The following is a 198,937-nucleotide window of genomic DNA, read 5'->3' as shown; positions in this document are numbered from 1 at the left end:
TTCGAGAACCGCGGCTTCAAGCAACGCGTCGCCGCCCGCTTCGGCGCCGAGCGTCGCGTCTCCAGCTTCTTTGCCGGCGCCTACGCCGCCGTGAAACTTTGCGCCGAGGCGGTGTCGGAGGCCGACCGCGACGACCCTGCCAGCGTGCGCGGTTTCCTGCATGCCCGGCCGCGGCAGACTGTGCTCGGCACGCTGGCCATCGATCCGCGCACCAACCACGCCGCCTTGCCCTTCCATCTGGGCCGCATCAACGAGCGCTCCGGCTTCGACATCATCGCCTCGCATGGCGCCATCGCCGCCGACCCCTATCTCGTCGGCACGCTGCCCATCCAGCACGCCCCGCATCTGAGGGTGGTGCAATGACGCGCACGCCCAATTTCGTTTCCTGGCGCGCCGCGATCCTGCATCGCGCCGACGACAACATCGAGCGCCTGAAGCGGCAGCTTGAACGTCTCGGCGTCACCGTTCTGGTGCAGTGGAAGCCGCTCGATCTTGCCGAGACGCCGACCGATATCGTCCTGGTCGATGCCGATCAGGGGTGGGACGATCTTTTGCCATGGAATGGCGACGATGCACCGGTTCCGGTGGTGGCACTCCTCGGCTCCGAAGCGCCGGGCCGCATCGCCTGGGCGCTGTCCAAGGGCGCCGGCGCGATCATGGCAAAGCCGGTCGTCGCCTCCTCGGTCTATCCGGCGCTGGTGCTTGCCACACATGCCCACCACGAGCGTACCGCTGTGCGGGCGCGCATTGCCGGCCTGGAGGAGCGCTTGCGGCTCAGGCCGATCGTCCATGACGCTATGCGCTCGATCATGGCCGCGCAGGGTACGGATGAGGACGGCGCCTATCGCATCCTGTGTCGCCTCGCCATGCAGCGCCGGCTCACCGTCGAGCATGTCGCCGCGGCCATCGTCGCCGGGCATGAGCCCGTGCCGCGGGCGATGTAGGCGCCGCATGCGGGTTTTGCGCGAACTTGTCAGACGGCCTTCCGCCCTGTTCGGGCTGATCGTGGTCGTCATCGTTTTGCTGGCGGCGATCTTCGCGCCCTGGATCGTGCACTTCTCGCCGGACAACCAGCTCACCGACGGCCTGTCGCTCGAAGGCGCACCGCTGCCACCCAGCGGCGAGCATTTGTTCGGTACCGACACGCTTGGACGCGACCTCTTCTCGCGCGTTCTGTTCGGCGCCCGCACGTCGCTGATCATCGGTCTCGTCGCCAATGGCGTCGCCGTCGCGATCGGCCTTCTCGTCGGGCTGCTCGCCGGCTATCTGCGCGGCACCGTCGGCAATTTGCTGATGCGCTTCACCGACCTGATGATGGCATTCCCGGCGTTGCTGCTCGCCATCGCGCTCGCGGCGTTGCTCAAGCCCAGCCTGTGGATCGTCGCCATGGTCATCGCGCTGGTCAACTGGGTGCAGGTCGCCCGCATCGTCTACACAGAAACGCGCGGCCTGGTGGAGCGCGACTTCATCGTAGCCGAACGTTCGCTCGGCGCCGGCAATGGCCGCATCATCTTTCTGCACATCCTGCCGCATCTGATGCCGACAGCGATCGTCTGGGGCACGCTCGGCATCGCCACCACGGTGCTGCTCGAGGCGACCTTGTCCTTCCTCGGCATCGGCGTGCAGCCGCCACAACCCTCCTGGGGCAACATCATCTTCGAGAGCCAGAGCTATTTCCAGGATGCGCCCTGGCTGGTGTTCATCCCCGGCGCGATCATCCTCGCCACCGCCTTGTCGTTCAATTTGATCGGCGACGCCTTGCGCGACATCCTCGACCCGACGCAGCGCGGGAGGCTGTAACGATGGCCGTCTTCCTCGCCCGCCGTCTTGTCCAGGCCGCGCTGATCCTGCTCGGCGTCGCCGCCATCACCTTCCTTCTGCTCTACTACCTGCCGGCCGACCCCGCCGTGCTGATCGCCGGCCGCTCAGCTACGCCGCAGATGGTGGCCGCGATCCGCCATGAGCTCGGTCTCGACCAGCCGTTGATCATGCAGTTCCTGCACTATGTCGGCTCTTTGCTGCATGGCGACCTCGGCCGCTCCTACACGCAGAAGACCGAAGTGCTGCCGCTGATCCTGGCGCGCTTGCCGGCGACGCTGGTGCTCATGGCCGCCGGCATCGTCGTCGAGGTGGCGCTTGGTTTGACCTTCGGCATCATCGCGGCGGTCTGGCGCGGTGGCTTCGTCGACCGTTCGATCATGATGCTGTCCTTCGTGGGCGTCTCGTCGCCGCAATTCGTCGTGGCGCTGCTGCTTTTATACGTCTTTGCCGCCACGCTCGGCTGGTTCCCGATGTCCGGCTTCGGCACCGCGCGGCATGTGGTGCTGCCGGCCCTCACGCTCGGCGTGCTCGGCGCCGGATGGTACGCGCGCATGGTGCGCTCGGCCATGATCGAGGTGCTGCGCCAGGATTATGTGCGCACCGCCCATGCCAAGGGTCTCAGCGGCCGCCGTGTCGTGCTCAGCCATGCGCTGCCCAACGCGCTGTTGCCGATCATCGCCATGGTCGGCATCGACATCGGCCAGTTCATGAGCGGCGTGGTGGTGGTCGAGGCCGTCTATGGCTGGCCCGGTATCGGCCAGCTCGCCTGGCAAGCCATCCAGCAGGTCGACGTGCCCATCATCATGGGCGTCACCCTGGTTTCGGCGCTGGCCATCGTGCTCGGCAATCTGCTCGCCGACTTCATCGCGCCCTTCGTCGACCCGCGCATCCGCAGCCAATAACCAACAAAACCAACAGAGGAGTGAACTCAATGAACAAATTCGCCAAAAGGATGGGCCTGGCGGCCTTGCTCGCCACCTCCGCCCTGGTGCCGGCCAAGCTTGCCTTCGCCGACACGCCGACCAATGGCGGCGACATCATCGTCACCTATAAGGACGACATCGCCACGCTTGACCCGGCCGTCGGTTACGACTGGCAGAACTGGTCGATGATCAACGCGCTGTTCTCGCGCCTCGTCGACTACAAGCCCGGCACGACGGAGCTCGGGCCGGCGCTTGCCGACAGCTACGACGTCTCCGACGACGGCAAGATCTACACTTTCAAACTGCATCCGGGCGTCAAGTTCACCAACGGCCGCGAGGTGACGGCGGCGGACGTGAAGTGGTCGATCGAGCGCGCCGTCAACCCGAAGACGCAAGGCCCCGGCGCCGGCTTCTTCCACTCGATCGTCGGCGCCGACAAGATGACCGCCGGCACCGCCGACACGATGGAAGGCATCACCGCGGTCGACGACCACACGGTCAAGTTCACCCTGTCGCAGCCCGACGCCACCTTCCTCAACGTCCTGGCGCTGAACTTCGCTTCCGTCGTGCCGAAGGAGGCCGTGGAAGCCGCCAATGGCGATTTCGGCAAACACCCGGTCGGCTCCGGCGCCTTCACGCTGAAGGAATGGACGATCGGCCAGCGCCTCGTCTTCCAGAAGAACCCCGACTATTTCGTCAAGGACCGGCCGCATGTCGACAGCTTCACCGTCGAAGTCGGCCAGGAGCCGCTGGTGGCGCTGCTGCGCCTGCAGAAGGGCGAGGTCGATATCGCCGGCGACGGCATCCCGCCGGCGAAATATCTGGAGATGAAGAAGTCGGCCGAGTTCGAGGGCATGATCGTCGACCGCCAGCAGCTCGAGACCAGCTATGTCACCTTGAACACGCAGGTGAAGCCGTTCGACAACGCCAAGGTGCGGCAGGCCGTCAACATGGCCATCAACAAGGACCGCATCGTGCGCATCATCAATGGCCGTGCCACGCCGGCCGGCCAGGTGCTGCCGCCGCTGATGCCGGGCTATGACCAGAACTACAAGGGCTATGCCTACGACCCCGAAAAGGCGAAGGCGCTGCTTGCCGAAGCCGGGTTGAAGGACGGCTTCTCGACGCAGATCTACACCTCCAACACCGATCCGCAGCCACGCATCACCCAGGCGATCCAGCAGGATTTGGCGGCGATCGGCGTCAAGGCCGAGATCAAGGCGGTGGCGAACCCGAACGTGATCGCCGCCGGCGGCACGCAGGGGCAGGCGCCGATGGTCTGGTCCGGCGGCCTCGGCTGGATCGCCGACTTCCCGGATCCGTCCGACTTCTACGGGCCGATCCTGGGCTGCGGCAGCGCCGTTGCCGGCGGCTGGAACTGGTCGTGGTACTGCAACAAGGACATCGACGCCCGCGGCCAGGCCGCTGACGCCATGCCGGTACCGGCCAAGACCGAGGAGCGCAACAAGGCCTGGGCGCAGATATTCACCGACATCCAGACCAATGACGCACCCTGGATCCCGGTATTCAACGAACGCCGCGTGGTGGCCAAGTCCAAGCGCATGGGCGGCCCGGACGAGATCTACATCGATCCCACCCGCGTCATCGATTACGAAGCGATCTACGTGAACAAATAGGCTCTTCTCATCTCCCGGCGGCAGGCATCCAGCTCACCGCCGGGACCGTCCCATGATGCCGCCTGCACGGGAGGGCGGCTTGCCCAAGACAACGAGAAAAAACCATGTGCGTGAAGTGCGACTACACCATCCATCGCGCCAGCCATCATTTCGGCTGGAACCGCGACTTCGAGCCGGCGCTGACGGCAAGGCCCGGCTCGACAATCCATTTCGAATGTCTCGATTCCTCAGGCGGGCAGTTCAACGCCAGCTCCACGGTCGCGGACGTCAAGACGATGGATTTCGGCAAGGTCAATCCGGTGACCGGACCGGTCTATGTCGAGGGCGCCAAGCCCGGCGATGCGTTGAAGATCACGCTGCGCCATTTCGAACCGTCGGGCCTCGGCTGGACCGCCAACATTCCCGGCTTCGGCCTGCTCGCCGACCAGTTCGAGGAGCCGGCGCTGCACATCTGGAAATATGACGCCGCCTCGATGACGCCGGCACTCTTTGGCCCTGGTGGCCGCGTACCGCTAAAACCCTTCGCCGGCACGATCGGCGTGGCGCCTGCCGAACCCGGCCTGCACTCGGTCGTGCCGCCGCGCCGTGTCGGCGGCAATCTCGACATCCGCGACCTTTCGGCTGGCACCACGCTCTATCTGCCGGTCGAGGTCGAGGGCGCGCTGTTTTCGATCGGCGACACCCATGCCGCTCAAGGCGACGGCGAGGTCTGCGGCACCGCCATCGAGAGCCGTATGGATGTCGAGGCGACGATCGAGCTGGTCAAAGACGCGCGGCTGCAAAGCCCGCGCTTCACCACGCCGGGACCGGTGACCCGCCATCTCGACGCGGCCGGCTACGAGGCCACCACCGGCATCGGGCCGGACCTGATGACCGCAGCGCGCGAAAGCGTCATGCGCATGGTCGACCTGCTTGCCGCGGAGCATGGGCTGAAGTCGGTCGACGCCTACATGCTCTGCTCGGTTTGCGGCGACCTGCGCATCAGCGAGATCGTTGACATGCCGAACTGGGTCGTCTCGTTCTACTTCCCAAGAATCGTCTTCAATTGATGGCGGATGCTTCCGGGCCAGAGCAGGATGCCGTCCTGACCGTCGACAAATTGTCGGTGGACGCGCTGACGCCTGAAGGGGCGAGGCGCGTCATCGACGGCATCAGCTTTGCCTTGGCGCCGGGCGAGACATTGTGCATCGCCGGTGAGTCCGGTTCGGGCAAGTCGGTGACGGCGCTTTCGATCATGCGGCTGTTGCCGCGCACCTCGCTGCGCATCGCCGGCGGCGACATCAGGCTCGATCGCCAGAGCCTGCCGCTCCTGTCCGAGCGCGCCATGCGCGATGTGCGTGGCGGCGAGATCGCCATGATCTTCCAGGAGCCGATGACCTCGCTCAATCCGGTACACTCGATCGGCGCGCAGCTGACCGAGGCGATCCGCACCCATCAGGGCGCGGAAGGCGCCAGCATCAAAAGCCGCGCCCGTGCCATGCTCGACGTCGTCCAGATCAACGACCCGGCGCGGCGCATGAAGCAATATCCGCACGAGCTCTCCGGCGGCATGCGCCAGCGCGTCATGATCGCCATGGCGCTGTCCTGCCGGCCGAAAGTGCTGCTGGCCGACGAGCCGACGACGGCGCTCGACGTGACCGTGCAGGCGCAGATCCTGAAACTGATGCGCGAGTTGAAGCGGGAATTCGGCACCGCCATCATCCTGATTACCCACGACATGGGCGTCGTCGCCGAAATGGCCGACCGGGTGGCCGTGATGCGTGACGGCCGCATCGTCGAGGCAGGCCCGGTGCTCGACATCTTCGAGCGTCCGCACGCCGAGTACACGCGCGAGCTGCTCGCCGCCGTGCCGCGCCTCGGCGCGTACGCCGCGACCGACGCGCCGCCGAGGGTCACCGCCACCGTCCGACCAGCCGCGCCGGAGGGCGCCGCGCCGGTGCTGTCGGTCAAGAACCTTGTCGTCGATTACGGCGCTTCCGCCAGCCTTTTCCGTCGCCGCGCCGCCGAGGCGCCGGCGGTGCAGGACGTCTCTTTCGACATCATGCCGGGACAGACGCTCGGCCTCGTCGGTGAAAGCGGTTCCGGCAAATCCACCACCGGCAAGGCCGTGCTCGGCCTGGTGCCTTTCACGGGTGCAGTGACCATCGGCGGCACGGCCATCCAGGGCCTTTCCGCCGCCGCGATGCGGCCGGTGCGCCGCGCCGCGCAGATGATCTTTCAGGACCCCTACGCCTCGCTCGATCCGCGCATGACAGTGGGCGCTGCCATCGCAGAACCGCTCGTCATCCATGGCATTGGTGCCAAGGGCGACCGCAACGAGCGTGTGGCCTCGCTTCTGAAGCACGTCGGCCTCGCCGCCGATCATGCCACGCGCTATCCGCATGAATTTTCCGGCGGCCAGCGCCAGCGCATCTGCATCGCCCGCGCGCTGGCACTCGAGCCGAAGCTGATTGTCGCCGACGAAAGCGTTGCGGCCCTCGACGTGTCGGTCCGGGCGCGCGTGCTCGACCTGATGCTGGAGCTGCAGGAGACGCTCGGGCTCTCCTATCTGTTCATCTCACACGACATGGCCGTGGTCGAGCGCATGAGCCACAACGTCGCCGTCATGCGCGCCGGCCGCATCGTCGAGGCCGGCGCACGCCGCGCGGTGCTGTCATCACCGCGCGAAGCCTACACGCGTGAACTGATCGCCGCCGTGCCTATACCGGCCCCACGCATCGCAAACCCACAGAAGTAGCGTTGCAGAGACCGGCGCACCAAATCATCTCGGCCGGGCTTCTCGGTGGCCGGCGGGTGGCTAGTATGCCACACCGACCCTGGCTAGTTTTTCAGGGACGGAACCTGCCAGCCATCGGAAGGAGGAGTAGCCGCGGGAGCGTATAGTTCTGCAAGTGACGTCCGCTTTGCGCCTCATGTCGGCCGTTCAGGCAATCCGCACCATTCTCAAGAAGCGGACGTCGATTGTTTCAACGTGAGGACAAGTTGCGAAAGCTGCCGGACGTGCCCCCGAGACCCCTGCGGCACCAACATGTTCAGTGCTGCGGGCGGCTCAGCGTAACAATGCCTTCGACGTCCTGGCGGGTACGCGCGAAGCGCTTGAGCACCAGAGGGTCGTGCCCGGGGACGATGTGAGCGGGGGAACTGGCGAGTTGTTTCATACGCTCGACCCCGAAGATCACATCGCTCAGCCGGTCAAAGACGGGAAAAGGTTTTTCGCGTTCCATGTTGGCGTAGAAATGGGCTGCGTCCGACGCGATCACGACCGCGCCGTTGTCGGTTTCCACCCGCACCACCTGCAATCCGCGCGAGTGGCCGCCAACCTTGTGGAGCGTTATGCCGGGCGCGATCTGCGACTCGGGGTCGTGGAAGCAGACCTTTCCGGCAAAGACGCGCCGCACCATGGTGGTGACGTCTTCGGCCTCGAAGGGATGGCGCATGGCATGGTGGCACATGCAGCGGCCGGTCGCGAACTCCATCTCCGCATCCTGCAGGTGAAAGGTCGCGTTCGGGAACAGATGATGGTTCCCGCAATGGTCGTAATGCATGTGGGAGATGATGACGTCGCTGACGTCGGCGTGGTTGATGCCGATTGCCGCCAGGCCTTCATCGACGGGCCTGACGACACTGCGTCCGCGTTTGTCGCCGGTCGGCTTGTCGAAGCCGGTGTCGACGATGAAGGTGCGTTTCTCCCCAACGATCGCCCAGACGAAGTAGTCCAGCGGCATGGGAACATCATGCGTGTCGCCGCCCAGGAAATTCTCGCCCGAGCGGCGCTTGAAATGGCCGTAGCGAACGGCATGGATTTCATAGCGTCCGGGGTCACCCATGATCAGCTCGCTTTGGCGACATCTGTGGTCTGGGCCGAGCCGACCTCCACATGCGCCCATGTCTCGACCGTCTTGACCATACAGGTAAAATCGGAATCAGGCCCGTAGAGCTGGTTCGTCACGCTGAGTAACTGGCGCACGGCACTGCCCACCACCATCGGTACGCCCATCGCCTCCGCCTCATCCACGCACAAGCGTACATCCTTGAAGGACAGGCCTGTGGCGAAACCGAAATCGAAGGTGCGCGGCAGGACGGATTTCGGGAACTTGTCTTCGGTGGCGCTGTTGCGGCCACTCGAGGCGTTGATGACGTCGATCATCACCTTGGGGTCGAGGCCTGCCTTGACGCCCATCACGACCGCTTCGGAGGAGATCGCAAGTGCCGCCGCCGCAAGCAGATTGTTGGCAAGCTTCATGGTCTGGGCGGAGCCCTGAACCTCGCCCATGAAGAATATCCGCCCGAAATTCTCGATCACCGGCCTTGCCGTTTCGAAGGCAGCCTTCGGCCCCGACACCATAACGGCGAGGGTGCCGTTGCGCGCTCCCTTCAATCCTCCGCTGACGGGCGCGTCGATCATGGCGATGTTCTTGGCAGAAAGGCCTTCGGCAACCTTGGCGGCCGTGCGCGGACCCGTCGTCGAGATGTCGATGAAGATGCGAACCGCCTTGCCCTCGGCGATACCGCCTTCGCCGAGCACCACCTTTTCCAGGATCTGCGGGCTGGGCAGACTGGCAAAGACGATCTCCGCATTGTCGGCAACATCGCGCGCACCGGCGGCGGCTTTCGCGCCCGCATTGGTCAACTCCGCAACGGCTTTGCCGTCGACGTCGTAGACAGTCACTTCGTATCCGGCCTTGATGAGACGGGTCGCCATCGGCGTGCCCATTTTTCCGATGCCAACAAAGCCGATTTTCAGGGTCGACATGATCGCTCTCTCCTCTTTCGGGGCCTATTGCCCATGGTGCTTGGTCTCGATCTCTGGGATCGCATTCCGTCAGGTCGTTTCCACCGTGGGCATTTCGAGCGCCTGGCCTGTTCGCGGCACGAGAAGTTCCGCTATGTCCACGACCTTTAATCTGTCGGCCACGCCGAGCGCATCGATTGCGGCGGTGTACATCACCTTGTCCTTCGGGCAGGCGACGACGAAATAGGCGATGTCGCCCAGGCTCAGCGCTTCACGGATGCGGTTCTCGCTCGGCCGCTCGGTCACGCCGTCGTCGCCTTGCCAGATGCGGCCGCCGCCGGCGCCGCAGCAGAAGGAATTCTCGCGGCAGCGCGGCATGTCATGAAGCGTATAGCCGGCGGCGCGGATCAGCTCGCGCGGCGCATCGAAGCCGCCATTGTAGCGCCCAAGATAGCAGGGATCGTGATAGGTGACCCTGGCGCCGTCGACGACATGCAGGTCGAGTTTTCCTGCCGCGATGAGTTCCGCCAGCAGCGCCGTATAGTGCAACACCTCGAACGCCGCGCCGAAATGCTGATAGTCGTTCTTCAGCGCATTCAGGCTATGCGGATCGGTGGTCATGATCCGGTTGAAGCGACACGCCTTGATCTCATCGATGTTGGACTGAGCGAGCGTCTCGAACAGACCTTCTTCGCCGGCACGCCGCACATCATTGCCGCTGTTGCGCTCGGCATCGAAGAGAATGCCGAAGTCGACACCGGCCGCGGTCAGCAGTTCTGCAACCTTGCGGGTGATTTCCTGAACGCGCGGATCGTAGGACGCGTAGTCTCCTACGAACCACAGAACGTCGACGGGTTCCTCGCGCGCGTCCTTGACCGGAAAGCCGAGCTCCCGGGTCCAGCGCGCCCGCATCTTGGAAGGCTTGCCCATGGAATTGCCGAGACGGGTCAGGTTCGATAGCGCCTCCTGCAGACCGGGGCTGACATGGCCTTCGTCGACCAGATGACGGCGCATGTCGATGATCTTGGGCAGATGTTCGATCTCGACCGGGCATGCCTCCATGCAGGCACGGCAGGTGGTGCAGGCCCACAGCGTCTCCTCGGAAATCACCCCGCCGACCAGCAGGGCCGCCGATGATCCTGCGGCAAGCGCGTCGCGCATGTCGGTGATCAGCAATTTCGGGCTGAGCGGCAGACCGGCCGCATAGGCTGGGCAGACCGCCTGGCAACGGCCGCATTCGGTGCAGGACAGAAGGTCGAGCTGCTGCTTCCAGTCGAACTGCCCCAGGCTGTCGATGCCTGGAGTCTCACGCGCTTCCGGGACCGCGGGCGCCAGGCCGCGCGGTTCGAGGCTGCGGAAGTAGATGTTGGGCGCGGCAAGGAACATGTGCCGGTGCTTCGAACCGGGGATATAGACAAGGAATGCCAGAATGGCGCCGATGTGAACCCAGTAGAACAGCTCTTCGCCCGCATGCGCCGACATGCCGGCACGATCGAGCAGTCCTGCCAGCGCTGACGCGACCGGCCGCCACGAGCCGTCGGCGCCACCGACTATGCGCGCGGCCGCCTCAAGCAGCAGAGACGCCACGATCAGGACGATCAACACATAGATGATTGCCGCATCACTGCCGCTCGAGCCGTCGAAACGGGCAGGCCGCAGCACGTAACGCTGATAGAGTGCAAGTCCGACGCCGACCAGCATCAGCACCGAAAAGATATCCTGCAGAGCGGCAATCCAGGTTTCGCCACCGATGGGCGCAAGTGAGAACCCGGGAAACAGCCGCGAGCCGAAGGCATCGATCGTGGCGGTGAACAGCACGAAGAACGAAATGAAGATGATTGCGTGAAGCACGCCGGAAAGCGGCTTGCGGACCATTTTCCGGTGCATGCCGATGGCGACCATCACGCCCTGGAGACGCAGCATCGGGCGGTCGAAGCGGGCCGCTGCCGGTGCATTGGCAAGAGCAACCGCGTAACGGCGCGAGCGCCAGACCGTCAACGCGAGTGCTGTGATGACCAGGATCCAGAGTGGCAGGGTCGATGCCATCTCAACGGCCAGAGCCGGCCCGCAGCCTGTCGCTCAGATTGGCGACGAGATCGAACAGGTCACAGGTCGCGCCGTAATGCGCGACATTGAAAATGGGTGCCTTCGGATCAGTGTTGACTGCAATGATAAGGTCGGCCTGCGACATGCCTTCGAGATGTTCGGGCGCACCGGACACGCCGAGCGCCAGATAAAGCTTCGGCTTGACCTTCTGGCCGGATTTGCCGACTTGGCGCAGCTTTGGCAGCCAGCCATTGTCGACGACCGGACGGCTGCCGGCGATCTCCGCCCCCAGCATCGTCGCCAGATCGCGCGCAAGGTCAATGCTTGCTTCGTCGCCGATGCCACGGCCCACGCACACGATCCTCTCGGCCGTCGTCAGATCGACGTCGGCATAGTCGGGCACGTCGATGGCCACCATCTTCACCTTGCCGCCGGCGAGCACGGGTTCGGCATCGATCGTGCGCACCCTCGCCGTATCGATCGGACCAGGTGCTGCCTCCGCAAAGGCGCCCGGATTGATCATCAGGATTGCCGGCAGCCGCACCGCGCATTCAGCGAGGATCTTGCCGCCATACATCTGCGCGACGATCGTCAGGCTTTCGCCGTCCCGCTTGATTTCATTGACATAGGAGATGAGCGGCCAGCCGGTTCGCGCCGCGATGTCGGCTGCCACGTCCAGTCCGTTTGCCGAATAGGGAACCAGGACCAGGCCAGGGCTCTCGGCGGTGATGACATCGCGCAGAAGCAGCGCGTAGGTCTCGGCGGGAATAACATCCGATTTTGTGGCCCGGGCCACTATCAGGCGATCGGCGGCACCGAAGGAAGCGGATGCGCCTTGTACGTCACCGCCGGCGAAAAAGGCGACGACCTCGTCGCCGGCCTGGGCGAGCGAACGCGCCGCCGCGATCATTTCGAGGGAGAAGGCTTCGATCTTGCTGGAGTGGCCTTCCGTACAGGCAATCAATTTCATGACTTAGTTCCTTGCCAGGCCTTTGGCTGCCAGGATGGTGACCAGACGATCCGCTACTGTCTCGGCATTGCCGCCCAGGTTCTCGCCAGAGCCGCCCTGGACCGGCAGGCGCAATGTGATGATCTCGGCGGAACGCTCGAAGCCTGACGATTCTGGAGTGGCGCGGCCGATCGGCGTCTTGGACGCCTCGCGAAGCTTGCTGCCGGAAACGTAGCGCGGCGCCTTCGACGCCGTCTGCACGCCCAGCACCGCCGGCGTGGCCAACTCATAGGTGACGGCGACACCCGCGCCGCGCTCTTGCGTGACCCGAAGCACGGCGCCGTTCGCAACGATACGGTTGGTTCCCGACACATGCGGCCAGTCGAGCAGCGCGCCGACATAGGGCGCGAGCTGGCCAAAGACATCCTCGCTCGATTGAACGCCGCACAGAACCAGGTCGGCCGACTTCGCTCGCGCCATCGCAGCGATGGACGCCGCGATCTCGCGTGAGGAGATCATGGCGTCCTCCTCGGACTGCAGCGCCACGGCTTCGTCGGCACCGCGCGCGGCAGCCATCTGCAGGACACGGTTGGCGCCTTCGCCAACGGCCACCGCTGTCACCTTCGCACCGCTGGCTTCCTTGAGCAGGATTGCTTCCTCGAGGGCATGATCGTCGAAATCGTTGAGCTGGAAATCGAGCCACTCCCGATCGATGCTGCGCCCGTCCTCGGCGAGTTGCAGCTCGCCCGCGGAATCCGGGATCATGCGTAAGACAACAAGAATATTCACGGCCTCTCCTCCGACGGAACGCACCTCAAGCGCCCGGCACCGGCAGCTAGATAAGTCGTATTCTTCACCGCTCCCAATGGCGAAAAAGGTAATAGCAGCTATTACAAGACGGCAGATTGACGATCGTGGGTAATCGACTGCTAATTTGCGTCAAATCGCTTTCAATCGAATTTTCCTGAATTGGAGGGTATCAGGAAGATGGCCGTGCGATTTGCCCGGGATATAAACATCTATTCTTTGTTTATACTGTCCCGCGCGTGAGAGTTTCTGAGGAGAATTTCAGGCGCTCTGTCGAGCGTTCAGGAGGAGGAACCAATGTCAATAAAGAGCATCCTAGACCACAAGATATCACGCAAAAGCTTCATCAGGGGTATGCCGGCCGCCGCCGCGGCGATCGCCGCCGTGCCGGGGCTCCAGCTTGCACAGGCCACCCCGGTCGCCGCGGCTGAAGCCGAAACCAAGCCCGGCTACTATGGTGCGCCACGCACCTGGATGTGGAACCCCAATGCCAACAGCATGGTCGACACGTCGAAGTGGAAGAAGGCGGGTCCCTATACGATCGGCTTTTCCAATGCGTCGATTTCCAATGCCTGGCGCGTCGCCTTCCAGCATGGCGTCCTCTGGTCGGCCGGCCAGCATCGCGACGAGATTGCCCATCTTCTCGTCACCGACGCCAACGACGATCCCTCCAAGCAGATTGCCGACATCCAGGATCTGATCAGCCAGGGCGTCGATATTCTCCTCATTGCGGCCTCTACCGAGGACGCGCTCGATTCCGTCGTCGGCCGCGCCACGGAACAGGGCATTCCCGTCGTCATGGTCGATCGCAAGGTGAAGACGCCGGCAAACTACATCACCTACGTCACGGCATCCGATTGGGCGCTGGGCCGTCTCGAGGCACAGTGGCTGTGCGAGACGCTGGGCGGCAAGGGCAACATCGTCATGCTGCCAGGCATCGCCGGATCCAGCGTCGCGGAAATCCGCATCAAGGCGAACGAGGAAGTGTTCTCCAAGTTCCCCGGCATCAAGGTGCTGGAAAAGCAGTATTGCGACTGGAATCCGGCCACCGGCAAATCGGTAATGGCCGCGCTGATCCAGAAGCACGGCAAGGCCATCGACGGCGTGCTGTCCGACAGTGCGCTGCAGGGCTATGGCGCGATCGAGGCGTTCCTCGACGCCGGCTACAAGGACGGCGAATTTCCGCCGATCACCGGCGGCGACGTTGCGCGGATGTATCAGCTGGCTAACCAGCACAACATCAAGATGGTCGGTATCGACTATCCGACGTCGATGGGCATCACCGGCATCGAAACGGCGCTCGATGTGCTCAAGGGCATTTCGGTTCCCGACAAGGTCGAGGTCAGCTTCCAGGTGGTGACGTCGCCTGGCGCCGATACGGTGTCCGTCAAGGGCGACCGGCATCTGCTCGACCATGTCAGCATGAGTGACCCGGGTGACCTGTCGCCAAGCAACGGACTGCCGGCGGGATACAACCCCAGCACGTTCAATCCCGACTATCCGAAGTGAGCCTCCCAGCTCAACCGGGTGTGCGTCCACGGACGCGCACCCGGGTGTGATTTGATTGTTTTGAGCGTCGGATAATGTCCATTTCTGTTATCGAACTCAGCCAGATCGAGAAGGAGTATCCCGGCGTAAAACCCCTGGACAAGGTCGATTTCGCCGTACAGCCAGGCGAGATTCACGCCCTTCTCGGTGAGAATGGCGCTGGCAAGTCGACCCTTATCCGCGTCATGGGCGGGGCCGTGAAGCCGAATTCCGGCGCCATCACCTATCTCGGCAAGCGGGTCTCCTGGCAATCGCCAAAGGCCGCGCGCGCCGCCGGCATCCATGTCATTCATCAGGAACTTGCGCTTTTTCCCGAACTGTCGGTGGCCGAAAACATTCTGATCGACGCACAACCTCGCGGCCGGTTTGGGCTCATCTCCAATCGCGCCCGCCACGCCCGCGCCGCGGAAATCCTCGCCCAGCTCGGGGTTAGCATTCCCACGCACGCAAGGATCGACGAACTGCCGCTTGCCGACCAGCAGATGGTCGAGATTGCAAAAGCGCTGGTCGGCAAGGCCAGGCTGCTCATCCTGGACGAACCGACCGCTGTCATTGTCGGCCATGAGGTCGACCTTTTGTTCGAAAACATGCGCAGGCTGCGCAACGAGGGCGTCGGCATCGTCTATGTCTCGCATCGGCTCGAGGAAATTTTCGAGATCGCCGACCGGGTAACAATCCTGAAGGACGGCCAGGTCGTCGGCATGAGCCCGGTGGGCGAGATCAGCCGCGAAGAGATGATCACCAAGATGGTTGGCCGCAGCCTCGGCCAGATCTATCCGGCGCGGCGCGCGGCGCCGGCGGATGGGCCGGACATCCTCAGCGTTCGCAACCTGCGGGCCGGTCCGCGCGTACGCGACGTCAGCCTGAGCGTGAAGGCCGGAGAGATCGTCGGCGTGGCCGGCATGGTCGGCTCGGGGCGCACGGAAGTCGCGGAGGCCATTTTCGGCGCGCGCGCCGTCGAAGGCGGGGTGATCGAGTTCGACGGCAAGCCGTTCCCAAAGAGAGTGCCGAAGGATGCCATCGCCGGCGGCCTCGGTTTTCTGACCGAGAACCGCAAGGACGAGGGCCTCTTTCTTGGCCTTCCGATTTCCGCCAACATCATGGCGCCGGACCTCCAGGGCATCACGAAATATGGCCTGATCGACCGCTCGCGGGAGCGTGCGCTGGCCGAGCGCCAGATCCACGATTTCTCGGTCGCAACACCTTCGCCTGATGTGAAGGTCGGCAATCTGTCTGGCGGCAACCAGCAGAAGGTGCTGTTCAGTCGCTGGTCCAGGATCGCCAATCGGCTGCTCATCCTCGACGAGCCGACACGCGGCGTCGATATCGGCGCCAAGGTCGAGATCTACCGCATCGTCCGGCGTCTGGCGGATTCGGGCGTCGGCGTCCTGATGATCAGTTCCGAACTGCCAGAAATCGTTGGTCTGTCCGACAGGGTCTTCGTGATGGCCCAGGGCCGCGTCGTGGGCGAAGTCGAAGGCGACGCTCTCGGCGAGGAGGTAATCATGGATCTCGCGGTAAGATCGATCGAGCGTCACAAGGCGCCAGCGGAGGAGATCGCATGAGCGCCATCGCCATGGATATTCGCCGCAACCGGCTGATGATGTCGTACCTGATCGTTGCGGTGCTGCTGGTCGTGCTGGCTGTTGCCGGCGGTTTCCTGTCCGACCGCTTCCTCACTTGGCGCAATGTCGGCAATCTGTTCCAGCAGCTTATCGTGCTGGGCATGGTCAGCCTCGGCCAGACCTTCGTCGTGCTGATGGGCGGCATCGACCTGGCGATCGGCTCGCTGGTGAGCGCGCTGACGGTCTTCCTGGCGAACTTCCTCGAATGGCGGCCGGACCTGGTTTGGCTGGCGCTGCCGCTCGCCCTGGTGGCCGCGACCGCTGTGGGGGCGCTCAACGGGCTGCTGACGGTTGTGCTGCGCGTCCATTCGCTGATCGTGACGCTCGGCATGTCTTCTGTCATTTTCGGCGGCACGCTGATGTATCGCAAGGAGCCCGGCGGTTCGGTGCCGCGCGCCTTCGCCGACGTCGCCTATGCCAAGGTCGCCGGCATTCCGGTCAGCGCCATCATCCTCGTAGCCATTTTCGCCCTGGCCGGCCTCTGGCTACAGCGGACCCGTTCGGGCCGCAGCATCTATTTCGTCGGCGGTGATCGGGAAGCGGCAAGGCTGAACGGCCTGCCCGTCGACCGCATCGTCGTGCTTGCTTACGCGCTGTCCGGCCTGTGCGCCGGCATCGCGGCGATTTTCCTCACCGCCCGCACCGGTGTTGGCGATCCGCGCATCGGTGCTGCGCTGACACTTCAATCGGTGACGCCTGTCGTGGTCGGCGGCACCATACTGGCCGGCGGCAGGGGCGGCGTGCTTGGCACGTTCCTCGGCGTACTGCTGGTCACCATGCTCAACAATTTGCTGAATTTCGTGAACGTCTCGTCCTACTATCAGTGGGTCATCCAGGGTCTCATCATCATCATCGCGGTCGGCATCCACACTTCGAGGCGGAGATAACGATGGCGCCTCTCGACACTCCGATGCCGCGCTCACGAGGCCTGTCGCTCGCGACCATCTTCGAACGCTATGGGCTGGTGATCTTCCTGGCGGTGCTGATGGCGGTCGCTGCGGCGGCGTCGCCGACCTTCCTGCGGCCGGCCAACCTGGTCAATGTGCTGACCATCGCGGCACCGCTCGGCATGGTCGTGATCGGCCAGACATTCGTGATCCTGGTGCGCGGGCTGGACCTGTCGGTGGCGTCCCTGATGGCCACGGTCGCGGTGCTGGCGACCGCCTTCAAGGCCACCACCAACGACGCCATTCCGCTGATCTTCCTGGCGGCGATCGTCTTCTCGGCCATTGTCGGCTTCCTGAACGGATGGCTGGTGGCCAGGCGCAACGTCAGTCCGTTCCTGGCGACGCTGGCGATGATGATCATCCTGCAGGGTATCCGCTTCGCCTACACCGGCGGTGCGCCGATCAGCACCTTGCCGCCTGGCATGGGCTTTCTGGCCTCCGGCCGCATTCTTGGCGTTCCCGTCAACCTGATGACGCTGGCGGCGCTGGCGATTGCTTTCGGCATCGTGCTGCATCGCTCGCGTCTCGGCCGCGAGATATTCATGGTCGGAACCAATCCCAAGGCCGCGTTCCTCAACGGCGTCGCGCCTGATTGCGTGATCATCCTGTGCTACGTGATCTGTTCGGTCTGCGCGGGAATAGGCGGGCTGTTCCTGCTCGGCTATGTCGGCACCGTTTCGAACTGGGTCGGCCAGGGCTACGAACTGGACTCCATCGTCGCCGCCGTCATGGGCGGTGTCGCGCTGACCGGGGGGCGCGGCAACATCTTTGCGGCGCTGCTTGGCGTGGCCGTGCTGATGGTGATCAACAATCTCGTGCTGCTGCTAGGATTTCCGATCGAGATGCAGCTCATCATCAAGGGCATCATCATCATCGGCGCGGCGGCGTTTTACCGGACGCGCCTCGTCTGACACGATGTTGCCATTGGACCGCAAGGGAGGAAGAAAATGACCGTTGAAGTTCTGGCGGATCGCAGTGCACGGGCAAGGCGCGACGAGGAAGTCGATGTCGTGATTGTCGGCGCCGGTCCATCCGGCTCGGTCGCAGCCCTCCATCTGGCGCGCGCCGGCATTTCCGTCGTCGTGCTCGAGCAGGGCGAATGGCCGGATTATGCCGACTATACGGGTGCCCGTCCGGAGCACGAGCTTGTCAGCACCAAGCTCTGGCATCCCAATCCCAACGTCCGCGACAATCCCAACGACTATCCCGTCGACACCTCGACGACGGACATCAACCCGCTGATGTATGCCGGCGTCGGTGGCAGCGCGACGCTCTACGGCGCGCAATGGATGCATTTCCTGCCGTCCGACTTCCGCGTGCGCTCGATGGATGGCGTGGCCGAGGACTGGCCGTTCACCTATGAAGACCTGTTGCCCTACCAGCTCGAGATCGAGCGCGAAGTGGGCGTGTCTGGCCTTGCCGGCGATCCGGCCTATCCGCCGCGCGGCGCCTATCCCTTTCCGGCGCTCCCCATGGGCTCCGTCGGCCAGCGCGGTGCGCTGGGTATGGAGAAGATGGGCTGGCACTGGTGGCCCGGCAGCAACGCCATCCCGTCGGAGAAGTTCGGCGAACTCAATCCCTGCGTGCGCCGCGGAACCTGTCTGACGGGCTGTCCGGAGGGCGCGAAATCGACGACCGACCGGTCGCATTGGCCACTGGCCCTGAAGGCCGGCGCGCGGCTCGTCACCCGTGCCCGTGTCAAGGAGATCGAGACCAACGACCAGGGACTGGCGACCGGCGTCGTCTATGTCGACGCGAACGGGCGCGACCGGCGCCAGCGCGCCAAGGTGGTGATCCTGTGCGCCAATGGCGTTGGCACGCCGCGGCTGCTGCTGATGTCGGGAGGAGCCAGGAATCCGGACGGCCTTGCCAATTCGTCCGGCATGGTCGGCAAGCGTCTGATGATGCATCCGTTCGCAAGCGTACTCGCATCATATGAGGACCCCCTCGATTCCTGGCGCGGCCCCTTTGGCCAGCAGGTCTATTCGCTGGAATTCTACGAGACCGACGAAAGCCGCGGCTTTGTGCGCGGCTCGAAATGGAACTGCATGCCGTCGGGCGGACCGGTCGGCGTATCCGGGGCGACCGGTTCCAAGGTCTATGTCGCCGAAAGCGGCCGGTTCCAGGATTTCTGGGGCGCCAACCTCCATGAAAATGTAGCCCGCCGCTTCGGCCACTCGCTGATCTGGGGCATCGTCGGCGAAGATCTTCCGGAGGAAAGCAACCAGGTGGTGCTGTCGAAGGATCTGGTGGATTCCGATGGCCTGCCGGCGCCGCAGATCGTCTACAAGGTCAACGAGAACTCCAACCGGCTGCTCAAGTTCAACATCGACCGCTGCCTGGAATCGGTGCGCGCCGCCGGCGCCATCGAGACGCTGGTTTCGACGCCGGTGCGTGAATCCGGTTGGCATCTCATCGGCACCACCGTCATGGGCGGCGATCCCAAGCGCTCGGTCGTCGACCAGTGGGGCGCCTGCCACGACGTGCCGAACCTCTACGTCATGGACGCCTCGACCTTCCCGACCTCGGGCGCCACCAATCCGACAGCGACCATCATGGCCGTGGCGCTGCGCAACACGCGCCGCATGATCGCCGAGCGCCGCAACCAGAAGGTGGCCTGACATGTCGAATGAGAACGCCTTCCTTGCACTCGCGGACTTCCTGATCCCCGCGCATGGCAAGATGCCGAAGTTCAGCGACGTCTGCGGTTACGCCGATGTCGAGAAGTCCCTGGATTTTCGGATTGATCTAAAGCCGGGCTTTGCGCGCGGCGTCGCGGTCGATCCGGCCTCCGGCGCCGAAGCTCGTCTGGAAAGCCTCAACAAGGAGGATGGCGAAGCCTTCTCGGCGATCACAACCATTGCCATCGCCACCTACTATATGAGCCCGCGCGTGCGCGAGCTGATCGGCTACCCGGGCCAGGAGAACGTCCCTTACGATTCCAAGGCGACGCAGATCTATCTGACCGACGGCTCGCTCGGCCAGGTGGTCGCACGTGGCCGCAAATATCGGCCGACACCCGGCCTTTGATCTCCCAATCAACTGGAAAGGACCATCCAATGAGCAAAGACGTGTTCGACAAGGGTTTTGAAATCCGCAAATCGGTTCTGGGCGCCGAATTCGTCGAGAAATCCTTCGCCAGCGCCGACGATTTCAATCGTCCGCTGCAGGAACTTGTGACGGAATATTGCTGGGGCGCTGTCTGGGGCCGCGACACGCTCGACAAGAAGACCCGCAGCATGCTGAACCTCGCCATGCTTTCCGCGCTCAATCGTCCCCACGAGCTGAAGATGCATGTGAAAGGCGCGCTGACCAACGGTGTGACCAAAGACGAAATCCGCGAAGTCCTTCTACAGGTCGTGATCTATGCGGGCGTGCCCGCGGGCGTCGATTCCTTCCGGGTGGCGCGCGAAGCAATGCAGGAAGTCGGCGCATGACAACGCGTCCGCCGCTGGCTACGGAAAAGCTCTCGATGCTGATCGGCGGCCGCTCGGCCGCCGCGCAGTCGGGTGACTATTTCGAATCCTTCGATCCCTTCACCGGCAAGGCCTGGGCTCTCGTTCCGCGCGCCGGCGTAGCCGATGTCGATGCGGCCGTTCAGGCAGCCGCCGCCGCGTTCCGCGGCGAGTGGCGGACGATGACCCCAAGCGCGCGTGGGCAGATCATGACGCGCTTTGCCGACCTCGTGGCGGAGGAGGCCGAAAACCTGGCCGTTCTCGAAACCCGCGACAACGGCAAGCTGATCAATGAAATGCGGATGCAGTGCAAATACATCCCGCAATGGTTCCGCTTCTTTGGCGGCCTTGCCGACAAGATCGAAGGGCGTGTGATCCCGATCGACAAGCCGGGGGTGTTCAACTACACGCGCCGCGAGCCGCTTGGGGTTGTGGCCGCGATCACGCCATGGAACTCGCCCTTGATGCTGGCGACGTGGAAGCTCGCGCCCGCGCTTGCGGCCGGCAACACGATCGTGTGGAAACCCTCTGAATTCTCGTCCGTCTCGGCGCTGTTTTTCGGACGTCTGTTTGAGAGAGCAGGGTTTCCGACAGGCGTCGTCAACATCGTCACCGGCTTCGGCCACGAGATCGGCGATCGGCTCGTTACCCATCCCGGCGTTGCGAAAGTCGCCTTTACAGGCGGCGACGCAACCGGCCGCCGCGTCTACCAAGCGGCTGCGGGCGGGCTGAAGAAAGTCACACTCGAACTCGGCGGCAAATCCGCAAACATCGTGTTTGCAGACGCCAAGATGGAAGCCGCCATCCCCGGACTTGTGTCGGGCATCTTCGCCGCGACCGGCCAGACTTGCATTGCGGGCTCGCGCGCGCTCGTCCAACGCTCGGTCTACGACCAGGTGACGGAGAAGCTGGTCTCCTTCGCAAGGACCGCGAAGATCGGCGATCCGCTCGATCCGGACACCCAGGTTGGCCCGATCACCACGCTGCCGCAGCGCATGAAAGTGCTGGACTATATCGGCGTTGCCAATGCCGAGGGGGCACAGCAACTGCTTGGCGGCAAGATCCCTGATGATGCTTCGATCGCTGATGGCTGGTTCGTCGAGCCGACCATCTTCGGTAACGTGAAGCAGTCCATGCGCATCGCCCAGGAAGAGGTGTTCGGACCTGTTCTGTCGATCATTCCGTTCGACGACGAGGACGAGGCGGTGGCCATCGCCAACGACACCGTCTACGGGCTTGCGGCCGGGATGTGGACGCAGGATCTCGGCCGCGCAATCCGCCTGCCGGAACGGCTCGAGGCCGGCATGGTCTGGGTCAACATGTATCGCGCCACCAGCCCCCTCTCGCCTTTCGGCGGCTACAAGCAGTCGGGCATCGGCCGGGAGAACGGCCAGACCGCCATCTACGAATATCTTCAGGAAAAGAGCATCTGGATCGATGCCGGGAATTCCATTCCCGCGCCGTTCGTCCAGCGCTGATCGGACAGACCCTCCAGGAGGAAACCATGACCATACGGTTCGATGCCGTGCCACCACTCATCCCCAAGGTGTCGGCGTTCGTCGGCGGCAAGCATGCGATGCTGATCGGCAACGCATGGCTACCGGCCGCCTCGGGAAGGACCCTGGACGTGGTCGATCCTTCGAACGGTCGGATCATTGCGGCGGTGCCGGCCGGGGACAGCGCCGATGTCGATCTGGCGGTCAAGGCCGCGCGCAAGGCGATCGACGGCTCTTGGGCGAAAATGGTGCCGGCCGAGCGCGCCAGACTGATCTGGAAACTCGCCGATCTGATTGATGCCGATGTCGATATGCTGGCAACGCTCAATTCTTATGAGAGCGGCAAGCCAATCGGCGATTCCCGCAATGGCGAGGTGCCGTTCACGGCCGAGACGTTCCGCTACTACGCGGGATGGGCCACCAAGATCAACGGCGAGACGATGACCATCAACGCGCCGGGTGACTGGCATGCCTACACCCGCCGCGAGCCGGTCGGCGTCGTCGGCCAGATCATCCCGTGGAACTTCCCGCTCAGCATGCTCGCCTGGAAGGTGGCGCCGGCACTGGCGGCCGGGTGCACCATCGTGCTCAAGCCGGCCGAGCAGACGCCGCTCGGTGCGCTCTACTTCGGTAAGCTGGTCCAGGACGCCGGTTTTCCGGAAGGCGTGGTCAACATACTGACCGGCTTTGGCGAAACGGTGGGTGCGGCTATGTCGGCCCATCCCGACATCGACAAGGTTGCTTTCACTGGTTCGACCGAAGTCGGCCGGCTGATCGCACGCGCCGCGACCGGCAACCTCAAGAAGGTCAGCTTGGAGCTTGGCGGCAAGGCGCCAACCATCGTGCTCGGGGACGCCGACATCGACATGGCGGTGGCGGGCGCCTCGAGCGCGGCATTCTTCAATGCTGGCCAGAGCTGCGGCGCGGGAACGCGGTTCTTCGTCCACAAGAAGATCTACGACAAGGTCATGTCCGGCATTGCCGAGCGTGCCGAAAAGCTGAAGCTCGGTGCCGGGCTTGATCCGGCGACCGAACTAGGGCCCGTCGTCTCGCAGCAGCAGATGGAACGCATCACCAGGCTGATCTCGGAAGGCAGGAGCGACGGAGCCGAGATAGTCACTGGTGGCGCGCGCGCCGGCGACACCGGCTATTTCGTCAAGCCGACGGTCATTTCCCGCACGCGGCCGGACATGTCGGTGATCCGCGAGGAGATATTCGGGCCAGTGGCCTGCGCGATGCCGTTCGACGACGAGGACCTGGACCAACTTGCCAAGGATGCCAACGACACCGAATATGGCCTTGCCGCTTCGATCTGGACCAACAATCTGGGCGCTGCGCATCGGCTGGCCGCGAAGATCAAATCCGGCACGGTCTGGGTCAACTGCCACAACTTCAACGACGTCACCATGCCGTTCGGCGGTTTCAAGCAATCGGGCTGGGGGCGCGAACTTGGCGAACAGGCGCTCCAGCTCTACACCGAGACCAAGACCGTCGCGATCCGGCTGCCATAGGCGAGGGGGCGGCGGATGTCCTGCTACGAGACGATCGATGCGCGGTTCGGCGATCTGATTGACCCGGTCGCATTCCTAGAAACCATCCATACGGGAAATCGCTGGGCGGAGGGGCCGGTCTATTTTGCCGACCTTCGCTCACTGATCTGGAGCGATATTCCCAACGACCGCATGTTGCGCTGGGACGAGGACACGGGGGCGGTTTCGCTGTTCCGAAGCCATGTCTCCAACCCGAACGGCAACACGCGCGATCGCAACGGAAGGCTGGTCACCTGCATGCAGGGAGAGCGTCGCGTCGTGCGCACGGAATGGGACGGCTCGATCACGGTGCTGGCCTCCGCATACGATGGCAAGCCGTTGAACTCGCCGAACGATGTGATCGTGAAGTCCGACGGCAGCATCTGGTTCACCGACCCCAACTACGGGATCATTTCGGACTATGTCGGGCGCAAGGGCCTGCAGGAGCAACCGGGTTGCCGCGTCTACAGGATCGATCCCAGCTCGGGAGTAGTCACCGTTGTTGCCGATGATTTCTCCATGCCGAACGGGCTCGCCTTCTCGCCCGACGAGAAGCGCCTTTATATTTCGGACTCCGGCTTCCTCACCGACCGCAGCGCCCCGCATCACGTCAGACAGTTTGACGTTGACGGCGACAAGTTGGTAAATTCCCGCGTCTTCGCCGACATATCGCCTGGCATTCCGGATGGTTTTCGCGTTGATGTTACGGGCAATCTCTGGATCAGCGCATGGGATGGCGTACAGTGCCATACGCCCCAAGGTGAACTCATCGGGAAAATTCAGGTGCCGGAAATGGTTGCGAACCTGACCTTTGGTGGACCGCGCAACAATCGACTGTTTATCACGGCGACAACGTCGGTCTATGCCGTGTTCCTGAACGTTCGAGGCCAGAAGTACCCGTTCGGCACGTGACGCGGGCGCCACTGAGTCAGCCTGGAAGCTCTGCAGCAGTGGATGGTTAGGGCGAAAGTTGGACACGAAGCAGCTACAGGTATTCATCGCCGTCGGTGCGGCCGGCAGCTTCTCGAAGGCCGCGCTCGACCTCAATGTCACCCAGCCGATGGTCACGCGCCATATTCGCGGGCTTGAAGAGGAGCTTGGCGTCGAGCTGTTCTATCGCAACGGTCGCGGTGTCGTGCTGACCGAAGCGGGCGTGCTCCTGAAGGCCCATGCCGACGAGATCGTCGAGCGGATGCGGCTGGCGCAGAATGCGGTCTCGAACCTCAAATCCTCCCCAAAGGGGAGGTTGGTGCTGGCCGTGCCGCCTTCGGTCGGCACCGTGCTGACGGTGCCGTTGGTAAAGAAGATCAAGAACGAGTTTCCTAATGTCGCACTGCAGGTGATCGAAGGCTTCAGCGGCCATATCCTGGAGTGGCTGATCGCTGGTCGCATCGATGCTGCCGTGCTCTACAATTCGCCGAACCATCCTTCTGTGCTGACCGAACCGCTTGCCGATGACGAGCTGTTTCTGATCGGACCGGTCTTGTCCGAGCGCGTGCTGCCGCGCGGGCCAGTCGGCCTCAACATCTTCGCCGAGCTGCCGATGATCCTGCCCAGCCGCCCGCACGGGCTGCGGCGGCTCATCGACAACACCCTGGCGGAACACGGCATCTATCCGCGCGTCGAAATGGAGCTGGAGGCAATGCCTTCAACCCTGCTTCTCGTGGAGGAGGGCGCGGGCTACACGGTGCTGCCCTATGCCTCGGTGCATCAGCTGGTCGAGTGGGGTCGGATCGAGGTGTGGCCATTCGATCCGCCGATCACCCGCAAGCTGATCCTCGCCACATCGACGCAACGCCCGATGTCATCAACCTTTCGCCCGCTCTTCCGCACGGTTCGCACCGAGCTGCGCGACATCATATCGACACACATCTGGAAACCGACAAGCCATATCGAATAGCTGCACGAGCAGGATAGTGTGCAATTCGGCTGCCTGCTGCCAACCAATAGCTCCCGATGGAAAGAATTTGATGCGGAACATGATGCTGGGCTTCGCGGCACTTGCCCTGGCCGCGTGCCAATCGGCTCCTGTGGAGCCGCGACCCGCCGCTGTCGAACCTCCTTCAGGTCCCGTTGCCTGACTACGAGGGGATTCAGGCACAGCGCAACCGCGACTGGAAACCGACTTTCGGACGATAGACGAAGCGGGCCTTTAGAGCCGGCAGACCAAGGACTTCAGTCTTACAATGGTAGTTGTGACGACTATTCTGGCCGCGCTGCGTTCCCCTTTAGCCCTTGCGGCATCGCCATTTCCTGATTAAGCGCCAACATCCAAAAAGAGGTACAGTTAACAGCCAAAAGCATCAGCAGGGGAGCCGGCGCTCGCGCGGGAAAGTGGCAGCACGATCGCAAAGGACAAGTCTGATCACAACGCGGTGCGAGCCCGTCTGTGCTCTTTAGGCTGCTTTTCTTCAGGCTGCGCGGGCGAAGCGATCGACCCTGAAGTCGTCGAGCGGCGTTTCGCAATGGTCGGTGGTGATGAGTTCGGCCATGGCGTCGCCCACGCCTGGGCCGAGCTGGAAGCCGTGTCCGCTGAAGCCGAAAGCGTGGAACAGGCCTGGCGTCGTCGCCGAGCGTCCCATGACCGGCAGCATGTCCCGCACATAGCCCTCGCAGCCGGACCATGTACGGATGATCGCGACTTGCGCGATTGCCGGCAGCAGCCGCGCGACGGCGCGCAACTGCATCGGCAGGCGCATTGGGTCGGCGTTCGCATGGCCCGGATCCAGGTTAACCGCCACCCTTTCGGCGGCGCCGCCGAAGACGATGTTGCCCCGCTCGACCTGACGCAGATAGGCGCCATGGTGCTTATCGCGCGTCCAGATGCCCACCACCGGTAGAATCTGATGTGGCACGGGCTCGGTAACGCCCATCTGCGGGCCGCGGGCGTCGAGCGGGACCTCTTCGCCGAACTGCGCGGCGATGCGCGCGCCCCAAGCTCCGGCGGTGTTGAGCAGGCAGCCGGCGGCGAATGTACCTTTTGAACTGGCTACAAGGAAACCGGAGCCCGTGCTGGTGATCTTCCCGACTTCGGCTCCCTCGACGATTTCCGCGCCCAGCTTGCGGGCAGCCTCGGCAAAGGCAGGTGCGATCAGCCGCGGATTGCCGCTGCCATCTTGCGGAGAGAACGACGCCGCGATCGCTTCGGGACCGAGGCCGGGAAAGCGGGCATGGATCTCGCGCGGGCCGAGTTCCTCTAGCTCAAGGCCCCAGGGGCGCGCCGCCTCGGCATAGGTCCGCATGTCTGCGAGCCCGCCTTCATCGAAGATCAGCCGGATATGACCGGTGGCGCGGAATTCCACGTCGCGGCCAAGCATTCTTTCGGCCTCGCCCCACAGCCTGAGCGAACGGAGGGCCAATGGAAGCTGGGAGAGATGGCGCCCGGTGCGCCGGATGTTGCCGAAGGAGGCGACGGTTGCACCGGTGCCGATCCGATTGCGCTCGACCAGCGTCACGCGTGCCCCGCGCCTGGCGAGGAAATAGGCCGAAGCCGTCCCCATCAGTCCGCCGCCCAGCACGATCACATCCATAGTTATTCCTTGAGCAGATGATCCTTTGAAGACGCCGATCTTGTCCGCGCCACGGCGTTGCGTCAAAGATGCGTTTGGACAAGAGCCATAAGCTTTACCTATGGAGTGGCAATGCGGGCCCGGCAGCTCGAAGTGTTCATCGCCGTCATGCGCGCGGGCACCGTGACCGCCGCCGCGCGGATGCTGAACATCTCCCAGCCTGCGCTCAGCCAGATACTGCTCCACACCGAGGACGAACTCGGCTTCACTCTGTTCGAGAGGGTGAAGGGCCGGCTACGGCCGACCCCTGAGGCGCTGGAGATCTTCGCCGATGCCGAAAGGCTGTCGGCGGGGCTCGAGGGCTTGCGCCGCAAGACCACCGACCTGCGTCTGGGCCGAACTGGGTTAGTCCGGGTCGCGGCTTCGCCACCGCCGGCCATGGCGATATTGCCGCGCGCGTTCACCGGATTCCGGGCGCAGCATCCCGATATTTTGCTACGTTCCCATATGGCGCCGATCGCCGCGATCATCGACATGCTGCGCGCCGGCGATGCCAGCCTCGGCGTGGCCATGGACGACCGTCTGCCTCCCGATATCGAGGCGGAAGTGATCGGCAGCGTCGGATTCGCATGCCTTTTGCCCATAGGGCATGCGTTGGCCAGGAAAACCGAGCTGCGGCTCGCCGATCTCGCCGGCGAGGAATTGATATCCTATCGCGGAAACACCCGTCCCGCCGACGAACTGGCCCATGCGGCCCGCGCGCAGGGTGTGGCGCTTTCGCTGTCCCTCGAGATCGACGTGTCCATCTCCGCGGTCGGCTTCGTCCAGGCCGGTCTGGGTATCGCGCTCGTCGACGCGCTGCTGCCCTGGCACCAGTTTGCCGGGCTTGCCGTCAGGCCGCTCGCGGCGGGGCCGGAATTTCCGATCGCGCTGCTGACCTCGCGCACTCGGCCACTTTCGCGGGCCGATGAGATGATGCGCGAGCAAATCCGTGCTGCCTGTTCGGTGGTCCTCGGCGAACATCGCGCCAAAGCATAAGCAAGACTTATATCCTTGCCTCTCATCCATCTTGGACCCTGACCGTCCGCTCGTGCCAGTTTTGGTCGGCAGACAGGAAGGGACGCATCATGGACGGTGCCATCGCGGCAAATGGGGCGCGGAAAGAGGCCGACTGGAAGGTCGGCGTCGATATCGGCGGGACATTCATCGATTTCTGCGCGCTCGAAGCCCGTTCCGGTCGGGTCGCCTCGCTGAAAGTGCTGACGACGCCGGAAGATCCGGGCGCCGAGCTGATGACGGGCCTCACCCTTCTGGCCGAACGCGAAGGCTTTGATCCTGGGCGCATGACGCGCTTCGTGCACGGCACGACGGTCGGCATCAACACGATCATCCAGCGCAAGGGCGCGCCGCTGGCGCTGTTCACCAATGCCGGCTTCGAAGACGTCATCGAACTCGCGCGGCTGCGAATGCCGGACATGTATTCGCTGTTCTGCGCCAGGCCGGACCCGCTGATCTCGCGCGACATGGTGTTTGGCATTCCGGTTCGCATGCGTGCCGATGGAAGCGAATCCCAGGCACCGGACATGGCGGCGGTGGCTAACGCGGTGGCACTGGCGAAAGCGAACGGGGCGCAAGGGATCATCGTCTCCTTCCTCCATTCGTGGCGCAACGCCGCGCAGGAAACCTCGGTGAAGGCGGCGATCGCGCTTCTTGCGCCCGACCTCTTCGTCTTCTCCTCGGCCGAGGTGTGGCCGGTCATCCGCGAATACGAGCGCAGCTCGACCGCCATCCTCAATGGCTATGTCCATCCGCGCGTCTCGTCCTATCTGACGGCGCTGGAGGAGCGGCTGAAGGACCGCGGCGTGCCTGCCCGCCCGATGCTGACGAAGTCGAACGGAGGGTTGATGAACGCTGCCGAAGGCAAGCGCGCTTGCGTGAACATGCTGCTCTCGGGAACGGCCTCCGGCGTCATCGGCGCCTCCTGGCTGGCGCGTCAGGCCGGAGAGGACAAGGTTCTTACCCTCGACATTGGCGGGACCTCGGCCGACTTCGCGCTCATCATCGGCGGCGAGGCGCAGTTCGGGACAGGCGAATTGATCGGCGAGTTTCCGCTCCATATCCCCTCCGTGTCGGTGAGCTCGATCGGCGTCGGCGGCGGCTCGATCGCCAGTGTCGACGCACAGGGGGTGCTGCGGGTCGGGCCGGAGTCGGCCGGTTCCACGCCAGGACCGGCATGCTATGGCCGTGGCGGCGAGCGGCCGACGGTGACGGACGCCATGGTGGTGTGTGGATGGCTTGGTCACAGCGAGATGGCCTACGGCCAGCTCAGGATCGATACCGGGCTGGCGCATCGCGCAATCGGCGAACTTGCCGCTCGCCTCGGCCGTCCAGTCGAGCAGACCGCGCAGGCGATCCTCGACATCGCGGTGTCGGAGATGTTCGTCGAGGTCGAGAAGCTCGCCTCGCGCGCCGGCGTCGACTTGCGCGATTTCACGCTGATGCCCTTCGGCGGCGGCGGCCCGATGCTCGGCGCCTTCCTCGCCCGCGAACTCGGGATGAAGCGTGTCATGGCGCCCCGCCGTCCCGGCGTGGTGTCGGCGCTGGGCGGGCTCGTGGCGGACCTGCGCGGAGACTTCATTCGCACCATCTTCAGCCTGCTGTCGGGCATGTCGCTTGCGGGAATTCGCGATGCCTTCGAGGCCCTCGCGCAAGAGGGTCGCGACTGGCTCGCGGCGCAGGGGCATGAGGGGGCGGCCGAACTCAGCCTATCCTGCGACATGCGCTATGTCGGGCAGAGTTATGAGATCGAGGTCGTCCTTCAGCCGGAATGGCTGACGGACGGCAATGCGACCGCCATCGCACAAGCCTTCCACCTCACCCATGAGCAGCTCTACGATTTCCACGACCCGGACGGCGAGATCGAACTTGTGAATGTCCGGCTGTCCGCAGTGGGCGCGGGGCCGAAACTCCACTTCCCGGTGGTCGACGCGATCGACGCCCCGGCCATTCCGGCGCGCCGTCTCCCGGTCTACACGGGCGCGAGCGTAGAGACCGTCGACCTCCACGACCGGCAGGCCCTCGTGCCGGGCAGCACGTTCCATGGGCCTGCCGTGGTCGTTCAGGAAGACACCACTTTTGCCATTCCCGCGGGAGCGCTGGCACGGGTCGACCGTCACCTCAACCTTCTGCTGACCTTCCCGGAGTGATGCCATGTTTGACCGGACAAATCTGCAGGTTCTGGCGAACCATGCCCGCGCGGCCGCCGAGAACATGGCCCACACGTTGCACCGCACCGCGCACTCCGCCTTCGTCAAGGAGACGCAGGACTTTACGGTGATGCTGATGGACCGTTCAGGCGCGACCTTCGCCGTGCCGATGGACCTCGGCGCCACCTGGTATCCGGGGCTTTCGTATCACCGCGCTATCGCGATGGTCGACAACTACCGGCCGGGAGACGTCGCGTTCACCAACGATCCCTATTCCGGCCACGTCGCCACCCACGCGCCCGACACGCATCTGTGGAAGCCGGTCTTCGTCGACGGCGAGATCGTCGCCTGGACCGGAGGGCATATCCACAACACCGACATGGGCGGGGCTGTGCCGGCTTCGCTCAGCCGGGCGCTGACCGAAATCCATCAGGAAGGTATCCGCTTTCCCCCGATGAAGCTTGTGAACGAGGGCGTCTTCGACGAGACGATCCTGCGGATCATGAGCACCAATGTGCGCAAGCCCGACCTCAACATCGGCGACATCAAGGCGCTGGTCGGGGCGCTCAACACCGGCGAGCGCAAGATCCAGGCAATGGTGAGGAAGTTCGGCAAGGCCGGCTTCATCGAAGGCGTTTCCGCTCTTCTCGGCCATGCCGAGGCGCAGGCGCGCGACGTGCTGCGCTCCATGCCCGACGGGACGTGGGAATTCGCCGACTATGCCGACGAGGATTCGGTCGAGGCCAATCCCTGCCGGCTGAAGCTGACGCTGACGATCAGGGGCGACGAGGCGGTGCTCGACTTCACCGGCTCCGATCCGCAGCTCGGCTCCTCGCTCAACGTGCCTTCAGGCGGCGACCCGCGCCACACTATGCTGCTGGTGGGCGTCTACTATGTGCTCTACACGATCAACCCGAAGATCCTGCTCAATACGGGCCTCACCCGACCGTTCACCTGCATCGCACCCACGGGTTCGGTGCTGAACCCGGTATACCCCGCCGCCGTGGGCATGCGCTCGCTCACCTGCGCCCGGCTGCGGTCGGTCATCTTCGGCGCCTTCTCGCAAGCGGTGCCGGAGCGCCTACCAGCGGCACCCGCCGGCAACAACTGCATCGTCAATGTCATGACCACGGACGAGCGGACCAGCCGGACCGTCATCGCCGCGGTCAATCCCGTCGTGGGCGGCGGCGGCGCCATGCCCCATCGCGACGGAACCAACGGATCGGGCGCCGATGCGGCCTATCTCAAGAACACGCCGATCGAGATCACCGAGACCGAGACTCCGGTCGAATTCGTGAAATACGGGCTCGCCAGGGACAGCGGCGGCGCGGGCCGCTGGCGCGGCGGGCTGGCGACCGAGATGGCCTTCCGTATCTTCGCCCCCGACTCAAGGATCACGGCGCGCAACCGGGACCGCAGCTTCTTTCGTCCCTGGGGCGTGCTGGGCGGCAAGGCGGCCGGCCTGTCGGACATGCTCGTCAATCCGGGGACCGAGCACGAGCGGCGGCTGGGCAACATCGACACGGCGGTGCTCCAGCCCGGCGACGTGCTCGATATCCGTTCCGCCGGAGGCGGTGGGCGCGGCGATCCGCATGAGCGCGAGCCCTGGCGGGTCGCGCAGGATGTGCGGCGCGGCTATGTTTCGGCGACGGCGGCCGAGCGGGACTATGGCGTCGTCATCCGTGGCGGCGAGGTCGACGAGGAGGCAACGGAAAGGCTGCGCGCACGCCAGGGGCCAGCCGCCGGCCATTTCCATTTCGGTCCGGAGCGCGACGGTTATGAAGCGCAGTGGACGCCGTTGGCTTACGCCCGGCTCACCGCCATACTGAGGGACTTGCCGATCCATTGGCGGTTCTTCGCCAAGACGGAGATCTTCCGCCGCATGAAGGAACGTTCGGGGCCGGAGGGCGTCCAGGCGGCGTTCGATGCGGCCTGCGAGCGGTTCCCCGAACTGCCACGTCCTCGCCCCGTGCGAGAAGCAGCAGAATGATCACCGCCGGCCGCATCGTCCGGCTGGCCGAGCGCGACCGGGCGCAGTTGCATTTCTTTCTCGACGGGCAGATGCGCAGTGCACTGGCGGGCGACACCGTGCTGACCGCCATGCTGGCGTCAGGGCACGCGTTGCGAAAGTCCGAGTTCGGACCAGAGCCGCGCGCCGGCTTCTGCCTGATGGGAGCCTGCCAGGATTGCTGGGTATGGCAGGACGAGGGACCGCGCCTGCGGGCTTGCTCGACACTTCTCAGCGAAGGCATGCGGTTGCGCACGATGCCACCGGAGCGCTGGCCGTGAGCGAGACCTCATCGCAGCGGGTCGTGATCGTGGGCGCCGGTCCAGCCGGCATAAGGGCCGCTGCGGCGCTGGTCGAGGCCGGACTTCACCCGGTGGTGATCGACGAAGGGCATTGCGCGGGCGGGCAGATCTATCGCCGCCCCCCTGCCGGCTTTACCCGCACGGCAGAGCAGCTCTACGGGTCGGAAGCGCCGAAGGCGCGCGCGCTGCATATGCTCTTCGATCGGCTGGCCAAGGAAGGGCGGCTCACCCATTGCGCGGCGAGTTCGGTCATCGCAGCGCAGGAGGGTCGGCTGCACGTGCTGGGGGAGGGTGGTGTGCAGGTGGTCTTCTATGACCGCCTGATCCTTGCCACCGGCGCATCCGACCGTGTCGCTCCGGTGCCGGGCTGGCAGAATGCCGGCGTCTATAGCCTTGGCGCGGCGCAGATCGCGCTCAAGGCGCAGGGCGTGGCGCTTGGGCGGCGGATCGTGCTGTCGGGATCAGGGCCACTGCTGACGCTGGTCGGCGCCCAGCTTGTCAAGGTCGGAGCGGATGTGGCGGCGGTGTTGGACACCTCGCCCTGGCGCCAGCAGATGCGAGGGGCGGTCTGGGGACTTGCTGCCCGGCCATTGGTGGCGCTGCGCGGCATGGCCCTGCGAGCAAGGCTCGGCGGCCGCTACCATGCGGGTGTGACGCTCGAACGGATCGAGGCCGACAAGCAAGGTGTCGCGGCGATGCGCTGGCGCGACGCCGGCGGCCGGGAGCACCGCACCCCTTGCGACATGATCGGCATGGGCTGGCACCTGCGGGCAGAGACGCATCTGGCCGACCTTGTGGGATGCACCTTCACCTATGACGAGCAATGGCGGCAATGGCTGCCAAGGACCGACCAGATGGGTCGTGCCGGCAACGGAGTCTACCTGGCGGGCGATGGGGTTCGTCTTCTGGGAGCGGATGGCGCGGAGATCGCAGGGCGTCTCGCGGCTGCGGCATGCCTTGCCGATCTCGGAATTCCTGCGGCCGCCACCGGCGTCGATTTGCGCAAGCTGGCACGGCTCGAGCGCTTTGCTCGCGGCCTGGCTTGCGCCTTTCCCTGGCCGGCAGCGATGGCGCGGGCACTTCCCGATGAGGCGGTCGTCTGTCGCTGCGAGAACGTGACAGCCGGAGCCGTACGCCAGAGCGTGGATTTCGGCGGCGGCGAGGCCAACAGGGTGAAATCGCTGTCGCGCGTCGGCATGGGGCGATGCCAGGGGCGCTACTGCCAGTTGGCTGCCGTCGAACTCGTGGCGGCGCAGGCCGGCTGTGCGGCCGACGCTGTCGGCCGGTTTCGCGGACAGGCGCCTGTCCGGCCGGCGCCTGTCGGTGCCTTCCTCCGGGACGGCTGATGCAATTCCGGAGTCCACACCAGGAAGACATGGATCACGTCTCAGAAATCGGCGACCTTCCCCCAGGCTGAAGCGTCGAAGCGCCGGGGATCATAGGAATTCGGATCGACGATCGGTTCCGACCCGGTCACCAGATCGGCGACGAGGTGACCGGCGCCCGGGCCGATGCCGAAGCCGTGTCCCGAAAATCCGGCAGCCAGGAAGAAGCCCGGCACCGTTTGGATCTTGCCGATGGCGGGCACGCCGTCCGGCGTGCTGTCGATGTAACCGGCCCAGGCAGCGCTGATCCTTGTCTTTCTGAGGTCGGGCAGGAGTTCGAGCGCCCGGGCATGGGTCAGGCGGATGGTCGCCTGGTCCGGGGTCGGATCGAGGATGCGCATCCGCTCCATCGGTGTCGGTTGGTCGAGCCGCCAGCAACCGAGCGTTTCGTGGCCCGAGCGCATGCCCTGCAGACCGCCGGGTGCGAGGCTGCGCCAGCGCTTCAGGAACATGGGCAGGAACTGCGACGAGAAGCGCAACTGCTGCGGCGTCACGTCCACCCGGCCGCGTCCGCTTATGGCGAGCGTGTAGCCGCCGTCGCCGCGACGCGTGGCCGAGATCCTTGCCGTGTGCAGCGCATCCGGCAGACCTTCGGCACCCGGCGAGACGGACAGGATGGAGGAACGGATCGACGCCTGCGGAAAGCGGAAGCCGAACTGCCGGCAAAAAGAGGAGGCCCAGGCGCCGCCGGCCAGGACGGCCACCTTCGTCCGGATCGTTCCGCTTTCGGTGACCACGCCGCTCAGGCGGCCGCCCTCGATCTCGATACCGCGCGCGGCGCAGCTCTGGTGCACGGAGCCCCCAAGCTTGAGAATGGCACGGGCGACCGAGGGCGCGGCGCGCGACGGGTCGGCGGTGCCGTCGGTCGGCGAGAAGACGCCGCCCTTCCAGGTCCGGCCCGTGGCGCGGCCCCGCTCGCTGGCCGCGGCGCTGTCGAGCATATGCGTGGTAACGCCGGCCGTTTTGGCGAAATCACGCCAGCGCGCCCAGCCGGCCAGTTCCGCCTCGTCGTCGCTGAGATAGAGCAGGCCGCAGCGGCGAAAGCCGGTGTCTTCGCCGGTTTCCGTCGCGAAGCTGTCCCACAGATCAAGGCTTCGGGTTGCCATCGGCAACTCGCGGGCGTCACGATTCTGCTGGCGGCACCAGCCCCAGTTCCTGGAGGACTGCTCGGCGCCGATGCGTCCCTTTTCGACAAGCACGACCTGCATGCCGCGCCTGGCCAGATAGTAGGCCGCGAAGGCACCGACAATGCCGCCGCCGATCACCACCGCGTCCGCGGACTGGGGCAGTTCGCCGGATGTCTCGATTTGCTGCAGCGGCGCGCGCATGGTCCCTCTACGTTTGAAGCGCCAATCCTAGCGCGTTGCGCAGGCAGCCGCTGCCGCAGTTGAGGCCCAAGCAGAATTTTATTCCGGCAGCCCGGTTGAAATCGGGAGTCGCTGCGTTTCAAAGCGGCATCGCTTGGATGGACAGGCCAGCGGGCTGTGGTAGTGTCAATGGCTACTAGCAAGGCAGCATTTTGTGCTGTGGCGCGCGCGTTCTGCGGAGACGGCCGTGAAACTGGATCGGATCGATATCAAGATCCTCTACGAGTTGCAGAAGAACGGCCGCATCACCAATGTGGAATTGGCCGATCTGGTGCATCTGTCGCCAAGCCCGTGCCTGATGCGGGTGAAGAAACTCCAGTCGGAAGGCTACATCGAGGGCTATTCCGCACAGGTCAATATCGGCAAGCTCGGCCAGACGCTGACCGTGTTCACCGAAATCACCTTGAAGAACCATCGCCAGGTGGACTTCGCCCGCTTTCTCGCCGTGGTGGAGAAGATCGACCAGGTCATCGAATGCCACCTCGTGTCGGGCGGCTACGACTATTTGATGAAATTCGTGACCGCCGGTATCGGCGAGTACCAGACGATCATGGAACGGCTGACCGACATGGATATCGGCATCGACAAGTATTTCAGCTTCGTGGTGCTGAAGTCTCCCATCGTCAAGGCGCACATGCCGCTACCCAGCCTGTTTCCCAGGTGAGGCGGCTGCTTCCTGAAACGCTGGCCCCTTTGTCGATGTAGTCAGCGGTGGCCGTACTGGCTGACGAGCTCGGGGTCGCGGACGAGGCCGTCCAGCCAGGTCGGGTCAAGCTTCGGCACCGAGGAGAACAGAAGCTTGGAATAGGGGTGGGTGGGAGCCGTCAGCTTGTCTGGCGTGATCTGCTCCACCCGTTCCCCGTTGTACATGACCATGATCTCGTCGCAGATGGCCTCGACGACGGAGAGGTCGTGGCTGATGAAGATGTAGGAGAGTCCCAGCTCGCGCTGCAGCTCCTTGAGCAGCTCGATCACGGCAGACGCCACCACCGTGTCGAGGGCCGAGGTGATTTCGTCGCAGATGATCAGCTTGGGGTTGGCCGCCAGCGCGCGTGCGAAATTCACGCGCTGCTTCTGGCCGCCAGAGAGCTCCGATGGGTGACGGTAGCGCAGGCCCCTTGGCAAGCGCACCATGTCGAGCAGCTCGTCCACGCGCTTCGAGCGCGCCTGCCTGTCGAGCCGGTGATAGAAGGCGAGCGGACGGGAGATGATGTCCTCCACCGGCTTGGCCGGATTGAGCGCAGTATCGGCATATTGGAACACGATCTGCATCTCGCGCAGCTGGTCCTGGCTGCGCTTCCTGGCGGCTCGCTGCAGTTGCTTGCCGTCGAAGACGATGTCGCCGGCCGCCGCTGGGTGGATACCGGCGATGACGCGCGCCAGGGTCGATTTTCCGCAGCCGGATTCGCCGATGACGCCGAGATTGCGCCCCTTCTCGACGACCAGGCTGACGGAATCGACCGCGCGGATGAGTGGCAGTCCGTCATCGCGAACCGGGCCGTAGCCGGCCGTCACATTGTCGATACGCAGCAGCTGCTTGGTCCCGGCATCTGCGTCCGCATGTGCTTGCCGCGGCTTCGGTTCGAAGGCGGCCAGCAGTTCGCGCGTATAGGGATGCTGGGCAGCCGAAAGGATTGCCGCGGTAGTGCCGGTCTCCTGCACTTCGCCGCCCTTCAGCACCACGATGCGGTCGGCGATCTGGGCCACGACCGCGAGGTCATGGGAAACATAGACACCCGCCACGCCGCCCGCCCGCATGACCGACTTGAATGCCTTCAGCACGTCGATCTGCGTCGTCACGTCGAGTGCCGTCGTCGGCTCGTCGAAGATGACCATCTTGGGATCGCTAATGAGCGCCATGGCCGCCGACAGCCGCTGCAACTGCCCGCCCGAAACCTGGTGCGGATAACGGGTACCGATCCCTTCCGGGTCGGGCAGCGACAAGGCCCTGAACAGCTCGACCGCGCGCTGCCGCGCCTGTTCGGGCGGCATCAGCTTGTGGATCCGCGTGACCTCGATGACCTGCTCCATGATCGTGGAGGAGGGGTTGAACGAGGCAGCTGCGCTTTGCGGGACATAGGCAATGTCGGTGCCGCGCAGCCTGGCGCGTTCCTTTTCGGAAAGGGTAGCCATGTTCTTGCCGCCAACATTGATCTCGCCGCTGGTGATCCGGCAGCCGGGCCGCGCATAGCCCATCAGCGAGAGCGCCACCGTGGTCTTGCCGGAGCCGCTTTCTCCGATCAGGGCGACGATCTCGCCGTAGGCGATGTCGAGGCTGACGCCCTTGATGATTTCGACAAGTCGTCCGGAGTCGGTTTTCGCCTCGATCCGCAGGTTCCTGACCTCGACGAGATTGCTCATGCGTCCCGATCCCTGATCTTCTGCGGCAGGTTGTCGATCAGCAGGTTGACGCTGATGGTGAGGCTGGCGATTGCCAACGACGGCACGATGACGGCGGGGGCCGCGAAAGGCAGGCCGCCGATGTTCTCGCGCACCAGCGCGCCCCAGTCGGCGAGCGGCGGCTGGAGACCGAGTCCCAGGAAGGACAGGCCGGAGAGCAAAAGCACGATGAAGACGAAGCGCAGGCCGAAGTCGGCCAGCACCGGGCGGATGATGTTGGGCAGGATTTCAGACCCGATGAGGTAGAGGGTGCTCTCGCCGCGGACACGGGCGACGGTGATGAAGTCCATGGTGTTAATGTTGACGGCGAGCGCGCGCGCAAAGCGGTAGGCGCCGGGGATATAGATGACGGCGAGCGTCACGATCAGCACCGGGATCGACGAGCCGACCGCGGCGACGACCACAAGGCCGAACAGCTTGCTGGGGATGGAGTTCATGGCGTCCAGGAAGCGGCTGAGGCAGGTGTCGAGCCAGCCACCGGTGACGGCCGCAATCATCCCCAGCACGACGCCCGAAAAACAGGCGATGGAGACGGCGGCGAGCGATATGCCGACGGTGTAGCGGGCGCCCATCAGAACTCGCGAGAGCATATCGCGCCCAAGATAGTCCGAGCCGAGCCACAGTCCCTGGCGCATCGGGCCGAAATAGTCGTCGTCGACTATGTCGCCGATCGAATGGGGAATCACGTAGGGCGCAAGGATCGCGACGAGCGTCCAAGCCAGGATGACCAGCGCGGCCACGACGCCCACGAGGCTGTAGCTGTGGCCCAGGAAGGACCGCCGAGAGGTTGTCACGCGCGCTGTCGTCATCTGAGCCTCGGGTTGGACATGATGGCGACGACGTCGGCGGCGGTGATGAGAAAGAGATAGCCGAGGCAGAAGATCATCGCGCAGCTCTGGATCAGCGGCAGGTCGCGGGTGGCGACCGCATCGACCATCAGCTTGGCGATGCCGGGATAGTTGAAGATCGTCTCGACGATGATGACGCCGCCGACCAGATAGGAAAGCGAAAGCGCTACCGCGTTGACGATCGGCCCGAGCGCATTAGGGAGCGCGTGCCTCAGGACCATGCGGCTACGCGAGGCGCCTTTCAGAAGCGCCATCTCGACATAAGGCGTGGAGAGCGTCTCGATCACCGCGGCGCGGGTCATGCGGATCATCTGGGCGGAGATGACGAAGGTGAGCGTGATCACCGGCATTGCATAGATGCGCACGAGATCGGTCAGCGAATGCGCCTCGTTGACCGAGGACAACGCCGGCAGCCATTTGAGATAAACGGCGAAGAGCAGGACCGCGAGGGTCGCGACCATGAATTCCGGCACGGAGATGACGCCGATCGACAGGATGGTGACCGTGCGGTCGTAGACGGAGCCGCGCAACATGGCGGCGGTGATGCCGAGCGTCAGCGCCAGTGGCACCGAGAGCAGCGTGGTGATGCCGGCGAGCTTCATGGTGTTGACCAGGCGCCCGCCGATTAGCGCCGCGACCGGCATCTCGTTGGCATAGGAGGTGCCGAGGTCACCATGGAGCAGGCCGAGAAGCCAGAGCAGGAAGCGCAGGATCGCCGGATCATTAAGATGCATAGCCTCACGCAGGCCGGCGACCGCTTCAGGAGTCGCCGCCTGGCCGAGCAGGATAGACGCGGTGTCGCCGGGTAGCATGCTGGTGGCGAAGAACACGGCGAACAGCACGATCAAAAGTGTGACAGCCGCGATCCCCAGCCGCTTCAGCACGAGGTTGAGAACCCCAGATGTCATGGAAGCGCTCCCTGCGGTTGTTCGGCCAAGCAATCTTGCGCAATGAACTACCGGGGGCTGGCTGACCGGCCCCCGGCTGGCGTCTCTCAGGCTTCGAGCCAGAGATATTCCGCCATTGCGTAGCCCATCATGCCACCAAGCGGGTTCGCCTCCAAACCCTTCACCTTGCTAGAGAGGGCATCCACGTTGGAAATGTAGGCCGGGATGATGGTGCCGGCCTCCTCGGAGACCATAGCCTGCATCTGGCCGTAGATCTCCTTGCGCTTGGCCTGGTCGAGCGAGCCGCGCGCCTCGATGAGCATCTTGTCGAATTTCTCGGACTTGTACTGGCTTTCGTTCCACGGCGCGTTGGAAGCGTAGAGGAGCGAGAACAGGATGTCCGGCGTCGGGCGCGGATTGATGTTGCCGAAATGGATCGGCGCCTTGAGCCAGTAATTGTCCCAATAGCCGTCGGCCGGGACGCGCTGGACGTCGAGTTTCATGCCGATATCCGCGCCGGCGGCCTGGATGATCACCGCCATGTCGATCGACGACGTCGCGGCGTCGGAAGCGATCACCGGGATGGACTGGCCGAGCAGGCCTGCCTTCTGGAAGTGGAACTTTGCCTTGTCCGGGTCGAAAGCCTTCGGCTTGATGTCGGGATTGTGGAAGATGTTTGCCGGCGAGACAGGCTGGTCGTTGCCGATTTCGCCAAGGCCGCGCAATGCCGATTTGACGATCTGCTCGCGGTTGACGAGATACTTCATGCCGGCCACGAAATCGGCCTTGCTGCCCGGATCCATGTCGAGCCGGATGTTGAGGTCGGTATAGTTACCCGAGGTCGTCTTCGACAGCTCGAAGCCCTGCTGGCCGCCGATGAGCTTCATCGCGCGCGGATTGATCGAAGCCGCAAAATTGATGTCGCCGGAAAGCAGGGCGTTGACGCGGGCACTGTCGTCGCTGATGGCGATGAATTCGAAAGAGTCGAGATAGGGCTTGCCCGACTTCCAGTAGTTCTTGTTCTTGGTGACCACCGACCGCACGCCCGGTTCGAAAGCCTCGAGCACGAAGGCGCCGGTGCCATTGCCCTTGGAGAAGTCGGTGGTGCCGTCCTGGACGATCATGAAGTGATGCAGCGCCAGGATGTTCGGGAGGTCGGCATTCGGGTCGGCGAGCGTGATTTCAACGGTCGACTTGTCTACCGCCTTGAAGCCGGTCATCTGCGCGGCGATCTTGGCGACCTTGGAGCCGACCGCTTTGTCGAGATGGCGCTTCAGCGAGTAGACGACGTCGTCGGCGGTAAGGTCCTTGCCGTCGTGGAAGGTGACGCCCTTGCGCAGCTTCACCGTCCAGGTCTTGGCGTCCTTGCTGTCGAAGCTCTCGGCCAGCTCCATCTGCGTGACGCCATCCTTGTCGAGGAAAGTCAGGCGGTTGTAGAGCGAGCAGCAGCGGACATAGTCGGTGGAGAGCGACGCCTTTGCAGGATCAAGCGTGTCGGCGGTCGATGACGACCAGCCGGCGGCTTTGAAGTTTCCGCCGGAAACCGGCTCAGCGGCGACGGCATTGGTGGCGCGGCCGAGCACCAGGCTGCCCGCGGCAACCGCGGCGCCGCCGGCCAACAGCATCTTGAGAAGTTCGCGGCGGTTCGCGCCCCGCCGAATGGCGTTTTCGACCATGGCATCGTCTGCGCTGGTCCAGTTCGTGATCTTGTCGGTCATGTTATTCCCCTTTCTGTTTGTTTGGTCGGGATGCTCGTCTTGTTGCGGCTTTCCGGGCTTGGGCTCAGGTTCGTTCCTTCAGGCTTTCCCGCACGGCCGACGCCAATGCGGCCATTGAGGTGAAGTGGTAGTCCGGGGCGGTGAAGCGCTCCGGCTCGATCGTGCCGCCATAGCCCTTCTGGGCGTGCCGGCGTTCGATCCAGCAGTTGGTCAGGCCAAGTGTCCGGGATATGCCGATGTCGTGATACTGGCTCTGCGCGACGTGCAGGATGTCGTCCTTGCGGTCACCCCGGGAGGCGACGAAATCAAAGACCTTCTGGAAGAACGCCGGATCCGGTTTCTCCGTTCTGGTATCGTCGGCGGTAAAGGTGGCGAAGAAGGGCGATCCCAACTGCTTCTCGAAATGATTGAGCGCCCAGCGCCGGGCATTGGTCATGGCAATCAGCTTGTGTGACTTCGCAAGCTCGGCCAATGCCGCCGCGCTGTCAGGAAAGCCTTGCCAGGTGCTGGCGGAGTCCCGCAGGCGGACGCCGTATTTCTCCTCGGCCGGCAGGCCGAGCCGCGGCGCGATGACCGTGTAGACACGCACGAGATCGTCAGGGAACAGCCCTGCATCGGGCATGTAGCGGGCCTGCCGGTACAGGGCCAGCGCGGCTTCGCCATCGATGGAAACGCCAGCGTCACCGGCAATCCCGGCCAGGCAGGTGGTAATGCCGCCTTCGAAGTCGATCAGCGTGCCGACGACGTCGAAGGTCATGTATTTGAATTCGCTAAAGCCCCTGGCCAAGACTGGCTCTCCTCTGCGCGCGGCCGAATTGCATGGTGTTGAACAGAACAAAATTCCGTGCTGTCCGGGGCGTCGGCCTTTTCAAAAGCTCGGAAATTCGGGCCTTCTGGCCTTGTCTTAAGGACAGTCTGGCACTTCCCCCGCGCTGGATTCGCCGAAAAGGCGTGAGGGGGCGGCACAAAATTGCGAAATCGTCTGCCCCGGCGCTATTTCGAAACACGCGGTATTCGTCGGCCGTCATGCCAGGGCCTGGCGGACATCAGCATCGTCCAATGTTTGGTCGAGCGTCCGGCGCGTGCGCTCGATGATAGCATCGATGTCGTCGTCGGTGCAGCAGAGCGGGGGAGCGTAGCCGATAACCCCATTCGCAAAGGCACGGATGATGAGACCGTTGTCCCACGCCCTGTCGAAGACGCGCCGCGCCGGCATGGCCGATGCGGGAAGCGGTGTCTTCCTCCTTTTGTCGACCACCAGTTCGATCGCGGCAAGCATGCCGCGACCACGCACGTCGCCCACCAGCGGGTGGTCTCTCAGGCCCTCCAGCCCCGCCATCAGGCGAGCGCCGGCCTTGATGCCGTTCTCCAGCAGGCCGTCTTCGTAGAGCTTCAACACCTCGAGCGCGACGGCGGCGCTGACGGGATGGGCGGAATAGGTATAGCCGTGGCCGACCGCAGAAGCGCCCGCGCCATCGGCGATGACGTTGTAGACATGATCGGCCATGAATACGGCGCCCATCGGGACATAGCCCGAGGTCAGCCCCTTCGCGGTCGTCATCAAGTCGGGAACGATGTCCTCGTCCGTGCAGGCGAAGAGAGGGCCCGTGCGGCCGAAGCCGGTGATCACCTCGTCGGCGATGAACAGGATGCCGTACTCCCGGCAGAGTTCGCGCATCGCCTTAATCCAGCCCTTCGGCGGGACGATCACACCACCCGACCCCTGGATCGGCTCGGCATAGAAGGCAGCGACCCGCTCCGGTCCGAGCTCGTCGATCTTGGCCTTCAGCGCGGCGAGCGATGCGGCGATGATCGCGTTCGCGTCCTCGCCTACCGGGTTGCGATAGGGGTAGGGCGAGGGGATCTTGTGTTGCCATTCGAAGGGAATGCCGAAACCGGCGTGAAAGGCGGGCAGAGCGGTCAGGCCCGCGCCGACCACCGACGATCCGTGATAGCCTTGCTCGATGGAAATAAACTGGTCGCGTTTCGGCTCGCCCCTGGCATTCCAATAGTAGCGAACGAAACGGATCGTGCTGTCGACCGCGTCAGACCCGCCGAGCGTGAAATAGACGTGATTGAGGTCGCCTGGCGCGCGCTCGGCCAGCTCCGAGGCGAGGCGGATGGCCGGCTCCGAGCCGAGGTCGAAATAGGCGGTGGCGTAGGGAAGCTCGCGCATCTGCCTTGCCGCCGCCTCGACGATGCTGTCGTGGCCGTAGCCGGCATTGACGCACCACAGTCCGGCGAAACCGTCGACAAGTTGCCGGCCGGATGCATCGGTCACGGTCGCCCCCTTCGCCGATTTCAGCACGCGCACGCCGAGGGCCTCATGGCCACGGTATGAGGAGACCGGATGGATGAGATGGGCGCGGTCGAGTTCGATCAGGGAATTGGCGAGCATTGTTTTCCTCCGCGCTAGCCGAGCGCCTGATTGGCGAGGGCGTAAACTTTTGGCCTGGCCTGTTCCGCGCCCGTCTTGGGCGGACGGTCCATGGCGACGCCGCCGCCGGCATGGGCGAGGCCGATGTCTTCGAGCCAGCCGGCAATGCCGGTCCGGCTGTCGGTATCCACACGCAGAAAGGCGCCGGGGCGCGGCGCGGCGAAGAAGCTGATCAGGGCCCTGGCGTCCGCGGCACTTCCCGCGATGACCGGACCAATCACCTCGCCGCGTCCAAACGGGCGGATCGCGGCATAGGCGTCGATGGCGCCGTTGCGGCGGATAACCGCGAGTTGGCCGTGCTCGGCCAGCGCATCGATCAGGGCTTCGCGGTCGGCGCCATAGGCGTCGCGGTCCAGCGCCTTGATGTCCGACAGATCGTCCATGCGTGCGGCTTCCACGTCCTCGGGCGCGCCGAGCTGTGCAACCGTACCCTGATGCTGCAGGATCGTGCCGGAGGGCACAAAGCCCAGTTTCTGATAGAGAGGCATGCCGTCAGTCGTCGCGACGAGCCGCAGCGGACGGTCGCCGGCGAGGGCGAGAGCCTGATCCATAAGCCGGCGCCCGAGCCCCTTGCCACGCACGTTCCTGCCGACGATCACCATGTTGATCATGGCGCAATCCGCGCCGTAGGGCGTTACCAGGATGGTTCCGGTGACACGGCCCTCGTCGTCGACCGCGACCGCGCCGCTGGAGAGCTGCAGCGCCATCTGCCAGTCCTGCGGGCGATGCGGCCACTTCTCCTGGCGAGAAAGCGCCACCGCTCCCTCGATATGGTCCGGCCCAAAGTCCTGGATTTCGATCTCGCCCTGCGGCATGAGGTGCCCCTATCGTCTGAGGCCAAGTCTCGGCCATCAGCGCGCCGCAGATCATCTGAAGGCTTCGGCTTCGACAGTATCTTTCGCCGTAGCGCGAGGCGTGCGCCGCATCTTGTGCTGGCACCCTCCAGGGCGGACGCGCTTCACACCTCGTACGGCGCCGCTTCGGCACGGCAGATGCTACAGCGTGCCAAACCGGATGGTGGATACGGAACTTTCTGCTTTCGGGAGGGCGATTTCAGTCAGGTGGGTCGCCACCAGCCGTCCTATGATGAAATACATCCCAGCGCGGATGTGCTTCCACCGGAGATCGACGGACATGGCTTCCTTCAGGCCCAAATACATCACCTTCGACTGCTACGGCACGTTGACCCATTTCCAGATGGCGGAAGCAGCGCGCGACCTCTACGGCAGCCGGCTCGACGAACCGCGCATGCAGGAGTTCATCAAGAACTTCGCGGCGTATCGGCTCGACGAGATCATGGGCGACTGGAAGCCCTATGCCGACGTCGTTCACAACGCGCTCGAGCGCTCCTGCAAGCGCAATGGCGTCGCCTTCAGCGCCGACAACGCCAGGATGGTCTATGAGCGTGTCCCGACCTGGGGACCGCACGCGGACGTCCCGGCCGGCCTGGCGAAGGTGGCCAAGGATATTCCGCTGGTCATCCTGTCCAACGCCATGAACGCGCAGATCATGTCCAATGTCGAAAAGCTAGGCGCGCCGTTCCATGCCGTCTACACGGCCGAGCAGGCGCAGGCCTACAAGCCTCGCTTCCAAGCCTTCGAATACATGCTCGACATGCTGGGCTGCGGCACGGAGGACATCCTTCACTGCTCGTCTTCGTTCCGCTACGACCTGATGTCGGCGCACGATCTTGGCATCAAGAACAAGGTCTGGGTCAACCGGGGCCACGAGCCAGCCAACCCGTACTATGGCTATGTCGAGATATCAGACATTTCCGGTCTTCCAGGCGTGGTCGGTCTCTGAAACAGGCGGGTTGCCGATGAAGTTCGTCTCCTACTGGCACGACACAGCCCCTGTCTTTTCCGGCGGGGCGCAGGGCCCGGTCGAGGGGCACTACGATGCCGCCATCATCGGCGGCGGCTTCACCGGTCTCGCCGCGGCGCGCCAACTGGCGAAGGCCGGCGCCAAGGTGGCCGTGCTGGAGGCGGAGCGGGTGGGCTGGGGCGCATCTGGTCGCAATGGCGGGCACTTGAACAACGGCCTCGCCCACAGCTATCTCTCGGCCAAAGCGGAGCTCGGCAAGGAACGCGCAATCGCGCTCTACCGGGCGCTCGACGACTCTGTCGATACCATTGAGGCGCTGGTCGCCGAAGAGGGCATCGACTGCAATTTCCGCCGCGCCGGCAAGCTGAAGCTCGCCTCCAAGCCGCAGCATTTCGAAGCGATTGCCCGCAACTTCGAAGCCCTCCATGCCGAAGTCGATCCGGATACGGAGCTGCTGTCGACGGCCGATCTCAAGTCCGAGATTGGCTCGCCCTTCCACGGCGCGATGCTGTCGAAGAAGAGCGCCATGATGCATATGGGCCGCTATGTGGCAGGCTTGGCCACGGCCGCCGCCCGCCACGGTGCGGTGATCCACGAGAACGCGGCGGTGACCGACCGCAAGCAGGCCGGCAACAGGCATGAGCTGACAACCTCCCGCGGGCGGATCAGCGCCGACAATGTGCTGGTGGCGACCGGCGCTTACACGACGCCGAATTTCGGCTATTTCCGCCGCAGGATCATCTCCGTCGGCAGCTTCATCATCGCTACAAGGCCGTTGAGCGACGCCGAGATCGCTGCGACCATGCCCGGCAACCGGACATGCGTGACATCGATGAACATAGGCAACTACTTCCGGCTTTCGCCGGACAGGCGCCTGATCTTCGGCGGTCGCGCACGCTTCTCGGCGACATCGGACCAGCGCTCCGATGCCAGGAGCGGACAGATATTGCAGGCAGGCCTTGCGGCGATCTTCCCGCAACTGGCCAAGGTCGAGATCGACTATTGCTGGGGCGGGCTGGTCGACATGACCAAGGACCGTTTTCCGCGGGCCGGCTACCATGACGGTGTCTGGTACGCGATGGGCTATTCGGGCCACGGCGCGCAGCTTTCCACCCATCTCGGCATGATCCTGGCTGATGCCATGCTCGGCCGCGAAGACCGCAATCCGATGAAGGGGCTCGAGTGGCCTTCCATTCCCGGCTATTCCGGCAAGCCCTGGTTCCTGCCGATGGTCGGCCTCTACTACAAGGCGCTCGACCGAATTCAGTGATCGTCGATCCGGCCCGGTCGGGCTTCAGCCAATTGCCTCAGCTGAGCCCGCCCATGTGGAAGCTCTTCATCTCGAGATATTCCTCGATACCGGCCTGCGCCCCCTCGCGGCCGAGGCCTGACTGCTTGACGCCGCCGAAGGGGGCCACTTCCATCGAGACCGAGCCGGTGTTGAGTCCCACCATGCCGAACTCTAGCGCCTCGCCAACGCGCCAGGCGCGTTTCAGGTTCTCTGTGTAAAAGTACGAGGCAAGCCCGTAGGGCGTGCCGTTGGCGAGCGCGATCGCTTCCTCTTCCGTCTCGAACCGGAAAAGCGGCGCGACCGGGCCGAACGTTTCCTCGCCGGCGAGCTGCATGTCTTTCGTGGCGCCGGTCAGCACCAGCGGCGCGACATATTGAGGACCCTCCGGCAGCGCCGGCTTCTCGCTGATGATCACAGCACCTTTGGCGATCGCGTCGTCGACATGGCGGTTGATCTTCTCGACCGCCGCCATGTTGATCATCGGTCCGATGGTGACGCCAGGCTGCGTGCCGGGCCCCACCGTCATGGCGTTGACGCGGGCGGAAAGCTTCGCGGCGAAGGTTTCGTAGACAGTGGCCTGGACGAGAATGCGGTTGGCGCAGACGCAGGTCTGGCCGCCGTTGCGGAACTTCGAGACAAGCGCGCCCTCGACGGCGAGATCGAGATCGGCGTCGTCAAAGACGATGAGAGGCGCGTTGCCGCCGAGTTCGAGACTGAGCCGCTTAACGCTGTCCGCTGCCCCGCGCATCAGCAGCGAACCGACCCGCGTCGAGCCGGTGAAGGAGATCTTGCGAACGGTCTCGTTCGCCATGATCTCGTTGCCGATCTCGGCCGGCATGCCGGTGACGATGTTGATGACGCCCGCGGGAATGCCCGCCCGTTCGGCCAGCACGCCAAGCGCCAGCGCGGAATAGGGCGTGAACTCTGACGGCTTGATGACCACCGTGCAGCCGGCGGCCAGCGCCGGCGCGACCTTGCGGGTGATCATCGCATTGGGAAAATTCCACGGCGTGATGATGCCGCATACCCCGACCGGCTCCTTCAGCACGATGATGCGCCGGTCGGATGTCGGTGAGGGGACGGTGTGGCCGTTGATGCGGCGTGCCTCCTCCGCGAACCATTTGACGAACGACGCGCCGTAACGGATCTCGCCCTTGGCCTCGTCCAGCGGCTTGCCCTGTTCCGTCGTCAGGATCAGCGCGAGATCGTCCAGATGCGCGAGCATCAGGCCATGCCAGGCTTCCAGCAGGGAAGCGCGCTCGGCGTTGGTCTTCTTCTTCCAGTTCCCATAAGCGGTAGCCGCGGCCTCCACGGCCGCGCGGGTCTCCGGACCGGCCATGTCGGGCACAGTGCCGATCGCTGCCTGGGTCGAAGGATCGACGACATCGACCGTCCTGCCGGAGCCGGAAGCGACCCATTGGCCGCCAATCAGACCGGCTTCGCGGAAGAGACTTTTGTCTTTCAGGTTTTTCATCGAAAACGACCTTGCAATCAGGGGAATGCCGCGACGATGGCGGCCGTGATGGTTTCCGTGGTGTCCTTGCCGGCAGTTGTTCCAACACCTCGCGCGGTCGTCGCCTCGATCGCCTTCATCACGCGGCTGGCCGCGGCCTTTTCGCCCAGATGGTCGAGCATCATTGCGCCGGACCAGATGGTGGCGATCGGATTGGCGATGCCGAGATGGGCGATGTCGGGCGCGGAGCCGTGCACCGGCTCGAACATGGATGGCGCCGAGCGATCGGGGTTGATGTTAGCGGAGGCCGCGTAGCCGAGCCCGCCCTGGATCGCTGCGCCGATATCGGTCAGGATGTCGCCGAAGAGGTTGGAGGCGACGACCACGTCGAGGCTCTCCGGCGCCATGATCATGCGCGCGGCGAGCGCGTCTACATGATAGCTGGTCACTTCGACGTCGGAGTACTCGGCGGCCAGCTTGCGGGTAATCTCGTCCCAGAACACCATCGAATATTTCTGCGCGTTGGATTTGGTGACGGAGGCGAGCTTGCCGCGCCGCGCCCGCGCCTGCTCGAAGCCGAAGCGCAGGATGCGCTCGACGCCGGCACGGGTGAAGATCGAGGTCTCCACGGCGACCTCGTCCGCAGTGCCTTGATGCACGCGCCCGCCGGCGCCCGAATATTCGCCTTCGGTGTTCTCGCGGATGCACAGGATGTCGAAGTTTTCCGCCTGCAGTGGTCCGGTGACGCCCGGCAGCAGGCGGTGCGGCCGGATGTTGGCGTACTGCACGAATGCCTTGCGGATCGGCAGCAGCAGGCCGTGCAGCGAAACGGAATCCGGCACCTCCGCCGGCCAGCCGACCGCGCCGAGAAGGATGGCGTCGAAGCCGCGCAAGGTCTCGATGCCGTCCTCGGGCATCATGCAGCCCGTCTGCTTGAAGAAGCGGCAGGACCAGGGCAACTCGGTTCCCGCTACGGCAAAGCCAAAGTTTCTGGCCACCGTTTCCAGCACCGTCCAGGCGGCGGCGGTCACATCGCGGCCAATGCCGTCACCGGGGATCAGAGCGATCGAATAGGACTTCATCGGCATCTCTTCACAGGCTGATCAGGACGCTCTTGGTCCTGCGGTTGGCGAGATAGGCCTCACGGCCAAGATCCTTGCCGATGCCGGACCGCTTGTAGCCCCCGGTTGGCAGGATATGGTCGCGCGAGCGGCTGTAGCGGTTGACCCAGACGGTGCCCGCTTCGAGCTTGCGCGCGAAGCGGATGGTGCGGGACAGGTCGGAGGTGAAGAGGCCGGAGGCCAGCCCGTAGGTCGGATGGCTGGACAGTGCCAGCGCCTCTTCCTCGGTCTCAAAGGTCTGGACGGTCAGGACCGGACCGAAGATCTCCTCGACGATGGCCGGATTGGCCTGGTCGACATCTGCGATCAGCGTCGGCTCGTAGAAATAGCCTGGGCTGTCCATGACGCCGCCGCCGGTGAGGCATTCGCCGCCGGCCTCGATCGCGGTGCGCACGATGCCGTCGACACGCGCCCGCTGCCGTTCCGAGATTATGGGCGAATACTGCGTCGCCTCGTCCCAGGTCGGGCCGGGCCGCACAGCCTTCATCTTCTCCAGGATCGCGGCCGTCAGCCTGTCGGCCACGCTCTTCTCGACGATCAGGCGCGTGCCGGCCACACAGGCCTGGCCGGCATTGAAGGTGACGCTGCCGGCGATCGCCGTCGCTGCCTTCTCCAGATCGGCATCGGCAAAGACGATCTGCGGGCTCTTGCCGCCGAGTTCCAGCGTCATCGGCTTGACGCCGGTGCGAGCGACGTTTTCCATGATGGCCGAACCGGCGCGGGTCGAGCCGGTGAACGAGACCTTGGCGATCTCGGAATGGCCGGTCAGCGCCGTTCCGGTCGTCGGGCCGTCTCCCAGGACCACGTTAATGAGCCCTGCCGGTAAGCCTGCCCTCACGGCGAGTTGTGCCATGTAGACTGCGGAAAAGGGCGTCATTTCCGACGGCTTCAGCACGACCGCATTGCCCGCGGCCAATGCCGGACCAAGCTTCCAGCCAGCCATCGAGATGGGGAAGTTCCAGGGTGTGATCGCGCCGACCACGCCATAGGGCTCGCTCATGATCATGCCGAGACTGGCGTCGTCGGTCGGCACCAGCTCGCTGCCTTCCTTGTCGGCGAATTCGGCAAAGAAGCGGATCTGCTCGGCGGTTATGGCAATGTCGCCGGCGACGAGCTGGCCGACGGGCCGCGTCGAGCACAGCGCCTCGATTTTTGCCAGCGTTTCGGCTTCCGCCTCGATCAGGTCGGCCCAGGCCTGGAGCGCCCTGGTGCGCTCGCGCGGCCGAACGCCGCCCCAGTTGCTGGTCTTCAGTGCCGCCTTGGCGCTTTCCACAGCACGGTCGACCATATCGACGCCTGCCACGGGGCTGACGGCGTATGCCTTGCCATCCGACGGGCGGCGCATCTCGATCGCACCCTCGGCCGCGATCAGCTCCCCGTCGATAAAATGGCCGACGGGAAGGGAGACGGTATTCGGGTCGAAGCTCAGGCCCATGGGCGCCCACTCTCAGCTGTTCTGGAGGAGCCTAGCGCGAGCAGCGGCGCAGCATGCACCGTTCGAAGATCGGTCGCGGATGATTGTTGCGTGCTGGCGATGAGGGACGGCAAAATCTGTTGCGGAGGCGCCGGCTCGCGCAGACCCACTACCCTACCGTGACATAGATCTTGCGCACCGTTTCGATGGTCTTCCAGACACCGGTGAAGCCGGGCTTCATTACGAAGCTGTCGCCGGCGCGGTAGGTCACCGTCTCGCCGGCGTCGGGCGTGATCTCGATCACGCCGGAAAGGATGTGGCAGAATTCGAAAGTCTCGCCCTTGATCGAGCGCGTCTCTCCCGGCGTCGCTTCCCAGACGCCGGTATGGACGAGATCGTCCTTGGCGGCGTCCTGCGCCCAGGTCTTGAAGGCGGGGTCGCCGGTTAACAGCCGTTCGGGCAACGCCTTGGACTGGCGTGGTGGGAAAGATGGGGCGGTGTCGACGGTCTTGAGCAGGGACAAGTGATGGCCTTTCAGGTTGGATTTCAATAGCCGCGCGACCGGTCGACGAGCCCGATGGGATCGATCCCGGCGCGGTGGCGTCGGATGTTTTCGATGACGGCGCGTGCGGCGCTCGCGGGTTGGGTGACGCTGGCGACATGCGGGGTCAGTATGATCTTCTGATTCGACCAGAAGGGATGGCCTGCGGACAGCGGTTCGGGATCGGTGACGTCGATCATCGCCGCCGCAAGGTGGCCCCTGTTCAGCGCGACGTGAAGCGCTTCATGATCAAGCTGTGGCCCTCGGCCCGCGTGGACGAGCGCAGCGCCCTTGGGCAGTTTCGCGAACAGGTCGGCATCGAGGAAACCGCGCGTGTCTTCCGTCAGCGGCAGCAGGCAGATCAGAATGTCGCTGGCCGCCAGCGTCCGCTCCAACCCGGGCTCGCCGTGGTGACAGGTCACGCCGTCAATCTGCCGTGGCGAGCGGCTCCAGCCGGCGAGCGGGAAACCGAAGGGCTTCAGCCGGTCGAGGACGGCCTGACCGAGTTGCCCGAGGCCGAGCACGCCGATCCGGCGCGACCCGGCCTGCAGCTGTGGGATGTCACGCCATTCGCCGGCGCGTTGCTGTGCCAGATAGGCGGGCAGGTTGCGATGCAGGGCGAGCACGGCCAGCGTCACATACTCCTGCATCATGCGCACGATGCCTTCCTCGACCGTGCGCACGATCTTCACCTGTTCCGGTAAGGTATCGAGGCGGAACTGGTCTACGCCGGCGCCAATGGAGAACAGGATCTCCAGGTTCCTGTAGCGCGCGAGGTCTTCTGGCGCGGTCCAGGTAATGAGATAGCGTACGGAGTCAGGATCGACTGTTGCGGCATCCATAGTGAAGGGGACGTCCGGCAGTTCCTCGGCGAAGGCATCGGCGAAGATCGCTCCGCGCCGCGCATCGGAATTGAACAGGAATGTCATTCCGGTTCCCCTTCAAGCCGCGCAGCGGGCGCCCAGCGCCTCGATCAATCGCTGGCAGGCGGCGAGTTCGCTGGTGAGAATGTACTCATCCGGCTTGTGGGCGCGATCGATGTCGCCGGGGCCGCAGATGATCGCATCGACCCCGGCAGCTTGGTAAAGTCCGGCCTCCGTGCCGTAGCTGACGGCGGCAAGCGGCGCTTCGCCGGTCAGCTCGGCTAACAGTGCCGCCAGTGCCGCGTCCTGCGGCAGCGACAGCGCCGGATAGGCGCTCATCGGCGTCCACTCGACCCGAAAGCCTTCGGCCGCAAGGGCCTCGGCTCGCGCCTTGACCGGCGTGAGCAGGCTGGCCGGGTCGACGCCTGGAATGGCGCGCGCCTCCAAGTCCAGCGTGCAGGTGCTGGGAATGATGTTGACCGACTGTCCGCCCGCCACCACGCCCGCTTGCAGCGAGGAGTAGGGCGGCTCGAAGGCAGGGTCGAACGGACCGTTCGCTAGCCGCTCGGCTTCGCTCACGGCCGTGCTCAGCGCACCGGCCATGGCGTGGATGGCGTTGAGGCCGAGATCGGGCCGCGAGGAATGGCCTGAGCGCCCGTTGATCGTCACGCGGGCGGCCGCCTTGCCCTTGTGGCCGCGCACGGCGCGCATGCCGCTCGGCTCGCCGACGATGACACCGAGCGGCTTCGCGCAAAGTTCGGGGAGGCGGGCGATCAAATGCGGCACGCCGCGGCATCCGACCTCCTCGTCATAGGAGAAGGCAAGATGAATTGGCCTGGCAAGGCCCAGTCCCGTCAGCGCAGGCACGGCCGCGAGCGCCGCCGCCAGAAACCCCTTCATGTCAGTTGTGCCGCGTCCGTAGAGTCGCGTGCCCTCTCGGCGCAGCGCGAAAGGAGCCGAACTCCATTGCGGCTCGCCGGCAGGGACGACGTCCATGTGGCCGGACAGGATGTAGCCAGGGACATCGGCGGGGCCGATCGTCGCGAACAGATTGGAACGGTCGCCTTCTGGCCCCGGGAGCACCGTGACCTGCGCCCCGTGCTCTACGAGATGGGCCTCTATCCAGCCGGCGATATCACCGTTCGGCTTGCCTGCGACCGATGGAAAGGCGACGAGACGGTCGAGGATGTCGAAGACGTCCATTCCAGCCCTCAAAGCATTTCGGGTCCACCGGGATCGATACCGTCGACCATACGCTGCTAGATTTTCGGAGAGGATGTGCGCGTTCTTTCGCGATTGCGTGCCGAAAGCGGAAATGTTTCAGTTGAATCTAGCGTTGGTGCGCGGCTTTCGAGCAAATCGTACCGGTCTGCTTGTTTAGCGTTGGTAGGGGCAGAGGGTGGCCATCGGTGCGTCGCCCTCTGGTACGATAATCTTGCAGGGGCATGGAATTGAAGCCGTCCGGAAGCTTGAAAATCGATACCTTCTCGATGCGCGTCGGCGCCATCGAAAGCGTCGAACTGGATCGCTTGCACGCACTCTCGCTCTCCGTGGGATGGCCGCATCGCGCCGAGGACTGGCAATTCCTGCGCGGATCGGGACAGGGGTTCGTGGCGCTTGACGAGATCGGCCGGGTCCTCGGCTCGGCCATGTGGTTCGCGCATGGCGCCGGTTTCGCGACCGTGGGCATGGTCATCACCTCGCCGCGGCTCCAGACCCTGGGGGCGGGGCAATGGCTGATGAAGCGGGTCTTCGACAAGGTCGTCGGCCGTGATCTGCGCCTCAATGCAACGCGCGCGGCAAGGCGGCTCTATCTCTCGCTCGACTTCCAGCCGGAGAAGACCGTTTATCAATGCCAGGGCATCGCCCGCGTGCCGACGACGGGTTGGCCGGCAAATATTCGAGGTGATGTCCGGACTTTGGACGCAAGGGATATTCCCGCCGCGATCGCGCTCGACGCGGCAGCATTTGGCGTAAGGCGGACGGCGCTCGTCGAACAGCTTTTCGCCCACTCGGCCGGCTATGGTCTTTTCAAGGGTGACAAGCTGAACGCATTCGCGCTCTGTCGGCCGTTCGGGCGGGGCCATGTCGTGGGGCCGGTTGTGGCGGAAAGCGACGCGGATGCCGTGGCGATCGTGCGGCCGCACGTGGCCGACCATTCGGGGGCCTTCCTGCGCATAGACACCCACATGGACAAAGGCGAGTTCGCCGCCTTTCTGTCGCACAGCGGAATGCCGGTTTTCGACACGGTTCTGACCATGTCGATGGGCAAACGCCTCGCCGATTTTGCCGTCGGCGGCGCATCTGCGCCGGTGACCTATGGCCTCGCCAGTCAAACTCTCGGGTAGTTTAATCCAGGGCGCGGGCCGGCGCGGCGGTTCACGCCGGCACAATCGCGGCGCTAGCTGGGAGAACCGACATCGAGGCGAGACGGCTTTTTTTGCAACCATGCTGGACCAAACGCAGCAGGCCAAACTGGAAGTGTTACAGCCTTCCAAATTGCTTAAGGGGGGATCAATAGGGGTCATAGAATTAGCCGAGTTTCGATGGTGAAGCGTCGCGGAACCATACGAAACGATGCGGGAAGATTTCTGATTTTGGCCCACGAAAAAATAAACAAAATCAACGTTCTTGATACGTCCTCCGGGCCCGCCAATACCTTTTCGAGATAAAGAGGTATCAGCCTGGGTGGCAAAGGAGCACAACATCAAGGTGAGCCGACGTGCGTGAGGATGTTGCTCTGTGCGGCTCCTTCGCCCAACGCCCCGTGAATGTGCTACCTATTGTGATACAAATCGAGCTCAGAGGCAGAAAAAAGACAATAAAAATAATATCTTGTAGAAGATGTTGATCCCAGCCAACGGTACCGCTACTTTCCTCAATAAATTCAGTAGTTTGTCGCATGGGGTAGGGGCGTCCATACCCCGTTTCATGTCGCGCCATGTTGCAAACCGCTACCGTTGATTTCCAAGGGTTTCCTGCGACTATCGGCAAGTCCGTGCGACATCCCCAAAAACGGCGGCGGCGCCGGGGTGAGGTTGAGCAAGCCATGTGAGACGTGCGCCGGAATGGCTGCTGCTTCAGTGGGAAAAGGCGCGGCGACGCCAAATCCTCAAGCGCTACCCCCCTTTTGGGGAGCCGGCGTGGGGTCAGCAGCCGACTTTTTTGAGATACTGATCGGATTGGTCCATGCCACTTGATATCGAAACTCGGTTTCTCTGCCTGGCGGATTTTGAACCCGCGGCGCGGGAGCTATTGCCGCACGCGGTTTACGAGTTCATTGCCGCCGGTGCTGGCGAAGAAATCACCAAGCGTGACAATGAAGCCGCATTCGACCGCATCAGGTTAAGGCCGCGCGTGCTTCGCGATGTGACAAGACTTGATACCGGGATCACGCTCTTCGGGCAAAGTCTGCCGCATCCGATCATCCTAGCCCCAATAGCATATCAGCGGCTGGCGCATCCGGAAGGCGAGGTGGCCGCGGCGCGCGGCGCCGGAGTGGCGGAAGCGGTGTTCACTCTGGGCACGACGGCGACGGCGGCGATCGAGGATTGCATGGCGGTGACCCAGTCTCCAGTCTGGTTCCTTCTCTATTGGCAAAGCGATAGCAGTTTCAATGGCGAACTCGTATCGCGCATGGCCGCACTGGGCGCAAAGGCGATCAGTGTGACGGTCGACATGCCAACACCAGGCGATCGCCGCAGGCAGTTCCGGGCAGGATTCAAAATTCCCGACAGCCTCGCAACGCCATACTTCAAGGACCGGAACACCGGCGTCCTCAAAGTTGGCACTGCGCAGCGGCGCGCCATGCCGACCTGGGCGGATATTGCCTGGCTGCGTTCTCTGACAACCCTGCCGCTTATCCTGAAGGGCATCCTCGATCCTGACGATGCCGAGCAGGCGATCGGAACCGGTGCCGATGCCATCGTCGTCTCGAACCACGGTTCGCGTAACCTCGACACCCTGCCGGCGACCATCGACGCCCTGCCCGCCATCGCGGATCGGGTGGCCGGGCGGATTCCCATCATCCTCGACGGCGGCGTGAGGCGTGGCACCGACGTTTTGAAGGCAATTGCCCTGGGGGCAAGCGCGGTCATGATTGGCCGCCCCTATGTCTACGCACTGGCAACGGATGGTGCCGAGGGCGTAGCCCATTGTGTCAACCTGCTTCGCCGGGACTTTGAGGTCGCAATGGCGCTTACCGGCCGGGCGCGGATCGGCGAGATCGACCGGTCGGTAATCTGGTGAAGCCGGACCTATTCCTTAGCGCTCTGATGGCGGCTGTGGTCCTGTCTCAAAGACGATTGACGAAGCACTCTGCCAGTTCCAGCAACCCCGCCGCACGCTCTGGAAACGGCCGGCGTCGAGTTCATCGCAGAGAGCGCCCTAGCATAGCGCCTCGTGCCCCTCAGATGTTCCTCTCGAAGGTATGAGCCACGATCGGATCTGGCGTCGATAGCTCAAATCCTTTAGCTGCCATAAAGGTCAGAACGATAGCCACAGCTATCGATGCAATCACGGTGGCGGTGCGAGCTATGATTCTCATGATCTTGTACGCGGCGCAAAGCTCCAGCAGATTCCCTCGGACGGGTAGGTCCGCCCTCTAAGGTCGGGATGCTCGCGGCGGATTGCAACTAACCCTTAGTCTAGGTCCAGCTTCGGCGCGCTTGGCAATGCGGGTCGGAAGCGGCCCCGCGTTTCGCTATCCCTTCGGCAGCAGCACCGGCATTTCAGAAAAGCACCAGCTAATTTGTGCGACACTGGGCGCGGAGCAGCGCCGTTAGAGCCAGTGCTCCAAAAGAAAGGAGTGGACAACGCACCCAGGGCGGATTGCGTTTGCGCTCGACTGGCGCAATCCTCACCTAGGGGAAGTGAGGAAGCATGAGCAGCTTGGGCTTATGGGTCATACTCGCAACGGCGACCATGGCGATCCTTTACCTGTTGTCGTATGTCTCGATCACGATGTAGGGATATCGCCGGGGCGTGCGGCATTGTTGACGGTCAGCGCCCCTTCTTCAGCTTCGGCGTGATCTCCTCGATCCGCACCTTGTTCTGGATAGCCAGCGTCGAGGCAGCCGGTCGGAAGCGCACCACGGTAGACAGCTATAGCTCGCACCTTGATCTGCACATCGTGCCGTTCATCGGGGATCTCAAGCTTACAGCGCTGAACATCGCCGCTGCACGCTCGTTGGAGGATCAACTGCGCGCAGCGGTCGTTCTCAAGCGATGATCCGAAAGGTTCGCTCGCATGGGTGAACTCACTCGGGGTAGCCCCCAACGTCCTCCGGCCCCGGCTTGTTGAAAAGGATAAATACCAAGGGATTGCCGGGCTCGGACATTGCATCGCTGCGCAGGCCCGATATCTCTCCGGCCACGCCGCTTGCGTACTCCGCAACCACTTCGCCGAAGCTATTGCGCTGGATGGCCACCTTCTGTCCGGCCTCGACCTGGTCGTTGAGCTTGACCAGATACTCGACCAACCCGCCCTCGGTTGCCAGGATCGGGAACGCACTGTTGCCGACAAAGACGTGCACGTCCTTGCCCGTGCGTCCCATCGGCCCGGCGACGATGCCGTGATGCTTGAGCACGTTCATCGTGCCTTCCACGAATAGCCCGATCATCTCGAGGTCCAGGTGGCGGGCAGCCCCGATCTCCGGGCAAAAGGACGGGATGCCCGCGGCGTTAAACGCGTTATGGAGGACATTGGGATATGTTGGATTGTCGAAGATCTGGCCGATCGGATAGAGCTCCGCCATCGCCTTGATCTCGGGCACGTCCATCTCGGCAATATTGAATGCGGTGACCTCGAATCCGGTCGTTCCGGTATGGAAGTCGATCGCGAAGTCGGCGTTGGGCCGCAGCAGCCGGTTGAACACCAGCCCGGCGTGTCGGCTGGCCGCGGTGATGTCGTTCTCGTTCCCGGGCCACACCCGGTTCATGTCGATCAGGTCGAGGCCTCTGCCCGCGTTGGGCCATCTGCGCTGCATGCTTTCCAGGGCCGGGCGGGAGATGTCGGTGACCGCCATCACCGTGCCCGACATCTCAGCGGGGTCGAGCTGGTTCATCACGGTCTGGACCGTATGTATGGAACTCATCTCGTCGCCATGCACACCGCTGGTCAGGATGCCGCGCTTGCCCGACTTCGCCCCCTTGGCGACGGCCACGGACACATACCAGTGCTGTCCAGTGGGACTCTCCACGCCCTGGAAATACAGAAGGTGCTTCTTGCCGGGCTCCAGGTCGTTGACGTCGAGCGTGCTGACGACTTTCTTCCCCTGGATCACATCGCCGACATAAATCGTCGCCGATGGCGCACCCGCTGCCGGAGCGGACGAGGAAGTCGCCGAGTCCTCGGCGTTCGCGGCGCCGGCGTTGGCCGCCAAGGCGGCCGCGGCGCCGACCGTTGCGATGGATGCCATTATTAGATCGCGGCGATCAATGCCCTTTACAGATTTGTCCGACATGATGGGGCCTTTTTGCAGAAAATCCCCCGCGACTGCAAAATACTGGTATGCCGCCCAACACGCAAGCTTGCATGATTTCTGTGCCGTAAGCACAGGAGTTGTCGGGGTTAGGCAATCACACGATTTATCCGGTTTGTCGGAACTACGCGGAGCGCCACGTCGGCAACCGCCTGCCGACCCTGCGTGCCACCACGGACGCCGGTGCCAACGCTTCGGTGCTGCCAATCTTCAGCGTGGCCAGCCTTGTCGGCTCCGGCGCGGTGGTTGCGGCGGTCCCGGCTTTCGAGATCGTGTGCAATTGGGTGCTTGGGATCAAGGGCCGGCCCTTGGTCTCGCTGGCCATCGCGGCCAACATCCTCGCCTGCGCTCACAGGCTCGGCCTCGGGCGGCCTGACCGTCGCGCTCGAAGTTAGTCCCTTGACAATACGCTTTTCGGGGGAGTTGATTCTAGGGAAACCAAAGCAACGTCACGGAGAGTTCCATGCCTCGTCCCTTGTTTGCTTGCCTGGGTCTCGTTCTCAGTCTTGTCGTGCCCCTGGCTCTGCCGGCGCCCGCCCATGCCGTCACGATCAACATCAATATCGGCACCAGCCTCAACAATGGCCGGGCGATCACATGCCGAGAGGGCGAGAGACTGCTGCGCAGCCGTGGTTTTTGGAACGTCCGGCGAGTGGATTGCCGCGGGCGCCTTTTCACCTATCGGGCGCGCCGCGCCAACGGTCTGTTTGAAATCGGGTTGAACGCGCGCAATGGCCGTGTCGTAGATATGCACCGCATCAGGCGGTGACCTCGTCGCGGGTCCGGCCGCCGCGGCCGGCCGTTCGAACCGGCGAAACGATCGCATGAGGCGCCCATCGCAAGCAGGGATCACATCCTGGCGCGCGCGGCAAGATGTTGCTTCAGTTGCGCTATCTGGTCGGCCGACCACCCCTGTGGGTCAGTCACGGCGAGCCACGCATTGACGTAGTGTTCGGGCGCAAAGACATGTCCGTAGCCCATCGGCGAGTTGGTCGACACGGCCATGTCGAGGGCGAGCTGCAGCATCGATACGATCGGGTACCACCGCAGCTCCGGCGAGACGTCCGGGCCGCGCGGCGCATTCATCCAGTCCGGACGGCGATAGAAATCGCTATAGGCGAAGAACGTCAGTGGATCGCTCGCATACTGGAGGTAGACGATGCGCAGCGGACCCCAGGGCGCGTCGCTCGGACCGGGGTCGCCGTTCTGGTTCATGAAACGGACGAAGGACCCGTCTCGGAATTGCGGCAGCCAGGCCGGTGACCCGGCATTGCGATGCTCCGTCACGCTGCGCCAGATTCTGCTCTTGAACGGCGGACCGCTCCACAGAGCCCCCTGGACAGGGTCACCAAGCATCCCGAAAAGCTCCATCGAACTCTCGGAATTCATCGCTCCCAAGCTCAGGCCATGCAGATAGAGTTTCGGCCGACTCTCGTGCGGGAGCGTCGTCCAGTATCCATAGACTGCGGCAAACAAAGCCTTTGCAGCCTCCGAGCCGTATTCCGGCTCGAGCAGCAGCGATAGCGGGCTCGACAGGTAGGAGTACTGCTGGGCCACGCTCGCCACGTCGCCGTGGTGGAGATACTCGACCGTATCCATCGCAGAGGGATCGACCCAGCCGGTGCCGGTGGGGGTGATGACGACGAGTACGGAGCGTTCGAAGGCGCCGACGCGTTTCAATTCATCGAGGGCGATTTGCGCCCTTTCCTCCGCCGTGTCGGCGGCACCGAGCCCGACATAGACCCGGATAGGTTCGAGCGCATCGGCGTGCGTGAACGCGCGTATCTCGGCGGCGGTGGGTCCTGTCGCGATGAATTCGCGTCCTGCCCTTCCAAGTTCTTTCCAGCGGACGAGGGAAGCCGAGCTGCCGGTCTTGAGCGGAGATTCAGGTTGCGGCCGGTCCGGCTCGATGAGGGCGTCAACCGCCGCGAAGGACGAATCGGCCAAGTGCAGCACGTAGCGGAAGAGCACGCCGTTTGCCATCGTCCAGAACAACAGTATCGCGACTGCGAAACCGATCACCTTCGAAACCCTGCGTGGGACGAAGCGGCCCGACCTTTCTGAAATCCAACGGGAGATGCCTTTGAAGAGCCTGGCAAGCGCGATGACCACCAGGAACGTAGCGATCGCGATGAAACAGACCTCAACCGGATGCGCGCTCGTCACGGGTTCGAGCTGCATCAGTCGACGGATCGAGTTCTGCCATTCCGCCGCCCACCACAGAAACAGTATGGCGATGACGGCGCAAGCGGCCGCGACAGCAATCTTGAGAGAGAGCAGAAGCCGCTCGCGCGGTTCCGGCAGTTCCATATAGGTCCATAGCCAGCGCCAGGCGACTCCGATGCCGTATCCGACGGCGAAACATGCCCCGGACAGCACGCCTTGGGTCAGGTAGGTGCGGGGAATGAGCGTCGGAGTAAGCGAGGCGACGAAGAACAGCGTGCCCAAAACGAGGCCGCCGGCGGAAAGCGAGCGCCAGAACCTTGTCACCCAGCTGCGCATACGCCCGTTTCGCTTCCCTTTGGGATGAATTGTCTCGGGATGAATACGATAGGCATCATGGCTCGCTCTCGCGTTTAATAGAAGGACGCAGCTGCTGAAATTTCCGTTTGCCTCGTCCGGCAAGGCGCAACATGTACTCGGTTGAGCGTCGACCTTTCGCGCCGACGCCACCACGACCGCCAGCGTGGTCGCCTGCGACGTCAGCTTTCAGGAAGCGGCAAAGCTGGCCTCTACGGTCGAGATGCGGCGTTAAGTTGCCCGTTCCAGCAGCCGGCTCAGGCGGCAAAATCTGACTCCATTGTCGACCTCAGCCCGGACAAGTACCAATTGCAGGGTCTTCAGGAAGGAAGAAGCTTCGCCGCTCGCAAGGGGTGAGTTCGCGAGGCACGGTGCGCCGTGCAAAGTCAATGAGGTCCTTGGGTGTCTGGAAGGCGCGAACGATGCGGACCCTTTCTTCGCCGGAAACAATTGCGACATGGGTGCCGTCGGAACTGAAAGTTGCGCGTGTAAAGCCCAGTAGAACGGTTGCTTCGTCGTGGCTGGCAAGGACGGCAATCTCGCGCCCCGATTGCGTCTCCCATAGCCGGACCGTGCGATCTTTCGAGGACGCGGTTACGACATACAAACCGCTGGGACTGAACTGGGCGCTGTCCACCGCGCCGCTGTGGCCCCTAAGAACGGCCCTTTCCTGTCCGCCAGAGACGCTCCAGATTCGGACGGTTCCATCACGCGAGCCGGTCAGCAGCGACTGACCGTCGGGACTGAAGGAGACCACCGTCACCTCGCCGGTATGTCCCACTAGCGTTCTGACGTTTGCTCCGTCCGAGGTCGACCAAATGCGAGCCGTGTGGTCGAGCGAGCCTGTGGCGACCAGTTGACCGTCCGGGCTGAAGACCGCTGCCGTGATGCGATCCTGATGCCCCACAAGGGCCCTGAGCTCGGTCCCACTAGTCGTCAGGAGGTGGCCCGCATTGTCTTCCCTGGCCGAGAGGACCAGACGTCCGTCGGGGCTAAGAATGGCCTGCGGCAGATTACTGCTTGTATTGATGACGGCCTGCTCGGTACCGGTCGCCGCGTCCCACAGTTGTGCCGTACCGTCGATCGATGCGGAAACAAGCGATTTGCCATCGCGACCAAACTGGATCTGGATCAGTCCGCCATGGGATCGGAACTGGGCGGTCTCGAATCCCCCGGCCACATCCCAAATTCGGACCTGGCCCCCAAGAGATGCCATCGCGACGCGCCTTCCATCGGGACTGAACGTCGCGCGTTGAACGATCTCATGGGTATCGAGCCGGATTATCTCGCGCCCGCTTATAACATCCCAAAGATGCGCCGCGCTGTCGCCGCCACCGGTCAGCAGATGGACATTGTCGGGACTGAAGACCGCGAAAGTCGGCCTGTATTCATGTGAGAGCGCGGTCGTCAGGGCGCCGTCGACATCCCACAGCCGAGCGGTGCCATCGTGTGAAGCAGTGAGAAGAATGTTGCTGTCAACCGGGCTGAATTCCAGATGCTCGACCAAAGATTCATGACCGGCGATGGTCGTCACCAACGAGGCGCGTTCAGCGTCCCAGATGCGGATCGGCCCATTGATCGAGGCGGTCGCCAGGAAGCGGTCGTCCGGGGTGAAAGCACCGTTCATCTCCACATCGCGTTCATCTGTGTCGATGTCTGGCTTCAACCCCGAAACCTCCTGGCCGAGCAGGTCATCCAGCGTTCCCAACGCTCCATCCCAAATCCGGGCAGTGCCATCGAGGGATACCGTGGCGATTCGCTGACCCCCGTGACTGAAAATTACGCCGTTCAATTGCGTGTCGCTCTTGCTGCCGGCCAACTTTGCGATCTCCGTTCCTTTCGACAAATCGAAAAGGCTGGACGTGTCGCGGTGTGAATGCCAACCCCACGGGCCGGCCAGTATGCGGCTTCCGTCCGGGCTGAACGCCAGGCTGTAGGGCCAGGAGGTCACTCGGATTGACTGCGTCAGCGCGCCGTCTGCGGCATTCCAGATCGAAACAAAATGCTTGCCTGCCGTCGCGAAGCTGCGGCCGTCTGAACTGAAAGCAGCACGCGTATATGCGTCGCTTCTTACACCTAGCACTTTCTTTCCGGTCCGAGCATCCCAGAGCGTTGCATCGCTGTTCTCCCCCGCCGTCAGCACCCGGGTGCCATCCGGGCTGAAGATTGCCGTCGGATAATTGCCTACCGGCCGCAGGATGAAGAGCTGTTCTCCCGAGACGGCGTTCCAGAGGCGTGCAGTGCCGTCCCTCGCGGCCGTCAGGATACGGCTTCCGTCCGGGCTGAATTCAGCCCTCTCCAAGGCCTCTTCATGACCTTTCAGAACTTCAGTTTCGGCACCGCTGGAGATGTCCCAGACGCCTGCGGTTTTGTCGTAGGACGCGGTGACGATGCGATCGCCGGTCGGATTGAATGCCGCATACGTCACGCCGGCGCCATGCCGGAAGATTTTGATCTGTTGGTGCGCCAGCAGAGCCTTGTAGAGGGCTGCCTCCGCCTCGAAGAGATATGGCCGCTCGGACTGGTCTTTCGAGGGCAGTGCTTCAAGCGCCAACAGGATCGCAGCCTCGGTGTTGCCTCTTGCCGTGGACTGCTCCGAAAGGAACGAGAGCGAAAGAGACTGGTTGCGCAGCGCCTGGTCTCGTTGCCACCTTGCCTCCTCCTGCGCCCTGAAGGCGACCAGTGCGCCTGCGCCTGCCATGAGAGCGAGCATTATCGCCACAATCGCGGCATTGCGCGTACGTCCGGCTAGCCGGTTTGCCGCGGCAGCCGCGAGGCTCCGGCGCTCGGCCTCGCGCTCCAGGCGTTCGCGTTTTGYCTCTTGGGCGGCCTCGATCAGTGCCAGCTCTGCCTGCCGGTCCTTCTCCTCTCTCTGCTGATGGGCGCGCAAAGACGCCTCGATGTATTCAAGGACGTCATCGTCGACCTCCTCCCGCCTTGACAGCATCAGCTCTTCACCCTCTGCGAGACGTTTGCCAGACGGAAGGAGAAGCTCTCGATTCCTATTCTCCAGGTGCCAACGGTGAGCGTCGGCCCTGAGGCGGTCGCGCGTCTCGAGGAAGTTCCGGTTTGCATTCACAATGTCACTGGCGCGCGGCCAACGGCTCAACAGTGCTTCATGTGCAACGCGGACGAAGACATGCCCTCCGGCGTCCTCGTCGCTGACGAGGAGCCGTGCGTCGATCAGGGCCGTGACGAGGGCCGATCGCGCGGGAGTGCCTGCAATTTCGGTGAACAGGGCCGGACGTGCCGTGACCGTTTCATCGCCAGGACTTGCCGTGGTGAGAGCGCGCAGCACCGTGGGTAAGGCCTCCTGGATGTTGGGCGCCAGCAAGTCCACGACTTCATCGGCGCGGCGCGCGATTGCGCCTTCGAGCCCGCCGAGCGCGCGATAATGCGCAAAGGTGAGAACTCTGCGCTCGCGGCCCGCCTGGTACAATGCGTCGAGCACAAACTCGAGAAGCGGCAATGATCCGGGATCGGCAGCTGCTGCCTCCTGCAGGACATCATCGAGCCGCCCCAACTCGGCACTCTCCTCAAAGCGGAGTCCGGCGACGCCCGCCGGTTCGCGGATGATCTGCCCGATCTCTGGGCCAGTCGGCGGCAGGAGTTCGTAGCTGGAGAGGCCATCCTTGAGCGCCGAGAAACCCCGGACCTCACCGCAGCGGTGAAAAAAGTCCGAACGGATCGCCGCTATCACCCAGACAAGTCCGCTCGCGGCCAGCACCGCCATGAACCGCACAAGGGCCTCGCGCGTCGCCGGCTGCCTCTCTGTCGTGAACAGCTCCTCCAGCTGATCGATGGCGACAAGCAATCTGATCTGCGAGCGGGCCGGCCCGGCGGCCTTGCCAAGCGCCTGTCGGACCATCGCCAGTGCCCGATCCGGCGTGCTCCTGCAGAGCCGAGCAAACTCCGCGGCCGTTACTTCGGAGGCCAGCTCCGGCACAGCAGCTTCGCGAAGCAGTGCCGCAGCCAGCACAGCGAATGGATCCGGTCCTTCGGAAAGGCGGATCAGGCAGCGGCGCCAGAAGGATATGCCGGCCACGGCTCCAGGCTGTGTCAATGACGGCAGCAGGCCAGCGCGCAGGAGGGAAGACTTGCCGCAACCGCTCATTCCGTAAATGAGAAGGAATGCCATGCCGCTAGCTGCCTGCCGCTCCAGTCTTGCAATGCAGGCAGCAATCGCCCGCGCTCGGCCGAAGAAGAGGTCGGCATCTTCGAATTCGAAGGCATCGAGACCGCGAAATGGCGACCTGACCGGTTCCTCCGAAGCAAGGGGTACGCGGTAGACGCGCAAGGCGCGTGCGACGTTCTTCAGCTTGTGCTCGCCGAGATCGACGAACTCCAGCGAGAGCCGGTCTTGAGCCTGGGCGTGGACCGCTTCCGTGACGCAAATCCCGCCCGGTCGTGACAATGTTTGCAGATGAGCGGCGACCTCGACGGCCTCGCCCGCGAGATGGTCGCCCTCGGCGACGACATAACCCAGGTGGACGCCGATGCGGAAACGCAGGCGCTTTGTCTCGGGAACTTCGCAGTTCCGCCTATCGACATCATGCTGGATCTCGCCCGCACACCGCATCGCCTCGACAGGGCCGGCAAACTCGGCGACCAAGCTCTCTTCGGCGCTCCAGAACACACCATCCGCATGTTCAACCAGCAGCCGATCGATGATCTGCCTGTATGCCCGGAAAGTTGCAGCAGATATCGGCTTATCCTTGCCGGTCGACCGGCCCCCAGCGGCCACTTCGGCGGCCAGGATGGTGGCCATTCTCGGTCCGGCTTTTGAGGGAAGGACCAGCCTGTAACCGCGCCTCGGAACCGTCTGCACGACGGCCTGCCGATTGTCGTTGAGCGCCGCACGGATCTCGTGAATGCATTGCACCAGGCTGTCGTCGGTCACGGCTATGCCGTTCCAGACTGCCTTCATCAGGTCGTCCTTGGTGATGACCCGATCAGCGTTCTCCAGAAGGTGACGAAGCACCGCGAAGGTCTGGTGGCGAAGTGCGATTGTCCTGTTGGACTTGTCGCGCAAGGTCTCGCTGCTCAGATCGGCGGTAATGCCGTTGAGTACGAACGTCGTGGGCGGCGAGCTATTCAAGCCGGTTCCCTCACGCACGAAGCCGCAGTCCAATTCTTCGATCTTAGCACGGTTCGCGCTGCGAAGAGTCATCGCCATCCAGACCGGCGGGGAGCGCAGATTTCGGCGAATGATCGGACGCCGTTCGTGACCAAAGAGACGCTCGGACCGACAATTGCATTCTCAGCGGGAGGCTCGCCATGGACTACTTGGTGCGGATTGCTCGATCTGCCGGAGCAAGACCGGTGCCACGGCTCACGGGCTTCTGCCTGCTCAGTCTGTTCTTCGCGATGGCGTCTCTGGCTTCCTCGACCGACCGTCGCGCAGACGACCTGACCGAAGTCGATCTGCAATTGATCCTTGCCGTGGACGTCTCGCCCTCGATGAGCAAGGTTGAGCAAAGAGTGCAACGCGACGGCTACGTCGATGCTTTCCGCCACACGGACATCGCCGGGGCAATCAAGTCGGGAGAGCGGGGCAGGATCGCAGTGCTTTATCTGGAGTGGGCCGGCCCACGTCAGCAAACAGTCATTGTGCCGTGGACAATTGTCGAAAGCCTCGACGATGTTCTGACTTTGGCAGACAGGCTTGCGGCGCTGCCGTTGACTGAAGGCCGCGGAACGTCGATTTCCGGCGCACTGTCGGCCGCGAATGATCAGTTCGCGAAGAGTGGCTTGCGCAGCCCGCGCAGGGTTATTGACGTATCCGGCGACGGACCCAACAATGCCGGAGCGCTCCTTGACCCCATCCGGCAGGTTCTTCTCGCGGAAGGCGTGACGATCAACGGGCTGCCTATCGCAATGCCCCGCATTGGCGGGGCCGACGGGTTTGCGATGTACGACCGCTCCAACCTCCAATCCTATTTCGAGCGCTGCGTCATTGGCGGGCCAGACGCATTTACAATCGGCGTCACCGAGGCCGCTATGTTCGCCACGGCAGTCCGTCGAAAGCTGGTGCGTGAAATCTCCATGAACATGGGTCAGGTGATCCACGCCGCCTACACCGCACGTTCAGACCGCACGGTCGATTGCAACGGGATCGCTCAGGTGCCGGGCCGGTAGCGATGGGCGACGGGGTGACCGCGTTGTAGAGGGTGGGCAGCAACGCGCACCGCTGCCTACAGTCAAATTGAATCTGCTTGCGGACCCAGGGCCACTGGCTTGCCATGCGGTGTAGTCATGTAGGCGTTTCGCCAATCCTGTTGGCGTTTGTCCACCTCGGCCCGTGGTGCGAACTGGCTCTTGTCCAGTATCTGCTCCAGAGCGCTGAGAAAGGCCCCGTAATAGATCGCGTCGGGGTCCATGGCTGTATCGGTCGCCCGTCGATCAAGCTCGGCGCCCAGGGTCTGAGACCAATCCTCGGCTTCGATCTTTCCGTCGGCGATGAGCAGCTCGACCAACGCAATGACCTGAGCGTGCCATTGCTCGGAGAAGACAGGTTCGCCATCGCGATGGCGCCGTGCGCGACGGGCAATCTCAGGCCTGCTCAAGATAGCTGTCCCACATGTCGATCCGCAGGCTGTCTGCGCTGTCGCCGGCTTCAGGCCAAAGATCCGACATGCGAAACCGCACGACGTATGTCTGCTCGCGCCGTATCGTGCCGACAGCTTTCTCGTCGGGCAAAGGCTGTGGTCCGTTCACGCTGTCGACAACCCCGGGTCGGCCGCGGACATACCCAGCCAGCCGCGTGTGCATTGTGGCGACGTCGCGCCGTGCCACAATCTTATCGCCAGCCTTGAACCTTGCCCCTATGGGCGAGACCTCGACCGCAGGCCTGGGCGCCTCGTATTCGAAGGTTCGACTTGAGGCCCTGCCGTCGAAGAACTCCTGAACGCCCGCGACACCTTCATCCACAGACGTGACCATCATGCCCAGAATCCACTTCTCGAAATAGTCGAGGCCGAGGTAGGCGTCTGGGGGAAGCCTTTCCAAGACGTGGCGATACCAATCGAGCGTCCAGCCCGTGCGATCCGTCGTCAGCTTTTTCATCGACATCATGGCGATCGCCCATGTTCGCGCCTTCCATTCATCGGAAAACAGCGCCGAGTCATCTTCTGCGACGTTTGGGATCGGTCTGAACCCTTGCCTGCCGCCGAGGTCGTGTACCGTATCCATCACCCCACCACCTGCTTTGGCGACAGATCCCTCATCGTCCCGATCATTGCATTGCGCGTCACGAGGCCGGCAAGGTCCTCTTCGGTCCAGCCGTCCGTCCCCTTTGGACGCTCCGGGACCACCATGTACCGACGGTCTGAAGTCGAGTCCCACACCGTGACCTCAACCTTGTCCGGCAGGTCGGTTCCGAATTCGGCGAGAACGCCACGCGGATCGCGGACCACTCGCGCCCGGTACTCCGTCGACTTGTACCAAGATGGAGACATTCCCAAGATTCCAACTGGATAGCAGGAACACAAGGTGCAGACGACAACGTTGTGGATCTCAGGCGTGTTGAACACTGCGACAAGAGGGTAATCCTTCCTGACGCTTGGGACGATTTCCGAAAACGCCTCGGCGGCATGTTTCGCCAGGCGTTTGGCGAACTTAGGATCAGTCCACGCCCGCGCGATGACCTTGGCTCCATTCATCGGACCTACGTTTTCCGAGTAGTCGTCGAGCCACTTGTCCACGGCGTCGGCCGCCAGAAAGCCTTTCTCGACCAGAACCGTCTCCAGTGCTCTCAGGCGAAGCGCCGGTTCAGGCGGAAGATGGCTGTGCAATTCCCGATGAAGTTTGGCAACCTTGTCGGAATCGTATGAACTCATTGATGCCCTCCCTGAGTATCATTCTTCGCACCGCGCTGGGTTGGATTTTTAGGGTTGCGTGGCTAACTCCCCGCCGACCATCAAGGACCAGTTTATTGGAGCGGTGCCCTCGAGTCATTGACTTTCTGACCTCACGTCAGCTTAAAGGTCGAAGCCGATGTCTTGCTGCTTTGGGGCCCCTGCATGCGGCGACCGAACCGGGCGCCCACTAGGGCACGCGCCAGGCGCGACACCATTGCAGTTCGACACTCCGATATGATCGGCCCTTGATATCGTGTAAAACGATAGGGGTCCTCAGTGCTTCCGGAATGAGACGATGCGCCCGGCCAAGATCCGTCATTCGAGAAGTGATGGCGAGGATCGCGTACACAGAGCGATGGGCATAGCCTCGCGCGATCTGGTGTGCCTGGCTTTCTCTCGCGATCGCATCGCAGGCGGCCCATGCTAGGCGCGGCGAGAGCCTCGCGCCCCAACATACGACTTAACCGCATCACTTAGGATCGAACCATGATCCGAGTTGTGAAGGAGGAACGTCCATGACCGGCGACGCATTCTACCACGAGGGCAATCGCTCTCTGCAGGACCGCTTCGAGAGCCGGCGTATCGCCGACCGCCTGGCAGAGATGGCGCGGACGGCCTTCACCGACGAGGATAAGGCGTTCATCGAGAATGCGATTTACTTCTTTTTTGCCACGGTCGACGCCGAGGGGCGGCCAGATTGCTCGTTCAAGGGCGGCCCGGCCGGCTTCGTGCGTGTCATTGGGCCGTCGGAGCTGGCGTTCCCGGATTATGACGGCAACGGCATGTTCAGGAGCCTCGGCAACCTCGACGTCAATCCGAACGTCGCGCTGTTGTTCATCGCCATGCACGGCACGCCGCGTCGCCTGCGCGTTAACGGCGCCGCCCGAATCGACCGAGACGATCCGCTAACAGGCAAGACGGTCGGCGCACAGATGATGGTGCGCGTGGAGGCGCGCGTGATCTTCCCGAACTGTCCGCGCTACATCCCGACGATGCAGCTCAGCGAGCCGTCGCCCTTCACGCCCATGCCGGGCTGCGATCTGATCGAACCTGCTTGGAAAGGCTTCGACGCCTTCAAGGACGACGTCCATCCGCGCCAGCCGACATGGAAAGGCTGATCGACGGCAATCACCCTGTCACCCCAAAACCCGCGAAGCGCGGGGATAGGCGGTGACGCGGCCCTGCAAGTCAACTCCATCTCGCGGCGCTAGCTGGGCTCAGCTTGGCCGACCCTGCTGCTCAGTATTTGATGGATCGCATTTGCGCTGGGTCAAAGCTCGCCTCATCCATTGTGACTACAAGATGGTGATGGCAGTTGGCCGTTCGACCATGGAGACGATTCCAATGAAGCTGATGGCATCCCTGTCCTTGGCTACTTATCCAGATGCGAACTCCTCGAAAATCGCGGCGAACTCGGTTGCTCTCGTCAAGCAGATCGACGCATCGCTTGACGCTGTTGCCATCAATGTCGACATTCCCGACGTTTCGAACGCGCTGTCGAGCTACTTGCTTGATCTTCCCAACAAGATACGAGAGGTCGAGGCGACCAGCCGCAAGTGCGGCAGTGTTCTGCTAGAGGCCATTACGCAAGAAGCGGCACATAGCGGTGTGGCCCTCACGACTCAGGAGCTGACCGCACCACCGGCGCTGATGGGCGAGGTTGCCGCAAACCACTCCCGCTATTTCGATATCTGTCTGGTCGGCTGGGCGCCGGCCAACCAGACGGCGCGGATGATAGCCGAGGCAATACTGTTTGGTTCGGGTCGACCGACCCTGCTTCTGCCCGACTCCACTGACGTCGGGGTTCTTGGACATGTCGTTATCGCTTGGGACGGCAGCCGAGTCGCCGCCCGGGCCGCTGCCGATGCAAAGGCGTTTCTCGAACGTGCCTCGATGGTCACTGTTGTGACCGTGGCTGACGAAAAACCGCTTCCGGGACAGGACATCGGCGAACGCCTTGCGCAGGGCCTGAGGACGCGTGGCCGGGTGGCCGAGGCCGCCTCTATTCAAGCGGGGAAACGTTCAATCGGAACTGCCCTACAGGAACACGCTCTCAAGGTCGGCGGCAACCTGCTTGTCATGGGCGGATACGGTCATTCCCGCGTCAGGGACTTCGTGCTTGGTGGAGCCACCGAAGGCATTCTCGCCGATATGCGCCTGCCTGTTCTCCTGTCGCATTAGGTCGGCGCGAGATGAGAGGCGAGACGGATCCAGTCCTGCGCTTCCACGGCGCGGCCCATGGTGTCACCGGCTCGTGTTATGAAATCGAGACGCCGCATTCGCGCATCCTCATCGACTGCGGCCTGTTCCAAGGTTCCAAGTCCGAGAGGGAACTGAACTATGGTGCGTTCCCGTTTCCACCGGACGCGATTGACGCCGTCATCCTGACCCATGCGCATATCGACCACAGTGGCCTTTTGCCGAAACTGGTCAAACAGGGCTTTTCCGGTCCGATCCATACGACCCGTGCCACGATTGATCTTTGCTCGGTCATGCTGCCGGACGCGGCGCATATCCAGGAGATGGAGGTCGAGCACCTGAACCGTCGCAATGCGCAGCGCGGGCGCCCGCCCGTCGAGCCGATCTACGGTCAGCAGGATGCCGCCGCGTGCATGACATTGTTTCGGGCTTCGGAATATGGCGAATGGACCACCATCGCCGAAGGCGTTCGCACCCGCTTCTGGAACGCGGGCCACCTGCTTGGTTCGGCGTCGGTAGAGCTCGAGATCGACCGACATGATGTGCCGCTGAGCATCGTGTTTTCGGGCGACATCGGCCCAGGCCACAAGCTGCTTCAGACCGATCCCGAGGGGCCGGCCGACGTCGACTATCTGATCTGCGAATCGACTTATGGCGACCGGGACCGCCCGGACGTTTCGCCCGAACGGCGGCGATCTCAGCTCGGTGACGTCGTGCTCGGCGCCGCCGAGGCCGGCGGCCCCCTCATTATTCCGTCCTTCGCCGTCGAGAGGACCCAAGAACTGCTGATCGACCTGTATCTGCTCATGAAAGCCGGGGAGGCGCCATCAGCCCCGGTTTTTGTTGATTCGCCGCTGGCGACACGCGCCAGCGCGATTTTCGAGCGGCATGCCGACGAGATCGAGCAGGGTAACGTGCTGCGCCAGGCTCTCGGTTCAAAGGAACTGCGCTTCACGGAGACGGTGGAGCAGAGCAAGGCGATCAATCGCCTGAGTGGCTTCTTCGTGGTGATTGCAGCCAGTGGCATGTGCGACGCGGGGCGTATCCGCCATCATCTCAAGGCCAATCTCTGGCGCAGGAACGCCACTGTGATGATGGCCGGATATCAGGCCCAGGGGTCGCTCGGGAGGATCCTGCTAGACGGCGCGCAGCGCGTGCGCATCCAGGGTGAGGAAGTAGAGGTCAAGGCCCGTATCAGCCTGTTCGACCTTTATTCCGGACATGCCGATGCCAGTGAACTGGTCGCCTGGATCAGGGCCCGAACTCCTGTGAAGCAGCAGGTGTTCTTGACGCATGGAGAGGAGGCTGGACTCGGCGGCCTGCGTAGAAGGCTTGCAGGACTGATACCCGACGACAAGATCATCATCCCGAGGCTGGACGATGCTTTCCAATTGACTCCCGGTCGCAGTTTGCCGGTCGAGGTCAACGAGCCCCGCCGTTTGAAGCCGGAAAAGATTGCCCGCCTCGACTGGCACAATGACCTTTCAAAGCTTCTCCTGGACGTAAACGAGGCTGTTAGCGCCGCGACCGACGAACGGGGTCGAGCCGCAGTGATCAGGCGCATGCGCAGGGCGCTCGAGGACAAGGACGTGTAGGGGCCGGCCTTCTTGGTAACTGCTCCCCTGCACCGGCGCCTTTGTTCTCGTAGAGGCCGGGCTGCTCGAACGGGCGCCGCGAGAAGACGCACCGGATCTCGCCCGCGACTGAATCTGTGATTTCCCGACCTTGAGGCGGAAGAAGATCGCATCGTCTACGGCGAGCGATACCTTGAAGATCGTCACCATTTGACGATGCCGACGCCGGCGATATTGTGAACCGCATGACCGACCAGCCCAACCGACCGGACGACTATCCCGATCGCCAGATCGATCGCCAGCAGGAAGCAGGTTTTGACCGCAGAGTTCCCTTGCCCGCTGGCTACCGGCAAGGTGTCATCTCCGCGATCACCGTGCTGCTCGGATTTTCGCTTCTTTTCCTGCGGTACTGGAATTTCGAAGTCGAGGGCGGATGGACGTTTGCCTCGATCCTGGCGACGCTGCTGCTGGCACTGGCCATCGTCCTTCAGTTCGTTGCGCTGTGGCGGTCGTTGCTCCCACGAGACGACGACGAGCCGGTTTATCAGGTCACGCTGCGCTGGTTCCTCGCCTCGATCGTCGCTCTCCTTGCGGGCGTGCTGCTCGCCGGTCTGACGGCTTCGCACGTCTTCAATCTTTGATCGATTCCCGGCCGCTCGACTGTCCGCGTTGCGCAGATCAGCACGCTCGCATCTGGGAAGTCCTTGGGTCTTCTGAGATCTGGCGATAGCCCCGCCGCCCTCCAGCCTGACGCCTATTTCGCCTCGGGCGGTTCCCCCCGAGCCCGAACTTCCCGTAGATCGGGCGGCCCTCGCTGCGGGTCGGCGCTTCGTGGCGGCGAGAGATGTTAAGCCTTGCGCAATCTTCGCGGTCTATCTTAACTTGCAGATTGTGAGGGAACATGAAACGCAAGCCGCTTCTGCTTTTTGCCTTCCCGTTTCTCATTCTTGCGATCCTGGCAGGGGAACGCATGGCAGCCTTCTTGCTGGGAATCTATCCAGCCAGCCCTACCGCATGGTGGGTATGGCTTGAACTGCGCCCCTTGTCGACGATGCTTTGGCAGCAGGTCAACGCCTATCTGGGTGGCTCGATGGCTGCCGACGCCGCCATCCTTGGCGCCGCATCGATCGTCTGCTGGATGGCGTGCCAGACCCGGAGGTCGGCCTTCTTCTTCCTTACGAACCACGTCGCCCTGCTCTTCGCCGGGCTGATGATCGCGGTCGGCAGCCACTCGGAAACGGCGAGCACGATCGCCGCCTTCACGACGCCCCGGGGTCTTCCGTTCGCGCTGGCGATGGATTTCACCTTGAAGAACAGCCTGGTGCTGCTTCTGGGCGCTGCGGCCTGTGTGTACTGCCACGTCGTCTTCCTCAACGAAGCGCGGGCGCGGTTTGAAGCCCGGACCTCCCGCATCATGGCCCTGCAGCGCGATCTCTGAGCAATCCCGCGATCTCTACAGCAATTCCGGGAAAAATGTGAAACGGGTTTCCGGGAAAAGCGCGTAGCGCTTTCCCTTGGGGAGTCGCGTCAGAACTAAAGAGTTGGAGCGGGCGGCATTCGCCACCAGTGCCCTGCCAAAATCCATACCCTACGAGGTCTAATTGATCCTCTTGTAATAGACCTTGCCGTCAGGCTGCTGGATGCGCTGGTAGTTGGAGCTTGGGGGAGGGGGCGACGCCGGTGCGGCCCTCTTCCTGGGCGTGATACTGGGTTCGCTCGCGCTCGCGCCTTCGAGAGCTTCGGGCGCTTCCGCCAGCGTGCTGGTGGTCATCTCCGGCGGCTCCACCGCACCCGGCGTGGCCTCGTCGCCGGCGATCGGCCTAGTCAGTGCCAGCTGGGCAACGTTGCTATTGATCTCGTTGAAGCTGCCTTGCAGTTGGCTGTCCAGTTTCTCGAACCGGCTCTGGAAGCCGTTGTTGACCGTGTCGAGCCGTGCCGCGATCCGCTGCTCGAACGCCCCGAGCTGCTCCAGCCGCGCTTCGACGAAACGCAAGTCGTTCATGCCGCGATAGAGATAGATCGCGGCCGCCATGTTGACCACGGTGAGGAGCAAGCCGCCGCTGGCGATGAGAATGCCGATCGTCTTTATCTTGCTCGGTTTCTCGATGGCGTCCTGTTCGCGCGGTTCCTGGTTTCCGATATCGATCGCCGGCATGTCCGGTTCGCTGAGCATCGTCATTGGACCACCACCTTCGCGCCGACCGCGACGCGCTTGAAAAGATCGATCACATCGGTGTTTGTAAGCCGAAAACATCCCGATGTCCCGTCGAACCCGACACCGGACGGATCATTGGTGCCGTGTATCCGGTAGAGTGTGTCGCGACCGTCACGAAGCAGGTAGAGCGCCCTTGCGCCAAGAGGATTGTAGGGCCCGGCTGGCACCATTTTCGGCAACTCCGGCTGGCGGGCCCGCATTTCCTGCGGCGGGCGCCACTCCGGCCATTCGGTCTTCGCCCCCACCTTGACGACGCCTGTCCAGCCGAACCCATCGCGTCCGACGCTGATCTGGTAGCGTAGCGCCTGGCCTTGGCGGGTCACCAGGTAAAGCGCTTTCTCGTTCTTGCGGATGATGATCGTTCCTGGCTGCTCGGTGGTTGCGAAGGCAACCGTCTTGCGCAGGCTGGGGCCCATTGCCGGCAGCGGCGGCCGATCAGAAAGGCTCGATCTCGCCTGGGCGAAGTCCTGGACTGATAGCGCCAACGCCGCGCCCAGCAGGCTGGCGTAGGCCAACCCCTGGACGATCCGGTAGCTAGCGTGCAGCGTCATCGAGCCGCTCTTTGAACATCCGCTTCAGGTCCTTGTTGAAGCGCGCCCGCCCATCGACTTCGGAAGGCAGGATCGCACGATTCAAGGCGTCGGTCAGCAGCGCATTGTCCAGCGGGACCGACTTGATGTGCGGCGCCTTGAAGATCTTCTCGAGCTCACTGCGTGAGAAGTGGTTGCCGAACCATTTGCGCTTGTGCTTGTTGGCGACCAGCGTGATGTTGACCGCGTTGCCGCGCAGTTCGCGGATTTTCTTGTAGAGCCGTTTGCCTTGCCGCAGCGAAGCGACATTGAGTTCGAAGACGATGAAGATCTCATCGCTCGTCGACAGCACGGAGTTGTGCCAGGGCGTCTCGATGTTCGGCAGGTCGATGACGATGTCGTCGAAACGGTAGGCGACGAGGTCCAGCAGTCGGAACACGAAATCGCTGCCGTGCGGCTCGAAAGGCAGTTGCGGCCTTTCGAAGGCATAGAGGGTGAGGCCGGACGGGCGCGACAGCTTGATGACATCCATCAGTTCGACATCGAGCCGTTCTGGCTGACCGATGATGCCGGCCAGGTCGAACTGGTTGAACAGATTGAGATAGGCGCCGCAATTGGCGCTCTGGAAGTCGAGGTCGACCAGGCAAGTGGAAGCCGCGCGTTCGGCCGATTTCGAGGCCAGGAATTCGGCCGCCGACAAAGCCAGTGTCGTGCCACCGGCACCGCCGCTGGCGCTGATGAAGGTGATGATCCGGCTTTTCGTTCCCTGGTTGCCGGTGTCGTGGAAGGTCACCGCGTTGAGCAGTTCCTTGGCATCGAGCGGCTTGTGCAGCCAGTCGGAAGCGTTCATGCGCACCAGCACCCGCGTCTGCTCCGACGTCAATTCGCCGGAAACTGCGATCAGCGGTACGCTTGCCCATTTGGACCGCGCCTCGACGATACCTGCCTGGCCGAGCACGTCGCCATTGGCAAGGTCGAGGATGACGATGCCGGGTCGCGTGTCGGCGGGCGGCCCCTTGAGGAAGTCGGCCGTCTCGGAAACCCTGACATCGTAGATCGCCAGCGCCTCGAGCCGCGTCGCCACCTCGCGCTTGAAGTTCGGATCCGACGAGAACAGCGCCACCTGCTTGCGCTTGGTCGGTGTAACCTTGGTGTTGATGGCATTCATGGCGTCCACGTGCTCTTCATGTCTTCGCCCGTGACCGTGCTCAGCATGGAGGGCATGGTGATGGTTCCGAATCCGAGCAATCCGGCCAGGAAAAAGAACTGAAAGGGATGGTCGGTGATGCTGACCGTAATCGTCGGCACCGGCCCCTCAGGGCGCGTCCAATATCCGAGTCCTGACGCCTGATATTGTATCCTGACCTCGGACTTCACTAAGGTTGGCAGGAACCTCTGCATTCCGGCCCGGTTGCCGTTGCCGCTGAAAATGAAATCAAAGGCGGCCTGGCTCGCATTCAGGTTCTGGCACGTAGCGCCTGCGCCACAAGTGCAAGAGACGGTTCCAGCGGCATTGGCCGTGCAGATATAGTTGTAGGTGTTTGCGGGCACCGCGGTACCGACTTTAGTGACATCGCTCTGCGTCAACGTCTCAAGCAAAAGCCCGCTGGCGACAGGTGCAGAGATCTCTGCCAGTCTTGCGCCGGCCTGCACCGCTTTGTTCCCGGCGTTCCACTGGAAAAAGGCGTAGCCGAAGTCGACAAAACCCAGCAGCAGCGTCAGCAGCAATGGCAGAGCGATGGCCATTTCGACCATCGTGGCGCCCGACTGCTCGGCGCGGAACCTTCGGTTCTCCATCACCATCCGAAGACGCGCTCCTGATGCGATACGTTGATGTTGAGGGTTCCAAGGCCCAGATAATCCCAGAACACGATGCCGTTGTATGGCAACTCGGTGCTGACCTGCACGACGTTCACCGTGCCGGTGCTACTGAGATAAAGCACGTTGCCGCTGCCATCGACCGCTGGGGTGGAAACAGGCTTGGTGATCAAGACTTGATCCGGGGTCCATCCCGGAACTCTTGCGCTGCCGCCAGCGATCGCCCCATTTGCCGCAAGGTTTTGTGCCAGGCCCTGGCAAGTAGCCCAATCGCTGCTGCAGCGCGCCATATAGCGCGCAGCATCTTCGACGCCTGCTTCAAGCAGGAGACGCGTGTTCAGAACGTTGGAGAACTCGAACACGCCGGCCGACAATAGCAATACGAGTGGTATAGTGATCGCGACTTCCACCAAGGCGGCGCCGCTTTCGTCGCCTTGGAACCGCCGGATGATTTTGCCCAACCTGGTCATGTCGCCCTACCGATACAGCTGGGCTTCGTTGCGGAATGCTTTGTCTACAAGGGTGTTGTTGGCAAACCCTCCATCGACGTCGACGATCTCCAGGCTGATCGGCTTCTCGCCGGCCGAAGGATCGTCAGGGTCCTTGGTGTTGTCCTGCTTTTGAACCGGAGTGTTGATGAACACGCTTGCATAGCCATCCGGCTTTAGCTGGGTGTGGCCATTGATCTTGGCCTGGTTGGCGATGCAGTCGACGATCGCCATGTTGAGCAGGCGGCGGTCAGGATCCGGCGTTGGGTTGTCACCCTTGAAGCAAGACGGCGTCCCAGATTCTTTTGTCGGCGCCTTGGACTTGTCCCCGACGAGCCCGTGCGCAATCTCGTATTTATAGACGTCATATCTGGAAGCCGGGACAGTGGTGGTGCCAGTTGGGTTGGTGGCGGCAGGGACGTTGGGGTATGTCGTGCCGTGATTGATCGACCAATAACTGGACCAAAAGCCTTGCGCAGCAATCTGATCTGACATTCCTTTTGAGTCGACATAGTTTGCGCCGGGAGGCAGAGGCAGCGCCGTTCCATCCGTAACGGGGTCATATTTGCTGCAACCGGTCTTCTGGCCCTTGCGAACATTGCTCGCAGGCCGGTACGCCCAATCCTTGTTATTCTTGTTAAGCGAGCCGCTATAGAGATCGAACCGGGTATTCAGTCCAGTATTGACTTGTCCCAAGGTGACGCCGGTTTTCGTGGTGAGCGCATCGCGGTTGTAGCAGGTACCAGAGGTGCCCATCGCTATGGCATCTCGCAGTGAACTCAGATTGTTGTCGATCAACCCGAAGTTGCCGGGTCCAGGGTTCGAGTCCACTTTCAGAATGCGGAATTCCCGACTATAGGTGTCTCCCGACGCGAAGGCTTGCTGAATCGTCTTGCTGGTCAACGGGTCGGCCGTCTCGAACGGGTTGCACATGAAGATCGGCACGGTTTCGCAGATCGACTGAACGAACCCGGCCACGGCTTGTGGCTGGATGTCCATGGTGTTGGCGCTGCCAATCATGCTTGCCGGAAAGATCGTCGCAAATGCGCCGGCACCATCAGCCAAACCGGACGCGTTCACCGTCACTAAGGAGAACTGCACCGCTTTCGGGTCGGTGCTTGACCAATCATGGCCAGTGGAGTCGACGCCATCAGCAGTCAAAGTGGTGTCATCGCTGGCGGGTATCCCGGTCAGGTATTTGATCGTGACATCGGCAAGAGCCAGTGTGTGATTGTCTGCCGTTGAAAATTTGGTTGTGTTGCTGAGGAGAGTAGTCGCCGCCCGGTTGGCTCGGTCAATCGAATCCGCCCTGCCATCAAGCTCTGAAGCTGTCGCAAGCGCAAGCGCATCGATACCTTTCTGCAGATCGTTGTGAAGCCCGTTGAGCCTGGCCATATCGATGGCCAGCACGGAAAAACCGATCAGAACCGGAAACATTATCGCCACGAAGATCATCGCTACGCCGCGTTGATCGTTCCAGAACGCACGAATGGCCCCCAACATGACCTTACTCTCTCTCTCACCTTGCGCCAGGGCCCTTCGCATGCCCGGCGCCTCCGCATCCTTCCGTTCAGTTCACTGCGTTGTCACACCCGAGTTGCCGACATTGACCGTGATAGGCGGTGGCGCCGGCGGCGGTGGTGGATGTTTGTAGTTCTCGCCAACATTGGCGGCGCGGGTGCCGTCACCTTCGATCTTCGTGTTCTTTGAAGCCGGGTTGAGCGTGTCGACCGTCTGCAGCAGCGAATTGAACTTCTGCGTGTCGCCGGCGGCCAAGGTCACCGAATCGTAGTTGTTCAGATAGTCCGCGGCGCAGCCCGACAGCGCGCCGGCGCACAGAACGAGGATCAGGGCGCTATTTCTTGACATAGAGCATCTTGTCCTTCGATTTGAAGTCGAGCATGTGGCCATAGGGGCCGGTGACGCCGTCGCCGGTTTCATATTTGCGGATCATGTCTTTGTTCACCTCGAGCTGCCCGAGGATAAAGAACTCCGGGTCGTTGGCGGGCCGCGTCTTGTCGAACGGTGTCGCCAGCTGCTCGCCGGGCTTAACCGGCCGCACGACATGCGGCGTGACGATGACCACGAGTTCGGTTTCTTCCTGCTGGTTGCTCGAATTGCGGAACAGCGTCCCGATAACCGGCACCTGGCCGAGCCACGGCACCTGGTTCTGAAGCTTGGTGGTTTTGCTCGACAGAAGTCCGCCCACGGCGAAGCTCTGGCCGTCGCGCAACTCGACCACGGTCGCAAGCTTACGGTTGGTGAAGATCGGGTCGCCGGCGGTTGTGAAGCCGGTCAGGTCGCTGACCTCCGGCGCCAGCTTCATATGGATCTTACCGTCGTCGAGCACGATCGGCGTGAACGTAAGGTTGACGCCGAATTGCTTGAAATCGATCTGGACCAGGCCATCCGTGCCGATGCTGCGGATTGGGACTTCGCCGCCGGCGTTGAAGCTGGCCGGCTCGCCTGAAAGCGTGGTGAGGTTGGGGTTAGCGAGCGTGCGCACCACGCCCTTGGCCTCCAACGCCTCGATGATCAGATCGATCTTGAGGTTGTTGTCGATGACGCGCGTGATCAGGGCTCCGAAGGGATTGGAGTTCGATAGGAGGCCGCTGAGCATATCGCCTGGCCCGAGCACGATATTGTCCTGGTCGACGGCGGCAACACCAGTACCGGTACGGGTCGTGCCTCTGCTGTTGGTGCTCTTGATCGACACGCCGAGATCGCGGCCGGCGTTGCGCTTGGCTTCCAGCACGCGCACTTCCAGATTGACCTGTTGGCTGTCGTCGACGATGACGGAGTTGATGATGGCATCGGGGCCATATTGCTGCGCAACTTCCATGATTGCCGCCAGCGTGGCGCCGTCCTTGACATGGCCGGCAAGCCTGACCCTGCCGTTGACCGAACCGACTTCGATGCGCGACTTTGGAGCCACCTGGCGGATCGCCTGCGCCATGTCGCTGACGTCGACGCCGACCTCGATCTGGATGACGCCGAGCGAACGCTTGTCCGTGGAGAAGAGATTGACCGTAGTGGTGCCGGCGCCCTTTCCGATGACGTAGAGCGTGCGGTCGGTCATCGGCTGGGCATCGGCGATCTTCTCGTCGCCGACGACGATGTCACCCAGATTGGCATTCACCTGGATCGTTACCGATTGCGACATCGGCAGGAAGATCTTGTGGACGCTGGGGTTCGACACATCGATGAAGCGGTCTGCAGCGTGAGCCGCGAGGCTCAACGACAGCAACGGACAGAGACAGGCTAGAACGAAGGCCGCCAGTGGTCCCCAGAACACGCGCATTTACGCTACCCCCTCGCCGGCTGATTCGGACTCCAGATATCCTAGTATGCCGGTGTTATTTTTGTCGTGGCACATCATATGTTTCGAGCTTTATACCTCGAAACACACCGACTGTCGCCCGCGCCGGTGGTTCCGGCTGCACATATTTGACCACTTCCTTGACAACTTCTTTCACCTGCGGCGCAGAAGCCACAGCCGGAGCCGGCTTCACCTTGCTCAGATCGTCGAGCTTGCTTCCCACCCGGTCCACGGCTTGGGTCAAACCGGCTATCTTGTCGTCGGCGCGTCTGCGCTCCTCCGCGGCCGCCGCTTCCGCCGCAGCCTTCTCGTCGAGTTCGGCCTGCCTTTTGGCGACGTCGGCTGGCGTTTCGCCGGTCAGGTCGGAAAGCGTTATGCGTTCGGTCATCTCGCCCTGGCTGGCCGCGGCCTGGCGAAGCGCCAGCGACAACTGCCCGGCGCCCGCTGCAAGAGTCAGCTTCTGCGCATCCTTGGTGCTGGCCTCGAGCGTCACCGACTTCACCACCGTCGGATTGTCCTTGCTCTCATCGGCCACCTGGTCGACGGCGAGCACCTTCATGCTCTGCAGCAGCACGTCGACAAAACTCCTGTCCGCGCCATCGTCGCCGCGCGCCGTGCGTGTCAGCAAAACATCGACCCGGTCACCCGGGAAGACGAAGCCGGCAACGCCGAGCACGTCGTTGACGCGGATGGAAACCGCTTTCATCCCTTCGCCGAGCACCGCCGAAAGCGTGGCACGCTGGCCGGGACCGGTGATCTTGCTGGCAAGAACGGGTTCGTTTGCGCTGATTGCCTGTAGCGCCTGCCTTGCGCCTTCGCCGGCCAGGGCATCCTTGGTCGTCTTGAACGCGCCTGCCGGTATTGCGCCCGCCGGCCAGGGAATTTCGCGCAGCTTGTCGGCGCTGAGCGTGTCGCCGAATTTCAGCGGCACTGCCGCCACCACGACCGTATCGCGCTCGCTACCATTCGACTGTGCCATCGCATTGCGCTGGCCGGCCAGCCAGATGTTGGCAAGTACCACCGCCAGTACGCCGAACACGCCGGCGAGAACAATCATGATCAGAGTATTGGCACGCATCTTCCCACCCCAAATCGCCCCCCCAAAGGGCGATGCTAGTTTTCCGTGATGCAGAAAGCCTGGGCCGGGACCGACCGGTCCCGACCCAAGAGTTTATGGTTACGGTGTGCAATCGCCGCCGGCGCCGCCAGCCTTCGTGACACCCTTGGTGTTCAGGTTGGCGCAAAGACCGGTGAACTGATCACCAACCCAACCGCCGATAGCGAGGATCGCGAGCAGCGATGCCGCAGCGATAATGCCGACAAGGATGGAATATTCGACCATGGCAGCGCCGTTTTCGTCGTCGCGGAACTGCCGGGTCATCGTCATGAGCTTCTTCATGCCAATTTCTCCTTCTGGAGGTTTGAACCCGACGAGACAGAGCCAAGGATGAAATCCATACCCAAGCATCCCCCGTCATCTCGATCCTTGTCCCACGAAAAAGCAGAGTCAAACAGATTAACAGTTCCTTAACCTTCCAATACCTGATCAGGGGGTGGGTTAGTTTTTACAAGAGCTTGATTCGATTAATTTTTCAACCTTCTTAACCATTCATTCACAATTTGGCCATACGTCCGAATTCGGTATCACTAAATTAGTCCATATGCATAATCCTTTATATATAAGGGCTTACGAGGGGGGTATCGACCCGACGTGGCTCATTGCAATCGTTCATGTTCCGTGAGGTAACAGGCCGGCGCGTGGCCTTGACGTGTCGCCAAATAAAACGATTTTTTTTTGCGCTTCTTGTTAACTATGCCGTAAGTATTGGCTGGTCGCGACCTCGCGCGCCGCTTGTGCCATGCGTGGTTAACAGTTAGTTTCCGCGTCACGAATTTAGCGGGGGCTAACGCATCGTGGTGGGCGGTTCGGCAATGGGTGGGGAGCAGGTGGTCATGCAGGTGTCGCATCATGGATGTGACGTGACTGCTGATTTGCCCCACGCCAGACCTACGGGATGTTCAGAGTATAAATCGGCTCAAGGCAGTGCGGCAATTTATCGGGGCCGTCAGCTCAATGCGTTTGTTTTGGCCTTGCTCGCAGGTCTCGCGGCTGCAGTTTCGATCTGGTACCCGTTTTCGACTGTAAGCGTAGAGCCGGTTCTTTGGCTTCGAACTGCGATCTCAGCAATGCCTATGGTCTTGCTGTGGGTTGCGCTTGGCGCGATGCGCTACCAACTTCGCAAAACTCCCTTTCGCTATCGCGACATGTTGAGCGATGTCGCAAGCAGGCTCCAGAGTCTGATCGTGACATTGAGCGTTATCACTCTCTTCTCGGTTGAAATTTTGTTGTTGTCCTATTTGGCAACCGCAACCAGCCGTCCTTTGATGGACGTATATCTGGCCGCGGGTGACGCTGCCCTGGGCTTCGATTGGGTGGCATATGTCGGGCGGCTGAATGAACATCCTTGGATCGTGTCGGTACTTTCGTACGCCTATTTCAGCCTGAAGGTTCAGTTTCTGCTGTTGCCAGCCATCCTTGCCTTGACCGCCCGTTCGGGCCGGCTAAAGGAATTCGCCGCGCATTTTGGGCTGGCCGGTGGTTTGACCTGCCTGATCATGATGGCGGTGCCGGCGGCGGGGACTATGGATTTCTACCATCCTTCGCCGGATCTTTTGAGTTCTTTTGGTCCTGATGCCTCAGCGCGCCACCTTGAACAGCTCCATGCACTTCGGATGTTGAAGCCGTTCCTGATCCAGTATCCGGAGGGTCTTGTGACCTTCCCGTCGTTCCACTCTGCACTGGCTGCGATATTTGTCTATTCCGTGCGAGGCATTCGCTACGTGGCGCCCCCCGTCTATCTGTTGAACGCCATGCTGATACTCGCCGCGCTGCCAGAAGGCGGTCACTACCTTGTCGATATTCTTGCGGGCTTCGCGGTCGCCGCCGTCTCGATTCTAACAGTCCATCAGATTGCCAAACTCGAGATCCTGCAACAAACTGGTTACGAAGAAGCGCAATCGTCGGAGCAGCAGGCATGATCATGACCTTACTTAACTATGGAATGAACCGCCTCGCGAACTCCTTGTGGCCAGTCAATAGGATCCGTTCAGCGGCATTGGAGACTTACGGAAGATGCTAGGTCGTTTCATCAAGGGACCGAGTGAGACCCGGGCGCAGCAGGAGCCGGCGCCTGTAGCAGTGCTGCCCAGCGTTCCGTCTCCGGCGACGCCGGTCGCCGAGGGCGCCGACGCTTTCCTGACGCTCAAGGTCGAGCTTCATCGCCACCTGATCGATCGGTTCAATCTGACCGCTCTTGAAAATGCGTCCAAGGATGAGATCCTGAATGAGATCCGTCCAATCGTTCGCGAATTCGTTCGGAATCGAAACGTGCCGCTGAATGCCCGCGAACTCGATCAGCTGACCAGCGACACGGCCGACGAGATGCTGGGGCTCGGGCCGATCGAGCCGCTGCTCAAGGACGATTCCATTACCGATATCCTGATCAACACCCACAAACGCGTCTTTATCGAGCGGCGTGGCTTGGTCGAAGAGACGGCAATCCGGTTTCGTGATGAGGCGCATTTGCTGCGCGTCATCAACAAGATCGTCTCCGCCATCGGCCGCCGCGTCGATGAATCGTCACCGATGGTCGATGCGAGGCTTGAGGATGGCTCGCGCGTCAACATCGCCGTGCGGCCGATCTCGGTTGACGGCCCGCTGGTGTCGATCCGCAAATTCTCGAAGAATCCTTATTCGCTCGAACGTCTGATGGCGCTCAACTCGATCAGGCAGCCGATGATCGATCTGTTGCGCATCGCCGTGCAGGCGCGCAAATCGATCCTGGTGTCAGGCGGCACAGGCAGCGGCAAGACGACCTTGCTCAACGCGCTGTCGAGCTACATCCCGTCCAGGGAGCGCCTGATCACCATCGAGGATGCGGCGGAACTGCAACTGCAGCAGCCGCATGTCGGCCGGCTGGAGACACGCCCGCCCAGTGTCGAAGGGAAAGGCGAGGTTCGGCAGCGCGAGCTGGTCAAGAACGCGCTGCGCATGCGTCCCGATCGCATCATCGTCGGCGAGGTGCGCGGCGAGGAAGCCTTCGACATGCTGCAGGCGATGAACACCGGCCACGAAGGCTCAATGACCACCATCCACGCCAACACCCCGCGCGATGGGATCTCGCGGCTGGAGCAGATGGTTGGCATGGCCGGGATGCCGATGACGCACGAGTCCATCCGGGCGCAGATTGCTTCGGCCATCGACATCATCGTGCAGACGCAAAGATTGTCGGACGGCGGCAGGCGCGTGACATCCATCTCGGAAATCACCGGAATGGAGGGCAATGTCGTCCAACTCCAGGAAATCTATCATTTCGTCCGGCGCGATGTCGCCGCCGACGGTACGATCATCGGCGAATTTCGCGCCACCGGCGTCAGGCCTAGATTTGCGGCGGAAGCGGCAACACTGGGGCACCATTTCGGCAAGGATGCCTTCAATCCGCAGGTTGCGCTCTGATGCCGTCCGGCCAGGCATTGCTCTATTTTATCTACGCACTCGCGGCGGCGTCGGTCATCCTCGCCGGCGAGGCCCTGTACCTTTCCTATTCCGGTCGCCGTGCGGCGGTCGGCGCCATCAATCGTCGGTTGAGGCGATTGACCGACGAAGTTCCGGCAGAACGGACTTTGCAAAACCTGCTGCGCGAGCGGGGGCTGTCGGAATCGGGGGACTTTCTTTTTGGGCTGGTCGCACTGAACAGGCTCTATACGCAATCCGGCATCACGGGAAACCCACTGACATTCGCCGGTATATTCATCTGTGCCGGGTTTGCATTGGCGCTGCTGCTGTCGTTCGTCTTCCACATGTCGGCAATAGTGGCATTCATTGTATTCATGATTGTCGGGTTTGCGTTGCCCCTATTCATGCTTCGCCGCGCGCGCAGAAAACGAATCTTGAAGTTCGCGACGCAACTGCCGAATGCTCTCGACATGATCGTGCGCTCGCTGCGCGCCGGACATCCGGCCTCGGTGGCCATTGGCCTTGTGGCGCGCGAGATGCCTGATCCCCTGGGAACGGAATTCGGCATCGTTTCCGACGAGATCACCTTTGGTCTGAGCATTGAGCAGGCCGTGCGAAAACTGTCTCAGCGGGTCGGGTTCGAGGGCCTTCACCTGCTTTCGATATCGCTATCCATTCAGTCCAAGACCGGCGGCAATCTTACCGAAATCCTGGCCAATCTGTCCTCGGTTCTGCGTGAGCGCCAGAAGTTGCGAATGAAGATCAGAGCGCTTTCGTCCGAGGGGCGGGTCTCGGCCTGGATCATCTCGCTGTTTCCAATCGTGATGTTCTTGATCCTTCAGGTCCTTGCCCCGTCCTATTATGGCAAGATATGGCACGACCCGATGATTTTGCCCGTGTTTGTGGGCTTCGGCGCATGGGCTCTGTTGGGCGACTACATCATGTATAGAATGGTCAACTTCGATTTTTGAGGAGCGTGCGATCAACCTGTTTTCCAACACCAACGACCTGAGCTTTCTGGTCTCCGTCGCTGTTTTCGTGGCCGCGGTGGCGCTTTTCCTGTTTGGCGCGCTTGTCTTCTTGCCGGCCCTGCAGACGCGAAAGCTCATTGCGAAAAGTCTCATGGGCGAAGGTGCGGTTGATCCTCGCTCGCTCGCGGGTCAGGAACAGTTGGTCAAGATCGCGGCGCAACGGCCGGTCGACGCATACTTTCGAACGATGGAGAAGGAGCGCCAGGAGCCGAGTGCGCTTGAAGCAAAGCTCTTCCGCGCCGGCTTCTACCAAGCGAGCGCCCCATTGATCTATACGCTGTCGCGACTCGGCGTGGTCTGTTTCGGATTCTTGGTTGCCTACGCACTTCTGCCACGCGTGTTGCCACCGCATCTGCCCGGGTTCGTAGGCCTTGCCGGCTCAGCCCTGCTAGGATTGGCGTGCATAGTGATTCCGGCCATTCTGCTCGATCGCTTCGAGAATGCCCAGAAGGAAACCTACCGCCGTGGGTTCCCGGATTTCATGGACATGATGATCACCTGCGCCGACGCCGGCATGAGCCTGGAGGCAGCAGTCGAGCGAGTTGGCTCGGAGTTGGCTGGCACCCATAAATGGTTGGGCATCCAGCTTGCGATCATGAATCTCCAACTGCGGGCGGGAAAGCCCTTGCGCGAGGCGCTGCGTGAACTCGCGGACCGCATTGGGCTTGAAGAAGCAAGGTCTCTAGCCGTACTGTTCCGGCAATCGGAAGAACTGGGCACTAGCCTGACGGACGCGCTGCGCGTCTACAGCGAAGAGATGCGAGGCCAGAGGATTCTGACCGCGGAGGAAAAAGCCAACTCACTGCCCGTGAAAATGATGATTCCGTTGGGGCTGTGCATCTTTCCGGTCGTGCTGATGGTCATCATGCTGCCGGTCATCATCCGGATGAAGGGCCTTTTCTTCTAGTTACGTGTATGCTTTGGTCCTAATGTGAGTCGGGGGACGCTCGAGGGGAACTGTATGAAACGGGTTATCGCTGTCGCAGCCTGCCTGTTGACGGTCGTCCTTGCCGGTTGCCAGACGGACCCCACCGACGGTGTGGTCCGCACCAACGAGCCGTCGAAGGGTGATGTGACGTCTTTCGGCGATGCTTTCGACGGGCTGAAGACGGTCGCCGATGTCGAATATCACGCCTCGGACCAGGCCGTGGCCGAAGCCAAGAACCAGTTCCGCGCGGAAAACTATGGCAATGCTGGCGCCTTGTTCTTCAAGGCGACGCAACTGTCCCCCAATGACGGCAACGCGTGGATGGGGTTGGCTGCCTGCAGCGACCGGATCCACCGCTTCGATCTCGCCGACCGGGCCTATGCCCGAGCCCTCAAGCTGGTTGGCCCGACGGCGGAATATTACAACAATGTCGGCTATTCCTACCTGCTGCGCGGCAAGCTGCAGAATGCACGCAGCAATTTCCTCAAGGCCTACGAACTGGCGCCCAAAGATCCGACTGTCGCCAACAATCTGAAGCTGCTGTCATCCAGCGTGCAGAATATCGAGCGCTAGCATGCTGCTGGTCGAATCGCTGCTGCTGAAAGCACTCGCGATCCCGCTGCTGGCAAGGATTGCCTGGATCGACTTCACCACCCAGAAGATCGCCAACCGCGACGTGCTGCTGCTGCTCTGCCTGGGGGCGGGGAGCCTGCTGCTGCTGTCGCTCCAATCCGGATCGTGGTTTGAGATGGGGCTGAGCGCCATGGCCGGGCTTGTGTTGTTCGTCGCGCTGCTCCCGTTCTGGGTGCTACGCAAGATCGGCGCCGGTGACGTCAAGTTAATGGCTGTCGTGCCTTTCCTGATCGGTGGACGCGATTTCATTGTGTTTTCAGTGCTGCTCCTGGTTCTCTCCCTCGCCACCGCGGCGATTGTGAAAAGACCCTTCATGCTGCCTGAGGGCGCTTTTCGGCTCATTATCCAGCATTTGGACCGCAAGGGCGTGGTGCCATTCGGAGTGCCGATCTCGATAGCCGCGATCTGTACGATAGCGTTCCTGATCTACAAAAGTTTGGTGCTGGCGACCAGCACTGGAATTCTGAATCAGCTTAACTGAACCTTGAGCTTAGATAGCCAGCAAAATGGCCGTATACCTCTATATTAGCTTGTGCTAACGTATAGCGGTCGCAGCCCAAAACACCCCAAACGACCCCCCGGTGCTGCGATTACCGAGCGCCGGCAAATATGCGCTCACCAGACTCTCCAGTTTGCCGGCGCTCGGCCCCCTCGGGGTGACGACGCGGGCGTTGCAGCAACGCTTTGCGCCGCGTGGGTTTCGTTTGCAATTTGGACAGACAAAAATCCAACATAGCGAGCCGCCAAGGCATATTAGTTCATGCTTGCATTGATGTCCAAAAACTGGAACTGTTCGTGCGGGGTAGAAATCATGCGATGGGGCGAAAGACAACCGGGTTGATTCTTCCCGGAATCTTTCGAGGGCGAATGTATTTTCCACAGTTTCTGGTGGGAGCAACGGCGGCGTTGGCCGTCATCTTTGGCTGGATCTACAGCGTCACGGGCTCGTTTTGGGTCTCGTTGGCGTGGACAGTCATCAGCGCCGTCGTGCTGCAGGTGGGGTATTTCGCCTGCCTGCTCGTCATGATTTTCCGCCGCGTCGATGAAGCGACCGATGCCGATCGAGCGGTTCAGAAGAAGCCCGACGGAGCGTCTCCCGCCAAACACGACGGTATCTCGTTCTAGAGCAATTCCCTCAGGGAAAGCGCCGCGCGCTTTTCCCGGGAAAACCGTTTCACACCTTCCTGGAATAACTCCAACCCAGTCATGGTTTGTCGTGGCAAAGCCGGGCGGCAGAATCGCGATTACTTCGTGCTGTCTTCACCAAAGCTGTCTTTCATCGCGCGCAGGATAATGACGGCCGAGGCCGCTCCCGGATCCATGTGCCCCAGGGATCGTTCACCCAGCCGTGCCGCCCTTCCGCGGGCAGCGACCATGGATCGTGTCGAATTTGCGCCGGCTTCCGCGGCCTCCAGGATGCTGCTCCACATTTCCCGGCTTCCGGCAGCGCGGGCACGTGCACCGACGGCTGCTTCCGTTGCTGGGATCCAGGCATCCAGCATCGTCTTGTCGCCGCGCTGCCCTTTGCCGCGCTCCTTGATGCCGGTCGTCATGGCCTCGACGATCGCCGCCTGGTCGGCAGTCGAGAGGCGTTCATCTTGCTTGAGGGCCTGTGCTGCTCTTCGGAACGCCGTCGCATAGAGCGGCCCCGTGGAGGCGCCGACCGCATCGAGAAAGGCCGATGCGGCAGAGGTGAAAACGTCCGACGCGAGCATGTGGTCGAGGTCGAGCTTGGCCAACTCGGCGTTCACCGCCATGAAGCCGAGCGACATGGTGATGCCATGGTCGGCATCGCCGATGGCGCCATCCAGATCCGAGAGGTGATCCTTCCCCGCCTCGATCGCAATGGAGATGCGATAAAACATCCTGCTCAGGCGTCGCGCCGCATTGTCCGACATCGTGTTCCTCCCAGTTCAAGCAGGATGCGACCCATCGTCGATCGGCGCATACTCGTATCTCAGCCGACCCGCAGGACGGCCGTATCGCAAGGATGATGCAACAGGTCCGTCAACTCGTTGTCGAGGTGCAAGACCGTTATCGACGCACCGACCATGTCGAGCGATGTGCAATAATGCCCCACCCAGTTCGCCTCTATGGTGATGTCCTTGGCGCTCAATCGCTGCGCGACGCGCCTGAACAGGATGTAAAGCTCCATCAGCGGCGTGGCGCCGAAAGAATTGATCAGCACCGCGACACGGTCGCCCGCGGCCGGCTTCATCTCCGAAAAGATGCGGTCCATGATCCGGTCCGTGATCGCGTCGGCGCTCATCATCCTTTCGCGGATGACGCCGGGCTCGCCATGGATGCCCATACCGATCTCGATGTCGTCGGGGCCGATTTCGAAATTGTGGCGACGGGTCTGCGGCATAGAGCAGGGCTCCAGCGCAACGCCCATAGTGAAAGTCCGTGCGTTGGCCTTGCGCGTCACGGCCTCGCAGGCGTCGAGCGACAAGCCGCGGTCGCAGGCAGCGCCAGCGATCTTGAACATGAAGAAGTTGCCGGCAACGCCGCGGCGGCCCTCCCTGTCCTCGATCGGCGACGAGGCGATGTCGTCGGTCGTCACCACCGTGCGGACCTCGATGTTTTTTTCCGCCGCGATCTCAGCCGCCATTTCGAAGTTCATCACGTCGCCGGCATAGTTGCCGTAGACGAACAGCACGCCTTGCCCGCCCGATGCGGCATTGGCGCACTGGAAGATCGTGCCGGGAGGCGGTGACGAAAAGATGTTGCCGACGGCCACGGCATCGGCGAGCCCCTTGCCGACATAACCGAGAAAGCAGGGCTCGTGCCCTGTGCCGCCGCCGATCACCAGCCCGACTTTCCCGGGCCTCGGCCCGGTGCGGGCAACGAGAGCACGATGCGAACCCTTGATCGGCTCGATATAGGCGGCGTGGGCCCTCACCACGCCGTCAAGCATTTCCTCCACGACATCGTCGGGGTCGTTGAGGAACTTCTTGATATGGGTGCGGAAGTTGCTGGGCAAAGCCACGGCGTTGTCGAGCCTTGGGCGCTGCGAGAGCTTCTGGTCGAGCTCCGTCACGCCGTCGGCATTGAGGATGCCGCGGCCGGTGGCGGCGTCGGTGATGAGCACGTTGACGTAGCCACCGCGCAGCGCGGCAAGGATTGCCGGCACCTTGTCGAAACCGCCGGCGACCGCAATGCGCAGGCCGATGGCCTTCAGCCTGTCGAGCGATATCCCGATCGTACGGTCGTCGAGCGGGCCGGCCACAGGTTTGCCCTGTCCGTCTATGAAGCGGCCGGCGACGACACCCACGGCATCCTTGGCGAGGTATTGTTGAAGGGGGACCGATTCGAAGAAGCCGCTGGTGTGGATCGTTGAGTTCGGGCGCAGGGAAGAGATGCCGAAAAGCGCCTTGTTGGCTTTGGCAAGCGCCTCGAACTGGCTTTCGATCAGCGTCTCGCGCAACAGCAGGTCGCGAACCTCGGCCGTCGAAACGATCGCTGGTGCGGTGATGTTGATCAGCTTCCCATCCACGGCGCCGGCGATGGCGGCAGCGCACAGTTCCGGCGTATAGGCAAAACTCGCACGAGTGCCTCCGGTCGCCTGAACGACGGTGACGTCCTGGAGGCTGGGCACGGAAGCCTGCTCCCCGATCGCCAACACAGTTCGTCCCCAGGCAACGGCAAGCGTGTCACCGGATTTCAAAAGCTTGGCAAGCGCCTGCGCCGCAGCCCCGCCAAGACGATCGATCAGCGGGCGCGCATTGTCGTCGCTTGGCACGACCAGGCAGTCATGCAACCCGAAGTGACGCTTGAGTTCCTGCGCGATCGAGAGCGAACTCAGCCGTGACGGCTCGAGCGAAATGTTGACGATCCCGCGGGCGCGGGCATCGGCCAAATAGCTGTTCACCGTCGCCCGCGAAATGCCCATGATGTCGGCGATATCGCCTTGCGTCATGCGATCTTCGTAGTAGAGCCAGCAGGCCCAGACGTAGGGGTCGTCACCGTAGCGCAGCGGGATGGGTTCGGTGCCGGCCTCGCCGTTCTTCCGCGCCGATGATGCCTTGACGGTCATGCTGCCTGGTTTCCCCGAATCCAAAATCGGTCGCCAAGATGAGCGCAAACGGGCGAACTCTCAATCTTGCTCCGGATCATGCTCCAGCTTGCTCCCGGCTGGAAGATCAGCCGGGAGCCATTGCTCGGGAGGAGCATTCTTCAAAATTCAACGCACCGCGGTCGCGGACAGCTGCAGTTTCTGCTTGGCGCCGAGCGCCAGGGCTTTCAGGATCAGCGCGCAGGATGTGGCGCCGGCGTCGAGGACGCCGAGCGAGCGCTCACCCAGGCGGCTGGCGCGGCCGATCTTGGCCACAAGGTCCTTCGTGCCGTCGCGGCCTTTTTCGGCTGCGGCAACCAGGGCATCCAGCGCGTCCGGAAATGGCTTCCCGTCGGCGTTGGCGCTGTCGAAGGCGTCGATGGCCGGGACGAGCGTGTCGAGAAGCGTCTTGTCGCCAACCTTGGCCGACCCGATGGCCTGGATGCCGTCGAGACCATTGGTGAGCATCGTGCTGAAAGTCTTCGCATCGATTGACGATGAGTGTTCGATCGTCTCGGCGAATTGCGTGAACATGACACCATAGAGCGGACCCATGGAACCACCGATCTCGGTCATCAGCACGGTGCCCAGCGTATCGAAGGCGGTGGCCAGCGACATGTCGTTGCCCCTGATCCTCTCCGCGGCCATGCCGAAGCCTTTGGCCATGTTGACGCCGTGGTCGCCGTCACCGATCTTGCCGTCGATCTCGCTCAGATAGGCCCGGTTTTCGATGATCCTGTCGGCCACCGAAAGAACGATGTCGCCAGCGGAAGCGTTGTCAAAATGCTGCATTCGCCTGTCTCCTAGAACCTTGCGGGACAATCGACATCGACATCCAGTAACCTTTTCAGTTCGGCGTCGAGCGCCATGACCGTGAGTGTGGCGCCGACCATTTCCAACGAGGTGAAATAGTTGCCGATATAGGTCTTGTGGATGCTCAGCCCGCGTCCGGTGATCTCCTGTTCGATCGTGTCGTTGAGGATGTAGAGTTCGTTGACCGGCGTTGCGCCGAGGCCGGACACCAGCACCGCAACTTCCGTTCCGGCTGCAAGGTCATGATCATCGAGGACGATTTTGACCATCTCCCGCGCTATCTCGGCGGCGGGCTTCAGCGGTTCGACCCGGACACCCGGTTCACCGTGATGACCGATGCCGACTTCCATCGTGCCGGGCTCGATCGAGAAGTTGGGGTGCCCCACGGCGGGCAGCGTGCAAGGGCCAAGGCCAACGCCAATCGAGCGGCAGTTGTCGATCGCCGTTTGCGCTGTCGCCCGCACGTCCGCGAGACCAGCACCTTCCGCGGCCTTGGCGCCGGCGCATTTCCACATGAAGATCTCGCCGGCAACGCCTCGGCGCTTGTCGCGTTCATCCGGCCCTGCCGAGCACACATCGTCGTTGGCAACGACGGTTGCGATGTCGATGCCTTCCTTGGCCGCGAGTTTGATGGCCATCTTCACATTCATGTTGTCGCCGGCGTAGTTGCCATAGAGGCAGACGACACCCTTGCCGCCATCTGCCTCCCGCGCGGCGTCGAGGAAGCTCTTTGCCGTCGGTGACGAAAACAGCTCGCCGACCGCAACCGCATCCAGCATGTTGCGTCCCGTATAGCCGATGAAGGCAGGCTCGTGGCCGGAGCCACCCCCGGTGATCACGCCGACCTTGCCGCTGACCGGCGCATGACGGGCGACGATGACACGGGGATTGCCGCCAAGCCTGACGATATCGGCATGCGCCTTGACGAAGCCCTTGACCGTATCCTCGACGACCTCGTCGGGATTGTTGATAAACCGCTGCATTGTTGCTCCAATCCTGCGCCGCTCAGATTATGGTGTAGCCGCCGTCGACCAGAAGGTCGGCGCCGTTGATCATGTCGGCGCCGTTCGATGCCAGGAACACCGCTGCGGCGGCTATTTCTTCCGGGAAGGCAAAGCGGCCGGTCGGGATGCGCTGCTTCAGCGCCTCGCCGCGCGGCCCGTCCCATGCCTTTCGGCCAAGGTCGGTCAGCACCACTGTCGGCGAAATCGTATTGACCGTGATGCCATGCTTGCCCCATTCGGCGGCAAGCGTCTTGGACAGGCCGATGACACCGAATTTCGAGGCGCAGTAGGCGACGTGCTGGTCGATCGCGACGGTGCCGGCCTGTGAAGCCATGTTGATGATCTTGCCGCCCTTGCCGGCTTTGATCAGGGCGCGTCCGGCCGCCTGGGAGACGAGGAACGTTCCCTTGAGATTGATGGCGATGGTCTTGTCCCAGGCATCGAGGCTGAGCTCCTCGGCCGGAGCAAGGATGGCGACGCCGGCGCTGTTGACGACGATGTCGATATGGCCGAAAGCCGCTTGCGCCGCAGCAAACACGGCCTCTACGGATTTCGGATCGGACACATCGCAGACGAAGAACTTGGCACCGTTGCCGAGTTCGTCGGCCTTCGATTTCGCAACCGATTCATTGATGTCGATCACTCCGACGGTGGCACCCTTCAAGGCAAATGCCGATGCAATGGCACTGCCGATGCCGGAGGCACCGCCGGTGATCAGGGCGACTTTGCCGCCAAGTGAAAAATTGAGATCGACCTGTATTGAATCAGTCATGGTTCTCTTCCCGGCCTGTTGGAAAGTGGGGTGTACAAGAGGGCACACCCCACGGCTGAATTACTTGCGTGTCGCAAGAAGCTTGTCGACGTTTTCCGCCGTCACCGGCGTCCACGGCACATTGTAGATCTTCTCCTTGCCGCCCTTCCACGGCATGTCCTTGTAGGTTGCCCAAATGTCGGACTGGGGTTTGTAGTCACCCTTCTTGGCATTGAAGATGGCGAGATCGAGCGCCCCTTGTGCCTGGGCACGTGCGTCCTGAAGGATCGACGTCATCTCGCCGTTCTTGACGGCGTGGAGCGCGTCGGTGATGCCGTCGATGCCGGCAATGGCAAAGCTCTTCGTATCAAGGCCGGCGGCCTTGATCGCCTCGATGGCGCCGAGGGCCATTTCGTCGTTTTGGCCAATCACGCCATTGATCTGCTTGGGGTGGGCGGTGAGCCAGTTTTCCATCAGCGTCTGGGCTTCAGCGCGCGACCAGTTCGCCGTCTGATCTTCAAGGATCTTGACATCCGGGCACTCGGCAAGCGCCTTCTTGTTGCCTTCGAGGCGAGAAATCTGCGCCGACTGACCGACCGGCCCCTCAAGAATGACGACGTTGCCCTTGCAGCCAATCTTGTCGAGCACGGTCTTGGCTTCCATGTAGCCCGAGATCGTGTCGTCGGACCCGACATAGGAGGCCAGGAGATCGGAATTGACGCGGGTGTTGGAGCCGACAACCGGGATGCCGGCATCGGCGGCCGACTGCACGGCGGCCGCGCCTGCATCGACGTCAATCGGTGCGAAGATGATCGCATTGTACTTCTGCGTGACCATTGTCTTGAACTGGTCCTGCTGCACTAGGGCATCATAGCGGCCGTCGAAAACCGTCAGTTCGACTTCACCGCTCTTGACGGCAGGGTGCTCCTGAAGCGCTGCTGCCCAAATTTGCATGAACTCCGCATTCAACCCGTAAGGTGCTGCCCCGATCTTGATCTTCTCCTGCGCCATGGCCGACGAGGCCAGCAGCGCGGTCGCGGACGCGAGCGCTATCATCAATGTTTTCATTTCGTACCTCCACTTTAAGTGAGCGACCGACATGGTTCGCCTATCAACGGACACGCGGTGTGCAGGTCCGATCCCGGAGGGGCTTTGGGTCCGATGCTCTAAGCCCCGTAGTTTCTCTTCTGATCAAGCATCACGGCGCCAACGATCAGGGCGCCCTTGAGAACTTGCTGGTAGTAGGATTGGATACCCATCAGATCGAGGCCGTTGTTCATGACGCCGATGATCAGCGCGCCAATCAGCGTGCCTGTCACCCGGCCCACCCCTCCCGAAAGACTGGTTCCCCCGATCACCACCGCGGCGATCGCGTCCAGCTCATAGGCAATACCGGCCTGGGGCAGTGCGGAGCCGGTGCGGGCGCTGAGCAGCATTCCGGCGAGGCCGGCAAGACCGCCGGAGACGACATAGACGACGAACTGTATGCGGGTAATGTTGATGCCCGAGGTTCTGGCGGCGTGGGGGTTGCCGCCGACGGCATAGATGTAGCGGCCGAAGCGGGTCCGGTTGAGGATCCACCAGGAGACGGTAAACACGACCGCCAGAATGACGACCGGGGCCGGTATGCCAAGGATGTCGCCTGTGCCGATCCAGCGAAACGCCGGCGTCAGCGCGGGAACAGGCCGGCCTCCGCCATAGATGAGGGTCAGTCCGCGTGCGGCCGACAGCATGCCCAGCGTCGCCACAAAGGCCGGCACCGAAAAGCGCGACACGATCACACCCGAAACGGCGCCGCAGGCAACGCCGACCAAAAGACCGATGCCGAGGCCGAAGACGACTGGATAGGGTGAACCGGAAATCCCGGCGGTCGCGGACGTGGTCACGAAACTGGCGCTGATGAGACCGGCAAGCGCGACCACGGAGCCGACCGAGAGGTCGATGCCGCGGGTCAGGATGACGAAGGTCATGCCGATGGCGAGGACACCATTGATCGACGTCTGCAACAGCACGTTCGAGATGTTGCCGGCTGTCAAAAAGAACTCGTTGGAGACCGACAGAACCGCAACCAGGATCAGGAAGGCAAAGAAGATGCCGTATTCCTGAATCAGCAGCCGGCGTTGCTCCGAACCGAGCCAGCTTTTTGCGTTCTCGTTGTTTCCAACCGACATCATTGACTCCTCTGCCGCCGGACGAACACCCTGTCCCTGCTCAGGTTGATAGGTGGACGAGTGATTGGGCATCCGTTTCCTCCCGGCTGTAGATCCCGGCGCTCTTGCCGGCGCGCATCACCATGATGCGGTCCGACATGCCGAGAACTTCGTCGATTTCCGACGAGATCATCACGACCGTGCCGCCGGCGGCGGCGAAGTCACTGATGATCCGATAGATTTCACGCTTGGCCCCGACATCGACGCCGCGGGTCGGTTCGTCCAAAAGCAGGACCTTCGGGTTGCGAAGGAACCATTTTGCCAGCACCACCTTCTGCTGGTTGCCGCCTGAAAGGCCGGAGACCGGCATCGTGTCGCGCGCCGCCTTGATCTGGAATTTTTCCCGCATGTCGCGGCTTGCTTGCGCCTCCCGCGGCCGATCCATGCTGAAGGCGGGGCTCATTTCCGGCAGGCTCGCCATGCAGATGTTGGCGCGCACGGAATCGGAGAGATTGAGGCCGGTCAGCTTGCGGTCTTCGGTGACCAGCGCCAGCCCGTGCGCCATGGCATCGGACGACTTGGAAATAGTGACCTCGGCACCGTCGAGCTTGATGCTTCCTGCCGAAGGCTTGTCGAGCCCGAAGAGGCAGTTGAAGATCTCGGTCCGTCCGGCCCCCATCAGGCCGTAAATGCCGAAGATCTCACCCTTTCGTGCGGTGAACGAGATATCCTCGATCTTGTTCGGGCACGTGAGCGCGGTAACCTCGAGAACGGTTTCCAAGGTGGGCGTGTTGGTCTTGATGTATTCCTCGGACAGTTCGCGGCCGACGATCATGCGGATCAGGTTGTGCCGATCGATGTCTGCAAGCGCCCCGCTGCCGACATAGGCGCCGTCACGGAAGACCGTGTAGTAATCGGCGATCTGGAAGATCTCCGACAGCCGGTGAGAAACGTAGACGATACCGCGGCCCTGGGCCTGCAGGCGGCGGATCGCGGCAAAGAGGTGCTGCGCCTCCCGCTCGCCGATCGCCGATGTCGGCTCATCCATGAAGATGACCTCGGCGTCGTGGCTGAGCGCCTTGGCGATCTCGACGAGCTGCATCTGCGCGACCGAGAGGTTCATCATGTATTGTGTGGCTCGAATATCGAATTCGAGATCGTCCAGCAGCTTTTGCGCGGACCTGTTCATCGCGCGGAAATCGATGCCTCCGAACCGCGCGGAAGGCTCGCGACCGAGGTAGATGTTCTCGGCAACCGTCATGTGAGGGACAGGGCTGAGTTCCTGTTCGATAATAGCGATGCCCGAGGCCAATGCGTCGGCCGGGCTTGCGAACTCCACATCCTTGCCGCGACGGCGGATTGAGCCGGCATCGCGCTTGAAGATACCCATCAGTATCTTGAGGAAGGTCGACTTGCCGGCGCCATTGCCGCCGCAGAGCGCGTGAACCGTGCCGCCGCGAAGTTGAAAGCGGCCCTCGCGCAAGGCTGCGACGCCACCAAAGGACTTCTTCAGCCCTTCCACCTCGAGCAAAAATTCCACGTCGGCTCTCCTCCCAAGGGCACTCGACACCCCTCCTTGGTGCGAGCTGATCGACACGAATGATCTCTGTTCTTGGCGTCGATTTTTACAATAGTCGATTAGCACTCGACAAATGTCAAGCTGCGGGCGAAACTATGAATGCCAACCGTTGGCCGCGGATGGAATGCACCCGCTGACGCCCAGGACCCAGGCGTCAGACGGCGCATCCGCGGCACAACTCAGAATCTGAAAGGAAGTGAGCCCATGAAGATCGCTATCGGCGCCGACAGTGCGGGAAAGCCGCTTCTGGATGTGATTGCGGCGCATCTGGCCGGAAAGACCGGCATAACGCTAACGGATTTCAGTCAGCCGGGCTTTTACGCAGACATAGCGCAGACGGTTGCTCGAAAGGTGCTTGAAGGTGAATTCGACCGCGGTTTGCTGTTTTGTGGAACCGGCCTCGGTGTTTCGATTTCCGCCAACAAGGTGCCGGGCATACGCGCCGCACTGACCCACGATACCTACTCGGCCGAACGGGCCGCCAAGTCCAACAATGCTCAGATCATCGCGATGGGCGCGCGTGTGATTGGCCCGGAACTGGCGAAGGCGATTGTCGACAAGTATCTGGCGTCCGACTTCGATCCCACCGGGCCTTCGGCCGAAAACGTCAAGGCTGTCGATCGTCTTGATGAGATCAAGCGCTAGAGAAACGAAGGGCCGCGCGCGAATTCTCGTGGTTTGGGATCAGTAGGTGGCGCGGCCGCCGGAGAGATCGAATACCGACGCGGTGGTGAAGCTGTTCTCCTTCGAGACCAGCCAGGCGACCATGCTTGCCGCCTCTTCGACTTCGAGGAACCGCGCGCGCGGGATCTTGGCCAGCATGTAGTCGATATGTTCCTGTTTCAACTGGTCGAAGATCGGCGTGCGCGCCGCAGCCGGCGTGATGCAGTTGACCGCTATGTCGTAGCCGGCAAGCTCCTTGCCCAGTGACTTGGTCAGCCCGATGACGCCTGCCTTGGACGCCGAGTAGGCCGAAGCGTTGGGGTTGCCTTCCTTGCCTGCGATCGAGGCGATGTTGACAATGCGGCCGTAGTTGCGCGCCTTCATGGCAGGCACGACAGCGCGGTTGACGTGAAAGGTTCCGTTGAGGTTGATATCGATGACGCGCCGCCAGGCATCGAGCGGATACTCTTCGAGCGTGTGATTGGGCCCGGCTATCCCCGCCGAATTGACCAGGATCGAGACGGCCCCGCTCTCGCTTTCGGTGCGGGCGTGCGCCGCAAGCACCGCCTCGGCATCGGTGATGTCGACCAGGACGCCCTTGGCTGCGTCCCCGAGGCCGGCAACGGCCACCTCCAGCCCTGCCTTGTTCATGTCCCACAGGCTCACCCTTGCGCCCGATGCGACCATCCGCCTGGCAAAGGCCAGGCCCAGCCCTTGCGCTCCGCCGGTAACGACGGCGACCTGTCCTTCAAGATCGATTTTGTTCATGGCGTTCAATCCCTGGCGATCGATATGCAGCCACACGACCGCACGCCCGATTTCGGCATGGAAATCGCCGACAGGGGCACTGCTGAAATCCCTCGTCTAACGTGGCGGCCTGACGCTTGCTTTGTGCGGGCGGGCAGCATCGACATCTTCAGGCAGCCGAGCCCGACGTCAATGGTGTAGGGAGGGCAGTTCCGTAAATGTGCTACGTGTTGTGATACAAATCTGCCGCGCGCTCTTCGGGTTGAGGCCGACGCCGCTGCCAGAAGGCAGTGTCCCACCGCGCGGCGGCGGCATAATGCACGCCGAGCGCGGAGACGTAGTCGGCAAAGCCCTGCGAGGCGATCATCGCGTAGCGCGTGCGTGCGAGGTCGTCGCGTCCGTCGACCATGTCCGACGCGGCATAGGCGGCGAGAATCCCTGAGCGCAGCGCATGCACGATCCCGCGCGACGACAGCGGATCGGCGGCGAACAGGCAGTCGCCCGCCGCCACCCAGCGCTCACCCGCGGCCGGATCGACGGTGGCCGTTCCCGCCGATTTCACCAGCATTGCGGTTTCACGCGCGCCAGGAGGCAGAAGCGGTGCGATCAGCCGTGTTGCCGCCAGTGCGCGGTACCAGGATTCCGGATCGCGCAGGCCGCTGCCCAGGTCAGGATCGGTCAGGCACGCCACCACCCGGCGTCCGCCGGGCAAGTCGGCGCTATACCACCAGCCCTCCGGGCGCGCCTCGATGACCATGCGGCAATCGCCGGGCGCGCGGTCGAAGAAGCGGGTGTATGCGGCGAGGTGGCCGTGCACCCGAAGCTTCGCGCCGAAGGATCGCGCCAGCCGCCAACTGCGGCCGGTCGCCCAGATCACGGCGCCGGCGATAATGTCCCCATCGGCGAGCTTGAGCCGCCAGCCCTGGCCCTCACGCGCCGTCGAACGCACGTCGCACCCAAGTCGCACTTGCGCGCCTGCCGCCGCTGCCGCCTGCACCAGAAGCCGATCGAACCGTGCCCGGTCGAGTTGCCAGCCGGCGCCGTGGGCGGAGAATATGCTGTGCCGCTCGTCGAGCGCCTCGCCGGCCCATGCCGAAACGACCGCGCGGTTCTCCACGAAAGCCGCAGCAAGGAACGGCGTCCAAACGCCGAGCTGGCGTAACAGCCCCTGTGCTACCGCCGCCAACATCTCACCCGGTTTTATCAGCTCGTGCAGCCCCGCTTCGAACAGCACCACGCGCCGTCGGGGCGCGTGACGGCGCAGCATCAGCGCTGCCGCGGCACCCGCCGGCCCGCCGCCGATGACGACGAAGTCAGCCTGCTCGCACGGCATAGAAGGATGCCACCACCCCTGCCGGGTTCGTGCTGCCGCCATCGCCCGAATGCGGGATGGTGCGCACCACCGAGCCGACGATCGCGGGCACTTCCAGCCGGTCGGTGCTGTCGGGCCAAACCGGCACAAGCCAGCCGATATAGTCGTAGATCCACTGCTCGCCGCCGACCACGCCCTTGCCCTGGAAGCGGACCTGCATCGGCGAACCGTAAGCGAAGCTACCGCGCAGATCGAGCGACCATCCCGGCCCGCCGATCGTTCCCGCAAGTTCGGTGACGGACTGCTCCGCAATGGCCAGCGTGCCTTCGCCGAACAAAAGGTCGTTGGCCGCCTTGCTGAGATCGGGGTCGTTGTTGAAGCTGCGATAGGCCCAGTTGCCGACAAACGGATTGGTCACGGTCATTCTCCCGAATCTTCGACGCAGATGTATTTGATTCCGGGCGAGGGCTGATCGAGCCCGCCCGCCGGATTGCGGACGATGAAGCCGAGCTTCGACCATTCGGTCACCATCTTGAGGTCGCCGGCAAGCGTCTGCGGAATGCCGCGCGCCCAGTTGCGGAACTGGAAGTCCTTGCCGACGGGATAATAGGCCTGCATCGGCCGATGCGCCGGCCACCATAAGGTCTCCCACACGCGCCGCTCGCGCTCCATCAGCGTGTTGCCGACGCTGTCGGGATAAAGGACGTTCCATTCCTCGTAGGTGACGTCGATCGTCTGGGTGGAGCATTCGTTGAAATCGGCCTGCCATGGCAGCCCGCTGAGCTTGGTCAGGTCGCCGGGCTGCAATCCCAAATCGAGGTCGCTGCCTTGCGACAGCGGGTCGGAGGCATAGGCGATATAGCCTTCCTCGCTGACGCCCGCTCCCCATCGGTTGGCGTTCTCCTGCGCCGCGGTCAGCGCAAAGCCGTACCATTCAGGGTCGGCTTTGATCCGGTAGGGCTCGCGCCAGATCGCCGGATTGCGGATGATCCACGTCACCTCACCGCCTGGGCAGAAGGCGCCGCCGAGTCCGTTCGACAGCACACCCTGGTCGAGACCGCGTCCGCCCGGCACGTTCCAGTCCTTGTAGGGCTGCCAGGGATCGATCGCGGGGGCGAAGCCTGCATCCACCTCGTCAATGAAGATGCCCGCCGCCCATTGCCGCAGCAGGAACAGTTGCGTGTCGGTCAGCCGCAGGAACTTGCTCACCATCTTGTTGGTGATCGGATTGTCGCCGGCAAGCAGCGGCATCAGTGGCAGGTGATAGGTCCGCGTCGCCGGATTGGCGTCGAGCCGGAACAGGTTCTCCTCGCCTGGCTTGCGCAGCAGGTCGAACAGATACTGCCGCGCGGAACGGCCGGGATCGGTCGTGGCATCCTTGGCCGCGGCAGCGAGCGCGCGCTCGAGCAACTGGCCGGAACGGTATTCGAACGCCAACCGGCGGAGCGCAGCCTCGATCGGCTCGTCCGGATCGGTGGTCCGGTCTGGTTCGCCGGGCTCCTGCCGCGACGAGGCCCGGGCGAGCGTCAGCATCCGTTTGCGCGGCGGCGCGGCGGCCGCGGCGATGCGCTCGATCACGCCGGTGATCTCAGCATCGAAGGCGCTGCGCGCCTCGGCATAGGCCGGCTCGGCCACTGTGTCGTTGTCGGCGAAGGTTTTTTGCCAGCGCGCGGCATAGCTGCGCGGCGTCTCACCATCGTCGGGCGGGCAGACCGCGGCGGTGAAAGTCGCCGCTGCAGCCCTCAGCGTGGCGGCGGCATCGCCAACCACGGCATCGGCAGCCGCGCCCGGCGCCTGCGTTGCATCGAGCAGCATCAGGCTCGGTTCCACCGCTGCCTCGAGCAGCCTTCCGCCGACATGGTCGTCCTTCGCGCGACCTTCCTTTTGCGCCAGCGCACGCGGTGCGATGCGTGGCGGAATGCACAGGCGATAGGGATCGAACGTGCCCCGGCTCGACTGGTTGTGCGGGAAGTTGGATTGCTGGAGGATGTTGGTGAAATAGGAGAATTCGTCGGCGCGGAAAATGATCGGCCAGATGTCGCGCCAGAACCAGGGGCGATAGGCCGGGTTCCACTCCACCGGTCCTGCCTGCCAGTGCAGCAAGGCCGCCGTGTCGGTCGGATCGATCTTCTGCGGCGCGTCAAACGTTCCCGCGGTGCCGTACATGTCGGTGCGATAGGCAAATTCCCGGATAGACATGTCCTCGACCACGTCCTCCAGCGTGATCATGTCGAGCACTTCCGGCGCGTAGCGCGGATACCCGACCAGCACCCAGGCGGGATATTCGACATCGATGTAGCGCAGCGCCTGGACGCGCTCCTCCATCATCACCAGACGCGCCATCACCGGCCCGTCGGAGATATCGTCGAACCACCCGTCGCTGTTGGCGTAGGTCTCGATGCGCGGATGGCCAAATCCGCTGAGGAACGAGCCGCTGTTGCCGTGTCCGCCAAGCAGCAGCAGCCGTCCGCTGTCGTCGGTCATCATTTCGCCCAGCGTGTCGATGTCGTTTGGCACCATCCCTGTCGGCGGGAAGGTGACGGCATAGGCGGGGTTGGTGTCCCGCCCGAAGCTCGCCTTTCGCCGCGCGGTGCAGTCGACGGCTTGCGGGCCGGCGTCGATGATCAGATTCTGCCGTTCGACCGGATCGGTGATGCCGGCATTGCGCAGCGGCGCGTCGGCGGCATAGCCCGCCTCGCCGCGCAGTCCGTCGAAGGTGAACCATGCCGCCTTCTTGTTGGCGAGCTGAACGCGCCACTGGATATCGACCAGCTTGCCGCGGTTGCCGCCACCTTCGACATGGTCGCCGATCTTCAGCGGACTGCCCTGCGGGTTGGCCTCGTCATAAACGAAGATCTGGAAACGCGCAGCCTGGCGCTTTATGCGGCCCTTGCTGTCCTTGAAGTGCTTGATCGGCGTATCGCCTTTCGCGGCATTGCCGTTGGCGTCGCATTCGATCGGCAACTGCGCGGGCTTTTCCGGCGAGATGCAGAAACCCTCGGGGCTGTCGCCGAGCCGGGCGATGCCGACGGCCGGGTGGATACGATAGACTGTTGGGTCGGCCATTTGATTTCCCCTCGGTGCCTGCGCCGGCCGTGTCTTGTGTTTTCAATCGAGAAAGTTGAGCGAGACCCCGTCCAGCCGCAGCAACTCGCGGTCCTCCTCATAGGAGGCGCCGATCACGACCAGGCTTACTGTCAGGCTGGTGGCACCGGCCGCGATCAGCCGGCGTGCCGCGCGCGTCACATCGATGCGGTGGTTGCGCGGCGTGTTCATGCTGCGCTCGCGTAGATCGAACTTGCGGTTCTCCGCTGGTGGAATTTCGCAATGCCCGGGCCCGCCAAAACATTCGCCGTGGCCAAAGATTGCCGCATAGCCGGCATAACCCGGCAGGTTGAGCGGCGTGCTGGCATCGGCATCCGGCGTGTTGAGAAACACACGGATGAAGCAGGAGCGCGGCAGCTGCGGCACGCGGTGCAGCCGCACTTCCGCCGAGCGGAAGCTCTTGGTCGCTTCGGGCACCGCGATCGGCGCCGAAACGAAGCGTCCGACCGGACTGGTCAGCCCGACCGGCATGAGGCATCCGCCACGAACATATTCATAGCCGAAGCGGTTCATGTCGAGCGTATCGCGCACCGCGTAGCTCCACGGCGTCAGCGCGGAATCGAGATCGGCGGGCAGGCCGTCGGGATGGTCCTGCTGCCAGCGCCACCAGAGCCGGTCGATATTGGCGTGCACCGGCCAGAAGATCGGGTCGTAGGACGCGGTCAGGTTCGAGAACATGTCGCCGAACTGCGGCTCGGAGTAGAGGTCATCGCGCTGGTGGAACTTGCGTCCGGCAACGCGTACCGCGCTGTTGCGATCGGCGGGCGCGCTGGTCTTGAACGCAGGGTTCATACCGCCGGTCCAGATGTGCATCGTGTTGTGCGGATTCTGGTCCAGGAAGCCGAAGCTGTCGACATAGAGGCTGCCACCGCCGAAGTCGCGGAAGGTGCGCAGGCTGAGGATCTCGTCGATGTCCTCCTGTGCCGGATAATGATAGTGGATGACGGTGTTGATCGTGCCTTTGCCGAACTGGCTGGAATAGCGCAGCGGATACCATAGCGAATTGGCCTCGAGCAGCGCGTCGATCAACCGCTTGCGATTCTCTCCCTCCACATAGTCCTTGCCGCAGGCGCCGCTGACCGCGTCATAGGCCTGCGTCGGATTGGCCCACAGCTGACCCGCCAGCGTGCCGATCTTGGCCGGGAAACCGTGATCGCGCAGGAAGCGCACCGAGGCCTCGGTGAGGAAACCCTTGAACGCATCGGGAAGGATGGCGCCGTTGGCCGGATCCTCCGGCTTGTAGCGCGTAGCCGGGAAATCCCACCACGGCATGGTCACATCCGGGCAGAAATCCTGCAAAGCCTGTTCGAATTCATAGAGATACACGCGATGCCACGGCAGGAAACGTTCCCAGCCATGCTGACAATGGTTCTGGTGGATCAAGGCCAGATTGTTGTAGCTGCGTTTGTCGCCGACCCATTTGTTGAGCTTGTAGAGCTCACGAAAGGCATAGCGCAGCCGCTCCTTTTGCGCGTCGTCCAGCACATCGACATCCGTGCGCTGCCGCAGCTCGCCCTTGGCGAAGCGCCATGCCGCCGGATCGGACGCCGCGCTGAAGACCGGGCCGGCAATCCCCTTGACCTCGACGCGCGCCTCGGTCGCCACGCTGACCTCGCTGGCGAGCGCAATCGAACCGATCAACGCGCCGGGGCAGCCCTCCTCGATCCACGTCTCGATCCGGTCTATGTCTTCGTCGGCGACCGCCGTCCCGCCCCAGGGCAGGCGAGGGAACTGCTTACCGTCGAACGGCGGCAGTCCGCGCAAGCCCCGGATCAGCGCCGAGCGCGCGCCGCGCCCCTTGGCATCGCTGGTGCCGCAACAGGTGGTCGAGAGCGGCGCGATCAGTGGCATCCCGTGCAGCTGCAGTGCCAGGAACTCTGGCAGCGTCAGTCCCGTCAGGCTGCCGGGTCCCCCGGTGCCGCCGGCCGTGGCGAGGATCGCCTCCACATCGCTCCAGGTGAACGGCGCGGCGGGCATTGGCTGCGCCTTATTTGTGGCCATCGTGGCCATCCATCTGCATCTGCATCGCGCCGCTCTGGGTGATGTCGCCCACCTGATCAGGCAGAACCACGGCAACGTTCTGCATCATACCCTGGTCCTCATGATCGAGGATGTGGCAGTGCAGCACGTACTCGCCGATGTAGCGCTCGTAACGGGTACGGACCTTGATCGTGTAGATGCCCGAGAAGCCGGCCGGCAGGGATTGCGGGATCAGGCTCTTGATCCACAGCGTATCCTTCCACACGCCCTTGAGCCCGGCATATTGCGGATCGTAGGGCTCACCGCCGGCATCGTCTATTGCGCCCGGTGCGCTGACGTCCTTGCCGTTGGGATCGATGATCGAGACGATCTGGAACGGATTGACGTGGATGTGGAACGGATGACTGACGAAGTGTGACTGCAGCGTCCATTCCTGCGCCTTGCCCAGCGGCAGCGAGCGGTCGATGCGGGTCGGGTCGTAGGGCTTGACGTCGGCCGTGTTGAGCGTGTTCCCGACCTCGAACTTGGTGCTCGGCCCCGTCGTGTCGATGAAGAAGGTCAGCTCCTGCGTGCCGTTGCCCTTCACCTCGTCGTCGGTGACGTCGAGATGCGGCGTGAAGCTGGTGAATTTCATTCCGGCCTTGAGATCGGCCACCACCGTCGCTTTGACGTTCGCCGGCATGTTGGCCTCGGCCAGGGCGACCAGCTTGCGATTGACGTAGGTTTCCACATTGTCGACCGCCGTTCCCGGCGCGACGTCGACCAGTGCGAGCAGTTGCGGTCCGACATCGAGCCCGTTGACCACACCCGATTTTGGTGCCGAGGAGTCGATCACGCAGTAGCGTCCGGCGTCTGGAAAGACGACCAGCGCGTCAAAGCGATAGCCGGGCTGGAAGGTTGCAAGCTTGGTCGGCTGCGCCGCCGCCATCGTCAGCCCGTCGGCCGCGACCAGCGTATAGGGCACGGGTGTGGTGCTGCACGTATCCTTGATGAACGCCGCGTTGGTGTCGGCATTGAGCAGCGTTTTCACTCCGGGCTTGAGCTTGCCGTCAAGCACCTTGAAAAATTGCAGGCTGATCGTGTCGCGGACGCCGGCATGGACCATCCGCCAGCGCTCGATCTGGCCCTGCGTCGCCTTCAAGGGGTCGTTCGGATTGAACACCCTGCCATTGAGCGAGGTATAGCGCCCCGATGCCGGCCATGTGCCCGGCCCGAACTGGTCATAGCCCTCGATGCCGCCGACATCGCCCGGATCGCAGAAATAATGGCCGTTGATGTCCTGCTTGATCGGGCCGAGCTCTCCGGGCTTGGCCGCCGGCGCGCGGCAGGCATACTGGATCTGTTGCATCACCAGCACCCGCTCGGGGATCGCCGAGGTCGGGATCAGCGTATCGATGTCGCCATGCGTTGTCGGGGTCGGGAAGCGGTTGCCGCGGATGATCAGCGCACCGGCCATGCCGCTCGACACCTGCAGCGCCGTCGAGCCGTGGCGATGGGTGTGATACCAGAACGTACCGGAAGGATGGTCCGACGGGATGTTGTATTCGTAGGTGAACTGCGTTTGCGGGTTGATCGACAGCAGCACGTTGTCGCTGTTGCCCGACGGGCTTACCCACAGCCCGTGAGTATGCAGATTGGTGCCGTTGAAGCAGTGGGGGATGTCGGGCATCTGGCCGCCGGGCATACAGCCGGGGTCGCCGGGCTGCGGCCCTGCCGGCAACTGATTGTCGAGGGTGACGCGCACCGTGTCGCCCGGCACTGCCTCGATCGTCGGCGAGACATAAGGAGCCTTGGGATCGACGCCCTTGCCGGTGTAGCCGCGCAAATGGACCTTGTCGTAGCCGCCAGTGGACGGGTTGTAGATCTGGTTGTCGATATACTCGATCTTGAGATTGAGCAGGCGGTCGCCACGCACCGGCAGCGTGTTTCCGGGCAGTGGCACAGCGGGTGCGAGCTCCGTCAGGGCCGGCTTGGCGATCGGCGCGCGGTCATCCTGCAGCACAGGTGGATTGAGGATCTCGGCCGCCGCGGGCAGCACCGCGATCGGTACCAGGCTGCTGGCGAGAAAACCCAAGAGAAATCGCGCACGCGCCATCGATCCACCAAGCGACATGGGGCCTCCCTCATACTGGCTGTAGACTTCGATCCGTAAGCATAGTGCGCCCGATCCGGAAATCTGTCTAGCTTGCAAAGCCATAAAATCTAAATTTACTTCCAACAAAACTGTGATGGCGCACTTAAGAACTTGCTTATACGACTCACGGTCAGCTCATTTCAATATTGCTCTATTTTTAATCAGTTTAGGTGCCGATCGGTGGCGGAGCATCACCGCGAGGATCACAGCGTCTGCAATGTCACCGTCGGGGCGGCAGTCACCACCTTGGGGACGCCGCTCAGGACGGAGCCGCTGCCAAAATAGGCCACGAACAGCACCGAGGTTCCCCAGTTGAACTCGAAACTGTAGCTGTTGCCGCCGGCCGTCGCGTAGTAACCGGCCGGGGCCGGTGTCGGGTGGCCGGGCCCGGTATCGCCGTACTGCGAATTCAGCGCGATCGCATAGGCATTGTTGCCTTTGGTGTCCTGCGGGCCGCCGATGAAAGCGAACAGGCAAAGACCGGCCGAATTCGCCTGGAAGCCCAGCTGCATGTACTGCGGCAGCGTGACCGCTTTCAGCGTGGTGTCGATGACCGGGACGGCGTCGCCGGTGGTCGGCAAAGGCGTTGGCGCCGCGCCGCCCATGCCCGGCCCATAGGCCGCGATCCAGATTGGCGTGTTGGTGTTCACGCTGACATTGGTGATGTTCAGATTGTTGGCCTGCCAATTGTTGATCAGGATGGTGGGCTGCAAGGCCAGCCCCGGCGCCAGCAGGAATTGCGGCTGGCTGCTGCCGCTGGTCAGCGCCAGCTTGCCGGCATTGTTCATCTCGGAAGCATTCTGGAAAGCCAGGATCATCGACCCGTTGGGGGTCTGCGGCATCGCCACGCTGTCGCGCACGGCAAGCTCCACCGGGGAGCCATCCCAATTGTCCGTCGCCAGGGATTGACCCAGAATGTTGAAGTCCGAAGGTGGCATGGCTTCCGTCTCAGAGAGCGGCCAAGATGGCGGAAAGGCGGACCGGTGCAGAGGTCTACAAGGATTGCAGCAGGGTCGTCACCGGCGTTGCGGTCTGCGGCGAGAGATTGACCACGTAGACTATCGCCGCCCCCCAACTGAAGGACATCGTGTATCTGTTGCCGGCCGCCGTGGCGTAAAATCCGTCCGGCGGAGTGTTCCCGGTCGGCGGTCCGGTGTCGCCGCTCGGGGCGTTGAGCGCAATCACATAGGCATTGTTGCCCGACTGGTCAGGCGGTCCACCGACCACCGCGACCACCTGCTGATTGCTGGTGCTCGAGCTGAATTCAAGCTGCATCCAGTTCGGTGTCGTTATCCCTTGCACCGCCTGGCGCATCGCCAGCTGGACAGGTGTGCCGCCCACGAGCTGGCCTGGCTGCATGCCGGGAATGCCGGGGCCGAAGGCCTGCACGAAGATGGGGGTCGCGGCATTGAGGCTGGTGTTGGTGAGGGTCAGGTTGTTGGCCTGCCAGTTCGCCGTCAGCACGCTGATCATCCGCGCCAGGGCCGGAACCCGAACGTTCGTTGGCGCGCTGCTGCCAGAGGTGAAGGTAAGCCTGCCCTCGTTGTTCTGCTGTGACTGGTTGAAGTAGCCGACGATGAGGGAGCCGTTGGGCGTCTGCGGCATGGTCACGCTGCCACGGACCGCCAGTGTCTGCGGCATGCCGTTCCAGGTCGCGTTGACGGTGCCCGCTGCGATGAAGTCGTGCATGTCAGGATGTCCTCTTTGCACCCGCGTTGTCGCGGGAGCCGGCGGCTTGCGCTTCCGGCTCCCGCGCTTCGATCACAGAGACAGCAGTTCCGCCGTCAGCGAGGAAGCCGTCGAAGGCGACATGTTCGCCACGTAGACGACCGAGGAACCCCAGTTGAATTCGAAGGAGTAGTTGTTGCCGCCCGTCGTCGCGTAGTAGCCTTGTGGCGCCGCCGTGCCGGTGCCCGGGCCGGTGTTGCCGGACGGCGAGTTCAGCGCGACAGCGTAGGCGTTGTTGCCTGACGCATCCTGCGGACCGCCGACAACGGCGACGATGATCAACTGGCCTGTATTCGTCCCGAGGGTCAGCTGCATCCAGTTCGGGGTCGACGTTCCCTGGGCGATGCCGCCTGGCTTGAGCGTCAGCGCGGTGTTGATGGCCAGCGCGACCGGCTTCTGGCCGGGCAGTCCAGGACCGAAGGCCTCGATCCAGATCGGCGTCGCGGTCGCGACGCTGACATTGGTGACGGAGAGATTGTTGGCCTGCCAGTTGTTGACGAGGATGTTCGGCTGGGAAAGCAACGCCGGAGCTGTCAGGAACGACGGTGTCGAACTGCCCGAGGTCAGCGCCAGCTTGCCGGCATTGTTCAGGGAGGCGGTGTTCTGATAGGCGAAGATCATCGATCCGTTGGTCGTCTGCGGCATCGCCGCGCTGTCGCGGTAGGCCAGCGTCAGCGGCGAGCCATCCCAGTTTGGGTTAGATGCGTTTGCACCGAGAATGTCGAATTTTGCGGTCGTTGCCATAATTTCCCTCGCGGTTTGCGGGTTTCGGACTGTCGTTCTTGCAGGCGAATTCCAGAGCGGCGGACTTGAAGTCGAAGCGTGCCGTCGCTCGATCGTTTTGTTTCAACATCGGATGTTTCCAAAGCCTGTTGCCGGCTTGGGGCCCGATGGTCTGGTTTCGAAACGGCTCCTCCTTCCACTCGTGTCTGCGTGACGCCGCCGCGAATGCCCGCCTTGAGGCGGTCAGCTCGCGTCGATGTCCGTCAGTTTCAGTTGCAGGTTGCTGAAGCGCAGCACCGGCGTATTGACGCCGCTGAGTGCTGCGTAAAGCGTGATGTCGAAGACCAGCCTCGCGCCTGCCGGCATTGCGTTGGCGCCAAAGACGATGCTGTTTTTGGAGGCCCAGCCGGCGATCGCCGCTGCGAAAAGCGCCGCGAAATCGCCGAGCTCCGCCGGCTGTTGCCCGTCGATCTCGAAGGACCGCGCCAGCACGATCGGGACAAGCGGGCTGATCGAGGCGCTGTCGAACGCGCCGCCGGCAACGGCGGTGAACGGGAACTGGTAGGAGCAGGCGACCTTGACCCGCCTTGTGGTTCCGCTGGTCACGTTGGCGGCCGCATGCGCCGCAAGCAGCGATTGTTCGTGCACCGGGTCGGCCAAAAGGTCGGCCATGATCGTGTAGATGCGCTGGCAAAGGCTTGACGGCGATGTCGGACAGGCAGCACCTGAACCCTGGCCTGGCAGCGTCGCCACATCGATCGGCGTCGCATTGTCGATGAACGGCGTGACCGGCTGGCTCGGCCTGACCTGCGGCGTCATGTAGACGAATTCCGGCACCACCTGCCACGCCGTGTTGTTCGGGGCTTCAAGCGTGATCAGGTTGCGCTCGATCTGCACCGAGGCGAGCGCATTCTCGGCCGCCAGCACGTTGAGTGCATCGACCTCGATCGTGTGCGCCACGCCGAAATTGCCGGGCGCGGCGTTGTCGACCTCGAACAGCAGGCCGTCCGGCGGCGACGGCTGGACCGGATGCTGGTTGGGGTACGGCGTCAGGGTCGACGGGTCGAGTGCGGTGACGGTCAGCGCGACATTGGAGAAGCTGGATTCGCCTTGCGCGGCCGGCCACTGCAAATCGATCTGCCGCGTCGTCCCGTCCGGCTGCAGCGTGTCGGTGACGACGTAGCTGTCGGTGACGCTGACCAGACCCTGACCGAGGGCCATGTTCAGGCTCGGATTCCAGTCCTTGTTCGCCGTCACCTCGCCAATGGCGGTTGCGAAGGCGGCCACCGCATCGGCCCAGGCTGGATCGGCGGGGTTGCGCAGCACCGGGCTGATGGCACCGTAGACTGCCGAGGTGCGCGCCAATGCCGTGAACAGGTCGTAGGGCGGGCCTGCGCTGGGGGCAGGGTTGGCGGAGTTCGGCGGGTTGTCCGGCGCCGCGCTAAGGTTGGTGTTGTAGGTGACGGCGGTGTTGATCTGGTCCTGCGCGACGAGGAACGCCTGATAGGTATAGAGGTAGCTCCAGTCGGCGCCGTCGGCGATTGGATTGCCCGAACCCGACGTTGGCGTGTAGCCCGACCAGGTCTGGCTGACCAGAGTCGGCGGCGTCGGATACTGGCGATACACGACCGGGATTTTGGTCAGCGCGCCGGCCGGTCCGACATGCGGCACGCCCTTTGGATAGGGATCGACGAGCTGCAGCCAGATCGATGGACGCGCTTCGCCGGGTGCGCCCGCCGGCGCCAGGAAGAACTGCAGGTTGGTGATGGCGAAACGCAGATCGAATGGCACCACCGCGGCAGCGGCCGCGTCGGGATCGCCGTAGAGGAAGGTGAGGGGGCTCGCCCCCATGCTGCTGACGCCGACATGGGCGGTCGAGAGCCCGGCATTCTGGCGCGTGGCGGAGAAGGTGCCGGCGCCCGAACCGCTGGCGGCAGTGGCGATCGTGAAAGTGGTGTCACCGGTGACGGTGACGCCGTAGACGCCATTTGCCGGCAACTGCCCCGAACTGCCCTGGAATATCATCAGCACCCGGCTGCCGTCGGTCAGGCCGTGCGGATTGTTTGTCGTCGCCGAAAGGCTGAGACCGCTCCATGTGTAGTTTCCGGCGAGTACGGCTTCGATCTGGCCGAAGAGCTCGATATTGCCATCGGCGGCAGCCGAGACCGACTGGTTCCAGGTCACGTCGTATTGGACGATGGTGTCGACGGAATAGGCCGTCATCAGCGCAGCGCGCATCTGCTGCTCGAACACATCCTTCGCGATGGCAAGTGCCGCGGTCGTGCCGGTGAACGGCGATTGCGGGCCAAACAGCCAGTCCACTTCGTATTGTGCGTATTTCTGCGCCAGCGCCTCGCGGCCGAGCGCCATCGCGTCGTAGGCGTCGGGGGCGACCTCGAAGGCCTTGGCCGCCGAGGCCGGTGACAGCACCTCGTCGACCGCCTGGAAGAAGATGCGGTTGAGCTGGTCGAGGTCGGTGTCGATGAACAGCTGTTGCGCCGGCAGCGCCGGCAGCTTTGACGACAGCTGTGGCATCGAAACACTGGCGCTGTTCAGCACATTGTCGAGCGGCTTGGGCGACAGGAAGCGCGGTCCGGCACCGGCGGCACCGATCGAGATGTCGAGCAGCGATGCCGCGGCCGCCCACAGCGATTGCGAGCCGGCGCGTGCCCCGCCGGAGCCGTCATGGGCAAGCTTCAATGACTTGAGCCGCTTGCGCGCCAGTGCCGTGCTGGACTGGGCCGTGCTCGACAGTTTCTGCTGTGGCGATGCGTCGGCCCCATTCATGCCGATGGCGAGCTTCTGCGTCGGGAAGGCGCCGACGAAAGCGGCGGCGAATTGCGACATGTTGCTGGCGCCGCCGGTCGCCGGAACAAATCCGGTCGCGACGTTCTGCGCCGACGGCACCATGATCGTGCCGAACTGGTCCTTCAGATAGGGCGAGATCAAATTGGCATCGCGGGTGATGCCGAACAGCACGACGATCTCGAACAGCGGCGGCAAGGCGCCGGGGCCGCTGACCGGCATCAAAATGGTCACTGCGCCGGGGAAGTTGGTGCTGAGCCCCGCCAGCCAGTTGACGAGGTCGGCAACCATGCCTGTCACCTTGCTGGTGTCTGCAGCACCCACCGGGAAATTGACAAGGCTGCTGCCATCCGCCTGCAGGGCAAGACTGGTCTCGACATAGAACGAGATGCCTGGACCGCTGATCTGGTCCTCGATGGTGCGGAAATTGGCCAGGGCTGCCGCCTTCTGGTCCGACGACATGCCGCTGAAGGCCGCCTGGCTCGGCGTCAGGACGATCTCGATCGTGTTCGGCGTCGAGCCGTTGAAACCATAGCTCGGCAGGATCCCCGGCCATTGGTCGACCGGCACGATCGGATCGAAATAGAGGTTGGTGTCGCTGTAGCTGGCCGGCGTTGGCAGCTGGTTGCCGAAGGCGTCGTTGACGAAGAAGTCCAGCGTGAACTTGTCGTTGATCGAAGCGTAGCGGTCGGGCGTGATGGAACCGGCATTGGCGGTGGCGACGTTGTACAGCGGCGCGAACACCCGGTACGTGCCGGTGGTGCCGGACTGGTCGGGCTTTTGCGGCTGGATCGGCGCCGACAGATTGCTGAGCGTGAAGCCTGTCGTCGCCTGTATCTGGTAGGTGACGAGACTGTAGAGCGAGTTGAGCGACGCTTTTGCGTCACCCGCCGCGACCAGTGCTGCGTGCAGTTCGGTATCGTCGGCGATACCGGATGCGCGCAGCGCCTCGATGACATTGCCGCGCGAATGTGAGTTCGCCGCGCCGAGCTGCCCGGTCTTGACCAGGGCGGCAGGCGTCATCAGTTGCATGACGCTTTCGGAGCGCGTCAGCTCGACACCGAAGGTACCGGCCGCGACCTTGACGTAGCGTGCCTCGAGCGCCGGGTCGGCGGTCTCGGCATAGTAGACGAGGCCGCTTTGCGTGCCGGCAAGCACGACCGCGTTGTAATAGGGCTGGATGGCGAGCGGCGAGCCGCTCTGGTTGGTTCCGCTGCCGGCCTTGTAGGTCACCAGCATCGTCACCTGCGCGACGCCCTTGACGAACAGCGCGGTTGGCAGCGCGTTGCCGGTCTTGTCGACAAAGCGCAGATAGTAACCCTGCGCATTGGTGACCGTCGCCTGCTGGATGATCTGCAGGAAACCGTAGCCGCCATCCGCTGTGATGTCGGTGCTGGCGCCGACGGACACACCCGCCGGCAGACCGAGCGCGAAGGCCATCAGCCCTTGCGGCGGCTGCGACACCGTCGTGGTGTTGGTGCGCAGCGCGAAGACGGCATTTGGATCGACCACTGCCGAGACGAGGCCGGGCGCACCGGCGGCGGTCTGGAACAGGATCTGGATCGCGTCGACCGGCCGGTCACCGCCCCTGAGATCGTCGAGGATCCGGCCGAGCAGCGCCTCGTCCGACTGGCTGGCGCCGGACAGTGCGTAGACATCGGCAAGCACGCTGCCTTGCGTGGCGCCCGGAATCTGCTTGACCGTCAGCGTGATGCTGGTGGCGAAAGTGATGTCGCCGGCGGGCAGCGGTGTGCCGTCCGGCAGATAGGCCCCTTGCGCCTGGCGGGATTTCACCAGGACGGGGATCGCCGCCGTTCCTTCATTTGCCTGCAATTTCTCCAGGCTTGGCGCGAATGGCCGCAGGCTGAGCGCCGTCGCGCTTGGCGGCGTCCAGGCGATGGCGTTCTCCAGCGCAAAGGATTGCGGCCCGGTCGAACTGAGCGCGATTGGTGTCGGGCTGCTTGGCGCCGTTATCGACGCTTCGGTGAAGGCGAGATAGGGGCTGAGGACGTCTTGGGTGAGCGAGAACGAGGCGTTGACGGCAAGCCAGTCCTGCGTCTTGTCGGGATTGCTCAGCGTGATGCTGTAGCTGTTGTTCTTGGCGAAGCCGCCGGCCGGAAATTCCTGCCACAGAAGCGCGAACAGCGGGTTCGTGCTGGTCGACACCGCCCCGCCTGGCACGGTGAGACCGGCGGTGTAAGGCAGGCGCACGCCGCCACGCAACGCGCTCGACATCTGCCCTGCGAGGCCCTGGAAGCGCGTTTGCGCACCGGGTGTCGGTGCGGCCACCGCCGCCATGAACAGCTTGTCGAGCGGTGACGAGGTCAGCCCTGCATCCTGCATCGTCACCAGCAGCTCGTGCACCGCGCCACGGATCAGTCCCTTGAAATAATCGAGGAATATCTCCTGTGACAACGGCGTGGTGCCGCCGGTATCGTTGACCGAGGTCGGGTTCGAGGTCTGGTTGACGAAGAGCTGGTTGAAATAGGTGTCGACCGCTTGCAGGTAGGTCTGCGAGACGAGGTTCTGCGCCAGGAACTGGTAGGAAAGATCCTGCGCGTTGCCATTGCCGTCGGTGCGCCCAGTAGTCGCCATGTTGAGGAACGGCGGCATCGGGAACACGCAGGCCTTGGCTTTGCCGGTCGGTGCGGCAAGCGTGGCGGAGAAATTGGCGAGCTGGCCAAGCAAGGTCGGATAGTCGATCCACCCAGTGAGCGCATCCGGCTCGCTGTCGATGTCCTTCAAGCCGGGCGTGCCGCTGCTGGAATCGAATTCAAGCAACACCACGGAGTTGTAGGCCGGCAGGTTCAGCGCGTGCATGAGCGCGAAGGTGGCGAGCTGCGTCGTCACCGCCTCGAACGGCTTGAAATCGGCATAGGTCGGGTTCTGCGCCGGGTTGTCGTCATACTGTATGCCGAGCGATGTCACGACCCACGGCGTGCCCTTGCTGGTCGCATCGGGGAACACCACGGTCAGTTCCGGCAGAAACAGGATAGGCAGGTCCTTCGGCAGGTTGGGGCAAAGCCCGACATTCGCCGCTGCACCCGCAAGAAGCCGCTGCTTCAGCCGCGCGAACGTTTCGATCTGGGCCTGTTGCGACGAGCCGGCAAGCTGCCATTCGAAGCGGAACGAGGCATTGAAGCTGAAGCTGATGGAAATGGAGAACAGGAAGAGGTTGATCTCCACTGTGACGCTGACGCTGACGCTCGCCTCGATGTAGAGCAGGATCGAGCCGCCACCGCCGCCCGGCACACTGGGTGGCTCCAGCGCCAGGATGATGCCGATGCTGGCCTCGAGGCGCACGTTTACGCTGGCCTTGATGATGACGAAGTCGAGCGAGCCGTAGAGCTCGCCGATGATGCCGAACTGGCCTTGCAGCGACAGCGCGTCCGGCTTTTTGGCGAGGTCTCCGCCACCGCTGGTGAGATAGCCGGCCGCACCCTGGATGATGCCGAAGAAGGTGACGCTTACCCCCGCCTTCAGCGGCCCGGCGGTGAAATCCTTGCCGACGCCTAGCCGCGCGGCAAAGCCGAAGGCCAGGATGCTCTGGTAGGTGCCTTTGAACACGTCGGGGTCGGTAGCCGAACTCAGGCTGGCTATGTAGAAGCCGCCCGATCCGGTCACCGGAATAGGCCCGGCCTGCGCCTGCACCTGGAAGCAGACGCTCCAGTTGTCGCCGTCGGGGAAGCCGAGGTCGACCTTCCAGTCGCCATTCGTGTAGACGTCGACGCTCAGTGTCGGCAGCGTCAGCGAGGCCGCGCCAACCTGGAAGGTGCGCAGGCTGTCGGGCAGGCTGAAGACCGCGGCGAATTTGCCGATCGTGTCGGAGATCTTGGTATAGACGACCTCGAATTCCGCACCCTTGCCGGCACCGCCGGTCAGCTTGAGCAGCAGTGCGTAGAACGGCGTCACGTCGTAGAAGACGAAGCCGACCTCGAGAACTTTCAGCAGCGTGAAGTCGGTGACGATGATCCACTTGCCTTCGGGATGGTAGATATCGGCAAATTTCTTGTTCTTGAGGGCGTCCCAGAAGTCGCCCTGCATGAACTTCAGGAAAGCATCGAAATTGGCGGGCGGCTTGGTCGGGTCGGGCCCGACCCGCTGGCCGACACCGAGATAGACAAGCTCGAAGACATCGCTGACAGCGCCCACCTTGGCCGGCACTGGCGCCGCCAGCAGTTTCTGCGCATCGTCGCCACCACCGCCGCCGCCATCCTTGCCCAAATTGTAAGCACCGATCCAGCCAATCTGGTCGGCGCCTTCGGTCGGCGCGAACAGGCCGATGCTGATCGTCCCGTCCGGTGGCAGGCGCTGGCCCAGTATCTCGATGAAGCAATTGTGCATGCCGAGCACCAGCATCTTGGGATCGGCATCGGTGGCGTATTCGAGATTGAACTGTTCGATCGAGATGGTCAGCACGCCCTCGATCTTGATTTCCAGCTTGCCGTCGACTTGCGGAAGCTGGATGCCGAAGGCCAGCCCACCGCCGTCCTCGGGGCTCAGCCAGCCGATGAGGACGCTGAATTTGAAGGCCGAAAGCGAACCGACCAGCCCGCCCATCGAGCCGAGATCGAGATCGAAGATCAGCGCATAGTTGAAACTGTCCTGCAGCGTGACGCCGTTTTCCGCCAGGCCCGGCAGCGAACCGAGCGAATAGTAGTTCAGGCTCTCGATCGTCTGATCGGCCGTGCCCGAATAGAGGAACGACTTGAGCTTGAACGGGATCAGGTCGAGCAGGCTGTCGGCGCCGCTGCGCTTCTCGGTGGCGCCGAGGTCGAGCCGCAGGTCACCCGGCGAAAAGCTGAGCGACGGCGTGCTTGTCGACGGCTGTCCCTGGGCCGGGATCGTCAGGTCGAAGCCGACGTCGATGCCGAGATTGGAAAAGGCCAGCTTCTCGAACGCAAACAGGTCGAGCACCTGGAATTCGTTGAACTCGATGTCGCCCCAGATGGCGAAATGGGCGCTGATGTGGGTGGTGTCGGCTTTTGGCGGCGTCGCCGCGGTTTCGTCGTCGAACGAGAATTGCAGTTTCGTCAGCGTGATCTGCTTGAGATATTTGTTGTTGGACTTGCCGTTCTCGTCGGTGAAGTTGAAGACGAAATCGCCCTGGGCGACGAACGAATAGACGCCCTGTCCGGAACTCTTGTCGTCGCCGCTGGTGCCGTGCGCCTGGTAGGAACCCATGATGGCGATGACATTGGCGTCATCGCCGGCATTGGCGGCCGGGCTCAGCGCGGCATCGAGATTGACGCCGGTCTTGAACAGATTGTTGATGGTGAGATTGACCTCGCAGGCGAAGCTGCGCAGCTCGGAATTGGTGAACAAAGCGCGCAGATATTCGACCTCGAAGCCATAGTCGATGTCGATATCAATATTGCTATCGGGGGCCGCTGCCGACTTGCTCGCCGCCTTTTCATAGTCGACCAGCGCAAAGGTCGCGCTCTGCGCCAGCGTCGGCACGGCCTGCGACGGGTCGGTGTTGTTGATGGCAATGCCGACATGATGGACACGAAAGCCGGCTATGCCTGGATCCGTCATGCCGCCGAGCACTGCGCGCACCGCCGTGGGCAATTCATCGAGCTGCATGTTGCAGTTTACGGCGAGGATGCCGTTGAAGGTTGGGTCGGTGACGGTCTGGTAGAAATTCCAGTATAGCGAGGTGGTGTCGGGCTGCGTGCCGCCATTCGGGAACACCGCGGCCTTCGCCTCGGTGATCAGCTTTTGCAGATAGGCCTGGGTGGCGGCGGCGGTGAAGGTCTTGTTGAAGATGTCGGCCTGCGACCACAGCCTTGTGTCGGCGACCAGAGCTTCGATCGTCTCGCCCGGATAGAATTTCATCATGAAGATCGGCGGCGTGCCGTCGGGCGCGGCGAGCTTGCCCGGCGACAGGTCGAACGTCCAGTCGCCGATCTCCAGTTTGTCGCCTGAAAAGTCGAACAGGGCCTGCCCGGAGCCAAGCGGGTCGGGGTTGGCGGGGTTTTCGCTGACCGCCGTGAAGATCTGGTTCTGCTGCACGGCCTTGCAGATCGACGGACCCATGGCTTCGAATTCCAGGATGCCGGCCGCACTCGTCGCCATCTGCAACCCGGTCCATGCCAGCGGCGTGCCGGCAAGCTCGGCCAGCATGCCTTGCGGCGTCATCGCCAGCGTCGTCGGTCCGGCGGCGGCAGCGTTTACCGCCGCGCCTTGCTTCGGCGCCGGAATGAAGCCGCTGGCGCGCCTCGGGTTGAGCGCCCGCGATTCCATGTCGAGATAGGCGGCGGCATTGAGGTTCGGGTCGGTCGAGAAATCGAGCCCCGCATAGGGCACCAACGGTATGGCTGGCGTGCTTGCGGCTTTCGCGCTCCATGAGGCGACCTTGAAAGCGTCGAGGACATAGACGGTGAGGCCGGAGGCGGGTTCAGCGCCGGCAAGCATTGTGGCCGTGTTGGTGCGCTGATTGTAGAGCGGAGCGCGCTCGGGCTGCGAGACATAGCTGCCGTCCTGGACGATGAGCTGCGCCCACGAAGTCGTCGCGGTGGCATCGAGAAAAGCCGGGCTGGTCGGCGAATCCTGCGCTGGCGCAATGCGATAGGCCGGCTGCGCCGGTACGAATTCGAGCTTGTCTGGTGCCGAGCCGATGGTGACGGTCACGAATTCGGTGCCGGTGACGCCGCACAGCATCTGCACCGTTTCGGAGCTTGCGCCTGCGGCCAGGTTGGCGCCGGCATCGAGCGCCAGGCCGAACTGTCCCGCCGGCGTCAGGTAGTAATAGCGCTGCTCGCTCGGCGATTGTTGAGGACGGCCGGCGAAGACGAGACGGCTCGCCGTGCTGATATCGCCGGTGTTGATGGTGCTGAGGGCGAAGGGCTTGCCGTTGGTGGTGACGAAAGTCGAGCCGAGCAGCGGGTCGGTGAACTGGAAGAAGCTGCGCGTCGCGTCGAGTGGGCCGAGCACGTCCAGCGTGACGTTGAAGCCGAACGGCGTGGCCGAGCCACCGACGCCGCGGAAAACCGGATAGTTCAAGGCGCCGACCAGCCCGCCGCCGGTTGGCGGGTCGAAATACATCATACCGGCCTCGAACTGGACGAGGTCGGTGGTCGCCAGTTCAAACGCGGCGCTTGCCGTACCAACGAGCGGTCCGCTGAGCGCCAAGCTCGCGAATGGCGCGGCCGACTGGAATGTCACCGTGGCGCCGGCTGGCGGCGTCGCCGTCAACAGCAGCGCCGCCGGCGGCTGGCTGTTGGCGATCTGCAGGCTGTTGGAGGCGTCGTCGAACAGCACCGTCGTGGACAGCGTGAAGAGGTCGGGCTGAACCTGGAACGTCACGCTCTGCCGGAATGCCAGCGAGAAGGACTCCCCCACCGTCGGCGACGAGGTGCCTTGCCCGGTGACCGAGACCAGGATCGGCGCGATGCTGAGCGGCTCGGGAAACCAGCCGATCTGGGTTCCGGGACTGTCGGCGAAGGCTTTGCGGATGCCTATCTCGAAAGCTTTCCAGTCGCGTGTCGCCGAAGGGACGAAGAAGGCGATGTAACCAAGCTGACCGGGGTCGACCCAGCTCTGGGCGGTCAGATCGAATGTCGGGTCGGCGCGTGACTTGTCCTGGAACAGAAAGGCGACACGTGCGCCGGCTAATGAGTCCGCCAGATAAAGACCGCTCGCATCGCGTTTGAAAGCGATCATGCCCACCTCCCATGCACTCTACGGCGCAATCCGGCCATCTCCTGCCGCCGGTTTGAGCTGGGCGGAAGGACTTGGTGAAGCGCTTATATTACCAAGACGTAAAGTATAATTGTAAGACGAAGAAAGTGATTTGTAAAAGACTATATTTGGGTGGATTTCAAAATGAAATAAATTTTATCTATATTGTGACCCGGCTAACTCATCGGCCTGAATGGGTTCTGTTTTGGTATCGAGCGTCGAAGTAATACGCACCTCAACAGAATCAATCACTTAGTATGACGGGTGGAATCATCTTATGTCGATGGCGGTCGCGTGCGTAGCCGCCAAAGCTATGCCGGGACCGGCGCGACGCGCTTCACGGGGCGGCTAGTAATTTGTCCTAGTCCGAAAAACTCGCTGGGGAACATCGCCGCAATCAGGGCGGCAAAATCTTTCCGCCCCTCTATGTCAAAGTTTATAGACGGCAAATTTTAGCCTGCTCTAATAGAGCTCCATGCTGTCCTGGGGGGGGCGGGCAGGCAAGCATGGGGCCGTCGTTCGTGGAAAAACGACGGCCTTTTCCTTTCGACGGCTACCTGGCTTCGGGGTTTTGTCGGCGCGCAAAATGTTCATAGGTGATTTGCCAGGGGTCGCTCTCGGAATCTCTTTCCTCGCCGATCCAATGGAAGCTGTCGGCGGTGATCTCAGTGAAACGCCATCGGGTTTTCAAACCGAGCGAGTCATTGCCGAGCTGGACGATGTCCTTCCCCTCGGCCCGACCGACCTGGCGCGAGTGATCCTGGTTGAGCGGGTCGTTCCATAGGATGTGCCAGCCATCGATCCCAGGATCGAAGATGCGCAATGTCGTGCCATACATCGTTGACGGCGCAGGCCGCTTGGGCCTGATCCAAACGTCCTGGATCGCGCGGCCTCCAAGCACCCAGCCAAAATGGCATTCTCCATTCCATTTCTGCATTGTGCCGTCGTCGAGGTGGTGGACCGTATCCACTTCCCAACTTCCAACCAGCCATCCATACAGGGCCATGTCCTTCGCCCAGTCGGCTGGGGGACCTTCGGATCCGAGAGCGGTGAGAAACGGAGAAATCGTCATCGTCCTACTGCCTTTCGTTTCCAACTAGACGAACCAAACCGCCAGCGTAGCCCCGCACGTCCATTGTCGTGCTGCAAGAGCGCCGCCTAGTGGAATTTTGCGATGGAGGCCCGTGTCGGCGTCGGAACATTGCCGCCACAACCTGAAGCGTTGCGGTGTCCAGGGCTTGGGGAAAATTGCTAAAGTTCCGCTATGAATGAGATCGTTTGCGAACGCGATGGCGAGCGGACCCGCATGCGCATCCTTCGCGATATCCGCGCAGGATAGGCCATTTGGCTTAATTGCGAGATTGCTAATATGCCTATAGCCTGATCGTCGCTGGTCCCTCGAAGCCCCAGCACGGCCGGCACGGCCCAGCGCCACCCCGAAGGCTGCAACCGTGCCGGCCTACCACGTCGCTGCAGTTCTCCACTTCGATCAATTCTAGTGTGTTGGCGCGTGCCAGCGACGACAGGTGCTAAGCAATCTTGCGTTTCGGCGAGCCGCTCTTTGTAGGCGGCCCCAACCCTTCCTGTTTGAGGCTCTTTTTCAGCACCTCGGCCAGGTTGATGACGTTCTCTTTCGGCTTCGGCGCGGGCTTCGGCGGCTGCTTGCCCCTGCGTTTCGCGTCGATCATGGCAATCAGCGCATCTTCGTAGGTGTCCTCGAATTTCGAAGGATCGAAAGTCGTCACCTTCTTGTCGATGAGCATGCCGGCGATTTCGAGCAGCTCGGGATCATATTTCTGCTTCTTCAAGCCATCGAGCACGCTGTCCTGCGAGACCATTTCATTGTGGTTGCGCAGCTCGGTCATCACCATGCCCTTGCCATAGGGCTGGATCAGAACCTCGCGGCCGCGCTGATACAGCACGACGCAGGATCGTGCGGCGACGCCCTTGTTCCTCATGGCATCGCGGATCACGCAGTAGGCCTCCAGTGCAGCTCCATCGGCCGGGATCAAATAGTAGGGTTTCTCGAGATAGCGCGTATCGACCTCGTCAATCGACACGAACTCGCCGACCTCGAGCGTATGCTTCGACGTCAGCTTGAGCGCCTTGATGTCGTCGGGCTCGATCTGGAGGAACTCATCCTTTTCGACCTCGAAGCCCTTCACCTGGTCTTCCGCGTCGACCGGCTTTCCAGTGTCCTCGTCGGCGTAGACGCTTTTGACCGGGAGTCCGTCCTTGCGGTTCAATATCCTGAAATGAACCTTCGACGCCTCGCTGGTGGCGCCGACGATCTTCACGCCGCAGGACACCGAACCAAACTTCAAAAAACCCTTCCAGGCAGCACGCGGGGCGACCATTTTGCTCATCCTGTTTCCAGTCAGGGCAAACGGGTTTCCGTGCAAATCGTTCCTACGGTTTGCCCCCATCCGTTTCCGCTACGCTCGGGATCGGCAAATCCGACGAACCCGCGGGGTGCGATCCGTCGGCAAGGGCGACGGCAGGCTTCCCTGACAGGTGCGCAACACCTATCTCTAATCAACGGGCAACGCGGGCGGCAGAAATTGGCGCAACGATCTGGAAGTGCTGATCTCCCACTGCATGGCGGTCGCGTGCCCAAATGGCTCGGTGATCGCATGACGCGCCTTGGCGCGGTGATGTGCGAGGCGATCATCCATCACTATGGTCGCACCGAATTGCTGCGCCGCCTGGCACACCCGTTCTGGTTCCAGTCTTTCGGCGCGGTGATGGGGATGGACTGGCATTCTTCCGGCATCACGACAAGCGTTGTCGGCGCCCTGAAACGCGGCCTGTCTCCACTCTCCGGCGAACTCGGTATCCATGTCTGTGGCGGGCGTGGCGCCCATTCGCGCAAGACCCCGCACGAACTGACATTGATCGGCGAGCGCGTCGGTTTCGACGGGTCGGGCCTGGCCAAGGCCAGTCGGCTGGTCGCCAAGGTCGATAGCGCCGCCGTCCAGGACGGCTTCGACCTCTACCTTCATGGCTTCATCGTTACCGACGATGGCGACTGGGTCGTGGTGCAACAAGGCATGAACGGCGACAGCAAGGTGGCGCGTCGCTACCACTGGCTGTCCGAGGGGCTGACGAGCTTCGTCGAGCAGCCGCATGCCGCGATCGAAGGCGCCAATCAGGGCGAGATCGTCAATCTGACCGACCGGCGCGCCGATGCTTCGCGTCACGGCCAACTGGAGCTGCTGCGGGATCTGGGTCCCGATCGCATCGTGAAAGAGTTTGCCTTGCTGGAGCACGGCTCGCCACCCGCTCCCGCGCAGCCCCTGCTGCCGCATCTGATTATGCCGGCCCATCATGACGTCCGCGAAAGCGACGTCGTCATGCGCCGCCTGCACGGCAGTATCGCTGCCGCCGTCGAGCGAGGGCCTGCCGATTTCCCGGAGCTGCTCTTGGTGCCAGGCGTCGGTGCCCGCACCGTGCGTGCGCTGGCGATGGTGGCCGAGGTCGTGCATGGAGCGCCATGCCGGTTCTCGGACCCCGGCCGGTTCTCGCTGGCGCATGGCGGCAAGGACAGGCACCCGTTCCCAGTGCCGCTGAAAGTCTATGACGAGACGATCGGCGTGCTGAAATCGGCCGTTCACAAGGCCAAACTCGGCCGCACCGAGGAAATCGATGCATTGAGACGGCTGGACGACCAGTCACGCCAGGTCGAGCGCTATGTCACCGGTCCCAGCCTGAAGGAAATCGTGGCAGGCGAGTTCGACCAGTCGCACATGCTGGGCGGACGCAGTGTTTTCGGATGGGAACCACCACCGCAAGCACAGGCAGTTCGATCCGGCACTGAGGAATGAAGTCAGCCGAAGGCCCTGTCCCTCGACTTTAAAATTCTTTGCGAAGGCTCCAGCAAAATGCCGGAGCCTTCGCGGTTTACGGGATTTCAATCGAAGCGGATCCAGTAGGATCGACGGAAACATCTCCGGCGCCAGTGGCCTCGACGCCAATAGCGACGCCAGACCACGCGCCATACACGCCGCCGCCTCCATACACGTTGCCGCCTCCATCGATAGTACTGCACGGGTTCGACGTCATTCTGGCTATCAGGACCCGGCTCCACATCTACCGGCTTGTCCAGCTCATCGAGATTGCCGTTCCCCGGTGCTCGGGCTGCCAGCCACCGCCCTAACCGGGCGAGCTACCGCGACCACGGCCGCAGCGCTCGCGAGGCGCCCAGATGCCGAGCTAAATCTGTTTAAAAACCCGAAGTCGGTGTTGGTCGAGGTTCGCGGTGGCAAGAAGCATGCGAGCTTGGCGATGAAGACTTCAACGCCGCGCCCGCCAAAAGCGGTCGCGCGGGAGGTCGTCAGATGTCGGCGACTCCCGGTAAAGGCCAAAACCGATCTACATGGCTCTATTTCACGCCGATGCCGGCAGTCAGGCCGCCATCGATTTTGTAGTCCGCTCCGGTGCAGAATCCGGCCTTGGCCGAACACAGAAAGGCGATGAGTTCCGCCACTTCCTCCGGTTCGCCGATGCGCCCGATGGGATGCGCTTCGCCGAAGCGCTTGTGGGCGGCCTCGACAGCGTATGGATCGCCCCCTTGGTCGTCGCATAGGCGGCGACATTCTGCTGGCAAGCGTGACCCTGCACCGAGGCCACGTTGACGATGGCTCCGCCGCTCCGCCGGATCATTTCCGGAATGCCGAAATGCGCGGTCAGGTAGATCGAGCCGACATTGACCGACATTGCCTTGTTCAGCTCTCGAAATCTGTGCTGGTAGCTGTTCCGTATGGATGGACCGCCGCCGAATTGACGATGATATCGAGGCCGCCGAACCGCTCGACGCCGGCCGCGACCGCATCGCGAACCTGATCCGGCACAGAGACGTCGGTGTCTATGACCAGCACGCCTGGCCCGGAGCTTTCCAGTTGCGCTTGCATCGCCGCGTTGGCCGCGCGGTCGATGCCACAGGCGATGATCGCGGCACCACCTGCCGCCAGGCGTATAGCGCTTGCGAGGCCAATCCCGGTCGTACCCGTCACCAGAGCGACCTTGCCGTCGAAATCCTTCATTGCGGGTACTCCGTTATTTGCTGTGGCTCTTAATGCATGTTGCCCAAAAGTGGCCCCGGTTTTGGGGCAACGACATGCATAAAAACAAGGACCTGAAGCGCATCGCCTGAATCCGCTCAAACGCGACGCGCTTTGGTTTGACACTCGTTGCGGTCCAACAATAGGTTGCCGTCCTCGCAGAAGGAAAGCCGTAATGGAACAATGCTGGCGCTGGTATGGCCCGAACGACCCGGTGACGCTCGATCATGTCAGGCAGGCGGGCGCGACGGGTATCGTATCCGCCCTGCACGACATCTATGACGGCCGCGCCTGGCCGCTTGAGAGCATTCTGGAGCGCAAGCGGATCATCGAGGCGGCAGGGCTGACCTGGTCGGTCGTCGAGAGCATTCCCGTCCACAATTCCTTCAAGATCGGTGCGCCGGAGCGCGAGCGCTACGCAGGCTACTATCGCGACACGATCCGCGCCCTTGCCAAGGCCGGCATCACAACGGTCTGTTACAATTTCATGCCCGTGGTCGATTGGACCCGCACCGATCTGGCCTATCGGCTTCCGACGACGGGCTACGCCCTGCGTTTCGATGCGATCGATTTCGCGGCCTACGACCTGTTCGTGCTGAAACGCAGGAATGCCGAGGCCGGCTACAGCGCCGCCCGCATTGCCGAGGCGGAAACGCGACTAAGGGAATTGAGCGACGAGCAGATCGACAGGATCGAGCGCAACCTCATCGCCGGCCTGCCGGCAACAGAGCGCAGCTACGACCGTGACAGTTTTCGCGAGGCCCTGGCGGACTACGATGCTATCGGTCCGAAGGAATTGCGCGACAACCTTGCCTGGTTCCTGCGCGAGATCATTCCGGTGGCCGAGCAGGAGGGGGTGCGCATGTGCATCCATCCTGACGATCCGCCCTTCTCGCTCTATGGCCTGCCGCGCATCGTTTCGACCGCCGCGGATGCGCGCTTCATCCTCAACGCCGTCGACAGCCCCGCCAATGGCCTGACATTCTGCACCGGCTCCTATGGGACGCGCGCCGACAACGACATCGTCGCCATGGTCAAGGAATTCGCCGACCGCATCCATTTCGCCCATCTGCGCAACATCACCATCGAGGAGGATGGCTCGTTCTATGAGGCCGAGCATCTCGAGGGTGGCACCGACATGGCGCATGTCATCCTCGCACTGATGCAGGAAGAGGCGCGTCGCAGCAGGGAAGGCCGCGCCGACTGGCGCATCCCGATGCGCCCCGATCACGGCCACCTGCTTGCCGACGATATCGGCAAGACCAGGATCAATCCCGGCTACTCGCTGATCGGCCGGCTGAAAGGCCTCGCCGAACTGCGCGGCATCATGCGCGCCGTGGAGACGTTCGGGCTGGCTTGAAGTCATCAGGCAGGCGGCGTGAGGAGGGATCCAGGCGCAACGGCCAACCTGCCGGGCCTTCAGTTCATGCGGAAGTCCGCATAAACGTCTCCGATCTATGTCTCGTCGCAACATGCATGAAACATCCGTTGGGATATTATTTTGCCCTCGGGAAACAATATGCAGCGCTGACTTTCTTCTGTTGGCGCCGAGATTGGGGTGCCCATTGCTTTGATCGGCTGCCCCTGCGTGGCACCTTGGATGCACGTCCACGCCTCGAGTGCTTGCCGGTGGTCGCTTCTACTTCTCCTCGGCAAGGGCGGCGAAAAGAAGGAACCTGCCCATGCCCAGAATCGTGCCGGTACTCGATCTGAGCCGTCTTGAACAAGGAGCGTCCGAGCATCGCACCTTTCTCCTGGACCTGCGCACGGCGGCCCGCGACGTCGGCTTCTTCTATCTCAGCGGCCACGGAATTTCGGCGTCAGAGACTGATGAAGTGCTCGATGCCTCGCGCCGGTTCTTCGCCTTGCCGGAGACCGACAAGCTGGCGATCGAAATGGTCAAGTCCTCGCAGTTTCGCGGCTACACGCGCGCCGGCGGTGAACTGACCAGGGGCGCCGCCGACTGGCGTGAACAACTCGATATCGGCGTCGAGCGCCAGCCCATCCCGCAAGGGCCGGGAATTGCGCCTTGGACACGGCTGCAAGGACCGAACCAATGGCCCTCGGCATTGCCCGATCTCAAGCCGGCGCTGCTGGCATGGCAGACCAGGGCTACGGCTGTGGCGATCCGGCTGCTGAAAGCCTTCGCATTGTCGCTCGATCAGCCCGAGGACGCCTTCGACGCGATCTACAGGGACTCGCCCAACCATCGCATGAAGATCGTGCGCTACCCCGGGCGAAACGCGACGGATGGCGACCAGGGTGTCGGCGCGCACAAGGATGGCGGCTTCCTGACGCTGCTGCTGCAGGACGACAACAAGGGGCTGCAGGTTGAATATGACGGCAGCTGGGTGAATGTGGACCCGCTCCCCGGAACGCTTGTCGTCAACATTGGTGAACTGCTGGAATTGGCGTCGAATGGGTATCTGCGCGCCACCGTTCACCGCGTTGTGACGCCGCCTGCCGGCTTCGAGCGGATTTCCGTTCCCTTCTTCTTCAGCGCGCGGCTGGATGCGACCATACCGCTGCTGAATTTGCCCGAGGAACTGGCGGCCGAGGCACGCGGACCGGCAAGCGACCCGGACAACCCGTTGTTCCGCGATGTCGGCACCAATGTCCTGAAAAGCCGTCTGCGTTCGCATCCTGACGTGGCGCGCCGCCACTATGCCGATCTTCTCCAGACCGGAGCGGAGCGCCCGTGAAGCCCAAAGCATGTCGCCCAAAAGTGGCCCCGGTTTTAGGCGGACGACATGCATAACAAAGCCTCGATGCCGAACAGATTTTCGCCGTTTTGCGTGTTCTTTGGAACGTCATTCGTCGCCAAGTCGCGGAAATAGGCTCAAAAAGGCAAAATCGTTCGGCGGTCTCCTCCCATTCCGCTGAGCGGTGTTCCCCTCTGAAGGTTTGAACCTTCTTTTGGCCGGGCCGCATTCGAGCCCGGCCATTTTTTGTGCTGCAATCCTGGATCGCAAAACGAAATGCTGCAAAAACCGGGCGCGGCGCAACGGAATACCTTCCCGGGTTGGGCGGACCGGCCGATCCTAAAGATCAGGATTCGAGCGATGGCGCTCGACCGTATTGATCGGTCGGAACGATTTCCATGACACAGAAACAATTGCGGCTTGGTGCTTTCATGCGCCCCGTCAGCCTTCACACCGGCGCCTGGCGCTATCCGGGCGCCTATCCCGACGCCAATTTCAATTTCGCGCATCTGAAGCGCTTCGCCCAGACCTTGGAGGCGGCGAAGTTCGACGCCTTCTTCATGGCCGACCATCTGGCCGTTCTCAACATGCCGATCGAGGCGCTGCGGCGCAGCCACACGGTCACGTCGTTCGAGCCGTTCACGCTGCTGTCGGCGCTGGCGGCCGTCACCGATCATATCGGGCTGGTCGCAACCGCATCGACGACGTTCGACGCGCCCTACCACATCGCCCGCCGCTTCGCTTCGCTGGACCATATCAGCGGCGGCCGCGCCGGCTGGAACATCGTCACCACATCCAACCCCGATGCGGCGCTCAACTTCGGCCTCGACGAACATGTCGAGCATGACGAGCGCTACCGGCGGGCGCGGGAATTCTATGATGTCGTGACCGGCCTGTGGGACAGCTTCGCTGACGATGCCTTCATCCGCGACGCTGAAAGCGGTCTCTATTTCGATCCTTCCAGATTGCATGTGCTCGATCACACGGGCGAGCATCTCTCGGTGCGCGGGCCGCTCAACATCGCCCGGCCAATCCAGGGCTGGCCGGTTATTGTCCAGGCCGGCGCGTCGGAGGCTGGGCGGCAACTGGCGGCAGAGACGGCGGAAGTCATTTTCGCCGCGCATGCCGATCTCGCCGCCGGGCAACGTTTCTTCGCCGACGTCAAAAGCCGTGCGGAGAAACTCGGCCGCTCGCGCGACGACATCAAGATCCTGCCCGGCGCCTTTGTCGTCGTCGGCGACAGCGTCGAGGACGCGCAGTCCAAGCGGGCGAAGCTCGACAGCCTCGTCTATTACGAGAGCGGCATTGCCTCGCTGTCGATCGCGATCGGGCATGACGCGTCCGGTTTTGATCCGGACGCGGCCTTGCCCGAAATCCCCGAAACCAATGCCAGCAAGAGCGGCCGCGAGCGTGTCATCGAACTGGCGCGCAAGGAGAACCTGACCGTCAGGCAGCTTGCCCAGAGGCTGGGTGGCTATTCCGGCCTTGCTTTCGTCGGTACACCTCAAACGATCGCCGACGAAATGGAGGAATGGCTGGTCACCGAGGGCTCCGACGGGTTCAACATCATGTTTCCCCATCTGCCCGCCGGGCTCGACGACTTTGTCGAGAAGGTCGTGCCCGAACTGCAGCGACGGGGGATCTTCAGGCGGCAGTACGAGGGAACGACATTGCGCGAGAATCTTGGCCTGAAGCGGCCGCCCAACCGGTTTTTCGAGTAGAGTGTTCTTGACAGCGAGGTCGTGCCCAAATGTCAGCGCAGACAAACACCCGCATCGTGCTTGCAGCGCGACCGCAAGGCCGGCCGAAGCCAGGCGATTTTCGTATCGAGACGGTTGAAATTGTCGAGCCGGCGGAGGACGAACTCCTCTTGCAGATCCTCTACCTGTCGCTTGATCCCTATATGCGCGGGCGGATGAACGACGCCAAATCCTATGCCAAGCCGGTCGAGATCGACGGCGTGATGGAAGGCGGTACCGTTGCGCGTGTCGTCAGATCCCGCCACGCCGGCTTCGCTGAAGGCGATGTCGTCCTGTCGCACTCGGGATGGCAGAGCTTTGCACTGTCCGACGGCGTCGGGCTGCGCAAGCTCGAACCCGCGGCGGCGCCCGTCACCACGGCACTCGGCGTTCTCGGCATGCCCGGCTTCACCGCCTATGCCGGCCTGCTCACGATCGGACAGCCAAAGCCTGGCGAGACGGTCGTCGTGGCGGCGGCCAGCGGCGCGGTCGGGTCAGCCGTTGGACAGATCGCCCGCATCAAGGGCGCGCGTGCCGTTGGCATTGCCGGCGGCGCTGACAAATGCGCTTTCGTGCGGCAGGAGCTCGGCTTCGATGCGGTCGTCGATCACCGTGCCGATGATTTTGCCGCGCAGCTGAAGGCGGCCTGTCCTGATGGCATCGACATCTATTTCGAGAATGTCGGCGGCCCTGTCTGGGATGCGGTGTTCCCCCTGTTGAACGATTTTGCCCGCGTGCCGGTCTGCGGGTTGATCGCGCAATACAATGTCATCGCGGAGTCCGGCATCGATCGGCTGCCGACGCTGATGCAGCAGGTACTCCATCGAAGCCTGACGATCAGGGGGTTCATTCAGCGTGAATTCGTCGACCAGCGCCCGGCTTTCTACCGCGACATGGCCGACTGGATAGCATCCGGCCGCGTTCGCTACCGGGAAGATGTCGTGGATGGCATAGAGAACGCTCCGCGAGCCTTCCTTGGCCTTCTCGAGGGTAAGAATTTCGGCAAGCTCATCGTGCGGGTCGCCGAAAGTCACTGAGGGCTTTGCCCAAGAGGATTTCCGGGATTTCGAATCCAGAAATGGTCGCTCAATCCTTGGCCCGCATGGATACTCTAACTGTTGAGGCTCCCATCGGGCTCGACGTTCTTGAAAGAACCGTCCAATAGTCGAGTGCTTTCAACTGCTCGACACCATCCAGCACCATGCTGCCTGCGACATAGACGATGACCGCAAGGCCGAGCCAGCCGATCCAGCGATGCCTGGCCAGCAGCGCCGCCACCAGCGTCGAGGCGACCGCCATCAGAACCACCGACAGGATGAGGCCGAAGACCAGCGCATCCATGTCGTCGCTGGCAGCACCGGCCACGGCGAGCACATTGTCCAACGACATCGAAACGTCGGCAACGACGATCTGCACGATCGCTGTGCGCAGCGCCTTGGCCGGTCGTGTCGCCGCAAGGAAAGCCACGGTCGGATCGGCGTCTGCACCGTCCCCGTTATCGGCATCGCCGGCGGATCGCAATTCCCCGAACATGTTCCAGCAGACCCAGAACAACAGCAGACCGCCGACCAGCATGATACCCGGGATCGCCAGCAACTGCACGGCCACCACGGCAAAGACGATGCGGATGACAGCCGCTGCGGCGATGCCGGCGATAATCGCCTTCTGCCGCAGCGCCTTTGCCAGGCCCGCGGCCGCCATGCCGATCACCACGACATTGTCGCCCGACAGAACGAGATTGATGGTGATGACTTCCAGATAGGCTGTGATCGTCGCCTGATCGATCCCAAGGGACATCCGGTAAGCTTCCCTGTCGTTCGCAGTTTTCCGTGCCCTAGGCAAGACTCAGCAAGACGAGTGGATCCTACCATGCATATGGGGCTTCGCTTCCGGCAAGATAGGGGTGGCCCGTTGCCACCGCACCTCGTCCTGCGGCAGCGTCAATGGCGGCATGAACTCCAGCACATTATCGGCTTGGAGGCAGCGGCGGCATTCGCTGCGCCGTTCTCGATGCGCATGATCCGGTCGTGTCTCGGTTTGAAGGCTCGCTGGTCGCGATCCGGGCCGAACTCCTATATACTTGCCGCAAAGCATGGGGAGATCTCATTCCATATGCCATCCAGACTGCCCGGATGCGCCGAGGCCGGGACCACGCGGATGGTATAGAGAGCGCTTGCCAAGAAATAACGGAGGTGTGGGCAATGGCTGAAGATATGCCCGTTCAACCAATTCGCCGCGAACTCCTGCTTGGAAGCTGGCGAATGACGTCTTGGATGACGAGAGACGTTTCGACCGGGGAGCGGCAGCCAGCTCTGGGTCAGGAACCTGATGGCATCGTCATCTATACACCTGAGCGCGTCATTTTCTTTATCCTTAGGAACAATCGCAATCGGCCGCAGCGTTTGCCGCCATCCGACGAAGAGAAGATTGCGTTGTTCGACTCGATGTTCGCCTATTCGGGCAGCTATACGGTTGAGTCAGATCGCGTTGTCCATCATGTCGACATGAGCTGGAATGAAGCATGGAGTGGCACGGAACAGGTGCGGTTCTGCAAAGTCGACGAACATACGCTGACTTACACCTCGCCCCCGGCCCAAAATCCGTTCGACGGGCGCGAGATTATTCACGAAGTGACTTATGTACGAGAGAAATGACCCTGGGTCGATCTGCCTCTCAGGTCTCGCTATTGTCCGTATCGCAAAATTTCAAACTGAGACACTAGCTGATGGCGAGCGGAGTCGACATTGCGTGAGGATGTCACTATATACCGGCGGCTTCGACCCGCGCGCCTCAGGGCAGCGCCGCCGAAGCGACTGTAAATGTGTTACGGATTGCGCCATCTATTGTGACGAAATCGGCTAGGAAACCGGAAAAAAGCAAATAGAAACAGTGGCGCAAAGCTGGGCGTGATCCCAGCCAACGGTACCGACCCCTCAGAAACAGAATGCTCTTGACCCCTCGATTTCCTTTGACGCTGTGGACCTTGGACAAGATCGGCTTGCCGGCTGGTGGCGACTCGGTTCGTATGGGACCATGCATCCTTTGCGGGGTGTCGGCGTTTATGATTACCAACCGGCTTTGCCGCCAGGGAACAGCAGTATGAGTGAACACGCGATCGAGTTCTTGCGGGGATGGATAGGCGAAAAGGTCCACTGCCAGTCATCCCACGCCAGGATCGACAAGCAGGCCGAGACTCTGGCCAAGGAATGCGCTGCCAAGGCGGCAGAGGTTGGCATCCCTCTGGAGGATATCCAGGAAGAGGTCGGCGACATTCAGGAACTGATTGCCTCCCGGCTCGAGGAAGCGGCCGAGGCCGACGAGAACCAGCAGGCCCCCAGCAAAGCCGCGGAATAGCCGCTTAGAGCAATTCAAGGGTAACCGTCTGAACGCGGGCTATTCGGCCCGCGTCTTCGTATCAGTCATCCCCTCCGCCAAATTTCTCTTTCAGCCACACTTTCGGTAACGCCGGCACGAAATTGCCGTCGCGCCCGCTCATGTCGTCATTGGCGACCAAGGCGTTGAGGATCGATTCTTCCACGCTCTGGATCACCGCGTCGAAAAACGGATCGATGTCGGTGTCGGGAACAAAATCGGCGCTGGCGATGCGGCCGGATGGTGCCAGCGCCGCGCTCGCATTGGCGGTCGAGAAGGCGATAAAGATGTCGCCTGAACTGTGATAGCCGAAGCCGCCGGTCATGGCGACGCCAAGTGGCACGCGGCGCGCCAGCCGCTTCATTTGATGCGGCAGGAATGGCGCGTCGGTGGCGATGACGGCGATGATCGAGCCCTTTTCGGCACGCGGTGTGCCTTGCCGGATCGCCGGCTCGGCAAGTTCTGGCCCGGCGCGCAGGCCGCGAACCGTAAAATTGTGCCGCTTGCCGAAATTCGACTGCACGAAGGCGCCGACCGTGTAGGCACGGCCGTGCCAGTCGACGATGCGCGACGCGGTCCCGGATCCGGCCTTGAAGCCGAAGGTGATCATGCCGGTGCCGCCGCCGACGCTGCCTTCCTCGATCGGTCCGCAGGCCGCACCGTCAAGTGCCTGCGCAACATCCTCTGATGTCAAATGGTGGCCGTTGATGTCGTTGAGGAAGCCATCATAGGTCTCCGCCGCCACCGGCAGGCCCCAGGCGCTGTCGAGTGCCGCCGGCAGTACGCTTTGCATCCAGCGCAGCGTGCCATCGCGTGAAACACCGCAGGAATGCGTGTTGGTAATGGTGATCGGAAAGTTGAATGCGCCGGTTTCCTCGACGATGTGCGAGCCGGTCAGTTCGCCATTGCCGTTCTGGCTGAAGATGCCGGCAAAGACCGGCGTGGCAAGATCGGCGCGCGGCCGGGGCAGGATCGCGGTGACGCCGGTACGCACGGGTCCCTGGCCGACGACGAGCGCGCCATCGCCTGAAATCAGCGTAGTATAACCGACGGCGACGCCCGGCACATCGGTGATCGCGTTGAACGGACCGGGTGTGCCGTCGAAACCGATGCCGAAACGCCGCGCGCGCGGCTTGCCGGAAGGCGTTGCCAGATGGTTCGGATTGTCGGTCATGATCTCAGAACAGCGATCCCTGATTGCCGGGCTCTTTGGCCTTTGCCGCCGGCTTGGCCACGGCTTTCGGTCTTGCCGTGCCGCTGGTGGCAATCGCATCGGCGGTGCCGTCGGCGAACTCAAGCGAAAGCGCCATTCCCGACGCCACTTCGGCCGCATGTTTGATCACTGCCCCATCGGCGTCCTTCACCAGGGCGAAGCCGCGCGCCAGGACGGCCTTGTGCGAAAGCGTGGCCAACAGGCGATCGGCCTGGCTCAATTGTCCGCGCAGGCGCTCGAGCCGGACGGAGATCACCCGATCCTGTCGCCGCGCCAGTGCTGCCAGCGTGTCCCCTTGCAGCTTCTGGCGCCGCGCGATCGGGGCCGGCGAAAGCCGCGTCGCGGTGCGCGAAAATCGTGCGCGACGCTCTCGCACGATGGCAAAAAATGCCGCTTGCGCGCGGGCGAGATCGCGGCCGGTCAGCGTGCGGGCTTCATTCATGCGCCGCGACAGCGTGGCCGGCGTCAGCCTTTGGCCTTGAAGCCGCGCCCGCTTGCGGTCGACGCTGACGGACAGCGCCCGGCCAAGGCGGCTTGTCGCCTCGTCTAAGCGTCGGCGCGGCAGCGCCAGCAATTGATCGGGCGAGGGCAGAGCGCGGGCGGCCGCACGGGCGGCTTGCCGCTTGCGCTCGAAATTGCGCAAGACCGCCGCCTTGAGCCGCGCGCCAAGGCTGGCAAGCGTCGCTTCGAGGTCGGCCTTCACCGGCACCGCAATTTCGGCCGCACCTGTCGGTGTCGGGGCCCGGCGATCCGCGACGAGGTCGATCAGCGTCCAGTCGGTCTCGTGGCCGACAGCCGAGATCACCGGAATGGCGGAGGCGGCAACGGCACGCGCCAGCGCCTCGTCGTTGAAGCCCCAAAGGTCTTCGAGGCTGCCGCCGCCGCGCGCCACGATCAGCAGATCGGGGCGCTGGATGGCACCGTCCCAGGCCAGCGCGTTGAAGCCATTGACAGCGGCGGTCACTTCCGCGCCCGCCGTCTCGCCCTGCACGCGCACCGGCCAGACCAGCACATGCAATGGAAACCGGTCCTTGATGCGATGAATGATGTCGCGGATGACGGAACCTGTCGGCGAGGTGACGACGCCGATGACGCGCGGCATGAACGGCAGCAACCGCTTGCGGCCGGGGTCGAACAGGCCCTCGGCCTGCAGCCGGCGCTTTCGCTCTTCCAGCAGCGCCATCAGGGCGCCGGCGCCGGCTGGCTCCAGATTGTCGATGACGATCTGGTAGTTCGATTTGCCGGGATAGGTGGTGAGCTTGCCGGTGGCGATCACCTCCATCCCCTCCTCGGGGCGGAATTTCAGCCGGCTCATCGTCCCCTTCCACACCACGGCATCGAGCCGCGCGCGGTCGTCCTTCAGCGCAAAATAGGCATGACCGGACGAATGCGGCCCGCGATAGCCGGATATTTCGCCACGCACCCGCACATTGCCGAACACGTCCTCGACCGTGCGCTTCAGCGCGCCGGAAATCTCGCTCACCGTGTATTCGGTGGCGTTCGTGCGTGATTCGGATGCTGCCTCGCTCATTGGCCGATTGGGGAACGGTTGAACGCTCGCGTCAAGGCGCCTGTGACGGACCACACGTCATAACGTGATCTTAAGCCTGCTTTGATTGAATTGCATCCAACGAAGCTGGCCAAGGACGCATGAGCGCAAGCGGACATCGCAGCCCATTGACGTATCAGGTCACGCTGACCGTGCTGGCGCTTGCCGCTTTTGCGCTGGTCATGGTCGTCGGATTTGGCTTCTACGCGGCCGTGCAGACCGATCGTGCCTCGCTTGAGCGACAAAAGATATTCTTCGCCAACGGTTTGCAGGATCAGATCGCCACCGTGGAGCGTGAGCAGGAAAGTATCTCGGTCTGGGACGATTCCATCCTCAACGCCAAGGCCGGCAACCAGCAATGGATGGTCGAGAACATCAGCGTCTGGATGTACACCTACTACGGTCACAACCGTGTCTATGTGCTGGACGAGGCAAACCGGCCGATCCACGCCATGCAGGAAGGCAAGGTGATGCCGCAGGCCGTCTACAGCGCGGATGAGCCTGCTTTGCGGCCCACCATCGAAAAGCTGCGACAGCTGATCGCTCAACCGCCGCAACAGAACGCATCCGGCGGCCCGACCAAAATGGTCGCCGAGGACCTCGTGTCGCTTGCGGGCAAGCCCGCGATCCTCAGCATCGCACCGCTGGTACCGAGTTCGGACCGCGTCACCCAGGCGCCGGGCAGCGAATATCTGCATGTCTCGATCGAGTTCATCAACGACGCTGTCATCGGCAAGATCGCCGAAAAATATCTGCTCGATGGCGCGCACCTGCTGCTGTTGTCGCAACCGGTCAGCTCCGCCGCCATTCCGCTGATGAATTCACGCGGTGTCATTCTCGGCTACATCGGCTGGGATCAGGAGCGCCCCGGTCTGACGCTGGTGCGCAAGGCGGGCCCGGCATTGGTCGCCGGCGTGCTGTTTGCCGCGGGTGCATTGATCTTTCTCCTGCGGCGCCTGCGGCGGACATCGCTGGCGCTGCAGACCAGTCAGGCTCAGGCGCAGTATCTCGCCTTTCACGATACGCTGACGGGCCTCCCCAACCGGGCTCTCTTCGAGGACCGGTTGCGACGGGCCTTGCTCGCGACCGGGCGCGATACGGCTAGGATAGCGCTGTTTTATCTCGATATCGATCGTTTCAAGCATGTCAACGACACGCTCGGCCATCCCGCCGGCGACGAGCTTGTACGCCAGACGGCAACCAGGCTGCAGCAGACAGTCCGGGAAATCGACACGGTGGCGCGGCTCGGCGGCGACGAGTTCGCGCTCATTCTGGTCGATGTTCGCGACATCAGGGCGGCCGAGGATGTTTCGGAACGGCTGCTGCGGAAAATGCAGGAGCCGTTCAGGCTGATGGACGATCAGGTCTTCGTCAGCGCCAGCATCGGCATTGCCCTGGCGTCGGGTCCGCAAGTCGATGCTGACGATCTGCTGCGCAAGGCCGATATTGCGCTTTACGAGGCCAAGAAGAACGGCCGCGGTCGCCATCAGATCTTCGCCGGCGACATGGACGACCTCCTGCTGCACAAGCGCAAGGTTGAGAACGAGCTCCGCAGCGCCCTTGGCGGCGGGACCGGGATAAAACTGGCCTATCAGCCGATTTTCGCCGCGGATGGCAGGACGATCGCCGGCGCCGAAGCGCTGATCCGCTGGGCGCATGAGATCCATGGCGCGTTGCCGCCCCAACAGTTCATCGCCATTGCCGAGGAACGCGGCATGATCGGCGAACTCGGCAAATGGGTACTGGCCGAAGCCTGCCGGTTCGCCGTCGGCACGCAATTGCCCTGGATGGCCGTCAACGTCTCGCCGCTACAGCTGCGCGATGCCGGGTTCGCCGACGAGGTCGCGTTGATCCTTGCCGAGACCGGGCTGGCGCCGGCGCGGTTGCAACTTGAGATCACCGAGAGTGTGCTACTGGAAAACAACGACACCACCAGGACGGTACTGGCGGCCTTGCGCCAAACGGGCATCAGGGTTGCGCTGGATGATTTCGGCACCGGCTATTCTTCGCTGAACTACCTGCGCCGCCATGCCATCGACAAGCTCAAGATCGACCGTTCCTTCGTGCGCCTTCTCGACAATGATCGAAATTCCACCGCGATCGTCAAGGCGTTGGTCGACCTTGCCATCGCTCTCGACGTCGAGGTCACCGCGGAGGGGGTCGAGACCGAGGAGCAAAAGGCTCTGCTCGTCGGCATGGGCTGCCATCAGTTGCAGGGCTATCTGCTGTCGCCGCCGCTGGAACCGGCCCAGATGCTTGCCCTGGCAGGCCCGTCGCCCGGCGAGGGCAGGTCGGCTTCGGCTCTTGGTTGACTTTCCTGTCGGGGAGGATCTGGCCTACCAGCCCGGCAGGATCTGGTTCGGCTTCGTCCTCTTCATCTTGGCATAGGCGAGGGCGGCGAAGTCGAATGTCCCGGTCTCTTCGCCGATCGGCACGGAAATATTGTCCAGGCTTTCCGAAATGTGGCGGGCAAGCGCATCGACGATCTCCGGCCGCGACGTCTGCCCGCGCATGATGCCGATACGGCAATCGGGCAGGGCGCCAAAGCCGTCGGCTTCACCCAACACCCGCATGCCGGGCCTGAGCGCGCATTCCGGCAACACCGAGATCGCCAGGCCGGAAAGCACCGCGGCGGTGATGACAGTTGCCGAGAAGCTGGTGAACAAGATGCGATAGTCGCGGTGCTGCTGGTCTAGCACGTCGACGGCGGCGCGCCGCCAGATGCAATTCGGCCGGCCGAAGGCCATCGGCAGCGTCGGCTGCTCGTGCGTCGCATGGTTGGCCGAGGTGACCCACAGCAGCGGCTCGCGCCGCACCACCTCCGACTGGCCGCGTACATCATTGTGGGTCACCAGTGCCAGGTCGAGATTGCCGCGCTTGATATGCTCGACCAGCCCGGGCGTCGGCTCGCAGATGACCGTCAGTTCGACGCGCGGATTTGAGCGCGTGAACCGCGCCATGATCTCGGGCAGGAAACGGTCGGCATAGTCGTCGGGCGTGCCGATACGGATCGTGCCTTCAAGCCGCCGGTCGTCGAAGGCGGCCAGCGTCTCGCGGTTGAGATAGAGCAGCCGCCGCGCATAGGAGAGCAGCTTGTCGCCTTCCTCGGTCAGCCTGTTGGTGCGCCCGTCCTTTTCGAACAGCGGCTTGCCGATCCGCTCTTCCAGCCGGCGCATCTGCATCGACACCGCCGACTGGGTCCGGTGCACCTCTTCGGCCGCCCGCGTAAAGCTGCCGGTGTCGGCAATCGAGATGAAGGTCTGCAACTGATCGAGATCGAGTGGCGCTTTCATCGGTCCAATCCATCACTAGTGTTGATGCCTAGGATTAGAAACATTCGTTGGATTAATCAATCGGTCGATGGCAAATTGTCATTGTCCACATGAAGGCATGTGAATCGAAGCCGAAACGGTCGCTGTCGCCAGCGCCGATGGCAGGGCTTTGTCCGTTCGAGTCTGAAGGAGACCGACATGACCACGTTTGATTTCGCCACCGAGACCTCGCGCATTACCTCGCGTCCGGCCGTTGCGACGCGCGTGGCAAACACCGTCTCCAACGTTTACCGCGCCTGGAAAAACCGCCGCGCCTTCTATCGCCTTGGCGAGATGTCGGATTCCGAACTCGCCGATATCGGCCTGACGCGCGCCGATCTCCATGTCGCCATCGACATACCGTTTGGCCGCGATCCGACGAAGATCTTGCGCGAAATCGCCAGCGATCGCGTCGAAACGATCGAGCATTTCGCCCGCAAGGTGGCCTGATCGCCTGGCTTGGTTGCTATCGCACCGGTTGCCGTGAACCTTCTTAAGGTTCGACGCGACTGACTAGTATGCAGGCCCCCACTCCCTGCCGGATCCCCGCCGGCCCGCCTGCACGCTGGCCCGGTCCTCCCAGGACCGGGCTTTTCTTTTGAAGTGCCGATCGGTGCTATCGCCGATCCATGTCCCGCTTGAACTGGTCGAAGATCGTTTCCACGCCCTTCTGGTACTCGTCACGCTGCTGGGCGCCCGTCTCGAACATCTTGCCGAACAGGTCGTCGAACGGGTTCCTCGGCCGGCCGCTCGGATTGGTCTGCGGCTGCGGCGCCTGCCGCTGCGGTGGTGCCTGTGGCTGTTGCGGCGCGGGCTGTCCGCCCCCGCCGAAGCCGCCACCACCTTGCCGCAGCATCTCCTCGAAGATCTTGCCGAGTGGGTTGTCGCCATAAGGGCTCTGGGTTTGCTGCGGTTGCGATGGCTGCGGCTGCGGTGCCCCACCGCCGAACATGTCCTGCAGCACCTTGCCGAGCGGATTGTCGCCATAGGGGTTGGGTGCCGGCTGCGGCTGGCTTTGCGGCTGCGGGGCACCGCCGCCGAACATGTCCTGCAAAACCTTGCCGAGCGGGTTGTCCATCGGATTCTGCGGCTGCGGTGCCTGGCGCGGCTGTGGAGCGGGGGCTTGCATGCCGCTTTGCCGCATCATCTGCTCGATGATCTCGCCGAGCGGATTGTTGCCGCCGCCAAAGCCACCGGCGGCTTGCATCTGATTTGTCGTCTGCTTGAACAGCCCGCCCATGACCATTGAGGCGATGGTCGGCAGCATCTGCTGCAGGATCTGCTGGCTGACGCCGCTGGCTTGCGCGGCCTGGCTGGCCACGGCCCGCGACAGGTCCTTCGAACCGAAGAGGTGGCCCAAAATGCCGTTGCCCTCATCGACGCCTTGCGGCGAGAAGGCTCGGGTCGCGTCCTCGAAATACTTGGCGTGCTGGCCGCTCGCCATCGCCGTCATGAAGGCGCCGAGCCCATAGGGATCGGCAGTGTTGCGCTGCAGCCCCTGCGAAAAGGCCGGCAGCAGAGCGGCAACGGCCGCCTGTGTCTGCTGCATCGAAAGCCCGTATTGCTGGGCAAGGGCCTGAATGCCGTTGCCGTTCTGGGCCTGCGCCAGCATATCGAACAAGGTAGGCATCGGCTTTCTCCTCCGGGAAATCCTAGGGTGGAGAGCCTAATTCGTTTCGATGGCCGATTGAAGCGGCTTTTGCCAATCAATCGGCCGCGCCTGCACTCGCAGGGTTAGTAGGCGTATTCCATGAAGACCGGCTCGATCGAGCCGCCCCAGCGCGTGTGGTAGGCGGAGAGCATCTCCTCGGCGCTGGTGGTGCCGCGTGCGACCACTTCATCGAGCGTGTTGATGAACGAGGTCTCGTCATAGCCGTCGCGGTTCTTGCGGCCACGGTTCTTCAGGCCCATGCGTGAGATGACCATCACGTCGCGGGCGATCTCGCGCAGCGTGGTGTTGCGGAAGGACGCGGAAATGCCCTGTTCCGGCACCGCGTTGCGCATCGTCAGCACTTCGTCATATGTCCAGCTTGAAGTCAGCGCCTCGGCGGCATCGAGCGCTGCCTCGTCATAGAGCAATCCGACCCAGAAAGCCGGCAATGCGCAGATGCGCCGCCATGGCCCGCCATCGGCGCCGCGCATCTCGAGGAAACGCTTCAGCCGCACGTCCGGGAACAGCGTCGACAGATGGTTCGCCCAGTCGCCCATCGTCGGCAGCCCATCCGGCACTTCATTGCGCGCGGCGCCGGCCATGAACTGGCGGAAGGTGATGTGCGTCATGTCGTGATAGTGGCCGTCGCGGATGACGAAATACATCGGCACGTCGAGCGCCCATTCGACATAGTCGGCGAAACCGAAATCGGGCGAGAAGCAGAATTCGAGCAGACCCGAGCGCTGGTTGTCGGTGTCGCGCCAGATGTCGCCGCGCCAGCTCTGCAATCCGTTCGGCCGGCTCTCGGTGAACGGCGAATTGGCGAACAATGCCGTCGACAGCGGCTGCAGCTTCAGCGACACCTGCATCTTGCGGCGCATGTCGGCTTCGCTCTCGAAGTCGAGGTTCACCTGGATCGTGCAGGTGCGGTACATCATGTCGAGACCCTTGGTGCCGACCTTGGGCATGTAGCGCGTCATGATCTCATAGCGCGACTTCGGCATTTTCGGCGTCTCGGCCAGCGACCATTTCGGGCTGCCGCCAAGGCCGAGAAAGCGGATGCCCATCGGCTCGGCGATCTCGCGCACCTGCGCCAGATGCGCATTCCCCTCGCGGCAGGTCTGGTGGATCGTCTCCAGCGGCGCGCCTGACAGCTCGAACTGGCCACCCGGCTCTAGCGAAATCGCACCCTGGCCGGTCGGTTCGACCAGGCCGATGATGCGGCCGTCATCGATGATCGGATCCCAGCCGAGTTTCTGCTGCATGCCTTCGAGGATGGCGCGGATGCCGCGCTCGCCGCCATAGGGCACAGGCGCGTTGCCGTCGACATAGAACGGGAATTTCTCGTGCTCGGTGCCGATGCGCCATTTGTCGCGCGGCTTGTTGCCTTCGGCCAGATGCTCGACGAGTTCACCGACGCCTTCGATAGGGCGGAAATCGGTTGTGTCGCGCGCCATGATAGAGCCCTCCGCACATAATCCCGAAGATCGGCTTTCGATTTTCGGAAAGGATCACGTGCCCCTTCAAGTGTTACAGCGTCCTTTGCGCGTCCGAAAGGACACGCGGAGTTGTAGGACGGTCGGACGACCGCCGGCGCTAGATGGACGAAATGTCAGTAGTCGATCAAGCAAAAAATCCTGAGCCACAGGTCAACAGGAATTGAACGATACTGCGCTCTCCGTCCCTTGCAAGGAATGAAGTCTCACCAGTCTCCGACGGTTGCCTGGATCACCGAAAGTGCTGCCACCGCCGCCGTATCGGCGCGCAGGATACGCGGTCCGAGCGGAATGGCCGTGACGAAGGGCAGGGCGCGCAGCATCTTGCGCTCGTCATCGGAGAAGCCGCCCTCCGGCCCGACCAGCAGCCCGAGCTTCTTTTCCTTGACCGCCTGCAGAGCCGGCAGCGGATTGTTGGTCGAGGCGTCCTCGTCGCAGAAGATCAGCCGCCGCTCTCTGTCCCAGCCGATCAGCAGGCGGTCGAACTTTTCGGCTTCACGCACCTCCGGCACCGCCAGGATGCCGCACTGTTCGGCGGCCTCGACGACATTGGCGCGCAGGCGATCGATGGAAGGTTTTGCCACTTGCGTGTGCTGGGTGATCACCGGCTGCAGGACACCGGCGCCCATTTCGACCGCCTTCTGCACGAGATAGTCAAGCCGGCCCTGCTTCAGCGGCGCAAAGCAGTAGATGAGATCGGGCAACGGCGGCTGCGGCCGTTGCAGCGCCAGCACCTTCAGCCGCACCGCCCTTTTTGTCTTCGCCGCGATGGCCGCCGACCATTCACCGTCACGACCGTTGAACACCAGGATTTCAGCGCCTTCGCCAAGCCGCAGCACATGCAGCAGATAGTGGCTCTGCTGCTGACCGGCATCGAACTCGATCTCGGGCCCGAGGTCGTCGGGCACGAAAAGGCGTTGCATCTTGTAATTGGCGCGCATCGCGGAGGAATGAGCGAGCCGCCCGCCGGCGTCAAGCCTCGGCGGTCGGATGCCACACCGGTCGAAAGCCATGCTGCAGGACGGCGAGCGTCGTGGCCGGCGTCAGCAGCGCAAGCGCCTTGCCTTCGAGCAGGCTGAAATCGCCGGGTGGGCCATATCCGGCAAAAGACCAGCGGAGTGCCTTGCCGCCGCGCAAGGCATAGGCGGTGCCGCCGTCAGCAAGCATCGCACCGTCGGGAAGACCGGCAAGGTCCTCGAGGGCCAGTGTCGGTGGCTTGCCACCGGACGCCAGCCGCTCCTTGTGCAGCCGCTTGTCGGCCTGCGGCGCGCGTGGCTCGGCAATGCCGAAGGCATGGCCGAAGCGGCCGACGAAATCCTTGGCCCGTTCGCGCTGGCAAAAGAAGCAGGGCCGATGCCCGGCCGCCAGCGCCGTTACCTCGTCGAGGAAGAACAGCTCGGTCCAGCCCGCTTTGCCACCCAAATGGTCGTCGCTCTTCAGGTTGCGGCCCATCGGCTCGCGCCGCACGTCGCGGAATTGGCAGACGCAGATGATCCAGGCCGGAAGCGCCCAGCGCTTTTTCAGCAGCGTCTTTGTCTCGGGATCGTGGATGATGCCGCGATTGCCGGTGAACAGCCCGCGCTCGGGCACGGCGCGGATGGCGCCGAACGGATCGACCCGGTTCTGCAGTGGCATAGTTTTCTCCCGCAACACGCATCTTGGCTGCAATGCTGGTGGCATGATATCGCTCCTCGCATCATTTTCATGTCAGCAGGGTTTTGCGATGCGGGTGCTGGTGGTCAAGAACTACGACAATACCGGCCTTGGCCAGGTAGGTGCGGCCCTGGCGGAAGCGGGTGCCGACCTCGATCTGCGTTTGCCCTACAAGGGCGATCCCCTGCCGGATGATGCGGCCGGGCACGATGCCATGGTGGTGCTCGGCGGTGGCCAGAATGCGCTGGACGACGACGATTATCCTTATTTCCCGGCTCTGCTCGAACTGACCCGCGATTTCGCCGACAAGGACCGTGCCGTGCTCGGCATCTGCCTCGGCAGCCAGCTCGTTGCCCGCGCCTTCGGTGGCGAGAACCGCATCGGTGGCGCCAACGAGTTCGGCTGGCACGGCGTGTCGCTGACCCCGGACGCCAAGGCCGATCCGGTGCTGGGCGCGTTGCCGGACAAATTCCCGATCTTCCAGTGGCACGACGACACGTTCGTGCTGCCTGAGAACGCAGTGCGGCTCGCCGGCAATGATGTCGCCGAGAACCAGGCGTTTCGCGTCGGCCGCGCCGTCTACGGCTTCCAGTTCCATTTCGAGGCCGACCGGCCGATGGTGCAGGACTGGAGCACGTCCTTTGCCCCGACCATCGCCGCGCGTCATCCCGACTGGGCTGGCAAGCTCGATGGCGAAATGGCCCGCAACGGGCCTGATGCCGACGCTGCCGGCCTGGCCATTGCCCGCGCCTGGGTGGCGACGATCTGAGCGTCCTCCCTCGGCGCCCTGCCACGTGACATAATTGGCACGCGGCGGTGAAACCGCCTGGGGAAAACCCCTTTCATCCTTGGCTTGTGTCCGCCCGTCATCCTAGAAGGCGCGCGCTCTGCATCGGCTATGCAACCGCGATGAACCTTTGGTGTGACCCGCGCGACACACCGTCGATACAGAACGCGCCTAGAAGCGCGAAATCGTCGAAACTTTGAAGCGAATTCTCCGTTTCAACGCATTGGTAACCGCCTGGTGCACAGATGCAGCAAGCTCAACAAGAGATGACGTCCGTGAAAGCAGCGCTTCTGTCCTTTGCCATGTTGTCCGCCATCGTGCTGTGCGGCCTCGGCATCTATTCCGCCGACGCAGCCAACAACCACAACGCCGTCGACGGTTACGGCGTCACCGCCTCGCTTCGCTAAAAGCCAGAGCGTTTTTCGCGTCCCTGGACGCGCCGCGCTCAAGCTCCCTTCGTCGTCCCAGCCTCCTTGATCGTTATCGTCAGGATGCGTTTGTCCGGGCCGTCGACGACGAGCGCGCTGAGCATGCCTGATTGCCAGGCAAGCGTGTCGACATTGACGCGGTTGGCCATCACTTCCGCTTCCGGCACCGGCGTGTGTCCGTGCACCACGATCTTCGGGAACAGGCCCGGATAATTGTGGAAGATGTCGCGGATCCACATCAGATCCTGCGGATTTTGCCTTGCCAGCGCGATGCCCGGCCTGATGCCCGCATGGCAGAAGAAGAAATCCCCGAGCGTCAGCGAAAGCCGCAGCGACCGCAAGAAATCGATATGGGTTTGCGGCACCGCCTCGACCAGGGATTCATGTCCTTTGCGCACGGCGGCCTCGGCTTTGCCGAACCACATGCTGGTGCCTTCACTGATCGCCACGCCGTAGGACAGCGCCGTCTGGATGCCGCCGAAACGGATGAAAAGCCCTTCCGGGTCGGGCTTCTTGAGAAAGTCGAGAAAGCCGACGTCGTGGTTGCCGGCCAGCATCACATGGCGCGGGTCGCGCTCTCGCGCCTCGATCAGGAAGTCGATGACGCCTTTGGAGTCCGGTCCACGGTCGACATAGTCGCCAAGATGGATGACGCGCCAGTCGGCAGGCGCATCCCGCTCGATCTCATCCTCGATCCGCTGATGCATGGCGGCCAGCAGGTCAAGCCGGCCATGCACGTCGCCGATAGCGTAAAGACGCACACCTTCCGGCCCATGCGCGTCGAGAAAATGGATGCCGGGTTCTGCCAACTCTGCGCCGTCTCCGTGGTCAGGCTGTCACGGACTTAGCGCCGGAGCTGGTCCTTGCCCATGTCGGTGACCAGACGCTTTCCGCACAGAGCCAGCGTGATGTCCATCTCCTTGCGGATGATTTCCAATGCCTTGGTAACTCCTTCCTTGCCGAGCGCACCCAGGCCGTAGAGAAATGGCCGGCCGATATAGGTACCCTTGGCGCCGAGGCAGAGCGCCTTCAGCACATCCTGGCCGGAGCGGATGCCGCCATCCATGTGCACTTCGATCGTGTCGCCGACCGCGTCGGCAATCTCCTCCAGCGCCATGATCGAAGACGACGCGCCGTCGAGCTGTCGCCCGCCATGGTTGGAGACGATGATGGCGTCGGCGCCGGTCTTGGCCGCCATCAGCGCATCTTCCTTGTCGAGAATGCCCTTGAGGATCAGCTTGCCGCCCCAGCGTTCCTTGATCCAGGCGACATCCTTCCATGACAGATGCGGATCGAACTGCTCGGTCGTCCAGGAGGACAACGAGGCGACGTCGCCGACGCCCTTGGCATGGCCGACAATATTGCGGAAGGTGCGGCGCTTCGTGCCGGCCATGCCCATCCACCAGCGCGGGCGAATGGCGATGTCGGCGATGTTGGCCAGCGTCATCCTGGGCGGCGCCGAAAGTCCGTTGCGGACATCCTTGTGGCGTTGTCCGAGGATCTGCAGGTCGAGCGTCAGCACCAGCGCCGAGCACTTCGCCGCCTTTGCCCGGTCGATCAGGTCGAGCACGAAATCCTTGTCGCGCAGCACATAGAGCTGGAACCAGAATGGCTTGCTGGTCACCGAGGCGACATCCTCGATCGAGCAGATGCTCATCGTCGACAGGGTAAATGGCACGCCGAACTCCTCGGCCGCCTGCGCCGCCAGCATCTCGCCATCGGCATGCTGCATGCCGGTCAGGCCGGTCGGCGCCAGCGCCACCGGCATTGCCACCTTTTCGCCGATCATGGTCGATTCCAGCGAGCGGTTGCTCATGTCGACCAGCACGCGCTGGCGGAATTTGATCTTGGCGAAATCCTCCTCGTTGGCCCGGTAGGTGCTTTCCGTCCAGGCGCCGGAATCGGCGTATTCGAAGAACATTTTTGGTACGCGCCGGCGCGCGAGGTCCTTGAGATCGGCGATGGTGAGGATTTGGCTCATGAGGGTCCCCGCTTATCAGTCGTGGAAGCGTCTGCGTGTGGGTTCATCTGGCCCCTTCAGACCGTTGCCTGAGCCTCAGCCGCGAGACGCGTTGCCAGTCGCCGCTGCGCTCGGCCTCGGCCATCGACCGCTCGACATAGATCATGTGGTCCATCGCCGCTTGCCGCGCGGCCGCAGGGTCACCGGCCTTCACCGCGGCATGGATCGCCCGGTGCTGGGCAAGCAGCGCGTCGCGCGCGCCGGGCACGGTGAACACCAGCAGCCGGTTCTGGAACACGCCTTCCGACAGAAGCCGGTAGCAGGAGCGCAGCGTGTGCAAGAGCAGGATGTTGTGCGCGCACTCGCAGATCGCGTGGTGGAACTCGACATCGATTTCGGCTTCGTCGTCGAAATCGCCGGTCCGGTGCGCTTCGTCCATGCGCGCCATGATGCGGTCGAGCAGCGCCAGATCCTCCGGCGTGGCGCGTCGCGCCGCATACTCGGCCGCGACGCCCTCGATCTCGCGGCGGTATTCCAGGTAGTCGGCCACCGCCTTGCGATGCATCGAGATCAGGTCCGCCACCGGCTTGGTGAACAGCTGGCCAATGATGTCGGCGACATGCGTGCCGCCGCCGGCCTTGGTCGTCAAAAGGCCGCGCCCTTCGAGCGCCTTGAGAGCATCGCGCAGGATCGGCCGCGACACGTCGAACTGGCGTGCGAGCTCGCGCTCGCCAGGCAACCGGTCGCCGGTGCGCAGTACGCCTTCCAGGATGAGGCTCTCGATCTGCTGCACCACCTCGTCGGCGGTGCGCGAATGCTCGATCCTGGAAAAAATGTCGCTCAACAGAATGCCTGGAAGGTGAACCGCTGTCGTGCAGGATAAAGCCTGCGTCGCCAACTGGTCAAATTATTTATCCAATTGGTCGAAGCGGGTCGATTTTGACGCCTGACGCCATATCGTCTTCGGCTAAACTTTGCTGTTTGCGTCATCTGGCCATTGGCCCTAGAGGGACGCAATGTAAGAGGGTCTAGAGAACCCCGGGGGACAAGCCGTGTCAGACGACCCGTCCAATCTCGAGTTCCAGCCGCGCGCCAAGGGCAGCGTCATGGGTTTTCCCGCGCATGAGGGCCGGCCCGGTGCGCTTGGCGAGGTCCATGCCCGGCCGCATCCGCTGATCGACAAGCCGCGTGTCCTGGTGCAACTCGCCTTCATGACCGAGGGCGGATCCGGTGTCGACCATGCGGTGCTGTCCGAACTGTCGCGGCGTCTGGGCATTGCCGCGCCCGACCGCCAGGCCCGCCACCACGCCATGAAGTGGGGCAAGGGCTCGCTGCGCTGGGAGCGGCACACGGAATTCTCGACCTACCTGTGGGAAGGCCCGCTCTCCGAAAGCGGCAGGGCGCTGGAGGACTCGCCGTTCGGCAACGGGTTTTCCCCGCCGGGAACCGTCATCTCGGGGATCAGGCTCGAAATCCGCAAGTGGACGCAAGCGAGTGAGCGGCTGATCGCCGGCTTCGACCCGACCAGCCTGTGCTATTCGCTGGTCGAACGCGGCAACGCCGCCATCGTCACCGATTTCCGCCAGGATGGCGACGGCATGACCCGCATGTTGGTGCTCGACCGCGGCCTGACGCCGGCGCGAACCGGGGCGCTGTCGCAACGGCTGATCGACATCGAAACCTACCGAACGCTGGCCATGCTCGGCCTGCCATTGGCGCTCACCCTGTCCGGCCGCGCCCGCCGCATCGAGGACAGGCTGGCGCAGACCACGCTGGAAATGAAGGTCGCCGAAACCCGCGATAGCCAGACGCTGCTGGCCGACCTGACCGAGCTTGCCGCCGAGTTGGAAGCGGACGCCGCGTCGAGCCTCTACCGTTTCGGCGCCAGCCGCGCCTATGACGGCATCGTCGTCGAGCGCCTGGAGGCGCTCGACGAAGAAGCCGTGCCCGGCTACGACACCTGGGGTGGGTTCCTGCAGCGCCGCGTCGCACCGGCCATGCGCACCTGCCGTTCGGTCGAGGAGCGCCAGGCCAATCTGTCGCGCAAGCTGACCCGCGCCACGACGCTGCTGCGCACCTGGGTCGATGTCGAGGTCGAGAAGCAGAACCGCGACCTGCTGGCGTCGATGAACAATCGCGCCCGCCTGCAACTGCGCCTGCAGCAGACCGTCGAAGGCCTCTCGGTCGCCGCGGTCTCCTATTATGTGGTCGGCCTCGTCGGCTATGTCGCCAAGGGCGCCTCGATCTTCGGCCACGCCTTTGCGCCGGAGGTCGTCACCGCCGCTTCGGTTCCCGTCGCCATTCTGCTGGTCTGGTGGGGCGTGCGCCGCGTGCGCCGGATGCATTCCGAACCTGGCAAGCCGGCGGGCGAATAGGGCTGTACCCGCAGCGGCAGATTGCCGCTGCGGAAGCCTGTCCGGCGGTGACTTTGGACTTTCCGCCAAAGCGGGATTTGCAACCACCGCGCTTCACTGGTAAAAGATTTTGACCAGTCAAGCAAAACGAGGCTGCAGATGTCCGGCCTGGCCATGCCGAAACCAGACGACGCCACGATGCGCCGGCGCGACGAGATCGTCGCCGACATGCGCATCATCGTCCCGGGCGAGGGCGTCGTCGACGCTGCCAATTCCATGCGGGCCTTCGAGAGCGATGGCCTGACAGCCTATCGGCAGCTGCCGCTGGTCGTCGTGCTGCCACAGACGGTGGCGCAGGTTTCCCGCGTGCTGAAATACTGCAACGACCGCAACATCCGCGTCGTGCCGCGCGGCTCCGGCACCTCGCTGTCTGGCGGCGCATTGCCGCTCGAGGACGCGGTGCTGCTGGTCATGAGCCGCTTCAACCGCATCCTGGAGATCGATTTCCCCAACCGCGTCGTCGTCGCCCAGCCGGGCGTCACCAATCTCGGCATAACCACCGCCGTCGAGCAGGAGGGCTTCTACTACGCCCCCGACCCATCCTCCCAGATCGCCTGCTCGATCGGCGGCAATGTCGCAGAAAATTCCGGCGGCGTGCACTGCCTGAAATACGGCCTCACCGTCAACAATGTGCTCGGCATCGAGATGGTGCTGATGAATGGCGAGGTGGTGCGGCTCGGCGGCAGTCACCTCGATGCGGAAGGTTACGACTTGCTCGGTGTCATGACCGGCTCCGAAGGGCTGCTCGGCGTCGTCACCGAAGTCACCGTGCGCATCCTGAAAAAGCCGGAGACCGCACGCGCCCTGCTGATCGGCTTTCCGACCAGCGAGCAGGGCGGCCAGTGCGTCGCCGACATCATCGGCGCCGGCATCATTCCGGGCGGCATGGAAATGATGGACCGGCCGGCGATCCATGCCGCGGAAGATTTCGTCCATGCCGGCTATCCCCTGGATGTCGAGGCGCTGCTGATCGTCGAACTCGACGGGCCGAGTGTCGAGGTCGATCACCTGATCGGCCTTGTCGAAGCTATCGCCTACAAGAACGGTTCGACCACCTGCCGCATCTCGCAGTCGGAGCAGGAGCGGTTGAGCTTCTGGGCCGGCCGCAAGGCGGCCTTTCCGGCGGTTGGCCGCATCTCGCCCGACTATTACTGCATGGACGGCACCATCCCGCGCAAGGAACTGCCGCGCGTGCTTGCCGGCATGCGCGAGCTGTCGGAGACATACGGTCTCGGCGTCGCCAATGTCTTTCACGCCGGCGACGGCAATCTGCATCCGCTGATCCTTTACGACGCCAATGTGCCCGGCGAACTCGACAAGGCCGAAAGCTTCGGCGCCGACATATTGCGGCTCTGCGTCAAGGTCGGCGGCGTGCTCACCGGCGAACACGGCGTTGGCGTCGAGAAGCGCGACCTGATGCCGGAGATGTTCAACCAGATCGACCTCGACCAGCAGATGCGGGTCAAATGCGCTTTCGACCCCAATCATCTTTTGAATCCCGGCAAGGTCTTCCCGCAGCTTCGCCGCTGCGCCGAACTCGGCCGCATGCACATTTCCGGCGGCAGGCTGCCGTTTCCGGACATTCCGAGGTTTTGAGGGGAAATGTCGGCGCTTGAACACCCCCCTCTGTCCTGCCGGACATCTCCCCCGCAAGGGGGGAGATTGGCTGGCCGCAATGCTGGTGCTTATCCTTCAACCAAAGGAGTTTGCGAAAGCCGTGGTGACGATCTGATCTCTCCCCTTGCGGGGGAGATGTCCGGCAGGACAGAGGGGGGTGGGAAGGATCGCGGCATCTCCACATCTCTGTTTGGCGCAGGCATCGCCCAATACCCGAGTGAGGTTTGAATTGCTGTTCAAACAATCCTCGCTGGACAAGATCGCGCGCAAGGAAGTGACGCTCGCCTTTCGCCGCTGGAAGCGGCCGACGGTCAAGGCCGGCGGGCGGGTGAGGACGGCGTCGGGCGTCGTGCTGATCGGCGATATTGCGATTGTGGACATGTCCGCACTGACGGAAAAGGACGCAACTGCGGCCGGCTTTCCGGCACTCGGAGCTCTTCAGGAGATGCTGGGCTCCGATGACGGCACCCCGGTCTACCGCATCGAACTCAACGGTATCGAACCCGACGAACGCGTTGCCTTGCGTGGCGAGGCCTCGCTTTCCGATGCGGATTGGCACGCCCTGACCGCACGATTTGCGCGCTGGGACAAGACCGCACCGGGCCACTTCCCGTCGATCCTGCGGACGATCGGCGCCCACCCGGAAGTGCGGGCGGCTGAGCTGGCTGCGATGGCCGGCGTCGAAACGCTGAAATTCAAGCAGGATGTCCGCAAGCTCAAGGAACTCGGCCTCACCGAGAGCCTCGAGGTCGGTTACCGTCTGTCGCCAAGGGGCGAAGCCGTGCTCGAAAAGCTCCGGGAGCACAGGCTTTGACGTCTTTTACCCCGACCACATTGGACGAAGTCCTGTCCACCGTTGCCTGGGCTGCGGCGGAGGAATCTCCGCTGGAAATCCTTGGACATGGTTCCAAGCGCGGCATCGGTCGTCCGCAACAGAGCGAACACACGCTCGACTTGTCCAAGCTTACCGGCGTTACGCTCTATGAGCCCGCCGAACTGGTGCTGTCGGCCAAGGCCGGCACGCCGCTGGCCGACATCGAAAGGCTGCTGGCGGAAAACGCCCAGCAGCTTGCCTTCGAGCCGATGGACTACGGCCCGCTGCTTGGTGGCGAGCCTGGCAAAGGCACCATCGGCGGTGTGCTTGCGGCGAACCTTTCTGGCCCGCGCCGGCTGAAGGCGGGCGCGGCGCGGGATCATATCCTGGGCATCAATGCCGTTTCCGGCCGTGGCGAGGCGTTCAAATCCGGCGGTCGCGTGGTCAAGAACGTCACTGGCTATGACCTGTCGAAGCTGATGGCCAACAGCTGGGGCACGCTGGCCGTGTTCACCGACGTCACCTTCAAAGTGCTGCCCGCCGCCGAGACCGAGGTCACGCTCGCTGTCCGCGGCCTGCTCGACGATGCCGCCGCCGCCGCCATGGCGTTGGCGCTCGGCTCAAGCGCGGAAGTGTCGAGCGCTGCCCATCTGCCGGAGCGCATCGCCGCGCGCGTCGCCGGCGGCACGCTTGGCACCGAGGCCGCGACGTTGCTGCGCGTCGAAGGTTTTGGCCCTTCCGTCGCCTATCGCATCGCCGCTCTGAAAACGCTGCTCGGCAAGGCTGGACCGCTGGAGGAGATTTCCGGCGAGGCTTCACGGCTGATCTGGCGAGATGTGCGCGATTGCAGGCCCTTCGCCGACGGCACCGAGAAGCCGGTCTGGCGTGTGTCGATGACGCCGGGAGAGGGCCACCAGATGGTTCTGACGCTGCGCATGCAGGCCGCTGTCAGCGCGTTCTATGATTGGCAGGGCGGGCTGGTGTGGTTGCGCATGGAAGAGGGCGACCCGGAAGCCGCTTTGCTGCGTGGGCTGTTGAGAAAACATGGCGGCGGCCATGCGACGCTGGTGCGCGCCGCCCGTTCCCATCGCGCCGCCCTGCCGGTTTTCGAGCCGCAGGCGCCGGCGCTGGCCGCACTTAGCGCGCGGCTGAAGCAGGAATTCGACCCAAGAAACATCCTCAATCCCGGCCGCATGGCCTAGGACTAGATCGCGATGCAGACCAATTTTTCGCTTGCCCAGCTTGCCGATCCGCATGTCGCGGAATCGGAGAAGATCCTGCGCAAATGCGTGCATTGTGGCTTCTGCACCGCCACCTGCCCGACCTATGTCACGCTCGGCAACGAGCTCGATTCGCCGCGCGGGCGCATCTACCTGATCAAGGACATGCTGGAGAACGGCCGTCCCGCCGACAAGGAGATCGTCACCCATATCGACCGCTGCCTGTCCTGCCTTGCCTGCATGACCACCTGCCCTTCGGGCGTCAACTACATGCATCTGGTCGACCACGCCCGCGCCCATATCCAGGAGACCTACAAGCGGCCGCTGCTTGACCGCCTGACCCGCACCATGCTCGCTTTCGTGCTGCCCTATCCCGCGCGCTTTCGCGCAGCACTCAGGCTGGCGAGGCTGGGCAAGCCGTTTATTGGCCTGTTCGAACGGGTCCCGGCGCTGAAGCCGCTCAGCGCGATGCTCAAGCTCGCCCCGGCATCGATCCCCGCAGTCTCACCGATGGCCTCGCCGGGTATCCACGCCGGGCAAGGGGCCAAAAAAGGCCGCGTCGCCATCCTCACCGGCTGCGCACAATCCGTGCTTGATCCCGCCATCAACGAAACGACGATTTCGCTTCTGACGCGGCTCGGCATCGAGGTCGTGGTGCCGCCAGGCGAGGGCTGCTGTGGCGCGCTGGTCCATCACATGGGCCGTGAGCAGGCTGCGCTTGCCTCTGCGAGGCAAAATGTCGACGCCTGGACGCGCGCCATCGAACAAAGCGGGCTCGATGCCATCGTCATCACCGCATCCGGCTGCGGCACGACGATCAAGGATTATGGCTTCATGCTCCGTCTTGATCCGGTCTATGCCGACAAGGCGGCGCGGGTGTCGGCGCTGGCCAAGGACATCACCGAGTATCTCTCAGGCATCGAGCTGCCCGAGCCGGTGCGCAAGCCGGGCACGGTCGTTGCCTATCATTCTGCCTGTTCGATGCAGCACGGCCAGAAGATCACCCGCCAGCCGAAGGAATTGCTGACCAAGGCCGGATTCATCGTGCGCGAGCCGCGCGAGGGCCATCTGTGCTGCGGTTCGGCCGGCACCTACAACATCCTGCAATCCGAGATTTCGGCCAAGCTGCGCGACCGCAAGGTGAAAAACATCGAGGCCACGGGGGCCTCGATCGTCGCCACCGGCAACATCGGTTGCATCACACAGATCGCGTCCGCGGCGAAGATGCCGGTGGTGCACACGATCAAGCTGCTCGACTGGGCCTATGGCGGGCCGAAGCCGGAAGGCGTTGCGGAAGACAGCCTGATCGCCGCCGAGTAGGCCTCGTGGCCCGTCTCGGTGCTTACTCGGCCGCCAGCCTGTCGGCCGTGCCGTATGTCGCTTCATAGAGCGCGCGCTGCCGGCTGAGCGCCACCATCGTGTTGCGCAGCAGGATCGCCACCGTGATCGGGCCGACGCCGCCCGGCACCGGCGTGATCCAGGAGGCGACCTCGCGCACGCTTTCGGTGTCGACGTCGCCGACGATACGGCTGGAGCCGTCAGGCCCGATCTCCGAATTGATGCCGATGTCGATGACCGCCGCACCCGGCTTGACCATGTCGGCCTTGATCAGCCGCGGCTTGCCGACGGCGACGAACAGCGCATCGGCGCGACGCGCATGCGCGGCAACCGATCGCGTCATGTGATGGCAGACCGTCACCGTCGCACCTTCGCTCATCAGCAGGAAGGCGATCGGCTTGCCGACAATTTCGGAATGGCCGACGATGACGACTTCCAGTCCCTTGAGGTCGAGGCCGGTCTCCTTCAGCAGCTCGACCGAGGCGGCCGCGGTGCAGGGCGCGAGGTCGAGCTGGTTGTAGACGATGTTGCCGATCGAAGCCGGATGCATGCCCTCGACATCCTTGAGCGGATGCACCGCCGCCTGCAGCGTCCTGACCGGGATATGTGCCGGCACCGGCCGCTGGATGATGATGCCGGTGACCCGCGGATCGGCGTTCAGGCCGTGGATGGCCGCTTCCAGTTCGCCTGATGTGATGGTGGCGGGAAAGCGCCGTTCCTCGAAATCGATGCCGGCCAGTTGCGCCTTGGCGCGCTGGTTGCGCACATAGACATCCACCGCCGCGGTGTCGCCGACGGTGATCGAAATCAGCTTGGGCGGAAACCCCTCGGCTTTGGCGATCGCTGCATCCTCGCGCACGGCGGCAATGATGCGCTGGGCAACCGGGCCGCCCTTGAGATAGCGGCTGTCGTCGGACAGGGACATGGGTGAACTCTTTTGCTTGGTTGCCGCCGACATAGCAAAAGAACATCGCCAAGGGCAGCGCGAAAGCGAACCGTCATGCTTTTTGCGCGACGTGCCGACCAGGGAGTGTCTCGCTGCCCCTCAGGCTCCGGTCGAAACGGAAAGGGCAGCGCGGTTTCCCGTGCTGCCCTTCCTGACTGGCCGCATCCCCATACGGCCCGTCCCCCGTATCTTCAGACTGCCCGCCAAAAGCGAGGTGCTTTGCCGGCCAAGTGATTCGCCGCCGGAACTATATCACCTCGACCGTGGTTCCGACATTGACCCGTTCATAGAGGTCGACGACGTCCTCGTTGCGCATGCGGATGCAACCTGACGACACCGCGCCGCCGATTGTCCATGGCTGGTTGGTGCCATGGATGCGATATTCGGTCGTACCGATATAGAGCGCGCGTGCGCCGAGCGGGTTCTCCAGGCCGCCGGCCAGGTAGGTCGGCAGGTAGCGGCCCTTGGCGGCCTCGCGCTTGATCATCTGCGCCGGTGGGCGCCAGTCCGGCCACTCGCGCTTGTTGGTGATCTTGTGCGTGCCCGACCATTCGAAGCCGGGTTTGCCGGTGCCGACGCCGTAGCGCCGTGCCTTACCGTTCTTCTCGACCAGAAAGAGGAAATTCTGGGTCGTATCGATGACGATCGTGCCCGGCTTCTGTGGGCCGTCATAGGCGACTTCCTGCGGCAGGTAGATCGGGTTGATCTGCGGACGCATGACCATCCGCTTGGAAGGCGGCTGCACGGCCGCCGTCTGCACCCGGTCAGGCTGCCCCGGTTGAGCGTAGCGCAGGCGCGGCTGCTGCACGACCTGGCGGTTCTGGCGAACGATGCCGGGCGCATGGCCAAGCTGCAGCACCCAGGGGGCGGAAAGGTCGGGGCTCACCATAACCGGCGGCCTGTCGGCGTAGCGATCGCCGGCGGTTGAAGGCGTGACGCCCGAGGCAAACACAGCCACGGCGCCGAGCACGGGAAACAGAACTGTCTTCATCGGAACGCACCTTGATCGTCTGATACAACCGGGCGGAACGCCCCCCGGTTTGGCGATCATTGGAGCGCAAGCAGCAACCGAAACATGAATCGGAATGCGTAAAATGCGCTGTTGTCAGTAAACCTTTTGGTGTGGTTACCGCTGGGTTCAGGAATCTGGTAAAGCCGCAGTAAATGCACCGCAAAGGCGCGTTAACGAACGGATTTTTGGCTATGGAAAAGGAAAACACCGGCTTGCTCGCCGGTCCCGACGGTGTCGCGCGTTGCTTCTGGCACGGCAATCTGCCCGACTATCTGCACTACCACGATCATGAATGGGGCCGGCCGGTGGCGGACGACCGCAGGCTGTTCGAAAAGATCTGCCTCGAGGGTTTCCAGTCGGGCCTGTCGTGGCTCACCATCCTGCGCAAGCGCGAGAACTTTCGCGAGGCTTTCGCCAATTTCGAATTCGACAAGGTCGCCGCCCTCACCGACAAGGATGTCGAACGCCTGCTCGGCAATGCCGGCATCATCCGTCATCGCGGCAAGATCGTCTCGACCATCAACAATGCCAAGCGTGCCCGCGAGATGGCCGACGAATACGGCTCGCTGGCCGCCTGGTTCTGGAAGTTCGAACCCGGCAAGGACGAGCGTCCTGAAATCGTCGACCTCGCCCATCTGCGCGCCAACCCGACCACCGCTGTCTCGGTTCGGATATCGAAGGAGCTGAAGAAGCGCGGCTGGAGCTTTGTCGGCCCGACCACGGTCTACGCCTTCATGCAGGCCATGGGCCTGGTCAACGATCATCTCGAGGGCTGCGTCTGCCGCAAGCAAGTCGAGAAAGAGCGAAAGGCTTTCAAGCGGCCGAAGTAGCGGCGCTTGCATCCCCTTGTGATGAGTTCGCCCGAAGGCGTGGGCGGGCTACCTTCAGGTGCCGTTCGCGCTGGCCAGGAAAAGCCCGGCGACAATCGCCACCACCGTGGCCACGGTCGGGTAGATCACCAGCAGGCCGGTCATCAATGCGTCGCGCATGGATGGTCCCTTGCCGGTGTCGGCCGGTATCTCGAACGGACCGGCGGCCTGGCTGACCATTTTCTGGGCGAGGATGTCGGCTGGACGCAGGCGCACGGGCAAGTCGCCTGCGCTGCCGCCGGTGGCATGGATTCTTGCTGTGCTGGTCATGGCCCGAACCCCTTCGTGTCGGCGCGACTTATCGGCTGCGATTGTGTCGGCACGATGCCGCACCCATGGCGGGAATGTTTCATTTTCGGTGCGTTTTTGTTTCGGGGGCGGTTCGCCTCTGCCTTCTCCCGGCAGGGAGAGGCAAGGCGGCAAACCCTTGCCGCACAAAGCTGCATCGGTTAGGACACGCGCGCTGCGGAAATAGGAAATTTCCTATCGCACAGCGCCACGAAACACCGAGTACCCATTCCATGGCCGACAAATCGGAAAAGACGAAAGCGCGGCTGCCGCGCGGTTTTGCCGACCGCAGCGCCGAAGACATCCGCGCCGTCGAGAAGATGATGGCGACGATCCGCTCGGTCTATGAGCTCTATGGTTTCGAACCGGCCGACCAGCCGCTGATCGAATACACCGATGCGCTGGGAAAGTTCCTGCCCGATCAGGACCGGCCGAACGAAGGCGTGTTCTCCTTCCAGGACGATGACGATCAGTGGCTGTCGCTGCGCTATGACCTGACCGCGCCGACGGCGCGCTTCGTCGCCGAGAATTACGAGCGGCTGCCCAAGCCCTATCGCAGCTATCGCTCCGGCTGGGTGTTCCGCAACGAGAAGCCAGGCCCCGGCCGCTTCCGCCAGTTCATGCAGTTTGATGCCGACACGATTGGCACGCCGGGCGTGGCCGCCGACGCCGAGATGGCCATGATGATGGCCGACGTGATGGAAGCGCTCGGCATCAAGCGCGGCGACTATGTCATCCGCGTCAACAACCGCAAGGTGCTGGACGGCGTGCTGGAGGCGATCGGCCTTGGCGGCGACGACAATGTCGGCTGCCGGCTGACGGTGCTGCGGGCGATCGACAAGCTGGACAAGCTAGGGCCTGAAGGCGTGAGACTTCTGCTTGGGCCGGGGCGTTGGGATGGCGGCAAGGAAGGCGAGGGCGACTTCGCCAAAGGCGCCGGGTTGAATGACGGACAAGCCGAGGCGGTTCTTCGCGCGACAGCGAGGAATGCACAGGCCGGTCAGGATTCCAGCGTCAGCACGAATGCGGTCTACCAAGAAGGCGTTGGCGAGCTCTCGACGATCGAAGCCCTGGTCCGGGCAGCGGGATACGCCGAAGACCGCATCGCCATGGACCGTTCCGTCGTGCGCGGCCTCGAATACTATACCGGCCCAGTCTTCGAGGCCGAACTGCTGGCCGAGATCCCCAATGAGGACGGCCAGATCGTCCGCTTCGGCTCGGTCGGTGGCGGCGGCCGCTACGATGGCCTGGTCTCGCGCTTTCGCGGCGAGCCGGTACCGGCGACCGGTTTCTCGATTGGCGTCTCCCGGCTGATGACCGCGCTGAAGAACCTCGGCAAGCTCGACAGCGCCGATGTGATCGCGCCGGTCGTCGTGCTGGTGATGGACAAGGACACCGACAGCCTCGGTCGCTACCAGAAGATGGTGGCGGCGCTGCGTGCCGCCGGCATCCGTTCCGAAATGTATCTCGGCGGGGCCGGCATGAAGGCGCAGCTCAAATATGCCGACCGTCGCGGCTGTCCGGTCGCAATCATCCAGGGCGGCGACGAGCGCGCCAACGGCGAGCTGCAGATCAAGGACCTGATCGAAGGCGCCCGCATGTCGGCTGAAATATCAGACAACGCCGAATGGCGCGCCGCGCGCCCGGCGCAGGTGACGGTGGCGGAAAGCGAACTGGTCGCAGAGGTGAAGAAGATATTGGGGGCACAGGCCGCCGATCGCGTCAAAGGTGGCGCTTGAACACCCCCCTCTGGCCTGCGGGCCATCTCCCCCGCAAGGGGGGAGATTGGATGTCGCGAGCGCTTTCGCCAATCTTCAACGTTGGAAAAAAGGCGCGGGGCTTGCAACTGCCGATCTCCCCCCTTGCGGGGGAGATGGCCGGCAGGCCAGAGGGGGGTGCCTCGCGCCCATCCGATCAATGACCTCCCGCTACCCCGCCATATCAGCCGATATCATCAACCTCTTCGCCACGCGCAACACGCATGCCGTCGAGGTTGCCGTGTTGCAGCCGGCCGATCCGTTCCTCGACATGGCCGGCGAGGATCTGCGCCGGCGTATTTTCCTCACCGAAAGCGAAACCGGCCAGGCGCTGTGCCTGCGGCCGGAATTCACAATTCCGGTCTGTCTCGACCACATAAGATCGCAGGCTGGCACGCCGCGCCGCTATTCCTATTTGGGCGAGGTGTTCCGTCAGCGCCGCGAAGGCGGCAACGAGTTCTTCCAGGCCGGCATCGAGGATTTGGGCGATCGCGACACCGCCGAAGCCGATGCCCGTTCGCTGGCCGACGCACATGCGCTGCTTGCCCTGGTGCTGCCCCGCCAGGCGCTGGCTATCACGCTCGGCGACCAGACCATTTTCGAGGCGGTGCTGGCCGCCCTTGGGCTGCCGCGCGGCTGGCGCATGCGTCTTGCCCGCGCCTTCGGCTCGGCGCCGATGCTGCAGGCAGCACTCGCCGATCTCGCCAACCCGCCGCGCAACGGCCAGCTCTCCGGTCCGGTCGCCGCGCTCGTCCTCGACGGCGATCTGGAAGGTCTGTCCGCCCACATCGCCGGCGGCATGGAAGAGGCCGGCCTGTCGGCTTCCGCCGGCCGATCGCCGGCCGAGATTGCACGGCGGCTGATCGAGAAAGCTGAATTGCGCAGCGTGCGGCTGTCCAACGAGGCCTTCGCGGCGCTGAAGAGTTTTCTGGCCATCGACGTGCCGCTCGATGGCGCGGCCCAGGCGTTGGCGACCTTCGCCGGTGGTGCCGGGCTCTCGCTGGGTGCGGCGCTGGAGAATTTCGCCGCCCGCGCCAAGGCGATCGAAGCGCATGGCTTGCCGACGGGAAGAATCCGCTACGACGCCGCCTTCGGCCGTCCGCTCGACTATTACACCGGCCTGGTCTTCGAAATCGCGGCGCAAGATGGCGAACGGCCGCTGGTCGGTGGCGGTCGCTACGACCGGCTGCTGACGCTGCTTGGCGCCAAGACGCCGATCCCCGGCGTCGGCTTTTCCGTCTGGCTCGATCGCATCGACGCATTGCGGGAGACGGCGCCATGATCACCCTGGCAATTCCGTCGAAAGGCCGGCTCAAGGAGCAGGCGCTGGAGGTACTGGCCAAGGCTGGGCTCGCCGTCAGCCTGCCCGGCGACGAGCGCTCCTATCGCGCCCGCATCGAAGGCTCGGAAGGCATCGAAGTCGCCTTCCTGTCGGCTTCCGAGATTGCTGGCGAGATCGGCCAGGGCGCGGTCGATCTCGGCATCACCGGCGAGGACCTGGTGCGCGAGAACCTTGCCGACTGGGAAACCCGCGCCGAAATCGTCGCCCGTCTCGGCTTCGGCAATGCCGATGTCGTGGTCGCCGTGCCCGACATCTGGCTCGACGTCGACACCATGGCCGATCTTGACGACGTTGCCGCCGATTTCCGCCAGCGCCATGGCCGGCGGCTCAGGATCGCCACCAAATACTGGCGGCTGACGCAGCAGTTCTTCTCGCTGAAACACGGCATCCAGGTCTATCGCATCGTCGAGAGCCTCGGTGCGACCGAAGGGGCGCCGGCGGCGGGCCTGGCCGATGTCATCGTCGACATCACCACCACCGGCTCCACGCTGCGCGCCAATCATCTCAAGGTGCTCGGCGACGGCCTGGTTTTGCGCTCGCAGGCCTGTCTTGTGGCGTCAAAAAAGACACGCGCGGCGGCTGACGAAGCGGTCCTGCGCGATATCGCCACCAGGATGACCGCCATCGTCAGCTGAGGATGCCCTCCAGTACCATCGACGGGATTTCCACCATCCCGGCGGGCTGATAGGCTCGACCCGTCCTGGGAGGAGACAGCGATGCCGATCAATCTCGACGAGCTGAAGAATGCCACCAATTTGCGCGCGCGTGGATCGCGCGATGGCGGTGTCGTCGTGGCACCCGTCGACGGCACGGCGCATGTTTCCGGCGAGCGCACGACGCCGCTGCTCAACAAGACCATACCCGCGCTGTTTTCCGACACCGCCAGCAGATACGCCACGCTCGATGCCGCGGTCTTCGTCGACCAGGACAAGCGCTTGACCTGGAGCGAACTGTCGGACACAGTCGATGCGCTGGCCGCCGGCTTCCTGGCGTTGGGCCTCGAAAAGGGCGATCGCGTCGGCATCTGGTCGCCCAACCGATGGGAATGGCTGGTGACGCAATTCGCCACCGCGCGCATCGGCTTGATTCTGGTCAACATCAATCCGGCCTACCGGCTGACCGAGCTCGACTATGCCTTGAACAAGGTCGGCTGCAAGGCGCTTGTGACAGCGGTCAAGTTCAAGACCTCCGACTATCTCGGCATGATCGAGACGCTGGCGCCGGAGCTCGCGACAGCCACCCCCGGCAAGCTTAAGGCAAAGCAGCTGCCGGCGCTGAAGATCGTCATCCGCATGGGTGAGGACAACTCACCCGGCATGTTCAATTTCGGTGATGTGCTGGCCATGGCCGGGCGCGACGAGCATGACAGCCTCGACCGCATCTCGGAGGGGCTGAAGCCCGGCGACGCCATCAACATCCAGTTCACGTCAGGTACGACAGGGGCACCCAAGGGCGCGACGCTGACCCACAACAACATCGTCAACAACGGCAATTTCGTCACCTCGGCGATCAAGCTGACCGTCGACGACCGGCTGTGCATCCCGGTGCCGCTCTATCACTGCTTCGGCATGTCGATGGGCACCATGGGCTGCGTGTCGAAGGGCGCGACCATGGTTTTCCCGGGCGAGGGGTTCGATGCCGGCGCCACGCTGAAAGCGGTGGCAAATGAGCGCTGCACCGGACTCTATGGCGTGCCGACCATGTTCGTAGCACTCCTCGATCATCCGGACTTCCAGTCCTTCGATCTCTCCAGCCTGCGCACCGGCATCATGGCCGGCTCGCCATGCCCGATCGAGGTGATGAAGAAAGTGGTGTCGCTTATGCATATGTCAGAAGTGACGATCGCCTACGGCATGACCGAGACCAGTCCGGTGTCGTTCCAGAGCGGCGTCGACGACCCGCTGGAAAAACGCGTCTCGACGGTCGGCCGCATCCACCCCCATGTCGAGGTCAAGGCGGTCGATGCCGACGGCGCCACCGTCGCCGTCGGCGCGCCGGGCGAGCTATGCACGCGCGGCTATTCGGTGATGAAGGGCTATTGGGACGACGACGACAAGACCCGCGAAGCGATCGACACCGATGGCTGGATGCACACCGGCGATCTCGCCACCATCGATGCCGAGGGCTATTGCAACATTGTCGGCCGGGTCAAGGACATGGTCATCCGCGGCGGCGAGAACGTCTATCCGCGCGAGGTCGAGGAATTCCTCTACCGCCATCCCAAGGTCAGGGAAGTGCAGGTGTTCGGCATTCCAGACCCAAAATATGGCGAGGAGCTGTGCGCCTGGATCGTGCTCAAGCCAGGCCAGATCGCCACCGAACAGGAGATCAAGGCCTTCTGCTCCGGCCAGATCGCCCATTACAAGATCCCGCGCCACATTCGCTTCCGCACCGAATTGCCGATGACGGTGACCGGCAAACCGCAGAAGTTTTTGATGCGCGAGGCGATGGTCAAGGAACTGGGATTGGTGACGCAGAAGACGGCTTAAGGGGAGCAGCGCTTCGATTTTGAATGCAGCCAAGGTCGCGATCCCGCGGCATCGTTTGGAGCCGCGGGCTGACGTTGTTTGTGAGGGTCGAATGGGGGTCTGCCGGACATTGGCGAAGGTGCTCCCCATGGGTTTTCAGCAAGTTTCGCAGGCGCATGGGGGCTTGAATGAGTGTTTTCCAACGATCGGTCACCTCTTATGCGATGCCCTTGGCCGCCTTGATGATGGCTGTCGCAGTCAGGGCAAGCGGGCTGTCGGTGGATGAAGGTTCGCTGGGCGTCAGGATCCTTGTCGGAGGGCTTTCGAGTGCGATTATGTTCACCACCATTTTCGTGGTGCTCGACCACGCAGAGGCGGTGGCTCGGCGTGTAGGAGAACCCTACGGCACGTTGGTGCTGACTTTTGCCGTGACGGCAATCGAAGTGTCGATCATCGTTTCCATGATGCTGCATGGAGAGAACAACCCCACGCTTGCACGTGAGTCCGTCTTTTCAACGATGATGATTACATCTACCGGCGTTGTCGGCATGTGTCTCGCGCTTGGCGGCTGGCGTCATCGCAAGCAGGCAATTGTTCGACAAGGAACCAGCGCATATTTGGCGGTTCTGGCCGCGCTGACCGTCATGACGCTTATTCTGCCAACCTACACACAAACTACGGGCCCTGGCACATTTTCAGCTGCTCAACTGGGCTTCGTAGCCGTGCTTTCAGTGCTGCTGTATGCAAGTTTTGTGTTCGCGCAGACTGTCCGGCACCGAGACGACTTCGTCCAAGGACAGGAACACGACGTTTCGATGCGGACCGCCCCTCACGAAAGCGTCGCTGTCGGTACTTTGCTCCTGTTGATCGGGCTGATTGGAATTGTCATGCTCGCCGAGCAAGTCGCCGCAGGTGTTGAAGATACGCTCGTTGCCTACCAGGTGACCCAGTCCGACAGTATTGTGGGAGCATTGATCGCCGGGTTGGTTTTGATGCCGGAGGCCATTTCGGCGGTTCGCGCTTCACTTCACAATGAGCTGCAACGCGGCTTGAATGTTGCGATGGGTTCCGCATGCGCTACAATTGGTTTGACAATACCTGCGGTCGCAGCCGCCAGCCTGCTGACGGGGAGAGGCTTAACCCTTGGGCTTCCATCGACTGACGCAGTACTTCTGGTTCTAGCACTCTTCATATGCAACGTAAGTTTTAGTACCGAAAGAACAACATTCCTGACTGGCATGGTCCATATTGTGGTATTTTTTACGTATATATTTCTTATATTTATACCATGACCGGTGCGCCCGGATCCGCGGTTGGCTGTGATTTAGGAGTTCGGAATCGGAGGCCGCGCGCTGATGTTGGACAATTACGAGGTGGACGAGTTTGGCGTGATCCACCAGATCGACTTCACCCCGATCAAATACGACAAGCAATACATTTCCTATTACGAGGACCTGAGTGACCGGACCATCAAGCTCGGATATCAGCGACTTGGCTGGGTGCTTGGAATCACCGGCGAGATTCCCGGGTCCGTGCTGGAGTTTGGATATGGCACGGGCACATTCGTCGAGGCCGCGAAAATAACCGGAGTCTCCGACTGCGCCGGCTGCGACATCGCCAGGTTTCCGCTGCCCAAGGGCGTCCGTTTTGTCGATTGGGATGAGGCGCTCGCCAGCTCGTGGGATCTCGTCGCCATGTTCGACGTGCTGGAGCACATCCCGGATCTGGGTTTCCTCGCCCGCCTTCAGGCCCGCTATCTGGCCGTCGCCGTCCCTTATTGCCGCTGGCGCGAGCTCGGGGCCGACGGCGACGCGTGGTTCCAGACGTGGCGCATGCGTCTCCCCAACGAGCACCTGCACCACTTCGATCGTGACTCGCTGGTGGCACTCCTCGCACACAGCGGCTTCGAGTGCGTGACACTGAACTGCTTCGAGGACGGAATCAGACTGCGGCCCGGCGAAGCGGGTCCGAATATTCTGTCCGGCTTCTTTAGAAAGCTATAGGCCGGTTTCCCAGCGCGCTAGTGCGAAAACAGGCGAGTGAGGTATGGCCTTGTCGTTGGGACGCGGCAGGGTCGGCAAAAAAAGGCGTGGGCCACGGCCCGCGCCTTTTTCGTATTCAAGCTTCCAACCTCAGTCCTTCTCGAAGACGCGCGCCTTGGCGACGACGCCGGCAATGGCGCCGCCGATCAACGGTGCAACGATGAACAGCCAGAGCTGGCCGATCGCCGCACTGCCGGAAAACAGCGCCGGGCCGATCGAGCGGGCCGGATTGAGCGATGTGCCGGTGACCGGGATAATGGCGAAGTGCAACCCTGCCAGCGTCAGGCCGATGACCAGCCCGGCGAACGCAGTCGAGTGCTTTTCAGCGGTGACACCGAGGATCACGGTGACGAAGGTGAAAGTGCCGATCAGTTCCCACAGGAACGCCGAGCTGACGCCCCATTTCGCCACGTCCCAACCATTGGCGCCGAAGCCGCCGGTGTGTCCGCCGGTCTGGCCGGAGACGATGATCCACAATGCCAGCGAGGCCAGGATGGCGCCGATGATCTGCGCAATCCAGTAGGGGATGACGTCCTTGGCTGGCAGCCGGCCGGCAAGGAAGACACCGAGCGTCACCGCCGGATTGAGATGTGCGCCTGAAATCGGGCCGATCGCATAGGCCGCCGCAATGAGACCGATGCCGAATGCCAGTCCGATGCCTTCCTGGCCGAGCGGCAGCGCACCGCCGAAGCCGCCGGTCACCACCGAAGCCGTACCGATGAACACCAACAGAAATGTGCCTAGAACTTCCGCCAGATAAGTCTTCATTGCCCTCTCCTCGTAGCGATCCGCAGGTCCACGTTTTCCGTGCCGCGAATCATGGCGGCAAGAGTATTCCCAACCGAAAAACTTGGAAAGCAGAGCGGTTGCGCCAGATCGCGTACTTGCGGGCGCCAGTTACGAACATTAGAAACCTGTCATCTATTGATTGATCTGTTGTTGCTGGCCAAGGACATTTACTGGTTGGGCGATCAGCCTGCCTCGGTCAAGTCAACCTCGTCGGCATGTGACGGAAGCGGGGTTCAATCCAGTCGCGAAAGGCTCTAAGAGCAGGCCGGGAGATCATGTGCTCGATTTGATGGAATGACGAATGCGACTGGGCGGACGGCTGGCTGCGGCCATCGAAGTGCTGGAAGACATCGGCCGGCGTCACCGGCCGGTTGCGGACGCGCTGAAGGATTGGGGCCTGTCGCACCGCTTCGCCGGCGGCGGCGACCGCGCGGCGATCGGCAACATCGTCTATGACGGCTTGCGCCGAAAGCGTTCCGCCGGATGGCTGTTGGGGGAAGACACGCCGCGCGCCATCGGCTTCGGCGCGCTGCTGCTCGAATGGGGCCTGACGGCGCAGTCGCTGAACGATGCGCTCGACGGTGACAAATTCGCGCCGCCTTTGCTGACTGCCACCGAGCTTCAGGCCATTTCCGAACGCCGGCTCGCCGATGCACCGGCCGCGGTGCGGGCCGACATACCCGATTGGTGCGTGCCGCTTTTCGAGAAAACCTTCGGCGACACCTGGGCTGATGAGGGGGCGGCGCTGGCGACGCGACCGCCGCTCGACATCAGGGTCAACACGTTGCAGGCCAACCGTGACAAGGTACTGGCCGAGCTGACCGGAACCGGCGCGAGACCAGCCGCCATCGCGCCGCAAGGCATCCGCATCCCGCCGATCGATGGCGACGGCAGGCACCCTAACGTGCAAGCCGAGCCGGCTTTCCAGAAAGGCTGGTTCGAGGTCCAGGACGAAGGCTCGCAGGTCGTGGCTGCCCTTTCCGGCGCCGAGGCCGGCATGCAGGTGCTCGACTTCTGCGCCGGCGCCGGCGGCAAGACACTGGCGCTGTCGGCTGCGATGGACAATCGGGGCCAGATATTTGCCCACGACGCCGAAAAGGCGCGGCTGGCGCCGATCTTCGACCGCATCCGTCGCTCGGAAAACCGCAATGTGCAGGTCGTCACCAAGCCGGCCGAACTCGCTCCGCTCGGCAACCATATGGACATCGTGCTGGTCGACGCGCCTTGTACCGGCAGCGGCACCTGGCGGCGCCGTCCCGATGCCAAATGGCGGCTGACGCAAAGACAACTCGACGCCCGCAAGGGCGAGCAGTCGGCGATCCTCGAAGCCGCCAAAGCCTACGTCAAGTCAGACGGCTTGCTGGTCTACATTACCTGCTCGGTGTTCGACGAGGAGAATGGCGAGCAGGTTGCGGCATTCCGGCACCGCAACAGCGGCTTTGTCCCGGTCGATCATCGCGCGCTCTGGGACAGCCGTTTTCCCGGCCATAAGACGGCCGTGCGAATCGGTCCGGCCGGCGACGTCTCGCTGTCGCCGGCGTTGAGCGGCACGGATGGGTTTTACTTCTGTGCGTTGCGCAAGGCGAACTGACGCTGCCGTTGACAGGCGGCGATAGCGCCCCAGTTGCAGAAGCGGCGCGTCTGGCCGCGATCGCGGGATAGGATTCTTGCAAAGATATCTGTCGCTTCTGCTTTTCGTCATTGTGGTGCTCGGCGGGGGCCTGCTGATCGGTTATACGACACTGCCGGGTGCCTGGTATGCATCGCTCACCAAGCCGCCCTTCAATCCACCCAACTGGGTTTTTGCACCTGCCTGGACACTCCTCTATCTGCTGATCGCCGTGGCCGGCTGGCGGACATGGCTGCAAGCGTCGTCGGGAGCCGCGATGAAGATCTGGGTCGTCCAACTGGTGCTGAACTTCCTATGGTCGCCGACCTTCTTCGGAGCCAAGATGATGGGGCTCGCGCTTGTTGTGATCGTGCTTCTTCTCGCCAGCATTGGGCTGTTCATCGCCACGGCCTGGAACCGCGACCGGGCATCCGCATGGCTGTTCGCGCCATATGCGGCATGGGTTGCGTTTGCCACCTTGCTCAACGCATCGCTTCTCTGGTTGAATTAAGATCGGTTTGCTGCAGTGCAGCAAAAGCATTTGCCTGCCGCCCATGCCTCTGCAATAAGCTTATCCGCATAAAGAAAGGCAGCGGCCATGGCAGCAAAGATCGTACCCGCCCCGGACTATGAGGATCGCGTCAGAACCTCCTTCGCGCGCCAGCAGGCCATGGCCACGATCGGCGCCGAACTGACGCTGGTGACGCCGGGCATCATCGAGATCGAGATGCCTTATTCGGCGGCACTGACCCAGCAGCATGGTTTCCTGCATGCTGGCGTCATTTCGACAGCGCTGGACTCGGCCTGTGGCTATGCCGCRTTCTCGCTGATGCCGGAAAACTCCGGCGTGCTGACCATCGAATTCAAGGTCAATTTGCTGGCGCCGGGCAGGGGCGAACGCTTCCTGTTCCGCGGTTCGGTGACAAAACCCGGCCGCACCATCATCGTCGCCGACGGCCAGGCCTATGCCTTTGCCGCCGACGGCGAGGCCAAGCTGATCGCCACCATGACCGGTACGATGATGACGGTGGTCGGGCGTGATGGCATCGAAGGCTAATCCGATGGGCAAGATTGTGCGGCTTGGCGGCAAGGGCGTCCTCTTCGTGATGGCTGCCGAGGCCGAGTATGGCCCGCACCTCAAGCGGCTGTTCACGCCGCTGATGACCGGCGTTGGACCGGTCGAGGCCGGCGTCAGGCTGGGCGCCGAACTCTCCTTGCTGAAGTCTCGGAAGACCCTGCCGGACCTCGTCGTATCGCTCGGCTCGGCCGGCAGCCGGACGCTGGAGCAGACGGAAATCTACCAGGCCGTGTCGGTTAGCTACCGCGACATCGACGCCTCGCCGCTCGGCTTCGAAAAGGGCGTGACGCCTTTCCTTGACCTGCCGGTGACCGTGCCGCTGCCGTTCAGGATTCCCGACCTGAGGGAGGCAACGCTGTCCACCGGTGGCGCGATCGTCACCGGCGCCGCCTATGACGCAATTGCCGCCGACATGGTCGACATGGAGACTTTCGCTTGCCTGCGCGCCTGCCAGCTGTTCGACATCCCGCTGATCGGGCTGCGCGGCATTTCCGACGGCGCGGCGGATCTGCGGCACGTCGGCGACTGGACCGAATATCTACACGTCATCGACGAGAAACTGGCCGCAGCGGTCGGGCGGCTGGAACAGGCGATCGGCGATGGCTTGCTGAGCGCCTGACCGGAAATAGCATCAAGCCGCCAGGCTCTCCGGATCGCTGAAATCGATGCGCGAGATGCGCCCGCGCACGGCGCCGCTCGCATCGACATAGTCGATCGCTCCTGGCGTATGATCGAGTTTCCAGGAGCCGGTGGGGCCATCTTTCCATTCGACCTTGTAGCCGCGGTCGAGCAGCATCCAGATCCCATGGAAAAGGGTACCATCCGGTAGCAGCATATGCGCCCGGTTCTCGTTTTCGTAGTGGATGAAGGCGTCCTTGCCGCCCATGTCGATGACATGCGTGGTGCCAACCATGATAACGGCCAGCATGTTCCTGTCGAGAATTGTCATGGTCCCTGTCCGTGCTTGAGTTCGAAAGAGCCTCGACGGGATGTTTATCGTCAAGTATCTTGACTATATGGAGTTTGGAGAAAATGGTCAAGGAGCTTGACGAAAAAATCGACACCCTGCCCGATCACGTCGGCTGGCGCCTTTGGCAGGCAAGCCGCGCCTGGCAGACCGAATTCGCCGCCGCGATGCGCGCCGCCGGTCACGGCTGGTTCACCGAAGCACGCGCCGGACTGCTTGGACACATCACCAGGAACGGCATGCGCCAGTCGGCGTTGATCGAACGCTCGGCAATCTCCAAGCAGGCGATCCAGCAACTGCTCGACGGCCTCGAGGCGGAGGGGATCGTCGAGCGTCTGCCCGATCCGCAAGATGGCCGCGGCAAGCTGGTGCGTTACACCAGCAAGGGGCTGGATGCCTTGCGCGACGGCGATCGGGTCAAGATGGAGATCGAGCGGCGCTATGTCAGTCGCATTGGCGAGGAGCGGTTCACGGCGCTGATGGGCGCTTTGCGGGCACTTGCGGCCGGACAGGCTGCGGCGAAGGATGAAGACACTGGCGCTGAAGGTGAAGTCGTGGAATCGAAGTGACAGCAAGGCCCCGCAACCCATTGCGTCGACTCATTTCTTTCTCTAAACGCTCGCCATGAAAACAGCCAATCATCCCGACACCGTCCTGATTGTCGATTTCGGCAGCCAGTTTACGCAGCTCATCGCCCGCCGCATCCGCGAGGCCGGCGTGTTTTCCGAGATCGTGCCGTTCCAGTCGGCCGAGGCGGCGTTCGAGCGCATCAATCCGAAGGCCGTGATCCTGTCCGGCGGCCCCGCCTCGACGTCGGACATCGGCAGCCCGCGCGCGCCGCAGATCGTCTTCGATGCCGGCGTGCCGGTGCTTGGCATCTGCTATGGCCAGATGGCGATGTGCGTGCAGATGGGCGGCGTCGCCGAAAGCTCCGATCATCGCGAATTCGGCCGCGCCTTTGTCGAGATCGAGAAGGACAGCCCGCTGTTCGAGGGCCTGTGGGCGCCCGGCCAGCGCCACCAGGTGTGGATGAGCCACGGTGACCGCGTCATCTCCTTGCCCAAGGGCTTCGAAGTGTTCGGCAAGTCCGAAGGCTCGCCCTTCGCCATCTTCGGCAATGTCGAGCGCAAGATGTACGGCATCATGTTCCACCCCGAGGTCGTGCACACCCCGGACGGCGCAAGGCTGCTGCGCAATTTCGTTCACAACATCGCCGGCATCGAGGGCGACTGGACGATGCGCGCCTACCGCGAACACGCGGTCGAGGCGATCCGCAAGCAGGTCGGCAAGGGCAAGGTCATCTGCGCCCTGTCGGGCGGGGTTGACTCGTCGGTCGCCGCACTTCTGATCCACGAAGCAGTCGGCGACCAGCTGACCTGTATCCTTGTCGACCACGGGCTGATGCGCAAGGACGAGGCTGCGGGCGTGGTGGCGATGTTCCGCCAGCACTACAATCTGCCGCTGATCCTGGTCGATGCCGCCGACAAGTTCATCTCGGCGCTGGAAGGCGAGGCCGACCCGGAGAAGAAGCGCAAGACCATCGGCCGGCTGTTCATAGAGGTGTTCGAGGAGGAGGCGAAGAAACTCGGCGGCGCCGACTTCCTGGCGCAAGGCACGCTCTATCCCGATGTCATCGAGAGCGTCTCCTTCACCGGCGGCCCGTCGGTGACCATCAAGTCGCACCACAATGTCGGCGGCCTGCCCGCGCGCATGAACATGCAGCTGGTCGAGCCGCTGCGCGAACTGTTCAAGGACGAGGTGAGGGCCCTTGGCAAGGAGCTCGGCCTGCCCGAAAGCTTCATCGGCCGGCATCCGTTCCCAGGCCCTGGCCTAGCCATCCGCTGTCCCGGCGGCATTACCCGCGAGAAGCTGGAGATCCTGCGCGAGGCCGACGCCATCTATCTCGACGAGATCCGCAAGGCCGGCCTCTACGACGCCATCTGGCAGGCCTTCGCGGTGCTGCTGCCGGTGCAGACTGTCGGCGTGATGGGCGATGGCCGCACCTACGAGTTCGTCTGCGCGCTGCGCGCCGTCACCTCTGTCGATGGCATGACGGCGGATTTCTACCACTACGACATGGCGTTCCTGGGTTCCGCCGCCACCCGCATCATCAACGAAGTCCGCGGCATCAACCGCGTCGTCTACGACGTCACCTCAAAGCCGCCCGGCACAATAGAGTGGGAATGATTCAGGCCCACTCAAATACCGCCGATTATTCGCCATTGTTCTCCTTAAGCATCTGAAAATAAAAAGATAATTCTCCAGTAGCGTTCGACAGCTATCGGTAGGCAGAAATTGGCATCGGCGGGCTGCCTGACGGATCTGCCACATATTGCCCCTTGGGATTTTTCAAAGTACCGTCATGGCCAGTAAGGCTTGTGACGGTACTTTTTTGCCCGTAAGGAATTGAAAGTAAATAGAATTTTCTGTCGACAGGCCTCGAAAATACCCTGACGGTACTTTTTTGGAGGCAGCAGCTATGCTGACTGACGTCGCCATTAAGTCATTGAGACCAAAAGAAAAAGTCTACAAGGTTGCGGACCGCGACGGTATGTATGTCAAGGTCATGCCGAGTGGCGCGATCTCGTTTATGCTGGACTACAGGCTCAATGGGCGCCGTGAGACGGTGCAACTAGGCAGATATGGACGAGACGGAATCTCGCTCGCACTCGCTCGAGAGAAATGCCTGGACGCCAAGCGCGCCATCAGAGATGGGCGGTCACCAGCGATAGAGAAGCAGCGCGAGAAGCGTCGCCTGAAAGAGGCGAAGAGTTTTGGCGAGTTCGGGGAGAAGTGGCTCACCGCCGCGCCGATGGCCGACAGCACGCGCGCCATGCGGCGTTCCATCTTTGAGCGCGAGCTTCTTCCTGCCTGGCGCAATCGCCTGCTGTCGGAAATCACACCGGACGATCTACGAGCCCACTGCGGAGGCATCGTTGAACGCGGTGCCCCGGCGACGGCCATCCACGTGCGAGACATCCTGAAGCAGATTTACGGCTTCGCCATCTTACATGGAGAGAAGGTCGCCAATCCGGCCGACGAAGTAGGCCCAGCATCAATCGCCACCTTTGTGCCGAAAGACCGCTCGCTTTCGCCCTCTGAAATCAGAGTGATGCTGAAACAGCTCGAGCACATCGCCACGCTTCCCACGATCCGGTTGGGAATGCGGCTCTACCTCCTCACGATGGTGCGCAAAAGCGAGTTGCAGGACGCAGTGTGGGATGAAGTCGACTTCGAGAATGCGCTCTGGACTATCCCAAAGGAGCGCATGAAGCGATCGAAGGCGCATAACGTCTACCTGTCGCGCCAGGCGCTCGATATCATGATTGCCCTGAAGACCTGTGCCGGAAATTCCAGATACCTTCTGCCGTCTCGGTACGACGCAGATGCTCCGATGTCGCGCGCCACCTTTAACCGGGTAACCTATGCAGTTGTCGAGCGGGCCAAGGAGGAAGGTTTGCCTCTAGAGCCGTTTACGGTGCACGACCTACGGCGGACTGGTTCGACTCTGCTGAACGAACTCGGCTTCAACAGCGACTGGATCGAAAAGTGCCTGGCGCATGAGGACGGCCGCTCGTCGCGCGGCGTCTATAACAAAGCCGAGTATGAGGTGCAGCGTCGGCACATGATGCAGGAATGGTCGGACATCTTGGACGCCTGGGTCGATGGCAAGAAGTACGTGCCAACGCTCATCCCGCAGTCGATGCCGATCTTGGCGCCCGATCCCGCCCTTTGACCGGGCGGGCTCGACGCTGTTTCACGTCGGGACCGGGCGCCCGGAGGATGGGTTTTGAGCGACGGGCAGCAAGCCACGCCTGAACCTCGCTCAGATCCCAAACCACGCATCGTGGGGTCAAAGCGAAGCGCCGCGGAAATTCCCCTCGCTGTTCCATTTCGTAGATCGTACTGTCCGCAAGCGGCACCATTTCGCGCAGCTGATGCCTGCGGATTGTGCGTTTCAGTCTTTCTTCATTCGATCGGGTCATCTCGTACTCCTGAGCAGTGACCCGGAATTGAAGACGATTGTGTTTGATGGGAAAAGAGCTTCAGCCTTGGAGTAGTGTCATCGGTGGTTTCGACCTGCGAAAGGGACAAGTCTAACTCGTTTCAGAATGCCGCTTTTCATCCCGGCCGGGGATGCTGAGGTCGTGACGTTGCAAGTCTGTCCGGGTGAGAGCAGGCTGCTCGGCGAGCCTGACGATGACGTCTGGTATTTCGCCAGCTTGCTCGCCGTTATGCCGAACCCAATCGACCAGAAAGCGCGTCTTCCCGCGAAGATCCGACTCCATGACACATGGCGCACTGGCAATTGCCGCCTGCAGATTCCCGGATACTGAGATCAACCCAATCATGTCGTCGTCAGGCTAGTTTTTGCCTGCGACCAGCATCTCGACTGCTGCGAACGGAGTCGCGATTGCGCGCGCAAGCGCACGCGCACGAGGGCAAATGTGATTTTGTCGTCGGCGCCGGGCACGCTACGCTGCTTCATCGATGAATGAGGAGATGAGAATGAAAACAATCCTCGCAATAGCAACAGCGCTAGGACTGTCCGTATCCGCCGCCTATGCCGATTGCCCATTTCACGAGAAGGTACAGGCATCGGTCGACACGCAGAAAACAGCGAGCGTCGAGAAGGCCGATATGTCGAAGGCTGCGGACACCCAAACTATAAAGAAAGAAGTGCCGCCAAAGACCGAATAACAGCGCGCGCTTACCGGATACCGCGCAACCTGTGTGCCGCCTCGGCCTTGCGGGCCGCGACGCGACGCGTAGCTGCATTGTCTGAGGCGCGTAAGCTAGCCGACGTCGACTCACCCTCCTTTTTACTCTTACGCCCCGCACAAAAACAGTTGTCCGGCTCCTTAGACCGGCCGAGGAAAGCCCCCGATCTTCGCCTCCTCGCAGGCCGAACTTGGCCTCAGATCACGCATCCGATCGGAAGTGCCTTGAGCTTCTCTAGCTGCGGGACATATGAAGCGCCACACGATTTCGTCCTTCCGATTTGGCACGAAACAGTGCCAAATCGGCGGCATTGACGAAATCGTTTGGCGTCTCGTTCTCGTTGGGCACCGTTGTTGCGACGCCAACGCTGATGGTCACGTGATCCGGGCCGTGGGGTATGTTCAACTCCCGCACGCTCTGGACGAGCCGCTCTGCGATCGCACTGGATTGTTCCAGTAAAGTGTCGACCAGCACGATGACGAACTCTTCGCCTCCGTACCGCGCAGCGAGGTCTGTGGATCGGCCGGAACCGCTCTGGATTACGCGGGCGATTTGCTTGAGCACCTCGTCGCCGGCCATATGGCCATAGGTATCGTTGTATCGTTTGAAGTTGTCGGCATCGATCATCAACAGCGACAATGGGGACTGTGCGCGAAAAGCGCGTTTCCATTCAGCCGCCAGATATTCGTCAAAATAGCGCCTGTTGCCGAGACCCGTTAAGCCATCGATCCGTGTCAAACGCTCAAGCTCGAGGTTTGCACCGATCAGCTGTCGCTGGCTTTCCCTTAGCGCGCGGTACGCTGCGTCTCGCTGGACGTGATCCAGATAGGCCCGCGTATGATATCGGATGCGCGCAATCAGCTCGATACGATCCGGCAGTTTGACAAGATAGTCGTTCGCTCCCGCAGCGAAGGCTTCGCCCTTGGTGGCTGGATCTTCCTTGCTCGATAGCACAATGACTGGGACCGCGCGTGTCGAAGCATGCTTCTTGTATTCTCGCACCAGATGCAGCCCATCGACCCCGGGCATGACGAGATCCTGCAGGATAACGGTTGGCTTTACCTCATCCGCGACTGTCATCGCTCTCAACGGGTCGGTGCAGAAGTGTAAGGCAATATCAGGCTCGTTGGCTAAAGCGCGCCTGACCGCCTCGCAAACCATGACCTGATCATCGATGAGCAGAACCATGGATGAATAATTATCTGCAAGTGGCGGGACCAGCTCTGGTTCTTGCGTCATCGGACGAGCCCTTTCACGTGGAGTGCTCGCAGGCTTCGATTATACGTGAGCCGATCGCACTCAAAGGAAGAATATCAACAGCCGCGCCGATGTCGGCGGCGGCCTTCGGCATGCCATAGACGGCACTGGTTGCTCTATCCTGCGCGATTGTGAGATGCCCCTTGTCGCGGAGCTGTCTCAGCCCGCGCGCACCATCCCTGCCCATGCCTGTGAGCAGGACACCAATCACCGAGCCAGGCCACCATTGCGCCGCACTTTCGAAGAACACATCTACGGACGGCCGATAAACATTGTCCTTGGGGCTGGGCGTATAGCCAAGTTGCTGAGCTGACTTGAAAACCAGATGATCCGCAGAACTGGCAACGAGAACGGTGCCCGCTTGAGGACTATCCTTTTCCCGCGCCGGACGAATCGGGAGAGGCGTATGCTGCCCCAGCCAATCAGCAAGGCCTGGAACGAACTGAGCATCAAGATGCTGGACGAGTACGATCGCGCCGCCAAAATCAATGGGAAACGCGCTCAGGACTGCGGCAACGGCAGCCGGCCCGCCGGCGGAGGCACCGATTGCAATTAGGCGTCGAGGTGTCGGCTCTGCCGCACGTGACATCCGCCTTTTTGCCTTGGTCGGCGCATCACCGATCAGCTTGCCGATCGTTGCTATCTTGTTCGTCAAAAGCCGTGCGGATTGCGAGGACGCGTTACCTTCGATGCCCACTGACGGAATATCGACTGCGTCAAGCGCGCCATGACCCATTGCTTCGTAGACGCCGGCGAGGTTGGCTTCGATGCTGGCGGTCACCAACAAGATTGAGCATGGGGTGTCCGCCATGATTCTGCGGGTCGCTTCCACGCCGTCCATCTCTGGCATTGCTAGATCCATGAGTATGAGATCCGGCAGATCACGTCTGCAGACCTCGACCGCCTCCCGCCCATTGGTCGCGATCCATGCGACCTGATGTTCGCCGGTCGACAGGACCAGTCGACGCAGAAGTTCAACCGCCATCGGCATGTCGTTGACTACGCCGATTCTCATTCGTTGGCTTCCGATTTCGATCTCATTCAGCAGCCTCCCCAATCATGTCCACGACGGCATGGATCAGCGCCTCGTCCTGAAAGCTGCTCTTGGTCAGATAATAGTCCGCACCTGCGTCGAGCCCGCGCGCGCGATCTTCTTCCCGATCCTTGTATGAAACGATCATGATGGGTGTGTTCTTGAGATGAGCGTCCTTTCTGATCAAACTCACCAGCTCGATGCCATCCATGCGAGGCATGTCGATGTCGGTGACGACGAGATCGAAAGGACCAGACCGGACGGCATTCCACCCGTCCATACCGTCGACCGCCACTTCGACCTCATAACCGTAATTGCCCAGCATCTTGCGCTGGAGTTCGCGAACCGTCAGTGAATCGTCAATCACGAGCACGCGCTTGCGCCTGCTCGCTTCGGGACCGCCCACGGCGCGCCGAAGAGCTCGAAATCGGCTGGACGACGCAAGCTTTTCCACCGATCGGATCAGATCGTCGACGTCGAAGATCAGAACAGGCGAACCGTCTTCCATCAGGGCTGCTGCGCTGATGTCCTTGATCTTGGCAAACCGTGGATCGAGAGGTCTGATCACCAACTCGCGTTCCCCGAGAAAACGGTCAACGATCAGGCCGTACGCATCGCCCCGCCCCGCATCCACGACGACGACCGAGAGTTCGTCCGGTTCCGATCCGGGCTCACCTCGATCCAGCACCTCGCGCGCGGTGACCAGCCCGATCTGTCGATCGTTCAAGCGAAAATGCGGCCGGCCCTGCAGGAGATCGATCTGCGTCCGCTGCAGTTTCAAAGTCTTGGAAATGGCAGCGAGTGGAAAAGCATAGGGCTCTCCATCAACATCGACGAGCAGCGTGCGCAGGACCGACAACGTCAGCGGCAATTGCAGTTGAAATCGGGTTCCGTGCCCAAATTCTGAGGAGACGCTTGCGACTCCCCGGACCTCCTTCGTCATGGCTTGCACTGCATCGAGCCCCACACCGCGACCGGAGACGTCGGTAAGGCCCGCTTTCATCGAAAAGCCTGGCAGAAACAGGAATGCGAGCAATTCGGTTTCGCTGAGTGTGTCAGCACTTTCCCTGGTTGCAAGCTGCCGGGCGACGACAGTCTCGCGCAGCTTCGAGAGCTCGATCCCCCTGCCGTCGTCCACCACGGCTATCTGCAGCAGCCCGGCACTATGCCTCGCTTCGAGCCTGATCAGCCCCTCTTCGGGCTTCCCCATCGCGAGGCGCTCCTCTGACGGTTCAAGCCCATGATCTACAGCGTTACGCAAAAGATGCCCCAAAGGGGCATCGAGCTGATCGAGGATATCGCGGTCGATGCCGGTCGAGCCGCCTACGATCTCCAGTCGCACCCGCTTGCCAAGGGTACGACCGAGGTCGCGGACCGTTCTCGCATAATGTCGCACGCCGTCCTCAAAAGGCCGCATCCGGCTCGCCAACGTTTCGTCGTACAATCTGTTGGCAAGATCGGTCGCTTTCCGATCCACTGAATCCAGTTCATCGAGACGCTCCGCCAGGAACGCTTGGCTCAACCGAAGCTTTCGCTGTGCTTCAGCCAGCGCCTCCACTACCGCCGCATCGTTTGAACCCGGCGGCAGCACTGCATGAAGATTGTCGAACGCACTTGCGAGGTCCGATTGAAGTCGCTTCAGCCGCAGCAGCCCGTCAGCGAATGGCCTGAGCCGCCGAGCTTCCATCAGCGACTCGCCAGCCAACCCGAGCAATCTGTTCAGGCTGTCTGCGGTCACCCGAACCATTCTATCAGTGCCGATGCTGCCATGGGCCTGCGGTACCGTCCCAACGAGGAGGTTCGCTGAAGAAGTCGTCGCCAGCTGCTCCTGGGCATGATCTGGAGTTGCGAAATCAGCTGCTGAATCTTGAGGTCTGGGCTTTGCCTCGGGGAGGGACAATTCCTCGAACTTCGCGAGAAAGGTTTCGACTTCTGCGCTCTCGCTCGATGATCCCGATGCGATCAATTTCAAAAGGTCAGAGCCTTGCAGAAGCCCATCTATATGCTCCCGTCGCACCCTGAGATGCCCACGTTGTGCGGCGACCAGGCAGTCTTCCATCGCATTTGCAACTTTGACCGCGGGCATTAGGTCGATGATGCGGGCAGCTCCCTTCAGGGAATGCGCGGCACGCATGCATGCTTCCAGGGCATCGGCGGCGACAGGATCGCGTTCGAGTGCCAGAAGCCCAGAGGTCAGAGCCTGTGACTGCGTCTCCAGTTCGGCCTGGAAGAGGCTGAGCATCGAAACCTGGCTTAAGTCTTCGTCTGTCATGCGATGCTCCGATCCAGCATCGTGAGCAGTTGTCGTGGATCGAGACAGCCAACGGCTCGTCCCTGCCAAGGCAGCACGGCAACCGTAGCGGCCGACAGTGCCTTGCCAATCATGGCCGGAACAGCGAGAGTGTCGCGTTCCTGGTACCGATGTAAGCCGTGGATCTCATCAACCGTAAAAGCAACCCGCTTGTCGCGCTCGCCCACCACGACTAGGCGGCGAAATACCTTGGTTCGTGTGCCTTGTTCCCCCTCCTTGCGCTCGTCTATCCCGAGCAGTTCGGCCAGGGACAGGCAAATAAGCAATTCACCACGGACATTCGCAATACCGAGCAGTGCACTGTTCCTGCGATGTGGAAGTGAATGAATGCGACGAGATTCAGCCACTTCATGAAAAATACCGACCGGAAGTGCCAGCCATTCCTCCCCCAAACGGAAGAGAACGGCCGTCTGCAGCGCCTCGCCGTCTGCCGGATCGATCCCTGCACGACCAGCGTTATCAGGCCATTCGTCGCGATATGCCGAGGGCGCAGCACGGTCAAGGAGGCGTCGTGCAATTTTCTTGTAGGTCGGGCAATTCCGGCAGTGGAGATGCTGCTCCAGTAGCGGACATGACTTGTCACCCCGTACGCCTATTTGCCGCCAGCAGTCATCGATTTCAATCTCCTCCACCGGCCGAGCGATCCTTGTCGAAGCCGCCATCAGCTGCCGCTCCTTTTCTGGACCCGACCCAGCCGGCCGGCCAGCGCCTCGGCGCCGTTATGGTCGCCTTGCTTGCGAAGCAGCAAAGCCAGATGGACGAGAGCTTCTCGATGATTTGGCGCGAGATAGAGCGCCTTACGATAGCTTTGCGCGGCTTGGGGTGCAGCGCCATCCGCATCCTGGACGAGGCCCAGCAAGTAGAAGATTTGCGCGGAAGGACCGAATTCCTTGAGATGGGCGAGGGCGACCTCCTGTGCCTCCTTTACCCGTCCTGCATTGGCGATCCGTTCAACCGCGATGAGGCTTTCCGAGGCCTGTGCAAGCGGCTTGGCCGGCGCCTGCTCACGGCCTTCATTGCCAATTGTCGGTCGGGGCGGAAGAAGAGGCTTGCTCTTGTTGACCTTCGGGGTTGGCACCGGGATGGCGGCCGAAACTTTCGGCGCCGGGGTCTTGACTGGCTCCGATTTCAGGAAGGCAAACGCCAATGGCCATTCAGCGGAAATAAAGCCATGCAACCTTGGAAGAGCTGCTTCCGCCGGACCGACCAGAAGAAGTCCGTCTTTGGTCAGCAGGTCCTTCAGGCAGATCAATGCGCGATCCTGCAGCTCTCGATTGAAATAGATCAGCAAATTGCGGCAAAGCACGATGTCATAGACCTCTTGCCCGAAAGACGCGCGAGAACCGAACAGGTTTCCTACCCTAAAACGAACCTGTTTCAGCACCGCAGCAATAGGCCGCAACCCGCCCTCGGCCGCTTCGAAATAGCGATCCTTGAATTCGAGATGGCTGCCGCGAAACGAGTTGCGCCCATAGATGGTGCGTTCAGCCGTCGCGATATTGCGGCTGCTGACATCCACGCCATCGATCTTGAACTCGTGCGCCTCCAAGCCGGCATCGAACATGGCCATGGCGACCGAATAGGCCTCTTCGCCGGTTGAACATGGCAGGCTCAGGACTTTTATCGGCTGAGCACGCTTGTGCACGCGCGCATGCCGCGCCAGCATTGTGAACGCTTCTCGGTCGCGAAAGAACCAGGTCTCCGGGATCACCACCGCATTGATCAGCTCCTGCAGCTCCTGCGAGGAACCGGTCAAGTGTTCCCTATAGGCCTGAGGGTTGGTTATCCGGCACGCTGCCATCCGATCTCTGACCGCTTGACCGACCACTGTCGGACCAACGCTGGCACTGTCCAGTCCGATGGTTTCCGTCAGGAGCCTTTCTATTGCGCCGGTCATTGATCACCCATCGCGGCCTGGCGGATCAATGCGGTACGAATCTCTTCCGAAAGCAGCGCTTCCACTTTGACCCACTGAATGATCTCCGAACCATCGGAAGCCACCGGCCCAAGATAGGGCGGGGTTCCTGGCTCAAGTCCGAACGGCGCGAAATCGGCAGGGTCTCGCTCGAGCGTATCGGTCACCCGTTCCGCGATCAGCCCAAGCAGGCGTTGCTCGCCATCATGCGCCGGATAGCGAGTGACAACGACCCGGGTGCTCAATAGGCGCTCCGATGGCCGGCCAAGCGCAAGAAGAGTAACATCGATGAGAGGGATGGGTATGCCGTTATAGCTGACCAGACCCACCACACCGGTTGGCGCACCCGGCAGAACTTTCACATCAATATAAGGCAGCACCTCTTCAATTTGCTGGACATCGATCAAGTAGCGATCCGGACCCATGCTGAAGGCGAGGAATAGCATTGTCACCTCCTACTGCCGGCTCGCTATGCTCGCAGCTTGAACCTTGAAATGCTACTTCGCATGCCGCCTGAGACTTGATTGAGCTCGTCGATCGCGAACGTCGATTGCTGAAGGGATTCGACTGTTTGCTGAGCTGCCTCGCTTAGCTGGGTTAGCGAGTCGCTGATCTGCCCCGCGCCGGTCGCCTGTGCTTGCATGCCTTCATTGGCGACTTCGAAACGTGGCACCAGCCCCTGAACCTGCTGAATGATCTCAAAGAGTTGCCCGCCGACCTGCTGGATTTCCTGCATACCCCGGCGGACCTGCTCGGAAAACTTGTCCATGCCCATCACCCCGGCCGCGACTGCCGACTGGATGTCCTTGACCATCTGCTCGATATCGTAGGTGGAGACAGCCGTCTGGTCCGCGAGCCTTCGGATTTCCGTCGCCACCACTGCAAAGCCCCGGCCATATTGGCCTGCCTTCTCCGCCTCGATGGAAGCGTTGAGCGACAACAGATTCGTCTGATCGGCGACTTTGGTGATGGTTGTCACCACCTGATTGATGCTGCCGGCTTTCTCACTCAAGATCGCGAGTTTGGAATTGATCGCGCCGGCCGCTTCCATGACCTGCTGCATGGTTTCTTCCATACGGGTCAGCCCCGCTTGCCCTCCGCCGGCGACGGCAGCCGTTTGCTCGGCAACTGTCGAGACCTCGTTCATCGTGCGGACCAGCTCGTTTGATGTGGCGGAGATTTCCTTGGCTGTCGCGCGGATTTCTGTTGTGGTCGCCGCGATTTCAGTCGCAGTTGCCTGCTGTTGCTTGGAGGTGGCGGCGATCTCAGTTATCGACGTGCCGACCTGTATACTGGACCTTTGAACCTGACCAATGAGGCTTGTGAGATCGTCCGCCATTGCGTTGAAGCCGTCGGCAAGCGCGCTGAATTCGTCTCGGCGCCTCAGATCGAGGCGTTCGCTGAAGTCGCCTTGCCGCATCAATTGAACCGCGTCGACCAAACGGGTGAGCGGACCTGTAACGGCGCGAAACAGCTGGTAACCCAGGAGAAGGGCTAGCCCGAGGGCTATCAACAAGCCAACGCTCAAACCGACTTCCGCCGCTCTAACGATCGAGCTGATCCGCTGCGTCGCGCTGTTTGCCTCGCCTCTGTGATCCTCGACCATGGCCTGCAGAGCGGACTGCAATTTTACGAAGATCGGCTCTACGGTGTTCTTGATGGCCGGACTTTCATTGGGAGTTTCACCTTTCGACAAGGCAGCTCGGCTTGCGTTCAGCACATCAGTTTCAGCCAGACGAAATTGGTTGGCGAGTTCTTTGACGACTGCATAATTCTGCTTGTCGATGTCGGAGACGATTGTTGCTTCATAGTCGTCCATCGACCGCTGCACTTGGTCGCGATTGGTCGCGATCGCGCTTTCAAGCGTGCTTCTATCCGACGGGTTGTCCTGAAGGGCATATTCCTGAAGCAGGCTATGGGCCGTCATCTGGCCCATCATGATCTCGGTGCTGTGATAGAGGTCTGGAAGGATGCCCTTCTCGACCTCAGTCGCCTCCTGCCCCGCCTGAAGAAACCAAGCGTACGCGATGACGGCGATCACGGACATGACCACCAGAACGGCAGCGAAACTGACGAGGATGCGGTGGCGTATTGTCAGACTCTTCATGGAACCGGTTCACCAATGGGGGCATCGTGGTCTGCGCGACAAGCGCTCGCTCCGACGTTTCGAAAAGGTGCGTCGAAAAGCAGTAGTCTGATGCTGAATGGTTTCTTTTCCGTTCAATCGCTAATGGCGAAGCGGCTTGCCAATCGGCGCCGCCAGAAGTGGTGGTCGAAGCACGTCCTGAATGTCTTCCCCTCCTGACCCAGCTACGACTTAAATCTGCCGCGACGTGGACAACTGCTTTGCGCCTCAGGACGGACAATCTGGTTAGCTTCTCTATCAACTGATTTCGGACGTTGAGGATGTTCACCTAAATCCTTGTTGAGGCTAAGCGCCACGGTGCAAATGGGTTCTTTGTATCGGCGCAGCGCTACGACAGCACCATTCCCCAGAGCGGGCGCACGCTAAGGGCGTCGTGGTTGTGAAGGGCGCGTCGCATGTCGTCATGATCTCTCATCCCGATGCGGTGGCAAAAATCATCGAGGACGCGGCGACCGCGGCTCCTTGATCCTTGCGGTAATGTGGCCCCGTCATCGGCAATGCCCGTGTCGGCTCAAATTTCACATCGGCGAGCCGCATCCTGGATGTTGCCCATGTCATGCTCCGTTTGGTTGCAATGGCTGGTCGTTCATGCCGCCGGCCGACGAAAAACGACCAGCTTGGCGGTCAGGATCTGGAGAACGTCGCCGCGCTGGTTGAGCGTTTTGCTGACGATGGTGACGATGCCGCGCTCTGGGCGCGAACGCGATGGAGCGACATCCATCACCTCGCTTTCGACGTGGAGAATGTCACCCGGGCGCGTCGGGTTCGGCCAGTTGATCTCGCCTCCTGCGCCGATAATGCCGTTAGCGAGCGGCAGGCCTGACTCCACGTTCAACCGCATGGTGATCGCGGCGGTATGCCAGCCGCTGGCCGCAAGGCCGCCGAACAGCGTCCCTTCCGCCGCCCGCCCATCGAGATGGAAAATTTGGGGATCGAACTCTTTCGCGAAAGCTTTGATCTGCTCCTCGTCGAGCGCCTGCGAACCGCTGACGAAGGTTTGACCGCGCTCGAGATCGTCCAGATACAACTGCGTCATATCACGCCCTTTCCTCAGTTCGATGCTGTTATTCCAAAGCCACCATGTTCGGAGCCTTCGAACTGCCCGAGACAGGCACCCGTTGAGGGAGTCTGTCACCCAGTTGCAGGTGGCCTGCGCCAATATACTCGGCAATCTTCCCGGAGTACCGTTCCTCGCGAAACGCCACTCCTAGGAGGAGCGGATTTTGTTCGCGCTCAGGCAAGAAATCCTGAAACCCCGCGCCACAACAGTTTCAGCGCCGTCACGACCAACAAGCCAATAACAGGCGCCATAGATCTGGCGCTTGTCCAGAGAGCGAGGCGCGCAGCGTTTCTTGCCCAGGCATCGGGGATGGGTGCCGGCCTTTCAACGATGAGATTCCGCTTGCGGGATGCGCTGAGCGCCTCAGGAATGCGCCGGTGCACGCTGCTTGAACTCAGCGGTGTGGAGCTTCACGAAGTCGCGCATGTTCGTCGGTGCTTCGGCGACGAGCTTGTACATGTCGTCCGTCATACGGTCGTAGTGGCCCTGCTTGGTCAACTGGGCCATGGCCGAGAGGTGGCTGACGAGGTGTTCAGGAAGCCTCGCCTGCCGAAGGCCCTCGCTCCACGCCGCGAGTGGGACGTCACGATATCGAATGGGCCTGCCGAGCGCCTCGGAGAAGGCGCGCGCATAGTGGTCCAGATCGGCCGATTCCGGCCCCGTCAGATTGTAGATTTGTCCGATGTGCGGTGCGGGGTCGTCGAGGATCGCCGCTACCGCACGCGCCACGTCGACCGCCGAGATCGGCGAGGTCTTGCCGCGGCCCATCGGCAGCGCCAACTCATCGGAGGCCTGCACGCCGGCGGCTGCCATGAGGAGAAAAAAGCCTTCGAGGAAGACTGTCGGCCGTACCGTGACGACCGGCAGTCCCGACCATGACAGTGCCTGTTCCGCCAGCCAGTGCAGCTTGTGTTGCGGACTGTCGGTGGTCTCGCTGATGCTCATCTGCGAGACCGTCATCTGCGACATGTTCACAAAGGCCTCGACGCCGTGGTGGCGCGCCACAGCGGCAGTGTTGATCGTGGCTTCCAGGTAGGCCGGGGAGACAGACATTCCGAAATAGATGCGCCGGCAACCTTCAATGGCGCGGTGCATCGAGGTGAGGTCTGTAAGGTCGCCCTGCATGACCTCGGCGCCAAGCCGCCGAAGCGCTTCGGCGCGCTCGTCCTCACGCCGAACCAAGGCGCGCACCTTGTGCCCTCTTGCGAGCAGGAACTCGGTGAGGTTGCGGCCGATGCCGCCAACAGCGCCGGCTGCTCCGGTCACGAGGATCGGCTTGCCGTGTTCATGTTTCGTCTTCATGTTACTGACCTTCGGGTTACATTCAAAAAGAGGAACTGGTGGCCCCGGTTTGCGCTGGGGGTCATTTGCTCGCTTCCTGGGAACAGGTTATTACTTACACGACATATAACTTATACGACGTAAAAGAAAGAGAGCCGATGCCGCGAACCGCCGATCCGGAGCTTCCTCACAGAATCTTGAAGGCCGCCGACACCCTGTGGCAGTCGGGCGGCGAGGAGGCCGTGACGATCCGCGGCGTGGCGGCGGAAGCCGCCACAACGACGCCAACGGTCTATAGCTACTACACCGACCGGGAGGCGCTACTGACGGCGTTGCGCCCGCTCGCCTTTCAGCGCTTCTCGGCCTACCTCGCAAAATCGCGAGACTTCCAGGACACCTGCGCACGACATCTCGCGTTCGGTACCAGCCACCCCCGCGACTATGAATTGCTCTATGGGCGCGGCTGGATGGAGCGTGTCACAGCGGACGCGCAGGGGGTCGAGATCGAACGATACACCACCCATCTCGTGCGCGCCGGCGTTGAAGAAAGCAGGGCCGCGCACATCGCATATCCGATCATGATGATGCTGCACGGCGTGGTGATGCATCGGCTGTTGAACAGGAAGCAAAGTCCCCTCGGCCGGGCGATCGCCGCAGCGTGTCTCGAAGCCTGTATGACGCTGCTCGAAAGCGCGCGGCAGGGGGAATAGCATTTTTGCGCGACCTCCGGGCAAAAGGGGCACGGGGGCTACGCTCCGGTCTTCACATCATTATGTTGCTGTGGTTCTCGGGGCGGCGGCCTCGGCAGCGTTGGCCGTCGCCGTCTGGTACATGGCCGCGACCAAGGCGAAGGGGACAAAACTGCGCCAGGAGATTTCCGAGGATGTAAATCCAACGGGAGATGATGGAGTTCAGTCCTAGCTGGCCGTTACCGGCTCACAGCTTGATCGAGCTGTTTTTGCTCGTATGATCCTTTTACATATCATTTATGCGCAGATTGATCCGTTAACATCTCACGTTGGTTGACAAAACCGGTCGGAGAGGATACGTTGTCGTATCAATATTCGTTGCAAAGAGCCGTAAAGGTATCTAAATGAGTTCTGAATCGGAAAGTTTGCGGCAGATAGGGGGCCTCCTCAGGAATGCAAGGCTCGCTGCTGCAATGACGCAGGAGCAGGTCTCTGACCTGGCGGGTATATCCCGTCCACGCTATCGCGACATCGAAACGGGAACCGCCGCGGCCAGGGCGACGACGCTGATCAATGTCGCCCGCGCGCTCGGTTTGGAAATGATGTTGGTTCCGCAAGCTTTCGTGCCTGCCGTTCTGGCCTTGTCGCGCCCGCACGACGACGATCTGCCCGCGTTTGTTTCCCAACCTGACGATGACGATCATGGCCCCCACATACCAGCCGCCTAGGACGATCCAGTTGCTCGATGTCCTCCTGGACAAGCGCAAGGTAGGTGCGATCGTGCGGACACCAGGCGATTTCAATGCGTTCAGCTTTGAAGAAGCCTATCGCGCGACGGGCGGCTTCCCAATCTTGAGCCTTTCGTTTCGGTCGGCGATGGGCGGGCTGCGAAAAGATCCAAAGCCTCTCGCCGGCCTCCTGCCGGCATTTTTCGCGAACCTCCTGCCCGAGGAGAAGCTGCGCGAGGCGATGGAAAGGCACCACCAAGGCAATGTACGGCCGGGCAATGATTTCGATCTCCTGGCAGCCCTCGGCGCCGATCTCCCTGGCGCGGTGCAGGTATTGCCCAGCGATGGAGCAGCTGCCGTCCCGCAGCAAGCCTTGAACGAGAACCCAAAGGCCGGCTTCTCACTCGCCGGCGTGCAGATGAAGCTGTCGGTCATGAAGAACACGGGCAAAGGTGGCGGCCTTACCTTGCCGATGGGTGACGAACAGGGCCAGTACATCGCCAAATTTCCGTCGATGGCGTTCCCGGGCGTTTCCGAGAACGAATTCGCCAACCTCGCCCTCGCAGCCGCGATCGGCATGGATGTTCCTGAACGCGAGCTGGTCGAGAGGTCCGATTTCGAAGGCATCCCAGAGGAATTCGACACGCTTTCGGAGGGCAAGGTTCTTCTGGTCAAGCGCTTCGACCGGGGCGCTGCCAGCCAGAGGATTCATATAGAAGATTTCGCCCAGGTTTTCGGCGTCTACCCTTCCCGCAAATATGAAGGGGCTGCCTATCACGATGTCGCGGCCGCTTTGAACACTGCGGTCTCACCTGCCGCGGCTCTCGAATTCGTCCGCCGGCTAACCCTGGCAGCCGTCACCGGCAATGGTGATATGCATCTCAAGAACTGGTCGCTGATCTATCCCGGAGAAGGCAACGAACCAGCACTCGCTCCAATCTATGACGTGTTGTCGACGGTGCCCTATATCCCCACGGACGCCATGGCGCTTTCACTCGCAGGAGAGCGGTCGTTCAGGGCGCTGACGGCGCCGCGGTGGAAAGCGTTCGCAAACCGCGCCAGATTACCCGAGCCGGCGGTTTTGAAGGCAGTGGTCGAGGTGGTCACACGCGTCAACGAGCAATGGTGGCATCTGCCCGAGCGCGACGTGATCCCTTCAAAGGTCCTCGATCGGATCGACGAGCACGTCAAGGTCATGACACCGATACTGGGCGCCTGCGCCGAGAAGTGAGGCACCCTGTAGTTCGCGACGTTGGGTATGCAGACCTGGTGCAAAGCACTTCGCCATCATTGCGAGATTGCCTATCACGGCCGAGCGCAGGCAGCAGGCAGGCGACCTGACTGATTCCGCTTCGCCGACGCGCTGTCGCTATCCCATCAAGCATCTGTCGGGCCGGCCGCCCGACGCGCCGGGATTTGATGCCGTCGCCCCGGCCGCCTCGGCCGCCGCCGACGTCTGGCCATGCCGCCGTTGATCGCCAAGGACGGTGCCGCCGCAGAAGCCGCCGCCGCGATCCGGCGCCCTGTTAGCGAGCGCGCAGAGGGTCTGCGTCGCTGCCAGGTTCTCGGCGAGGCCGCGGTACGCGACAGTGATTGTTTGCGCTTGTGGGCTGAACAGCGCGAGCGGTTCCTCGGGTCCGCAAATTCGGCGTCAGAGCCTGCCCTCTTGCAGCCGCCAGATACGACCATGCGGGAGGCGAGATAGGCATGGGCAATACGGGCGTCATCGACCAGTTCCTCGGCACCTTCAAGGGGTAATGCTTGCGGGCGAAAGCTTCGCCAAGGCAGCCGCCTTCGGTTCTGCCATATGGAAGCCGCTTGAAGGTATGGGCTCTTTCAGTTCGATCAGAGTCGTGTGGCTGGAATCGAATCCGAAGCGCGCAGTCCTGCGGCTTGTCGCGCTCGCTACCAAAATGGCGAATGGAAATCCGGAACAAGCGAAGCGAGCAAGCTGACGCCCTCCTTAGGCAGAGGGCGAATAGCTGCCGTAACTGACGTAGACGTTCCCCCTAGCGAAGCCATAGGCGGGGGCGTTCGGCGGGCGGTTCCGCGCCCGCCTCGCAAGGTGTCAGCAGGTAGAGCCAGGCCAACATCTCATGGGCCTCGCCGCAGCAGGGGCCGGCTATGCCCGCAGAAAGGATGCTAAGTGCTTCCCCTCGCGTCAGTGTGGTGGACGCAACCGGCGCATCAGCCTTCACATGCATGTTCGACCTCCAATGTTGACGGCGGCAGCAGGTGCCGACTGCTCGCCGGTTGTTCCGCAAGCATGGCCGCCAAAAGCTGCCTCTCGTCCTGAACGGCTGCTGATTTTTTGCTACCTGCCTACCGGCGACGCGCGCAGCGCCTTTGCCATCTGGTTCCGCCTCACCTCATCGACATCAGGTCCGTCATGAGGCCGACCCCGACCCTGACGAAGAACGTAGGTCTGCGGACCTCCTGACAGCCGATGTCCTTCAACTGATCGGACGTCAGGTCTGCCAACGCCCTGCGCCCTGCAACGGTCCGCCGCCAGGCTGTGAAGGCTGCGACTGCTGCTGCCATGCTGTTCAACGCTTTCCCAAGCAGCCAGTGTTTCGATGTGCGGGTCTCTGCGTGAGCTTCGGTGTGAGCCATTTTGCTCTCCTGTTCCAGATTACGGTCGCAGCTTGTCACGGGGGCGATTTGCGGTTGTTCAGCCGGGCGTGAACAATCGCGGGAAGTCCGACGGACCGCCGTTAAATCTGCGTTAAATCGATCGGCGAAGATGCTATTCTGCTGGCGCGTTCGAAATCTGGAGAGGGGTCGTGCGTATCCGGTTGCTTGGCGGTCTCGAAGTGATGTCCGGAGAGGGGCAGCCCGTCCGCTTCGCAACGCGCAAGTCGGCGCTGCTTTTTGCCGCCCTGGTCCTGGCGGGTCGCCGCGGCGCCACTCGCGAAAGGCTTCGCGAAGGGTTTTGGCCGGGACGAGGCGATGCGCAGTCGCGCAATAGCCTGCGCCAGGCGCTGGCCGACATCCGGCGGTGGTTTCCCGCCGCCGGCAATGCAGCCATTTCCATCGACGGGGATCAGGAAACGGCTGCGCTGACGGCCGGCCCGGACGAAGCCGACATCTGGCTCTTCGACCGGAAGCTCGCCGAAAGCGGGACGACGGACCTCGCCTTTGCCGCCGACCTCTATCGCGGTGATGTGCTCGCGGGAGAGGCCATTCCGGACGGACTGGATGAATGGTTCAGCCCATTCCAGGTCAGATACCGGCAGAAGGCGCAGCAGCTGGTGGAGCGCCTGAGCCTCGCGCCGCCCGAAGCCGGATCCGCGGACGAAGCGGCTTGCGAACGGCTCGCCGAAAGGCTGCTTGCCTCGGATCCGGCCGCCGAGCCGGCGCATCGGGCCTTGATGCGCATCCACGCTGCGAGGGGCCACGAAAATGCGGCCTTGCGTCAGTTCGAGACCTGCCGCGCGCTGCTGAAGAAGCATCTGGGCGTGGAACCCGAGGCACAGACGCTGTCACTGGCGGCGTCGCTGCAGACGCGGGGCGGAAATCGCCAGATCGCGTCGGCTCACGACACCGCCCAGCCGCCTCAGCCTATCGCCACGCCGGCGAGACCGCACGACCAGCCGTCGGTGGCAGTGATGCCTTTCGACAATCTCGGCGGGGCGGAGGACGAGTATTTTGCCGACGGCGTTGTCGAGGAGATCACCGCCGCGCTTTCCCGCATCCGGGACTTCTTCGTCATCGCGCGCCAGTCCGCCTTCACCTACAAGGGCCGCTTCGCCGACGTGCGCGAGGTCGGCCGGGAACTCAGCGTCGCCTACGTGGTCGAAGGCACCGTTCGGCGGGGCGGCAATCGGCTGCGCATTTCCGTGCAGCTGGTCGATGCCGAGACGCGGACACAATTATGGTCCGAGCGCTACGAGGGTGCGATCGAGGACGTTTTCGAGTTCCAGGACAGGATCGCGGCGCAGGTGGCGGGCGCCATCCATCCGGCCATCCGCGGCGCCGAGATCGAGCTGGCCAGGCGCAAGCCGCCGACCAGCCTCAGGGCCTATGATTTCGTCATGCGCGCCTATCCAAACATTTGGGGCCGCCGCAAGGACACCAACGACCTGGCAATAGAGCTGCTCAAGAAAGCGATCGCGGTCGATCCGGCCTATGGCCGCGCACATGCGCTTCTGGCCTGGTGCCACGCCTCGAACGCCGTGTTTCTGTGGGCCGAGCAGCCGGAAAGCGAGCTGGAAAAGGCGGTCGCGGCGGTCGAGGCAGCCGGCTCGATCGGCAACGATCCAACCGCGTTGACCGCCGCCGGCGCGGCATTGAGCATGGGCGGTGACCAGGAGCGCGCCGCCACCTTCATCGAAAAGGCGCTCACGCTCGATCCGAACAATGCTTGGGCATGGGCACGCCATGGCTGGATCGCGATCTACAGAGGCGAAGCCGCCCTGGCCCCGGACCGGTTCCAGCGAGCAATGGCGCTGAGCCCAATGGATCCGTTCGCGTTCGCCGTGAGACTGGGAATGGGCTACGCCTTGGCCAAGACGGGCTCCCTTTCCCAGGCCGTCGCGATCGCCCGTGAGGTCATCGCCGCCCACCCCGACATCATCACGTCCTATCGCTATCTCGCCGCCTGGTCGGCGATGGGCGGCGATCTGGAGACCGCCCGCTGGGCTGCGCAAAAGCTCCTAGCCGCCCAGCCGAGTTTCACGATCGAGCGATTCCGGTCGCTGCCTATCTTGCGGAACACGCCGGAATGGGCAGACCAAGTGGTCGAAGGCTTGAAGCTGGCGGGATTGCCCGAGCGCTGACTATCTTCGGCCCATCCTTGGTTTCAACTTGGATGACATGATCGCCCCCTGCGCCCCTGGCTAGGATAGCGATCCTACCGGCTCACGACCATTGCACGTCGTTTAATTAGCCACAACATCAGCACGGCGCGGAAGACCACGTTCCAGTTCGGCAGTCTATGATTGGCGAGTGCCTGAAACGGTTCGGAGAACATCTTGCGGGGCGATCAACATTTAACTAACCAAACCATCAGCAAATGCTGCCCACCAGACCATGCTGCTTCCCACATCCTCAGAATCCTCGCCGCCAGAGCCGCTTTGTCCTGGGGCAGGAAGCGACCATACTGTTTGGCCATCATTTCGTCGGGCTGGCGCCCAAGAGCATGCTCATGGCGCCCACCCTTCGGCTTTGGCGGGTCTGGAGCTCAGGATTCACGGCGACGGCGGCGATCGTCCACGACCCGCGCGAGCACTTCGGTGGGGTCGCGGTCAACTGGCAATACCAGCATATTTTCGATGTCAAAGGCGGTAACGCCGATATCGCGACGCTCGCATTCGCTCATGGCGGCAAAAGCGGCGAGGTCCCTGCGTGCCCTCCAGAAGCGCGGCAGCCACAGCAGCGCCGAAGTCACGGCGGCCAGCATCCGGAAAGGCCGCGAGGGAGAAGCATGCGACCGGCAATCGGCTGCGAGACCGATGAAAGGAACCAGCGTGGTCATGGTGTTGTCTCCATCCTCGAACTGTCCTTGAGCGACAGCAAGGATGAGATTAGTCGGCGCCCGGCCGGAGATCGTGAGGCCCAGGTGAAACTCGAGGGAAATTGTGACGAAATCGGCAGGCGGGCACCGGCCCCCGGTCGTCGACACGATATCAGTCCGGGAGGCCCGCCTCGCGCAGGCTGGCGGCGACGCGCTCCCGTGTGGCCGCCTCAAAAGGCAGTTGGTCCCAGATCGTGGCGACCGTCAGCCCCGGATGGCTTTCCAGCAGCCTGCCGCACACGCGCCGGGCTTCATCCTTGCGGCCGGCATGGACCAGCGTCATCACCAACCAGCGTAGCGCCCAGGTGGCGCCAGGGTGCCGGCTGACCCCGCGCCGCGTCATGACCAATGCTTCTTCGTAGCGCCCGGTAATGAAATGGGCGGCGCCGATGCCGAGTTCGGCCATGTAGCCCATCGGGTCGCGCGGGCTCAGCCGTTCGAAATGCTCGAACTTCTCGATCGCCGCCTCGGGCCGCTCGCGATAGACGTCAAGCCAGCCGCTGCGCAGCCAGGCCCAGGCGGAATTCGGATCGAGCGTGCGCGCCCGTGTCAGATGCATGTCGGCGACATCAAAGTCGCGGGCGAAAGAATGCGCGGCGCCGAGCACCGCAAGCACCATCGGGTCGTCGCCGGACAGCGCCGCCCCCTTCTGCGCCAGGCGCAGGCCCTCTTCCCGGGACGCGGCCGGCGTTTCGGTCCAGTGGTAGGTGACACGCTGCAGATGGCACCAGGCCAGCAGCGAAAGCGCCAGCGCATAATCAGGCTCGATCGCGGTCGCCCGTTCAAGCAGTGTCCCGGCCTCCTCGTTCTGCGCCCGCTCGAGCGACCAGGCGAGCGGAAAGGCGCGCAGCACGTAGTCGTAGGCGGCGAGGCTTTCCGGCCGCTTGCGCCGCGACCGCTCGATCTCGGCCGACAGGATGGAGGGCTGGATGGCGCCGACGACACTCTCGGCGAACCGGTCTTGCAGGTCGAACACGTCGGCCATGGTTCCGTCGTAGCGGTCGGCCCAGATCGTCTTGCCGGACGACTGATCGATGAGTTGTCCCGTAAGGCGGATGTGGTCGCCGGCCTTGCGAACGCTGCCGGTCAGCACGTAGCGCACGCCGAGCTCGGCTCCGGCCCGTTTCACGCCGTCGGCCTGCCCCTTGTAGGCGAAGCTCGAATTGCGGGCGATGACGAACAGCCAGCGCATGCGCGACAGCGCGGTGATGATCTCGTCGACCATGCCGTCGGCGAAATAGTCCTGCGCCGGGTCGCCGCTCAGGTTCTCGAAGGGCAGCACCGCGATCGACGGCGTGTCGACGGCGCCTTCCCCCGTCCCGGTCGCACCCGACGTGTCGCGATTCCCGATGCGACGAACACGATCCTCGTCGATCACATAGCCCCGCCGCATCACGGTACGGATCAGGCCGTCCGCATCCGGGCCGAGCGCCTTGCGGATATCCTTCATGCATTGGGTCAGTGAATCGTCGGAGACGGCGATGTTGGGCCAGACGGCGTCGACCAGTTCGTCCTTGCCGACGACGCGACCGGCATTCTCCAGGAGATAGGTGAGCAGCGAGAGCGATTTGGCGCGCAGGTCGACGTCGTGCCCGCCCCTTTGCAACCTGCCTTTGCGCAGGTCGAGCCTGTGACCCGAGAATTCGAACGTCGTCATGTCGCCCTCAAGGAGACGTCAAGCCCAATTCGGCTCGCGACGGGCTGGCTGTCGATCATTACCCTCGCACGCTTGAAGACACCATGACTGTCTTCTTGCATCAAGCTTTCAGCCCGCTGAAAATGGCGTGGCCGGCGAACAGCCAGGCGCAATCGACCGCGATGAAACCGGCTTCGGACAGCCAGGAAAGTTGCTCGGCCAGCGAGGACGGCTTGTCGATCGGCTCGCCGTCGGGATTGCGGAAATAGTTCCAGCCGAGGCGGTTGAACTCGGCGAAGGCGGCCAGGTCGCCGTCGATCGCGAGCGCCCGCGAACGCACCGCCTCGTCCCACTGCCGCGCCGCGATGGCGAGAGCGGCCGCGCCCGGCGGGCGCACGATGTCGGCCACCACGAGGACGCCGCCGGGGCTGAGCGCCGTCCCAAGGTCGGCAAAAAGCATCCGCTTCTGCCGCTCGTCGAGGTGGTGGATGGCGAGCGACGAGACAATCGCGTGCGGCGGCTCGGGAAAGCTCCGCCAGTCACGATGTTCCAGCTCGAACGCGGCAGTGGCCAGGCGGTCAGCGTGGTCGCGACAGGTCTCGCGCGTCTGCTCGAGCATCCGCGCCGAGCCGTCGAGCGCCAATACCCGGCAGTCCGGAAATCGCTGCAGCAAGGCGCGGCTGAGCAGGCCCTCGCCTGAACAGAGCTCGACCAGCAGGCCGCCCTGCACGGGAGGAATTAGATCGGCGATGATGCCGATCTGGCGTTCCCGTTCGGGGACGAAATAGCGCCCGTAATCGAGAAAGCTTCGGGAATTGTTCTCATCCCAATGCCTTGCGCCTCCCATGTCGGTCATGATCAATCCTTTCATCCTTTTGGTTACATTGCCGGAGGCCAGGTTGGCCGTCGTGACAACCGGATGAAATTCGGCTGAAATCTGCCTGAGCGGCGAAGTTGCCCGGCCCCGTCGAGCGGGACGGCACCATCCACGCTATGCTTTCGCGGGCCTTCCGGCCTCTACCCTGGTCAGGCCCGGAGTCGCTGTCATCGCGCGCCTAGGCCGCGATGGCCTGAGCCGCATTGTGAGCCGCCACGACTTCGAAGCCAGCTTGTTCCAAGGCCGACTCGACGTCGAGCAGGATGAGCTGCTCATCCTCCACGACCAGAACCGCGCCATTACTCATCTGGACGCTCCCCTCGGAATTGCCACGCCACGGTCTAGGCAAGCTCATACTACGGTTTCGACCCCGTTTTAGTTCCATCTCATAAATTCAACTGGATGTGAGGCCCGACCTAAGTCTTGAAACAATGAGTCAGACGATCCGCGCCTAGAGCTTCGGACGCGTTTCAATCGGCGACAGCATCCGGCGGATCTGTTCGACAATAGTGCCGTCATTATAGGGCTTGGGAAAAAAGTGACTTCCTTCAGGTAGGCGGCCCTGTTCGACGATCGACCTGCCGGAAGCGACGATCAATTTGACCGGCGGCCATCGGTTTCGGATGTGGTGAGCCAATTTGATACCATCCATGGTGCCGGGCATGCCGACGTCGGTGAACACCAGAACGATGTCCGCTCGCGCCTCCAGCAGCCGAATTGCGTCGTCGGCATTAGTGGCTTCCAGCGCCTCGTAACCGGCATGAACGACGAGGTCGACCGCGCCCATTCTGATGACGGCGTTGTCTTCGACAATCAGAATGACGGCCTTGCGGTTTGTGTTGATTTCTGCGGCCTGCGCGGGACCGACGTTCGCCTTGGGCAACGGTTGCCCTCGGTCAGCAGCTTTTGGGCTGGTCATCCGGCTATGCTGCCGCCGGCACGTCGTCGCTGACAGCAGCAATGTGAGCGACCGATACAATGGTTCCGGGCTTTCCGTCGGCTACGCTGATGTCACTTTGCAGGTTCCTGGCAAGCGCCTCTATGATACCGGTGCCAAGCCCGGCCTTTGCGGCGTCGTCGCCGGTTGGAATGCCAATGCCGTCATCCCGAACCGAAAGGGTCCAGTCCTGCCCGTCCGAACGGTAGTCGACCGAAATCCTGCCGGACCGCTCCTCCGGAAATGCGTGCTTCAGAGCGTTGATCACCAGTTCGGTCACGATAAGGCCCAAACTTATCGAAATGTCCGATTTCACAACACTATCGTCGACAGTGACAACGATAGAGAGCCGCTCCCTGTCGGAGATCATTGAGGCACCAAGGCTTTGACAAAGCTGGGTGAAGTAGGTCCGTAGCGAAACACTTTCAGCGCCGGACCGGGCGAGGTGCCGCTGCACGGCTGCGATCGACATCACCCTGTTGTGGGCGTCGGTCAGATGGCCGCGTGCCTCATCGGACTGGACCCTGCGGGCGCTCTGCATCAGCACACTCGCGATGATCTGCAAGCTGTTGGCGACCCGGTGTTGCACCTCCTGCATCAGGATTGCCTTGTCCCGGATAAGATCGTCTTTTTGCCGGGCATCGGCGCGAGCATCGGTGACGTCGGTGACAGCCACCAGGAGCCGGATACGAGAATGGTCGCCGTCGTCAAGCACGCGGGCGTTCACCACCAACTGCCGGATTTTCTGGCCCGGCCGCTTGAGGTCGATCTCGTAGGCCTCGATGTTAGCGCTGCCCGAGGCGGTCGCCTTGAGCAATGAATTCAGCTTCGGCATATCCCATTCGCCCGCGCCGAGTTCCGACAGCAATTTGCCGGCAACCGCGGCGGGGTCGATCTGAAAGGTCCGGCAAAACGACGCGCTGACAACAATAACCCGGAGATCATCAGTCAGGAACAAGAGCGGCTCGTTCGATGAAACGACCACTGCAAGAGTGCTCGCCGCTTCCAGGTGGACACGGATGCCATGACATTGGCCCTCAAGGGCCGAAAGCTCGCGAAGCGAGCCATCACTCGGCAGGAACGTCGACCGAATTCATGCTCGGCCGAAAAACATGACCCACCCTATCACATTGTGGGTCGTTAGCTATGGAATTCGGTCGTGCCTCACCCCGCGGGCCTTGGTCGCGATATGACGGCAAGACGCTCGTTCAGTTATCCTCAGGACGCTCGGCCCTTGGATCGGCATTAAGTTGCATGACCTAGTTGCCATCGTCTTCGGAAATCAGAAGCTGCATTCAGCTTTTGACTCGGGCTGCCAGGCCGCAATGCGCCTACATTCGGTCACGCGTGCCAAAGTTTCTTGCTGCTAAAAGCCGCCATTTGGTCATCTGGCCGGCGACGGCTGCACCGTCGCCTCCTGCGATACGGACAGCCCCGCGAGAAGTGGAGCGTACGCGGCGAGCCTGCGGGATACGAACTCGGTAAAGAGCCGCACGCGCTTCGTCTTGCGTGTCTCCCCCTGCGTGAGAAGCCAGAGCGTTCCGTACATGTGCAGGTCGGTACCCGGCACCCTCACCAGTAGGGGGTCGGCATCGCCAACGAAGCACGGCAGTGTCGTCATCCCGAGCCCTTGCCGTACGGCAACGATCTGCGCCTCGGCGTCCGTGGTCCTGAATGGAACCCCCGTGGCGCGAACCTCACCCTCGCTGGCCCAATCCGGAATTCCATGAATGCTTATGACGATCCAGCGGATGGGATCAGGCGCGCCCGCACGCCACGCGGCTAGTCGATCGCGAGACATGTAGACGCCGCCGAACAGCTCCGGTCCCTTCAGGCCGTGAAGATTGAGCGGCAGGGTTTTGCGGTCGTAGACGACGCGGATCGCGACGTCGGCCTCTCGGTTGGTC

At 62.7% G+C, this 198,937-nt stretch carries 171 protein-coding genes and 3 pseudogenes; 82 read left to right on the top strand and 92 right to left on the bottom strand.

Translation table 11 applies throughout. The features are described 5' to 3' along the window. From AC1D2G_RS28340 to AC1D2G_RS28310, 7 genes are all read left to right on the top strand, one after another. The coding region (locus AC1D2G_RS28340) for a transporter substrate-binding protein (RefSeq protein ID WP_477418194.1) at nucleotides 1-363 on the top strand (363 nt) is incomplete at its 5' end. Next, complete coding sequence (locus AC1D2G_RS28335; RefSeq protein WP_477418192.1) at nucleotides 360-944, top strand: ANTAR domain-containing response regulator; 585 nt, start codon at nucleotides 360-362, stop codon at nucleotides 942-944. The genes AC1D2G_RS28340 and AC1D2G_RS28335, both read left to right, overlap by 4 nt. Nucleotides 945-951: 7 nt before the next feature. Next, on the top strand, nucleotides 952-1,800 hold the full coding sequence (locus tag AC1D2G_RS28330) for an ABC transporter permease (RefSeq protein ID WP_457152773.1): 849 nt from the start codon (nucleotides 952-954) through the stop codon (nucleotides 1,798-1,800). A gap of 2 nt (nucleotides 1,801-1,802) precedes the next feature. Continuing rightward, nucleotides 1,803-2,723: an ABC transporter permease gene (locus tag AC1D2G_RS28325; RefSeq protein WP_477418190.1), complete on the top strand. Its 921-nt coding sequence runs from the start codon at nucleotides 1,803-1,805 to the stop codon at nucleotides 2,721-2,723. 29 nt (nucleotides 2,724-2,752) lie between these two features. Next, a complete protein-coding gene (locus AC1D2G_RS28320; RefSeq protein WP_477418188.1) occupies nucleotides 2,753-4,381 on the top strand; it encodes an ABC transporter substrate-binding protein in 1,629 nt (542 codons plus the stop codon). A 104-nt stretch (nucleotides 4,382-4,485) separates the two neighbouring features. After that, nucleotides 4,486-5,430, top strand: coding sequence for an acetamidase/formamidase family protein (locus tag AC1D2G_RS28315; RefSeq protein WP_477418187.1), 945 nt, complete (start codon nucleotides 4,486-4,488; stop codon nucleotides 5,428-5,430). After that, nucleotides 5,430-7,118, top strand: a complete 1,689-nt coding sequence (locus AC1D2G_RS28310; RefSeq protein WP_477418185.1) for an ABC transporter ATP-binding protein — start codon at nucleotides 5,430-5,432, stop codon at nucleotides 7,116-7,118. Before AC1D2G_RS28315 ends, AC1D2G_RS28310 begins: the two co-directional genes overlap by 1 nt. 295 nt (nucleotides 7,119-7,413) lie before the next feature. On the opposite strand, the gene AC1D2G_RS28305 is transcribed toward AC1D2G_RS28310, so the two are convergent. From AC1D2G_RS28305 to AC1D2G_RS28285, 5 genes are all read right to left on the bottom strand, one after another. Continuing rightward, a complete protein-coding gene (locus AC1D2G_RS28305; protein ID WP_477418183.1) occupies nucleotides 7,414-8,208 on the bottom strand; it encodes an N-acyl homoserine lactonase family protein in 795 nt (264 codons plus the stop codon). A gap of 2 nt (nucleotides 8,209-8,210) precedes the next feature. Next, a complete protein-coding gene (locus tag AC1D2G_RS28300) occupies nucleotides 8,211-9,134 on the bottom strand; it encodes an NAD(P)-dependent oxidoreductase (RefSeq protein WP_477303101.1) in 924 nt (307 codons plus the stop codon). A gap of 69 nt (nucleotides 9,135-9,203) precedes the next feature. Next, the gene (locus AC1D2G_RS28295) at nucleotides 9,204-11,159 is read right to left on the bottom strand and encodes a heterodisulfide reductase-related iron-sulfur binding cluster (RefSeq protein WP_477418181.1); all 1,956 of its coding nucleotides are present in this window, start codon (nucleotides 11,157-11,159) and stop codon (nucleotides 9,204-9,206) included. Between the two features lies 1 nt (nucleotide 11,160). Next, nucleotides 11,161-12,129, bottom strand: a complete 969-nt coding sequence (locus AC1D2G_RS28290; RefSeq protein WP_477418179.1) for an electron transfer flavoprotein subunit alpha/FixB family protein — start codon at nucleotides 12,127-12,129, stop codon at nucleotides 11,161-11,163. Nucleotides 12,130-12,132: 3 nt separating this feature from the next. Next, nucleotides 12,133-12,897 (bottom strand): electron transfer flavoprotein subunit beta/FixA family protein, encoded by a 765-nt coding sequence (locus AC1D2G_RS28285; RefSeq protein WP_477303107.1) that lies wholly within the window; start codon nucleotides 12,895-12,897, stop codon nucleotides 12,133-12,135. 315 nt (nucleotides 12,898-13,212) lie between these two features. On the opposite strand from AC1D2G_RS28285, the gene AC1D2G_RS28280 reads away from it, so the two are divergent. The 11 genes from AC1D2G_RS28280 (at nucleotide 13,213) to AC1D2G_RS28230 (ending at nucleotide 25,415) form a co-directional block, all read left to right on the top strand. After that, a complete protein-coding gene (locus AC1D2G_RS28280; protein WP_477418177.1) occupies nucleotides 13,213-14,424 on the top strand; it encodes a substrate-binding domain-containing protein in 1,212 nt (403 codons plus the stop codon). 74 nt (nucleotides 14,425-14,498) lie between these two features. Next, nucleotides 14,499-16,028 (top strand): sugar ABC transporter ATP-binding protein, encoded by a 1,530-nt coding sequence (locus AC1D2G_RS28275; RefSeq protein WP_477418175.1) that lies wholly within the window; start codon nucleotides 14,499-14,501, stop codon nucleotides 16,026-16,028. After that, nucleotides 16,025-16,975, top strand: coding sequence for an ABC transporter permease (locus AC1D2G_RS28270; RefSeq protein ID WP_477303113.1), 951 nt, complete (start codon nucleotides 16,025-16,027; stop codon nucleotides 16,973-16,975). The genes AC1D2G_RS28275 and AC1D2G_RS28270 overlap by 4 nt, the downstream gene beginning before the upstream one ends. 2 nt (nucleotides 16,976-16,977) lie before the next feature. After that, entirely contained in the window at nucleotides 16,978-17,946 is a 969-nt protein-coding gene (locus AC1D2G_RS28265; RefSeq protein WP_477418173.1) for an ABC transporter permease, read from the top strand. Between the two features lie 36 nt (nucleotides 17,947-17,982). After that, nucleotides 17,983-19,656: a GMC family oxidoreductase gene (locus AC1D2G_RS28260; RefSeq protein WP_477418171.1), complete on the top strand. Its 1,674-nt coding sequence runs from the start codon at nucleotides 17,983-17,985 to the stop codon at nucleotides 19,654-19,656. Between the two features lies 1 nt (nucleotide 19,657). After that, nucleotides 19,658-20,065 (top strand): hypothetical protein, encoded by a 408-nt coding sequence (locus tag AC1D2G_RS28255; protein WP_477394338.1) that lies wholly within the window; start codon nucleotides 19,658-19,660, stop codon nucleotides 20,063-20,065. Nucleotides 20,066-20,094: 29 nt separating this feature from the next. Beyond that, nucleotides 20,095-20,472, top strand: coding sequence for a carboxymuconolactone decarboxylase family protein (locus AC1D2G_RS28250; protein ID WP_112619578.1), 378 nt, complete (start codon nucleotides 20,095-20,097; stop codon nucleotides 20,470-20,472). Beyond that, nucleotides 20,469-21,968, top strand: a complete 1,500-nt coding sequence (locus AC1D2G_RS28245) for an aldehyde dehydrogenase (protein WP_477418169.1) — start codon at nucleotides 20,469-20,471, stop codon at nucleotides 21,966-21,968. The genes AC1D2G_RS28250 and AC1D2G_RS28245 overlap by 4 nt, the downstream gene beginning before the upstream one ends. 26 nt (nucleotides 21,969-21,994) lie before the next feature. After that, a complete protein-coding gene (locus tag AC1D2G_RS28240; protein ID WP_477418167.1) occupies nucleotides 21,995-23,497 on the top strand; it encodes an aldehyde dehydrogenase family protein in 1,503 nt (500 codons plus the stop codon). A 15-nt stretch (nucleotides 23,498-23,512) separates the two neighbouring features. After that, nucleotides 23,513-24,427, top strand: a complete 915-nt coding sequence (locus AC1D2G_RS28235) for an SMP-30/gluconolactonase/LRE family protein (protein ID WP_477418165.1) — start codon at nucleotides 23,513-23,515, stop codon at nucleotides 24,425-24,427. A 58-nt stretch (nucleotides 24,428-24,485) separates the two neighbouring features. Beyond that, nucleotides 24,486-25,415: a LysR family transcriptional regulator gene (locus AC1D2G_RS28230; RefSeq protein WP_477418163.1), complete on the top strand. Its 930-nt coding sequence runs from the start codon at nucleotides 24,486-24,488 to the stop codon at nucleotides 25,413-25,415. 511 nt (nucleotides 25,416-25,926) lie between these two features. Here the strand turns inward: AC1D2G_RS28230 and AC1D2G_RS28225 are convergent. Further along, nucleotides 25,927-27,045, bottom strand: a complete 1,119-nt coding sequence (locus tag AC1D2G_RS28225; protein ID WP_477418161.1) for an NAD(P)/FAD-dependent oxidoreductase — start codon at nucleotides 27,043-27,045, stop codon at nucleotides 25,927-25,929. Nucleotides 27,046-27,156: 111 nt separating this feature from the next. Between AC1D2G_RS28225 and AC1D2G_RS28220 the strand changes: the two genes are divergently transcribed. From AC1D2G_RS28220 to AC1D2G_RS28200, 5 genes are all read left to right on the top strand, one after another. Next, nucleotides 27,157-28,062 carry a LysR substrate-binding domain-containing protein gene (locus tag AC1D2G_RS28220; protein ID WP_477418159.1) on the top strand — a complete coding sequence of 302 codons (906 nt, stop codon included), beginning with the start codon at nucleotides 27,157-27,159 and terminating at the stop codon, nucleotides 28,060-28,062. A gap of 89 nt (nucleotides 28,063-28,151) precedes the next feature. Beyond that, nucleotides 28,152-30,230 carry a hydantoinase/oxoprolinase family protein gene (locus AC1D2G_RS28215; RefSeq protein WP_477418157.1) on the top strand — a complete coding sequence of 693 codons (2,079 nt, stop codon included), beginning with the start codon at nucleotides 28,152-28,154 and terminating at the stop codon, nucleotides 30,228-30,230. Nucleotides 30,231-30,234: 4 nt separating this feature from the next. After that, on the top strand, nucleotides 30,235-32,220 hold the full coding sequence (locus AC1D2G_RS28210) for a hydantoinase B/oxoprolinase family protein (RefSeq protein ID WP_477418155.1): 1,986 nt from the start codon (nucleotides 30,235-30,237) through the stop codon (nucleotides 32,218-32,220). Beyond that, entirely contained in the window at nucleotides 32,217-32,519 is a 303-nt protein-coding gene (locus AC1D2G_RS28205) for a (2Fe-2S)-binding protein (RefSeq protein WP_477418153.1), read from the top strand. Before AC1D2G_RS28210 ends, AC1D2G_RS28205 begins: the two co-directional genes overlap by 4 nt. Continuing rightward, nucleotides 32,516-33,886 carry an FAD/NAD(P)-dependent oxidoreductase gene (locus AC1D2G_RS28200; RefSeq protein WP_477418151.1) on the top strand — a complete coding sequence of 457 codons (1,371 nt, stop codon included), beginning with the start codon at nucleotides 32,516-32,518 and terminating at the stop codon, nucleotides 33,884-33,886. The genes AC1D2G_RS28205 and AC1D2G_RS28200 overlap by 4 nt, the downstream gene beginning before the upstream one ends. Nucleotides 33,887-33,927: 41 nt before the next feature. Here the strand turns inward: AC1D2G_RS28200 and AC1D2G_RS28195 are convergent, their stop codons facing one another. Further along, complete coding sequence (locus tag AC1D2G_RS28195; protein WP_477418150.1) at nucleotides 33,928-35,253, bottom strand: NAD(P)/FAD-dependent oxidoreductase; 1,326 nt, start codon at nucleotides 35,251-35,253, stop codon at nucleotides 33,928-33,930. A 226-nt stretch (nucleotides 35,254-35,479) separates the two neighbouring features. On the opposite strand from AC1D2G_RS28195, the gene AC1D2G_RS28190 reads away from it, so the two are divergent. Continuing rightward, complete coding sequence (locus AC1D2G_RS28190) at nucleotides 35,480-35,956, top strand: Lrp/AsnC family transcriptional regulator (RefSeq protein ID WP_095091725.1); 477 nt, start codon at nucleotides 35,480-35,482, stop codon at nucleotides 35,954-35,956. A 41-nt stretch (nucleotides 35,957-35,997) separates the two neighbouring features. Here AC1D2G_RS28190 and AC1D2G_RS28185 read toward each other — a convergent pair whose 3' ends face one another. The 8 genes from AC1D2G_RS28185 to AC1D2G_RS28150 form a co-directional block, all read right to left on the bottom strand. Next, on the bottom strand, nucleotides 35,998-37,653 hold the full coding sequence (locus tag AC1D2G_RS28185) for an ABC transporter ATP-binding protein (protein WP_477418148.1): 1,656 nt from the start codon (nucleotides 37,651-37,653) through the stop codon (nucleotides 35,998-36,000). Then, nucleotides 37,650-38,501, bottom strand: coding sequence for an ABC transporter permease (locus AC1D2G_RS28180; RefSeq protein ID WP_457151864.1), 852 nt, complete (start codon nucleotides 38,499-38,501; stop codon nucleotides 37,650-37,652). The genes AC1D2G_RS28185 and AC1D2G_RS28180 overlap by 4 nt, the downstream gene beginning before the upstream one ends. Further along, a complete protein-coding gene (locus tag AC1D2G_RS28175) occupies nucleotides 38,498-39,448 on the bottom strand; it encodes an ABC transporter permease (RefSeq protein WP_095091041.1) in 951 nt (316 codons plus the stop codon). Before AC1D2G_RS28175 ends, AC1D2G_RS28180 begins: the two co-directional genes overlap by 4 nt. 86 nt (nucleotides 39,449-39,534) lie before the next feature. Continuing rightward, nucleotides 39,535-41,145, bottom strand: coding sequence for an ABC transporter substrate-binding protein (locus tag AC1D2G_RS28170; protein WP_477418146.1), 1,611 nt, complete (start codon nucleotides 41,143-41,145; stop codon nucleotides 39,535-39,537). A gap of 64 nt (nucleotides 41,146-41,209) precedes the next feature. Further along, nucleotides 41,210-41,902 (bottom strand): HAD-IA family hydrolase, encoded by a 693-nt coding sequence (locus tag AC1D2G_RS28165; RefSeq protein ID WP_477418144.1) that lies wholly within the window; start codon nucleotides 41,900-41,902, stop codon nucleotides 41,210-41,212. Between the two features lie 267 nt (nucleotides 41,903-42,169). Continuing rightward, on the bottom strand, nucleotides 42,170-43,543 hold the full coding sequence (locus tag AC1D2G_RS28160) for an aminotransferase class III-fold pyridoxal phosphate-dependent enzyme (RefSeq protein ID WP_477418142.1): 1,374 nt from the start codon (nucleotides 43,541-43,543) through the stop codon (nucleotides 42,170-42,172). Nucleotides 43,544-43,557: 14 nt separating this feature from the next. Beyond that, nucleotides 43,558-44,397: a GNAT family N-acetyltransferase gene (locus tag AC1D2G_RS28155; RefSeq protein ID WP_477418140.1), complete on the bottom strand. Its 840-nt coding sequence runs from the start codon at nucleotides 44,395-44,397 to the stop codon at nucleotides 43,558-43,560. A gap of 180 nt (nucleotides 44,398-44,577) precedes the next feature. Further along, a complete protein-coding gene (locus AC1D2G_RS28150) occupies nucleotides 44,578-44,718 on the bottom strand; it encodes a hypothetical protein (protein ID WP_457151150.1) in 141 nt (46 codons plus the stop codon). Here AC1D2G_RS28150 and AC1D2G_RS28145 point away from each other — a divergent pair. Further along, complete coding sequence (locus AC1D2G_RS28145) at nucleotides 44,717-45,385, top strand: haloacid dehalogenase type II (protein WP_477418138.1); 669 nt, start codon at nucleotides 44,717-44,719, stop codon at nucleotides 45,383-45,385. The genes AC1D2G_RS28150 and AC1D2G_RS28145 overlap by 2 nt on opposite strands. A gap of 16 nt (nucleotides 45,386-45,401) precedes the next feature. Further along, nucleotides 45,402-46,676, top strand: coding sequence for an NAD(P)/FAD-dependent oxidoreductase (locus AC1D2G_RS28140; protein ID WP_477394370.1), 1,275 nt, complete (start codon nucleotides 45,402-45,404; stop codon nucleotides 46,674-46,676). Between the two features lie 37 nt (nucleotides 46,677-46,713). Here AC1D2G_RS28140 and AC1D2G_RS28135 read toward each other — a convergent pair whose 3' ends face one another. The 6 genes from AC1D2G_RS28135 to argE all read right to left on the bottom strand — a co-directional run bounded on the left by AC1D2G_RS28135 (nucleotide 46,714) and on the right by argE (nucleotide 53,292). Then, nucleotides 46,714-48,171, bottom strand: a complete 1,458-nt coding sequence (locus AC1D2G_RS28135) for an NAD-dependent succinate-semialdehyde dehydrogenase (protein WP_477394372.1) — start codon at nucleotides 48,169-48,171, stop codon at nucleotides 46,714-46,716. Nucleotides 48,172-48,188: 17 nt separating this feature from the next. Next, nucleotides 48,189-49,232, bottom strand: a complete 1,044-nt coding sequence (locus AC1D2G_RS28130) for a tartrate dehydrogenase (RefSeq protein WP_477418137.1) — start codon at nucleotides 49,230-49,232, stop codon at nucleotides 48,189-48,191. Between the two features lie 10 nt (nucleotides 49,233-49,242). Further along, on the bottom strand, nucleotides 49,243-50,706 hold the full coding sequence (locus tag AC1D2G_RS28125) for an aldehyde dehydrogenase family protein (protein WP_477418135.1): 1,464 nt from the start codon (nucleotides 50,704-50,706) through the stop codon (nucleotides 49,243-49,245). Between the two features lie 148 nt (nucleotides 50,707-50,854). Beyond that, nucleotides 50,855-51,208, bottom strand: coding sequence for a cupin domain-containing protein (locus tag AC1D2G_RS28120; protein ID WP_477418133.1), 354 nt, complete (start codon nucleotides 51,206-51,208; stop codon nucleotides 50,855-50,857). Nucleotides 51,209-51,231: 23 nt separating this feature from the next. Then, nucleotides 51,232-52,155 (bottom strand): 2-hydroxyacid dehydrogenase, encoded by a 924-nt coding sequence (locus tag AC1D2G_RS28115; protein ID WP_477418131.1) that lies wholly within the window; start codon nucleotides 52,153-52,155, stop codon nucleotides 51,232-51,234. Nucleotides 52,156-52,167: 12 nt separating this feature from the next. Further along, nucleotides 52,168-53,292, bottom strand: a complete 1,125-nt coding sequence (gene argE / locus AC1D2G_RS28110; protein WP_477418129.1) for an acetylornithine deacetylase — start codon at nucleotides 53,290-53,292, stop codon at nucleotides 52,168-52,170. 242 nt (nucleotides 53,293-53,534) lie between these two features. Between argE and AC1D2G_RS28105 the strand changes: the two genes are divergently transcribed. The 3 genes from AC1D2G_RS28105 to AC1D2G_RS28095 all read left to right on the top strand — a co-directional run bounded on the left by AC1D2G_RS28105 (nucleotide 53,535) and on the right by AC1D2G_RS28095 (nucleotide 57,319). After that, nucleotides 53,535-54,437: a GNAT family N-acetyltransferase gene (locus AC1D2G_RS28105; protein WP_477418127.1), complete on the top strand. Its 903-nt coding sequence runs from the start codon at nucleotides 53,535-53,537 to the stop codon at nucleotides 54,435-54,437. 841 nt (nucleotides 54,438-55,278) lie between these two features. Continuing rightward, complete coding sequence (locus tag AC1D2G_RS28100; protein WP_477399423.1) at nucleotides 55,279-56,337, top strand: alpha-hydroxy acid oxidase; 1,059 nt, start codon at nucleotides 55,279-55,281, stop codon at nucleotides 56,335-56,337. Between the two features lie 700 nt (nucleotides 56,338-57,037). Next, nucleotides 57,038-57,319, top strand: coding sequence for a hypothetical protein (locus AC1D2G_RS28095; RefSeq protein ID WP_477399425.1), 282 nt, complete (start codon nucleotides 57,038-57,040; stop codon nucleotides 57,317-57,319). Between the two features lie 28 nt (nucleotides 57,320-57,347). Here the strand turns inward: AC1D2G_RS28095 and AC1D2G_RS28090 are convergent, their stop codons facing one another. Then, the gene (locus tag AC1D2G_RS28090) at nucleotides 57,348-58,553 is read right to left on the bottom strand and encodes a M14 family metallopeptidase (RefSeq protein ID WP_477418125.1); all 1,206 of its coding nucleotides are present in this window, start codon (nucleotides 58,551-58,553) and stop codon (nucleotides 57,348-57,350) included. A 167-nt stretch (nucleotides 58,554-58,720) separates the two neighbouring features. On the opposite strand from AC1D2G_RS28090, the pseudogene AC1D2G_RS28085 reads away from it, so the two are divergent. Together AC1D2G_RS28085 and AC1D2G_RS28080 are read left to right on the top strand one after the other, a co-directional pair. After that, nucleotides 58,721-58,961: pseudogene (locus AC1D2G_RS28085) on the top strand (GntP family permease); the annotation flags it as partial. Nucleotides 58,962-59,082: 121 nt separating this feature from the next. Further along, nucleotides 59,083-59,340: a hypothetical protein gene (locus AC1D2G_RS28080; protein ID WP_477418123.1), complete on the top strand. Its 258-nt coding sequence runs from the start codon at nucleotides 59,083-59,085 to the stop codon at nucleotides 59,338-59,340. A gap of 80 nt (nucleotides 59,341-59,420) precedes the next feature. On the opposite strand, the gene AC1D2G_RS28075 is transcribed toward AC1D2G_RS28080, so the two are convergent. Both AC1D2G_RS28075 and AC1D2G_RS28070 read right to left on the bottom strand, forming a co-directional pair. Then, entirely contained in the window at nucleotides 59,421-61,073 is a 1,653-nt protein-coding gene (locus AC1D2G_RS28075; RefSeq protein ID WP_477418121.1) for an alpha/beta hydrolase, read from the bottom strand. Nucleotides 61,074-61,380: 307 nt separating this feature from the next. Then, nucleotides 61,381-66,261, bottom strand: a complete 4,881-nt coding sequence (locus AC1D2G_RS28070) for an nSTAND1 domain-containing NTPase (RefSeq protein WP_477418119.1) — start codon at nucleotides 66,259-66,261, stop codon at nucleotides 61,381-61,383. Between the two features lie 107 nt (nucleotides 66,262-66,368). Here AC1D2G_RS28070 and AC1D2G_RS28065 point away from each other — a divergent pair, with 107 nt between their 5' ends. After that, nucleotides 66,369-67,229, top strand: a complete 861-nt coding sequence (locus AC1D2G_RS28065; RefSeq protein WP_477418117.1) for a DUF1194 domain-containing protein — start codon at nucleotides 66,369-66,371, stop codon at nucleotides 67,227-67,229. 62 nt (nucleotides 67,230-67,291) lie between these two features. Here AC1D2G_RS28065 and AC1D2G_RS28060 read toward each other — a convergent pair whose 3' ends face one another. From AC1D2G_RS28060 to nthA, 3 genes are read right to left on the bottom strand one after another with little or no spacing between them, the layout of a single operon-like run. Continuing rightward, nucleotides 67,292-67,657 carry a hypothetical protein gene (locus tag AC1D2G_RS28060; RefSeq protein WP_457152644.1) on the bottom strand — a complete coding sequence of 122 codons (366 nt, stop codon included), beginning with the start codon at nucleotides 67,655-67,657 and terminating at the stop codon, nucleotides 67,292-67,294. Beyond that, nucleotides 67,644-68,282 (bottom strand): SH3-like domain-containing protein, encoded by a 639-nt coding sequence (locus AC1D2G_RS28055; protein WP_457152643.1) that lies wholly within the window; start codon nucleotides 68,280-68,282, stop codon nucleotides 67,644-67,646. Before AC1D2G_RS28055 ends, AC1D2G_RS28060 begins: the two co-directional genes overlap by 14 nt. Beyond that, a complete protein-coding gene (gene nthA, locus AC1D2G_RS28050; RefSeq protein ID WP_477418115.1) occupies nucleotides 68,282-68,929 on the bottom strand; it encodes a nitrile hydratase subunit alpha in 648 nt (215 codons plus the stop codon). Before nthA ends, AC1D2G_RS28055 begins: the two co-directional genes overlap by 1 nt. 536 nt (nucleotides 68,930-69,465) lie before the next feature. On the opposite strand from nthA, the gene AC1D2G_RS28045 reads away from it, so the two are divergent. The 5 genes from AC1D2G_RS28045 (at nucleotide 69,466) to AC1D2G_RS28025 (ending at nucleotide 74,161) form a co-directional block, all read left to right on the top strand. Then, a complete protein-coding gene (locus tag AC1D2G_RS28045) occupies nucleotides 69,466-70,068 on the top strand; it encodes a pyridoxamine 5'-phosphate oxidase family protein (protein WP_457152641.1) in 603 nt (200 codons plus the stop codon). A gap of 226 nt (nucleotides 70,069-70,294) precedes the next feature. Continuing rightward, complete coding sequence (locus tag AC1D2G_RS28040; protein WP_477418113.1) at nucleotides 70,295-71,131, top strand: universal stress protein; 837 nt, start codon at nucleotides 70,295-70,297, stop codon at nucleotides 71,129-71,131. Between the two features lie 11 nt (nucleotides 71,132-71,142). Next, nucleotides 71,143-72,744 (top strand): MBL fold metallo-hydrolase, encoded by a 1,602-nt coding sequence (locus AC1D2G_RS28035; RefSeq protein WP_477418111.1) that lies wholly within the window; start codon nucleotides 71,143-71,145, stop codon nucleotides 72,742-72,744. A gap of 224 nt (nucleotides 72,745-72,968) precedes the next feature. Then, nucleotides 72,969-73,364, top strand: a complete 396-nt coding sequence (locus AC1D2G_RS28030) for a hypothetical protein (protein WP_477418109.1) — start codon at nucleotides 72,969-72,971, stop codon at nucleotides 73,362-73,364. Nucleotides 73,365-73,624: 260 nt separating this feature from the next. Continuing rightward, the gene (locus AC1D2G_RS28025; RefSeq protein ID WP_457152637.1) at nucleotides 73,625-74,161 is read left to right on the top strand and encodes a hypothetical protein; all 537 of its coding nucleotides are present in this window, start codon (nucleotides 73,625-73,627) and stop codon (nucleotides 74,159-74,161) included. A 159-nt stretch (nucleotides 74,162-74,320) separates the two neighbouring features. Here AC1D2G_RS28025 and AC1D2G_RS28020 read toward each other — a convergent pair whose 3' ends face one another. The 10 genes from AC1D2G_RS28020 to AC1D2G_RS27975 form a co-directional block, all read right to left on the bottom strand. Continuing rightward, complete coding sequence (locus AC1D2G_RS28020; protein ID WP_477225482.1) at nucleotides 74,321-74,902, bottom strand: hypothetical protein; 582 nt, start codon at nucleotides 74,900-74,902, stop codon at nucleotides 74,321-74,323. Next, entirely contained in the window at nucleotides 74,899-75,489 is a 591-nt protein-coding gene (locus tag AC1D2G_RS28015; protein ID WP_477418107.1) for a L,D-transpeptidase, read from the bottom strand. The genes AC1D2G_RS28020 and AC1D2G_RS28015 overlap by 4 nt, the downstream gene beginning before the upstream one ends. Further along, entirely contained in the window at nucleotides 75,473-76,636 is a 1,164-nt protein-coding gene (locus AC1D2G_RS28010) for a CpaE/TadZ family protein (RefSeq protein WP_477418204.1), read from the bottom strand. Before AC1D2G_RS28010 ends, AC1D2G_RS28015 begins: the two co-directional genes overlap by 17 nt. After that, the gene (locus tag AC1D2G_RS28005) at nucleotides 76,633-77,271 is read right to left on the bottom strand and encodes a TadE/TadG family type IV pilus assembly protein (protein ID WP_477225484.1); all 639 of its coding nucleotides are present in this window, start codon (nucleotides 77,269-77,271) and stop codon (nucleotides 76,633-76,635) included. Before AC1D2G_RS28005 ends, AC1D2G_RS28010 begins: the two co-directional genes overlap by 4 nt. Next, entirely contained in the window at nucleotides 77,265-77,756 is a 492-nt protein-coding gene (locus AC1D2G_RS28000) for a TadE/TadG family type IV pilus assembly protein (protein WP_477399444.1), read from the bottom strand. Before AC1D2G_RS28000 ends, AC1D2G_RS28005 begins: the two co-directional genes overlap by 7 nt. Before the next feature lie 6 nt (nucleotides 77,757-77,762). After that, nucleotides 77,763-79,277: a TadE/TadG family type IV pilus assembly protein gene (locus tag AC1D2G_RS27995; RefSeq protein ID WP_477418105.1), complete on the bottom strand. Its 1,515-nt coding sequence runs from the start codon at nucleotides 79,275-79,277 to the stop codon at nucleotides 77,763-77,765. 72 nt (nucleotides 79,278-79,349) lie between these two features. Beyond that, nucleotides 79,350-79,643: a hypothetical protein gene (locus AC1D2G_RS27990; protein WP_477400096.1), complete on the bottom strand. Its 294-nt coding sequence runs from the start codon at nucleotides 79,641-79,643 to the stop codon at nucleotides 79,350-79,352. Next, complete coding sequence (locus AC1D2G_RS27985; protein ID WP_477418103.1) at nucleotides 79,630-81,075, bottom strand: type II and III secretion system protein family protein; 1,446 nt, start codon at nucleotides 81,073-81,075, stop codon at nucleotides 79,630-79,632. The genes AC1D2G_RS27990 and AC1D2G_RS27985 overlap by 14 nt, the downstream gene beginning before the upstream one ends. A 55-nt stretch (nucleotides 81,076-81,130) precedes the next feature. Beyond that, entirely contained in the window at nucleotides 81,131-82,171 is a 1,041-nt protein-coding gene (cpaB, locus tag AC1D2G_RS27980) for a Flp pilus assembly protein CpaB (protein ID WP_477400094.1), read from the bottom strand. Between the two features lie 99 nt (nucleotides 82,172-82,270). After that, on the bottom strand, nucleotides 82,271-82,492 hold the full coding sequence (locus AC1D2G_RS27975; RefSeq protein ID WP_477400093.1) for a Flp family type IVb pilin: 222 nt from the start codon (nucleotides 82,490-82,492) through the stop codon (nucleotides 82,271-82,273). Nucleotides 82,493-83,046: 554 nt separating this feature from the next. On the opposite strand from AC1D2G_RS27975, the gene AC1D2G_RS27970 reads away from it, so the two are divergent. From AC1D2G_RS27970 to AC1D2G_RS27940, 7 genes are all read left to right on the top strand, one after another. After that, complete coding sequence (locus AC1D2G_RS27970) at nucleotides 83,047-84,132, top strand: phosphatase PAP2 family protein (RefSeq protein ID WP_477418101.1); 1,086 nt, start codon at nucleotides 83,047-83,049, stop codon at nucleotides 84,130-84,132. A gap of 94 nt (nucleotides 84,133-84,226) precedes the next feature. Beyond that, entirely contained in the window at nucleotides 84,227-85,609 is a 1,383-nt protein-coding gene (locus AC1D2G_RS27965; RefSeq protein ID WP_477400091.1) for a CpaF family protein, read from the top strand. Next, on the top strand, nucleotides 85,609-86,580 hold the full coding sequence (locus AC1D2G_RS27960) for a type II secretion system F family protein (protein ID WP_477418099.1): 972 nt from the start codon (nucleotides 85,609-85,611) through the stop codon (nucleotides 86,578-86,580). Before AC1D2G_RS27965 ends, AC1D2G_RS27960 begins: the two co-directional genes overlap by 1 nt. A 16-nt stretch (nucleotides 86,581-86,596) precedes the next feature. Then, the gene (locus AC1D2G_RS27955) at nucleotides 86,597-87,547 is read left to right on the top strand and encodes a type II secretion system F family protein (RefSeq protein WP_477398394.1); all 951 of its coding nucleotides are present in this window, start codon (nucleotides 86,597-86,599) and stop codon (nucleotides 87,545-87,547) included. 54 nt (nucleotides 87,548-87,601) lie between these two features. Then, nucleotides 87,602-88,141, top strand: coding sequence for a tetratricopeptide repeat protein (locus tag AC1D2G_RS27950; RefSeq protein ID WP_477398388.1), 540 nt, complete (start codon nucleotides 87,602-87,604; stop codon nucleotides 88,139-88,141). A 1-nt stretch (nucleotide 88,142) separates the two neighbouring features. Beyond that, nucleotides 88,143-88,682, top strand: a complete 540-nt coding sequence (locus AC1D2G_RS27945; RefSeq protein WP_477398386.1) for a prepilin peptidase — start codon at nucleotides 88,143-88,145, stop codon at nucleotides 88,680-88,682. Between the two features lie 335 nt (nucleotides 88,683-89,017). Then, on the top strand, nucleotides 89,018-89,326 hold the full coding sequence (locus AC1D2G_RS27940) for an exopolysaccharide production repressor protein (protein ID WP_477398384.1): 309 nt from the start codon (nucleotides 89,018-89,020) through the stop codon (nucleotides 89,324-89,326). A gap of 119 nt (nucleotides 89,327-89,445) precedes the next feature. On the opposite strand, the gene dhaL (AC1D2G_RS27935) is transcribed toward AC1D2G_RS27940, so the two are convergent. The 8 genes from dhaL (AC1D2G_RS27935) to AC1D2G_RS27900 form a co-directional block, all read right to left on the bottom strand. Further along, complete coding sequence (gene dhaL, locus AC1D2G_RS27935) at nucleotides 89,446-90,099, bottom strand: dihydroxyacetone kinase subunit DhaL (protein WP_457154300.1); 654 nt, start codon at nucleotides 90,097-90,099, stop codon at nucleotides 89,446-89,448. Nucleotides 90,100-90,158: 59 nt separating this feature from the next. Continuing rightward, nucleotides 90,159-92,237, bottom strand: coding sequence for a bifunctional sugar-binding transcriptional regulator/dihydroxyacetone kinase subunit DhaK (locus AC1D2G_RS27930; protein ID WP_477418097.1), 2,079 nt, complete (start codon nucleotides 92,235-92,237; stop codon nucleotides 90,159-90,161). 147 nt (nucleotides 92,238-92,384) lie between these two features. Further along, nucleotides 92,385-93,047 carry a dihydroxyacetone kinase subunit DhaL gene (gene dhaL / locus AC1D2G_RS27925; RefSeq protein ID WP_477418095.1) on the bottom strand — a complete coding sequence of 221 codons (663 nt, stop codon included), beginning with the start codon at nucleotides 93,045-93,047 and terminating at the stop codon, nucleotides 92,385-92,387. Between the two features lie 11 nt (nucleotides 93,048-93,058). Next, nucleotides 93,059-94,051 (bottom strand): dihydroxyacetone kinase subunit DhaK, encoded by a 993-nt coding sequence (locus tag AC1D2G_RS27920; protein ID WP_477225499.1) that lies wholly within the window; start codon nucleotides 94,049-94,051, stop codon nucleotides 93,059-93,061. Between the two features lie 22 nt (nucleotides 94,052-94,073). Beyond that, nucleotides 94,074-94,844 carry an SDR family oxidoreductase gene (locus tag AC1D2G_RS27915; RefSeq protein ID WP_477418093.1) on the bottom strand — a complete coding sequence of 257 codons (771 nt, stop codon included), beginning with the start codon at nucleotides 94,842-94,844 and terminating at the stop codon, nucleotides 94,074-94,076. A 60-nt stretch (nucleotides 94,845-94,904) separates the two neighbouring features. Continuing rightward, nucleotides 94,905-95,891, bottom strand: coding sequence for a substrate-binding domain-containing protein (locus AC1D2G_RS27910; protein WP_477418092.1), 987 nt, complete (start codon nucleotides 95,889-95,891; stop codon nucleotides 94,905-94,907). A 98-nt stretch (nucleotides 95,892-95,989) separates the two neighbouring features. After that, nucleotides 95,990-96,994, bottom strand: a complete 1,005-nt coding sequence (locus tag AC1D2G_RS27905) for an ABC transporter permease (protein ID WP_477418090.1) — start codon at nucleotides 96,992-96,994, stop codon at nucleotides 95,990-95,992. A gap of 40 nt (nucleotides 96,995-97,034) precedes the next feature. Further along, nucleotides 97,035-98,513 (bottom strand): sugar ABC transporter ATP-binding protein, encoded by a 1,479-nt coding sequence (locus AC1D2G_RS27900; RefSeq protein ID WP_477418088.1) that lies wholly within the window; start codon nucleotides 98,511-98,513, stop codon nucleotides 97,035-97,037. Between the two features lie 243 nt (nucleotides 98,514-98,756). Here AC1D2G_RS27900 and derI point away from each other — a divergent pair, with 243 nt between their 5' ends. Continuing rightward, the gene (derI, locus tag AC1D2G_RS27895; protein WP_477418086.1) at nucleotides 98,757-99,197 is read left to right on the top strand and encodes a D-erythrulose-4-phosphate isomerase; all 441 of its coding nucleotides are present in this window, start codon (nucleotides 98,757-98,759) and stop codon (nucleotides 99,195-99,197) included. A gap of 39 nt (nucleotides 99,198-99,236) precedes the next feature. Here the strand turns inward: derI and AC1D2G_RS27890 are convergent, their stop codons facing one another. The 12 genes from AC1D2G_RS27890 to ku all read right to left on the bottom strand — a co-directional run bounded on the left by AC1D2G_RS27890 (nucleotide 99,237) and on the right by ku (nucleotide 123,798). Continuing rightward, nucleotides 99,237-99,983, bottom strand: a complete 747-nt coding sequence (locus tag AC1D2G_RS27890) for an SDR family NAD(P)-dependent oxidoreductase (RefSeq protein WP_477418084.1) — start codon at nucleotides 99,981-99,983, stop codon at nucleotides 99,237-99,239. A 202-nt stretch (nucleotides 99,984-100,185) separates the two neighbouring features. Continuing rightward, nucleotides 100,186-101,295 carry an NAD(P)/FAD-dependent oxidoreductase gene (locus AC1D2G_RS27885; protein WP_477418082.1) on the bottom strand — a complete coding sequence of 370 codons (1,110 nt, stop codon included), beginning with the start codon at nucleotides 101,293-101,295 and terminating at the stop codon, nucleotides 100,186-100,188. Continuing rightward, nucleotides 101,276-101,698 carry a hypothetical protein gene (locus AC1D2G_RS27880; RefSeq protein WP_477418080.1) on the bottom strand — a complete coding sequence of 141 codons (423 nt, stop codon included), beginning with the start codon at nucleotides 101,696-101,698 and terminating at the stop codon, nucleotides 101,276-101,278. The genes AC1D2G_RS27885 and AC1D2G_RS27880 overlap by 20 nt, the downstream gene beginning before the upstream one ends. Further along, nucleotides 101,695-104,340, bottom strand: coding sequence for a LodA/GoxA family CTQ-dependent oxidase (locus tag AC1D2G_RS27875; RefSeq protein WP_477418078.1), 2,646 nt, complete (start codon nucleotides 104,338-104,340; stop codon nucleotides 101,695-101,697). The genes AC1D2G_RS27880 and AC1D2G_RS27875 overlap by 4 nt, the downstream gene beginning before the upstream one ends. 42 nt (nucleotides 104,341-104,382) lie before the next feature. Beyond that, nucleotides 104,383-106,380 carry a tyrosinase family protein gene (locus AC1D2G_RS27870; protein ID WP_477418077.1) on the bottom strand — a complete coding sequence of 666 codons (1,998 nt, stop codon included), beginning with the start codon at nucleotides 106,378-106,380 and terminating at the stop codon, nucleotides 104,383-104,385. After that, on the bottom strand, nucleotides 106,367-108,472 hold the full coding sequence (locus AC1D2G_RS27865; RefSeq protein WP_477418075.1) for a multicopper oxidase family protein: 2,106 nt from the start codon (nucleotides 108,470-108,472) through the stop codon (nucleotides 106,367-106,369). Before AC1D2G_RS27865 ends, AC1D2G_RS27870 begins: the two co-directional genes overlap by 14 nt. A gap of 224 nt (nucleotides 108,473-108,696) precedes the next feature. Next, nucleotides 108,697-109,431 (bottom strand): hypothetical protein, encoded by a 735-nt coding sequence (locus AC1D2G_RS27860; RefSeq protein WP_477418073.1) that lies wholly within the window; start codon nucleotides 109,429-109,431, stop codon nucleotides 108,697-108,699. A 55-nt stretch (nucleotides 109,432-109,486) separates the two neighbouring features. Continuing rightward, on the bottom strand, nucleotides 109,487-110,182 hold the full coding sequence (locus AC1D2G_RS27855) for a hypothetical protein (RefSeq protein WP_477418072.1): 696 nt from the start codon (nucleotides 110,180-110,182) through the stop codon (nucleotides 109,487-109,489). Between the two features lie 72 nt (nucleotides 110,183-110,254). Then, complete coding sequence (locus tag AC1D2G_RS27850) at nucleotides 110,255-110,965, bottom strand: hypothetical protein (protein WP_095088479.1); 711 nt, start codon at nucleotides 110,963-110,965, stop codon at nucleotides 110,255-110,257. A gap of 222 nt (nucleotides 110,966-111,187) precedes the next feature. After that, a complete protein-coding gene (locus AC1D2G_RS27845) occupies nucleotides 111,188-121,414 on the bottom strand; it encodes a hypothetical protein (protein ID WP_477418070.1) in 10,227 nt (3,408 codons plus the stop codon). Between the two features lie 571 nt (nucleotides 121,415-121,985). Continuing rightward, nucleotides 121,986-122,504, bottom strand: a complete 519-nt coding sequence (locus AC1D2G_RS27840; protein ID WP_477418068.1) for a hypothetical protein — start codon at nucleotides 122,502-122,504, stop codon at nucleotides 121,986-121,988. Between the two features lie 457 nt (nucleotides 122,505-122,961). Next, on the bottom strand, nucleotides 122,962-123,798 hold the full coding sequence (gene ku / locus AC1D2G_RS27835; RefSeq protein ID WP_477418066.1) for a non-homologous end joining protein Ku: 837 nt from the start codon (nucleotides 123,796-123,798) through the stop codon (nucleotides 122,962-122,964). Nucleotides 123,799-123,993: 195 nt separating this feature from the next. Here ku and AC1D2G_RS27830 point away from each other — a divergent pair, with 195 nt between their 5' ends. Next, complete coding sequence (locus AC1D2G_RS27830; protein WP_477418064.1) at nucleotides 123,994-125,256, top strand: DUF763 domain-containing protein; 1,263 nt, start codon at nucleotides 123,994-123,996, stop codon at nucleotides 125,254-125,256. A 557-nt stretch (nucleotides 125,257-125,813) separates the two neighbouring features. Here AC1D2G_RS27830 and AC1D2G_RS27825 read toward each other — a convergent pair. Next, nucleotides 125,814-126,474, bottom strand: a pseudogene (locus tag AC1D2G_RS27825) (SDR family NAD(P)-dependent oxidoreductase). Nucleotides 126,475-126,667: 193 nt separating this feature from the next. Between AC1D2G_RS27825 and uxuA the strand changes: the two are divergent. The 4 genes from uxuA to AC1D2G_RS27805 all read left to right on the top strand — a co-directional run bounded on the left by uxuA (nucleotide 126,668) and on the right by AC1D2G_RS27805 (nucleotide 131,970). Beyond that, complete coding sequence (gene uxuA, locus AC1D2G_RS27820) at nucleotides 126,668-127,852, top strand: mannonate dehydratase (protein ID WP_477418062.1); 1,185 nt, start codon at nucleotides 126,668-126,670, stop codon at nucleotides 127,850-127,852. A 322-nt stretch (nucleotides 127,853-128,174) separates the two neighbouring features. Beyond that, nucleotides 128,175-129,194 (top strand): isopenicillin N synthase family dioxygenase, encoded by a 1,020-nt coding sequence (locus tag AC1D2G_RS27815; protein ID WP_477418061.1) that lies wholly within the window; start codon nucleotides 128,175-128,177, stop codon nucleotides 129,192-129,194. Nucleotides 129,195-129,592: 398 nt separating this feature from the next. Next, nucleotides 129,593-130,915 (top strand): LLM class flavin-dependent oxidoreductase, encoded by a 1,323-nt coding sequence (locus tag AC1D2G_RS27810; protein ID WP_477418059.1) that lies wholly within the window; start codon nucleotides 129,593-129,595, stop codon nucleotides 130,913-130,915. Between the two features lie 29 nt (nucleotides 130,916-130,944). Beyond that, nucleotides 130,945-131,970, top strand: a complete 1,026-nt coding sequence (locus AC1D2G_RS27805) for an NADP-dependent oxidoreductase (protein WP_477418057.1) — start codon at nucleotides 130,945-130,947, stop codon at nucleotides 131,968-131,970. 49 nt (nucleotides 131,971-132,019) lie between these two features. On the opposite strand, the gene AC1D2G_RS27800 is transcribed toward AC1D2G_RS27805, so the two are convergent. Next, nucleotides 132,020-132,730, bottom strand: a complete 711-nt coding sequence (locus AC1D2G_RS27800; RefSeq protein WP_477418055.1) for a YjbE family putative metal transport protein — start codon at nucleotides 132,728-132,730, stop codon at nucleotides 132,020-132,022. 404 nt (nucleotides 132,731-133,134) lie between these two features. On the opposite strand from AC1D2G_RS27800, the gene AC1D2G_RS27795 reads away from it, so the two are divergent. Beyond that, complete coding sequence (locus AC1D2G_RS27795; RefSeq protein ID WP_477418053.1) at nucleotides 133,135-133,587, top strand: lipocalin-like domain-containing protein; 453 nt, start codon at nucleotides 133,135-133,137, stop codon at nucleotides 133,585-133,587. A 445-nt stretch (nucleotides 133,588-134,032) separates the two neighbouring features. Next, entirely contained in the window at nucleotides 134,033-134,287 is a 255-nt protein-coding gene (locus AC1D2G_RS27790; RefSeq protein WP_477225521.1) for a hypothetical protein, read from the top strand. A gap of 61 nt (nucleotides 134,288-134,348) precedes the next feature. On the opposite strand, the gene AC1D2G_RS27785 is transcribed toward AC1D2G_RS27790, so the two are convergent. Both AC1D2G_RS27785 and xseA read right to left on the bottom strand, forming a co-directional pair. Beyond that, nucleotides 134,349-135,479, bottom strand: coding sequence for a DmpA family aminopeptidase (locus AC1D2G_RS27785; protein WP_477418051.1), 1,131 nt, complete (start codon nucleotides 135,477-135,479; stop codon nucleotides 134,349-134,351). A gap of 4 nt (nucleotides 135,480-135,483) precedes the next feature. After that, complete coding sequence (gene xseA, locus AC1D2G_RS27780; protein WP_477418049.1) at nucleotides 135,484-137,049, bottom strand: exodeoxyribonuclease VII large subunit; 1,566 nt, start codon at nucleotides 137,047-137,049, stop codon at nucleotides 135,484-135,486. A gap of 119 nt (nucleotides 137,050-137,168) precedes the next feature. On the opposite strand from xseA, the gene AC1D2G_RS27775 reads away from it, so the two are divergent. Further along, nucleotides 137,169-139,379, top strand: a complete 2,211-nt coding sequence (locus tag AC1D2G_RS27775; RefSeq protein WP_477418047.1) for a bifunctional diguanylate cyclase/phosphodiesterase — start codon at nucleotides 137,169-137,171, stop codon at nucleotides 139,377-139,379. Nucleotides 139,380-139,403: 24 nt separating this feature from the next. On the opposite strand, the gene AC1D2G_RS27770 is transcribed toward AC1D2G_RS27775, so the two are convergent. Continuing rightward, on the bottom strand, nucleotides 139,404-140,360 hold the full coding sequence (locus AC1D2G_RS27770; RefSeq protein ID WP_457151387.1) for a LysR substrate-binding domain-containing protein: 957 nt from the start codon (nucleotides 140,358-140,360) through the stop codon (nucleotides 139,404-139,406). Nucleotides 140,361-140,537: 177 nt separating this feature from the next. On the opposite strand from AC1D2G_RS27770, the gene AC1D2G_RS27765 reads away from it, so the two are divergent. Then, the gene (locus AC1D2G_RS27765) at nucleotides 140,538-140,828 is read left to right on the top strand and encodes a DUF1127 domain-containing protein (protein ID WP_477399019.1); all 291 of its coding nucleotides are present in this window, start codon (nucleotides 140,538-140,540) and stop codon (nucleotides 140,826-140,828) included. A 166-nt stretch (nucleotides 140,829-140,994) separates the two neighbouring features. Here AC1D2G_RS27765 and AC1D2G_RS27760 read toward each other — a convergent pair whose 3' ends face one another. The 4 genes from AC1D2G_RS27760 to AC1D2G_RS27745 all read right to left on the bottom strand — a co-directional run bounded on the left by AC1D2G_RS27760 (nucleotide 140,995) and on the right by AC1D2G_RS27745 (nucleotide 145,160). Next, nucleotides 140,995-142,008: a DUF937 domain-containing protein gene (locus AC1D2G_RS27760; RefSeq protein ID WP_477418045.1), complete on the bottom strand. Its 1,014-nt coding sequence runs from the start codon at nucleotides 142,006-142,008 to the stop codon at nucleotides 140,995-140,997. A 104-nt stretch (nucleotides 142,009-142,112) separates the two neighbouring features. Beyond that, complete coding sequence (locus tag AC1D2G_RS27755) at nucleotides 142,113-143,486, bottom strand: glutamate--cysteine ligase (RefSeq protein WP_477418043.1); 1,374 nt, start codon at nucleotides 143,484-143,486, stop codon at nucleotides 142,113-142,115. Between the two features lie 245 nt (nucleotides 143,487-143,731). After that, nucleotides 143,732-144,466, bottom strand: coding sequence for a 16S rRNA (uracil(1498)-N(3))-methyltransferase (locus AC1D2G_RS27750; RefSeq protein ID WP_477418041.1), 735 nt, complete (start codon nucleotides 144,464-144,466; stop codon nucleotides 143,732-143,734). Between the two features lie 31 nt (nucleotides 144,467-144,497). Then, complete coding sequence (locus AC1D2G_RS27745) at nucleotides 144,498-145,160, bottom strand: hypothetical protein (RefSeq protein WP_477418039.1); 663 nt, start codon at nucleotides 145,158-145,160, stop codon at nucleotides 144,498-144,500. 88 nt (nucleotides 145,161-145,248) lie between these two features. Here AC1D2G_RS27745 and AC1D2G_RS27740 point away from each other — a divergent pair, with 88 nt between their 5' ends. Further along, nucleotides 145,249-145,947: a type 1 glutamine amidotransferase gene (locus AC1D2G_RS27740; RefSeq protein ID WP_477418037.1), complete on the top strand. Its 699-nt coding sequence runs from the start codon at nucleotides 145,249-145,251 to the stop codon at nucleotides 145,945-145,947. A 293-nt stretch (nucleotides 145,948-146,240) separates the two neighbouring features. After that, the gene (locus AC1D2G_RS27735) at nucleotides 146,241-146,372 is read left to right on the top strand and encodes a hypothetical protein (protein ID WP_257784452.1); all 132 of its coding nucleotides are present in this window, start codon (nucleotides 146,241-146,243) and stop codon (nucleotides 146,370-146,372) included. A 38-nt stretch (nucleotides 146,373-146,410) separates the two neighbouring features. Here AC1D2G_RS27735 and AC1D2G_RS27730 read toward each other — a convergent pair whose 3' ends face one another. From AC1D2G_RS27730 to AC1D2G_RS27720, 3 genes are read right to left on the bottom strand one after another with little or no spacing between them, the layout of a single operon-like run. After that, a complete protein-coding gene (locus tag AC1D2G_RS27730; RefSeq protein ID WP_457151380.1) occupies nucleotides 146,411-147,202 on the bottom strand; it encodes a metallophosphoesterase in 792 nt (263 codons plus the stop codon). 35 nt (nucleotides 147,203-147,237) lie between these two features. Beyond that, nucleotides 147,238-148,374, bottom strand: a complete 1,137-nt coding sequence (locus tag AC1D2G_RS27725) for an alpha-hydroxy acid oxidase (protein ID WP_477418035.1) — start codon at nucleotides 148,372-148,374, stop codon at nucleotides 147,238-147,240. A 43-nt stretch (nucleotides 148,375-148,417) separates the two neighbouring features. Further along, nucleotides 148,418-149,197 (bottom strand): FCD domain-containing protein, encoded by a 780-nt coding sequence (locus tag AC1D2G_RS27720; protein ID WP_457151378.1) that lies wholly within the window; start codon nucleotides 149,195-149,197, stop codon nucleotides 148,418-148,420. Nucleotides 149,198-149,405: 208 nt separating this feature from the next. Here AC1D2G_RS27720 and AC1D2G_RS27715 point away from each other — a divergent pair, with 208 nt between their 5' ends. From AC1D2G_RS27715 to glcF, 5 genes are all read left to right on the top strand, one after another. Continuing rightward, complete coding sequence (locus AC1D2G_RS27715; RefSeq protein WP_477290124.1) at nucleotides 149,406-150,728, top strand: DUF3422 family protein; 1,323 nt, start codon at nucleotides 149,406-149,408, stop codon at nucleotides 150,726-150,728. A 138-nt stretch (nucleotides 150,729-150,866) separates the two neighbouring features. Continuing rightward, nucleotides 150,867-152,363, top strand: coding sequence for an FAD-linked oxidase C-terminal domain-containing protein (locus AC1D2G_RS27710; protein ID WP_477418033.1), 1,497 nt, complete (start codon nucleotides 150,867-150,869; stop codon nucleotides 152,361-152,363). A 250-nt stretch (nucleotides 152,364-152,613) separates the two neighbouring features. Next, on the top strand, nucleotides 152,614-153,198 hold the full coding sequence (locus AC1D2G_RS27705) for an ASCH domain-containing protein (protein WP_477225535.1): 585 nt from the start codon (nucleotides 152,614-152,616) through the stop codon (nucleotides 153,196-153,198). Continuing rightward, a complete protein-coding gene (locus AC1D2G_RS27700) occupies nucleotides 153,195-154,400 on the top strand; it encodes an FAD-binding protein (protein WP_477418032.1) in 1,206 nt (401 codons plus the stop codon). Before AC1D2G_RS27705 ends, AC1D2G_RS27700 begins: the two co-directional genes overlap by 4 nt. A gap of 12 nt (nucleotides 154,401-154,412) precedes the next feature. Continuing rightward, nucleotides 154,413-155,738, top strand: a complete 1,326-nt coding sequence (gene glcF / locus AC1D2G_RS27695) for a glycolate oxidase subunit GlcF (protein WP_477418030.1) — start codon at nucleotides 154,413-154,415, stop codon at nucleotides 155,736-155,738. Nucleotides 155,739-155,760: 22 nt separating this feature from the next. Here the strand turns inward: glcF and AC1D2G_RS27690 are convergent, their stop codons facing one another. Further along, nucleotides 155,761-156,681, bottom strand: coding sequence for a bifunctional 5,10-methylenetetrahydrofolate dehydrogenase/5,10-methenyltetrahydrofolate cyclohydrolase (locus AC1D2G_RS27690; protein ID WP_095088843.1), 921 nt, complete (start codon nucleotides 156,679-156,681; stop codon nucleotides 155,761-155,763). A gap of 268 nt (nucleotides 156,682-156,949) precedes the next feature. Continuing rightward, a complete protein-coding gene (locus AC1D2G_RS27685; protein WP_477418028.1) occupies nucleotides 156,950-157,693 on the bottom strand; it encodes a L,D-transpeptidase in 744 nt (247 codons plus the stop codon). Between the two features lie 212 nt (nucleotides 157,694-157,905). Between AC1D2G_RS27685 and AC1D2G_RS27680 the strand changes: the two genes are divergently transcribed. Then, on the top strand, nucleotides 157,906-158,544 hold the full coding sequence (locus tag AC1D2G_RS27680) for a DNA-3-methyladenine glycosylase I (RefSeq protein WP_477418026.1): 639 nt from the start codon (nucleotides 157,906-157,908) through the stop codon (nucleotides 158,542-158,544). Between the two features lie 54 nt (nucleotides 158,545-158,598). Here AC1D2G_RS27680 and AC1D2G_RS27675 read toward each other — a convergent pair whose 3' ends face one another. Further along, nucleotides 158,599-158,853, bottom strand: a complete 255-nt coding sequence (locus AC1D2G_RS27675) for a hypothetical protein (RefSeq protein ID WP_477418024.1) — start codon at nucleotides 158,851-158,853, stop codon at nucleotides 158,599-158,601. A 251-nt stretch (nucleotides 158,854-159,104) separates the two neighbouring features. On the opposite strand from AC1D2G_RS27675, the gene hisS reads away from it, so the two are divergent. The 6 genes from hisS to AC1D2G_RS27645 all read left to right on the top strand — a co-directional run bounded on the left by hisS (nucleotide 159,105) and on the right by AC1D2G_RS27645 (nucleotide 166,441). Further along, nucleotides 159,105-160,610: a histidine--tRNA ligase gene (gene hisS / locus AC1D2G_RS27670; protein ID WP_477418022.1), complete on the top strand. Its 1,506-nt coding sequence runs from the start codon at nucleotides 159,105-159,107 to the stop codon at nucleotides 160,608-160,610. Between the two features lie 178 nt (nucleotides 160,611-160,788). Next, complete coding sequence (locus tag AC1D2G_RS27665; protein ID WP_477418020.1) at nucleotides 160,789-161,910, top strand: ATP phosphoribosyltransferase regulatory subunit; 1,122 nt, start codon at nucleotides 160,789-160,791, stop codon at nucleotides 161,908-161,910. Next, complete coding sequence (gene hisG / locus AC1D2G_RS27660) at nucleotides 161,907-162,605, top strand: ATP phosphoribosyltransferase (protein ID WP_477418018.1); 699 nt, start codon at nucleotides 161,907-161,909, stop codon at nucleotides 162,603-162,605. Before AC1D2G_RS27665 ends, hisG begins: the two co-directional genes overlap by 4 nt. Before the next feature lie 81 nt (nucleotides 162,606-162,686). Next, nucleotides 162,687-164,459 (top strand): AMP-binding protein, encoded by a 1,773-nt coding sequence (locus tag AC1D2G_RS27655; protein WP_477418016.1) that lies wholly within the window; start codon nucleotides 162,687-162,689, stop codon nucleotides 164,457-164,459. A gap of 167 nt (nucleotides 164,460-164,626) precedes the next feature. Then, entirely contained in the window at nucleotides 164,627-165,730 is a 1,104-nt protein-coding gene (locus tag AC1D2G_RS27650) for a calcium:cation antiporter (RefSeq protein ID WP_477418014.1), read from the top strand. Nucleotides 165,731-165,793: 63 nt separating this feature from the next. Continuing rightward, nucleotides 165,794-166,441, top strand: a complete 648-nt coding sequence (locus tag AC1D2G_RS27645) for a class I SAM-dependent methyltransferase (RefSeq protein ID WP_477418012.1) — start codon at nucleotides 165,794-165,796, stop codon at nucleotides 166,439-166,441. A gap of 129 nt (nucleotides 166,442-166,570) precedes the next feature. Here AC1D2G_RS27645 and AC1D2G_RS27640 read toward each other — a convergent pair whose 3' ends face one another. Then, nucleotides 166,571-167,248: an MIP family channel protein gene (locus AC1D2G_RS27640; RefSeq protein WP_258592052.1), complete on the bottom strand. Its 678-nt coding sequence runs from the start codon at nucleotides 167,246-167,248 to the stop codon at nucleotides 166,571-166,573. 322 nt (nucleotides 167,249-167,570) lie between these two features. Between AC1D2G_RS27640 and AC1D2G_RS27635 the strand changes: the two genes are divergently transcribed. From AC1D2G_RS27635 to AC1D2G_RS27620, 4 genes are all read left to right on the top strand, one after another. Next, nucleotides 167,571-168,860 (top strand): RsmB/NOP family class I SAM-dependent RNA methyltransferase, encoded by a 1,290-nt coding sequence (locus AC1D2G_RS27635; protein WP_477418010.1) that lies wholly within the window; start codon nucleotides 167,571-167,573, stop codon nucleotides 168,858-168,860. Nucleotides 168,861-168,936: 76 nt separating this feature from the next. Beyond that, complete coding sequence (locus tag AC1D2G_RS27630) at nucleotides 168,937-169,389, top strand: TspO/MBR family protein (protein WP_477418008.1); 453 nt, start codon at nucleotides 168,937-168,939, stop codon at nucleotides 169,387-169,389. Nucleotides 169,390-169,476: 87 nt separating this feature from the next. Further along, nucleotides 169,477-169,935 carry a PaaI family thioesterase gene (locus AC1D2G_RS27625; RefSeq protein WP_095088397.1) on the top strand — a complete coding sequence of 153 codons (459 nt, stop codon included), beginning with the start codon at nucleotides 169,477-169,479 and terminating at the stop codon, nucleotides 169,933-169,935. A gap of 4 nt (nucleotides 169,936-169,939) precedes the next feature. Beyond that, on the top strand, nucleotides 169,940-170,575 hold the full coding sequence (locus tag AC1D2G_RS27620) for a 5'-methylthioadenosine/S-adenosylhomocysteine nucleosidase (protein ID WP_477418006.1): 636 nt from the start codon (nucleotides 169,940-169,942) through the stop codon (nucleotides 170,573-170,575). A gap of 12 nt (nucleotides 170,576-170,587) precedes the next feature. Here the strand turns inward: AC1D2G_RS27620 and AC1D2G_RS27615 are convergent, their stop codons facing one another. Next, entirely contained in the window at nucleotides 170,588-170,905 is a 318-nt protein-coding gene (locus AC1D2G_RS27615; protein ID WP_477418004.1) for a hypothetical protein, read from the bottom strand. Nucleotides 170,906-170,916: 11 nt separating this feature from the next. Between AC1D2G_RS27615 and AC1D2G_RS27610 the strand changes: the two genes are divergently transcribed. From AC1D2G_RS27610 to AC1D2G_RS27600, 3 genes are all read left to right on the top strand, one after another. Continuing rightward, on the top strand, nucleotides 170,917-171,492 hold the full coding sequence (locus tag AC1D2G_RS27610; protein ID WP_477418002.1) for a MarR family winged helix-turn-helix transcriptional regulator: 576 nt from the start codon (nucleotides 170,917-170,919) through the stop codon (nucleotides 171,490-171,492). 55 nt (nucleotides 171,493-171,547) lie between these two features. Continuing rightward, the gene (guaA, locus tag AC1D2G_RS27605) at nucleotides 171,548-173,110 is read left to right on the top strand and encodes a glutamine-hydrolyzing GMP synthase (protein ID WP_457154900.1); all 1,563 of its coding nucleotides are present in this window, start codon (nucleotides 171,548-171,550) and stop codon (nucleotides 173,108-173,110) included. A gap of 292 nt (nucleotides 173,111-173,402) precedes the next feature. Beyond that, nucleotides 173,403-174,659 carry a tyrosine-type recombinase/integrase gene (locus AC1D2G_RS27600; protein WP_477418000.1) on the top strand — a complete coding sequence of 419 codons (1,257 nt, stop codon included), beginning with the start codon at nucleotides 173,403-173,405 and terminating at the stop codon, nucleotides 174,657-174,659. On the opposite strand, the gene AC1D2G_RS27595 is transcribed toward AC1D2G_RS27600, so the two are convergent. After that, nucleotides 174,613-174,909 (bottom strand): helix-turn-helix transcriptional regulator, encoded by a 297-nt coding sequence (locus tag AC1D2G_RS27595; protein WP_477417998.1) that lies wholly within the window; start codon nucleotides 174,907-174,909, stop codon nucleotides 174,613-174,615. The two genes, AC1D2G_RS27600 and AC1D2G_RS27595, sit on opposite strands and share 47 nt — an antisense overlap. Before the next feature lie 523 nt (nucleotides 174,910-175,432). Here AC1D2G_RS27595 and AC1D2G_RS27590 point away from each other — a divergent pair. After that, nucleotides 175,433-175,624 (top strand): hypothetical protein, encoded by a 192-nt coding sequence (locus AC1D2G_RS27590; protein ID WP_477417997.1) that lies wholly within the window; start codon nucleotides 175,433-175,435, stop codon nucleotides 175,622-175,624. Between the two features lie 255 nt (nucleotides 175,625-175,879). Here AC1D2G_RS27590 and AC1D2G_RS27585 read toward each other — a convergent pair whose 3' ends face one another. From AC1D2G_RS27585 to AC1D2G_RS27555, 7 genes are all read right to left on the bottom strand, one after another. After that, complete coding sequence (locus tag AC1D2G_RS27585; protein WP_477417995.1) at nucleotides 175,880-176,884, bottom strand: diguanylate cyclase; 1,005 nt, start codon at nucleotides 176,882-176,884, stop codon at nucleotides 175,880-175,882. A 13-nt stretch (nucleotides 176,885-176,897) separates the two neighbouring features. Further along, entirely contained in the window at nucleotides 176,898-177,917 is a 1,020-nt protein-coding gene (cheB, locus tag AC1D2G_RS27580) for a chemotaxis-specific protein-glutamate methyltransferase CheB (protein WP_477417993.1), read from the bottom strand. A 22-nt stretch (nucleotides 177,918-177,939) separates the two neighbouring features. Continuing rightward, a complete protein-coding gene (locus AC1D2G_RS27575; protein ID WP_477417991.1) occupies nucleotides 177,940-180,207 on the bottom strand; it encodes a hybrid sensor histidine kinase/response regulator in 2,268 nt (755 codons plus the stop codon). After that, on the bottom strand, nucleotides 180,204-180,908 hold the full coding sequence (locus AC1D2G_RS27570) for a chemotaxis protein CheW (protein ID WP_477417989.1): 705 nt from the start codon (nucleotides 180,906-180,908) through the stop codon (nucleotides 180,204-180,206). Before AC1D2G_RS27570 ends, AC1D2G_RS27575 begins: the two co-directional genes overlap by 4 nt. Then, nucleotides 180,908-182,002, bottom strand: a complete 1,095-nt coding sequence (locus AC1D2G_RS27565; RefSeq protein ID WP_477417987.1) for a CheR family methyltransferase — start codon at nucleotides 182,000-182,002, stop codon at nucleotides 180,908-180,910. The genes AC1D2G_RS27570 and AC1D2G_RS27565 overlap by 1 nt, the downstream gene beginning before the upstream one ends. Nucleotides 182,003-182,139: 137 nt before the next feature. Beyond that, nucleotides 182,140-182,607 carry a chemotaxis protein CheW gene (locus AC1D2G_RS27560; RefSeq protein ID WP_477417985.1) on the bottom strand — a complete coding sequence of 156 codons (468 nt, stop codon included), beginning with the start codon at nucleotides 182,605-182,607 and terminating at the stop codon, nucleotides 182,140-182,142. A 23-nt stretch (nucleotides 182,608-182,630) separates the two neighbouring features. Continuing rightward, nucleotides 182,631-184,268, bottom strand: coding sequence for a methyl-accepting chemotaxis protein (locus tag AC1D2G_RS27555; protein ID WP_477417983.1), 1,638 nt, complete (start codon nucleotides 184,266-184,268; stop codon nucleotides 182,631-182,633). Between the two features lie 388 nt (nucleotides 184,269-184,656). Here AC1D2G_RS27555 and AC1D2G_RS27550 point away from each other — a divergent pair. Then, nucleotides 184,657-184,773, top strand: a pseudogene (locus tag AC1D2G_RS27550) (alpha/beta hydrolase); the annotation flags it as partial. Between the two features lie 120 nt (nucleotides 184,774-184,893). On the opposite strand, the gene AC1D2G_RS27545 reads toward AC1D2G_RS27550, so the two are convergent. Both AC1D2G_RS27545 and AC1D2G_RS27540 read right to left on the bottom strand, forming a co-directional pair. Next, entirely contained in the window at nucleotides 184,894-185,343 is a 450-nt protein-coding gene (locus tag AC1D2G_RS27545; protein ID WP_477418202.1) for a MaoC family dehydratase, read from the bottom strand. 387 nt (nucleotides 185,344-185,730) lie between these two features. Continuing rightward, nucleotides 185,731-186,669: an SDR family NAD(P)-dependent oxidoreductase gene (locus AC1D2G_RS27540; protein ID WP_477417981.1), complete on the bottom strand. Its 939-nt coding sequence runs from the start codon at nucleotides 186,667-186,669 to the stop codon at nucleotides 185,731-185,733. 137 nt (nucleotides 186,670-186,806) lie between these two features. Between AC1D2G_RS27540 and AC1D2G_RS27535 the strand changes: the two genes are divergently transcribed. From AC1D2G_RS27535 to trbK-alt, 4 genes are all read left to right on the top strand, one after another. After that, a complete protein-coding gene (locus AC1D2G_RS27535; protein ID WP_477417979.1) occupies nucleotides 186,807-187,358 on the top strand; it encodes a TetR family transcriptional regulator in 552 nt (183 codons plus the stop codon). 383 nt (nucleotides 187,359-187,741) lie between these two features. Continuing rightward, nucleotides 187,742-188,065, top strand: coding sequence for a helix-turn-helix domain-containing protein (locus tag AC1D2G_RS27530; protein WP_477417977.1), 324 nt, complete (start codon nucleotides 187,742-187,744; stop codon nucleotides 188,063-188,065). Then, a complete protein-coding gene (locus AC1D2G_RS27525; RefSeq protein ID WP_477417975.1) occupies nucleotides 188,040-189,296 on the top strand; it encodes a type II toxin-antitoxin system HipA family toxin in 1,257 nt (418 codons plus the stop codon). Before AC1D2G_RS27530 ends, AC1D2G_RS27525 begins: the two co-directional genes overlap by 26 nt. A 231-nt stretch (nucleotides 189,297-189,527) precedes the next feature. Further along, complete coding sequence (gene trbK-alt / locus AC1D2G_RS27520; RefSeq protein ID WP_477417973.1) at nucleotides 189,528-189,770, top strand: putative entry exclusion protein TrbK-alt; 243 nt, start codon at nucleotides 189,528-189,530, stop codon at nucleotides 189,768-189,770. Nucleotides 189,771-190,429: 659 nt separating this feature from the next. Here trbK-alt and AC1D2G_RS27515 read toward each other — a convergent pair. Further along, nucleotides 190,430-190,678: a YjiS-like domain-containing protein gene (locus tag AC1D2G_RS27515; protein ID WP_477417971.1), complete on the bottom strand. Its 249-nt coding sequence runs from the start codon at nucleotides 190,676-190,678 to the stop codon at nucleotides 190,430-190,432. Between the two features lie 170 nt (nucleotides 190,679-190,848). Between AC1D2G_RS27515 and AC1D2G_RS27510 the strand changes: the two genes are divergently transcribed. Further along, nucleotides 190,849-192,843 (top strand): BTAD domain-containing putative transcriptional regulator, encoded by a 1,995-nt coding sequence (locus tag AC1D2G_RS27510; RefSeq protein ID WP_477417969.1) that lies wholly within the window; start codon nucleotides 190,849-190,851, stop codon nucleotides 192,841-192,843. A gap of 404 nt (nucleotides 192,844-193,247) precedes the next feature. On the opposite strand, the gene AC1D2G_RS27505 is transcribed toward AC1D2G_RS27510, so the two are convergent. The 7 genes from AC1D2G_RS27505 to AC1D2G_RS27475 form a co-directional block, all read right to left on the bottom strand. Continuing rightward, nucleotides 193,248-193,541, bottom strand: coding sequence for a hypothetical protein (locus tag AC1D2G_RS27505; RefSeq protein WP_096454710.1), 294 nt, complete (start codon nucleotides 193,539-193,541; stop codon nucleotides 193,248-193,250). Between the two features lie 151 nt (nucleotides 193,542-193,692). After that, nucleotides 193,693-195,237 carry a winged helix-turn-helix domain-containing protein gene (locus tag AC1D2G_RS27500; RefSeq protein ID WP_477417967.1) on the bottom strand — a complete coding sequence of 515 codons (1,545 nt, stop codon included), beginning with the start codon at nucleotides 195,235-195,237 and terminating at the stop codon, nucleotides 193,693-193,695. Nucleotides 195,238-195,337: 100 nt separating this feature from the next. After that, nucleotides 195,338-196,072, bottom strand: a complete 735-nt coding sequence (locus AC1D2G_RS27495) for a class I SAM-dependent methyltransferase (RefSeq protein ID WP_477418200.1) — start codon at nucleotides 196,070-196,072, stop codon at nucleotides 195,338-195,340. Between the two features lie 199 nt (nucleotides 196,073-196,271). Beyond that, nucleotides 196,272-196,400, bottom strand: coding sequence for a hypothetical protein (locus AC1D2G_RS27490; protein WP_477300612.1), 129 nt, complete (start codon nucleotides 196,398-196,400; stop codon nucleotides 196,272-196,274). Between the two features lie 144 nt (nucleotides 196,401-196,544). Continuing rightward, a complete protein-coding gene (locus AC1D2G_RS27485) occupies nucleotides 196,545-196,937 on the bottom strand; it encodes a response regulator (protein ID WP_477418198.1) in 393 nt (130 codons plus the stop codon). Between the two features lie 79 nt (nucleotides 196,938-197,016). After that, entirely contained in the window at nucleotides 197,017-198,051 is a 1,035-nt protein-coding gene (locus AC1D2G_RS27480; RefSeq protein WP_477418196.1) for a sensor histidine kinase, read from the bottom strand. Nucleotides 198,052-198,414: 363 nt separating this feature from the next. Next, nucleotides 198,415-198,937, bottom strand: a 523-nt coding sequence (locus AC1D2G_RS27475; protein ID WP_477417965.1) for a LysR substrate-binding domain-containing protein, incomplete at its 5' end; no start/stop codon positions are given.

The organism is Mesorhizobium sp. P2_C7 (assembly GCF_056404515.1).
The sequence above is the reverse complement of the archived record's forward strand: the minus strand, read 5'-3'. Positions and strand labels throughout refer to the sequence as shown.

Coding starts and splice junctions, on each gene's coding strand:
- AC1D2G_RS28335 (WP_477418192.1), top strand. CDS start 360: ATGACGCGCACGCCCAATTTCGTTTCCTGGCGCGCCGCGATCCTGCAT.
- AC1D2G_RS28330 (WP_457152773.1), top strand. CDS start 952: ATGCGGGTTTTGCGCGAACTTGTCAGACGGCCTTCCGCCCTGTTCGGG.
- AC1D2G_RS28325 (WP_477418190.1), top strand. CDS start 1,803: ATGGCCGTCTTCCTCGCCCGCCGTCTTGTCCAGGCCGCGCTGATCCTG.
- AC1D2G_RS28320 (WP_477418188.1), top strand. CDS start 2,753: ATGAACAAATTCGCCAAAAGGATGGGCCTGGCGGCCTTGCTCGCCACC.
- AC1D2G_RS28315 (WP_477418187.1), top strand. CDS start 4,486: ATGTGCGTGAAGTGCGACTACACCATCCATCGCGCCAGCCATCATTTC.
- AC1D2G_RS28310 (WP_477418185.1), top strand. CDS start 5,430: ATGGCGGATGCTTCCGGGCCAGAGCAGGATGCCGTCCTGACCGTCGAC.
- AC1D2G_RS28305 (WP_477418183.1), bottom strand. CDS start 8,208: ATGGGTGACCCCGGACGCTATGAAATCCATGCCGTTCGCTACGGCCAT.
- AC1D2G_RS28300 (WP_477303101.1), bottom strand. CDS start 9,134: ATGTCGACCCTGAAAATCGGCTTTGTTGGCATCGGAAAAATGGGCACG.
- AC1D2G_RS28295 (WP_477418181.1), bottom strand. CDS start 11,159: ATGGCATCGACCCTGCCACTCTGGATCCTGGTCATCACAGCACTCGCG.
- AC1D2G_RS28290 (WP_477418179.1), bottom strand. CDS start 12,129: ATGAAATTGATTGCCTGTACGGAAGGCCACTCCAGCAAGATCGAAGCC.
- AC1D2G_RS28280 (WP_477418177.1), top strand. CDS start 13,213: ATGTCAATAAAGAGCATCCTAGACCACAAGATATCACGCAAAAGCTTC.
- AC1D2G_RS28275 (WP_477418175.1), top strand. CDS start 14,499: ATGTCCATTTCTGTTATCGAACTCAGCCAGATCGAGAAGGAGTATCCC.
- AC1D2G_RS28270 (WP_477303113.1), top strand. CDS start 16,025: ATGAGCGCCATCGCCATGGATATTCGCCGCAACCGGCTGATGATGTCG.
- AC1D2G_RS28265 (WP_477418173.1), top strand. CDS start 16,978: ATGGCGCCTCTCGACACTCCGATGCCGCGCTCACGAGGCCTGTCGCTC.
- AC1D2G_RS28260 (WP_477418171.1), top strand. CDS start 17,983: ATGACCGTTGAAGTTCTGGCGGATCGCAGTGCACGGGCAAGGCGCGAC.
- AC1D2G_RS28255 (WP_477394338.1), top strand. CDS start 19,658: ATGTCGAATGAGAACGCCTTCCTTGCACTCGCGGACTTCCTGATCCCC.
- AC1D2G_RS28250 (WP_112619578.1), top strand. CDS start 20,095: ATGAGCAAAGACGTGTTCGACAAGGGTTTTGAAATCCGCAAATCGGTT.
- AC1D2G_RS28245 (WP_477418169.1), top strand. CDS start 20,469: ATGACAACGCGTCCGCCGCTGGCTACGGAAAAGCTCTCGATGCTGATC.
- AC1D2G_RS28240 (WP_477418167.1), top strand. CDS start 21,995: ATGACCATACGGTTCGATGCCGTGCCACCACTCATCCCCAAGGTGTCG.
- AC1D2G_RS28235 (WP_477418165.1), top strand. CDS start 23,513: ATGTCCTGCTACGAGACGATCGATGCGCGGTTCGGCGATCTGATTGAC.
- AC1D2G_RS28225 (WP_477418161.1), bottom strand. CDS start 27,045: ATGGATGTGATCGTGCTGGGCGGCGGACTGATGGGGACGGCTTCGGCC.
- AC1D2G_RS28220 (WP_477418159.1), top strand. CDS start 27,157: ATGCGGGCCCGGCAGCTCGAAGTGTTCATCGCCGTCATGCGCGCGGGC.
- AC1D2G_RS28215 (WP_477418157.1), top strand. CDS start 28,152: ATGGACGGTGCCATCGCGGCAAATGGGGCGCGGAAAGAGGCCGACTGG.
- AC1D2G_RS28210 (WP_477418155.1), top strand. CDS start 30,235: ATGTTTGACCGGACAAATCTGCAGGTTCTGGCGAACCATGCCCGCGCG.
- AC1D2G_RS28205 (WP_477418153.1), top strand. CDS start 32,217: ATGATCACCGCCGGCCGCATCGTCCGGCTGGCCGAGCGCGACCGGGCG.
- AC1D2G_RS28195 (WP_477418150.1), bottom strand. CDS start 35,253: ATGCGCGCGCCGCTGCAGCAAATCGAGACATCCGGCGAACTGCCCCAG.
- AC1D2G_RS28185 (WP_477418148.1), bottom strand. CDS start 37,653: ATGAGCAATCTCGTCGAGGTCAGGAACCTGCGGATCGAGGCGAAAACC.
- AC1D2G_RS28180 (WP_457151864.1), bottom strand. CDS start 38,501: ATGACGACAGCGCGCGTGACAACCTCTCGGCGGTCCTTCCTGGGCCAC.
- AC1D2G_RS28175 (WP_095091041.1), bottom strand. CDS start 39,448: ATGACATCTGGGGTTCTCAACCTCGTGCTGAAGCGGCTGGGGATCGCG.
- AC1D2G_RS28170 (WP_477418146.1), bottom strand. CDS start 41,145: ATGACCGACAAGATCACGAACTGGACCAGCGCAGACGATGCCATGGTC.
- AC1D2G_RS28165 (WP_477418144.1), bottom strand. CDS start 41,902: ATGACCTTCGACGTCGTCGGCACGCTGATCGACTTCGAAGGCGGCATT.
- AC1D2G_RS28160 (WP_477418142.1), bottom strand. CDS start 43,543: ATGCTCGCCAATTCCCTGATCGAACTCGACCGCGCCCATCTCATCCAT.
- AC1D2G_RS28155 (WP_477418140.1), bottom strand. CDS start 44,397: ATGCCGCAGGGCGAGATCGAAATCCAGGACTTTGGGCCGGACCATATC.
- AC1D2G_RS28145 (WP_477418138.1), top strand. CDS start 44,717: ATGGCTTCCTTCAGGCCCAAATACATCACCTTCGACTGCTACGGCACG.
- AC1D2G_RS28150 (WP_457151150.1), bottom strand. CDS start 44,718: ATGTCCGTCGATCTCCGGTGGAAGCACATCCGCGCTGGGATGTATTTC.
- AC1D2G_RS28140 (WP_477394370.1), top strand. CDS start 45,402: ATGAAGTTCGTCTCCTACTGGCACGACACAGCCCCTGTCTTTTCCGGC.
- AC1D2G_RS28135 (WP_477394372.1), bottom strand. CDS start 48,171: ATGAAAAACCTGAAAGACAAAAGTCTCTTCCGCGAAGCCGGTCTGATT.
- AC1D2G_RS28130 (WP_477418137.1), bottom strand. CDS start 49,232: ATGAAGTCCTATTCGATCGCTCTGATCCCCGGTGACGGCATTGGCCGC.
- AC1D2G_RS28125 (WP_477418135.1), bottom strand. CDS start 50,706: ATGGGCCTGAGCTTCGACCCGAATACCGTCTCCCTTCCCGTCGGCCAT.
- AC1D2G_RS28115 (WP_477418131.1), bottom strand. CDS start 52,155: ATGACATTCCTGTTCAATTCCGATGCGCGGCGCGGAGCGATCTTCGCC.
- argE (WP_477418129.1), bottom strand. CDS start 53,292: ATGGACGTCTTCGACATCCTCGACCGTCTCGTCGCCTTTCCATCGGTC.
- AC1D2G_RS28105 (WP_477418127.1), top strand. CDS start 53,535: ATGGAATTGAAGCCGTCCGGAAGCTTGAAAATCGATACCTTCTCGATG.
- AC1D2G_RS28100 (WP_477399423.1), top strand. CDS start 55,279: ATGCCACTTGATATCGAAACTCGGTTTCTCTGCCTGGCGGATTTTGAA.
- AC1D2G_RS28095 (WP_477399425.1), top strand. CDS start 57,038: ATGTCTCGATCACGATGTAGGGATATCGCCGGGGCGTGCGGCATTGTT.
- AC1D2G_RS28090 (WP_477418125.1), bottom strand. CDS start 58,553: ATGTCGGACAAATCTGTAAAGGGCATTGATCGCCGCGATCTAATAATG.
- AC1D2G_RS28075 (WP_477418121.1), bottom strand. CDS start 61,073: ATGCGCAGCTGGGTGACAAGGTTCTGGCGCTCGCTTTCCGCCGGCGGC.
- AC1D2G_RS28065 (WP_477418117.1), top strand. CDS start 66,369: ATGGACTACTTGGTGCGGATTGCTCGATCTGCCGGAGCAAGACCGGTG.
- AC1D2G_RS28055 (WP_457152643.1), bottom strand. CDS start 68,282: ATGGATACGGTACACGACCTCGGCGGCAGGCAAGGGTTCAGACCGATC.
- nthA (WP_477418115.1), bottom strand. CDS start 68,929: ATGAGTTCATACGATTCCGACAAGGTTGCCAAACTTCATCGGGAATTG.
- AC1D2G_RS28045 (WP_457152641.1), top strand. CDS start 69,466: ATGACCGGCGACGCATTCTACCACGAGGGCAATCGCTCTCTGCAGGAC.
- AC1D2G_RS28040 (WP_477418113.1), top strand. CDS start 70,295: ATGAAGCTGATGGCATCCCTGTCCTTGGCTACTTATCCAGATGCGAAC.
- AC1D2G_RS28035 (WP_477418111.1), top strand. CDS start 71,143: ATGAGAGGCGAGACGGATCCAGTCCTGCGCTTCCACGGCGCGGCCCAT.
- AC1D2G_RS28030 (WP_477418109.1), top strand. CDS start 72,969: ATGACCGACCAGCCCAACCGACCGGACGACTATCCCGATCGCCAGATC.
- AC1D2G_RS28025 (WP_457152637.1), top strand. CDS start 73,625: ATGAAACGCAAGCCGCTTCTGCTTTTTGCCTTCCCGTTTCTCATTCTT.
- AC1D2G_RS28020 (WP_477225482.1), bottom strand. CDS start 74,902: ATGACGATGCTCAGCGAACCGGACATGCCGGCGATCGATATCGGAAAC.
- AC1D2G_RS28015 (WP_477418107.1), bottom strand. CDS start 75,489: ATGACGCTGCACGCTAGCTACCGGATCGTCCAGGGGTTGGCCTACGCC.
- AC1D2G_RS28010 (WP_477418204.1), bottom strand. CDS start 76,636: ATGAATGCCATCAACACCAAGGTTACACCGACCAAGCGCAAGCAGGTG.
- AC1D2G_RS28005 (WP_477225484.1), bottom strand. CDS start 77,271: ATGGTGATGGAGAACCGAAGGTTCCGCGCCGAGCAGTCGGGCGCCACG.
- AC1D2G_RS28000 (WP_477399444.1), bottom strand. CDS start 77,756: ATGACCAGGTTGGGCAAAATCATCCGGCGGTTCCAAGGCGACGAAAGC.
- AC1D2G_RS27995 (WP_477418105.1), bottom strand. CDS start 79,277: ATGTTGGGGGCCATTCGTGCGTTCTGGAACGATCAACGCGGCGTAGCG.
- AC1D2G_RS27990 (WP_477400096.1), bottom strand. CDS start 79,643: ATGTCAAGAAATAGCGCCCTGATCCTCGTTCTGTGCGCCGGCGCGCTG.
- AC1D2G_RS27985 (WP_477418103.1), bottom strand. CDS start 81,075: ATGCGCGTGTTCTGGGGACCACTGGCGGCCTTCGTTCTAGCCTGTCTC.
- cpaB (WP_477400094.1), bottom strand. CDS start 82,171: ATGCGTGCCAATACTCTGATCATGATTGTTCTCGCCGGCGTGTTCGGC.
- AC1D2G_RS27975 (WP_477400093.1), bottom strand. CDS start 82,492: ATGAAGAAGCTCATGACGATGACCCGGCAGTTCCGCGACGACGAAAAC.
- AC1D2G_RS27970 (WP_477418101.1), top strand. CDS start 83,047: ATGCAGGTGTCGCATCATGGATGTGACGTGACTGCTGATTTGCCCCAC.
- AC1D2G_RS27965 (WP_477400091.1), top strand. CDS start 84,227: ATGCTAGGTCGTTTCATCAAGGGACCGAGTGAGACCCGGGCGCAGCAG.
- AC1D2G_RS27960 (WP_477418099.1), top strand. CDS start 85,609: ATGCCGTCCGGCCAGGCATTGCTCTATTTTATCTACGCACTCGCGGCG.
- AC1D2G_RS27950 (WP_477398388.1), top strand. CDS start 87,602: ATGAAACGGGTTATCGCTGTCGCAGCCTGCCTGTTGACGGTCGTCCTT.
- AC1D2G_RS27945 (WP_477398386.1), top strand. CDS start 88,143: ATGCTGCTGGTCGAATCGCTGCTGCTGAAAGCACTCGCGATCCCGCTG.
- AC1D2G_RS27940 (WP_477398384.1), top strand. CDS start 89,018: ATGGGGCGAAAGACAACCGGGTTGATTCTTCCCGGAATCTTTCGAGGG.
- dhaL (WP_457154300.1), bottom strand. CDS start 90,099: ATGTCGGACAATGCGGCGCGACGCCTGAGCAGGATGTTTTATCGCATC.
- AC1D2G_RS27930 (WP_477418097.1), bottom strand. CDS start 92,237: ATGACCGTCAAGGCATCATCGGCGCGGAAGAACGGCGAGGCCGGCACC.
- dhaL (WP_477418095.1), bottom strand. CDS start 93,047: ATGCAGCATTTTGACAACGCTTCCGCTGGCGACATCGTTCTTTCGGTG.
- AC1D2G_RS27920 (WP_477225499.1), bottom strand. CDS start 94,051: ATGCAGCGGTTTATCAACAATCCCGACGAGGTCGTCGAGGATACGGTC.
- AC1D2G_RS27915 (WP_477418093.1), bottom strand. CDS start 94,844: ATGACTGATTCAATACAGGTCGATCTCAATTTTTCACTTGGCGGCAAA.
- AC1D2G_RS27910 (WP_477418092.1), bottom strand. CDS start 95,891: ATGAAAACATTGATGATAGCGCTCGCGTCCGCGACCGCGCTGCTGGCC.
- AC1D2G_RS27905 (WP_477418090.1), bottom strand. CDS start 96,994: ATGTCGGTTGGAAACAACGAGAACGCAAAAAGCTGGCTCGGTTCGGAG.
- derI (WP_477418086.1), top strand. CDS start 98,757: ATGAAGATCGCTATCGGCGCCGACAGTGCGGGAAAGCCGCTTCTGGAT.
- AC1D2G_RS27890 (WP_477418084.1), bottom strand. CDS start 99,983: ATGAACAAAATCGATCTTGAAGGACAGGTCGCCGTCGTTACCGGCGGA.
- AC1D2G_RS27885 (WP_477418082.1), bottom strand. CDS start 101,295: ATGCCGTGCGAGCAGGCTGACTTCGTCGTCATCGGCGGCGGGCCGGCG.
- AC1D2G_RS27880 (WP_477418080.1), bottom strand. CDS start 101,698: ATGACCGTGACCAATCCGTTTGTCGGCAACTGGGCCTATCGCAGCTTC.
- AC1D2G_RS27875 (WP_477418078.1), bottom strand. CDS start 104,340: ATGGCCGACCCAACAGTCTATCGTATCCACCCGGCCGTCGGCATCGCC.
- AC1D2G_RS27870 (WP_477418077.1), bottom strand. CDS start 106,380: ATGGCCACAAATAAGGCGCAGCCAATGCCCGCCGCGCCGTTCACCTGG.
- AC1D2G_RS27865 (WP_477418075.1), bottom strand. CDS start 108,472: ATGTCGCTTGGTGGATCGATGGCGCGTGCGCGATTTCTCTTGGGTTTT.
- AC1D2G_RS27860 (WP_477418073.1), bottom strand. CDS start 109,431: ATGCCACCTTCGGACTTCAACATTCTGGGTCAATCCCTGGCGACGGAC.
- AC1D2G_RS27855 (WP_477418072.1), bottom strand. CDS start 110,182: ATGCACGACTTCATCGCAGCGGGCACCGTCAACGCGACCTGGAACGGC.
- AC1D2G_RS27850 (WP_095088479.1), bottom strand. CDS start 110,965: ATGGCAACGACCGCAAAATTCGACATTCTCGGTGCAAACGCATCTAAC.
- AC1D2G_RS27845 (WP_477418070.1), bottom strand. CDS start 121,414: ATGATCGCTTTCAAACGCGATGCGAGCGGTCTTTATCTGGCGGACTCA.
- AC1D2G_RS27840 (WP_477418068.1), bottom strand. CDS start 122,504: ATGACGATTTCTCCGTTTCTCACCGCTCTCGGATCCGAAGGTCCCCCA.
- ku (WP_477418066.1), bottom strand. CDS start 123,798: ATGAGCAAAATGGTCGCCCCGCGTGCTGCCTGGAAGGGTTTTTTGAAG.
- uxuA (WP_477418062.1), top strand. CDS start 126,668: ATGGAACAATGCTGGCGCTGGTATGGCCCGAACGACCCGGTGACGCTC.
- AC1D2G_RS27815 (WP_477418061.1), top strand. CDS start 128,175: ATGCCCAGAATCGTGCCGGTACTCGATCTGAGCCGTCTTGAACAAGGA.
- AC1D2G_RS27810 (WP_477418059.1), top strand. CDS start 129,593: ATGACACAGAAACAATTGCGGCTTGGTGCTTTCATGCGCCCCGTCAGC.
- AC1D2G_RS27805 (WP_477418057.1), top strand. CDS start 130,945: ATGTCAGCGCAGACAAACACCCGCATCGTGCTTGCAGCGCGACCGCAA.
- AC1D2G_RS27800 (WP_477418055.1), bottom strand. CDS start 132,730: ATGTCCCTTGGGATCGATCAGGCGACGATCACAGCCTATCTGGAAGTC.
- AC1D2G_RS27795 (WP_477418053.1), top strand. CDS start 133,135: ATGGCTGAAGATATGCCCGTTCAACCAATTCGCCGCGAACTCCTGCTT.
- AC1D2G_RS27790 (WP_477225521.1), top strand. CDS start 134,033: ATGAGTGAACACGCGATCGAGTTCTTGCGGGGATGGATAGGCGAAAAG.
- AC1D2G_RS27785 (WP_477418051.1), bottom strand. CDS start 135,479: ATGACCGACAATCCGAACCATCTGGCAACGCCTTCCGGCAAGCCGCGC.
- xseA (WP_477418049.1), bottom strand. CDS start 137,049: ATGAGCGAGGCAGCATCCGAATCACGCACGAACGCCACCGAATACACG.
- AC1D2G_RS27775 (WP_477418047.1), top strand. CDS start 137,169: ATGAGCGCAAGCGGACATCGCAGCCCATTGACGTATCAGGTCACGCTG.
- AC1D2G_RS27770 (WP_457151387.1), bottom strand. CDS start 140,360: ATGAAAGCGCCACTCGATCTCGATCAGTTGCAGACCTTCATCTCGATT.
- AC1D2G_RS27765 (WP_477399019.1), top strand. CDS start 140,538: ATGACCACGTTTGATTTCGCCACCGAGACCTCGCGCATTACCTCGCGT.
- AC1D2G_RS27760 (WP_477418045.1), bottom strand. CDS start 142,008: ATGCCTACCTTGTTCGATATGCTGGCGCAGGCCCAGAACGGCAACGGC.
- AC1D2G_RS27755 (WP_477418043.1), bottom strand. CDS start 143,486: ATGGCGCGCGACACAACCGATTTCCGCCCTATCGAAGGCGTCGGTGAA.
- AC1D2G_RS27750 (WP_477418041.1), bottom strand. CDS start 144,466: ATGCGCGCCAATTACAAGATGCAACGCCTTTTCGTGCCCGACGACCTC.
- AC1D2G_RS27745 (WP_477418039.1), bottom strand. CDS start 145,160: ATGCCACTGCAGAACCGGGTCGATCCGTTCGGCGCCATCCGCGCCGTG.
- AC1D2G_RS27740 (WP_477418037.1), top strand. CDS start 145,249: ATGCGGGTGCTGGTGGTCAAGAACTACGACAATACCGGCCTTGGCCAG.
- AC1D2G_RS27725 (WP_477418035.1), bottom strand. CDS start 148,374: ATGAGCCAAATCCTCACCATCGCCGATCTCAAGGACCTCGCGCGCCGG.
- AC1D2G_RS27710 (WP_477418033.1), top strand. CDS start 150,867: ATGTCCGGCCTGGCCATGCCGAAACCAGACGACGCCACGATGCGCCGG.
- glcF (WP_477418030.1), top strand. CDS start 154,413: ATGCAGACCAATTTTTCGCTTGCCCAGCTTGCCGATCCGCATGTCGCG.
- AC1D2G_RS27690 (WP_095088843.1), bottom strand. CDS start 156,681: ATGTCCCTGTCCGACGACAGCCGCTATCTCAAGGGCGGCCCGGTTGCC.
- AC1D2G_RS27685 (WP_477418028.1), bottom strand. CDS start 157,693: ATGAAGACAGTTCTGTTTCCCGTGCTCGGCGCCGTGGCTGTGTTTGCC.
- AC1D2G_RS27680 (WP_477418026.1), top strand. CDS start 157,906: ATGGAAAAGGAAAACACCGGCTTGCTCGCCGGTCCCGACGGTGTCGCG.
- AC1D2G_RS27675 (WP_477418024.1), bottom strand. CDS start 158,853: ATGACCAGCACAGCAAGAATCCATGCCACCGGCGGCAGCGCAGGCGAC.
- hisS (WP_477418022.1), top strand. CDS start 159,105: ATGGCCGACAAATCGGAAAAGACGAAAGCGCGGCTGCCGCGCGGTTTT.
- AC1D2G_RS27665 (WP_477418020.1), top strand. CDS start 160,789: ATGACCTCCCGCTACCCCGCCATATCAGCCGATATCATCAACCTCTTC.
- hisG (WP_477418018.1), top strand. CDS start 161,907: ATGATCACCCTGGCAATTCCGTCGAAAGGCCGGCTCAAGGAGCAGGCG.
- AC1D2G_RS27655 (WP_477418016.1), top strand. CDS start 162,687: ATGCCGATCAATCTCGACGAGCTGAAGAATGCCACCAATTTGCGCGCG.
- AC1D2G_RS27650 (WP_477418014.1), top strand. CDS start 164,627: ATGAGTGTTTTCCAACGATCGGTCACCTCTTATGCGATGCCCTTGGCC.
- AC1D2G_RS27645 (WP_477418012.1), top strand. CDS start 165,794: ATGTTGGACAATTACGAGGTGGACGAGTTTGGCGTGATCCACCAGATC.
- AC1D2G_RS27640 (WP_258592052.1), bottom strand. CDS start 167,248: ATGAAGACTTATCTGGCGGAAGTTCTAGGCACATTTCTGTTGGTGTTC.
- AC1D2G_RS27635 (WP_477418010.1), top strand. CDS start 167,571: ATGCGACTGGGCGGACGGCTGGCTGCGGCCATCGAAGTGCTGGAAGAC.
- AC1D2G_RS27620 (WP_477418006.1), top strand. CDS start 169,940: ATGGGCAAGATTGTGCGGCTTGGCGGCAAGGGCGTCCTCTTCGTGATG.
- AC1D2G_RS27615 (WP_477418004.1), bottom strand. CDS start 170,905: ATGACAATTCTCGACAGGAACATGCTGGCCGTTATCATGGTTGGCACC.
- guaA (WP_457154900.1), top strand. CDS start 171,548: ATGAAAACAGCCAATCATCCCGACACCGTCCTGATTGTCGATTTCGGC.
- AC1D2G_RS27600 (WP_477418000.1), top strand. CDS start 173,403: ATGCTGACTGACGTCGCCATTAAGTCATTGAGACCAAAAGAAAAAGTC.
- AC1D2G_RS27595 (WP_477417998.1), bottom strand. CDS start 174,909: ATGACCCGATCGAATGAAGAAAGACTGAAACGCACAATCCGCAGGCAT.
- AC1D2G_RS27590 (WP_477417997.1), top strand. CDS start 175,433: ATGAAAACAATCCTCGCAATAGCAACAGCGCTAGGACTGTCCGTATCC.
- AC1D2G_RS27585 (WP_477417995.1), bottom strand. CDS start 176,884: ATGACGCAAGAACCAGAGCTGGTCCCGCCACTTGCAGATAATTATTCA.
- cheB (WP_477417993.1), bottom strand. CDS start 177,917: ATGAGAATCGGCGTAGTCAACGACATGCCGATGGCGGTTGAACTTCTG.
- AC1D2G_RS27575 (WP_477417991.1), bottom strand. CDS start 180,207: ATGACAGACGAAGACTTAAGCCAGGTTTCGATGCTCAGCCTCTTCCAG.
- AC1D2G_RS27570 (WP_477417989.1), bottom strand. CDS start 180,908: ATGGCGGCTTCGACAAGGATCGCTCGGCCGGTGGAGGAGATTGAAATC.
- AC1D2G_RS27560 (WP_477417985.1), bottom strand. CDS start 182,607: ATGCTATTCCTCGCCTTCAGCATGGGTCCGGATCGCTACTTGATCGAT.
- AC1D2G_RS27555 (WP_477417983.1), bottom strand. CDS start 184,268: ATGAAGAGTCTGACAATACGCCACCGCATCCTCGTCAGTTTCGCTGCC.
- AC1D2G_RS27545 (WP_477418202.1), bottom strand. CDS start 185,343: ATGACGCAGTTGTATCTGGACGATCTCGAGCGCGGTCAAACCTTCGTC.
- AC1D2G_RS27540 (WP_477417981.1), bottom strand. CDS start 186,669: ATGAAGACGAAACATGAACACGGCAAGCCGATCCTCGTGACCGGAGCA.
- AC1D2G_RS27535 (WP_477417979.1), top strand. CDS start 186,807: ATGCCGCGAACCGCCGATCCGGAGCTTCCTCACAGAATCTTGAAGGCC.
- AC1D2G_RS27530 (WP_477417977.1), top strand. CDS start 187,742: ATGAGTTCTGAATCGGAAAGTTTGCGGCAGATAGGGGGCCTCCTCAGG.
- AC1D2G_RS27525 (WP_477417975.1), top strand. CDS start 188,040: ATGGCCCCCACATACCAGCCGCCTAGGACGATCCAGTTGCTCGATGTC.
- trbK-alt (WP_477417973.1), top strand. CDS start 189,528: ATGCCGCCGTTGATCGCCAAGGACGGTGCCGCCGCAGAAGCCGCCGCC.
- AC1D2G_RS27515 (WP_477417971.1), bottom strand. CDS start 190,678: ATGGCTCACACCGAAGCTCACGCAGAGACCCGCACATCGAAACACTGG.
- AC1D2G_RS27505 (WP_096454710.1), bottom strand. CDS start 193,541: ATGACCACGCTGGTTCCTTTCATCGGTCTCGCAGCCGATTGCCGGTCG.
- AC1D2G_RS27500 (WP_477417967.1), bottom strand. CDS start 195,237: ATGACGACGTTCGAATTCTCGGGTCACAGGCTCGACCTGCGCAAAGGC.
- AC1D2G_RS27495 (WP_477418200.1), bottom strand. CDS start 196,072: ATGACCGACATGGGAGGCGCAAGGCATTGGGATGAGAACAATTCCCGA.
- AC1D2G_RS27490 (WP_477300612.1), bottom strand. CDS start 196,400: ATGAGTAATGGCGCGGTTCTGGTCGTGGAGGATGAGCAGCTCATCCTG.